Source organism: Nocardioides nitrophenolicus (genome assembly GCF_016907515.1).
Lineage (GTDB): Bacteria > Actinomycetota > Actinomycetes > Propionibacteriales > Nocardioidaceae > Nocardioides > Nocardioides nitrophenolicus.
In genome coordinates this window covers 1,621,729-1,846,610 of record NZ_JAFBBY010000001.1, presented here as the reverse complement: position 1 = coordinate 1,846,610, position 224,882 = coordinate 1,621,729, and the positions used below count along the sequence as shown (strand labels likewise).

Here is a 224,882-nt window from a genome sequence, read left to right as displayed (position 1 = left end):
CCACGGACGAGCCGACCGACGAGCCCACGGACGAGCCGACCGACGCACCCACCGACGTACCGACCGACGACCCGACCATCACCGCGCGGGCCTTCCTCGACTCGCTGCTCGAGGGCGACTGCCTGGCGGTCGAGGGGCTCACGACGCCGGAGTACTTCGCCTCCGAGTTCACCGACCAGGCCGGCTGCAAGGCCGTGGCCGGCAACCTGGAGATGTCCAACGCCGAGTACACCTTCCAGGAGCCGGAGACGACGCTCGACGCCTACGTCGTCAACGTCTACGGCGACGTCTACGCCCCCAGCACGGGCAAGACCCTGGACTCGACCTGGGCCCTCGACGGGAGCTCGGGCGACTGGCTGGTCAGCGGCTACACCTACGTGGAGAAGTGACGCGATCGGTACGACGGCGCGGCTCCCCGTGCCGTCGTACCGCCTGGGGGGACAGGGCGCCGGGAGCACTCCCGTGCGTCGCCCCCAACGCCGCGGCGTTGGGCTCACCGGCCGAATCATGGGGACGAGTTATCGTGGCGAGTGACGGTGTGCTCCGGATCACACGTCACGCCACCCCTGTGACGGACCCGGACCACGGACCGACCCGACCCGTGCCGCGGCGATCCCGCAGGCGGCGGATGCAAGGAGTGGCGCATGACCGATCCCGTCTTCGGACCCCCGCCCGAGCGCGCACCTGACCCCGAGCTGGTCCAGCTGCTCACCCCCGAGGGCGAGCGCGTGCGCCACCCCGGCTTCGACATCGAGTTCAGCGCCGAGGAGCTGCGCGGCTTCTACCGCGACATGACCCTGGTCCGGCGCCTCGACACCGAGGCGACCGCCCTGCAGCGCCACGGCGAGCTCGGCCTGTGGGCGCAGCTGCTGGGCCAGGAGGCCGCCCAGATCGGCGCCGGCCGCGCGCTCGCGCCGCAGGACTACGTCTTCCCGACCTACCGCGAGCACGGCGTCGCCTGGTGCCGCGGGGTCGACCCGGTCCGGCTGCTCGCCCTGTTCCGCGGGGTCGACCAGGGCGGCTGGGACCCGTCGGCGCACAACTTCGGCCTCTACACGATCGTGATCGGCGCGCAGACACTGCACGCGACCGGCTACGCCATGGGTGTGCAGCGCGACGGCCTGGTCGGCACCGGCGACCCGGAGCGCGACACCGCCGTGGTCGCCCACTTCGGCGACGGCGCCACGTCGCAGGGCGACGTCAACGAGGCGTTCGTCTTCGCGGCCTCGTTCAACGCGCCGGTCGTCTTCTTCTGCCAGAACAACCAGTGGGCGATCTCGGAGCCCTTCGAGCGGCAGTCCCGGATCCCGCTCTACCGCCGCTCCCACGGCTTCGGCTTCCCCGGCATCCGGGTCGACGGCAACGACGTGCTCGCGACGTACGCCGTCACCCGGGCCGCGCTGCAGCGCGCCCGCGACGGCCAGGGCCCGGTCCTGATCGAGGCCTACACCTACCGGATGGGCGCCCACACCACCACCGACGACCCGACCCGCTACCGGCTCAGCGACGACGTCGAGCACTGGAAGCTGAAGGACCCGATCGCCCGGCTCGAGGTCTACCTGCGCCGCAACGGGATGGCCGACGACGCCTTCCTGGCCGAGGTCGCGGCCGAGGCCGACGCGCTCGGCGAGCGGATGCGCCGCGAGTGCCACGCGCTGCCCGATCCCTCGACCCACGACCTGTGGGACCTGGTCCACGCCGAGAAGACGGCCGAGCTCGCCGCGCAGCAGGCGGACTACGACGCCCACGCCGCCTCGTTCGAGGAGGTGGGCCGATGACCACGATGACCCTGGCCAAGGCCCTCAACGCGGGCCTGCGCAAGGCGATGGAGGACGACGACAAGGTCGTCGTCATGGGCGAGGACGTCGGCGCCCTCGGCGGCGTCTTCCGGATCACCGACGGGCTGCAGAAGGACTTCGGCGACGCGCGGGTCGTCGACACCCCGCTGGCGGAGTCCGGCATCGTCGGCACCGCCGTCGGTCTCGCGATGCGCGGCTACCGGCCCGTGGTGGAGATCCAGTTCGACGGCTTCGTCTACCCGGCGTACGACCAGATCGTGTGCCAGGTCGCCAAGATCCACTTCCGCAGCCAGGGCCGGGTCCGGATGCCGATGGTGATCCGGATCCCGTACGGCGGCGGCATCGGCGCGGTCGAGCACCACAGCGAGTCGCCCGAGGCGCAGTTCGTGCACACCCCCGGGCTCAAGGTGGTCACCTGCTCCAACCCGGCCGACGCCTACGTGATGATCCAGCAGGCCATCCACTCCGACGACCCGGTGGTCTTCCTCGAGCCCAAGCGGCTCTACCACTCCGCGAAGGCCGAGGTCGACGAGTCGGCGCCGGCCGCGCCGCTGTGGCAGTCGCGGGTGGTGCGTGCGGGTGCGGACGCGACCCTCGTCGCCTACGGGCCGACGGTCTCCACCTGCCTGGACGCCGCGACCGTCGCCGCGGAGGAGGGCCGCTCGCTCGAGGTGATCGACCTGCGCACCCTCTCCCCGCTCGACCTGGTCCCCGTCCACGAGTCGGTCCGGCGTACTGGTCGCCTGGTGGTCGTCCACGAGGCGCACCTGACCCTCGGCCTCGGTGCCGAGATCGCGGCCCGGGTCACCGAGGAGTGCTTCCACTCGCTGGAGGCGCCGGTGCTGCGCGTCACCGGCTTCGACACGCCGTACCCGCCCGCCCGGATCGAGGACGCCTTCCTGCCCGACCTCGACCGGATCCTCGACGCCGTCGACCGGACCTACGGGTTCTGAGGAGTGCCATGACTGCCCACGAGTTCAAGCTCCCCGACGTCGGCGAGGGCCTCACCGAGGCCGAGATCGTGGCCTGGCGGGTCAAGGAGGGCGATGTCGTCGCGGTCAACGACATCGTGGTCGAGATCGAGACCGCCAAGTCGATCGTCGAGCTGCCCTCGCCGTACGCCGGCCACGTGCTGGCGCTGCTCGTCCCCGAGGGGCGGACGGTCGAGGTCGGCACGCCGATCATCCGGATCGGCGAGCCGGGCGCCGCGCCCGCCGCCACGCCGCCGACCGCTCCGGCGGCGGCTCCGCCCGCTCCCGAGCCGATCGACACCAACATCCCGCCGGCCGGCAACGCCACCCTCGTCGGCTACGGGCCCAAGCAGCGCGCGCTCAAGCGGCGCGCCCGCAAGGCCACGCCCGACGAGGTGCCGGCCGTGGTGGTGCCGGGTCCGGTCGACGAGCCCGCCCGCCCGGCCCGGGCCCTCGCCAAGCCGCTGGTGCGCCGGCTGGCCCGCGACCTCGGCGTCGACCTCACCACGCTGGCGCCGACCGGGCCCCAGGGCACGGTCAGCAAGGAGGACGTGCTCGCCGCCGCGGGCGGCGCCGCGCCGGCGGCTCGTCCCGTCGCGGCCCCGGTCGCCGCCGACCCCGCCGGCCGCGAGACCCGCGAGCCGATCAAGGGGGTGCGCAAGAACATGGCCGCCGCGATGGTGGCCTCGGCCTCCACCGCGCCCCATGTCACCGAGTGGGTCACCATCGACGCCACCGCGACCGTGGAGCTGGTCGCCCGGCTGCGGGATCGCCGGGAGCTCGCGGACGTCAAGGTCAGCCCGCTGCTGGTCGTCGCCCGGGCCTGCCTGCTCGCGCTGCGCCGTACCCCGCTGATCAACTCGACCTGGGACGAGGCCGCCCAGGAGGTCGTGGTCAAGCACTACGTCAACCTCGGCATCGCCGCCGCCACCCCCCGCGGCCTGGTGGTCCCCAACATCAAGGACGCCCACGCCCTGTCCCTGGTCGAGCTCGCCGAGGCACTGGAGGCGCTCACCACCACCGCTCGCGAGGGCCGCACCCAGCCCGCCGACATGGCGGGCGGGTCGTTCACCCTCACCAACGTCGGGGTGTTCGGCGTCGACGGGGGCACGCCGATCATCAACCCCGGTGAGTCCGCGATCCTGTGCCTCGGCGCGATCAGGCCGCGGCCGTGGGTGGTCGGCGACCAGGTGCTGCCGCGCCAGGTGATGACCCTGTCGCTGTCCTTCGACCATCGCCACATCGACGGCGCCACCGGCTCCCGGTTCCTCGCCGATGTCGCCGACCTGGTGGCCGACCCGGCCACGGCGCTGCTGTTCTGAGCCGTCCGGGGTCACCACGGCGGGTCCGTGAGCGGCCGCCGTCGCGGCGAGCATCGGCGCGGCGTCGTCGTCGAACGGCAGCCGCCCTACGGCCCACTGAGGGTGAGGGCGAGCGCCGAGACCCGGTCGTCATCGGCCAGATAGAGCGTGACGGCGAAGTCGGCGAAGCAGTCCCGTCGGACGAGCGGGGGCCGAATCGTGACGGCGGAGGCCGCATTCAGCTCCGCTGGTGCTGCGAGCACCGGCGAGCTGCACCCGACGGTGTGCGGCGTACCCGGCTCCACGACAGCCTCACCGCCCTCCGCGAGGAGGCCCGCGCGCGCCGTTACCGGAGAGACCGGGCAGGCGCGGGCGGCGTACTCGTGCTCGCTCGGCGGGCACCCGCTCCATGCCTGGTGGGTGCTCGCGTCCGCCGAGCTGAGGCTCGCTACCACGCTGCCCTCGATCAGGTAGGAGACCCGGTCGGACCACGGAACCGTCGTGGAGCCATCGGCGGCGAACGCGACGAATGCCTCGGCGATCTGCTGCGGGTGGCGTGTCGGCCGGTCTGTCCGCTGGTCGGCCGGCGTCGGTTCGTCCCGCGACCCCGATCCGATCAGGGCCGCGGCGACCGTCACCCCCGCCGCCGCCGCCACGACCATGGCTGCCGCAGCCGCGCCGACCCGGCTCCGGACTCCGAGACGACCGTGTGCCGAGGTCTCCCCGGCCCGTGCCCTCGGCGCGACCGGAACGCGCTCGGCGGGCTCCTCCATCGACAAACTGTGACAGCCCGGCCGACCGACAGCACCACCGACGCACCGGGCACCACTGATCCCGCCGCTCGGCGCGGGCGGGTCGTGGACGGCGCTGTAACACGTTGTTCGCTGCTCTTCGCGACCCAAGACGTCGCGAGAGGGGGTCTGTACGGGTCGGCTACAGGCGGCTTGGGTCAGGCAGGTCAGCGGACAGCGTGTTACAGCCCGGTCAGCCACCCAGCCGCCCGCCCCCGTCGGACGCCGAGACCCTGAGGACGGCGCCACGAGCGCCTACGTACGTCGACAGCCCGCCGCGGGACGAGCCGAGGCCGCCCCTCCTCGCGGCCGCACGCGAGTCATCCCGCCCGCCGGGCCCGCTTGACGTCGTACATCGCGGCGTCGGCCTGCCGGAACGCCTCGCGTACCGTGCGCTCGCCCGGGCCGGCGAAGGCATGGCCGAGGGAGGCCTCGACGCCGTGCTCGCGCAGCGACGTGACGAAGCGGGCGAAGTGGTCGGGCAGGTCGGCGACGGGGACGTTGTTCGACAGGATCGCGAACTCGTCGCCGCCGTACCTAGCGAGCCGGTCCCCGTCGCCGGCGACCAGGCGCAGGCCCTCGGCGGCACGGCGGAGCAGGTCGTCGCCGGCCTCGTGGCCTTCGGCGTCGTTGACCTGCTTGAGTCCGTCGAGGTCGAGGACGGCGACCGCGACCGGGTCCCCGAAGGCGCCGACCCGCTCCTGGGCGTCCTCGACGAGGCGGTCCCAGCCGCGCCGGTTCATCAGGCCGGTGAGGGCGTCGGTGTCGGCGAGGGCGGCGGCCAGCCGGGCCGCGCGGCGGCCGCGGTCGGCCACCCGGGTGGCGGCGAGGTGGCTCGAGAGGAGGTGGCTGAGCAGCTCGACCAGCGCGTCGTCGACCTCGGCGGGGTCGGTGAGGGGCTGCTCGCCCACGCCGCACAGGATGCCGAAGAGCCGGCCGCCGTCGTCGCTGATCGGGTAGCCGACATAGGCGCGCACGTCGCTCGCGGCCGGAAGTCCCGCGTACGCCGGGTCGGCGGCCGAGTCCGGTACGACGTGCGCGGCCCCGAGGGTCATCCGCCGGCAGAACGAGTCGTCCCAGCGGACCCGCTGGCCGGTCTCGATCAGCGGGCCGGCCGGGCCGGTCGGGGCGCCCGGCTGGACGTGCACGTGGACCTGCTCCCCGCCGGCGACCCGGGAGACGGACCAGGTGGCCAGCGGGGTGTGCCCGGAGAGGTAGCCGACGACGCGCCGGGCCGCCTCGGTGAAGCTGTCGGGTGCGTCGGGCCCGGCGGAGGCCAGCGCATGTGCGAGGACGTCGACCGCCATGGCCGCCTCCGATCTGCCGCAGAGTGGTGCTGAGCCCCGATCGGCTGGCGGGCGGGAGACCTGAGGGTGCTGGTCAGCCGTCGGTGAGCCGGATCAGACCGACGATCGTAGCGACGTACAGTGCGCCGTCGGGCCCGAGGTAGATCGACGCGTAGTGGTTGTTCCACTGGATGCCGGTGCCGGTCAGCCGGCTCCAGCGGGTCTCGCCGGTGCGGATGTCGATGGCGGTGACGTACCAGGGGTCGACCGGGTTGCCGCGCGGCTTGGAGTAGACGTAGACGAGTCCGGTGGCGAGCGAGGCCTTCGGCACCGACGTCGGCGCGCTGGTGGGGTTCGTCCACGCCACGTGGCAGCCGTCGGGGTCGATCATCACCCGCGAGACGCCGGGTGTCGTGGTCTTGCCGAGCAGCGTGGACTGGACGCCGGCGTACCCGTAGTTGTTCTCGATGATCAGTGACTCACCGGCCGCCACCAGGCTGTTCTCGGTCGTGCTCGCGCCGGACGCGAGCACCGGGATCGAGCAGTGCTCGCGGTCGGCGACGCCCTTGCGGCGGTCGTAGACGATGACGTGGCTCTGCGGCTCCGCGTTGTCGGCGATCGCGATCCACCGCTCGCCGATGAGCGTGGGGGAGGTGCCGGAGCCCTGGGAGAGCATGCCCGGCTTCTTGGTGGTGCCGCGGTCGTAGGGGATCGCCCAGGTGATCTCCGGCGTCCCGTCGGCGGCCGCGTCGAGGCGGTAGCTGCGGTGCGTCGAGACGAAGTACACGCCGCCGGTCTCGTCGGTGGACACGGAGTTGAAGATCCCCTCGCCCGCCGGCAGCCGAAGCGACCGCACGGCGCCGGTGCCGCGGTCCAGGGTGCCGACGGTGCCCTGCTGGCTGAACCACCACACCCGTCCCGACCAGTCGACGCCGGTCGCGACCAGGCAGTCGTCGGCGGCGAGGTGCGCGGCCAGCGGCCAGGTCCGGCCACGGGTCAGCGAGCCGTCGGCGCCGACGGCGACCTCGGCGATCGAGGCGTCGGTGGTCGTGGCGTAGGCCCGGTCCTGGCCGTCGAGGAAGAAGTAGGTGCCGCCGCAGATGTCGGTGAGCGGGTTCGCGCCCGAGGCCAGGTCGCGCTGCGAGAGCTGCAGCTGGTCGATCGCCCGCAGCGTGACCGGGTCGATCACCATCAGCGTGAAGCCCTCGAGCCCGCCGCACAGGCCCACGATCCGGTCGTGCGAGTCGAACGCCATCGTCGCGCACTCCCGGATCCCGTACGACGCCGTGCGCATCCGCAGGTCGCGCCCGAGCGGACCCGGCCCGGCGTACGCGTCGGAGCTGTAGGGATCGTTGTGCATGCTGCTGCGCCCGTTGGGCGCGAGATGGGGGTTCTGCGGGATCGGCGGCGCGTCCAGCGGCTGCACGGTGGCCGGGGCGCCGATGAAGCGGGGCGCGAGCAGGTCGGTCGGCAGGGCCGGGATCGGCAGGCCGGGAACGGTCGGCAGCGCCGGCAGGCCGGGCAGGGCCGGGTCGGCGTGGGCGGGCTGCGCGCCGAGCGAGCCGAGGGACAGGGCGAGGGTGGCGGCGATCCCCGAGGCCGCGACGCGGAGCATGCGCATCCGGCGATGCTAGGACGAAAACCGGCCGACGAGAACCTGTTTCAGTTTTGTACGTCGGTGGACGGCGTGGACGGCGTCGACCGCACGTACTCGCGGGCCCGGCGCAGCAGCGCGGTGACGAGCGCGCGGACCGTTTCGGGCTGTTGGACCCCCTTGCGCAGGCAGGCGACGAGGGTGACGGTCGGGACGGTGCCCTCGATCGGCCGGTAGGTGAGGACGCCGCTCTGCTCCAGCGGGTGTCCCATCACGGTGAAGTTGGGGAGCAGGGTGAACCCGGTGCCCTGGGCGACCAGCGCCTTGCCGAGCTCCGCGCCGTCCGCGGTGTAGCTGACCGGCGGCATCGCCGGTCCGAACCAGCGGTGCGCGAAGCGGTTCATCAGGTAGCCCGGGCGCATCTCGACGAACGGCTCGGCGCGCAGGTCGTCGGGCGCCAGCGTGGTCCGTACGGCGAGCGGGTGGTCGGCCGGCAGTACGGCCACCGGTACGCCGTGGATCAGCTCGGAGCGCTGGATGTCGGGCGGCACGTCGTCCCCCTCGAGCAGGTTGACCAGGCCGATGTCGAGTCCGCCGGCGGCGATCTCGGTGAAGATCTCCGACTGCTGCATGTTGCGCAGCTCGACGGTCGCGGCCGGGTTGGCCGCGCGGAAGGCCCGGACCGCGGGGATGAGCAGCGTCGAGCTGGCCGCCTGGACGGTGCCGACGTGGACCACGCGCGCGGCCGTGGTCTGCTCGCGCGCCGAGGAGCGCAGCCGCTGGACCGCCTCGATCGCGTCGGTGAGGTGGGGGAGCAGGTCGCGTCCGCGCCGGCTGATCCGGGCGCCGGTGCGCCGGCGGTCCAGCAGGGTGACGCCGAGCTCGCGCTCCAGCCGGATGATCGCCTCGGACATGGCCGGCTGCGAGATGTGCAGCGCCTCGCTGGCGCGTCGCAGCGAGCCGTGCCGGGTGATCGCCTCGACGTACTCCAGCTGTTCGATCCGCATCCGGATGCCCTCCTCGTGATCGGGGAACCCGATCGTGCCCCTGTGAGATCCCATGGCCGAAGCAACGGGAATGCCTTGCATGAGCATATCTCTATTAGTTTGATTGACTTAAAGAAGTGATCTCTGGAGGAGAGCGATGTCCCTCAAGTTCGACTGGTTCCTGCCGACCAACGGCGGTGACGGGCGCGACGTGGTCGGCGGTGGGCACGGCGTGGACGCCGGTCCCGCCGGCCGGCCCGTGACGATCGACTATCTCGGTCAGATCGCCCGCAGCGCCGAGCAGCTCGGCTTCGAGTCGGCGCTGGTGCCGACCGGCGCCTGGTGCGAGGACGCCTGGGTGACCACCGCGATGCTGAGCGAGGTCACCCGGCGGCTCGGGTTCCTGGTCGCGCTGCGCCCGGGCCTGATGTCACCCCTTCTGGCCGCGCAGATGGCGACCTCCTTCCAGAACCTCTCCGGTGGCCGGCTGCTCCTCAACGTGGTGACCGGCGGCGAGAGCGCGGAGCAGCGGGCGTTCGGCGACTTCCTCGACAAGGACGCCCGATACGCCCGGTGCGACGAGTTCCTGACCATCGTGCGCCGGCTCTGGGACGGCGAGCAGGTCGACTTCGCGGGCGAGCACCTGCGGGTCGAGGGCGCGCGGCTGCACCGGCTGCCCGAGGTCCGCCCCGAGATCCAGTTCGGCGGCTCCTCGCCCGCCGCGGGCCAGGTCGCCGCCCGGCACGCCGACGTCTACCTCACCTGGGGCGAGCCGCCCGCCGCGGTCGCCGAGAAGGTGCGCTGGATCCGCGAGCTGGCCGACCGCGAGGGCCGCGAGCTGCGCTTCGGGCTGCGGGTCCACGTGATCAACCGCGACACCTCCGAGGAGGCCTGGGCCGAGGCCGACCGCCTGCTCGCCGCGATCGACGACGAGACCATCGCCCGGGTGCAGGCGGGCCTGGCCCGCAGCGAGTCCGTCGGCCAGCAGCGGATGCTCCGGCTCAACGGCGGCTCGCGCGCCGAGCTCGAGATCCACCCCGGGCTGTGGGCCGGCGTCGGGCTGGTGCGCGGCGGCGCCGGCACCTCCTTCGTCGGCAGCCACGAGCAGGTCGCGGACCTGATCGAGGAGTACCAGGCGGTGGGCATCGACCAGTTCGTGCTCTCCGCCTATCCCCACCTCGAGGGCGCGTACTGGTTCGGCGAGGGAGTCCTCCCCGTGCTGGAGAAGCGCGGCCTGTGGAAGCGGGCGGCATGAGCGTCGACACCGCACCCCGCGGGCTGGTCGCCACCGCCGCCGGTACGACGGCGGCGCGGCCCGCGCGCAAGGCACGGCGCCGCGGCGACCTGCCCTACACCCTGCTCCGGCTGCTCAGCCCGCTCTTCCTCCTCGGGGCCTGGCAGGTCGCGTCCTCGACCGGACTGCTCGCCGAGAGCACGCTGCCGGCGCCGGGCACGATCCTCGAGACCGCGCGCTTCCTGTGGGAGAACGGCCAGCTGCCCGACGCGATCGTGGTCTCGCTGCGCCGGGCCGGACTCGGCTTCGCCCTGGGCGGCGGCGTCGCGGTCGTGCTCGGCACGATCGTCGGTCTCGGCCGGCTCGGCGACGCCCTGGTCGACCCGTACGTCCAGATGCTGCGGGCGCTGCCGCTGTTCGGCCTGGTGCCGCTGTTCATCATCTGGTTCGGCATCAAGGAGGAGCCCAAGATCTACCTGGTCGCGCTCTTCGCGCTGGTGCCGCTGTACCTCAACCTGGTCGCCGCGCTGCGCGGCGTGGACCGCGATCTCGTCGAGGTCGCCCGGTCGCTGCGGCTGACCCGGGGTGAGCGGCTGCGCCACCTCTACGTCCCGGCGGTGCTGCCGGGGGTGCTGGTCGGCGTACGCCAGTCGCTGGGGGCGGCCCTGGTGGCGCTGGTCGTGGCCGAGCAGGTCAACGCCGGAGCCGGGCTCGGCTACCTGATCAACAACGCGCGCGACGTGCTGCGCATCGACATCATCGTGGTCGGCCTGCTCTGCTACGCCGTCCTCGGGCTGGTGACCGACGCCGTGGTGCGCGCGTTCGAGCGGGCCGCCGTGCGGTGGCGGGACGAGGGAGTGCGATGAGCCACCCGATCGACGACACCGGTACCGCGGTCGCGGCCGCAGCCCGCTCCGTGCGGCGCAGCTTCGGCGACCAGCTGGTCCTCGACGGCATCGACCTGGAGATCCGCACGGGCGAGTTCGTCGCGCTGCTCGGCCGCTCGGGGTGCGGGAAGTCCACCCTGCTGCGGATCCTCGCCGGCATCGACACCGGCGCGGAGGGAGAGGTCGTCGGCGGCCGCGAGCCGGCCGTCGTCTTCCAGGACCCGCGGCTCTTCCCGTGGCGGCGGGTGCTCGACAACGTCAGCCTGGGCCTGCGCGGCGCCGACGCGCGGGAGCGGGCCCAGCGGGTGCTGGCCGAGGTCGGCCTCGACGGCCGGGAGCGCGCCTGGCCGCGCCAACTCTCGGGCGGCCAGCGCCAGCGGGTCGCCCTCGCCCGGGCCCTCGTCCGCGAGCCGGACCTGCTGCTCCTCGACGAGCCGTTCAGCGCCCTCGACGCGCTCACCCGGATCTCCGCGCAGGAGCTGGTCCGCGAGCTCGTCGCGACCCACCGGCCCGCCGTCCTCATGGTCACCCACGACGTGGAGGAGGCGCTCCTGCTCGCCGACCGGGTGATCGTGATGGACGCCGGCCGGCTGATCCACGACGAGGCCATCGACCTGCCGCGGCCCCGCCGCCGCGACCACCCCGAGATCGTGCGGCGCCGGACCGCGCTGCTGGGCCTGCTCGGCGTACGCCCGAGCGCGGCCTCCGCCTGACCTTCCGCGCATCACCCGCTCCCGAGCACCACCCCCGAGAAAGTACGGAGAACCATGCTGAACACCAACCGACGCTCCCGTCTGCGCCTGCTGGCCGCGACGGTCGCCGCCACCGCCGCCCTCGCCGGCCTGACCGCCTGCGGGTCCGACGACGACAGCGGGGACGCCGGTGCCAAGCCGGTCCTGCGGGTCGGCGTCCAGAAGGACGGCGTGCGCGCCGTCCTCGACAAGGCGGGCCTGCTCGACGACCTCCCCTACGAGATCGAGTGGGCCGAGTTCACCGCCGGGCCGCCGATCGTCGAGGCCGCCTCGGCCGACCAGATCGACGTCGCGTGGGTCGGCTCGGCACCGCCGATCTTCGGCGCCGCCTCCGACGCGAACTTCAAGATCATCGCCCAGGTCCAGGAGCGCGACCAGCAGGAGAACTCGATCCTGGTGCCGGCCGGCTCCGACATCACCGAGGTCGCCGACCTCGCGGGCAAGAAGATCGCCGTCGGCAAGGGCACGTCCGCGCACGGACTGCTGCTCCAGGCGCTGAAGCGCAACGGGCTGAGCCTCGACGACGTCGAGCCCAACTATCTCGCCCCGGCCGACGGACTGGCCGCGTTCACCTCCGGCGAGGTCGACGCCTGGGCCGTGTGGGACCCCTTCGTCACCCAGGTCGTCGAGCAGAACGACGCCGTCGCGATCACCGGTGGTGCGCCCGACGAGCAGGGCGTGCAGTTCGAGATCGCCTCCACGAAGTCGCTCGAGGAGCCGGAGACCCGCGAGAGCATCCGGCACTTCGTCAACCTGCTCAAGGAGGCGTGGGTCTGGGCGATCGACCACTCCGACGAGTGGGGCGACGGCTGGGCCGCCGAGTCGGGTCTCTCGCCCGACGTCACCCGGATCGTGGCGAAGAACAAGGCCGCCGACTTCGGCCCGGTCACCGACGAGACCATCGCCTCCGAGCAGGCTCTCGCCGACGCCTTCTTCGAGGCCGGCGAGCTGCCCAAGCAGATCGACTTCGCCTCGATCGTCGAGCCCGGCCTGATCGACTGACCGCTCGGCCGCTGGGCCGCTGGGCCGCTCGCTCAGTCGCGTGGGGGAGTCGACCGGTCGAGGAGCCAGTCGTCGAAGAACGACGACAGCTCCTCGCCGGTCGTCTCCTCGATCCAGTCGACGTACTCCTGGCGGTCGGCGCTGCCGTTGGCCCGCGCGGCCGGCCACTCCCGGAGCACCTCGAAGAACCGGCGCTCGCCGATCCGCTCGCGCAGCTCCTGCCACATCAGCGCCGGGCCGTAGTAGATGTTCCCGTCGCCGAACCGGGTCGGGTCGAAGGCGCCCGGCGGCCCCGACTCGGCGCGCAGGTCGGGCTCGAAGGCCGCCCACTGGTCGACCTTGCGGGCCATCGAGATGCCCTCCTGCTCGGCCTCCCACATGCCCTGCAGGTACATCGCCATGCCCTCGTTCATCCACACGTCCGACCAGTCGGCCGGGGTGACCGTGTCGCCGTACCAGTGGTGGGCGGCCTCGTGGACCAGCACCGCCTCCGAGAGGCTGTACGGCGTGTCGCCGAGGGTGATCATGGTCTGGGTCTCCATGCCGCTGTCGTTGTCGACGACGAGCACGCCGAAGCTGTCGAACGGGTAGGGCCCGAGCAGGTCCTCCAGCCAGTCGAGCGCGTCCGGCGTGCGCGCGGTGTCGCCGGGCAGGGGCTCGCCGTCGGCGTCGGTCCAGACCTGGATCGGGATGCCGCTCGACGAGGTCAGGTCGGTGTGCTGGAAGTCGCCGAAGGCCACCGTGACCAGGTACGACGCCGCCGGCTCCGCGAGCTGCCAGCTGTTCACGCTGCGCCCGTCCTCGGTGGTCGAGGAGGTGAGCACGCCGTTGGCGACGCCGGACATCGGGGCCGGCACGGTGAGGGTGAAGTCGTAGAGCGCCTTGTCGGAGGGCTGGTCGTTGACGGCGTACCAGGTGAAGGCGCCGAAGGGCTCCTGCAGGGTCCAGGTCTCGTGCTCGGCGGTGGTGGTCCAGCCGACGCCCTGGGTGAAGTCCGAGCGCTGGCTCGGGGCGGGGGCCGCGGCGGGCGTGCCGGCGTACTCCAGGACCAGCTCGTACTCCCGGCCGCCGGTGACCGGGTGGGCGACGGTGAGGTCGTTGCCCTCGACGCTCGTCGCGGCGGGCGCGCCGTCGACCGTGGCGGCGGAGATGGCGAGCTGCTCGTTGAAGTCGAGCGGGATCCGCTCCGCGTCGCGGGTCGCGCGGAAGGTGAGCGTCTCGCGCGCGGTGAGCCGGTCGGTGTCGGGCGCCCAGGTGAGGTCGAGGTCGTAGTGGAGCGCGTCGACGAGGGTGTTGCCGTACTCGGGGTACACCGAGTCGGCGCGCGGCTCGCTGCGCGCGATGGCGAGCTCGCCGGGCTCGGCCGTGTTGCTGGGCGCGCTGGTGGGCGTGGCGGTGGTCCGCCCGGGGCCCGCGGAGCGGCCCGCGACCGGACCGGCACAGGCCGCGAGCGCGAGGGAGCAGCCGATCGCGGTCGCGGCGGCGAGCAGGCCCGGTGCACGCGTCATGGCGCCATCATGCCGGGCGGAGATCTGACAGAAGTTCACGTTCGGGCGTCACCGTTGTGTCGGACCCTCGTTGGAGAGTGATCGGGATCACCGGGGTGTGCCCGGGAACGGGAGGTGGAGTGGTGGAGGACGCACTGATCGCCGGGCCGCGAGGGTGGCAGCGGGTCGGACTCGCGGCGCTGGTCGCGCTGTCCGTGGTCGGGGTCGCGCTCGCCGTGCCCACGACCGGCTCGGGCGACGGCTCGCTGTCCCTCGCGGCGGCCGCCGAGCAGCGCAAGTCCGACCTCGGCGTCCCCCACGACGACGCCCTGCTCCCGGTCCACGACCACAACGACCCGGCCACCAAGAACGACGTCGCTCGCGGCCTCACGGTCGGCGACGACGTGGTCGACCCGACCACCGCCCGCGAGCGCAGGGCATCCGCGGCCTACGTCGACGCGGAGCGGGCGCTGCCCGACCCCCGCCTGGTCCCGACAGCCGCCTACCCGCCCCGGGCCGCCGTGCCGGCCGATCGCTACGCCCTGGCCGGCGGCTGCTACTCCCTCAGCGCGGGCGGCGCCTCCTTCGGTCCCTACTACTTCAAGGCCACCCGCCTCGGCGGCTACCTGCTCCACACGCCGAGCGGCGAGCTGACCCGCAACGGCAACGGCTCGGTGACGATCGCCGCCAAGCCCGGCCCCCAGGCCGACTGGACCCTCACCGGCGCCGACGGCGGCTTCACGCTCCAGATCGACGGCGCCGGCGCCCTGGTCGCCCAGGGGAGCGGCCTCACCACCGGCCCCTCCGGCACCCTCTTCCGGGCCGCGCTCGCGAGCGGCTGCCCGGCGTACCCCGAGGCCGACATCAACGTCAGCGGCGACCCGTTCGGCGGCGCGGCGCCCTACCAGGAGGTGCGTGGCTTCGTCGACGCCCACACCCACGGCATGGCCTTCGAGTTCCTCGGCGGCAAGGTCCACTGCGGACGTCCGTGGCACGAATACGGCGCGCCGTACGCGCTCGACGACTGCGCCGACCACAAGATCACCGGCGGCAAGGGCGCGCTGCTCGAGTCGGTGCTGTCCGGCGAGCCGTCCCACGACCCGGTCGGCTGGCCGACCTTCAAGGACTGGCCGGCGCCGGAGTCGCTGACCCACGAGGGCACCTACTACCGCTGGCTCGAGCGGGCCTGGCGCGGCGGGCAGCGGCTGTTCGTCAACCTGTTGGTCGAGAACAACAAGCTCTGCCAGCTCTATCCGCTGAAGAAGAACTCCTGCGACGACATGACCTCGATCCGGCTGCAGGCCAAGGACATGCGGATCATGCAGGACTACATCGACGCCCAGTTCGGCGGCCCCGGCAAGGGCTTCTACCGGATCGTCAAGGACCCCTTCGAGGCCCGCCGGGTCATCAACGCCGGCAAGATGGCCGTCGTCATGGGCATCGAGACCTCGATCCCGTTCGGCTGCACCTACAAGACCGTGCTGGGTCGCGATCTCCCGGCCTGCACCCCGGCCGAGATCGACGCCAACCTCGACGAGATGCAGGCGCTCGGCGTGCGCCAGATGGAGCTGGTCAACAAGTTCGACAACGCGCTGGCCGGCGTGGCCGGCGACGCCGGCGCGATCGGTCCGCTCGTCAACGCCGCCAACTTCCTCGAGACCGGCACGTTCTGGGCGATGGAGCACTGCGAGCCGGCCGACGGCGAGTCCTCCGACAACGCCCAGATCACCATCCCCGACATCACCGCCGGCCAGCAGGACGCGCTCTTCGGCGCGCTCGGCAAGGTGCTCGGCCTGCTCCCGGCGCTGCCGCTCTACCCGCAGCCCGCCCACTGCAACAAGCGCGGGCTGACCGAGCTCGGCGTCCACACCATCGAGGGGTTGGCGAAGCGCAAGATGGTCTTCGACCCCGACCACCTCTCGGTCAAGGCGCGCGCCGCCTCGATGGACGTGATCGAGGACCTGCGCTACGCCGGCGTCATCTCCAGCCACTCGTGGTCCACGCCCGACACCTACCCGCGGATCTACCGGTCCGGTGGCTTCATCACTCCCTACGCCGGCGACTCGACGGGCTTCGTCGCCAAGTGGCGCCGCCACCTCGGCTGGGCCGACCCGCGCTACTACTTCGGGTTCGGCTTCGGCGCCGACATCAACGGGCTCGGCGCCCAGGGCAACCCGCGCGGCGCCGACGTGCCCAACCCGGTGCGCTACCCCTTCACCGGCCTCGGCGGGGTGACCATCGACCGGCAGCGAGCCGGCGAGCGGGTCTGGGACATCAACACCGACGGCGTCGCGCAGTACGGCCTCTACCCCGACTGGGTCGAGGACCTGCGCCAGATCGCCGAGGCGCAGGGGCGTGGCGACGGCGCCAAGATCGTCGACGACATGTCTCGTGGCGCCGAGGCCTACCTGCAGATGTGGGAGCGGGCCTACGGCGTGCGACCCGACTCGTGCCGCAACCCCGGCCTGCGGATGTCCTTGGCCAAGGCCAAGAAGCTCGGCAAACGGATGGTGCGCCGGCACTTCACCACCGACCAGGTGATCGCGCGGGTCGGCCAGCCCTACCTGCGCCTCGACAAGAGGTTCACCTTCTGTGCCAAGGCCAAGAAGACCACCCAGAACGGCAAGAAGGCCAAGAAGCTGGTCAAGGTGACCGTGGTCGTGAAGCTCAGGGCCAACGGCACGGTGAAGAAGGTCAAGTACCGCCGGTGAGGCGATGGTCACGGCGCCGAGAAGTTACCTGCCGGTAGGATCCCGGGTGCCTGCGGCGCCAGCGTACGTGGGTAAGGCTTGCCTATCGCCGCGGGGTCCGTCGTCCGGCACTAGGCTCGTCGCGCGCACTCTTGTGCGCGCCCCTTGACTCCCTGCCGGATGAGGAGCTGTTGGACACCATGCAGATCGTTGCGATCGTCGTCTCCCTGGCCGTCTCGGTCGTCGCGGTCGCGCTGACCGCGCGCGCCGTCGTCGCGATGCTCGGGGTGATCAAGCGCGGTCAGCCGGCGCCCGGTCGCACCGGCAACCCCGCGGGCCGCACGCTGACGATGCTGAAGGAGACCTTCGGCCACACCCGCATGCTCCAGTGGACCTGGATCGGCATCCTGCACTGGTTCGCCTTCGCGGCGTTCATCGCGCTCTCGACCGCGGTCGCCGCGGCCTACATCCAGCTCTTCGACCCCGAGTTCACCATCCCGGTGATCGGCAAGTGGTGGGTCTACGAGTGGGTCGCCGAGCTGCTGGGCCTGCTCGGCACGATCGCGATCATCCCGCTGATCGTCTACCGGCTCACCCACAAGCCCTCCCAGCTCGGCCGCCGCAGCCGCTTCTTCGGCTCCACGATGTGGCAGGCCTACTTCGTCGAGGCGATGGTGCTGCTCGAGAGCTCCGCGATCCTCTTCATCCGCGGTGCCGAGTACAACCTCGCCAAGGCCCACGGCGGCGAGGCCGCCGAGCACGCCGACGGCTTCCACTTCCCCGTCTCGCAGGTCTTCGCGAACCTCTTCCCGACCGGCCACGACTCCGTCGGCACGCTCGAGAACATCATCTTCTTCATCGCGATGGTCAAGATCGTCTCGGCCATGGTCTGGCTGATGGTCATCGCGACCAACCTGACCATGGGTGTGGCCTGGCACCGGTTCACCGCCTGGTTCAACATCTGGTTCAAGCGCGAGGAGAGCGGCCGCACCGCCCTCGGCGCGGTCAAGCCGCTGACGTCCGGCGGCAAGCCGATCACCCTCGACGACGTCGACGACCTCGACGAGGACGCCATGCTCGGCGCCGGCTCCATCTGGGACTTCTCCTGGAAGGACATCCTCGACTTCACCACCTGCACCGAGTGCGGTCGCTGCCAGTCGCAGTGCCCCGCCTGGAACACCGAGAAGCCGCTCTCGCCCAAGCTGATGATGATGGCGATGCGCGAGGAGGCGTACGCCGTCGCCGGTGGCGCCGAGCAGCGCGCCCTGGTCGGCAAGACCGACCACGAGCAGGCCGACGGCGTCGACGACTGGTTCTACATGCCCGAGGGCGGCGACTTCGTCGTCGACGAGGACGCCCTGTGGGCCTGCACCAACTGCGGCGCCTGCGTCCAGCAGTGCCCCGTCGACATCGAGCACGTCGACCACTTCGTCGACATGCGCCGCTACCAGGTGCTCGTCGAGTCCAACTTCCCCTCCGAGCTCAACGGTCTCTTCAAGGGCCTGGAGAACAAGGGCAACCCGTGGAACATGTCGCCCACGGCGCGCCTCGACTGGGCCAAGGACCTGCCCTTCGAGGTCAAGGTCGTCGGCGACTCGATCGAGTCGCTCGAGGAGGTCGACTGGCTGTTCTGGGTCGGCTGCGCCGGCGCCTACGAGGACCGCGCGAAGAAGACCACCCGCGCCGTCGCCGAGCTGCTCGACCTCGCGGGCGTGTCGTTCGGCGTACTCGGCAACGGTGAGACGTGCACCGGCGACTCCGCCCGCCGGGCCGGCAACGAGTTCGTGTTCCAGGGCCTGGCCCAGCAGAACATCGAGACCCTCACCGACGCCAAGGCGAAGCAGGTCGTCTCGACCTGCCCGCACTGCATGAACACCCTCAAGAACGAGTACCGCCAGCTCGGTCTCGAGCTCGAGGTCATCCACCACACCCAGCTGCTCAACCGCCTGGTCCGCGAGGGCAGGCTCACCCCGGTCGCCTCCGGCGCCGGCGCCCACAACCGCAAGATCACCTACCACGACCCGTGCTTCCTGGGTCGCCACAACCAGGTCTACACCCCGCCGCGCGACCTGCTGCAGATCCTCCCCGGCGCCGAGTTCGCCGAGATGGAGCGCAACTCCGAGCGGTCCTTCTGCTGCGGCGCCGGCGGTGCCCGGATGTGGATGGAGGAGACCATCGGTGAGCGGATCAACCTCAACCGCACCGCCGAGGCCGTCGGCACCGGCGCCGACCAGGTCGCCGTCGGCTGCCCGTTCTGCCGCGTGATGCTCTCCGACGGCCTGACCAAGATGCAGGCCGACGGCGAGGCGCGCGAGGAGGTCGAGGTCCTCGACGTCGCCCAGATGCTGCTCGCCTCGGTCAAGGGCGAGCAGGCCACCAAGCTGCTCCCCGGCGAGGGCACGCCGCTGGCCCCCAAGGCTGCCGCTCCCGCCGCCGCCGCGGACCCGGTCGCCGCGAAGGCCGAGCCCGAGGCCGGCGACGTCACCATCACCGACGACACCGTCGTCGCCACCGAGGACGCCGGCCCGGCCGCCAAGGCATCCGGCGGCTCCTCGATGTTCGACGACCCGGGCTCGATGTTCGACACGCCTGCCTCCGCGGCGCCGGCTGCTCCGGAGGCCCCCGCTGCCCCGGCCGAGGACAAGGCCGCCCCCTCGGGTGGCGGCTCGCTCTTCGACGACCCCGGCTCGCTCTTCGACTCCCCGGCCGCTCCTGCTGCCGCCGCGCCGGCCGCGCCGGCTGAGGAGAAGGCCGACGAGAAGGCCGCGCCCGCGGGCGCCGGCTCGCTCTTCGACGAGGGCGGCTCGCTGTTCGACACGCCGACTCCCGCCCCCGAGGCGCCCAAGGCCGAGGCTGCCCAGGCCGAGGCGCCGCCGGCCGCGGCCGCCAAGGCGGAGGCGCCCGCGCCGACGACCGACCTCGGCGCCGGCGGGTCGCTGTTCGACATCGCCGCCCCCGCTGAGGAGGCGCCCCCGGCGCCCGCCCCTGCCGAGGCCGCTGCTCCGGAGGCGCCGGCTACTGCCGAGGCCCCGGCTGCTCCCGAGGCCCCGGCCGCCGAGGCCAGCCCGGCCCCGTCGGTCGACCTGAACGCGGGTGGCTCGCTCTTCGACATCGCCGCCCCCGCCGAGACCCCGGCCGCCCCGACCCCGGCCGCCCCGACCCCGGCCGCCGAGTCGCCGTCCGCCGAGACCCCGGCTCCCGCCCCGGCGCCGGTCGCCGAGCAGGAGCCCGTCGAGGCCGAGGCGCGTGCCGAGGAGGCCGCCGTCGCCGACGAGCCGCCCGCGCCCACCCCGGCGCCCGCCGCTCCCGCAGCCGCGCCGGCCACCGACGTCGACATCAACGCCATGGGCTCGCTGTTCGACATCGCCGCCCCGGCCGCCCCGGCCGCTCCGGCCCCGGCCGCCGCCGAGCCCGAGCCGGCCCCCGAGCCCGAGCCGGTCCCCGAGCCCGAGCCGGCCCCCGAGCCCGAGCCGGTCCCCGAGCCCGAGCCGGTCCCCGAGCCCGAGCCGGTCCCCGAGCCCGAGCCGGTCCCCGACCCCGAGCCGGCCCCCGAGGCCGCCCCGGCGCCGGCGCCCCCGTCGTCCTCCGGCGAGGCCCACCAGCCCCGCACCGACGCCGACATCAACGCCGCGGAGTCCCTGTTCGACCTCTGAGCTTCTGAGGTGTGGAGTCTGGTGCCCCGATAGTGCGCACCAGACTCCACACTTCTGCGTGGCGAGCCACCTTCGCGGCCGTCGAGCAGCCACGGTCGACAGGTGGTCGTAGTCGATGCGGACCGTCTGCTCGCGGTCGAGGGCCGCGTCGAGGTCGCGATCCCGGGCGGTGGCGGCGTCATGGCCGAGGCTTCCGTCGACCCACCCCCGGCGCCGGACCATCCGGTCGATGCCCGCTCCGAGGCGGCGCCGACACTCGCTCGCGCGAGCCTGTGGGCAGCCACCTCCTTTCGAGGGGTGTGACCGCGCTCACCTCCGCGCCACCATGGACTCATGACCGAGCTGTCGTACGCCGCAGGCGAGACCACCACCCCCCTCCTCGACGAGACGATCGGGGCCAACCTGGAGCGCACCGTCGCGCGGTGGCCCGACGGTGAGGCGCTGGTCGAGGTGGCGAGCGGGCGCCGGTGGACCTGGCGCGAGTTCGACCACGCTGTCGACGAGGCGGCGCGCGGCCTGATCGGGCTCGGGATCGCGAAGGGCGACCGGGTGGGGATGTGGGCGCCCAACTGCGCCGAGTGGACGATCATCCAGTTCGCGGCGGCCAAGGCGGGGGCGATCCTGGTCAACGTCAACCCGTCGTACCGCACCCATGAGTTCGCGTACGCCGTCAACCAGTCCGGCCTACGCCTCCTGTTCGCCGCGACCGGCTTCAAGACCAGCGACTACCGGGGGATGGTCGAGGAGGTCACGGGCAAGGGCGAGGTGCCCGGCCTCGAGCAGACGCTGTACGTCGACAGCGACGACTGGCGGCGCCTGGTCGCCGCTGGAGCGGACCTGCCCGCCGACGCGCTCGCCGAGCGCCAGCGCGAGCTGAGGCCGGACGACCCGATCAACATCCAGTACACGAGCGGCACCACCGGGTTCCCCAAGGGCGCCACGCTGAGCCACCGAAACATCCTCAACAACGGCTACTTCGTGACCGAGCTGATCGGGTTCAGCGAGCAGGACCGGCTGTGCATCCCGGTGCCCTTCTACCACTGCTTCGGCATGGTGATGGCCAACCTGGGCTGCGTCACCCACGGCGCGACGATGGTGATCCCGGCGCCCGGCTTCGACCCGACGATCACCTTGAAGGCCGTGCAGGACGAGCGCTGCACCGCGGTGTACGGCGTCCCCACGATGTTCATCGCGATGCAGAACGCGCCCGACTTCGGCGCCTACGACCTCGCGACCCTGCGCACCGGCATCATGGCCGGCTCGATCTGCCCCGTCGAGGTGATGAAGCGCTGCATCAACGACATGCACATGGCCGAGGTGTCCATCGCCTACGGCATGACCGAGACCAGCCCGGTGAGCTGCCAGACCCGCGCGGACGACGACCTGGACCGTCGTACGTCGACCATCGGCCGGGCTGCGCCCCACGTCGAGATCCGGATCGTCGACCCGGTGACGGGGGAGACCGTGCCGCGGGGCGAGCCGGGGGAGTTCTGCACCCGCGGCTACAGCGTGATGCTCGGCTACTGGAACGACCCCGACAAGACCGCCGAGGCGATCGACGCCGACGGCTGGATGCACACCGGCGACCTCGCCGTGATGCGCGAGGACGGCTACGCCAACATCGTCGGCCGGATCAAGGACATGGTCATCCGCGGCGGCGAGAACATCTACCCGCGCGAGATCGAGGAGTTCCTCTACACCCATCCCGACGTCGAGGACGTCCAGGTGGTCGGCGTACCCGACGAGAAGTACGGCGAGGAGCTGTGCGCCTGGATCCGCCTGCGCCCCGGCGCGGACTCGCTCGACGCCGACGGGGTGCGCGCCTTCGCGACCGGCAAGCTCGCGCACTACAAGATCCCGCGCTACGTCCTGCTGGTCGACGAGTTCCCGATGACCGTCACCGGGAAGGTCCGCAAGGTGGAGATGCGCGAGCGCTCGACCGAGCTCCTCGGACTCGGCTGACCGCCGACCCGGCAGAAACTGGCTCTGGATTCCCGCCGACCCGGCAGAAACTGGCTCTGGATTCCCGCCGACCCGGCAGAAACTGGCGCGCACGGCGCGCGATCTTCTGCCGGGTCGGCGTCCCCCCGGCGCGACTTTCTGCCGGGTCGGCGTCCCCCCGACGCGACTTTCTGCCGGGTCGGCGCGTTCTGCACACCACTTTCTGCCGGGTCGGCGGAATGACAGCACCACGCAGTTGAAATGATGTCATGATGGCGTCATAGTGATGTCATGGACATCGGGCCGTACGTCGAGAGCCTCCGCCGCGACCTCCTCGCCGCCGCCGAGAGCGCGGGGGAGCAGGCGCGGGAGGTGGCCGAGCGGTTGGGCTACGCGCTGGATCCCGCGGTACGGCTCGCCGTGATGGAGGCGATCAGCCAGGCGGCCGCGGAGATCACGGCCGCGATGCCGAGCGGCGGCGTCGATGTCCGGCTCGACGGTCGCGACCTCGACTTCGTGGTGACGCCGGGTGAGCCGAACGGGCCGGTGGGTCCGGCGGCGCCGGAGCTGGTGACCGGCCCGGTGCCGGCCGAGCCGCCCGCCGAGGACGAGGGGCAGGCGCGGGTGAGCCTGCGGCTCCCGGAGTCGCTCAAGGCCCGCGCCGACGAGGCCGCGGCCCAGGCCGGCCAGTCGCTCAACACCTGGCTGGTCACTCTGATCCGCAGCGCGACGAGTGAGCGCGCCCTCCCGGTCGACGTCGACCTGTCCAGTCGGCCGTTCGGCGCCGACTTCCCGTTCGGCGGTCAGCCCGGCGGCAAGCCGGGTGCCGACCGCCGTCTCACCGGCTGGCTCTGAGCGGGCCTACCAGACCAAGGAGATCCCATGACCGACCACGAGCCCCTCCGCCAGGTCCTCGAGACCCCCGGACCGGTCCGCCTGCACGTCGAGAACGGCCGCGGTCGGATCGTCGTCCGGGCCGCCGACCAGGCGACGACCGAGGTGACCCTCGCCGGCGCGCGTGCGGCCGAGGTCCGGGTCACCCAGGACGGCCGTCGGATCGGCGTGCACGCCCCGAAGCAGCGCAATGGCGTCTTCGCCCGTGCTGATGAGCTCGACATCGAGGTCGTCGTGCCGCTCGACAGCGACCTGATCGCCCGCAGTGGCAGCGCGAGCATCACCGCCAGTGGCCGGCTGATGACAGCCCGGGTCAAGAGCGCGTCCGGCGAGGTGGTCCTCGACCAGGCGAGGACCGTGGTCGTCGACACCGGCTCGGGTGACGTCAGCGTCGCCGAGGTCGACGGCGACGTCCGGGTCCGCACCGGCTCCGGCGCCGTCGACCTGGGCCGGGTCGCCCAGGCCGCGTCCGTGTCCACCGGCTCCGGCGACGTCTGCCTCGGCCAAGCGCTTGGTACGGCGATCGTGAAGACCGGTTCGGGCGACCTCGAGGTGGGTGAGTCCGTGGCCGACCTGACCAGCAAGACCGGCTCCGGCGACGTCGTCGTCCGTACGGCGCGCCGCGGTCGGATCCTGATCAAGGGCGCCTCGACCCGGGTCCGCGTCGGAATCCCCGCGGGTACGCCGGTCTGGACCGACGTCACGACCGTCACCGGCCGGGTCAGCTCCACCCTGCCGCCGGTCGGCCGGCCGGAGCCGGGTGCCGACCACGTCGAGCTGCGCGCCACCACCGTCTCGGGCGACATCTCCCTCGTTCCCGCCTGACGGGCCGCGTGGTTGACTCCCGCGCGGGCTCGCCTATGCTGCTCTTATCTACCAAGCGCTCGATAGGTCAAAGCGAGGAGGCGGCATGCAGCGGGTCCTGGTGGTCGGTGGCACCGGCCTGATCGGTTCGACCGTGGCGACCGAGCTCGCCCGGCGTGGGTACGACGTCGCCGTGGCCGGGCGGAACCGGCCTGAGGAGGGTGCGCCCGCCGCGGCCCACCGGTGGGTCGAGGGCGACTACACGAGTCCCGGCTGGACCGAGCGGCTCCGGGAGTTCGACGCGCTCGTGTTCGCCGCCGCCCAGGACATCCGCCACGTCGGCCCGCACGCCTCGGCCGAGACCTGGCAGGACGTGCAGACCGCGAGCCTGCCGGCGTTCTTCGCCGAGGCCCGTGACGCCGGCGTACGACGGGCGGTGCTGGTCGGCAGCTACTACCACCAGGTGCTGCCGGACCTGGTCGCGACCAACGCCTACGTCCGCGCCCGGGCGGAGGCGGAGCGCGGCGTCCTCGCGCTGGCCACCCCCGAGTTCGCGGTGTGCGCGGTCAACCCGCCCAATGTCGTCGGGGTCGCGCCGGGACGCGCGCTCCACGCGTTCGCCAAGATGGTGCGCTGGGCGCGCGGTGGGCTGGCCGCGAAGGTGCCCGACTGTGCGCCCCACGGTGGCACCAACTACATCTCGGTGCACGCCGTCGCCGCCGCCGTCGCGGGCGCCGTCGAGCGCGGCGAGTCCGGCCGCGCGTACCTCATCGGCGACGAGAACCTCAGCTTCCAGTCCTACTTCCAGGCCCTCTTCGACGCCGCCGGCGCCGGGCGCACCGTCGCCGTCTGCGACGACGACCACGCGTTCCTGCCCGACGACTTCCTGGTCGCCGGCAAGGGTGTGACGATCGACTACGAGCCGGACGCCGCCGAGCGGGAGCTGCTGGGCTACGAGGGCGGCGACCTCGCGGCGACGCTGCGCGCGATGGTCGCCGCGGTCGACGCGCTGCCGCCCCGCGGCTAGTGGTAGAGGACCGCGAGGTACTGCTCGGCGAGGGTGGCCGCATCGCTCGCCTCGCCGGCGCGATACCACCGCACCGCGGTCCAGGTCGCGTCGCGCAGCAGTCGGTAGCGCACGTCGACAGGTACGTCGACCGCGAAGTCCCCGGCGATGGCGCTCGCGCGCAGTGCCCGCACCCAGCCCGCCTCGATAGCCGCGCTCTGCTCGGCGACGAAGGCGAAGTCGGGCTCGTCGACCACGCGCAGGAACTCGTTCTGGTAGGTCAGCACCCAGGCGGGACGCTCGGCGATCAGTCCGAAGGCGTGCCGCACCAGGTCGCCGACCCGCTGTCGTGGCGCGACGTCCGCGTCCACGATCGCCTCGGTCGCGGACGCCAGGTCGGCCAGGAACTCCCGGAGCACCGCCTCCAGGAGCGCGTCCTTGGAGGGGAAGTAGTGGTACAGGCTGCCCGACTGGATCTCGGCCTCGTCGGCGATGTGCCGCACCGTCGTCTCCGCGAACCCGCGCCGCGCGAACAGGGTCGCGGCGCTGTCGAGGATCGCCTGCCGGCGTACGGCGGGGTCCTCGCGCACCCGCATCCGGCGCGCCGGAGCGGTCTCACGGGTCACGCCGTGATCCTGCCAGAACGTCGAACACCGGAATGAGCGGAATGAGCGGAGTGAGCATGGAACAGCGGGTCAGCATCGTCACCGGCGGTGCCGGGGGCATCGGCGGCGCGATCTCGCGTGCGCTGGGGGCGCGGGGCGACCACGTCGTCCTCAACGACCTCGACCCGGCGGCCGCCGACGCCACGGCGTCGGGCATCCGCGCGGAGGGCGGGACGTGCACCGTCATCACCGGCGACATCACCGACGACGAGACCGTCGCCGCGGTCACGACCGCGGCCGCCGGGATCAGCGGCACGATCGACGTCCTGGTCAACAACGTCGGCGACTTCCGCCCTGCCTCGCGCGACCTCGCGCACAGCACCCCCGAGCAGTGGCAGCGTCTCTACGAGGTCAACCTGCGCCACGTCATCGCCATGACGTACGCCGTGCTGCCGCACCTCGGGCCGGGCTCGGCGATCGTCAACGTCTCGACGGTGGAGGCCTACCGCGGCATCCCGGCCAGCGCGCCGTACTCCGCCTTCAAGGCCGGTGTCTCCGCCTTCACCAAGAGCATGGCGGTCGAGCTGGGGCCGCGCGGCGTGCGGGTGAACGCCATCGCGCCGGACCTCACCGACACCGCCCAGACCTCCAGCGCGGCGATGCTGCGCGGGCGCGACGAGGAGCTGGTGCCGCTGTGGCTGCCGCTCGGCCGGTTCGCCGAGGCCGAGGACCACGCCGGCGTCGTGGACTTCCTGACCAGCGACGCCGCCCGCTTCGTCACGGGGCACACGATCCCCGTCGACGGAGGCACCCTGGCCGCGTCCGGGTGGTTCCGGCGCCATGACGGCAAGGGGTGGACGAACATGCCCGACCGGCCCTGAGCGATCCGGGCGTGACCGTCGCCACAGGTCGCTCGTTACCCGTGAGTACGCCACGGGAGGGGACCACCCATGATCGACCACGCCCTGCGCCGCCGCCTGGTGGCCGCGCTGCTCAGCACCGGCCTCGCCGCCGGCCTCGTGCTCCCGCTCGCGGGGGACGCCGCCGGGGCCAGCGCGAGCTCGGCCCGGGCCACCGCGACGGCCACCACGGCCGCGCAGCCCGCCGACGGGACGCCGCTCGCGCAGCGGCCGAAGAAGTGCGCGAAGCCGAAGTACGCCAAGAAGCACAAGAAGAAGTGCGCCAAGGCCAAGCCCGCCGCTCCCGCGACCGGCACGCCGGGAAGCAGCCCGGCTCCCGGCGCCACCGGTGCCGCGCCCGCGCCCGCCGCCGCGCCGTGGACCCCGCGCCCCGCCCAGTACGACGCCAGCGTCACCACCCGCGACATCCCGATCACCATGGACGACGGCGTGATCCTGCGCGGCGACCTGCAGCGCCCCGTGGGAGCCGACGGCAAGCCGGTCAGCACGCCGCTGCCGGTCATCGTCACGATCACCGCGTACAACAAGACGATCCTCTCCGCCGGCGCGGGTGCCACCCTCGCCGGCGCCGACCCGGGCTACCTGGTCGCCCGCGGCTACGTCCAGCTCACCGTCGACGCCCGCGGCACCGGCGGCTCCCAGGGCCAGTGGGCCGCGTTCAGCGCCCGCGAGGGCAAGGACGCCGGCGCGATCGTCGAATGGGCCGCCTCCCAGCCGTGGAGCAACGGCAAGGTCGGCATGACCGGCGCGTCCTACATGGGCATCTCCCAGCTGTTCGCGGCCGCACAGCAGCCCAAGGGCCTCAAGGCGATCTTCCCGCAGGTCCCGGCCGCCGACGTCTACCGCGACGTGGTGGCCTCCGGCGGCCAGATCGACGTCGGGTTCATCCCGCTGTGGCTCGGCCTGGTGACCGCGACCGGCATCATCCCGCCGGCGTACGGCATCGAGGAGCCGCAGGCCGGCTTCAAGATGGCGCTCGACCACCTGATGGGCGGGCTCGGCTTCACCCTGCCGCTCGCCACCCAGGCACTGCTCGGCGGCGACCCGGCGTACGACGGGCCGTTCTACCGCGAGCGCTCGCCGATCGAGGTGCTCGACAAGGTGACGGTGCCGACCTTCCTGGTCGGTGGCGAGTTCGACCTGTTCCAGCGCGGCACCCCGCTCGTCTTCGAGCGGCTCCAGCAGCGCGGCATCCCGACCAAGCTCATCCTCGGCCCGTGGGACCACCTCCAGGGCTCGGCCGGCGCCGAGGTCGGCAAGGCCGGCTACGGCTCGCTCGCCGAGCTGCAGCTGCGCTGGTTCGACCAGTACCTCAACGGGCGGGACGGGCAGCTCGACCAGATCGCGCCGCTCACCTACTACGAGCAGGGCTCCGGCTCCTGGGTGCGCAAGGCGAAGTGGATCGACGGCGACCTCTCCGCCCGCAGCTATGCCCTCTCCGGCGACGCCGCCGTCGGGGGCAGGGCCGGCGTACTGACCACGGGTCCGTCGAGCCCCGGGTCCGCGATCGTCCCGCCGATCCCGGTCACCGGGCTGTGCACCCGCTCCGCCAACCAGTGGACCGCCGGGGTGCCGAACGTGCTGCTCAAGGACCTGGCCTGCTTCAAGGACAACAAGCTCAACGACCTCGGCGGCGTCACCTTCGACACCGCGCCGCAGGACGCCGACGTGCACTTCCAGGGTCCGCTCAACGCGCGGCTCTACGTCTCGACGCCGACCGGTGACGGGATGCTGTCGGTGGCGGTCGAGGACGTCGCACCTGACGGGACGGTCACCCGGATCAGCGGCGGCTGGCAGACCATCGCGCACCGCGCGCTCGACGAGAGCCGCTCGCGCTACCTCGACGGTCAGCTCCTCCAGCCGTACCACCCGTTCACCCGCGAGGCGAAGGCGAAGCTCCCGGCCGGCGAGATCGCACCGGTGGACGTCGAGATCTTCCCGACCGGTGCGGTGGTCGCGAAGGGCCACCGGCTCCGGATCGCGGTGCAGGCCTTCGACGTACCCCACCTGCTGTCGCCGGTGACCGACCTGGTCGGCCAGCTGGTGCCGGTCACGGTCCACACCGGTCCGCAGTACCCGTCGGTGCTGACCATGGCGGTGCGCTGAGCGGGGCGCGGGCTGAGCGGGGCGCGGGCTGGGCGGCGGGGGCGGCTCCTCGGGCTGTAACACGTTGTCCGCTGTCCCACCGGACCCGCACCTGATGTAGCGGACCCGCACGGACCCGGTTTCGCGACGACTCGCGTCGGTTACAGCGGCGAACTGCGTGTTACAGCGGCCGGCACCCCACTGGCCCCCACCCCGCCCCGACGCCCCGCTACAACCCGCCCGGGCGGCGGGCGAGCGTGCTCGCGAGCGCCGTGGCCGCCGCCCGGACCGCGTTCTGGTGTGCCTCGGGCCGGAACCGGCCGACCGGACCGGTCACGCTGATCGCCGCCAGCGCGCTCGCGCCGTCGGCGTCGAGCACCGGCGCGGCCACGCACAGCAGGCCCGGGGTGGACTCCTCGCGCTCGAACGCCAGCCCGGCCTCCAAGGCGCGCTCCAGCTGCTGCTCGAGCAGGCCGGGCGCCACCACCGTGTGCGGCGTACGACGCTCGAGCGGGCCGGCCAAGACGGCGGAGCGGACCGCCGGCTCCGCGTGGGCGAGCAGCACCTTGCCGAGCGCCGTGCAGTGCATAGGCATCCGGCCGCCGGTGCGTGAGGGGCTGCGGGCCTGGCGGTGGCCGCCGATCTTGGCGATGTAGACGACCTCGGTGCCGTCGCGTACGCCGAGGTGCACGGTCTCGTGGGTGCGCTCGTAGAGCTCCTGCAGGAACGGCATCGCCACCTCGAGCAGGGTGCGCTCGGTGGCCGCGCGCATGCCGAGCTCGAACAGGCCGCCGGCCAGCCGGTAGCCGTGGGGCGTCTTCTCGAGCAGCCGGTGGTGGACCAGGTCGCCGGCGATCCGGTGGGCGGTGCCCTTGGGCAGGCCGGTGCGGCGGACCAGCTCGGCGAGGGGGAGCAGCCGGTCCTCGGGGCCGAAGGCGCGCAGCAGGGCGACCGCCTTGCCGAGGACGGTGTCCAGGTCCCGTGCCTCCGCCACCAGCACAGCGTACCGGTGAGTGGAACGCGCGCGTGGCGGGCGGGCACCCGAGGCCGGAGAGTGGGGACCATGACCGAAGCTCTCGATCTCGACACGGCCGTCCGGGCCGCCGCCGACCGGCTGCACTCCGCGCTGGTCGACAACCAGCCCTGCGCGCCGGTCCGCGACCTGATCGGCGAGCGCGACATCAACCTCGCGTACGCCGTCCAGCAGCAGCTCAACGCGCACCGCCTCGACGCCGGCGCGGCCGTCGTCGGCCGCAAGATCGGCGCGACCTCCGAGGCCGTGCAGAAGCAGCTGGGCGTCGACACCCCCGACCTCGGCGTGCTCTTCGACGACATGGAGTACGACGCCTCCGCGCCGATCGACATCAGCGGCCTGCTGCAGCCCAAGGTCGAGGGCGAGATCGCCTTCGTGCTCGGCGCCGACCTCGCGGAGGGCGACCTCGAGCTGGACCAGATCGCGGCCGCCGTCGACTACGCCGTCGCCGCGATCGAGGTCTGCGACAGCCGGATCGCGAACTGGGACATCAGCTTCGCCGACACCGTCGCCGACAACGCCTCGGCCGGCGGCTACGTGCTCGGCACCGAGCGTCGTACCCTCGACGACTTCTCGCCTAAGGACGCCGCCATGGCGATGACCGTGACCGGCCAGGACGACTCGGTCGGCACCGGTGCCGCCTCGCTCGGCGACCCGCTCGTCGCGCTGCAGTGGCTGGCCCGCCAGGCGCGCGACCTCGGCGACCCACTGCGCGCCGGCCAGGTGGTGCTGTCCGGCGCCCTCGGCCCGATGCGCCCCGCCGCGCCCGGCGCCGACGTGGAGCTCACCATCGACGGACTCGGATCGGTCTCGATCAGCTTCAGCACCGCCAGCAACGAGGAGGACTCATGAGCAAGACCAAGGTGGCCATCATCGGGTCCGGCAACATCGGTACCGACCTGATGATCAAGATCCTGCAGACCGCGCAGCACGTCGAGATGGGCGCCCTGGTCGGCATCGACCCGGACTCCGACGGCCTGGCCCGCGCGCGCGACCTCGGCGTACCGACCACCCACGAGGGGGTCGAGGGCCTGATCGCGCTGCCCGGCTTCGACGACATCGACATCGTCTTCGACGCCACCTCGGCCAAGGCGCACGTCCACAACGACTCCCTGCTGCGCCCGCTCGGCAAGCGGCTGATCGACCTCACGCCGGCCGCCATCGGACCGTACGTGATCCCGGCGGTCAACATCGACGAGCACCTCGACGCGCCCAACCTCAACATGGTCACCTGCGGCGGCCAGGCCACCATCCCGATCGTGGCCGCGATCTCGCGCGTGGTCCCGGTGGAGTACGCCGAGATCGTCGCGTCGATCTCCTCGAAGTCCGCCGGCCCCGGTACCCGCGCCAACATCGACGAGTTCACCGAGACCACCTCCGGTGCGATCGCCGCGGTGGGCGGCGCCAAGCGCGGCAAGGCCGTGATCATCCTCAACCCGGCCGAGCCGCCGCTGATGATGCGCGACACCGTGTTCGCGCTCGTCCACGCGCCCGACCCGGCCGTCCACGACGAGATCCGGGCGAGCGTGGAGAAGATGGTCGCCGACGTGGCGGCGTACGTGCCCGGCTACCAGCTGGTCCAGAAGGTCCAGGTCGCCGAGATCCCCGCCGACCAGCCGGTCGAGACGCTGCTCGTCGACGGCGCGGCGCGGCCGACCCACCAGGTTTCGGTGTTCCTCCAGGTCACCGGCGCCGGCCACTACCTCCCGGCGTACGCCGGCAACCTCGACATCATGACCTCGGCCGGCCTGCAGGTCGCCGAGCGGATCGCCGCTGCCAAGGAGGCTGCACTGTGACCGAGAAGACCAAGATCTTCGTCCAGGACGTCACCCTGCGTGACGGCATGCACGCGATCCGGCACCGGATCTCGCCCGCCGACGTGAAGCGGATCGTCGTCGCCCTCGACGAGGCCGGTGTCGACGCGCTCGAGGTCGCCCACGGCGACGGCCTGGCCGGCGGCTCGGTCAACTACGGCCCCGGCTCCCACACGGACTGGGAGTGGCTCGAGGCCGCCGCGTCGGTGCTCGAGAACGCCCGGCTGACGACCCTGCTGCTGCCGGGTGTCGGCACCGTCCACGAGCTGAAGCGGGCCTACGACCTCGGCGTGCGGTCGGTGCGGATCGCGACCCACTGCACCGAGGCCGACGTCTCCGCCCAGCACATCGCCGCGGCCCGCGAGCTCGGCATGGACGTCTCCGGCTTCCTGATGCTCTCCCACATGGCCGAGCCCGAGCAGCTGGCCCGGCAGGCCAAGCTGATGGAGTCGTACGGCGCCCACTGCGTCTACGTCACCGACTCCGGCGGCCGGCTGACCATGGACGACGTCGCCGCGCGGGTGCAGGCCTACCGCGACGTCCTGAACGCGGAGACCGAGATCGGCATCCACGCCCACGAGAACCTCTCGCTCTCGGTGGCCAACTCGGTGGTCGCCGTACAGAACGGCGTCTACCGGGTCGACGCCTCCCTCGCCGGCCACGGCGCCGGCGCCGGCAACTGCCCGATCGAGCCGTTCATCGCGGTCGCCGACCTGATGGGCTTCGAGCACGGCTGCGACGTCTTCAAGCTGCAGGACGCCGCCGACGACATCGTCCGCCCGCTCCAGGACCGCCCGGTCCGGGTCGACCGCGAGACGCTGACCCTCGGCTACGCCGGCGTGTACTCCTCGTTCCTGCGCCACGCCGAGCGGGCGGCGGAGCAGTACGACGTCGACGTCCGCGACATCCTGATGGAGTGCGGCCGGCGCCGGCTGGTCGGTGGCCAGGAGGACATGATCGTCGACATCGCGCTCACCATCGTGGCCGAGCGCGAGGCGGCGCTGGTCTGACGCCGACCCGGCAGAAAGTAGCTCCGGGGTTGCGCCGACCCGGCAGAAAGTAGCTCGAGAATCACGCCGACCCGGCAGAAAGTTGGCAACTTTCTGCCGGGTCGGCGGGCTTGCGGAGCCAGTTTCTGCCGGGTCAGGAGCGCATGGAGACGCCCTCGCGCCAGTAGCCCATGAAGGCGACCTGGCGCCGGTCCAGGCCGAGCTCGTTGACCAGCTTGCGGCGCAGCCCCGTCACCACCTTGGACTCGCCGGCGATCCACGCATAGAGCCCGGCGTACGGCGCGTCCCCGGTCGGGACCGCCGTCGCCGCGGCGACCTCCTCGCCCGACGAGGAGTGCACCGGCGTCTCCCACAGGTCGGGGTCGATCTCGTCGTCGGTCACCACGACCGTCTCGGCGGGGGTGGTGCCGGTCAGGTGGTCGATGACCGCCGCGTGCAGGTCCACCCCGCGGGCACGGCCGTTGCGCGGCAGCCAGGTCACCCGTACGCCGGCGGGGGCGGCCAGGTCCTGGACGTCCCCGTCGACCGGCACCTCGACGTACGCCGCCCCGGTGGCGTCGGCCGGCAGGTCGCGCAGCACGCCCCGGATCGCGGGGACGGCGGTCTCGTCGCCGACGAGCAGCAGCCGGGTCGCGTCGCCCGGGGACCACTCGATGCCGCCGAAGTCGTGGCCCGCGCGCGGTGCCATCACGACCAGGCGCTGCCCGGGGGCCGCCTGGAGCGCCCAGCGGTTGCCGGCGCCGTCGAGGTGGTCGTGGTCGCCGGCGTGGTCGTCGGCGTGGTCCTCGGCGTGGTCGGACTCGTGGACGACGATGTCGACGACCAGCCGGGTCTCGGCGCCCGTGCCGACCCGGTCGCGGATCGTGTAGGTCCGCATCGAGCCGCGCTCGTCCTCGGGGATCTCCATCCAGGTGGTCCACCAGGACTCGTCGGCGTCCGCGAACGACGGCAGCCGGCCGGCCGCGTTGGGGAAGATCAGCTTGATCCGCTGGTCGTACGACGGCCCGTCGGGGCCCAGCTCGGCCAGGGCCGCGCCGGCGAGCTCGATCCGCACGAACGACGGCGACACCCGCTCGGCCCGCACCACCTCGAGCTCGGTGAGGAGCATGGGCAGGGTGGCGACGTACTCGTTCTGGTCGACGGTCATGAGGTCAGGCTAACCTAACCCCGTGCATGGATCGCCGGTTGACCGGCGATTCCGTCACTTGTCGGCCGTTGCAATGCCCGTCAAGTGCCAGAACTCCCCGTCAAGTCAGATCTGTGTGCGGTGGAAGTTCTGGAACGACCGCGACGGCGTCGGCCCGCGCTGGCCCTGGTACCGGGAGCCGTACCGCTCCGAGCCGTACGGGTGCTCGCTCGGCGACGACAGCCGGAAGAAGCAGAACTGCCCGATCTTCATGCCCGGGTAGAGCTTGATCGGCAGCGTGGCGACATTGGCGAGCTCGAGGGTGACGTGCCCGGAGAAGCCGGGGTCCACGAAGCCGGCCGTGGCGTGGGTGAGCAGCCCGAGCCGGCCCAGCGAGGACTTGCCTTCCACCCGGGCCGCGATGTCGTCGGGCAGCGTCACGACCTCGTACGTCGACCCGAGCACGAACTCGCCCGGGTGCAGGATGAACGGCTCGTCGCCCTCCGGCTCCACCACGCGGGTCAGGTCGGACTGGTCGGCGGCCGGGTCGATCGACGGGTACTTGTGGTTGTCGAAGACCCGGAAGAACCGGTCCAGGCGGAAGTCCACCGACGACGGCTGCATCAGCCCGGGGTCGTACGGTTCGAGGGCGATCCGGCCGGCGTCGATCTCGGCGGTGATGTCGCGGTCGCTGAGCAGCACGCCCCGCACCCTACCGGCCCCACCTGCTCGCGAGTGGCCCCGATCACGGGCGCACAATGATCGGGTGACCTATCGGAAGTACGTCGCCCTGGGCGACTCGTTCACCGAAGGGGTCGGTGACCCCGACCCGGCGCGTCCCAACGGCCTGCGGGGATGGGCGGACCGGACCGCGGAGGCGCTCGCCGCCGCAGCCGCCGCCGAGGGCGCCGAGTTCGGCTACGCCAACCTCGCCATCCGCGGCCGCAAGCTGCCGGCGATCATCGACGAGCAGGTCGACGCCGCGATCGCGCTCGGCCCCGACCTGGTGAGCATCCACGGCGGCGGCAACGACGTGCTCCGGCCCAAGGTCGATATCGACGCCCTCGCGGCGTCGTACGACGTGGCGATCGGCCGGCTCGCCGGCAGCGGCGCGCACGTCGTCATGTTCACCATCGCCGACCCCGGCCTCAACGGCGTGATCAAGGTGATCCGCGGCCGCACCGCGATCTTCAACGAGTGGGTGCGCGAGATCGCCGAGAAGCACGGCGCGACCCTGGTCGACATGTGGCGGATGCGTGGGTGGAAGGTCGCCGAGGTGATGGACGAGGACCGCCTCCACCTCAACGCCGTCGGCCACCAGATGATCGCCATCTCCGCCCTCGACGCGCTCGGCGTCGCCCACGACCTGCGGCCGATCCCGCCCAGCCCGGCGCCCGTGCTGAGCGCCCGCGAGCAGCGCGCCGCCAACCTGGCCTGGGCGCGCAGCCACCTCGCGCCGTGGGTGCAGCGGCGGGTCACCGGACGCTCGTCGGGCGATGGAGTGGAGCCGAAGCGCAGCACCTTCCAGCCCATCGGGTAGCATCCTCCACGCCCCGGTTCTCCGGGGTATGCGGACGTAGCTCAGTTGGTAGAGCGTCAGCTTCCCAAGCTGAATGTCGCGAGTTCGAACCTCGTCGTCCGCTCCGATATTTGGGCGCGAGCGTGTCGTCGCTGATCGGCGCCTCGCCGGAATCCCGCCGGGTCCTCGCTCCGGTCGCTGGCGCTCCCTACGCTCACCCCCGCCGGAATCCCGGCCACGGCCCCGGCGACGCCACGCTGCCGCGCGGACCCCGGGCGCGAGCGTGTCGTCGCTGATCGGCGCCTCGCCGCGCGGCCCTCACCCCGCCGAGCGCCGCCCCCGCACGAAGTAGACCGCCGGCAGCACCCCCGCGGAGTTCACGAAGGTCAGCGCGAGCGCCCATTTCCGCTTCGAGCCGTTGACCTCGCTGTCGTCGCGGCGCCGCAGGTCGGTGAGGGCGGCGGTCTTGAGCGCGCCGTCGAGGGCGCTGCCCACCAGGATGATCGTGCGGGTCCGTGGGCTGAGGTCCTGCCAGCGCTTCTTGGCCATGCTGTCTCCTCGGGTCGGTGGATGAGGGTTGAATGGGTCCATGGTGCACTCGGAGCCGCCGCCCTTCACCTTCACCCCGCGCTCCCGCCGCCGCGGCGGGCTGGTGGTCGCGGCGCTGCTGATGGTCGGCGGCAGTGCCGGGGCCGGCTACGGCATCGGCCTCACCGTGATCGACGAGAACGGCGACGCCCCGGTGACGTACGTCGCGGCCGACGGTGCCATGGCGGCCACCCTCGGCGGGCTGCTGCTCGCGGTGGTCGGTGCGGTCGCGTGGCTGATCATGATGGACCGCTTCCCGCGTGCGCTGAGCAGCTGGCACGCCCTGGGGCTGCTGCTCGTGCCGGCCGCCCCGGGACTGGTGGTCGCGGCCCGCGAGCTCGGAGTCGGGGGCTGGTACGACGTCGTGGCCGCCGCCCTGGCCACGGTGGGCGTGCTCGCCCTGCTCGGCGGCTCGCTGCTGGCCGCCCGGCGGCGGCTGCGCTGGCTGGAGGAGCTGCGGCTGATCGCGGTCGGCACGCCCACGGTCGGGACCGTCGTCGACTCCGGGCTGGACCCGGACGACTTCGAGGAGGCCTCGAACGTGATCACCACGTCCAGCTTCCGGTTCACGGCGGCCGACGGGACGTCGTACCTGGTGCATCGGCGGGTGACCGTCCCGGCGGCCGTGGCGATCCACGAGGGTCAGCGCACCACCGTCTGGTACGACCCCGCGAACCCGCTCGACGACCGGCGGATCGTGGTCGCGATGATCCATGCGCTGCGCTGGAACGTGCCGGTCCCCGGCGTACCCGTCGAGGAGTCGGTCGTACCCTCCTGACGTGGACTTCACCGGATTCCCCGTCGCGGCGCTCGACTTCTACGACGACCTGGAGATGGACAACACCAAGTCCTTCTGGGAGGCCCACAAGGTGGTCTACGCCGAGAGCGTGAAGGCGCCGATGGTGGCGCTGACCGACGCGCTGGGCCAGGAGTTCGGTCCGGCGAAGGTGTTCCGGCCCTACCGCGACGTCCGGTTCGCCAAGGACAAGACGCCCTACAAGACCCACCAGGGCGCGTTCGTGGGCGTGGGCCCGGCGAGCGGGTGGTACGTCGAGGTGGCGGCACCCGGGGTCCGGGTCGGTGGCGGGATCTACGAGGCGTCCGGCCCCCGCCTGGCCCGGCTGCGGGAGGCGATGGCCGACGAGAAGACCGGCAAGGTGCTGCAGCGGATCCTGCGCGACCTGGAGCGCGGTGGCTTCGAGGTGGCGGGGGAGCGGCTCAAGACGGTGCCCCGCGGCTACGACAAGGAGCACCCGCGCATCGAGCTGCTCAAGATGAAGACGGTGCTCGGGATGCGCTCCTACGGCTTCGAGCCGTTCGTGCACACCGCCGAGCTGCTCGACCGGGTCCGGGAGGACTGGCGCCGGCTTCGGCCGCTGGTCACCTGGGTGGCCGACGCGGTCGCGGAGTGACCCCGCCGCTCAGCCGCGGACCCGGCGCAGGAAGGCCGCCAGGTTGTCGGTGAGCCGGGCGACCTGCTGCTCCTCGGGCAGCGACTCCGGCAGCCGGCCCTGGTCGCTGACCTTCTTGCCGCGCACGTACAGGGAGCACTGCAGGTCCGCGCACAGGTAGGTGCCGACCGAGTCGCCGTTCTGGCCGGCCTTGCCGGCGCGGGGCGCGACCATCAGCACCACCCCGCCCGCGCCGTGGGGCGTCAGGCACCAGGTGCAGAGGTTCTTGCGCGGGACGCCGGCACTGCCGTCGGTGGTGCGCAGCACGATGCCGAACGGCGCCCCGTCGACCTCCGCGACGACGTACCCGCGCACCCGCGACTGCGGGTCGCGCCAGCCCAGGAAGTCGAGGTGCTCCCAGGGCTGCTCGGACAGCGAGCGGGGGATGTTGAGCCGCTTGGCCTCGCCCTTCGAGCAGTTCACGAAGGACGAGCGGATCTGCGGTTCGGTCAGGGGGCTCACGTCGATCCAGGCTACGACGTCGCGCCACCCATTTTCGGGCGGTCAGGCGGAGGTGAAGCTGGCCATCGTGCGCTCGGGCTCCCAGAACGCCTTCATCGACTTCACCCGGCCGTCGTCGTCCACGACGTACACCATGATCAGGTCGGTCGTCGTGTGCGACCCGTCGGCGAAGGAGGTCTTGATCCGGCCGATGTTGGCGCAGGTGTTGCTGCCCGGGTTGGCGAAGGAGTCGTCGATCCGGAACTCGAAGGTGTCGATCGGGGCGATCGCCTTCTCCCAGAACGCCGAGATGCCGGCGTGCCCGTGGTGGCCGCGGCCCTCGGGGTCGAACATCGACGGACCGACCGGGTCCTCGAGGACCGCGTCCTCGGCGTACACGGTCAGCCACTCGGCCAGGTCTCCCTTGGCCACGGCGGAGTACGACCGCTGGGAGGCGGCGCGGGCCGGGTGAGGGTCGTTCGGGGCGTTCCAGACGATCGCGTCGGAGGAGATCATGCGGTCATCGTAGGGCCGATCTAGAACGTGTTCTACCCTTTCGTCCCGACGGCTGCGCGTCACCACGGGTTCACGGAGCGCTCACCGCGACCTGCCACGGTGCGAGCATGGCGAAGAAGCAGAAGGCCTGGATCCACGTCGGCATGCCGGGCGCCGGCGACATCGTCGAGCCCGCCCTCGCCCACCACCACGCGGCGCTCGTCGAGCTCGGCGTCGCCTCCCTCGCTCACACCAGCGCGGAGAGCTTCCGCGCCGCCGTCGAGATGACCCGCTCCCACAAGGACTGGGGGCTCAAGCGCGCCGACGTCGAAGGCCAGTGGACCCGCCTGGTCCGCCGCGCCCGCAAGACCCGCTGCGACCTGGTGTTCAGCCAGTCCCTGCTCGCGAGCGCCACCGCCGACCAGGTCGCGCTCCTCGTCGACGCCCTCGCCGGCTGCCAGGTGCACGTCGTCCTCACCACGGGGCTCGACGACGAGACCGCCGCCCTCACGCAGTGGCAGGCCGCCTGCCGCAAGCCCGAGCGCCTCCACGTCCTCGAGACCGACGGCCTGGAGCCCGCCGAGGTCTGGAAGGCCTTCGGCAAGCTCGTCGGGTTCGGTACGGCGTCCCTCGGCCTCGGCGCGGTCCCCAGCGCCTCCGCCACACTGCAGACGCTGCCCGAGGCGCTGCGGGAGGTGGAGCGGCTGGCCCGGCGCAATGCGTCGCTGGAGGTGCGGCTGGAGGAGCTGGACCGGAAGCGGCGCAAGCTCAAGCGGAGGTTGAACAGCGCCGCGTGAGGGTCGGTGTTGGTTTGGCTCGCTGCGCTCGCATGTCGGGCGCGCTTTTGCGCGTTGCCTTCCTCCGCTCCGCTCGCTGGCGCTCGCTGCGCTTCGTCCAGGCAACGCGGCGCGCCCGACGGAAACCCCGCTCGGCGGCATGGGTCGGCTGGATGACGCTCGCGCGCGAATGCCGTTCAGCCGAGCCCCGTCGCGCGCGCCGCGTTGCCTGGACTGAGCGGAGCGAGCGAGGAACGAGCGAGCGCAGCGAGGGAAGGCAACGCGCCAAAGCGCGCGCGACATGCCGGAGCGAAGCGACGGCCAAACTAATGCGGCGCCCAGGCGTCGTCGTCCGCCGTGCGACTCGTGACCGCGTCGGGGAGCTGTCCGTCGGCGAGCTGCTGGATCGACACGTCCTCGAACACCTCGCGCAGCGCGCGGCGGGCGGCGATCCAGACGTGCTGGAGGACCTCGGCGGCGTCGTTGTAGTTGACCGCCTCGGGCCGGAGCCCGTAGACGGACACGAGCGGGCCGTCGACGGCGCGGATGACGTCGGCGACGGAGACGGAGGTGGCCTCGCGGGCCATCCGCCAGCCGCCGGACTGGCCGCGCTGGGACATCACGATGCCGGCGCGGCGCAGGTCGGCGAGGATCGCCTGGAGGAAGCCGTGGGGGATGTCCTGGAGGCGTCCGAGCTCCTCCGCGCTCACGGCTCGCCCGTCGGACCTGCTCGCCATGGCGATCAGGGCCCGCAGTGCGTAGTCGGACTTGGCGGAGACGCGCATGGGGACAGTCTGTCAGATTGCTCGATCGATTCAGTCGACCTAGGCGTGGTTGGTGCCGGAGTCCGGCGGGACGGCGGGGGCGGCGCGGGTGTGATGGATGCCGCCACCCCACTGCTTGCCCGCTGCTAGCACCCCCCGTATCATGAAGTTACTGGTGAGTAGCCGGGCTCATGACAACCCATGGCCCACGGTGAAGCCACTCCGCGAATCCCTGGAACTGGAAACGGTGGGAACTGTGAGCCACTACAAGAGCAACCTGCGCGACATCGAGTTCAACCTCTTCGAGCTGTTCAACGTGCAGGACTACCTCGGCACCGGCCTCTACGAGGAGATGGACGCCGACACCGCGCGCGAGATCCTCTCCGAGGTCGAGCGCATCGCCCGCGAGGACCTGGCGGCGTCGTACGTCGACTCCGACCGCAACCCGCCGGTGTTCGACCCCAAGACGAACACCGCGCCCGTCCCCGCGTCCTTCAAGAAGTCGTACGACACCTGGATGGAGTCCGGCTTCTGGGGCCTGGGCCTGCCCGAGGAGATCGGCGGCACGACCGCGCCGCCGTCGCTGGTGTGGGCGTCGGGCGAGATGGTCCTCGGCTCGCACGCGCCGATCTGGATGTACTGCACCGGCCCGTCGATGGGCTCGGTCGTCTTCAAGAACGCCAACGGCGTCGCCCGCGACGTCCGCATCGCCGAGATCATGGTGGAGCGGCTGTGGGGCGCGACCATGGTGCTGACCGAGCCCGACGCGGGCTCCGACGTGGGCGCTGGCAAGACCTTCGCCACCCCCAACGAGGACGGCTCCTGGAACATCTCCGGCGTCAAGCGCTTCATCACCAGCGCCGAGTCGGACCTGCAGGAGAACATCATGCACCTCGTCCTCGCCCGACCGAAGGGCGTCGAGGGCGTGGGTGGCCCGGGCACCAAGGGCCTGAGCCTGTTCCTCGTGCCGAAGTACCACTTCGACCACGAGACCGGCGAGCTGACCGGCGAGCGCAACGGCGTCTACGTCACCAACGTCGAGCACAAGATGGGCATCAAGGTGTCCAACACCTGCGAGCTTACCTTCGGCGACCCGCAGGTCGGCGGCGGCGAGCCCGCCCAGGGCTGGCTGCTCGGCGAGGTCCACGACGGCATCCGGCAGATGTTCGACGTCATCGAGAACGCCCGGATGATGGTCGGCACCAAGGCCATCGCCACGCTGTCGACCGGCTACCTCAACGCGCTCGAGTACGCCAAGGAGCGGGTCCAGGGCGCCGACCTCACGCAGTCCGCCGACAAGGCCGCGCCGCGGGTGACGATCACCCACCACCCCGACGTCCGCCGCTCGCTGATGACCCAGAAGTCCTTCGCCGAGGCGATGCGCTCACTGGTCGTCTTCACCTCGACCTGGCAGGACAAGGTCCAGCTGGCCAAGGCCGCCGGGGAGCGCGACGAGCTCGCCGAGGCGGTCAACGACCTGCTGCTCCCGATCGTCAAGGGCTACGGCTCGGAGCGCTCGTGGGTGCTGCTCGGCACCGAGTCGCTGCAGACCTTCGGCGGGTCGGGCTTCCTGCAGGAGTACCCGATCGAGCAGTACGTCCGCGACGCCAAGATCGACACCCTCTACGAGGGCACCACCGCGATCCAGGGCCAGGACTTCTTCTTCCGCAAGATCGTCAAGGACCAGGGCAAGGCGCTGGGCCACCTCGCGGGCGAGATCAAGGCCTTCATCGAGTCCGAGGCCGGCAACGGCCGGCTCAAGAACGAGCGTGAGCTGCTCGCGACCGCGCTGGCCGACGCCGAGGCCATGGTCGGCCTGATGATCAACGACCTCATGTCCGCCCAGGGCGAGATCAAGAACATCTACAAGGTCGGCCTCAACACCACGCGCCTGCTGATGGTGCTCGGTGACGTGGTCTGCGCCTGGCTGCTGCTCCGCGGTGCCGAGGTCGCGCTCGCCAAGCTCGACGGCGGCGCCGGCTCCGACCAGGCCTACTACGAGGGCAAGGTCGCCGCGGCGCAGTGGTTCGCGCAGCTCAACCTGCCCCGCGTCTCGGCCGAGCTCGCCATCGCCCAGGCCACCGGCCTGGACCTGATGGACCTCGACGAGGCCGCGTTCTGAGCCCTCGCTGACGCGCGTCCGACGGCCGCTCCGGGAAACCGGGGCGGCCGTCGCCTATGGTCTGCGGGTGCCTCGTACCGCTCCGCGTCTCGCCTGCTGCCTCGCCGTCCTCGCCGCGCTGGTGGTCAGCCTGTGCGCGACGACCCCGGCGCGGGCCGACGACCGGGGCTACCCGGAGCCCTTCTTCGACGGCAACGTGGGCGACCCGAGCGTGACCATGGTCGGCAAGCGGATGGTCGTCGTGGCGACCGGGCCGCAGATCAACCGGGCCTACAAGGACCCCGGGCATCCCTGGCGCTACCAGCACCCGGTGCTCACCCACCGCCCGAAGTGGGCGCTCGCCGACGGCGGCATCTGGGCCGCCGACATCGCCAAGGTCGGCCGCCGGTGGCTGCTCTACTACGCCGTGCCCGTGGCCGGGCTCGGCGACTTCGGGCGCTGCATCGGCGTCGCCGTCGCGAAGAAGGCGCTCGGCGCGTTCAAGCCGGTCGGCGGCCGGCCGCTGGTGTGCCCGTCGCAGGCACTGGTGCCGACCGCGCAGGATCCCGTCGTCACGCCGGACCTGCCGAGCCGCGGCGTCATCGACCCGTCGTACTACCGCGAGGGCGGCCAGAGCTACCTGCTCTACAAGACCGACGGCCGGCCCTCGTCGATCCGGCTGCTGCCACTGAGCAAGAGCGGCCGGCGGGTGCGCACCGGCCAGGACCCCGCGAACCCCAGCACCGAGCTGGTCCGCGCGGAGGGCGTCATCGAGAACCCGGTCCTCGCCCGCCACGGCGGCCTCTACTACCTGTTCGCGTCCGAGGGCGACTTCGCGCGCTGCTCGTACGCGCAGACCTGGCGCCAGTCCGCCTCGCTGACCGACTGGTCGCTCGCCGTACCCACGGTGCTGCTCGACAGCACCATCACCCAGGGACTGTGCGGCCCCGCCGGCGGCGACATCGTCAGGCACCGCGGCCGCACGACGCTCTACTTCCACGGCTGGGTGCGGCTGCACTCCTCGAAGCCGAAGGGCGCGAACTACTGGGCGTGGAACGGCGGGGAGAAGTACGGCCGCCGGGCGATGTACGCCGCGCGGCTGACCTTCCCCGGCGGGGTGCCGACGGTGAAGAGGTACCTCACGCGCAGCGGCGTCCCGCAGCGCGTTCCCACGCCGTACTGAGTCCGATGGCGCGAGCGCGTCGCTCGTTCCTCGCGCCGCGCTGCCGCGCGCGCGGTCGCCTCGCGTAGGGCCACCGTTCGTGTGGCGGCAAGACGGCGGCACGGCGGGAAGCACCGTGCTCCTCGGCTCCGGTCGCTCGTGCCTCGCTTCCTGCGCCTCATCGACCGGCGTTCCCGCCGCTGGCCGCTGGGGTGGTCGCGGTGCTGAGTGGGTTGGCGGTGGGAGGGCGCGAGCGCGTCGCTCGTTCCTCGCGCCGCGCTGCCGCGCGCGCGGTCGCCTCGCGTAGGGCCACCGTTCGTGTGGCGGCAACACGGCGGCACGGCGGGAAGCACCGTGCTCCTCGGCTCCGGTCGCTCGTGCCTCGCTTCCTGCGCCTCGTCGACCGGTGTTCCCGCCGCTGGCCGCTGGTGAGTCGCTAGGCTCGGCGCCATGAGCGAGCGCGACCTGCTGGGCGGGTACGTCGAGACCTGGTGGAGCGCCGTCGGGGACCTGGTGGCGCTGCTCGAGGAGCTCGACGCCGACGACTGGACCCGGCCGACCGACCTGGCCGGCTGGGACGTGAAGGCGGTCGCCTCCCACACCGCCCACCTCGAGTCGCTCCTCGCCGGCGGACCCGACGAGACCGCCGACATCGGCGAGCCGGCCCATGTCACCGGTCCGATGGGCCAGTTCACCGAGATCGGCGTGGTCACCCGCCGCGACCGGGAGCCGGCCGCCATCATCGACGAGATCCGCGCCACCACTTCGGCCCGGCACGCCACCCTGACCGCCACGCCTCCCCACGACGCCGGCGCGCCGGCCGACGGGATCTTCGGCCTGATCGGCTGGAACACCCGCACCCTCCTGCGCAACCGCCCCCTCGACGTGTGGATGCACGAGCAGGACATCCGCCGCGCCGTCGGCCGGCCCGGCAGCCTCGACAGCCCGGGCGCCCAGCACACCGCCGACTACCTCGTCGAGGCGTTCGGGTTCGTCGTCGGCAAGCGGGTCGCCCCGCCCGCGGGCACGACGGCCGTGCTCGCCGTCGACGGCAGCGCGCCGATCGCCGTGCGGGTCGGTGACGACGGGCGCGCGCAGCGGCTGGACGTCGCGCCGGACGCGCCGGACGTGGCGCTCGCCATGGACCGTGAGAGCTTCATCGTGCTGGCCGGCGGCCGTCGTACCGCCGTGCCGGGGGCCGTGACCGTCTCGGGTGACCAGGAGCTCGGCGCGCGGATCGTCGCCAGCCTCGCCACCACTCCCTAAGGACCCGGATGTCTGACTGGAATGTCGCCGACCTGCCCGACCAGACCGGCCGCACCATCGTCGTGACCGGACCGACCCTCGGCGGCCTCGGCCACCACACCGCCCTCGAGCTCGCCCGCCGGGGCGCGCGGGTGATCCTGGCCGGGCGCAACCCCGCGAAGGTCGAGGAGACCGTCGGCGCGATCCGGGGCGAGGTCCCGGCCGCCCAGCTCGAGGCGCTGCACCTGGACCTCGCGAGCCTCAGCTCGGTGCGCACCGCCGCGGCCGCCGTCGCGCAGGTCGGCCCGATCGACGTACTGGTCAACAACGCGGGGGTGATGGGCACCAAGTACTCCCGCACCGCCGACGGCCTCGAGCTGCAGCTGGCGACCAACCACTTCGGGCCGTTCCTGCTGACCGGCCTGCTGCTGCCGCAGCTGGTGCGGAGCGAGGACGGCCGGGTGGTGACGGTGTCCTCGCTGTTCCACACCTTCGCCGGCAAGGCGCCGCTGGGGCCGCCGCGCGAGCAGACCGGCCGGTACCACACCTGGCGGGTCTACGGGCAGTCCAAGCTCGCGAACCTCTACTTCACCACCGAGCTCGACCGTCGCCTGCGCGCCGCCGACCTCCCGGTCCGCGCCCTCGCCGCCCACCCCGGCTTCGCGGGCACCCATCTCGCCGCCAACGGCCAGTACGGCCGGTCCACCGGCGGCATCGCCTCCATCCTCGACGCCGGCGTGAAGGCCGTCTCCCAGTCCGCCGCCGCCGGCGCCTGGCCGACGCTGATGGCCGCCACCGCCGACCTCCCCGGCGACACCTTCGTCGGCCCCGGCGGCTTCCGCCAGCTCTCGGGCCCGCCCCGCGTCGTCGGCCGCAGCCGGCTGGCCCGCAACGCCGACCATGCCCGGCGGCTGTGGGAGATCAGCGAGCAGACCGTCGACCTCAGGTACCCGTAGCCCGCCGCTAGAGCGAGGCGACCGGGCGCGCCACCTCCTGCCGCTCATGGGTCAGCACGTCGGCGAAGACCTCGGTGAACGCCGCCTTGCTCACCTTCCCGGTGGGCGTCTTGGGGAGCGCGTCCACGAAGGCGATGTAGCGCGGGACCTGGAAGCGCGCCATCGTCGCCTCGCAGTGCCGCCAGATCGACGCGGCATCGACGCCACTGCCGGCGCGCGGCACCACGAAGACCTTGACCTCCTCCTCGGTGAGCTCGCTGGGCACTCCGACGGCGGCGCACTCGACGACGTCGGGATGCGCCTCGACGCCCTCCTCGACCTCGAGCGCGCTGATGTTCTCGCCGCGCCGGCGGATCGAGTCCTTTCCCCGGCCCACGAAGAACACGTTGCCGTCGGCGTCACGGCGGGCCAGGTCGCCGCTGTGGAACCACAGCCCGCGGAAGGCTGCTGCCGTCGCCTCGGCGTTCGCGAAGTAGGCGTCGAGCACCGTCCCGGCGATGCGCGGGCGGATCAGCAGCTCGCCGACCTCGCCGTCCGGTACGTCGTCGCCGCCCTCGTCGGCGATCCGGACCTCGAACTCGGGCGTGACCCGACCACAGGAGCCGAGCACCTTCGGCTGGTCCCACGGCTGGGTGATCGGGATGTTGGCCTCGACGCTCCCGTAGAGCTCGACCACCTGGAGACCGAACCGTCGCTCGAACTCCGGGGCCCAGTCGGGTACCGGCACCCCCCAGGCGAGCCGGACCCGGTGCTCACGGTCGTCGGGGCGGGGCTCGGCCTTGTAGAGGATCGAGAGGGTGGCGCCCATGAAGTCGAACACGGTGGCGCCCGTGGTGCGGACCTCGTCCCAGAACCGCGACGCCGAGAACCGCCGGCCCAGCGCGGCGGTGCCGCCGACCAGCAGCGCGGGCACGGTCGTCAGGGCGGTCGCGTCGGCGTGGAACAGGGGGAACGGGCAGTACAGCACGTCGTCGTCCCGCAGCCCGAAGTCGCGGACGGCGATCGCCGCCTGGGAGATGAAGTAGCGGTGGGAGAGCACACAGGCCTTCGACCGGCCGGTGGTGCCCGACGTGTAGAGCATGCCGGCGGTGTCGGTCGACCGCACCCCGGCGGGCGGCAGCGCGACGCCGCCCATCCACGGGCCGACCGAGGCGACCCCGTCGGGCATCGCAGCGGCCAGGATCGGGGCGTGCGGCCCGTCTCCCAGGGCGTCCCGGAGGGCGTCGGCGAGGTCGTCGTCCACGATGATCACCGCCGGCGCGGCCAGCTCGACGGCGTCGTGCAGCGTCCGGCCCCGCCACTCGGTGTTGATCGGCACCCACGAGGCGCCGAGCCAGGTCGCCGCGAACCAGGTCTGCACGCAGGCGAGCGAGTTGCGCATGAAGACGTTCAGCCGGCCTCCGGGGCCGAGTCCCTGCTCGGCGAGCCCGGCCGCGAGGCGGGCCACCTGGTCGCGGAACTCGGCGAAGGTCGTGTCGGCGCCGTCGATGCGGAGGAAGACGCGGTCGGGCCACTGCCGTGCGGCGCGCTCGAGGAGTCCGGGCAGGGTCTGGTCGACGTCGACCGCGCCGATGCGCACGCTCATCGAGCGCCCGCCACGGTGCCGCTGGTGGTGAACTGCTCGAAGGTCGCCTCGGCCTCGGCGGAGGCGAAGCAGTACAGCGCGGCCTCGACCTCCAGTCGCAAGGTGGCCTCGAGCTGCGTGGAGCAGGACGCCTCGACCGCGCGCTTCGCCGCCGCGAGGGAGCGCGCCGGCTGACCACCCAGGGCCGCGGCCAGGTCACGGGCCGCGGCGAAGGCGTCGTCGGCCACGGTGGTGACCAGACCGATGCGCAGCGCCTCGTCGTGCTCGACCCAGCGTCCGGTGAAGAGCAGCTCCTTCGCGCGGAGCAGGCCGACCATGCGGGTCAGCCGGTCGCTGATCCCGCCGGTGTGGGCGTGCCCGATCGGCACCTCGGGGAACCGGATCCGGGTGCCGTGCTCGAGGAGGACGACGTCGGCGGCGAGGGCGATCTCGGCACCGCCGCCGACGGCGTAGCCCTGGACCGCGGCGATCACCGGCGCCGGGTTGCTCACCATCAGCCGGGTGACGTCCTGGAGCAGCTCGAAGGCCGTGCGCAGCTCCTCCGCGGTGCCGGTCGCCGGCGCGAGCGTCTCCTTGAGGTCCTCGCCCACGCAGAACGCGCGGCCGGCACCGCGGACGATCACCGGGCCGCTGCCGTGGACCGTGCGCAGCGCGTCGGTGAGGCCGACCAGCAGGTCCACGTTCAGTGCGTTCAGCGCGTGCGGGCGGTTGAGGGTGACGACGGCGACGTCGCCGGGGCCGGACTCGACGACGACCGGCGCGGGGCTCGGGGTGGGGGTCGGGCTGGGGGTCGGGCTGGGGGTCGGGGTGGTCATGGTGTGCTCCTCTGGTCGGTGGAAGCCCGGGTCAGACCGCGGGCTCGGGGGCGGACGGGCTGGCGCCGAGGTAGATCTCGCGCACCATCGGATCGGTCGCCAGCGCCTGGCTGTCGCCCTCCTTGACGATCTCGCCGCTGCGCATGACGTAGCCGCGGGTCGTCACGGCGAGCGCCTGGCCGGCGTTCTGCTCGACGAGCAGCAGGGCGGTCCCGGCCGCATGGATGGCGGCGACGGCCTCGAACACCGTCTGCACCATCAGGGGTGACAGGCCGAGGCTCGGCTCGTCGAGCAGCAGGAGCGAGGGACGCGACATCAGTGCGCGCGAGATCGCCACCATCTGCTGCTCGCCGCCCGAGAGCGTCCCCGCCTCCTGGTCGAGTCGCTCGCGCAGCCGTGGGAAGAGATCGAGCTGGGCGTCCAGATCGTCGTTGACCTGCCGGTCCTTGCGGTGGAAGGCGCCGAGGCGCAGGTTCTCGCGCACGCTCATCCGCGGGAAGAGGCGTCGGCCCTCCGGGACGTGCGCGATCCCGCGTCGGGCGATCACGTGGGTCGCCGCACCGGCGATGTCGGTCCCGTCGTGGAGGACGACGCCGGCACGCGGCGCGAGCATGCCGCTCAGCGTCTTCAGGGCCGTGCTCTTGCCGGCGCCGTTGCTGCCGATCAGGGCGACGGCCTCGCCGTCGCCGATGCGCAGGCTGACGCCCTTGAGCGCGCTGACCGCGCCATAGCTGACCTCGAGGTCCGTCGCGTCGAGCGTCATCGCGCCACCGCCGTTCCGAGATAGGCGTCGATGACGCGCTGGTCACCGAGCACCTCGGCCGGACGGCCGGCGCACAGGGGCCGTCCGTACTCGATCACCGAGACCGTCGCGCAGGTGTGGGTCACCAGGTCCATGTCGTGCTCGACGAGGACGACGGACAGTCCGTACTGCTCGGGCAGGGCGCGGATCAGCTCGGCCGCCTCGCGCTTCTCGGCGCTGTTGAGACCGGCGGCCGGCTCGTCGAGCAGCAGCACCCGCGGGGACGACGCGAGGGCGCGGGCGATCTCGACCCGGCGCTGCTCGCCGTACGACAGGCTGCCGGCGAGGCTGTCGGCCCGGGTCGCCAGCCCGAGTGAGTCGAGGACGCCGAGCGCGGTGTCGAACGCGTCCCGCTCGGCCCGGGCGACCCGGGGGCCGCCGAGGATGCCGCCGGCGATCCAGCCGCGGGTCTGGGCGTGCATGCCGACCACGACGTTCTCGAGGACGGTCATGCTCGCGAAGAGCCGGATGTTCTGGAAGGTCCGGCGCAGCCCGAGCGCCGCTCGCTGCGCGGCGTTGCGGCGGGTGATGTCGGCGCCGTCGAGCAGGATCGTGCCCTGGTCGGCGCGCAGCGCGCCGCTGAGCATGTTGAGCAGGGTCGTCTTGCCGGCCCCGTTGGGGCCGATGATGCCGACGACCTCCTGCTCGGGCACGGTGAGGTCGACGCCGTCGACGGCGACCAGTCCGCCGAAGCGCTTGGCGAGCCCGCGGGCGGTCAGCAGGTGTTCGGTGGTCATGACCTTCCTCCTCGGTCGTGGGGGCGGCGCAGGCGCCGCCAGATGCGTGCGCCCGGAAGTACCGCCCCCGGAGGACGGCCACCCGGGGTGCGCGCGCCGAACAGGCCCTGCGGCCGCAGGCGCATGACGAGCACCAGGACCAGGCCGAAGATGAGCAGCCGGTACTGGTCGAACTCGCGCAGCAGCTCGGGCATCAGGACCAGGACCAGCGCGCCCACGAGGGCGCCCCAGACGCTGCCGATTCCGCCGAGGACGACCATCGCCAGCACCTTGATGGACTCCGAGAACAAAAAGCTGTCGGGGAACACCGAGCCGTACCAGGCAGCGGTCAGCACGCCGGCGCCGCCGGCGACGCTCGCACCGAACAGGAAGGCCGACATCTTGGCCCGCACGATGCTCACGCCGCACGAGCTGGTCGCGGCCTCGCTCTCGCGCATCGCCCGCCAGGCCCGGCCGAGCCGGGCGTCGCGCAGCCGCAGCGCGCAGAACATCACGCCGGCGACGTACAGGGTGGCCATGACGAAGAACTGCATCGTCGGGGTGAGGCCGAAGGCGCCGAGGAAGACGCCCTCCTTGCCGATCTCCCAGCCCCCGATCGACGGCAGGTCGATGCCGAGCACGCCCTGCGGTCCGTTGGTGATGTTGACCGGGCGGTCGAGATTCACCAGCAGGATGAAGACGATCTCGCCGAAACCGAGCGTCACGATCGCCAGGTAGTCGCCGTGGGTGCGCAGGGCGGGCAGGCCGACCAGGGCCCCGAGCAGCGCGGCGACGAGCATGCCGACCGGCAGCATCAGCCAGAAGTCGACGTGGATGTCGTGGAGGGCGCTGGCCAGCAGCGCGTAGGAGTAGGCGCCGACGCCGAAGAACGCGATGAACCCGAGGTCGAGCAGTCCGGCGAGGCCGACGACGACGTTGAGGCCCATCGCCAGGGCGGCGTAGATCAGCACGAGGGTCGCGATCCGGACCGTGTAGTCGCTCGGCGCCGCGAGGATGAGGACCAGGCAGGCGGCGACCAGGAGGCCCACCTGCTTGACCGCGGCCCGTCGCGAGGCGGCGTCGGGCGAGCCGGTACGGCGGGCGGCCTTCGGGCGCGCGGGCCGGGTGGGGGTGAGGAGGGCCATCACACCCGCTCCAGGGTCTTGCGGCCGAGCAGGCCAGCGGGCCGGATCGCGAGGACGAGGACCAGCAGCGCGAACGCGATGAGGTCCTTGTAGGCCGCCGACATGAACGTGGCGGCGAACGCCTCGGTCACGCCGAGCACGAGTCCGCCGGCCATCGCGCCGCGGATGCTGCCGATGCCTCCCAGCACCGCGGCGGCGAACGCCTTGATGCCGGCGCTGAAGCCCATCGTGTAGTCGATCTGCGTGTAGTAGAGAGCGACGAGGCAGCCGGCGGCACCGGCGAGTCCGGAGCCGATGAGGAAGGTCCGGGTGATCACCCCCGAGACGTTGATGCCCATCAGTCCGGCGACCTCCGGGTCCTGGGCGGTGGCGCGCATCGAGCGGCCGAGCGAGCTGCGGGTCACGAGCGCGCCCAGGCAGAGCATCAGCACGACACTGACGCCGAACACCAGGCCCGCGGTGTGACTGATCCGGACGCCGAGCACCTCCCAGCTGCCGGCCGGGACGACCTCGCCGGCGGCCACGAACTGGGGCCGGGAGTCGCCCTGGAAGTGCACCTGGAGGAGCATCACGACGTTCTGCAGGATCAGGCTGACGCCGATGGCGCTGATCAGCGGGGCGAGCCGGCTGCTCTTGCGCAGGGGGCGGTAGGCCAGCCGTTCGACCGCGACCCCGAGCGCGCCGCTCGCCACCATCGCGGCGAGCAGCATGAGCAGGAGCAGGACCGGCCCCCAGGACACGAGCCCGCCCATGCCGGACAGGGCGGTGAGGGCGAGGAGCGAGGCGAAGGCGCCGACCATGAACACCTCGCCGTGCGAGAAGTTGATGAACTCGAGGACGCCGTAGACCATCGAGTAGCCGAGCGCGATCATCGCGTAGACCGAGCCGAGGGCCAGGCCGTAGACGAGCTGCTGGGGCAGCGAGTGGAGGACGTCCATCAGCGGAAGTCGTCGGGGTTGAGGACGGCGACCTCGTCGAACGAGCCGTCCTTGACGGTGAAGATGTGGACCTGGGCGTTCTCGTTGTCCCCCTGGTCGTCGAACTCGATCGGCGCGCCGCCCTCGACGGGCTGGTAGCTCACCGCGCTGATCGCGTCGACCACGGCCTCCCTGCTCAGGTCGTCGACGTCGCCGAGTGCCTGGAGCACCAGCCGTGCGGCGTTGTACTCGAGCAGGCCGTACCCGGACGGCTGGCCGTAGCTGGCGCGGTACGCGTCGAGGAACGCCTGGGCGTCAGCCGTCGGGTTGCCCGCGCTGGCGGTGAGCAGGGTGCCCTCGACCGCGTCACCCCCCTTGAGCAGGTCGGGGTCGTAGAGACCGTCGCCGCCGGCGAGCAGCACGTCGAGGCCCACCTCGCGCGCCTGCTGGGCGAGCAGGGCGGCGTCGGCGGGATAGCCGCCGAAGTAGATCACCTGGGTCTCGTCGGGGAAGGAGCCGAGCACCGCGCGGAAGTCCTTGTCGCCGGCCTTGATGGCGGCGGACTTGACGATGTCGAGGCCGGCCGCCTCCGCCTTGCCGGTGAACTGGTCGACCAGGCCCACGCCGTAGCTCGACTGGTCGTCGATGGTCCCGATCTTCGTCAGGTCGGTCTGTGCCGCGAGGTAGGTCGCGAGCGCCGGGCCCATGTAGTCGTCGCGCGCGCCGATCCGGAAGATGTTCTCGAGGCCGCGCGTGGTGACCTCCGGGTTCGAGCTGAGCGGCGAGACCTGGGCCAGGCCGCAGCGGCGGTAGATGTCGGAGGCGGGGATCGTGACGCCGCTGTTGTAGTGGCCGATGACCGCGACCACCGAGTCGTCGTCGCAGAGCTTCTGGGCGACCGACTGCCCCGTCTGCGGCTCGCCCTGGTCGTCGCCCTCGATCACCTTGAGCTTGCGACCGTCGATGCCGCCGGCCTGGTTGATCTCGTCGACGGCGATCTTGACGGCGTTGACCGTCTCGCGGCCGGCCCGGGCGTAAGGGCCCGACAGGGGTACGCCGACGCCGATCGCGAGGTCGCCGTCCGCGACGCCCCGGCTGGTCTCGCGGCTGGCGCAGGCCGTGCTCGCGAGGGCGACGGCGGCCACGGCCAGTGTGACGCCGGCGAGCCGGCGGCGGTGCTGACCGTGGTGCTGACGGTGGTGCTGACGTCGGTGTGGGTGGCGGGGACGAGTCGGGGCGGGGGCTCCCGTGCCGGTGTTCGCGACCATGATGCGCCTCCTCAGGTGCTTACTAGGTGTACTGGTAGGACCAGTGTGCTAGAGTGAAGAGCAGAAAAGTGATCCATGTCAAGCCGTCCGAGCGAAATTGCTCGGGCGACGAACCCGAGAGGACCGCGATGACCGAACCCAGCCGCATCACGCCCACCGCGACGCTCGCCCGACCCGTGACCGCCGCCGACACCGCGCGGGCCTTCGGCGCGGCCTTCCCGGAGGCCGCCGCCACTCCGTTCGTGCTCGGGCTGGCCGAGGTCGCCTGCCACGAGGCAGTGGCGAGCGAGCTGGCGGACGGGCAGATCACCGTCGGCGTGGCCGCGACGGTCAGCCACCGGGCGCCGACGCCCGTCGGCGAGACGTTGACCGCCGTGGCGACGGAGACCTCGCGATCGGGTCGGCGCCGTACCTTCCGCGTCGTCGTCACCGACGGCGTCGGGGAGTGCGCGGTCGTCGAGCACGAGCGCGCGATCGTCGACGCGGAGCAGGTCGCCGCCCGGCTCCGCGATCGGTCGGTCCGATGACGACCGCCCGCGGCTGGCTCACCTTCGACTGCTACGGCACCCTCGTCGACTGGCGCAGCGGGATGGAGAGCGCGCTGGCCCGCGTCGATCCGGCTCGCGTCGACGACCTGCTCGCTGGCTACCACCGCGCCGAGCCGGCGCTGCAGCAGCAGCGTCCGCTGCTGAGCTACCGCGAGGTGCTGCGCGACGGGCTGCTCGCCTCGGCCGGCGAGCTCGGGATCGACGTGCCGGACGGGCTGGACACCGTCCTCGCGGACACCATGCCCACCTGGCAGCCCTTCGCGGAGACGGCCGAGGTGCTGCAGGCGCTCCGGGCGGCCGGCTGGCGGCTCGCCATCCTCTCGAACGTCGACGACGACGTCATCGCGCAGACCCTCGAGCTGCTGGGTGCGCCGATCGACGTGGTCGTCACGGCCCAGGAGGTCGGCTCGTACAAGCCCGGCCTGGCCCACTTCGAGGAGTTCCGCCGCCGGGCACAGCCGGCCGAGGGACGGTGGATCCACGTGGCGTGCAGCTGGGTGCACGACGTGGTGCCGGCGCGCCGGCTCGGCGTACCCGCCGTCTTCGTCGACCGGGAGGGCGAGGATCGCGATCCCGCACAGGTCGTCGGGGTCCTCCCGGACCTCACCCGGCTGCCGGATACGCTCGCCTCGCTCGACCTATGAACCTCTCGCGACCTTGAGGAGACCTGGCGGTGGCAAGCTCCCGCGATGAGGCCCGGCCTCAGTTCACCAGCGTCACGCCGGTGCGTGCGTACGAGAGCGTCGTGGCCCAGATCGAGAGCGCGGTCTTCGGCGGCCAGCTCGTGCCCGGCGACCGGCTGCCGTCCGAGCGCGACCTGATGGCCCAGTTCGGCGTCTCCCGAGGCACCGTCCGCGAGGCATTGCGGGTGCTCGAGAGCGGCGGCCTGATCCGGTCGCGGCCCGGCGATCCTGGGGGCGCCACCGTCCAGCCCAACTCCTCGGCGCGACTCGCGAAGGCGCTGACCACCTTCGTCAAGCTCGGCCAGATCGGCGTCGGCGAGCTGATCGAGTTCCGGATGGTCGTCGAGGGCAGCGCGGTCCGGCTGGCGGCCGAGCTGCACGACGACGCGTCCCTGGCGTCGGTCGAGGAGGCCTTCGCCGAGATGGAGCGAGCGGCCGAGGTCTCCTACGACGCGTTCTCCGCGGCCGACGTCGCCTTCCACCTCGCCGTCGCGTCCTGCTCCGGCAACTCGCTGTTCAGCGCCTGCAGCGAGTTCGCCCGCGACACCGTCCTCGAGCTGACCACCGAGAACCTCAGGGAGTCCGGCGACCCCTCGGAGCGGATCCAGGAGACGCTGCGCCGCCACGGCGCCTACCTCCAGGCCATCCGCGACCGGGACGGCCGGACCGCCGAGGCGCTGGCCCGCCAGGACCTGGTCGACTACTACGGGCCGCACCTCGCCCCGGAGGAGCGGGCTCGGATCGAGCTGCTGCTGCTCCCGGTCTCCTAGCGCCGGAGATCAGGCGGCCAGGGCCACCGAGCCGGGCAGCACGGTCGGCGCGCAGTCGCAGCTGTCGCTGCAGGCCAGGAAGGTGTGCACGGCGTGGCCGCACGCGGGGCACGGCAGGTCGTGGCTGAGGTGCTGGTGCTGGTGCCGGGTCTCCGGGGTGTTCAGGTCGTTCCACATGGCCGTGTCTCCTTCGTGCGCTCGCCTGCTTCTACGAGGACGACGAAGCAGAGCGTGCTGATACGACACAGCCGGCCCGGCGATCTTGCAGGAATCCGCGCGGAGATCTCAGCCGAGGGTGGCGAGCAGCGCGGCGACGCCCGCGCAGTTGAGCACGACGGTCAGCCACAGGACGGCGACGAAGGGCTGCTTGCGGGTCTTGTGGTGGAACAGGCGGCGACCGGCGAGGGCGCCGGGCCAGCCGCCGGCGAGGGCGACCAGGTGGAGCGTCGACTCGCGGGTGCGCCAGGTGCCGCGCCGGGCGGCGCGCTTGTCGGCGCCGTAGAGGGCGAGCGAGACCACGCTGAGGACGACGTACGACGCGGCGAGGGCGAGGAGCACGCAGCGAGGGTGTCAGGCCATCGCGAGCGCGGCCGAGCCGGGCAGCACCGTCGGCGCGCAGTCGCAGGTGTCGCTGCACGCCAGGTAGGTGTGTACGGCGTGCCCGCAGGCCAGGCACGGCAGGTCGTGGCTGAGGTGCTCGGTGCGGTCCATGGCCGGCCTCCTCTCGGCGGGGTTGGTGCCTGACCAGGATGACCCGGCCGGCGTACCGGACTCATCGGCCGTTCGGGCCCGAACCGAAGTGGTCCCGATGGGCCAGGAGCTGACCCGACCGGGCCAGGGTGTCAGCGGCCGCGCGGGCCGTAGACCGCGTCGGCCTTCTGGAACGCCGCCTCGCGAGCGGCCTTGGTGTTGCGCGCGGCCAGCAGGAAGGCCTGCTCGACCCGCTCCCGGGCGAAGGTACGGCGCGGCGAGGCGCTCCAGGTGTCGTTGAAGAGCCGCTTGGCGGCGGCCAGCGCGTCGGGGGACTTCTGCGCGAGCTCGTCGGCGAGGCGCAGGGCGCCGGCGAGCGGGTCGTTGTCGAGGCGGGTGACCAGGCCGAGCTCCTTCGCGCGGGAGCCGTCGAAGACCTCGGCGGTCATGGTGAGCAGCTTGGCCTGGTCGATGCCGACCAGCTCCTTGAGCGCCTGGATGCCGGACATGTCGGGGATCAGCCCCCACTTGCCCTCGAGCACCGACCACCGCGAGTCGGGGGTGGCGATCCGGAAGTCGGCGGCGAGCGCGATCTGCAGGCCTCCGCCGAGGCAGTGGCCGTGGACGGCGGCGATCACCGGCACCGGGATCCGTCGGAAGGCCCACGGCGCCTCCTGGAAGGTGTTGGTGCCGCGCAGCGGGCGCGGCACGAACGCCTTGGCGACCCCGGCCGGGTCACGCAGCACTGACGCGAAGTCGAGTCCCGCGCAGAACGCGTCGCCCTCGCCGCTGATCACCACGGCGCGCAGCGTCTTGTCGCGGCGCAGCGCGTGAGCGGTCGAGACCAGGTCGTCGAGGATGCCGAGCGTGAGCGCGTTGAGCTTGTCGGGACGGTCCAGCCGGACGCGGGCGATGCCGTCGGTGATGGTGCAGCTGACCTGACGCTCGCGGGTGCTCATGGCCCTGATGCTACCCGCAGGTAACCGGAGCCCGCGCGTCACCCGGACGGAGCGATACCTGCTGTCGGCACGCAGCTGGTGCGTGCCGAGAGCAGGTCACGTGCCACGACGCTCAGGCCGCCGTGACCATCTCCTTCTTGGCCGCCGCGCTCTCGAGCAGCCGCTGCATCACCCGGCGCTTGCGCTTGTCGGCCGTGGTCATGGCGTAGAGCAGCTTGAGCTGGGAGGGCAGGTTCTTCGCGTTGGTGGTGGCCAGCCAGCCGTTGGGGAAGGACAGCCGGACCACGCGGTGCCAGGCGCTGTAGACCTGCTGGGGGAGCGGGGCGGCGTGGTAGTTGAGGCCGTACTTCTCGAACACGGCCCGCACCTTCGGGGCCACCTCGGCGTACCTGCTGCTCGGGAGGTCGGGGAAGAGGTGGTGCTCGATCTGGTGGGAGAGGTTGCCGGTCATGATGTGCATCAGCTTGGAGCCGGAGATGTTGGCGGAGCCGAGCATCTGGCGCAGGTACCACTCGCCCCGGGTCTCCTTCTCCGGGATCGACTTCAGCTCGAAGGTCTCCACGCCCTCGGGGAAGTGGCCGCACATGATGACGGAGTGCGACCACAGGTTGCGCACCACGTTGGCGGTGAAGTTGGCGGCGAGGGCCGGCAGGAAGGAGCCGGTCGGCAGCGCCAGGGCCGGGTTGACGACGTAGTCCTTGGTGGCCTGCTTGCGGATCTTCCGCAGCGTCTTGGCGAGGTCGGTCTTGAACTTCTCGCTGCGCTTCTCCTTGGGGGTGCGCAGGTTGCGGCCCAGCTCGAGGTCGTAGGCCGCGATGCCGTACTCGAAGAAGCAGGCGTTGATGAAGTTCCACAGCGGCTGCGCGAGGTAGAGCGGGTACCACCGCTGCTCCTCGTCGACGCGCATGATGCCGTAGCCGAGGTCGTTGTCCTTGCCGACGATGTTGGTGTAGGTGTGGTGCACCTCGTTGTGGGAGTGCTTCCAGCCGTCGGCGGTCGAGGCGTTGTCCCACTCCCAGGTGGTGGAGTGGATCTTGGGGTCGCGCATCCAGTCCCACTGGCCGTGCATGACGTTGTGGCCGATCTCCATGTTCTCGAGGATCTTGGCCACCGACAGGCCGACGGTGCCGGCGATCCAGGCCGGCGGGAAGATGCTGACGAGCAGGGTCGCGCGGGAGGCGAGCTCCAGCTTGCGCTGGACGTCGACCATGCGCCGGATGTACGCCGCGTCCTTCTCGCCGCGGGCGTCGAGCACCTCTTGGCGGATCGCGTCGAGCTCGGCGCCGAGCGCCTCGATCTGCTCGGGGGAGAGGTGCGCGGTGGGGTTCTGGGCCTTGTTGGTGATCGTCGTCATCGTGGGGTCCTCGGCGTCTCTCGGGTCTCTCGGGTTCTCAGTGGTCGAAGGTGCAGTCGCCGGCGGCGGCGCTGATGCAGGTCTGGATCTTCACGCCGTCGGGGTGGGTCTCCCCGGGGACGGCGACGGTGAGCTCGCCGTTGCGCAGGTCGCGCACGGCACCGGACCTCATCGGCAGCACGCAGCCCATGCAGATGCCCATCCGGCAGCCGCTCGGCATCAGCACGCCGGCCGACTCGGCGGCGTCGAGGATCGGGACGCTGCCGTCGGTCTCGACGCTCGCGGCGGAGGCGCCGGCGAAGGTGAGCGTGCCGCCCTCGGCGGCCACGTCGACGACGGTCGGGCGGAAGCGCTCGGTGTGGAGGGTCAGCCGCTGCTCGTCGTAGTAGGCCTCGAGCGTGTCGAGGAGGCCCGCCGGGCCGCAGGCGTACGCCGTGCGCTCGGCCAGGTCGGGGACCTCGGTCTCGAGGTCGGCGGTGGTGAGCAGGCCGTCGGTGTCGGTGTGCCGCTCGATCAGGCGCAGTCGGCCGGCCTCGGCGTGGGCACGCAGCTCGTTGCCGAAGATCACCTCGTCGCGCTTCATGGCGGAGTGCACGAGCACGATGTCGTAGGCCGCGCGGGCCGCGTCGTGGGCGTCCTGGTTGCGCGAGTAGAGGTTGCGCAGCATGCCGATGACCGGGGTGATCCCGGAGCCGGCGGTGACCAGCAGCAGCTTCTGCCGGCGGCCCGCGACGGGCGGGGCCAGCACGAAGTCGCCCTCGGCCTGGGCGAGCTGGACCAGCTGGCCGGCGCGGGCGTCGCGGACGAGGTGCTGCGAGACGGCGCCGTCGGGGATCGCCTTGACGGTGATCGAGATGTGGCCGTCGCGGCGCGGGCCGTGGGTCAGCGAGTAGGTGCGCCACAGTCGCACGCCGTCGACGTCGACGCCGACCCGGACGTACTGCCCGGGGATGTGGCCGGCCCAGTCGCGACCGGGCTTGATCACCAGGGTGGCGGCGTCGGCGGTCTCCTTGCGCACCGAGACGATCCGGCCCTGGAGGCCGACGGCGGCGCCGGGGCGCAGTGGGGCGAAGTGGTCGAGCAGGTCGTCGACGCTCAAGGGCGTGACGGCGGCGTCGAGGAGCGAGCGGAGGCCGGTGCGGAGCCGTCCGGTCCGGGCGGCCGCGTCAGGGGCGGCGGTCGTCGTACTCACACGTCTAGAGTCCCAGCCAGGAACGCTAAACTCATGACCAGAGCCGGTGAATCTACTCCCCGGTTTTGTTCGACAGAGACAAAGAGGGGGCCGTGATGGCGCGTCGGGTGCTGCCTCAGGCCGGGACCGACGAGCGGGTGCTGCTGCCGCCGGCGACGGTCTCCGCGATCCGCGCCGAGCTCGCCGCCGTCGCCGACGACGTGGTCGACCAGATCATCCGCGACGTGCCGGCCTACGAGGACGCCTTCGGCGGCCCGATGGGCGAGACCATCCGCGGCGCGGTGCAGGTCGCGCTCGGCGGCTTCCTCTCCCTCACCAGCGACCGGCGCGGTCCGGACGCGCTCGCCCCGCGCGCCTCCGCGGTCGACGGCGCCTACCAGCTCGGCCGGGGCGAGGCGCGCAGCGGGCGCAGCACCGACGCGCTGCTCTCGGCGTTCCGGATCGGCGCCCGGGTGTGCTGGCAGCGGCTGTCCGCCCGCGCGGTCGAGGAGGGCATGGAGCCGGCCACGATGGCCTCCTTCGCGGCACTGGTCTTCGCCTACATCGACGAGCTGTCCGCGGCCTGCGTCGCCGGGCACCAGGACGAGACCGCCACCGAGGGCCGGGTCCGCCAGCGGATGATGGAGCGACTGGCCCGCCAGCTGCTGACCGGGGCCCCCGAGGCGAGCGTCCTGCTCGCCGCCGAGCGTGCGGAGTGGGTGCCGCCCGCGACCCTCACCGCGGTGATCGTCCCCGAGTCCCAGGCCGGGTCGCTCCAGCAGTCGCTGCGCCGCGGCACCATCCAGGCCAGCGACCTGCCGGAGCTCGACGGCGCCGCGCTGCTGCTCGTCCCCGACGCCCACGACCGCCGGCGCGCGCCCCTGCTGCGCTCGGTGCAGGGCCGCGACTGCGTGGTCGGTCCGCCGCGGCCGTGGCTGGAGGTGCGCTCGTCGTACGACCGGGCGCTGCGGGCCCGCGCCCTCGCCCTGACCGGCGACACCGAGCGCCACCTGCCCCGACTGGTGCTGACCGCCGATCCCCAGGCCCTGGCCGACCTGCGCGCGGTCGCCCTCGCCCCCCTCGACGAGCTGCGTCCCGCCGCCGCCGCCAAGCTGCGCGAGACGCTGCGCTCCTGGCTGCTGCACCAGGGTCGGCGCGACGACGTGGCCGCGGCGCTGTTCGTGCACCCCCAGACGATCAGGTACCGGATGAGCCAGATCCGTGAGCTCTACGGCGAGCGGTTGGAGGATCCCGATACGGTCCTAGCGCTGACCATCGCGCTAGGAGAGGGGTGAGCAGATGAGGCGTGCCGCCTCGGTCCTGGTCGTGGCCGCGCTCCTGCTCGCGGGCTGCTCCGATCCGCCGAAGTCCAAGCTCGACCGGTCGGGCGCGGTGCCCCGCGGGGCGTCGTACGTCGCCCTGGGCGACTCCTACGCGGCCGGGCCGCGGCTCGGCCCGAGCAGCGGGGCGGTCGGCTGCGAGCAGACCCAGGGCAACTACCCCCACCGGCTGGCCGAGCGGCTCGGTCTCGACCTGACCGACGTGACCTGCGGTGGCGCGACCACCGCCGACCTGGCCGGGTCCCAGACGCCGCCGAACGGTGAGCCGGTGCCGCCCCAGCTCGACGCGCTCGGTGCCGACACCGACCTGGTCACGATCGGGATCGGCGGCAACGACGGCAAGGTGTTCGCCGAGCTGATGACGACCTGCGTCGGCAAGGCGGTCGAGGACCGGGCCGGGGCGCCGTGCACGGCCGAAGGGGCGCCCTTCCGGGTCAAGGCCGAGCGCCATCTCGCCAAGCTGCCGGGCCGGATGGCCGACGTGCTCGCGGCGATCGCGGAGCGGGCGCCGAAGGCCCGGATCGTGGTGGTCGGCTATCCCGCGGCCTTCCCCGAGAGCGGAACGTGCGCGCTGCTGCCACTCGCCCGCGGCGACTATCCCTTCGCCCGTGACTACATCAGCCGGGTCAACGACGCCCTGGCCGCGGCGGCGGACCAGGCCGGGGCGACGTACGTCGACGTCTGGGCGGCGACCGACGGCCACGACATCTGCGCCACCGACCCCTGGATCGCCGGCCTGATCCCCGCGCAGCCCGCGCTGGAGTACCACCCCTACGCGCAGGAGCAGACGGTCGTCACCGACCTGCTGGTCGCGGAGCTGGCCTGACCTGCTGACCCGGGCCGAACCGGGTACGGCCCCGTCATGGGCGACACGGTGGGTCTGGTCTACCTGATCGCGGGTGCCAGCCTGCTGGTGGCGATCGTGCTGCCCGCGCTCCTCGACCGGTGGGCCGTGTCCGCGCCGATGGTGCTGGTCGCGGTCGGCATCGGGCTCGGCCGCACCCCGCTCGTCGACGGGCTGGCCGTCGACCCGGTCCGGCACCGCGCCCTGGTCGAGCACGTCGCCGGGCTCGCGGTGCTGGTGGCGCTGATGGGGGTCGGACTGGCGCTGGACCGACCGCTGCGGCTGGGCCGGTGGGCGTCGTGGCGGAGCTGGTCGTCGACCTGGCGGATGCTCGGGATCGCGATGCCGCTGAGCATCGCGGGCGTCACGCTGCTGGGCCTGGCGACCGGTCTCGGCCTCGCCACCGCGCTGCTCCTCGGCGCCGTGCTCGCGCCCACCGACCCGGTCCTCGCCTCCGACGTGCAGGTCGCCGGTCCGCAGACCGACCCGCAGCACCCGGACCAGCTCGACGAGCCCGACGAGCTGCGGTTCGCCCTCACCAGCGAGGCCGGGCTCAACGACGGCCTCGCCTTCCCGTTCGTGCACGCCGCCGTGCTGCTGGCCGGAGCCGGGGCGGCCGGGGTGGGCGGCGTCGACTGGGTGACCTGGGTGGGCTGGTACGCCGTCGGCAAGGTCGTGCTGGGCGTCGCGGTCGGCATCGCGGTCGGCCGGGGCCTGGCGCGGGTGGCGTTCCGCGCGCAGAGCCGCTCGCTGCGGGTCGCCGAGCGGGGCGAGGCGCTCACCTCGCTGGCCGCCCTGCTGACGGCGTACGGCCTTGCGGAGCTGGTGGGCGGCTACGGCTTCCTCGGCGTGTTCGCGTGCGCGATGACCTTCCGGTCGGCCGAGCGGTCCCACGACTACCACGTGGCCCTGCACGAGGTGACCGAGCGCCTCGAGCGGCTGCTGACCCTGCTCCTGCTGCTCGTGCTCGGGATCGCGCTCAGCCGCGGGCTGCTCGACCACCTCGACCGGCGGGGCCTGGTCATCGGGCTCGGCCTGATCCTGGTCGTGCGGCCACTCGCGGGCCTGGTCGCCCTCGCCGGCTCGGGATCTCGCCTGGACCGGCCGCAGCGGGCGGCGGTGGCCTTCTTCGGCGTCCGCGGGATCGGCTCGGTCTACTACCTGGCCTTCGCGCTCGGGGCGGCGCCGGGCCTGGCCGCGGACGGACTGTGGTCGACGGTCGCGTTCACCGTCGTGGCCTCCGTCGTGGTCCACGGCGCCCTGGCCACGCCGGTGATGCGCTGGGTCGGCAGCGAGCGCTCCGCCGTGCCCTGACCAGCACCGAGCCGGCCCGTCGAGGACGGACCGGCTCGGTGGGGGCGAACGGGGTCAGGCCTGCAGCGCCTGGATCGCCTCGTGGATCGCGAGCGTGCGCTCGGCGGACTCGACGTGGAGGCTCTCCACCATCTTGCCGTTGTAGGTGACCACGCCGGAGCCCTTCCCGTCCTCCCAGGCCTGGATCAGCCCGCGGGCGTCCGCGACGGCCTGCTCGCTGGGGGCGAAGCCGGTGTTGGCGCCCTCGACCTGGCCGGGGTGGATCAGGGTCTTGCCGTCGAAGCCCATCTGGCGGCCCTGCTCGACCTCGGCGAGGAAGCCGTCGAGGTTCTTCACGTCGTTGTAGACGCCGTCGATGACCACGATGCCGGCGGCGCGGGCCGCGAGCAGCGCCAGGCCGAGGCCGGTGATCACCGGCTGGCGGCCGGGGACGTGCTCGGCGTACAGCTCCTTGACGAGGTCGTTGGTGCCCATCACGAAGCCGGTGAGCCGGTCGGAGGCCTGCGCGATGGAGAGCGCGTTGAGCATGCCGATCGGCGTCTCGACCATCGCCCACAGCGTGGTCTTCGCCGGAGCGCCGGCGGCCTCGAGGGCCGCGACGAGCTGCTTCACCTCGTCGGCGGAGTTCACCTTGGGGACGAGGACGACGTCCGGGCCGGCCGCGGCCGCCGCCTTGATGTCGTCGTCGTGCCACTCGGTGCCGATGCCGTTGACCCGGATGACGAGGTGGCGCCCGCCGTACTCACCGGAGCGGACGGCGGCCGCGGCGGACTCGCGGGCGGCCGGCTTCGCGTCGGGCGCGACGGCGTCCTCGAGGTCGAAGATGATCGCGTCGGCGGGCAGCGTCTTGGCCTTCTCCAGCGCCCGCTCGTTGGAGCTGGGCATGTAGAGGACCGAGCGCAGGGGCTTGAAGTCGGTCATGTCAGTTCACCTCGATGGCGTCGTAGCGGGCCTTCAGGTCGGGGTCGATCGCGGCGAGCTGCTCGGCCAGCGCGACCATCACCTTGCACTGCTTCACCGAGGCGTCGTCCTCCATCTTGCCGTCGAGCATCACCGCACCGGTGCCGTCGCCCATGGCGGCGATGACCCGGCGGGCATGGGCGACGTCCTCGACGCTCGGGCTGAACACCTGGTTGGCGATCTTGATCTGCACCGGGTGCAGCGACCAGGCGCCCACGCAGCCGAGGAGGAAGGCGTTGCGGAACTGGTCCTCGCACGCGACCGTGTCCTTGATGTCGCCGAAGGGCCCGTAGTACGGGAAGATCCCGTGGGTCGCGCAGGCGTCGACCATCCGCGCGATCGTGTAGTGCCACAGGTCCTGCTGGTACGTCGTGCGGGGGCCGTCGTAGAGCGGCACGCCGTCGTCGCCGCGCTCGGGGTCCTGCCGGACCAGGTAGCCGGGGTGCCCGCCGCCGACGCGGGTGGTCTTCATCCGGCGGTCGGCGGCCAGGTCGGCCGGGCCGAGCGAGAGCCCCTGCATCCGCGGCGACGCGGCGCAGATCTCCTCGATGTTGGCCACACCGCGTGCGGTCTCGAGGATCGCGTGCACCTGCAGCGGCCTGGTCAGGCCGGCCTTCGCCTCGAGCTGGGCGAGCAGGCGGTCGACGTAGTGGATGTCCTCGGCGCCCTGCACCTTCGGGACCATGATCACGTCGAGCTTGTCGCCGATGGCGGGCACCAGCGTGGTCAGGTCGTCGAGCACCCAGGGCGAGTCGAGCGAGTTGATCCGGGTCCAGAACTGGGTGGGGCCGAAGTCGACCTCCTGCCCGATCTTGACCAGGCCGGCGCGGGCGATCTCCTTGTTCTCGGCCTTGACGGCGTCCTCCAGGTTGCCCAGCAGCACGTCGACCGAGCCGACCATGTCCGGGATCTTGGCGGCCATCTTCTCGTTGCCGGGGTCGAAGAAGTGGATCGCGCGGCTGGGCCGGGCGGGGATCTCGCGCAGCGGGTCCGGGGCACCCACGGCGAGCGGTCGGAAGAAGTCCTTGGCGCTCTTGTGACTCACGTTTCGACAACCTACCGGCGAGTCATGCTGTCCGGGTATGACGGATGTCTCGCGAGATGCCGGGCCCCGGCGCGGGCGAGCCTGGTGGAGCACGGTGCTGGCGGTGGTCGTGCTGCACGCCGTCGGCCTGGGGATCATGGTCGCCTGGGAGGGGCGCTACTTCGGCCGGCTCGACGAGCTCTGTCCGTGGTACGACGACGAGGGCACCATGGCCGCGCCGCGATCACTGCAGGGGCGCCTGGTCTGCGGTGACTCGGGGGTCTCGGGGACCTACTGGCTGCTGGTGGTGGGCGCGGTCGCCGTCGCGCTCCTCGCCGCCCTGGCGCTGTGGCTGTGCCGGCGTACGACGCTGGCGGTGATGGCGGTGCTGCTCGCGGCGTTGGTGCCGGCCGGGCTGGCCGAGACCTCGCTGCGGCTGGACGGCAGCTGCTCGAAGGCGCAGTGGAAGGAGTACGGCGACGCGGGCTGTCAGCGGGACCGTGAGCTGCGGTGAGCCTCAGCGCCGTCGTCGACGCCGACGCCACCAGCGCCGCCGCGGCTCCGGTTGGGGCGGCGCCGGGGCGGCCCGGCGCCGGGCGGCGCGCCGCTCGTGCCAGGCGGCGAGGGTCGCGTCGACGTCACGAGGCAGGGTGATCAGCGGCGGACCGTCGACGGGGGTGTAGCGGGCCCGCAGCACCCGCGCGTTGAAGTCCTCGACGAACGCCCGCGCCTCGCGCTCCGAGACCAGGGCGTCGAGGGCGGCGTCGAGCTCGGCGTCGTCCTTGCGCAGCTGGAGGGCCGGCGGCAGCACGGTGATCCGCTCGCGCTCCACCAGCCGCCTGACCCACCAGTCCGGGTCGTGGGCGCTGCCGAGGTCGGGGATCGGCTTCCCGGCGCCGGGCAGGTCGTCGAACTCGCCGCGCTCCATCGCCTGGCGGACCTGGAGGTCGACCCAGGTCTGCTGCTGCTCGATCCGGGCGCGGGCGGCCCGGGCGGCTGCCTGGGCGGGCTGGCCGGGCGGGCCGGGCGGGCCGGGCGGGCCGGGCTGGTCCGGACCCGGCTCGGGCGGGTCCGCGCGGGTGTCCGCGCTCGGCTCCGGCCGGGAGTCCGGCTGCTCCTCCATGCCTCCACTATGCCGCCTCGACCAGGGCCGGCGAGGCTTGTGGGCGGCGCCGGATCGGGCGCATGGTGGAGTCATGCACGCGCGCGTGGGTGACCGGCTGGTGGTGGAGGCGCACACCGACTCGACGCATCGGCGCGAGGCGGAGGTGCTGGAGGTGCGCGGGGAGGACGGCGCGCCGCCGTACCTGGTCCGCTGGGACGACGGCCACGAGTCCCTGGCCTTCCCCGGCCCCGACGCCCACGTCGTACCCGCTCGATCCTGACCCGCCACGGGTGCGTGGTCGGCGGGCCGGTCGGGTTGGGGCGCTGTAACACGTTGTTCGCGGCTCTACCGTGCCCGAGACGTCGCTCGAGCCCGTCCGTGCGGGTCCGGAACAGCGGATACACGTCGGGGAGTGCGGCGGACTACGTGTTACAGCGCCCGGCGCCCGCTGTAACACGTCGTTCGCGGCTCTACCGTGCCCGAGACGTCGCTCGAGTCCGTCCGTGCGGGTCCGGAACAGCGGATACACGTCGGGGAGTGCGGCGGACTACGTGTTACAGCGCCCGGCGCCCGCTGTAACACGTCGTTCGCGGCTCTACCGTGCCCGAGACGTCGCTCGAGTCCGTCCGTGCGGGTCCGCAACAGCAGATAGGGGTCGGAGAGCGCGGCGAACTACGTGTTACAGCGCCCCCCACCCGCCCGCAGGAAGTCCGCGACCAACGGCGCGAGCGTGTCGGCGCTGGTGACGAGGCCGAGGTGGCCGTCGGGGTAGACGTGCAGCCGCGCGTGCGGCAGCAGGGCGCGCATGATCCGCGCGTTGACGAGCGGGATGATCGGGTCGTCGTCACCCGCGAGGATCAGCGTCGGCTGCCGGATCAGAGGCAGCGCCGGGAGGCTGGACCAGCCGGCGCCGGCGAGCAGCTGCAGCAGGTATCCGCGGCGGGAGCCGACCCGGGACCGGTCGTGCATGAGCCGGCGTACGTCGTCGGGCCGCTCGCGCATCCGCCCGCCGTACAGCTCGGCGGCGACCTGCACGGCGTAGTCGGCGTCCCGGTAGCGCTGGGGGGTCACCATCTTGCGCAGCACCCGCGGCGGTGCGGGGACCATGAGCGAGCCGGTGGCGGTGCTGACCAGGACCAGGCGCCGGCAGCGGCGCGGCTGCTGGAAGGCGAGCTGCTGGGCGAGCCCGCCGCCCCAGGAGATGCCGAGGATGTCGTACTCGTCGTACCCGAGCCGCGTCATCAGCGCGCCGACGCCGAGCGCGAGCAGGGGGAAGGTGTAGGGCAGCCGGGGGTCGGGGGAGCCGCCGACGCCGGGTACGTCGAAGCGGACCACCCCGATCCGCGGGTCGAGCGCGTCGACGAACGGCTCGAGCAGGTCGAGGCTGGCGCCGATGCCGTTGCACAGCAGCAGCGGCGGCCCGGGCTCCGTGCCGGGGCGGACGGCGACGCGGACCGAGTGCCCGAGGACGGTGAGCTGACGCAGCTGCGACATCGGCGTCCTCACTTGTCGAAGACGTAGGTGCCGGGCGCGTCGGCCAGCGGCTGCAGGCGGGTCGAGCCGAGCTCCTTCGGCGCGGGCACCAGTGCACCGGTGCGCTCGTCGAGCCAAACCGACACGTCGTTCCACCACGAGCCCTGGTGGGTTGCGGCGCCGCTGAGCCAGGCCTTCGGGTCGGAGCCGTGCTCGTCGTTGGTGTGGAAGGTGGCCTTGGGGTTGCCCGGCGGGTTCACCAGCGCGGCGATGTGGCCGCTGGTCGACAGGATGAACCGAGTCCTCCCGCCGAACAGCTGGGTCGTGCGGTAGCAGTTCTCCCACGGGGTGATGTGGTCGGCGATGCCCGCGACGACATAGCTGTCGACGGTGACCTTGCCGAGGTCGATCGGCTGGCCGAGGACGCTGAGCGCACCGGCGCGGGTGAGCTGGTTCTCGATCGCGAGGTCCACGAAGTCGGCGTGCAGGCCCGCGGCCATCCGGGTGGTGTCGGCGTTCCAGAACAGGATGTCGAAGGCCGGCGGCTTCTTGCCGAGCAGGTAGTTGTTGACCCAGTAGTTCCAGATCAGGTCGCTGGGCCGCAGCCACGCGAACACCTCGGCCAGCGAGCGGCCGTCGAGGAAGCCCTTCTGCGCCGAGCGGGCCTTGGCCAGCGCGGCCAGCCGCGGGTCGCTGAGGGCGGTGACGGTGCCGGCGTCGTGGTTGTCGATCACGGTCACGGCGAGCACGACCCCGGCGAGGCGGTCCTGGCGGCCGATGCCCGCGAGGTACGCCGCGGCGATGCTCGCGAGGATGCCGCCCGAGCAGATGCCGGCGAGGACGGTCCGCGCGCTGCCGGTGATCTCCTCGACAGCGTCCAGGGCCTCGAGGATCGAGCCGACGTAGGTGTCGAAGTCCCAGCCGGCGTGGCGGGGGTCCGGGTTGCGCCACGAGATGACGAACATCTGGCGGTTGTTCTGCGTGCTGAACTCGACCAGGCTCCGGCCCGGAGACAGGTCGATCGCGTAGAACTTGTTGATCGTCGGCGGGACGATCAGCACCGGCACCTCGTGCACCTCGTCGCACTGGGGCACGTACTGGATGAGCTCCAGCACCTCGTTGCGGAAGACCACCGCGCCCGGGGTGGCGGCGATGTTCTCGCCGACGACGAACCCGGAGGTGTCGACCATCTCGGGCACGCGCGGCGCGGACGCGAGATCCTTGACCAGCTGGGTGCCGCCGCGCACCAGGCTCAGCCCGGCCGTATCGATGACGGCCTTCGCCGAGGCCGGGTTCACCAGCGGGACATTGCTCGGTGCCAGCGCCTCGACCAGGTTCTCGACGAGGAAGCGGACCCGCTTGCGGTCGCGCGGGTCGAGATCCGCGTCGGCGACCAGCTGGTCGACGGTGCTCCCGCTCGCGAGGTAGACCTGCACCAGCCGCCGCAACAGCGGGTTCTCGGTCCAGGCGGGGTCGGCGAAGCGGCGGTCGCCGCGGCGCGGGGCGAGGTCCGACGTACCGACGACGACCTTGGCGGTCTCGCCGGCCAGCGCCCCCAGCCGGCGCGCGGTCGTCCGGGGGCGGCGGGCGAGGGACACCGCCCACCGGGCGGTGGACAGGTCGGGGACGAAGCGGCGGACCGGGCCGAGGGCGGCGTCGACGAGGAGGACGTCGAGGGGAGCGGCGGCGTCGGCCAGGCGGGTGGTGGTCGAGGTGCTCATGACTCCACTGTCGGCCTCGGGGACGGCGTCGCGCTTCGGCCGCGGGCATCGAGATTCCCGGCGATCGTGTGTGCGCCCGCACAACGCATCTCCTAGTCTCGGTCGTGTGAGTCGGCCCGACGTGAACCCCGAGGTGCGCAAGCTCAGCGCGCGGCTGCTGCCGGAGTCCGGCCTGCTCGGGGTCGCGATGGCCGCGCGGATCCGGTCCGAGATCCCCTTCTACGACGCCGGCGACACGGTCAGCCACGACGAGCTGGTCGCGTCGTGCACGGTCAACACCCGCTACATCCTCGGCAACCTCGCCGGCGAGGTCGCCGCGACCGAGACGCCGACCGAGACCGGCACCACCCGCGCCGAGCAGAGCGTGCCGTACGCCGTCGTGCTGCAGGCGTTCCGGGTCGGCTCCCGGTTCATCTGGGAGGTGCTCGTCGAGCGGGCCGACCCCGAGGACCGCGACCTGCTGCTGCTCGCGGCCGCCGACATCTGGGCGGTCAGCGACCAGCTCGCCGCCGACGTCACCGACGCCTACCGCCGCGCGATGGCCGACCGGGCCCGCCGCGACGGGCAGATGCGGGCGGTGCTCGTCGGCTCCCTGCTCGACGGGGACGCCGACGCGACGGCGTACGTCGGGGAGACGGCCGGCATGCTCGACCTCGGCCGCGCGACGGAGTACGTCGTGGTCTCGGCCGAGTCGCCGACGCCCGGCGAGGAGGGACTGCCCGACGTCGAGCGGGCCCTGCGCCGCGCCAACGTCCGCTCCGCCTGGCGGCTGGACCACGACCACCAGGAGGGCGTGGTCGCGCTGCGGTTCGGGTTCGGCGCCGACCACCTGGTCGAGCTGCTCGGCGGGCTCGCCCGCGCCCGGGTCGGGATCAGCAGCGTCGTCGGCCGGCTCGACGACATCCAGGAGGCGCGGCGGCAGGCACGGGTGGCCTGCGCCGCCGTCTCGCCGGGAGCGGCGGTGGTCGGGCAGTTCGGGGCCGACCCGCTCGCCGTACTGCTGGCGGGAAGCCCGGACCAGGCCCGGGTGCTCGTGGACGCCGTCCTCGCGCCGGTGCTCGCCCTGCCGCCCGACGACCGGGACGTGGTCTTCGCGACCGCCCGGGCCTGGCTCGCCGCCGGCGGCTCCACCTCCACGGCCGCCCGCGAGCTGCACGTGCATCGCAACACGGTGCGCTACCGAATCCGCCGGCTCGAGGAGATCACCGGCCGCGACCTGGCCCGCCCCGTCGACGCGGCCGAGCTGTACGTGGCGCTGGAGTGCGTGCGGATCCTCGGGCTGGGATAGTCCCTGCCCAAAAGCACCGTGACAGGCTGGTTCTCGGTGCTTTTGGGCAGGGACTATCGCGGGGTCAGGCCAGCGCGAAGTAGCGCAGGTAGACGTAGAGCCAGGCGACCACGAGGGTCATCAGGGTCACCACCACGCCGTAGCGGGTGAACTGCCAGAAGCTGATCGGCTCGCCCGACTTCGCGGCGATGCCGAGGACGACGACATTCGCGCCGGCGGCCACGGCGGTGGCATTGCCGCCGAGGTCGGCGCCGAACACGAACGCCCACCACAGCGGGCTGTCCGCGCCGGAGGTCGCGGTCGAGGCCACCATCTCCTCGACGATCGGCACGGTCGCCGTCGTGTAGGGGATGTTGTCGACGAACGCGCCGACCACGCCGGAGCCGAACAGCAGCGCGGTGGCCGCGAGCAGCTCGCGGTCGCCCATCGCCTCGGCCGCGAGCTCGCTGATCCGGCCGATGACGCCGACCTGGACGAGCGAGCCGACGAGAACGAAGAGCGCCATGAAGAAGGCGAGGGTGCCCCACTCGACCTCCTCGAGGAACTCCTCGGGCTCGGTGCGCGACACCAGCACCGTCGCGCCCGCGCCCAACATCGCGACCAGGGACGGGTCCAGGTGCAGCACGGTGTGCAGGCTGAACGCGACCATCACCAGGCCGAGCACCACCAGGCAGCGCACCAGCATCCGGTGGTTGGTGATCGCGTCGCGCGGGCGCAGGTCGCCGAGGACGTCGCCCACGTCGACGGTCTCGCCGAAGTACCGGCGGAACAGCCAGCGCGCCATCACCACGAACAGCACCAGCAGGATCACGGTGAGCGGGAGCGAGTGGACCAGGAAGTCGTCGAAGCTGAGGCCGGCGCGGCTGCCGATGATGATGTTCGGCGGGTCGCCGATGAGGGTCGCCGTCCCGCCGATGTTGGAGGCCAGGATCAGCGAGATCAGGTACGGCGCCGTGGGCAGCCCGAGCTGGCGACACACCGAGATGGTGACCGGCGCGACGAGCAGCACGCAGGTGACGTTGTCGAGGATCGGGGCGACGACCGCGCTGATCAGGACGAGCAGCACGAGCAGCCGGTAGGGATGCCCGCCGGACTTCAGCGCGGCCCACAGCGCGAGGAACTCGAACAGGCCGGTCTGCTTGAGCACGCCGACGATCACCATCATCCCGAACAGCAGGAAGATGACATTCCAGTCGATGCCGGTCTCGTGGTCGAAGAACGCCGACTGGGCGTCGACCAGGCCGATCACCGCCATCGCCGCGACCCCGCCGAGCGCCGCCGCGACCCGGTGGACGCGCTCGGTCGCGATCAGGGCGTAGGCGACGATGAAGACGGAGAGGGCGGCGGACGTGAGGATCACGCCGCACCCCACCGGACCGGCTCGAGGCTGGCGTACCAGCCGGCCAGCCGGCCGTACCTGCTCACCGACAGCAGCCGGTCCTCGACCTCGCCGACCCGGTCGCGGGCGGCGACGGCGAGCACCTGGTCACCCGTCCGTAGGACCGTCCGGCCGCTCGGGACCAGGACCTCGCGGCCGCGGGTGACCAGCGCGACGGCCGCGCCGGCGGGCAGGCGGAGCTCGTCGACCTCGACCCCGGCCAGCGCCGACTCGGGCTCGACCTCGAAGCGCAGCAGGACCGCGTCGAGCCGGTCCAGGCTCGCGAACCCGATCGACACCTTGTGCACGAAGCTGCCCTTCTCCGCCCACCGCGGCTGCCTCCCACGCCCGATCGCCAGGCCGATCGCGAAGCCGACCGCCGCGGCGAGCATGCCGACCGCGACGGCCAGCTCCAGCTCAGCCGCGCCCACGCGCGCCCCCCGCCGGGTCGGCCGACGGGTCGGCCGACGGGGAGACGATGAGGTGCTCGACCGCGACCACGCGCACCGACAGCAGGTCGCCGCCGATGCGATCCAGACCCGCGGTGGGATCCTCGGCGAGCTGGGCGAGCTCGCGCCGGCGTACCACCTCCTCGACCGCGGGTACGACGATCGCGAACGCCACCCGCTCCAGCTCGGCCGCGGAGGTCCGTCCGGACGCGTCGACGTCGGCCTCGAGGAGCAGACGGAGGTCCGCGCCGTCGGCCGTGCGGCTGCGGACGGTGAGGGGGACGACCAGCGTCGGAGGCATGGCACCAGCCAAGTCGGCGGGCGCGCGCGGCGGTATGGGGGCCAGCCCCCATTTCCTGGCGCGGCCGCGTGCGCGAGGGTGGGGGTGTGCGGCTCGCCAACACGTCCCTGTACTGGAAGGTCTGCCTGACCAACGCGGCCGTGCTGTGCGCGGGCGCGGTGGTGCTCATGCTGTCCCCGGCGAGCGTGTCGCGGCGGGTGCTGGTCTCGGAGGCGGTGGTGCTCGTGGTCGGCATCGGCCTGGTGCTGGCGCTCACGGCGGTGCTGCTCCGGGCCGCGCTCTCGCCCGTGGACCGGGTGATCCGCGAGATGGCGACGGTGCGACTCGGCGGGGAGGGCCGGCGGCTGGAGGTGCGCACCTCCGGCGACGGGCCGGGCGCGCAGCTGGTCCGCAGCTACCACGCGATGCTGGACCGGCTGGAGGAGGAGCGGCGGGCCAGCGACGCCCAGGCGATCGCCGCGCAGGAGGCCGAGCGGCACCGGATCGCGCGCGAGCTGCACGACCAGGTCGGCCAGGACCTCACCGTCGTGCTGCTCGGGCTCAAGCAGCTCGAGGACCGCGTGCCCGCCGAGCTGCGGCCCGAGCTCGCGCTGCTGCGGGAGAGCGCTCGCACCGGCCTCGACGACGTACGACGGGTGGCGCGCGAGCTGCGCCCAGGCGTCCTCGAGGACCTGGGCCTGCAGCCCGCGCTGGCCGCGCTCGCCACCGACGTCGCGGCGCTCGGCGGGCCGGTGGTCCGGCGTACCTTCGCGCCGGGGCTGCCGGCCCTCGGCCGCGACGGAGAGGTGGTCGTCTACCGGGTCGCGCAGGAGGCGCTGACCAATGTGGTCCGCCACGCCGGCGCCACCCGGGTCGACCTCTCCCTGCTCCGGGTCGGCGGCGACCTGGTGCTCGAGGTGGCCGACGACGGCTCCGGGCTCGACGGTGCGGCCTGGGGGACCGGGCTGCAGGGCATGCGCGACCGGTCCGCCCTGGTCGGCGGTGCGCTGAGCGTCGACTCCAGCCCGTCGGGGACGACGGTGCGGCTGCGGGTGCCGGTGGTGGGCCGGTGATCCGGGTCCTGCTCGCCGACGACCACGCCCTGGTCCGGCGCGGCGTCCGGCTGATCCTCGAGCAGCAGCCCGACATCGAGGTGGTCGCCGAGGCGGCCGACGGTGCCGAGGTCCTCGCGCTGCTGCGGGAGGTCGAGGTCGATCTGGTCGTGCTCGACATCGCGATGCCGACGATGACCGGGCTGCAGGCCGCGCGCGAGATCGCCCGTCGTCGTACGCCACCGCGGATCCTGATGCTGTCGATGCACGACAACGAGCAGTACTTCTTCTCCGCGCTCAAGCTCGGGGCGTCGGGCTACGTGCTGAAGTCGGTGGTCGACGAGGACCTGGTCGCCGCGGTCCGGGCCGCGGTCCGGGGGGAGGCGTTCGTCTACCCCGGCGCGATGGGCGCGCTGGTGCGCGACTACCTCGACCGGCTGGCGCGCGGCGAGCGGGTGCCGGCGACGGTGCTCACGCCGCGGGAGGACGAGGTGCTCAAGCTGATCGCGGAGGGACGGTCCTCCAGGGAGATCGCCGGGATCTTGTCGATCAGCGTGAAGACGGTCGAGAAGCACCGCTCCCACATCCTGGCCCGGCTCGGGATGAGCGACCGGACGCAGTTGACGCGGTATGCGATCCGGGCGGGTCTGGTGGAGCCGTGAGCGATAGTCCCTGCCCAAAAGCACCGATTCGTCGAGCATTTCGTTGCTTTTGGGCAGGGACTATCTCGGCGGGGCGGGACATCGGTCATCCACAGGCCTCTGGATCATGGGGGTTGTCCACAGGTGGCAGTGCTGTAGCCCGCGGACGACGTACGGCGGACGCATCGTGGCCGCATGGAGGAGACGCGACCCGGGTTGGTCCGTCCGGTTCATCTGGATCCGACCGGACGGGCCGGGCCGACGCGTGGTCAGGCGCGGAACCCCAAGAGGTGGAGGCGCTCGAGCTTCGGCTTCTATGTTCCGGCGTGGGTGGACGCAGACGACGTCGAGCAGCGGATCCTGGAAGCCTCGGTCGTGCTGCGTCCGTTCCAGGCGGTGACGGGATGGGCGGCGCTTCGCTGGCTCGGGGCGACCTGGTTCTCCGGAGTCGATGCCAGAGGCGAGCGTCGGCCGGTCGATCTGTTGATCAGCACCCACGACATCGACCCGCAACCGGGCTTCGTGGTGTGCGGCGAGGGCACCAGCCAGGGCAACATGAGGTGGGTCGACGGGGTCCGGGTCACGGTCCCCGCCTGGTCGGTCGCCTTCATGATGCGCTATGCCCCCGGCCTGCACGAGGCCGTCGAGGCGCTGGACATGGCGGCCTACTCGGACCTCGCCTCCATCGCCGAGGTCGCCGAGGTGGTCGGGCACCAGTCCTCGTGGACGGGTGTGCCGCAGGCGCGGGAGGCGATCGCGCTCGGTGACGAGAATGCCTGGTCGCCTCGCGAAGTCCGACTCCGCCTGCTGTGGGCAGCCGCGGTCGAGGGCGTCCGCCTCTCGAGCAACCTGCCGCTCTTCGACCGCGCGGGCCGGCACCTCGGCACCCCTGACGTCGTCGACGCAGCGGCCGGCGTCGCCGCCGACTACGACGGTGTGGCGCACCTCGGTCGAGAGCAGCGCCGAAGCGATCGCACCCGGGACGAACTGTTCGCCACGCACGGCATCGAGATGGTGCGGTGGCTGTCCGGCGATCGGCCCGGTGACTTCCTGGCGCGCCTGCACCGCGCCTATGCCCGCGCCGCTCGTCGTACCGGACCGCGGACGTGGTCAGCGGTCGCGCCGCCCGACTGGGTCTCGACGACCACCGTCGCTGCGCGGCGCGCGCTGACCGACCAGCAGCGGGCTCGGCTCCTCCGGTATCGCACCGCCTGACCGGGTCACGTGACTCGTCGCGATAGTCCCTGCCCAAAAGCACGGAAAACGCTGGTCGCACGGTGCTTTTGAGCAGGGACTATCGCAATGGCAGCATCACAGGGGAACGTCGGCGCGCCGAGGATCACACCACGGCGTCCCGGCGGGGGCGCGGGAGAACTGCTCGTCGTAGAGCCGCTTGTAGAGGCCGCCGGCCAGCATCAGCTCGTCGTGCGACCCCTGCTCGACCAGGTGGCCGTCCTCGAGGCCGAAGATGACGTCGGCCGAGCGGATCGTGGAGAGCCGGTGGGCGATGGCGATGGTGGTGCGGGAGCGGGTGGCGCGCTCGAGGGCCTCCTGGACCAGCCGCTCGGTCTCGTTGTCGAGGGCGGAGGTCGCCTCGTCGAGGATCAGGATCCGGGGGTCCTTGAGCAGCACCCGGGCGATCGCGAGGCGCTGCTTCTCGCCGCCGGACAGGCGGTAGCCACGCTCGCCGGTGATCGTCTCGTAGCCCTCGGGGAAGCTCATGATCCGGTCGTGGATGTTGGCGTCGCGCGCCGCCTGCACGATCTCCTCCGAGCTCGCGCCGGGCCGGGCGTAGGCGATGTTGTCGCGGATGGTGCCGTGGAAGAGGTAGGGCTCCTGGGTCACCATCCCGACCGCGTCGGCGAGCGAGGAGAGGGTCAAGTCGCGGACGTCGTGGCCGTCGATGAGGACCGCTCCCTCGGTGACGTCGTAGAACCGCGGGACGAGATAGGTCGCCGTGGTCTTGCCGCTGCCCGAGGGACCCACGATCGCGGCGAGCTGGCCCGGCTCGACGACCAGCGACACGTCGTCGAGGGCCCAGCCCGGGCCGGTGGGCCGCTCCACGGCGTCGTCGTCCTCGATCCGGATCCCGGTCTCGCCGAAGCGGTCGCGGTTGACGGTGCCCGACAGCGAGCGCGGCTCGGGATAGCGGAACCGGACGCCGCGCAGCTCGACCCGGCCCTGCAGCTCGTCGGGGTCGAGGGCGATCGCGCCGGGCCGCTCGGTGATCGCGGGCTCGAGGTCGAGGTACTCGAAGATCCGGCGGAACAGCGCCATCGAGGTCTGCACGTCGAGGGTGACCCGCATCAGCTGCAGCAGCGGCATCTGCAGCCGGCTCTGCAGCGTGGTGAACGCGACCAGGGTGCCGGCGGTGAGGGTGTCGGCGCCGACGGGGACGTGTCCGGTGATGATCCAGCCGGCGACCAGGTAGATGAGCGCGGGGGTGATCGCGAAGAAGGTCTGCACCATCGCGAAGAAGGTGCGCCCGGTCATCGCCTGCTCGACCTGCAGCCGGGTCTGGCGCCGGTTGGCCTCGCGGTAGCGCTCCACCTCGGACTCGGCGCGGTTGAACACCTTCGCGAGCAGGATCCCGCTCACCGACAGCGCCTCCTCGGTGATCGCCGTCATCTCCGAGAGCGACTCCTGGGTGCGCCGCGCCAGCCGCTGCCGCGCCCGGCCGACCCGGAACTGCAGCCCCACGAACAGCGGCATCAGGAACAGCGTGAGCAGGGTGAGCTGCCACGACAGCACGATCATCGAGACGAACGCCGCGGCGACCGTGACCGAGTTCTGTACGATCGTGGTGGCGGTGTCGGTCAGCACGGTGCGTACGCCGGCCACGTCGTTGGCCAGCCGGGACTGGATCGCGCCGGTCTTGGTGGCGGTGAAGAACGCCAGCTCCATCTTCTGCAGGTGTTCGAAGAGGTCGCCGCGCAGGTCGGCCATCGCGGAGTTCCCGACCGTGGAGGTCAGCCACATCTGCACGATGCCGATCAGCGCCGCCACGATGGGGATCGCGCACATGCCCGCGATCAGCCAGGCCAGCAGGTGCAGGCGGGGCCCGCCGCCGTCGAGCGGGAAGAGCGCGTCGTCGAACACCGCCCGGGTCAGGAAGGGCACCATCGCCTGCAGCGCCGCCGCGGCCAGCACGGCGACCAGGACCAGCGCGATCTTGCCGCGGTAGGGCCGCAGCAGGTGGGCGATGCGCGGCAGCACCGGCTCGCGCTGGCGCAGGTCGGCCGACGTCAGGTGGGTCACCACGGGACTGGGGCGCGGCATCAGGCGTCCCGCCCCGCCCAGCCGGCGCCCCAGCGGCCGCGGTGGGCCACCTCGTGCCACGGCGTGCGGCGCCGCCGGCTCGCCGAGCCTCGCGCGCCCGTCGCCGGCGGGGCAGGGTGGCCGACCGTGATCGCCCCGATGGGGTGGGGCGCCTCCTCGGCGGCGGTGTCGACCAGGCCGAGGACCTGCTTCACCGCGTCGACCCGGCCCGGGACCAGGCCGAAGAAGCAGGCGCCGAGGCCCGCGTCGGTCACCGACTGCAGCAGCAGCAGCGAGGCCATCGCGGTGTCGAGGTGCCAGTAGGGCATCGCCCAGCGCTCCGCGTCGTGGTCGCCCAGCCCGGCCCGCCGCTTGTCGGGCTCCGCGTAGCGGTCGAGGTAGGCGGCCCGCCGGCTGCACGGCACGATCACCACCGGCGCGCTCATCATCCCGGCCAGCCAGCGGTCGGGCGCCTCGGTCTCGGCCTGGGCGGCCCAGAAGCCGCGGACGGTCTCGGGGGTGTCGAGCACCACGAACGCCCAGCCCTGGGAGAAGCCGGCGCTCGGCGCCCGGGTGGCGTGGTCGAGCGCCCGCTCCACCACCGCCGGGTCGACGGGGGCCGAGGTGTAGGCGCGCGTCATCCGGCGGCGGCGTACGACCTCGGAGAACTCCACGGCGCCAGCCTAGGGCCGCACCCCGACGGAACCTGAGGTAGCCGGGTCGCCCGGATAAGGCAGTTGTCCGATGTGGGGGCCTACCTCAGAGGACGAGTCTCTACGTCATGAGCAGCAACTACTACCTCACCGCAGAGTACGAGTACCGCCGCCAGCAGGCGGCCCGCGGGATGGCCGCCAGCCGGGCGGGGCGCAGCCGCACCTCCTGGCTGCGGCGGATCGCCGCGACCGACCCCAGCGTGGAGCGCCGCTCGCGCTGAGCAGCCGCCCACCGTGACCGCCCTGTCGGAGGCGGACGCCATGATGGTGTCCATGGCCGCACACAGCAGCCTGACCATGGTCGGGCGTGACACCGAGCTCGCCGAGGCGATCGCGGTCCTCGACGACGCCGTGAGCGCCGCCGAGGCCGGGACGTCGCGGCGGGCGGTGCTGCTGTCGGGCGACGCGGGCGTCGGCAAGACCCGGCTGCTGCGCGCGCTGCGCGACCACGCCCTCGACAGCGGCTGGCAGGTGCTGGCCGGGCACTGTCTCGACTTCGGCGACAGCGCCCTGCCCTACCTCCCGTTCAGCGAGGTGCTCGGCCGGCTCGACGCGAGCCACCCCGAGCTGGTCGAGGCCGTGGCGGCCGTTCACCCGGCCCTGACCCGGCTCCAGCCCGGTCGGCGTACGCGCGTGGTGGGCGAGGAGTCGTCCGACGAGCGCAGCCGCGGCGCCGACCGCGGCGACACCTTCGTGGCCGTGCACGCGCTGCTCGAGGCGGCCGCCACCGAGGCGCCGGTGCTGCTCGTGGTCGAGGACCTGCACTGGGCCGACCAGTCCACCCGCGACATGCTCGGCTTCCTCTTCACCCGGGCCTTCGCGCGGCCGGTGGCCATCGTGGCGTCGTACCGCTCCGACGACCTGCACCGCCGCCACCCGCTGCGCCGCCAGGTCGCCGAGTGGACCCGGCTCCCCCAGGTCGGCCGGCTCGGACTGGGCCCGCTGCCGGCGGAGGCGGTGCGCGCCCTGGTGGGAGAGCTGGCCCCGGCCGGGCTCGACGAGCGGTCGGTCGCGCAGATCGTGGACCGGGCCGAGGGCAACGCCTTCTTCGTCGAGGAGCTGGTGGCGTCCGGCTCCTGCGCCGACGGCGACGTGCCCGGCGACCTGGCCGACCTGCTGCTGGTCCGGCTCGACCGCCTCTCCGAGGAGGCCCGTCACGTCGTCCGGGTCGCCAGCGTCGCGGGTCGCCGGGTCACCCACGACCTGCTCGCCGCGACCGCCGACGTCCCCGTCGACCGGCTCGACTCCGGCATCCGCCAGGCCGTCGAGATGAACGTGCTCGAGGTCGGCGGCCACCTCTACTCCTTCCGCCACGCGCTGCTCGGCGAGGCGATCTACGACGACCTGCTGCCGGGGGAGCGGGTGCGGCTGCACGCCCGCTATGTCGCCGCGCTGTCCAGCGGCGCCGCCGGCGGCACCTCCGCCGAGCTGGCCCGCCACGCCCGGCGCGCCAACGACCTCGACCGCGCGGTCACGGCCAGCATCGAGGCCGGCGACGAGGCGATGGCCGTGGGCGGTCCCGACGAGGCCGCCGACCACTACCAGCAGGCCCTGGAGCTGCTCGAGGACCCGGAGCGGGTCGCCCGGCTCGACATCGACCACGCCAAGCTGGTGGTGCGGGCCGCCACCGCGCTGATCACCGGCGGCAACGCCGTCCGGGCCGGCCAGCTGGTCACCGCCCGGCTCGCCCAGCTCCCGCCCGACGCCCCCGACGCCGATCGCGCGCGGCTGCTCAACGCCCAGGCCGAGGTGCTCTCGATGACCGAGACCGAGCTGGACCCGGTCGAGGTGTCTGCGCAGGCGGTGGCGCTGGCGCCCGAGGGGGAGAGCCCGCTGCGGGCCAAGGTGCTCGCCAACCACGCCCGGATCCTCGGCGCCTACCGTCCCGAGGAGCAGGAGGCGGCCGAGGCCGTCGCGACCGAGGCGCTCGCGCTGGCCGAGCGGCTGGCCATGCCCGAGCTCGCCTCCGACATCGTCACCACTCTCGGCGGGCTGCGGGTCAAGGGCGCCGCGGGCTCCGAGCAGGACGCCCTGCGCGGCGCGCTGGTCTCCGCCGTCGACAGCGCGGTCCGCGCGGGCGCCTTCCAGGCCGAGCTCCGCGGCCGCTGGCTGCTCGGCCGCTCCTACCAGGACACGGGCGACTGGGAGCAGTCCGCGCGCTGGTTCCGCTCCGCCATGGAGCTGGGCGAGCAGGCCGGCCTGGTCTGGGCGCCGTTCAGCATCGAGTCGCGCTGGCAGCTCACCCGGATCGGCTACCTCCTCGGCGACTGGGACGACGTGCTCGCGCTGGTCGAGGCCGTCGACGGGCTCAGCGGCCCACCGATCCCCCGCGGGATCATCGAGCCGGCCCGGCTCTCGATCCTCGCCGCGCGCGGCGAGGACGTCCTCGACCGGCTGCTCTCGCTCCGGGCGCTGTGGGAGGACGAGGGCGGGGTCGCGGTCTACAGCTCCGGGTCCGAGATCGAGTTCCACGGCGACCGCGGCGACGCCGCCGCCGCGATCGCGGTCTACGACCAGGTGATCGAGGTGCTCGGCCGGATCTGGGGGGAGTACTTCGGCGGCCGGATCCGGCTCGCCGCCGGCACCCTCGCCGCGATCGCCCGGGCGATGCCGCGAGCCAGTGCGGCCGAGCGCCGGGCCCTGGTGGCCCGGGCCGACCGGCTGCTCGCCGACGGCGAGGCGGTGCTCGCCGCGATCCGCGAGCGCAGCGGCCCGTGGGGACCGGAGGGCCGGATGTGGACCGACCGGCTGATCGCCGAGCATCACCGGGTGCACTGGCTGGCCGGCGGCGACGACGCGCGCCGCGACGAGCTGCTCGGCGCCTGGGAGGCCGCGCTCGACTCCGCGGTCAAGGTCGGGAACCTGCCCGAGCTGCTGCGCGTGCGCGCGGCGTACGCCCAGATCCTGCGGCTGGCCGGCGACACCGCCCGCGCCCGCGACGAGGCCGACCAGGCCCGCGCCCTCGCCGACCGGCTCCGCGCGCCGGTCCTCGTGGCCGACCTCGCGGCCGAGCCCGGAACGACCCGCGCCACGGCGCCTGCCGGCCACTCCGGTGGCGCCGCCCTCACCGCCCGTGAGCTGGAGATCCTCGCCCTGGTCGCGGAGGGCCGCTCCAACGGCGAGATCGGCAAGCAGCTGTTCATCAGCACCAAGACGGTGAGCGTCCACGTCTCCAACATCCTCGGCAAGCTCGGCGCGGCCGGGCGCACCGAGGCGGCCGCGATCGCCCGCCGCGACGGCCTGCTGCGCTGAGCGTCCGGGCCCATCCCGCCTCGGCCGATCTCCTACCGTGGGAGGGTGCCCGCGCCCGGCCCGCGTCGTAGCGTCGGCTCCATGACGATGCAGGCGGACACCCGCGAGCTGACCATGCGCCGGTTCCGGAGGAGCAGCGTGGTCGGCGGGCGCGACCTGCCGCCGGTCCCGGCGGAGCAGCTGCCGCCCGGGCCGCGGTGGCCGGCGCTGCTGCAGACCGTGGCGCTGATGAGGTTCCGGCACCAGTTCCACCCCTGGCTGCACCGCAGGTACGGCGACGCCTACACCGTCAACCTGATCCCGGGGAACCGGCCGCTCGTGCTGTTCACCCGCCCGGAGGTCACCAAGGAGATCTTCGCCGCCGACCCCGAGGTCTTCCACGCCGGCAAGGGCAACGCGATCCTCGGCCCGATCATGGGCGAGCACTCCCTGCTGCTGCAGGACTCGACCGAGCACCACCGTGCCCGCAAGCTGCTGATGCCCGCCTTCCTCGGGCACGCGCTGCGCGGCTACCGCGGCCTGGTGGCCGAGGTCGCGAGCGCCGAGGTCGCCACCTGGCACGAGGGTGAGCCCTTCCGGGCCCTGGAGCGGATGAACTCGCTGACCCTCGAGGTGATCCTCCGCGTCGTCTTCGGCGTCACCGACGAGGACCGGCTGGCGCGGCTGCGGCCCGCGGTCAACCGGACCGTCGAGATCCACCCGGCGATCCTGCTCGGCTGGGCGTACCCACGGCTGCAGCGGCTCGGCCCGTGGCGGCGTACGGTCGACAACCAGGTCGAGCTCGACCGGCTGATGTACGCCGAGATCCGCGAGCGCCGCGCGGCCGACGACCTCGGCGACCGCTCCGACGTGCTCTCCCGGCTGCTCGCCGCGAGCGCCGCGAGCGCCGCGGCCGACGAGCCCGGCAGCGGTCTCGACGACACCGAGCTGCGCGACCAGCTGGTGACGTTGCTGCTGGCCGGTCACGAGACCACCGCGTCGGCGCTGTCGTGGGCCCTGGTCGAGGTGGGCCGCAGTCCCGACCTGCGCGCCCGCACGCTGCGCGCGGTCGACGAGGGCGACGACGCGTGGCTGGAGGCCGTGCTCAAGGAGGCGATGCGGCTGCACCCGATCATCCCGATGGTGGTGCGCACCCTGATGGCGCCGGCCACCGTCGGCGGCTGGGACCTCCCGGCCGGCACGACGGTCGGCCCGTCGATCATCATGAGCCACCAGCAGGAGTCGAACTTCGCGGACCCCGGGGTGTTCCGGCCCGAGCGCTTCCTCGGCGAGGACGCGCCGCCGCTGAACGTGTGGATCCCGTTCGGCGGCGGGGTCCGGCGCTGCATCGGCGCCGGGTTCTCGCTGATGGAGGGCGTGGAGGTGCTGCGCGAGGTGTTCCGCAGGTACGACGTCACCGCGGTCGGCACGGACGTGCCCAAGGTCCGCAACATCACCAGCGTGCCTCGGCGGGGTGCGCGGATCCGGGTGCGGGCACGCTGAGCTCGACGGTCGCCGCGACGTCCTCGAACAGGTCGGCGTAGGCGGCGTAGTCGGCGCGGGCGACGGTGCCGGTGAGGGTCACGCCGACGCCGTCGTGCAGCCAGGCCCACTGCTCGCACATCAGGTCCAGCCCACCGAGTCGGTGGGAGAACCGGGTGTAGGCGGCCGGCTCGGCACCGAGGTCGACCAGGTCGGTGTCCTCGACCTCGAGGGCGTCGAGCTGGGCGGCGAGCGTCGACATCGCGCCGGTGCGCCAGTCGGACAGGGACGAGGCGTCGACCGGGCCGGTGTGCAGCGCCAGCTCGGGCGTGAAGCCCGACGGGGCGGCACGCGGCGCTCGGGCGACCAGGGCGACACCCGGCGCGGGTTCGTCGAAGGTGACCCAGCGGCGCGGGACGGCGAGCGAGACGGCAGGGGTGTGGTGCACATTTCCTCCGGTGGGTCGGGGCGAGGGAGCGGGGGGATCGGGGGGATCGGGCGGCCAGGCGGGCTCGCCGGGCGGCCAGTCGCCGGGCGTCGGCGCGGCCCGGCCGGTCGTGGACGGCACCGCGGTGGCCGGGTACGCCGTCACCAGCGGGTGGGTGAGGATCGCCGGGTCGACCAGGCCGGAGGCGGCGCGCAGCGCCTCCTCCGCCCGGGCCCGCCGGTCGGCGTACCGGTGCAGGCTGGTGGCCAGCCGCTCGACGCCCGGGCGGAGGGCGTCGACCCGGTCGGCCCGCCTGGCGGCGCCCGCCGGAAGTCGTCGGCGCTGTCGCCGGCGAAGTCGTCGGTGGGGAACCGGGCCTGACGCTGGGCCAGCGCGCCGGCGTCGGGCGCGACGAGGCGGGTACGCCGTGCACGCAGCTCGCCCGCGTCGTCGTCGAGCTGACGGGCGGCCCGGCGCAGCGCGGCGGGATCGGCGGTGAGGGTCATGGCCGCAGCGTCGGCAGCGCCGGGCTGTGGACAAACCTCGGCCCTCCGGGCCTGTGGACGGGAGCGTGTCGGAGGTGTCGCCTACGGTCGGTTCATGGCCATCGCGCGCAATCCCCAGTTCGTCATCGACTGCCCCGACCCCCGGGTCCTCGCCGACTTCTACGCCGCTCTCCTCGGCTGGGAGTCCCAGGTGGAGGACGACGGATCCTGGGGCTCGGTGTGGTCCGGAGACCGTTCGATCCAGCTGCAGCGGGTCGACGAGTACCGGGCTCCCGAGTGGCCCGGCCAGGAGGTGCCCCAGCAGGTCCACCTCGACGTCGACGTCGACGATCTCGACGCGGCCGAGGCGGCCACCCTCGCCCTGGGCGCCACCAAGCACGCCCACCAGCCCGGCACGTCCTTCCGGGTGTTCCTCGACCCGGCCGGACACCCGTTCTGCCTATGCCGGGCGGCAACCTCGTGACTGAGACGCTTCTATGGGTTGACAACCCATAGAAGCGTCTCAGCGCGCGAAGGACTCCCGCACCTCGTCCTCCGTGATGCCGTAGTCCGCCAGGTCGTACTGGTGCGACGGGCGCCGCGGTCCCTGCCGCGACTCCTCGTCGAGCCGGCGTACGGCGGCCTGGGCCTCGGCGCTCCAGGTGAGCCCGAAGGCGTCGTAGATCGCGCCGACGGTGCCCACCGGGTCCTGCACGAAGCCGCGGTAGTCGACGTCGAAGAACTGGCTCTCGTCGGCCTTCTCCCGGGCCTGCCAGAACGCGTCCCACTGGCGGGTGAGGTGGCCGAGCTGGTCGCGGCCGAGGGTCTCGCCGACGAAGGTCGTGGAGTGCCCGGCGGTCGCCTCGGCGGACAGCGAGCAGGCCGACGCGACCGAGGTGACCGGGTCGCGCTGGGTCATCACCACCAGCGCGTCGGGGTAGACCTCGAGCAGGGCGTCGAGCGCGATCAGGTGCGACGGGTTCTTCAGCACCCAGCGCCGGTCCTGGTCGTTGAGCCCGATCAGCTGCAGGTTGCGGCGGTGCCGCTCGTAGGCGTCGGTCCAGGACTGGGTGGCCAGCCAGCGGGAGTACGCCGGCACGTGCGCCAGCGACTCGAAGCCGAGCGACTTGCCGGTCTGCCGAAGCACCCGCCAGCACTCCTCCGGCTCGGTGGCGTCGGAGTAGTGGATGCCCATGAACTCCGGGTTGGTGACGTGGTGCTCGCGGAAGGCCGCCTGCATCGCGGTGAAGATCGGGTCGTCCTCCCAGGTCTCGCGCGGCGGGCGGGGCTGGGGGAACTCGGTGAGCCACATCTCGAGTCCCTGGTTCGCGGGGTCGGCGCAGAGCAGCCGGCTCAGCGCCGTGGTCCCGGTGCGGGGGAGGCCGAGCACGAAGATCGGCCGCTCGATGGTGACCTCGGCGTGCTGGGGGAACTCGGCGAACCGAGCCTGGGTGAGCAGCCGCGCGACCAGGGCGCTCTTGACCTGCGAGCGCATGAAGTAGTTGCCGATCCCGGTCAGTCCGGCCTCGGCGGAGCCGAGGTCCTCGACCAGGATCCGGAACGCCTCCTCGTGGCCGGGGGCCTCCGCGAAGCCGAAGTCGGTCAGTCCCGTGGTGCGGGTGGCGGCCGCGCAGATGTCGTCGAAGCTGCCGATGTCGGCGCGCTGGCGGGGCTCGCTCATGCGTGGAACTCTCCGCAGTCGACGTTGAGCATCTGGCCGGTCACGGCGGAGGCCAGGTCGGAGGCGAGGAAGAGCGTGGCGCGGGCGACCTCGTCCGGCGTGGCGAGCCGCTTGAGGTCGGTGGGGGCCGCCTTCTCGGCGTACACCTCCTCGTGGGTGCGGCCCGACTCCTGCGCGATCCAGTCGAAGTAGGCCTTGTTGACGTCCTCGTAGATGTACGACGGCGCGACGCTGTTGACCCGGATGCCCCGCGGACCGAGCTCGGTGGCGAGCGACTGGGCGAGGTGCTCGAGGGTGCCCTTCGACAGCTTGTAGCCGGAGTACTCCGGCTGACTGCTGTAGATCACGCACGAGTTGACCATGATCACCGAGCCGCCGACCTTGTCCTCGGTCTGGGCGAGGGCGTCGGCGAACAGGGCCGACAGACGCAGCGGCGCGAACACATTGGTCTCGTTGGCCGTGCGCAGCCCGTCGAGGTCGAGGGTGCTGATCGGGTCCATCGGCGGGATGCCGAAGGCGTTGTTGACCAGGCAGTCGACCTTGCCGAACTCGTCGAGCGCCGCCTCGACGAGGGCCTTGCGCTGGTCCTCGTCGGTGATGTCGGTCGGTACGACGAGCGCCCGCCGCCCGTGGGAGCGGACGACGTCGGCCATCTTCTCCAGCCGGTGCGGGGTGCGGCTCGCGAGCACCAGGTCGGCGCCCATCTTCGCCGCCTCCTCGCCGAGCGAGCGCCCCAGGCCGGGCCCGACGCCGGAGAGCACGATGACCTTGTCCGTCAGCAGATCCACCATGGCGGACACACTAGAACGTGTTTCAGTTTTCCGGAAGGGGTCGGATTCATCACGGGATGTAGGCGGATGGCCACATCTGTAGTGGAACTCCACTACAGGTGTGATGGCTCGCCTACATCCCGTGATGAATCCGAACCAGAAGCCCCGGCCAGGAATAGCCCGCGCACCGCACCGTTGGACCTCACGTGAGCATTTCCCGCATCGAACTCAACGACCAGACCTCCATCCCCCAGTTCGGCCTCGGCGTGTGGCAGGTGCCGCAGGCCGACACCGAGCGGGTGGTGTCCGACGCCCTGGAGATCGGCTACCGCCACATCGACACCGCGCAGATGTACGGCAACGAGGCCGGCGTGGGCGCCGCGATCGCGAGGTCCGGCCTGGCCCGCGAGGACCTGTACGTCACCACCAAGCTCAACAACAACCGCCACGAGGCCGCCGCGGCGAAGGACTCGCTGCGCGCCTCGCTCGACCAACTCGGCCTGGAGCGGGTCGACCTCTTCCTCATTCACTGGCCGCTCCCCACGCGGTACGACGGCGACTTCGTCTCCACCTGGGAGACCCTCCTCGAGCTGCGGGAGGCCGGACTGACCACCTCGGTCGGCGTCTCCAACTTCCAGCCCGCCCACCTCGACCGGATCGTCGCCGCCACCGGCGTGGTCCCCGCGGTCAACCAGATCGAGGCGCATCCCTACTTCGCCAACGACGCCGCCCGCGCGGCGACCCTCGGCCACGGCGCGCACGTCGAGGCGTGGTCGCCGCTGGGCCAGGGCGGCGGCGAGCTGACCGATCCCGCCGTGACCGCCCTCGCCGAGCGCCACGGCAAGACCCCCGCGCAGGTGCTGCTCCGCTGGGCGCTGGACCGGGGCGACATCGTGTTCCCGAAGTCGCTGAGCAAGACCCGTCTCGCCGAGAACTTCGACGTCTTCGACTTCGCGCTCGACGCCGACGAGGTGGCCAGCCTGACCGCGCTCGACAAGGGTGCGGCCGGCCGCCAGGGACCCGACCCCGACACCTTCGACTGGATCCCTGCCTGACGCAGGCTCTCAGAGACCGGGGAGGGGCGGGTCGAAGGTCAGCGCGACGCTCGGCTCGTTCCCCTCGATCTCGTCGTCGGGGTAGACCGCGGTGGCGGTGTGGGTGACGCCGTCGACGCTCAGCGTGACCGTCATGGTGAACGGGAAGTCGCCCAGGGCGGCCGCCGCCCGCCCCTCCCGCTCGGGCGCGGCGAAGAAGAGGTCGCCCGCGCAGGAGCGGCGGCTCAGCCGCGGCGTGATCGTCGTCGAGCGTCCGTTGCCGGCGGTCACCTCGATCTCCGCGCTCGCGGTCCGCGGGCTCGCCGCGAGGTCGTCGACCGCGAGCCCGACCCCGTAGCTGTCCGGTCGGCCGTCGTGATCGGCGACCACCGCCAGTCGCGCGGACGGCTCGGGCTGCGCGGCACCCGCCGGCATCGTCCACCGGAGGTCGGCGGACAGGTCGCCACCACCGGACGCGAACAGGCCCACGTCGTACGTCGCGGCCGGGCCGAACGGGCGGAGCAGGTACCACCCGCCACCGAGATCCTCGACGGGCGCGGGGAAGGCGCGTCCCACGCAGCGGTCGCCCGCGGCCGCCGGCGCCGTCACCTCGCTGAGGGATACCTCCAGCTCGAAGCGCTCGACCGGCACGTGGATCCTCAGCTCCGACGCCGCCCCGATCGCCGTCGGGTTCCGCCTGACGCCGTCGACGCACCCGCCGCCGAAGCAGTACGAGGTGGGATGCAGGACGAGCTCCTGGCCGTCGTACTGGACCCGGAACGGCGGCGGCTCGGCGATGCCGGACACCCCCTCGGTCGGCCCGGCGGTCGTGGTCGTCGTCGGAGAGCTGGGTGCGCCCGGCGCCGTCGCCGCCCCGGGGTCGACGACGACCTCCGTCCCGCAGCCGGTCAGCACGGCCGCGAGCAGGAGCGTCGGTACGGCGATCGGGCGCATGTGCGTACGACGCGGCCCGGGTCGCGGAGGTTCCGTCGGGCCCGTCAGGGCAGCAGCGCGCCCGGGTCGAAGCGCACCCGCACCGGCTCGTCGACCTCGACCGTCTCGCCGGCTGTCCAGGCGCCGAGCTCGGCGTAGGTGTCCTCGCGCAGGGCGTAGGCGATCACCCGGATCGGGTCGAGCTCGACACGCCAGTAGCCGGGGATGCCGGCCTGGGCGCACTTGTCGGACTTGACGGTCCGGTCCTTCCGGTAGGTGGCGGGTGACGCGATCTCGACGACGACGTGGACGATCGCCGGGGGCTGCTCGTTGGCCTCCGGTCGCACCCGCGCCGCATCGAGGATGACCAGGTCGGGGATCGTGGTGGAACGTGGCGGGACGGGCAGGGAGAGCCCGAGCTCGCGGTTGGCGCGAAGGGGCGGCTCGAGCTGACGGCGCAGGACGACCAGCAGGTTGTCGGTCGGCCCGAGACATGGGCCAAGCACCACCCGAGACGCCGGCGTTCCGCGACCACGTCGCCGCGGCCTGTGGACAACCCGCTTACGAGATCATCCGCCGGGCCACGGCGCGCTGGCGCGCGGCGATCCGCTCGGCGTACTCCTCCGCGCTCAGCCCGGCCGTGGCCGGGAGCCGCGCGGCGACCTCGGCGACCGGCACCACCTCGACCGTCGGTCCGTCGGCGGCGGTGAGCGAACGGGTCAGCTGCTGCCAGCGCAGCATGATCGAGCCGGTGCGGTGGCCGGTGGTCTCGAGCCAGTTGGCGATCGGCGCGCCGTCGGGGCCGGGCGGCCGCTCGGAGATGACGAAGCGCAGCACGCCGTCGTCGTCGCAGGTGGCCTGGGCCTTGGTGAGCGACGTCTGGTGCGTCTCGTAGTCGGTGGAGGCGTACCAGTCGGAGCCGACCTGGATCGCCTGGTAGGTGCAGTCGTCGCAGCGCGGGACGCTGACGATCATCGCCTCGTCCTCGGCGAGCTCGTAGTGGCCGATGGAGGAGAACTGCGAGGAGAGGCCGCCGGGCGTGGCGGCGGGCACGGTCAGGGTGTTGACCGGCTCCTTGTACTGGAAGAAGTGGGGGAAGGCGAACCAGGTCTGGATCGAGCCGACGAGGGAGCGCGCCGCGATCTCGTACTTCCGCCGCAGCAGGTCCTCGGTCAGCTCGCGGCGCGGCTTGCCGAGGGTGTCGGGGCGCTCGATGGTGAGCGTGCCGCGCTCCTCGGTGTCCCAGTCGTTGAACACCTCGCGCACGATCAGGGTCTTGGCGCCCGGCTCGGCGACATAGGTGAACTCGAAGCTGCCGTCGTCGGCGATGTCGAGCTCGCGCTCGTCGAACGCCATCAGCGAGGTCGCCGCGGAGTCGGCGCTGTAGGCGCCGCCCATCACCTGGAAGGACAGATCGGCGGAGCTCCCGCGGCGGCCGCGGATGACGTACGACACCCCCTCGCGGAGGTAGGCGTTGAGGTAGATCGCGTCGGGGTTGTCGAGCCCCTGCCGCGAGAACTGGTGGGTCGGGTTGATGAACAGCGGCTGCTCGAGGTCGTAGTCGAAGGCGGTCTGCATCGCCATCCGGATCCGGCCGGCGAGGTAGTCGTAGCCCTCGAGCCGGTCCGCCTCGCTGTCGATGAACGGCGCGTTCGCGATCAGCTCCTCGGCCTCGGCGATCGCCGCCTGCAGGGGGCCCGTCAGCCCGAGCGAGGCCGACATCAGGACGCCTTCGCGATGATGTTCTCGGCGTACTGCTCGAGGTGCTTGATCTTCGTCTCCAGCGGCTCGGTGTCGGGGCCCTTGATGTACGGCACTCGGAACCCGACGATGCAGTCGGTGACGCCCTTGTCCTCGAGGCGCTTGATCCCGTCGAGCGTGTACGCGTCGTACGAGATCACGTGCACCTCGAAGTCGTCGCGGGTGTCGCCCTCCTCGGCCCGGATCTCGGCGAGCCGGGTGAGCAGGCGGTCGAGCTCCTCGCCGTCGCCGCCGGCGTGCATCCATCCGTCGCCCTTGCGGACGGCGCGGCGCAGCGCCGCGTCCGAGTGGCCGCCGACGAGCAACGGGATCCGCTCGGTCGGGGCGGGGCACTGCTGGAGCGGCTCGATGTCGTAGAACTCGCCGGAGAACCCGAAGAAGGTGGGCTCGTCGCCCGGCTGGGTGAGGCCGCGCAGAATGTCCATGCACTCGTCCATCCGCTTGCCGCGCCGCTCCCACGGGACGCCGAGCGCGGCGAAGTCCTCGGGCCACGGCGACAGGCCCACGCCGAGCCCGAGCCGGTTGCCGGAGAGGAAGGCCAGTGACGAGGCCTGCTTGGCGACCAGCACCGGCGGCCGGATCGGCAGCTTCAGCACGAACGGCGTGAGCCGGAGCGTGGACGTCACCGCGAACAGGTGCGCGCACAGGATGAACGTCTCGATGAACTCCTTGCCGAGGAGGAACTCGCGGTCCCCGGTGTCGGTGTAGGGGTACTTCGAGTCCGACTCCTGCGGGTAGATCAGGCTGTCCGCGATGGTCATCGAGGTGTAGCCGGTGGCCTCGCAGGCCTGGGCGAGCGGGGCGTAGTAGTCGGCGTGGGTCATGCCCTCGGCGAAGGAGAAGCGCATGGACGCCACACTAGAACCTGTTCTAGATTTCTGCCAGAGTACGTCCCATGGCAGCCACCAAGCCGAAGCCCGAGGGCCTCGACAAGCCGATCGTCGCCACGATCATCAAGTACGGCGCCAAGGCGAACGTCCTCGTCTACCGGCTCACCAACGGCCGGGTCGGCGCGAAGTGGCGGATCGGTGCGGGCTGGCGCAAGCCGGTGCCGGTGCTCCTGCTCGACCACGTGGGGCGCAGGAGCGGCGCCCGGTTCACCACGCCCCTGCTCTACCTGGCCGACGGGCCGGACCTGGTGGTCGTGGCCTCCCAGGGAGGACTGCCCAGGAACCCGCAGTGGTTCCACAACCTGGTCGCGTCGCCGGACACGACCGTCGCCGTTCCGGGGGAGCGGAGCCGGGCCGTGCGCGCCCGGGTCGCCGGACCCGACGAGCGGGCCGCGCTGTGGCCCCGCCTGGTCGACCTGTACGCCGACTTCGACAACTACCAGGCCTGGACCGAACGGGAGATCCCCGTCGTCGTCCTCGAGCCCCGCTGAAGGAGTGCCCGTGGACCTGCAACAGCTGCTCGACCGGGCCGAGATCGCCGACGCGATCACCCGCTACACCCTCGCGGTCGACGAGGGCGACTTCGATCGGCTCGACACCGTGTTCACCCCCGCCGCCCACATCGACTACACCGAGAGCGGCGGCGTCGCCGACGTCTTCCCGGTGGTCAAGGGCTGGCTCGCCGAGGCGCTGCCCGGCTTCTCGACGTACCGGATCCACATGCTCGGCCAGATCTCCTACACGTTCGCCGACGACGGGAACGAGGCCGCCGTCGCGGCGTACTTCCACAACCCGATGCGCATCGACGACGGCAAGGGCGGAGAGCGCGTGGTGGAGGTCGGCGGGCTGTACCGCCACACCTTCGTCCGTACGCCGGCCGGCTGGCGCTCCCGTCGGCTCCACGAGCAGGTCGTCTGGACGCGCGGTTTCTGATTTCTTCGCCCCGTCTGGAGAATGGCGGGGTGAGCGACCAGCAGCAGCCCCCCGGCGAACGTCCCGTGCTCAACGGGCTGGTGGCGCTGGTCGCGGTCGCGCTGGGCGTCGGCCTGGTGCTGGCCCTGGTGGCCCTGGTCGGCTCCAAGGTGCTCGGCCTCGGCGGTGACGGCGGCGACTCCGCGGCGGACGCCACGGTGCACCAGTCGATGTACCTGCCCACGCCGGTCGAGACCGACGAGGCCACCGGCCCCCTGGTCACCCTGCACACCCAGGACACCGAGGAGCCACCCGCCACGGGCGACGCCGAGAGCGACCTGCCCGGCGACGAGCCGACCACCGAGGCGACCAGCGAGAGCGCCGGGGCCGGCGAGATCTCGCTCCAGGCCCTCGCGACCACGGTCGCCAGCGGCGAGCGGATCTACTTCAGCGGCGTCTATCCCGGCGGCGAGGGCGCCATCCTCTTCGTCCAGCGCTTCGAGAACGGCGACTGGGCCGACTTCCCGGCCAGCGTCGGCGTCACCAACGGCACCTTCTCCAGCTACATCTTCACCGGCGTCAGCGGGGTCAACAGGTTCCGCGTCGTCGACCGCGACAGCGGCAAGGTCAGCAACGAGATCAGCGTCACCGTCGGCTGAGCCAGGCTGATCCCGGCGCCCCGATGATCGTCACCCTCGACCTGTTCAGCGCGGCGACCGACACCCGCACGGGCGCCGGGGCGGTGCTCGGCCGGATCGCCGACGAGCGCGGCTGGGGTCTCGACGGCGGTGCGCTGTACGACGTCTGGGACCGCCACAACAAGGCGCTCCAGCGGGAGGCGCGTGCGCCCACGACGTTCACCGAGGTGTCGCGGGAGGCGCTGCGCCGCGCGTACGACGACCTCGGGCTCGATCCGCGCAGTGCCGGCGACGACCTGGCCCGGCTGCACGACGCCGTCGGCGACTGGCCGCTGTGGCCGGACGTGACCGAGGGCCTGCGCCGGCTCGCCGACGTGGCCCGCGTGGGACTGCTGTCCAATGTCGACGACCACCTCGCGCGGCGTACCCGGGCGGCGGCGCTGGTCGACCCCGGTCTGCTGCTGACCTCGCAGCGGCTCGGTGCCTTCAAGCCGTCGCCCGAGATCTACCAGCGTGCCGCGAGCGCGGTCGCGCCGGAGCGACTGGTCCACGTCGCGGCGTCCGCGCGCGACGTGCGGGGCGCGCTGGAGGCGGGGATCGCCGTGGTCCGGCTGGCCCGCCCGGGCCACGCGGTGGATCCCGACGGGCCGCGGCCGACGGTCGAGGTCAGCGACGCCGGCGAGCTCGCGGACGTCGTTCTCGGCGCCTGACGAGGGCGCCGGGAGATTCACCGCCGATCCCGGGAACAACCCCGCCGACCGGTCCGTTGGAGCCTATGTCAGACTTGAGTCCATCCGGCTCAACTAACTTGCATCCAGAGCTTCACGCACGGAGGAGAAACACACATGGCACGAGCTGTCGGCATCGACCTCGGTACGACGAACAGCGTCGTCGCGGTCCTCGAGGGCGGCGAGCCCACGGTCATCGCCAACGCGGAGGGAGCGCGGACCACCCCGTCCGTCGTGGCCTTCGCGAAGAGCGGTGAGGTGCTCGTCGGCGAGGTCGCGAAGCGCCAGGCGGTCACCAACGTCGACCGCACCATCCGGTCGGTCAAGCGCCACATGGGCACCGACTGGACCCAGCACATCGGGGACCCGGTGGACAAGGACTTCACGCCGCAGCAGATCTCGGCGTTCATCCTGCAGAAGCTCAAGCGCGACGCGGAGGCCTACCTCGGCGAGACCGTCACCAACGCGGTGATCACGGTCCCGGCGTACTTCTCCGACGCGCAGCGGCAGGCCACCAAGGAGGCCGGCGAGATCGCGGGCCTCAAGGTCGACCGCATCGTCAACGAGCCCACCGCGGCCGCGCTGGCCTACGGCCTCGACAAGGGCGACGACCAGACGATCCTCGTCTACGACCTCGGTGGCGGCACCTTCGACGTGTCCCTGCTCGAGATCGGCGAGGGCGTCGTCGAGGTCAAGGCGACCAGCGGCGACAACCACCTCGGTGGCGACGACTGGGACAACGCGATCGTCGAGTGGATGGTCAAGAAGTTCAAGGACGCCAACGGCGTCGACCTGTCCGCCGACAAGATCGCCGCGCAGCGCCTCCAGGAGGCCGCAGAGAAGGCGAAGATCGAGCTGTCGTCGTCCAGCGACACCACGATCCACCTGCCCTACATCACCCACGGCGAGAACGGCCCGCTGCACTTCGAGGAGCGGCTCACCCGCTCCGAGTTCCAGCGGCTCACCGCCGGCCTGCTCGAGCGCACCAAGGCGCCCTTCCAGAACGTCCTCAAGGACGCCGGCGTCGCGCTCTCCGCGATCGACCACGTCGTCCTCGTCGGCGGCTCGACCCGGATGCCCGCGGTGACCGACCTGGTCAAGGAGATGCTCGGCGGCAAGGAGCCCAACAAGGGCGTCAACCCCGACGAGGTCGTCGCCGTCGGCGCCGCGCTCCAGGCCGGTGTGCTCGCCGGTGAGGTCAAGGACGTGCTGCTCCTCGACGTCACCCCGCTGTCCCTCGGCATCGAGACCAAGGGCGGCGTCTTCACCACCCTGATCGAGCGCAACACCACGATCCCGACCAAGCGGTCCGAGATCTTCACCACCGCCGACGACAACCAGCCGTCGGTCGAGATCAAGGTCGCCCAGGGCGAGCGCGCCATCTGGTCCCAGAACCAAGGCCTCGGCAACTTCGAGCTGACCGGCCTCCCGCCGGCCCCGCGCGGCGTGCCGAAGATCGAGGTCACCTTCGACATCGACGCCAACGGCATCGTCCACGTCTCCGCCAAGGACCAGGCGTCCGGCCGCGAGCAGTCCATGACGATCTCCGGCGGCAGCGCGCTGTCCAAGGACGACATCGACCGGATGGTCAAGGAGGCCGAGCAGTACGCCGAGGAGGACGCCAAGCGTCGCGAGGCCGTCGAGGTCCGCAACCAGGGCGACCAGCTCGTCTACACGACCGAGAAGTTCCTCGCCGACAACGGCGACAAGATCCCCGACGACGTCAAGGCCGAGGTGACCACCGACCTCGAGGCGCTGAAGGGCGTCCTCGAGAACGCCGAGTCGAGCGCCGAGGACCTCACCGCCGCCATCTCCAAGCTGGGCGAGTCCAGCCAGAAGATGGGCGCCGCGATGTACGCCGCCGCCGAGGCCGAGTCCGCCGCCGCGGGCGGCAGCACCGGCGCCACCGGTGAGTCCGACGACGACGTCGTCGAGGCCGAGATCGTCGACGAGGACACCGAGGGCGACGCCAAGTGACCGAGGACAACCTCAACCCGGAGGAGGGGGAGTCGCAGGAGACTGCGGCTCCCTCGCCCGAGGGCGAGCAGCCCGAGGCCGCCGAGAGCCCCGCGGCCGAGGCCGCCGAGCCGGCCGAGGCCACGCCCGAGGCCGACGAGCTGACCGTCACCAAGATGGAGCTCGAGGAACGGACCCTCGACCTGCAGCGCCTGCAGGCGGAGTTCCTCAACTACAAGCGGCGCGTCGAGCGCGATCGCGAGCTGCTACGCGAGAACGCGACCTATGCCGCGCTCACGCCGATCATCGACGTACTCGACACGATCGACCGGGCCCGCGAGCACGAGCCGCTCGAGGGCGGCTTCAAGGCCACGGCCGAGCAGCTCGAGCGCGTGGTCGCCGGGCTGGGCCTGGTGAAGTTCGGTGAGGTCGGCGACGCGTTCGATCCCACCATCCACGAGGCGCTGTCCCACATCGGCACCGACGCCGAGGTCGAGGTGACCACGTGCAAGGTGATCGCCAAGGCCGGCTACAAGATCGGCGACCGGGTGGTCCGCGCGGCACAGGTGCTGGTGGTCGACCCCGCTTGATGACAGACACGACAACGACGAGGAGGGAGGTGCGCGATGAGTGACGACGGCATCCGGTCCGACTGGGCGACCAAGGACTTCTACAAGGAGCTCGGGGTCGCGAAGACCGCGTCGCAGGACGAGATCAAGAAGGCCTACCGCAAGCTGGCGCGCGCCAACCACCCCGACTCCCATCCCGACGACACCGCCAAGCACGACCGGTTCAAGGCGATCGCCGAGGCGTACGACGTCATCGGCGACGCCGAGAAGCGCAAGAAGTACGACCAGGCCCGCGAGATGTTCAGCCGCGGCGGCTTCCCCGCCGGGGCCGGCTTCGGTGGGGGCGCCGGCGGCTTCGGCGGTGGCTTCGGTGGCAGCGTCAACGTGGAGGACCTGCTCCGCGACCGCGCGGGCGGCGGTGGTGGCTTCGGCGACCTGTTCGGCGACCTGTTCGGTGGCGGCGGCCGGGGCCGGGCCCGGGCGCCGCGGGCGACCCGCGGCGCGGACCTGGAGACGACCGCGACCATCGGCTTCACCGAGGCGCTCGAAGGCGCCACCGTGTCGCTGCGGGTCAGCTCCGACGGTGCCTGCGCGACCTGCCACGGCACGGGCGGCAAGCCCGGCACCCAGCCCCATGTCTGCCCGACCTGCGACGGCACCGGCTTCGTCACCGCCTCGGTGGGCGGCGCGTTCTCGATGAACGAGACCTGCCCGTCGTGCGGTGGCCGCCAGCTCGTCTACGACGACCCGTGCCCCACCTGCCACGGCACCGGCCAGGGCCGGGCCACCCGGACCATCCAGGCCAAGATCCCCGCGGGGGTCAAGGACGGCCAGCGGATCCGGCTGCGCGGCAAGGGCGCCCCGGGCGACAACGGCGGCCCCGCCGGTGACCTCTACGTCACCGTGAAGGTGACCGGGCACCGGGTGTTCGGTCGCAAGGGGGAGCACCTCACGGTCGACGTACCCGTGTCGTTCAGCGAGCTCGCGCTCGGCGCGGAGATCAAGATCCCGACGCTCGGCGGGGCCCCGGTGACCCTCAAGGTGCCCGCCGGCACGCCCAACGGGCGCACCTTCCGGGTGCGCGGCAAGGGGGCGACCAAGGCCGACGGCACCCGCGGCGACCTGCTGGCCACCGTCGAGGTGCAGGTGCCGAGCAGCCTCGGCGCCGACGCCAAGGAGGCGCTGGAGGCGTACGCCGCCGTCACCGACGACACCCGGCTGCGGTCGGGGCTGTTCCAGGACGCGGGCTGATGGCCGCCCGACCGCCGCAGGGTCCTCCCGGCGAGGAGGAGGCCGTCTACGTCATCAGCGTCGCGGCCCAGCTCAGCGGCCTGCACCCGCAGACGCTGCGGACCTACGAGCGGGTCGGGCTGATCACCCCCGGCCGCACCGGTGGCGGCGGTCGGCGCTACTCCTACCGCGACATCGAGCGGCTGCGCGAGATCGCGCAGCTCACCGCGTCCGGCATCGGCATCGAGGGCGTCAAGCGGATCCTCGACCTCGAGAACGCCGTCACCGCCCTGCGCGCCCGCAACGCCGAGCTGGTCGCCGAGCTCGAGGCGACCCGCGAGGCGCTGCGCCAGGCGTCGGCCGCGCGGCCCGTCGTACCGCGGAGCAACCTGCCCGCCCTGCCGACCTCCGCCGTCGGTCAGTCCGTCGTCGTCTGGCGCCGGAACCCCTGACCCGGCAGAAACTGGCTCGGGTTTTCCGCCGACCCGGCAGAAGGTAGCTCGGGATTTCCGCCGACCCGGCAGAAAGTAGCTCCGGATCTGCCTCGACCCGGCAGAAAGTGGTTCCGGAATCGTCGAGCCGGGCTGAGCTTTCTGCCGGGTGGGCGACTTTTTCGAGCCAGTTTCTGACGGGTCGGCGCCCTACGAGAGCCAGTTTCTGCCGGGTCGGCGCCCTACGAGAGCCAGTTTCTGCCGGGTCGGCGCCCTACGAGAGCCAGTTTCTGCCGGGTCAGCGGGGGAAGGTGCCCGCGCGGGCCTCGGCCCAGCAGGAGCGGTCGTCGATGCCGTCGGGGGTGGTGTTCGGGGTGCCGTTGGCGTTGAAGCCGGTGGCGTCCTTGAAGGCGAGCACCTGGATCCGCAGGTTCGGGAGGGTGATGTTGCCGCTCACCTGTGCCTGCCACAGCCGCCCGTAGACGCCGCTCAGGGTGCCGCGCGTCGCGTCGATGCCGGTGTAGCCCTGGCCGTTGACGTGGCCGCCGTTGGCGGTGCCGCCGTAGACCTGCGGACCGGACCCGCCGGGGCCGAAGAAGCCCCCGTCGTACGTCGACGGCACGCCGAACGGGTTCGCGACGTACGGCGCCGCGCCGGGCGCCGTGGTCAGGTCCGTCGTGGCCTGCCCGATCTGGGTGCTGCCCTGCAGGTTGATGCCGGTGCCGCGCAGCGTGGTGACGTCGAAGCCGGCGTCGGCGGCGCCGATCTCGAGCGCGGAGGTGCCGTCGCCCGAGGTCAGCTTGAGGGTGTACTTCACCGGTCCGACCGACTCGGTCTTCGACACGCACAGTCCGTCCATGCCGGCCCGGGCGAAGCCCGCCCGCAGCAGGTTCTTCCAGGTCCCGTCGCTCAGCCGCACCGGAGCCATGCCGAAGGCCGCGTCGTCGGCCGTGATCTGCGAGGACGAGAAGGTGGCGTCGCCGCCCTGGATGACGATCGTCGCGTCGAAGCCGAGGGCCTGCTGCCAGGTGAGGGTCGCGAGCGCGGCGAGCGCGCCCAGGGTGGTGCCGGCCGCCGCGGCCGCGCGACCCCATCGGGTTCCGTACCTGTCGGCCATCAGCCCACCGTGATCGTGGTGTTGGGGAGCTGGATCGAGTTGAGCGGGTTCCCGGAGCCGTCGACCGGGATCTGCGTGTACGGGTCGCTCGGGTTCTGCCGGTGGGTGACCAGGTAGTAGAAGTCCAGGTTCACGCCGAGCAGCGTGTAGTTGGAGCCGCCGCCGAGCCACTGCGCCAGGCCGCCGGAGAAGTCGGCGGCGCTGAGCTCGCAGGTGCCGCCGAAGCCGAGGAAGCCGCCGCGCGCGGTGCCGCCCACCAGGACGCAGGCCGCCTGGGTCGCCGTCGGCAGCTGCGCCACCGGGACCGTGAACGAGCTGTCCCCGGTCGCCAGCACCTCGGTCCACACGCCCGCGCCGCCGATGGTGATCGCCTGGTCCGGGTCGATGGTGAGTCGGTACGGCGCCGCCGGCTTGGGCTGCGGGGCGTCCCCGGTGTCGGCGTACAGCTGGATGTCGGTGGTGCCGTTCGCCGGGCAGGCGCCGACCGGCGTGGTGTCGCCGGTGCAGAACTGCAGCCCGCTGAACGCCACCTGGTAGAGGTCGGTGCGCGAGCCCGCCGCCGCGTAGTAGACGGTGCTGGGGAACTTCCGTCCGTACGCCGTGCGGATCTGCCCGATCGCCGCGTCCGGGTTCGAGGTGGCGACACTGCCGGACTGCAGGTGCCAGCGCACACCGGCCAGGCACGGGTAGGTCCGTCCGGCGGCGTTGAAGTCGCCGGACCCGTTGTCGAGCTGGACCTCCTGGCGCCGCTGCTGCGGGTTGGCGCTCCCCGGCTGGTCGCACGCGAAGGGCTGGTAGGCGCCGCTCTGCGCCTGCCCGAGCGCGCGGTCGCCGGCCCGGGGGAGCAGGACGACGGCGGCGGCCAGTGCCAGCACCGCGCCGAGCACGAGCGCGCGCTGCCGGACGAGCGACGGCGCCGCGCCGTGCTTCCTCACGAGACCGGGACGGACCGCCGGCGCCCGCCGCGCACGCGCCGGGGCGCCTTCTCGCCCCAGGCCCACACCATCGAGCCCCCGAGGATCCCGAGTACCGAGCCGACGAGGTAGCCGCCGAGGTTGGCGGCCACGAACGCCGCCAGGGCGAGCCCGACCGCGAGCAGGCCGACGAGTCCGCGGTAGTGCGGCGCGAACCAGGCGACCAGGCCGAACACGACCAGGCCGCCGCCGAGGATGTAGCCGGCCGAGTAGCTCCACCCGCCGCTCACCGCGAGCAGGAACGAGAAGAACATCGAGCGGACGATCCACGCCCCGGCGAGGATGCACCACAGTCCGCCCCAGAACGGACGGGTACGCCGGAACCCGCGGAAGGCCGTCCGCACGGCGCCGAGCCGCCGTCGTACCTGCGCGGCCATCAGCCGGCCGCCTGGGTCGGGCAGTCGGCCTGCGTCTTGTGGCCGGGCACGACCTTGATCTTGAGGTTCGGCAAGGTGATCGCTCCCTGCAGGTTGATGCCGTACGTGTCGCCGCCGAGGCCTCCGACGTTGAGCCGGTCGACGGTGAGGCCGAAGTCGCCGGCGTCGGGCGGGCTCTGCCCGGCGGGCCAGGCGATGCCCGCGGTGTCGTCGACGGTGTCGGCGCTCTGGCCGAGGTTCATGCCGCTGATCAGGTTGCCGAAGCCGTTGAGCGAGCGGGAGTTCACGAACAGGTTGCTGGCGGTGATGTGGTTGCCGCCGGTCAGCAGCCCGTTGCCGTCGAAGGTCAGCGCGTTGCCGGCTCCGTCGGTGGTGGTGTTGCTGCCGTTCGCGAACGAGCTCTTCACCGGTACGCCGGCCAGGATCATCAGCGAGACCTCGCCCACCACCGGCACGGTCTCGTAGGCGATCGCGCACAGTCCGGCGAGCTTCGCGGAGCGGATGCCGAGCTCCGCGACGCCGTTGTCCTGCCCGGTCGAGGTGTCGTTGGTGGACAGGAAGCCGGCGGCCTGCGCGCCCTGGAGGTAGTTGGAGTAGAGCTTGAACTCCTGGTTGGCGGTGGTGAAGTTCACCGCCAGCACATTGCTGCTGACCAGCTGGAACAGCGCCACGAGCGCGACCAGCCCGCCGGCGAGCGGCACCAGCGCCCGCCGGCGGGTGCCGAGGCGGACCTCGGTCATCGCGCCGCCCGTCGGGCCGCGCGCCGCTCGGCGCGCAGCGCGTCCTTGGCGGCGAAGCGGGCGAGCTGCTTGTCGGAGTACGGCGTCCAGGCGAAGACCAGCCCGGCGCCGGTGATGCCGAGGACCATGCCGACCAGCCAGCCGCCGAGGTTGGCCAGCGGCAGCGACGCGACCGCGAGCATCATGGCGACCAGGGCGGGGAAGTGCCGTTGCGCGGGTACGACGACCGCGATCCCCGCCGCGGCGAGCATGCCGCCGGCGAGCAGCAGCGGCGTGATGCTGCGGATGCCGACGGTCGTGTAGAACGCGAAGGTGCCGCCGAGGAGCGGCCGCGCGATGAAGTAGGCGCCCAGGGCGAGCACGAGCGCACCCCAGAACGGGCGGGTACGACGGAAGCGGGCGAAGGCGTGCCGGAGTGCGGCCGGCCGCGAGGTGCGGACCGGGCTCGCCGGGCCGGAGACGGTGGTGTCAGTCATGCGAGTTCCCAACGGGAGAGGTCGAACCTCGTGGGGCACGCGGCCGCGCGCCCCACGAGGGTGTGCTGGGCCTGAGATCAGGCCGGGCGACGGCGGCCGGGCGAGTGGCCCGTCCCGCCCGCCGTCGCGGGGTCGGCCTGGCTCAGTTGCCGAGCTTGACCGAGAGCGACAGGTTGTCGAGTGCGAGGCTCTCCAGCGTGATCGCGTAGGCCTTGGCGTTGACGTTCGGCAGGTCCGCCGAGGAGCTCGTCAGCGCGAAGGCGTCGGCGACGTACCCGCTGTCTGTCGCGGTGTTGGCGAATCCCGCCTCGGACTGCGCGACACCGATGGTGGTGGTGCCGAGCGTGGCGCCGTCGGGGGTGGTCAGGGTCTTGGCGTTGAGCCCGACCGATCCCAGTCCGATCGTGGTGTCCGTCGAGGTCACCTCGAGGTGCGCCGGCAGGTTGAGCAGCGGGATCGTCACGTCGGGCGTGATGACCTCGATGCCGCTCGCGTTGGTGTTCGCCCCGGTCTCCGCGTAGATCGTGGCCTGGTTGCCGCCGGCGACATTGGCCGCGCCGGTGCGCGCCTTGAGTCCGTCGCTGGTGATCCGGTCACTGTTGAGCGTGAAACCGTCGGCCGACGACAGCACGGCGCCGACCATTCCCTGCAGCATCGCGACACCGAGCCCTGCGGTCAGCAGGGTCGCCGGCACCGTGACAGCCGCGAACCGACCCAGACGGGTCCGGCCCATTCCTTCGACCTTCTTCAACTTTCCCTCCAAAAGGCGCCCGCCGATCCCTCCCGAACCGGCGGTGGAACGCTGGCCGCATCCCCATGCCTCTAGGCCAAGCGTGACGGAGTGTGACACACATCTCTGGGTGTGCGCGACATCCAGTAACAGATTTCTGCTCAGATCGTCTCGTCCGGTGCCGACGGCTCCGAGATGACGTACGGTTGCGCGCCGTGACCCACCGTGCCGACTCGCGACCCTGGCTGCGCACCGTCCTGGGACTCACCGCGCTGGTCGTCTTCTTCGCGGTGATGCTGGTCGTGATCGCGGCGCTCGCGTTCTCCGTGAAGGTGTCCGGGAGCAGCATGGAGCCGACCCTGTCGACCGGCGACCGGCTGCTCGTCGACCCGTTCGGGAAGGGCACGATCCACCGGTTCGACATCGTGGAGAGCACGCTCGGGGACCGCGAGATCCCTGTCGTGAAGCGGGTGATCGGGCTCCCGGGCGACCGGATCAAGGTGCGCGCCGACCAGGATCCGCCGGTCGTGCTGCTGCGTCCGGCGGGCGAGGACGCGACGTACGCCGTCGACAACCCGACCTGGGCCGGCCGGGTCGGCGCGAAGGTCCAGGCGTGCTGTGCCGAGGACGGCACCGCGCTGCCCGGTGGCGGCGGACCGGCCTGGGTGACGGTGCCGGCGGGCTCCTACTGGGTCGTCGGCGACAACTGGGGCGGCTCCGACGACTCGCGCACCTTCGGCTTCGTGCGCTCCGCCCAGGTGCGGGCGCGGATCGTGTTCCGGCTGCAGCCGCTCGGCGAGCTCGGCGGCCTGCCCGACCAGGCCCGGCTGGTGCCCGTCGACGGCTGAGTCCGGCACTGTCCGTGACTCGATGTCGCGGAAACCCTCGCCAAGGCCGGGGTCGGTGGTCTAGTGTCCCGGCCCGGGAGAGAGGACCGGTTCGGCGGCACATGGGACGCCGGCCCGGGAGAGTGAAGGCAGGTACCCATGTTCTCGGACGACCTCGGCGGCGTCGGCTTCTGGTCGATCCCCCTGTTCACGGGCGTCATCGGCTGGCTGATCAACTGGTCGGGCCTGTGGATGCTGTTCTCACCGGTCCACTTCCGCGGGGTGCGGCTGCCCGGCCTGGCCCAGGTCGCGCCGGCGCTGCCGCGCCGGGTGCAGGAGGTGCCGGGCGTGCTGCGCGGTCGCCTCGGGTGGCAGGGCATCGTGCCGGCCCGGGCGGCGAAGATGGGGAGCATCGCCGTCGACAAGGCGATCTCCCGGATCGGTACGCCGCGCGAGTTCTACGAGCGGCTCGACCCGGACGCGATCGCCGACCACATCGTGCAGGCGTTCCGGCCCGGCGTACCGCTCCTCGTCGACGAGATCATGTGGCGCGAGCACCCGCAGCTGTGGGCGAACCTGCCGCGCGGCATCCGCACGGGCGTCCTGGACCGGGTGCAGGCCCAGCTGCCGCAGGTCGCGACCCGGGTGACCGCGGAGATCGGCGAGCACATCGACCAGCTGCTCGATCCCAAGCTGATGGTGATCGACCACTTCGAGCGGCACCCGGAGGTCGTGGTCCGGATCTTCCGCGACTTCGGCGCCCGGGAGCTGCGGATGATGGTGGTCTTCGGCTTCGTGTTCGGCTTCCTGCTGGGCATCCCGGTCGCCGTCGCCGACCACGCACTGCACCAGTGGTGGCTGCTGCCGGTGCTCGGCGTCGGGGTCGGCTGGGTGACCAACCGGCTCGGCATGTGGCTGATCTTCGAGCCACCGGAGCCGCGCCGGGTCGGCCCGTTCCGGGTGCAGGGCCTGTTCGCCCGGCGGCAGTGGGAGGCGGCCGACGTCTACGCACGCCACATCGCCGCCGACGTGATCACCCTGGAGCGGATCGGCGCGCACCTGCTCGACGGGCCCGCCGGCGACCGCACCCGGCAGGTGATCGTGACCGCTCTGCATCCCGCCGTCGACCAGGCGCTCGGTCCGTTCGTCCCCGCCGTCCGTGCCGCCATCGGACCCCGTCGGCTGGAGGCGATCCGCCGGTCGGTGGCGCTGGAGGCCGCCGACCGGACCCTGGTGCCGCTGCGCGACGCCGACTTCAGCGCCCGGCAGTCGGTCCGGATCCGGGAGCTGGTCGCCGAGCGCTGCCGGGCGCTGCCGCCGCGGGACTTCGTGGAGATGATGCGGGCGGCCATCAAGGAGGACGAGTGGCTGCTCTACGCCCACGGCGCGATCATGGGCGCCGCCGGCGGCTTGGTGCACCTGTGGCTGTTCGGCGTCGGCGGCTGAGGTACGCCGACCCGGCAGAAAGTCGCGCCGGGTGGGCGTCGACCCGGCAGAAAGTCGCGCCGGGTGGGCGTCGACCCGGCAGAAAGTCGCGCCGGGTGGGCGTCGACCCGGCAGAAAGTCGCGCCGGGTCGACGCCGATCGCGAGCCATCTTCTGCCGGGTCGGCGAGATCGAGGAGCCACTTTCTGCCGGGTCACGGGTTCCTGCGACACCGTGACCTGAGATCCCTGTGCCGGTTACCACAACAGGCGTTAACCTCCACCCGTCGGGTCCGTCGGCATGGGGGCCGGGCTGACGAGGACGAGAGGTGCGCGTGGACGCAGTGCTGGACGGGCTCAGGGACTGGGCCGACCACGTCGACTGGTTCGCCTTCGTGTCGATCCCGTTCTTCACGGGCATCATCGGCTGGCTGATCAACTGGTCGGGCCTGTGGATGCTGTTCAAGCCGATCAACTTCTACGGCGTGCGCATCCCCGGCCTGCGCGAGGTGGCCGGCGTACTCCCGCGCAAGCTGCAGGAGGTCCCCGGCTGGATGGAGGGCGGCCTCGGCTGGCAGGGCATCGTCCCGGCCCGCGCCGCCAAGATGGGCAGCATCGCCGTCGACAAGGTGATCGCCAAGCTCGGCACGCCCGCGGAGTTCTACGCCCAGCTCGAGCCCGACCAGATCGCCGAGCACATCGTCGCCGTCTTCCGTCCCGACCTGCCGGCCCTGGTCGACGAGGTGATGATGCGCGAGCACCCGCGGCTGTGGCGCGACCTCCCGCGCCCGGTGCGCCAGGCGGTCATCGACCGGGTCCAGGCCCAGCTGCCGGGCGTCGTCAAGACCATCACCGACGAGATCGGCGTCCACATCAACCAGCTGCTCGACCCGAAGATCATGGTCATCGACCACTTCCGGAAGAACCCCGAGCTGGTGGTCAAGGTCTTCAAGGACGTCGGCCAGCGCGAGCTCAACCTGATGGTCGCGTTCGGCTTCATCTTCGGGTTCCTACTCGGCGTCCCGGTGGCGATCATCGACCAGACCTGGCACATCTGGTGGCTGCTGCCGCTGCTCGGCATCGTCGTCGGCTGGGTGACCAACCTGCTCGGCATGTGGCTGATCTTCGACCCGCCGGAGGAGAGGCGGATCCTCGGCATCAAGGTGCAGGGCCTGTTCCTGCGCCGCCAGGACGAGTGCGCCGAGGTCTACGCCCGGATCATCGCCGACGACGTGATCACCCTGGAGCGGATCGGCGACTTCCTGATGGATGGCCCGCGCGGTGACCGCACCCGCCAGATGATCGCCACCGCCATGCGCCCGGCGATTGACAAGGCCGCCGGCCCGCTGCGCGGCGCCGTCAACGTCGCCATGGGCGGGCGCCGCTACGACAGCATCAAGGACTCCTTCGCCCAGGAGGCGGTCGGCCGCACCATCACCCCGTTCCGCGACGCGGAGTTCAGCCGCCAGCAGTCCGAGAAGATCCGGGTGCTCATCGCCCGGCGTACCAAGGAGCTGCCGCCCAAGGACTTCGTCGAGATGATGCGCTCGGCGATCAAGGAGGACGAGTGGATGCTCTACGCCCACGGCGCGATCATGGGAGCCGCCGGCGGGTTCATCCACCTCGGGATCTTCAATTGGGGTTGGATCCCCGGATTCCCGCCGTCGTGATCCGCCCGAGCACCGAAAGGCAGCGATGACTGAGGACCTCGACCAGGACGGCCTGCCGCGGCTGCCCGCGCTGACCGGGCCCGCGGTGGCGGAGTCGCTGCCGGGGCTGGCCCGGGTCGCCGGATCGGCCGCGCTGCACACCGCCGGCTGGGGACTGCGCACGACCACCCGCAACTGGATGCGGGTCGGGCGCGCGGTGACCAGCCGCGACGAGGCGGCGTCGCTGATCCGCGACGTCGGCTCGTACGTCGGCGCGCTCGGCGAGGTCGCCAAGCAGGTGTCCGGCGGGGTGCCCGTCGCCACCGCGCTGCTGCGTGCGGGGGAGTCTCTCGGCGGCGGCGCGGAGCGGCCGCGGGAGGTGCTCCCCGGTCCGCTGGTCGACGGCCAGGTGGTGGCCTCTCGGCCCCAGTCGCTGCGGGACCGCGGCAAGGACCTGCTCGAGCGCTCGCGGGACGTGTGGAGCACCGACGACCGCCACCCCGCGTTCGACCGGATCCTCGACGAGCTCGCCCCCGACGAGGCCCGGATCCTGGTCATGCTGCTGCGCGACGGGCCGCAGCCGTCGGTCGACGTGCGCACGGGTGGGCCGATCGGCATGGTCAGCAGTCAGCTGATCGCCCCCGGTCTCAACATGGTCGGGCCGCGGGCCGGGCTGCGCTACCTCGAGCAGGTGCCGTCGTACCTCAACAACCTGTTCCGGCTCGGCCTGGTCTGGTTCTCCCGCGAGCCGGTGCGCGACCACCTGGAGTACCAGGTGCTCGAGGCGCAGCCCGACGTGCTGGCCGCCCTGCACTCGGTGAAGTTCGCGAAGGTCGTGCGGCGCAGCATCCACCTCACGCCGTTCGGCGAGGAGTTCTGCAAGCTGGCGCTGGTCGACGAGCAGACCGCGTCGAGCGCGGACCTGCCCGAACACGAGGCGCCGCCGGAGGTCGAGGGGCAGTGACCCGCGTCAGCGGATGATCCGGCCCCCCGCGGTGCGCCACCACGCGGCGGCCGCGCGGACGCCGTCCGGCAGGGTCCGGTCGGCGGCCAGCTGCGCGAGCTCGGGCTGCTGGGACATTCCGGCGGCGAACATCGCCTCGTAGCCGACCTGGTCCTCGCGCCGGACCAGCGTGCAGAGCAGCTCGCGCTCCAGCGGTACGCCGGCGAACCCGCAGATGCTGAGGCCCGCGCCACGCAGCACCTGGTCCTCGGACGCCAGCCACGGCGCCGGGTCGGCCGTGTCGAAGGGGATCATCAGGTTGGCGAACGCGAACGCCGCGCCGTGTCGGGTGATCTCGTCGGGTCCGGCCAGCGCCGAGCGGCAGATGAGCTCGCGGACGTGGTCGGCGAACGGCGAGGCCACCAGCAGGAAGGACGACGTCGTCACGTGGGTGGCGCGGAAGTCGTAGAGCACCTCGAACAGCAGCCGGGCCAGCATCGCCTCGCCGGCCTGGGCGTCGGTGCGCTCGGCGATCTCGGCGGCCAGCGCGGCGGCGTAGGTGTAGTGGTGGTTGCGGCGGGTCCGGGTCCAGGCCGCCGCACGCCGCGGCTCGACCAGCTCCTCGGTGAGCCGGTCGCGCACCGCCGTGCGGAACTCCGGCGGGCAGCCGGCGAGGGTGGCGCTGAGGATCGGCTGCCGCAGCGGGTCTCCGGCCGCGGCGTCGCACGCGGCGGCGTACACCGGGACCAGGGGCTGCCAGTCCGCCCGGCGCAGACCGCCGACGCTGCGCATGTTCTGGATGCCGAGGCATCCGGCGCGCGCGATGTGCCACGACTCGTGCGACAGCAGCTCGCCGCACCACGCCACCAGGTCGGTGGTGGGCAGCTCGGTGATCGCGCTGAGCAGGTCGGCGGGGCGCTGCATGCCCGGCTGCTCGACGGCGTCCCGGATCGCGGCGCCGACGACGTCGGCGTACGGACTGCAGCGCAGCTTGCTGAGCGCCTCGTAGCGCAGCTGGTAGGCGAGCCCCGCGGCGCGGCCCACCTCGTCGGCCAGCCGGACCACGAGCGGGCGGATCGTGTGCGCCGGCATCCCGAAGGGCGTGAGCACGTGGTACTCCGCGAAGCGCAGCCAGTCCTGCGCGCTCGGGTCGGGTGACTGGACCGCGTCGACCGCCGCGGTGAACCCGGTCAGGCTCGGGTCCGGGACGTACGGGTCGGCGTCGGCCGGGGCGTAGGCGAAGGTGCGGCACAGCACGTCGACCGGCGCGCGCAGGTGGCCGTGGGGCAGCCCGAGGGCCCGCTCGTACGCGTCGACCACCGACCCGCTGCGGCGGCCGGTGGTCTCGACGCGGGACAGGGTCGCGGCCGAGAGTCCGCCGCCGCTACGGGCCGCGAACTCGCGCAACGGCACGCCGGCCGAGACCCGGCTGGTCCGCAGCAGCCACCCGATCCGCGCGGCGACGTCGATCCGCGCACCCGCGAGCGGGGTCGGGTCGTCGATCTCTTCGGTGTGCCGAGCCATCTCGACATGGTGCCCGCGACGGCCGCCGTGCGCTGCGTTTCACGACGTGTCGGCGCCGAAACAATCGCTTTCGAGGACACCGTGCGTGGCACGTTGTTCCCGGCGCGGTCGGCCTGCGGCCAGCGCGATGTGGGGTCGCGTCCTCGATTCGGGGACCAGGGGAGGCCCGGGCCGACCGCCACGTCGTCCGTCGTCCGTCGTCCGTCGTCCCGTCGTCCGTCGTACTCGCAGCCGGTCGGGCCGGTGGTGGCGTGCCTGCGGTGGTCGGTGTCGAGCGGGGCTGTAACACGTAGTTCGCGGCTCTCCACGACCCGAGTCGTCTGTTGCGGACCCGGACAGACCCCTTCGAGCGACGTCCCAGGTCGCCAACAGCGGCGAACTGCGTGTTACAGCGGCCGGCCCCACGAGGTCGCGCCCGCCCCCCCCGACAGGTCACGAGAATCCTAGACTTGAGTGGAATGCACTCAACTTTCCTGACGTTGGATGTATAACTCGATCATCCCGACGACACAGGAGACACTCTGCACATGAGCCAATTCGGGGCCGACAAGTTCACCACGCGCAGCCGCGAGGCGATCGAGGCTGCCCAGCTCGCCGCGACCACGGCGGGCAACACCAGCGTCGAGCCGATCCACCTGCTCGTCGCCCTGCTGCTGCAGGAGGAGGGGACCGCCGCGCACCTCGTCGCGAAGGCCGGGGTCGACGTGTCGGCCCTGGTCCACGCCGCCTCGGCGGCCCGCGACGGGCTGCCGCGCGCCAGCGGCGCCACCGTCCAGCAGCCGGCCGGATCCGCGGCCCTGACCCGGGTCCTCGCCTCCGCGCTGGACCTGGCGCGGTCGATGAAGGACGAGTACGTCGCGACCGAGCACCTGCTCATCGCGCTCGCCACCGTCGAGTCCTCGGCCCAGCAGGTCCTGGTCGACGCGGGGCTGAGCGGCGACGCGCTGCGTGAGTCGCTCACGGCCGTGCGCGGCAACCGGCGGGTGACCTCGCAGGACGCCGAGGCGACGTACGAGGCGCTCGAGAAGTACTCCGTCGACCTCACCGCCGCCGCCGAGGAGGGCAAGCTGGACCCGGTCATCGGCCGCGACCAGGAGATCCGGCGCGTGGTGCAGGTGCTCTCGCGTCGGACGAAGAACAACCCGGTGCTCATCGGCGAGCCCGGCGTCGGCAAGACCGCCGTCGTCGAGGGCCTCGCCCAGCGCGTCGTCGCCGGCGACGTCCCCGACTCCCTGAAGGGCAAGCGCGTGCTGAGCCTGGACCTGATGGGCATGGTCGCGGGCGCGAAGTACCGCGGTGAGTTCGAGGAGCGGCTCAAGGCCGTGCTCGACGAGATCAAGCAGTCCGAGGGCCAGGTCATCACCTTCATCGACGAGCTGCACACCGTCGTCGGCGCGGGCGCGGGCGGCGACTCGCAGATGGACGCCGGCAACATGCTCAAGCCGATGCTGGCCCGGGGCGAGCTGCACATGATCGGCGCGACCACGCTCGACGAGTACCGCGAGTCGATCGAGAAGGATCCCGCGCTGGAGCGTCGCTTCCAGCAGGTCTTCGTCGGCGAGCCCTCGGTCGAGGACACCATCCAGATCCTGCGCGGCATCCAGGAGAAGTACGAGGCCCACCACGGCGTCCGGATCACCGACGCCGCGCTGGTGGCCGCCGCGACCCTGTCCGACCGCTACATCAGCGGCCGACAGCTCCCCGACAAGGCGATCGACCTCGTCGACGAGGCCGCGTCCCGGCTGCGGATGGAGATCGAGTCCTCCCCGGAGGAGATCGACCAGCTGCGCCGTCAGGTCGACCGGCTCAAGATGGAGGAGTTCGCGCTCGCCAAGGAGTCCGACGACGCCTCCCGCGAGCGGCTCGACGTACTGCGGGGCGACCTCGCCGACAAGGAGGAGGAGCTGCGCGGGCTGGAGGCCCGCTGGGAGCGGGAGAAGGCCGAGCTCGAGGGCGAGGGCGTGCTGCGCCGTCAGCTCGACCAGCTCCGCGTCGAGGCCGAGCGGCTGCAGCGCGAGGGCGACCTCGGTGGTGCGAGCGCCATCCTCTACGGCCAGATCCCCGCGCTGGAGCAGCAGATCAAGGCCGTCGAGGCGGCCGAGGACGCCGAGCCGGCCGGCGAGAAGCTCGTCGGCGAGGAGGTCGGGGCCACCCAGGTCGCCGAAGTGGTCGAGGCCTGGACCGGCATCCCCACCGGACGCCTGCTGCAGGGCGAGACCGCCAAGCTGCTCGACATGGAGCAGGTCATCGGCGCCCGCCTGATCGGCCAGGCCGACGCGGTGCGAGCCGTCAGCGACGCCGTACGCCGGGCCCGGGCCGGGATCTCCGACCCGAACCGACCCACCGGCTCCTTCCTGTTCCTCGGTCCCACGGGTGTCGGCAAGACCGAGCTCGCCAAGTCGCTCGCCGACTTCCTGTTCGACGACGACCGGGCGATCGTGCGCATCGACATGAGCGAGTACGCCGAGAAGCACTCCGTCGCGCGGCTCGTCGGCGCCCCTCCGGGCTACGTCGGGTACGACGAGGGCGGCCAGCTCACCGAGGCGGTCCGCCGGCGTCCGTACTCCGTCGTCCTGCTGGACGAGGTCGAGAAGGCGCACCCCGAGGTCTTCGACATCCTGCTGCAGGTGCTCGACGACGGCCGGCTCACCGACGGGCAGGGGCGCACGGTCGACTTCCGCAACACGATCCTGATCCTCACCTCCAACCTGGGCTCGCAGTTCCTGGTCGACCCGACCATGGCCCCGGACGTGCAGAGGGAGGCGGTCCTGGGGGTCGTGCGGGCGTCCTTCAAGCCCGAGTTCCTCAACCGGCTCGACGAGATCGTCACCTTCGACGCGCTCTCCCGCGAGGACCTGGCCCAGATCGTGGAGCTGCTGCTCCGCTCCCTGGAGGCGCGGCTCGCCGCCCGCCGGATCTCGCTGTCGGTCACGCCCGAGGCGCGGGCCTGGCTGGCCGAGACCGGCTACGACCCGGCGTACGGCGCCCGGCCGCTGCGGCGGCTGATCCAGACCGCCATCGGCGACCCGCTCGCCCGGATGCTGATCGGCGGCGAGGTCGCCGACGGTGGGTCGGTCACGGTCGACCGGGGGGAGGACGGGTTGGTGCTGGCGGGGTGAGGTGAGCGGGTGCAGGAATCGCCGGTCGACCGGCGATTCCTGCACTTGTCGGGCGTTGCAACGCAGGACAAGCGCAAGAAACGCCCGTCAAGTGTGACGTGTGGGGCGATCTGGTGGAATGGGAGCCATGAGCGAGCAGCAGCCCCGGCCGGGACAGGCGACGCTGGCGGGCGCGCTGATCATCGGCGGGTCGGTGTTCGTCGTCCTGGCCGCGTGGCAGCGGATCTCCACGCTGCACACCATCGCGGTGCAGGAGGAGCTGCAGAAGGTCCTCACCGAGCCGATGACCGCCGACCTCGGCCTGGACGCCGATGGGCTCGCCACCATGATCCGGATCCTCTGCCTGGTCGGCGCGGGGGCGGCGACGGCGTCGGCGATCCTCGGCATCCAGGTCTTCAAGCGCTCGGCGAGCGCCCGGGTCGCGCTGACCGCGCTGGCGCCGCTGCTGTTCGTCGGCGGTCTCGCGACGGCCGGCTTCCTGGCGCCGATGGTGCTCGCCGGGATCGCCTTGCTGTGGCTGCAGCCCACCCGCGACTGGTACGCCGGCCGGCCCTGGGCCCAGCGCCTCGAGGAGCGCCAGGCGGCGCGCCTGGCGGCGATCCGGTCCGCGACCCAGTCCGGCCGCTCGACCCGGACGCCGCCGCCCGGCCCCAGCCAGCAGCCCCACCAGCCCGGTCACCTGCCCGGTCACCTGCCCGGTCCCGTCGCCGGACCGGTGATCGGCGCCGCGCCGCCCCTGCGGGGGCCGGTGGTGGGACCCCGGCCGCCGGCGCTGGTGGCCGCGTGCGCGATCACCTGCGTCGTGGCGGTCACCGTCGTGCTGGTGGTGGCCGGCATGGTCGCCTACGTCGCGGCCAACAGCGAGCAGGTGTTCGCCGACGTGATGCGGGACCAGCCGTCGTGGCTGGACACCTCGCAGGTCACCGAGCGCGACCTGGTGGCCGGCATCTACGTGCTCCTGGCCGGTGTCACCGCCTGCGCGCTGGGCGCGATCGTGCTGGCCGCGCTGGCGTTCGTCGGCCAGAACTGGGCCCGGATCCTGCTCGCCATCGGCGCGGCCTCCGGGGCCGCGCTCGCGCTCTTCCTCGCGCTCGGCGCCTGGCCGCTGGTGATCCTGGTCGCCGCCCTCGCCGGCACGACCAGCCTGCTGCTGCGGCCCGAGGTCAGTCGCTGGTACGTCGGGCGCTGAGGTCGGCGGCGCCGAGCCGGCGTACCGCCTCGGCGATGACCTCCGGTCGCTTGCAGAACGCCCAGCGGACCAGCCGGCGTCCGCTGCCGGGCGCGTCCGGGTCGTCGTAGAACACCTCCGAGGGGATCGCGACCACCCCGGCGCGCTCGGGCAGGGCGCGGCAGAAGTCGCGGCCGCTGGCCCAGCCGAGCGTGGTGACGTCGGTGGTGGCGAAGTAGGTGCCCTCGGGCACGTACGTCGTCAGCCCGGCCGCGCGCAGCCCCGCGACCAGCTGGTCGCGCTGCGCCTCGAGGTCCCGGGCCAGCCGGGCCGGGAAGGCGTCGCCGGCGTCGAGGGCCGCGGCCACCGCGGGCTGCAGCGGCGCGCCGGAGGTGAAGGTCAGCCACTGCTTGGCGGCGCTGACCGCCGCCACCAGCTCGGCCGGGCCGGTCGCCCAGCCGACCTTCCAGCCGGTCACCGACCAGGACTTCCCCGCACTCGACAGGGTGAGGGTGCGCTCGGCCATGCCGGGCAGCGTCGAGATCGGCACGTGCGGGCGGCCGTCGAAGGTGAGGTGCTCGTAGACCTCGTCGGTCACGACCAGCAGGTCGTGCGCGATCGCGACCCGTGCGACGGCGGCCAGCTCGTCGGCGTCGAGCACCCGGCCCGTCGGGTTGTGCGGGGTGTTGAGCAGGATCAGCTTGGTCCGCCCGGTCACCGCGGCCTCCAGTTCGGCCGGGTCGAGCCGGAAGTCGGGAGCACGCAGGGTGACCGGTCGCCGTACGCCGCCGGCGAAGTCGATCATCGCGGTGTAGGAGTCGTAGTAGGGCTCGAGCACCACCACCTCGTCGCCCGGGTCGACCAACCCGAGCAGCGCGCCGGCGATCGCCTCGGTGCAGCCCGTGGTCACCACGACCTGGCGGTCCGGGTCGAGCTCGATGGCGTAGTGGCGCTGCTGATGGCGCGCGATCGCCTGGCGCAGCGCGGGCACGCCGGGCCCGGGCGCGTACTGGTTGGCGCCTCCGCGCACCGCCGCGACGGCCGCGTCGAGGATGACCGGCGGCCCGTCGGTGTCGGGGAAGCCCTGACCGAGGTTGACGGCGCCGGTCCGGACCGCGAGCGCGGACATCTCGGCGAAGATGGTCGTCCCCATCCCGGCGACGCGTCGGGCAGCAGCAGGCATGGGGCACACGATAGATAGCCTGTCCCGGTGACGACCACGGACACCGCCCTCGCCGCCGACATCGACGCCACCTGCCGCCTCACCGGCGAGTTCGTGCTCCGGTCGGGCCAGGTCAGCAACGAGTACTTCGACAAGTACCTCTTCGAGGCCGACCCGCTCCTCCTCGCCCGCGTCGCGCGCGAGGTCGCCCAGCTCCTCCCGGCCGACGCCGAGCTGCTCGGCGGCCTGGAGATGGGCGGCATCCCGATCGCCACCGCGGTCAGCCAGCTGGTCGGCCTGCCGGTGGTGTTCGTGCGGAAGAAGGCCAAGGAGTACGGCACGGCCAAGCTCGCCGAGGGTCCGTCGTACGACGGCAGGAAGGTCGTGCTGATCGAGGACGTGATCACCACCGGTGGTGCGGTCCGCGACGCGACCAACGCGCTGCGCGAGGGCGGCGCCGTCGTCGAGACCGTCGTGTGCGCGATCGACCGCAGCCCGGCCGGCGAGAACCCGCTCGCCGACGTCGCGCTCGAGGTGCGTGCGGTGCTGACCAAGGCCGAGCTGGACGAGGCGCGGACGGCCGCCCGGGCCTGAGGGGAGCGCGCCGAGCGGGGTCGTCGATTCGCGAACGCCCTCTGTCGTGGTGCTCGCGCCCGGCCTAGCCATGCCGGCATGGAGCACTTCGCGCGGCCCGGCGTGCGCATCGCGACGCTCGTCGGCGCGGTTGCCCTCGTGATGGGAATGGTCGGAGTCTCGATCGCCCACCGTGAGCCCTCCTCGGACGCCTCCGGAGGCAAGTGGACCATGCGCTCGGATGCGGCGGCGGCTTTCACCGTCGCGCCCCTGACCGAGCAGGAGCAGCGGTTCCTGGACGGTCACGAGGGAGGGAAGCTCCCGCCCGAGCTGGCGACGTGTCTGCCGTCGGTGCCGCCGGGCGACGCACTCGAGGGAGACGACATCGATGTCACCGCCTGCGACCTGCCGATGAACGAGAAGCCCAACAGCATCGGCACGGCGCCACCACCGGCCGACCTCGTGCGGAGGTGCCGGGCCGACCTCGACGCGGAGTCGGACTGCGGCGTGGTGCTCGCGGTGGTCGACGGTGCGCTGGCCCCTGGCCAGTACTCGAACGAGGAGCTGCGTGCCGCGGTGGCGGCCGCCGGCTACCGGTGGACCCCGGACCGCTAGCCGCCCTCGTCGTCCTCCACGGCGCTGGCGATGACGATGTCGTTGGCCGCCGCCCACTGGGCGAGGTCGCGCTTCTCGATCGCCGCGGCCATCAGGTCGGGGAACTGGTCGGGCGTGCACGCGAAGGCGGGTACGCCGATCGCGGCCAGGGCGGCGGCGTGGGTGGCGTCGTACGACGGCGCGCCGGAGTCGCTGAGCGCGAGCAGCGCGACCATGACCGCGCCGGAGGACGTGATCGCGTGGGCGCGGCGCAGCATCTCCTCGGCGATGCCGCCCTCGTAGAGGTCGCTGATCAGCACCAGCACCGTCTCCTCCGGCCGCTCGATCAGCGACTGGCAGTAGGCGAGGGCGCGGTTGATGTCGGTGCCGCCGCCGAGCTGGACGCCGAAGAGCACGTCGACCGGGTCCTCGATCTCGTCGGTGAGGTCGACGACCTCGGTGTCGAAGGCGACGAGTCGCGTCGACACCGCCCGCAGCGAGGCGAGCACCGCGCCGAAGACGCTGGAGTGGACGACCGACTCGGCCATCGAGCCGGACTGGTCGATGCACAAGATGATGTGGCGCTGGGTCTGGCGGCTGCGGCGGGCGTGCCCCAGCAGTCGCTCGGGGACGACGGTGCGGTGCTCGGGCAGGTAGTGCTCGAGGTTGGCGGCGATGGTGCGCCGCCAGTCGATCTCGTGGTGCCGGGGGCGGCGGGTGCGGGCGGCCCGGTCGACCGCGCCCGAGACCGCCTGGACGGTCTTGCTGCGCAGCCGCTGCTCGAGCTGGTCGGTGACCGCCCGCACGACGGCGCGGGCGGTGGCGCGGCTGTGTTCGGGGATGACGCGGTTGAGGCCGACCAGGGTCGTCACCAGGTTGAGGTCCGGCTGCACCGCCGCCATCGTCTCCGGCTCCAGCAGCAGCTCGTGGAGGCCGAGGCGGTCCATCGCGTCGGCCTGCATCACCTGCACCACCGAGGACGGGAAGTAGGTGCGGATGTCGCCCAGCCAGCGGTTCACGCCGGGCGCGGAGCGGCCCAGGCCGCCGCGGCGGGGGCCGCCGGGTCGGCCGGAGCCGGGGGCGCCGCCGTCGTAGAGCTGGGCGAGGGCGCGGTCGCGGACCAGGTCCTCGGCCGAGAGCTGGACGTCGTCGGGGTCTGCCTCGTCGCCGCCGAGGACCAGCCGCCAGCGGGTGAGCCGGTCGCGTGGCTCGGGCGCGGGGGAGTCGGTCATCGGCTCACCTCCAGGCCGAGGAGCGCGGCGACCCGGCGGGCGGCGTCGCGGCCGGCGACCAGGTCGAGGTCGGGCACGGCGTCGGCGTGGTCGTGGTCGAGGTTGTAGACCCGGGTCGCGACCTGGCGCCGCTCGGCGGGCGGGAACCGGGCGAAGGTGCGGCGCAGCAACGGCAGCAGGTCCTCGAAGACGGCCTCGTCGACCCGGCCGACCCACTCGTCGACCATGGCCAGCAGGGTCGGGTCGTGGAGCAGGAGCACCGACTCGCCCTCGAGGAAGCCGTCGAGCCAGGCGGCGGCGCGGACCGGGTCGGCGCCGACCGAGAGCTGACGGCTGAGGCGTTCGGCGGCGCGCTCGCTCGCGAGGTGCGCGCCGTCGAGGAGGATCCGGTTGACCCGGCCGGCGACCGAGCCGTGCACCCGGTCGTCGGCGGCCACGGCCGACAGCGCCTCGCGCCACCGGTCGGCGCCGACGCTGACCAGCGCGATCCCGCGCTGGGCGCTGTCGATCGAGGCGCGCAGCGCCGCGGCCGCGTCGTCGTCGAGACCGCTGCAGGCCGCGCGCAGCTCGACCGCTGCCCGGACGACGACGGTGGCGAGCACCTCGCGGACCCGGCCCAGGTCGGCACGCCGGACGTCGCCGTAGCGCTGGGTGCGGGCCAGCGGCTCGACGGCGTCGAGCAGCGAGCGGGTGTCGTGCTGGTGGGCGGTGGCGGCGGCCAGCGCGTCGACCACGGTGGCGAGTGCGCGGGGGAGGTCGGCGACCAGAGCCGACTCGATCAGCCGGCCCAGCGTGGCCAGGTCGCCCGCGGCGGCGGCCGCCTCCCGGACCCGGGTCTCCGCGGCGCCGCGGACGGTGGTGCCGAGCAGTCCGGCCTCGACCAGGGACACGGCGAACTCCGGCTGCCACTCGAGCTCCCAGGCCTCCTTGAAGGTGCCGGTCGTGCGGCCGGCGTCGGCGGGCGTGCCCCACGGGATGCCGAGCAGGGCCAGCCGGTGGAGCAGCCGGGAGCGGTCGAGCTGGCCCTCCTTGCGCAGGTCGAGAGTGATCGTCGTGGGCGTCGGGGACGGCTTGAGCCGGAGCCGGCGCTGGGTGCGGGCGAGATCCTCGGCGAGCGGCACCAGGGGCACGGTGTCGGGCACCCGCCCGAGCTCCTCGCCGATGACCAGCCGCCGCTCGACGAGCCCGAGCGGGACCGCCGAGCCGCCGCAGAGCACGCTCTGGCTGGCGTCCATCAGCTCGTCGAGGCCGGCCGACGGCCGCCCGCGCACGGCGGCCAGCGCCTCGGCCATCCGCACCGCCTCGACCACGCTCGCCGGAGCGGCGTCCAGGCCGTCGTCGCGCAGCGCCCGGGCGACTCGGGTCAGCCAGCCGGGGACGACGTCGCCGGGTCGGTCCGCGGCCCAGCAGGCGAAGAGGTGCTGGTACCAGCCGGGCGAGGTGACCCCGGCGCCGTAGCCGCTCGCATAGGCCAGCCGGCCCGCCGTCCACGGCGCCCAGGTCGTGGTCACCTTCACCTTCGGCAGCCGCGACAGCAGCGTGGCGTCGGCGACCTGGGACGGGAAGCCCGCCGGGTCCAGCGCGGGCGCGTGGTAGGCGCCGCACACGAACGCGATCCGCTCGTGGCCGGCCTTGATCGTCGCCCGCAGCACCTTGCGCATCGCCGCCTCGCGGCGCAGGTTGTCGGCGCTCACCGGGCCGGACGCGCGGGCCTCGGCCATCGCCTCGCGCAGCAGCGCGAACCGCGCGAGCGACGACTCGGCCCGGTGCTCGACGGCGTCCTCCCACCAGCGCTCGGGGTCGTCGTAGCCGGCGGCGGTGGCGAGCAGGGTGATCGGGTCGGTGCGCTGCTCCGGCTCGTCGGGGTCCTGGTCGGCGTCGGTCGGTGCGAGGGCGTGGGCGGCGGGCAGGTCGGCGAACCGGACGGGTACGCCGTGCTCGACCGCCCAGGTGAGCGCGACCCACTCGGCGGAGAAGGCGGCCATCGGGTAGAACGCGGCCCGCCAGGGCTCGGCGGTGGCATAGGCCAGGCCGGCCACGGGCGGCACCAGCCCGTCGCCGACGTGGGGGACCAGGGAGTCGAGCTCCGGCGGCCCCTCGATCACCACCGCGTCGGCCGCGAGCTCGTCGAGCGCGCCGGCGACCGAGCGTGCGGAGCCCGGGCCGTGGTGGCGTACGCCGAGGATCTCGACCCGGGCGCTCGTGGTCAGCTCAGCTCCCGGCAGGCGCGGTAGAGGTCGGCCCACTCGGGGCGGTCCTTGACGACGGTCTCGAGGTACTCCTGCCACACGATGGCGTCCTGGACCGGGTCCTTGACGACCGCGCCGGTGATGCTGGCGGCGAGATCGTCGGCGCGGACCACGCCGTCGCCGAAGTGGGCGGCGAGGGCGACGCCGTTGGTCATCACCGAGATCGCCTCGGCGGTGGACAGCGTGCTCGACGGGGACTTCACGGTGGTGCGCTGGTTGAGCGTCATCCCGCCGCGCAGCTCGCGGAAGATGGTCACCACCCGCTCGATCTCGGGCGTCGCCGCGAGCTCGTCGGGCAGCGCGAGACCCTGGCCGATGCTCGCGACCCGGGTGCGGACGATCTCGACCTCCTCGCTGAGGCTGTCGGGAAGCGGCAGCACCACGGTGTTGAACCGGCGCTTGAGCGCCGAGGACAGCTCGTTGACGCCCTTGTCGCGGTTGTTGGCGGTCGCGATCACGTTGAACCCGCGCCGCGCCTGCACCTCGTCATCGAGCTCGGGGATCGGCAGCGTCTTCTCGGAGAGGATCGAGATCAGCGCGTCCTGCACGTCGGCCGGGATCCGGGTGAGCTCCTCGACGCGCACCAGCGCGCCCGCCTCCATCGCCCGCAGCACCGGGCTCGGCACCAGCGCCTCACGTGAGGGCCCCTCCGCGAGCAGGCGGGCGTAGTTCCAGCCGAACCGCAGCGACTCCTCGGGCGTGCCGGCGGTGCCCTGCACGACCAGCGTCGAGCTGCCGCTGATCGCGGCCGCGAGGTGCTCGCTGACCCAGGACTTGGCGGTGCCGGGGACGCCGAGGAGGAGCAGTGCGCGGTCGGTCGCCAGCGAGGCGACGGCGATCTCCATGAGGCGGCGGGACCCGACGTACTTGGGGCTGATCACGGTGCCGTCATCGAGCCGCCCGCCGAGGAGGTAGGTGGTCACCGCCCACGGCGAGAGCCGCCACCGCGGTGGCCGCGGTCGGTCGTCGGCGGCGGCCAGCGCGGCGAGCTCGTGGGCGTACTCGTCCTCGGCGTGTCGGCGCAGCACCCCGTCGGTCGGCTCGGTCTGGGTCATCGGAAGGCCTCCGTGATCGCGGGTAGGAACGAGAGGTACTGGTCGAGGTCGGCGGGCAGCGAGCCCCACCGGCTCTCGGCGCGGGCCCAGGCGGAGACCGCGGGACGCACCGAGGGGTGCAGGCCGGCGGCCAGGGACGGCAGCGCCACGGCGGCGGACCCGCCGGCCGGCGTGGTGTGGCGAAGGAGGTCGACCACGGCCGCGCTCAGCGCCGGGCTCCACGGCGGCGAGACGTGGCGGACCACCGCCGCGACGGCGGCCGGGGCCTTCGTCGTGCGCAGCAGGTGGAGCGCGGTCGCGTCCTGGTGGTCGACCGGCAGCACCGCCAGCAGGTCGGGACTGTCAGCGACCGCGGCCGCCGCCCAGGCGAGCTCGCCCCGCGCCCGGACCGCCCGGAGTACGCCGGCCCGGGCCGCCGGCTGGGTGATCAGCGGCCAGGTGTGGGCCGGATCCTTGCCGGTGACCTCGGTCCACACGGCGAGGGGTGCGCCGGCCGCGATCAGCTCCAGCCAGCGCTCGCGCTGCGAGCCGCCGCGGGTGGTGGTCAGCCCGTCGCGGACGCCCGCCGCGTCGGGGGCGGTGGGCAGGGTGATCTCGAGACCGCGCCGGAGCCGGCCGGTCGACGCCAGGAGCGGGCGCAGCCGCGCGGCCATCCGGGCGGCCCGCGCCGAGGTCGGGGCCGCGTCGAGCAGGGCGAGCGCCTGGCGGCGTACCTTGTCGGAGCGGTCGTCGAGGGCTGCCTCGAGCAGATCGAGGTCGTCGGCCGGCAGCGCGTCGGCGCGGGCGGCGGCCGGGAGGGCGTGCCAGTCGTCGGGCGCGATTGGCGTAGCCGCGACGGGCGCCGGCTCGGGCGCGACCGCCCAGGTCCAGTCGGACCGCAGCCCGGCGAGCCACCGGCCGCGCTCGCCGATGACCGGCCGGGTGGCGGCGCGCAGCTCCGACTGCTGGGTGGCCAGGGCGAGCAGCCGGGGCAGGGCGCGTGCCGGGACCCGGACGCCGCGGTCGGCGGCGGCCTGCAGCCACCGCTCGAGAGCGAGCGGGCGCAGCCGCGCGGCGACCGGCGGCTGGTCGACGAGCAGACCGAGGAGCTGGACGGCGGCCGGCGGCGCGAGCGGGATGGCGTCGGGCGCGGCCGGCTCGGGCAGCTCGCCCGCGGGGCACGCCGGAAGCCGGGCGCGGAGCAGGGCGCCGCCGACGGCGGCGGCGTCGAGCAGCGCCGTCTCGGGGGTGCTCCCGGCACGGGGCGCGACGCCGAGCTCAGGGGGCAGCGGCGGCGGCTCACGGCGCTCGGTGCCGAGCAGCGCGGCGGCGGTGGTCTGCTGCCACCAGCTCGCGCTCACCGGTCCACCCCCGCGAGGCTGAGCGGCCGCAGCCCGCGCTCCTCGAGCTCGCCGAACACGTCGGTCACCGCGCCGCCGGTCGCGGCCAGCGCGTCCCACGGGTCCGGCCCGAGCACGTCGGCCTCCTCGCCGTACTCGTCGACGAGCCGGGCCGGGACGCCGTCGGCGGGCGGGACGAGGCGGCCCCGCACCACCGCCGGCACCCGCACCGCCCATGGGTTGCGCCGCCACAGCTCGCTCAGCGTCCCGCGGGCGTCGGCGAGCGAGCCGCCGGTCGGCAGCGGGACGTCGAGCGCGAGCGGAGCGGGAGTGGCGGCGAAGCGGGCGCGGGTGGGGGCCGAGCCGGGGTAGCGGACGAGCGGCACGTCGAGGATGCTGCCGTCGAGCTGGGGGACCGGCAGCGGCTGCGGGCCGCCGGCGAAGTCGAGGACCAGGACCAGCTCGCCGCTCGCGACCGAGCGCAGCCAGGTGCGCTGCTCCTTGAGCCGGCCGGTCTCGTCGCGGTGCGCGCCGAGGACCTGCCAGCCCGCCGCCGGCTCCGCGTCGGGCAGGTCGTCGGCGCCCCACGACCAGCCGAGGTAGGTGCGCAGATCGCCCTGCGTCTGGGGCGTCAGCTCCTCCCACCGGCGCCAGGCCTGCACCGCCAGCCACCACCGGCCCGCCTCGGTCAGCAGGTGCTCCGCCCAGTCCTCGCGGCCGCCCACCGCGCCCGCCATGTCGCGCAGCCGCTCCGCCAGTCCCGGCACCTGCCCGTCGACCAGCCGCGCCGCCGCGGCGTCCCACCAGGTCCACGGCTGGCGGCGGGCGGTCGCCGTACCGCCGCGGGCCAGGTCGGCCAGCCACTGCGCGAAGTCCTCCAACGCCGCCGACATCGTCGCCCGCCGCTCCTCGACCCGGCGGGCACGGGCCACGGGGTCGACCGATCGTCGGGCCTCGGCTGCCGCGGCGCCCGCTGCTCGCCCGGCCCGGGTCGCCGCCCAGTCGCCGGCGAACCCCGCGGGCTCGGCCGCATCGGCAACCGCACCGTCGGCGCGCACCCACAGCAGCAGGAGCGCCAGGGCGTGCTTGCACGGGAACTTCCGGCTCGGGCAGCTGCATCGGTACGCCGGCGCGGCCAGGTCGATCGACACCTGGTACGGCGTCCGCCCGCTGCCCTGGCAACGGCCCCAGACGAGGGTGTCGGTGCTGCCGGTCTCGGACCACGGGCCCGGCACCGCGAGCCTGCGGGCGGCGGTCAGGGAGGAGGCGTCCGGCGCGGCCTTCTCGACGGCCGCCAGGTTCCAGCGGGGCATGGTGGGTTCATCATGGTCGATCCCACCGACTCTTCGTCGATCGCACCGATGGATGCCTCCTTGCCTGCCGCGTGGCGGACCGCGTGGCGGACCGCGTGGCGGACCGCGTGGCGGACCGCGTGGCGGACCCCGTGGCGGACCCCGTGGCGGACCCCGTGGGGTGCCGTGATTCCCGGCGGCCTGTCGGTCCGGGGGCGTGGGTCCTGGGCATCTGCTGGTCCGGGCGCTGTAACACGTTGTCCGCCGGCCTACCCGACCGTTGACGGCGGAATTCGGGGTCTGTGCGGGTCCGGTACAGGTGGCAGGGGTCCGGTAGGGCAGCGAACACCGTGTTACAGCGGAGAACTGGCGCCCACACCAGCGAACAACGTGTTACAGCCGCCCCGAAGCACCCAGCGACAAGCGATCCACCCTTGAATCGCTCGCCGCTGGAAGGTGCGAGGCGGGGTGCTGGGGGTCAGCTCTGGGGCGCGCCGGCGATGTTGATCAGCCAGTCGACGCCGTACTTGTCGTGCAGCATGCCGAAGCTGTCGCCCCAGGGCGCCTTCTCCAGCGGCTGGTAGACGGTGGCGCCGTCGGAGAGGCCCTCCCACCAGGACCGGAGGGTGGCCTCGTCCTCGCTGGGGCCGCTGATGCTGACCTGCTGGGTCTGCGGCTCGCCGGGGACGTGGGTGGGGTGGTCGGCGCCCATGAGCAGAACCGTGGGGGAGACGGAGAGGGCGGCGTGCATCACCCAGTCGGCCTCGCCATCGGCCACGGCGACGTCCATCGCGGCGCCGCCCATGTCGGCGAAGGTCATCACGGTGAGCTCGCCGCCGAGGACGGACTGGTAGAACTCCATCGCCTCGCGGGCCTGGCCGCGCCAGTTGATGTAGGGGTTGAGGTTGATCGCCATGGTTGCTCCCTGGTCGGTGTGGGTGGACGCCGGGATGGACCGCCGGCCGGTCCGGAAATCATCGCGCCGGCCGCCGACACCGTCATCGCCCAGGAGGACCCGGGATCACTCGACCGGCGAGTCGACCTCGACGGTGTCGCCGGAGCGCTTGGCGCCGGGCCGCTTGTGGCGCCACCACTCCCATGCGATGGGTACGGCGGAGAAGGCCAGGATGGCGAGGGTGACGTAGTCGATGTTCTCGCCGAGGGCGGGGATCGCGGCGCCGAGGAAGTAGCCGAGGAGGGTGATCGAGACGACCCACAGCACGGCGCCGATCGCGCTCCAGGTGAAGAAGCGGCGCCGCTCCATCATGGTGACGCCGGCGACGACCGTGATGTAGGTGCGCACGAACGGAACGAAGCGACCGATGACCAGCGCCTTGTTGCCGTGCTTGTCGAAGAAGGCCGAGGTGTTGTCGAAGTACTTCTTCTTCAGGATCCGGCCGTCGCGCTCGTAGAGCGGCGGACCGAGCTTGCGGCCGATCTCGTAGCCGGCGACATTGCCGGCGAAGGCCGCGATCACGAGCAGCACGCAGGCGATGACGAGCTCGACGGGCTCGTTGGAGATGCCGACCACGGAGTACCCGGTCTTGTTGCTGCCCGCGATGAACAGCCCGAGCGCGAACAGCAGGGTGTCACCGGGCAGGAAGGGGAAGAACAGGCCGCACTCGACGAAGACGATGGCGATCGCGATCCAGATGAAAGTGGTGCCGTATTCGTGCTGCAGCCACTCGGGGTCGAGCCACTTGATGCCGAGCAGCATGGGTACGACGAACGGGGTCGCCACCAGCGAGTTCACGACGCCACGCTACCGGCCGCCGCCCAACGGGGTGACGGTTAGGGTGCCATCCGTGGATCAGCCGGTGGACCCGCCCGCGGACGAGGAGGAGCGCGCCCCCTACGACCCGATGCCCCACGGGCCGCCCGAGGTCGGGGTCGGACCCTGGCCCGGCGCCTGGCCCGAGGGTCCCGGGAGCGAGGTGTACGACGAGGTCCTGCTCCGCGAGGGCGACCGGCGCAATGTCGTCGACCGCTACCGGTACTGGTCGCTCGAGGCGATCGTCGCCGACCTCGACCGGCGCCGCCACGGCTTCCACGTCGCCATCGAGAACTGGCAGCACGACTTCAACATCGGCACCATCGTGCGCTCGGCCAACGCCTTCCTCGCCGCGGAGGTGCACATCGTCGGCAACCGCCGCTGGAACCGGCGCGGTGCCATGGTGACCGACCGCTACCAGCACGTCCGGCACCATCCGAGCGTCGCCGAGCTGCACGCCTACCTGGCCACCGACGGCGTACCTCTGCTCGGCATCGACAACCTGCCGGGCTCCGCGCACCTGGAGACGATGCGGCTGCCCGAGCGGGTCTGCTTCCTGTTCGGCCAGGAGGGCCCGGGGCTGTCCGAGGCGGCGCGCGAGGCCTGTGACGGCACCTTCTCGATCGCCCAGTTCGGCTCCACCCGGTCGATCAACGCGTCGGCCGCCGCGGCCATCGCGATGCACTCGTGGATCCGCCAGCACGCCGACCTGAGCGGCGACGACGCATGGCGCGGCTGACGCCGCTCCTCGAGGAGCTGCGCCGGGTCGGCCCGCCGCCGGTCACCCGCTGGGCCGCGGTGCGGGCCGGGGGCACCCTGCTGGTCGCACTGCTCGTGCTGCACGCCGCGGACGCGATGGAGCTGGGTGCGGCGGCCACCTTCGGGGCCTTCGCCGCGATCTACGGCGGCGCCGTCCCGTACCGTCGCCGCTGGCGCCAGCAGGTGGCGCTCGCCGTGGTGCTCACCGGCGCCGTCGCGACCGGCTCGCTGGCCGCCACCAGCGAGCATCGCGCCTGGTGGGCGGTGCTCGTCGCCGCGCTCTGGTCCGGCATCGGCGCCGCCGGGTCCGACCGGTGGCGCTGGCGCCCGCCCGGGCCGGTGTTCCTGGTCTTCGCCGCCGCCACCTGCGCGTCGGTACCGACCGAGCTCGGCCGGGTGCCCGTCGCGATCGGCGTGTGCGCGGCGACCGCCGCCTTCGCGGTGACCCTGGCCGTGGTCGAGACCGCGATCGAGGTACGCCGCGGCGACGTTCCGGAGCACCCGCCACCGCTGCCGCCGCTGCCACCGGGCCGGCAGCGGCTGCACGCCGTGCGCTGCGTGGTCGTGGTCCTCGTCGCGGGCGGCCTGATGACCAGCACCGGGCTGGCGCACCCGTACTGGGCGATGGTGGCGGCCGTCGTACCGCTGGCGGCGACGACGCTGCGCCAGCAGGTCGCCCGGGGCGTGCACCGGGTGATCGGCACGCTGCTCGGCCTGGTCCTGGCCGGGCTGCTGCTCGTGCTGCCGCTCCCGGCACTGGCGACGATCGTGGTGGTCGCGCTGCTGCAGGCGGGCACCGAGCTGGTCGTCACCCGGCACTACGGGCTCGCGCTGGTGCTGATCACCCCGCTCGCGCTGCTGGTGACCGACCTGGCCCACCCCGAGCCGCTCGGTGAGCTCCTCGGCTCGCGCTTCGTCGAGACCGCGGTCGGGGCCGCGATCGGGCTCGGCGCGGCGGTGCTCACGCGCCGGCGGCGGACAACCTCGCCCGCAGCGCGCTGATCCCGCGCGACGTGTGGCTCTTCACCGTCCCCTCGGAGATCCCGAGCTCGGCCGCGACCTCGGCGACCGGCAGGCCCAGCCAGTGCCGCAGCAGCACCGTGGCCCGCTGCTGGGCGGGCAGTGTCTGCAGCGCGGCGACCAGGGAGTCGCGCTCCTCGACGTCGAGGCCGGTCGCCGCGGCGAGCTCGGGGAGGGTCTCGGTCGGCACCTCGCGGCGGACCGCGCGCCGCGACTCGTCGATCGCGGCGTTCAGCAGGATCTTGCGGACGTAGGCCTCCTCGGTGCCGCTGCGGGAGACCCGCGGCCAGGCGACGTACAGCCGGACCAGGGCGGTCTGCACCAGGTCGTCGGCGCGGTGCCAGTCGCCGCACATGCCGTAGGCGATCCGGCGCAGCTGGTCGCGGCGGGTGGTGGCGAACTCGACGTACGCCGCCTCGCGCTCGGCGCGCCGCATCAGCCGGCCGCCGTCGTCGAGAAGTTCAGGGTCCGCTGGTCCGCGAGCCAGCTGCTCAGGTCGGGGAGGTCGATGCCCTCGTCGGGCCCGGAGATCGCGCCGCCGGGACGGCTGTGGCTGCCGTTGCCGTCGTCCTGGGCGGGGTGCTGGTAGAGCACCACCCAGCGCACCTCGCCGCCCTTGCGCAGGTCGAGGGCGACCGAGTCGTCGATCGGCTGCGGCTGGGAGTCGGCGTACAGGCCGGTGACCGGGTCGTCGATCCGCTCGACGACCTCCCAGCCGTCACGGACCAGGACCACGCCGTCGTGCTGCGGGTCGTAGCCCGCGGGGAGGTCCTCGACGAGACCGTCCGTCGGGGCCAGGCCCTCGGGGGAGACGCCGGCGGCGACCTGGACCCGGTCCTGCTGCGTGACCCGGCCGTCGCCGAACCGCGAGGTCACGGCCACGCCCGCGCCGCCGACCACGAGGGCCAGAGCGAGGGCCGCGCCGCCCGCGGCGAGCCGCCGACGGCGTACGGCACGGCGCCCGGCGCCCACCGTCGCGGCGACGTCGAAGGTCGCCGGCGGTGGGGTGCGCAACTCGGCGTCGAGCCGGTCGGTGAGGTCCTGCATCGCTCCTCCTGGGGGTGGGGTTCACTCAACCAGGGATACGCACGCCGACAGCGATCGGTTGTCACGGTAGGTTGAGGTGGACGTCACCGCACCCTGCGCAGGAGCCCATCGCATGCCTATCGCCACCCCTGAGAAGTACGCCGAGATGCTCGACGCCGCGAAGGCCGGCTCGTTCGCCTTCCCGGCCATCAACGTCACCTCCTCCCAGACGCTCAACGCGGCGCTCAAGGGCTTCGCGGACGCCGGCTCCGACGGCATCCTGCAGGTCTCCACCGGTGGCGCGGAGTACCTCTCCGGACCGTCGGTCAAGGACATGGTCACCGGCTCGGTCGCCTTCGCGGCGTACGCCGTAGAGGTCGCCAAGAACTACCCGGTCAACATCGCGCTGCACACCGACCACTGCCCCAAGGACAAGCTCGACGGCTTCGTCCGGCCGTTGCTCGCCCTCTCCGCCGAGCGGGTCGCCCGCGGCGAGGCGCCGCTGTTCCAGTCGCACATGTGGGACGGGTCGGCCGTCCCCCTCGACGAGAACCTGCTCATCGCCGAGGAGCTGCTCGCCAAGGCCGCCGCGGCCAAGGTGATCCTCGAGATCGAGGTCGGCGTCGTCGGCGGCGAGGAGGACGGCATCGTCGGCGCGATCGACGAGAAGCTCTACACCACCCCCGAGGACGCGCTGGCGACCGTGCGCGCGCTCGGCGTCGGGGAGAAGGGGCGCTATCTCACCGCGCTGACCTTCGGCAACGTGCACGGCGTCTACAAGCCCGGCAACGTCCAGCTGCGTCCCGAGATCCTGCGCGACGCGCAGGCCGCTGTCGTGGCCGAGCTCGGTCTCGCCGACGGCTCCCGTCCCTTCGACCTGGTCTTCCACGGCGGCTCCGGCTCGACCGCCGAGGAGATCGCCGCCGCCGTCGACTACGGCGTGGTGAAGATGAACGTCGACACCGACACCCAGTACGCCTTCACCCGACCGGCCGCCGACCACATGTTCCGCAACTACGACGGCGTCCTCAAGATCGACGGCGAGGTCGGCGACAAGAAGGCCTACGACCCGCGCGCCTGGGGCAAGGCCGCCGAGGCCGGCATGGCCGCCCGCGTCGTCGAGGCCGCCGAGAACCTGCGCTCGGCCGGCAAGTCCGTCGGCTGACCCGTCGGCTGATCCCTTGGCTCCGGACCTGCCCACCGCGGCGGACGTCGACCGGGCGGCCGGGCTGCTCGGCTCGGTCATCCCGCCGACCCCGCTGCAGCGGGCCGACCGGCTATCGGCGCTGACCGGGTACGACGTCTGGCTCAAGCGCGAGGACCTCACCCCGGTGCGGTCCTACAAGGCCCGCGGCGCCTACACCGTGCTCGCCGGCCTCACCGAGGAGGAGCGCTCCCGCGGCGTGACCACCGCGAGCGCCGGCAACCACGCGCAGGGTGTCGCGTTCGCGTGCGCCCGGGCCGGCGTCCACGCCACGATCTTCCTGCCCCGCACCACCCCGCGGCAGAAGCGGGACCGGGTCGCCGCCCTCGGGGGTGACCAGGTGGAGGTGGTCATCGCCGGCGACCAGTACGACGACGCCGCGGTCGCCGCCGCCGACTTCGCCGCCGCCTCCGGCGCCACCGCCGTCCCCGCCTTCGACCATCCCGGCATCATCGCCGGTCAGGGCACCGTCGCCGCCGAGATCCTCACCCAGGCCGCCGAGCTCCGGTGGCAGCCGGACGCGCTCGTGCTGCCGGTCGGCGGTGCCGGCCTCATCGCCGGCTGCCTCACCGTCCTCGGCGAGCGCCTCCCCGGCGTCCGCGTGCTCGCCGCCGAGCCCGCCGGCGCCGCCTCCCTCGCCGCCGCCCTGACGGCCGGCGGTCCCGTCGAGCTCGACGCCGTCGACCCGTTCGTCGACGGCGCCGCCGTCCGCCGGGTCGGGGACCTGACCTACCGGGCCGTCGCGAGCGCCCGCGCCGACGTCGACCTGTCGGTGGTCGCGGTGCCGGAGGGGCTGATCTGCGTGGAGATGCTCGACCTGTACCAGGTCGACGGCATCATCGCCGAGCCGGCCGGCGCGCTGGCTCCCGCGGCGCTGCGGCTGCCCTTCCCGGGCGGCGCCGGGCCGGCGGGACTCGCACCCGGCAGCCGGGTGGTCGTGGTCGTGTCCGGCGGCAACAACGACGTCTCGCGGTACGCCGACATCGTCGAGCGGGCACTGGTCCACGAGGGGCTCAAGCACTACTTCCTCGTCGAGTTCCCGCAGGAGCCGGGCGCGCTGCGGCGCTTCCTCGACGACGTCCTCGGTCCCGATGACGACATCACGCTCTTCGAGTACACCAAGCGCAACAACCGCGAGACCGGTCCGGCCCTGGTCGGCATCGAGATGCAGTCGCCTGACGACCTCGTGGGCCTGCTGGCCCGGATGGAGGAGTCGCGGCTGCGGGTGCAGAAGGTGCCGCCGGACAGTCCGCTGTTCGGGTTCGTGCTGTCCTGAGGGGCGGCGGGATGCCGGCGTCGGTTCGGTGTCGGAATCGCCGGTCGACCGGTGAAACTGGCACTTGTCGGCCGTTGCAACGCCCGACAAGTGCAGGAAGAACCCGACAAGTGCAGGAACAACCGGTCAACCGGTTATTCCTGCACCGCGGCCTGCCCGAACCCCTCGTGCCGTGGTCGCTCGTAGAACATCACCGCGACCAGGCCGACGAGGTACATCGCGGCGGGCAGCCACAGTGACTGCTGCATGGCCCTGCTGAACAGGTCGGCGATGTGGGGGTCGGGGATCTGGGCGGCGCCGGCCTCGCCGTGGGCGGCCGCGCCGGGGAGGTAGTGGGCCAGGCGGGCGTCCATGAGGACGGCGATGGCGGCGGCGCCGAGGACCGAGCCGACCTGGCGGGTGGCGTTGTAGACGCCGGCGCCGGCGCCGGCCTGGTGCATCGGGAGGTTGCGGTTGGCGGTGGTGGCGGTGGGCGCCCAGATGAAGGCGTTGCCGACGCCGATCAGCGCCATGGGTACGGCGAGCTCCCAGACCGCGACGCCGGGCTCGAGGCGCCAGATCAGGCCGAGGAAGCCGACCAGGCTGGTCGCGAAGCCGAAGCCGAGGACCCAGCGGGGGTGCTGCTGGTCGGAGAGGCGGCCGACCAGCCGGGCGAGCAGGATCGACATCACGGCCATCGGCAGCATCAGCAGGGCGGCGCCGGTGGGGGAGTAGCCCCGCACGGCCTGGGCGTAGAGCATGAGCGGGAACCCGAACGAGGCGGCGATCGCGCCCATGCAGGTGATCGCGACCGTGGAGACCGAGAAGTTGCGGTCGCGGAACAGCTCGAGCGGCACCAGCGGCTCGGCCCGGTTGAACCGCTGCCAGGCGATGAAGGCCACGAGCACCACGGCGCCACCCGCGATCATGGCGATGATCCACGGCGCCCAGTCCTTCTGATGGCCCTCCTGGATGCCGAAGCAGAGCAGGAACATGGCCGCGCCCGAGAGCGCGACGCCCAGCCAGTCGAACCGGTGGGCATGGGTGGGCAGCGCCGGGACCAGGCGCCAGGCCATCACGAAGGCGACCAGGCCGACCGGGATGTTGACGAAGAAGATCCACTCCCAGCCCAGCCCGTCGGTGAGCACGCCGCCGAGCAGCGGCCCGACCACCATCGCCACGCCGGCCGTGGCCCCCCAGACCGCCATCGCGCTGCCGCGCTGGGCGGGCGGGAAGATCCGGGTGATGATCGCCATGGTCTGGGGCGTCATCATCGACGCGCCGAAGCCCTGGACGACGCGCGCGACGATCAGCCCCTCGACGGTGGTCGTCAGCCCGCACCACAGCGAGGCGAGCGTGAAGACGGTCAGGCCCGCGAGGTAGAGGTACTTGGAGCCGAAGCGGTCGCCGAGGCGGCCGGTGATCAGCACGGGGACGGCGTAGGCCAGCATGTAGGCGCTGGAGACCCACACCACGTCGTTGACCGACGCGTCGAGGTCCTCGATGATCGTCGGCGTCGCCACGGTGACGATGGTGAGGTCGACCAGGATCATGAAGAACCCGAGGACGAGCGCCCACAGCGCCGGCCAGGGGTTCAGCGCCTGGCCGGGCGTCTCGGTGGGAGCGGAGGAGGGTGCGTTCCGGGTCACGAAGACCAGTGAACACCCGGGCTCCGACACTTCTTCCGGGTCGGGCGACAATGTCCCCATGAGCATCACGCCCGGCGCCGACCTGATGGCCGGCCCCCCGCCCACGCACCTGCCCGTCGACCCCGCGGAGGCGCTCCTCGAGGAGGGCCACGCGCCCGCCGACGTCGTACGACGGCTGCCCGCCTCGCCCCTCGCCTGGGCGGCCTTCGCCGAGCAGGCCCGCGACGAGGGCGCCGACGACGTGACGGTCTACGCCTACTCCCGTGTCGGCTACCACCGCTCGCTCGACCTGCTGCGCCGCAACGGCTGGAAGGGCCATGGCCCGGTGCCGTGGGAGCACGAGCCGAACCGCGGCTTCCTGCGCTCGCTGGCGCTGCTGGCCCTCGCCGCCCGCGCGATCGGCGAGAGCGACGAGTGGGAGCGCTGCTCGGGCTTCCTGCGCGACTCCAGCCCCACGGCGTACGACGAGCTGCTGGGCTGAGCCGCGGCCAGCAGCGGTCACTTGTAGCCAAGTGTCACGTCGCCCATGTTGAGCCCGCTCAGCGCACGGTCAGCCAGGCCGCCACGAGCAGCAGGATCAGGCCGAGTGCGGCCGCGATGGGCAGGTCGGTGGTGCGTGAGCCGCGGTGGGCGCGGGTCGTGGCCGGCCGCTCGCCGGGCGGAACCGGCTCGCTCGCGCGGTGCTTGTGGGGCGTGGGTGTGCTCTGCATGAGGATCCTCCTTGTCCGAGACGTACTCCTGTCTGGACGGGATTCCTCGCGGTTCATCACGCGGATCCGCGAATTTTCTCCGCGCGGCCCGCGCCGCCGGGTCAGCGGGCGAGCAGCGCGCGCACCCGCTCCGGACCCAGCGCCGCGAACAGCGTCGGCAGCCGCGGCCCGCGCTCGGCGTCCACGAGCAGGTGGTAGAGCAGCTTGAAGAACGCCTTCTGGTCGGCCTTCACCTCGTCGGTGGGCGCGTCCTCGACGGCCAGGCCGCGGGCCAGCTTGGGCACGCCGTAGATCAGCGTGGTCAGCTCCTCGACCGAGTCGGCCGAGTCGAAGCGTTCGGGCAGGCCGTCGAGCAGGAGGCCCAGCCAGCGCTCCTCGTCGGCGTCGAGTGCGGCGAGCCGGGCCGTGTCGGCGCTCGCGCGGACGGTGGTGCGCTCGTCGGGGTCGACGTACGCGGTGATCCAGGTGGCGGCCTTGGTCAGCCGCGGCTCGAGGTCGGCCTCGGCGGCGCCGACGGTGCGCGCGGTGATCTCCCGCGATCCGGCGGTCACGTCGGCGACCGACGACAGCATCCGGAAGGGGACGACGACCGCCGGCGTCGGCAGCGTCCCCGCCGTCGACGTCGCCGAGGCCCGCTCCCACGCGAGCACCGCGGCGTCCCGCTTCTCCGGGATCGCGGCCTTCCTCGTCAGCGCGTCCCACTCGTCGTACAGGCGCAGCACCTCCTGCCCGAAGTCGACGTTGAACGCCTGCTTGGGCTGCCTGCGGGCGTAGAGCCAGCGCAGGATCGGCGCCTCGAGGATCCGCAGCGCCTCGGCCGCGGTCGGCACGCCGCCCTTCGACGACGACATCTTCGGCATGCCGGCGACGCCGACGAACGAGTAGCCGACGAACGACGGCGCGGTGCCGCCGAAGATCGGGCCGACGATCTCCTTGCCGACGGTGTAGGACGACCCCGGGGACGCGTGGTCGACGCCGCCGGGCTCGAAGTGGACGCCCTCGAAGGTCCACCGCATCGGCCAGTCGACCTTCCAGACCAGCTTGCCCTCGTCCTGGGTGGCGACGTTGGTGACGTAGGAGTCGCCGCACACGTCGCAGGTGTAGGCGAGGTCGGTCGTCTCGTCGTCGTACGAGGTGAGGGTGACGGTGTCGCGGCCGCAGCCGCGGCAGTAGGGCTTGTAGGGGAAGCGGGCCAGGTCCTCGGTCGAGCCGTGCCCGGACTCCTCCTCGGCGGTGGACTCGTCGGCCTCCGCAGCGCCCTCGACCTTCTTGGTGCGGAAGCGGGCCATCACGGTCTCGATCTCGCCGCGCTTGCGGATCGCGGTGAGGACCTGCTCCCGGTAGGCGCCGGAGCGGTACATCGCGGTCTGGTCGACCTCGACCATGTCGCAGCCCATCTCGACCAGCGCTGCCCGCAGCGGCGCCTTGTAGCGCTCGCCCCAGTTGGCGAACTCCCCGGTCGGGTCGGGAACGGCCGACAGCGGGCGGCCGATGTGCTCGTTCCAGGCGGTGTCGACGCCGGCCGGCACCTTGCGGAAGCGGTCGTAGTCGTCCCAGCTGTGCAGGTGGCGCACGTTGATGCCGCGGCGGCGGATCTCCTCGGCCACGAAGTGCACGGTGAGGAACTCGCGCAGGTTGCCGAGGTGGATCGGTCCGGACGGGCTGATCCCGGACGCGCAGGTCACCAGGTCGGGCAGGGTGCCGCCGTTGACCTGCTCGGCGTGCCGCAGCGCCAGGTCGGCGGTCCGGGTCACCCAGTCGGCGGGGTCCTGCTGCTGGTTGCTCTGTCCACGTGCCACGGCGCCCAAGCCTAGGGGGCTAGGAGCGCGGGACCACCATCCCGTACGCCGCCGGCAGCACCCGCCAGGTCCGCGAGCGCACCGGGCCGTCGATCTCCCCGTCGCTGTTGCAGTCGAACGGCGTGCCGCTCACCCGGACCGTGCGCCCGCGCAGGATGCGGACGTCGCCGTGCTGCTCGTGACGCGCGAACGGCAGCCGCACCAGGTAGCCCAGGCGCGCGAGCGGTCCGCGCGGCGTCGCGACCAGCACGTCCACCTCGCCGTCGTGGGGCTCGGCGTCGGGGGTGAGCTCGGTGCCGCCGCCCACCGAGGCGCCGTTGCCGACCGCGACCATGAGCACCGGCTGGTCGACGTCGACGACCACCGCGTCGTCCACCTCGACACGCACCCGCAGGCTGGGCGGGTTGAGCGCGGTCTGCAGCGCCCCGATCGGGTAGCCGACCCGGCCCAGCCGCTCCTTCCACCGCGCGCCGCGCTTGCCCGCCTCCGCGCCGGCGCCGAGATGGACGCTGTTGACGGTCACCTGGCCGTCCTCGTCGACCACCAGGTCGGTGGGGCGGGTCACGCCGCCGGTCACCACGCGGGCCGCCTCGGCGGCGTCGAGGGGCAGGCCGAGGGTGCGGGCGAAGTCGTTGCCGGTGCCGAGCGGGATCAGCGCGAGGGTACGGCCGGTCAGGTCGCCGCGGGTGTGCAGTGCCTGGACGACCGCGTGCACGCTGCCGTCGCCGCCCGCGACGACGACGGTGCGCTCGGCCGCGGTGTCGAGCACGTCGTCGAGCTCCTCCGGCGAGGAGGTCGCGACCACCTCGACCTCGGCGTGCTCGCGAAGGACGGCCAGGGCGGCGTCCACGGCCTCGCGGTCCGCCGTACCCGCGCCGCCGTTCGTGATGAGGAGCAGTCTCGTGGCCACGCGGACAGCCTAGGGATTGGCAGAACTTGCCGACGTACGCCGTGCGTGGCCGTGGTTGTATCCCCGTCATGAGCTCCCCTCGCCGCTGGACCGCCCGTGAGCTGATCGACCTCGTGCTCGACGAGGGCTCCTACGAGTCGTGGGACACGCCGGTCGACATCAGTGGGCACGGCGCGGCGTACCAGGCCGAGCTGCGCGCGGCCGCCGAGAAGGCCGGCACCGACGAGTCCGTGCTGACCGGCCGTGGGACGGTGCGCGGACGGCCGGTGGCCTTCGTGGTCAACGAGTTCCGGTTCCTGGCCGGCTCGATCGGCGTCGCCGCCGCCACCCGGATCGCGGCCGCCGTACGCCGCGCCACGGCCGAGGGCCTGCCCGTCCTGGCGAGCACGTCGTCGGGCGGCACCCGGATGCAGGAGGGCACCCGGGCGTTCGTGCAGATGGTCGAGATCTCGCGGGCGCTGATGGAGCACCGCGGCGCCGGGCTGCCGTATCTCGTCCACCTGCGGCATCCCACCACCGGCGGCGTCTACGCCTCGTGGGGCTCGCTCGGGCACGTCACCGTCGCCGAGCCGGGCGCGCTGGTCGGCTTCCTCGGGCCGAAGGTCTACGAGGCGCTCAACGGCGAGCCGTTCCCGTCCGGGGTGCAGGTCGCCGAGAACCTCGCCGCCCACGGCGTGATCGACGCCGTCATCCCGGTGGAGAGCATCCCAGCGCTCGTCGACCACGCGCTCGGCGTACTCGTCGACCCGCCGTCGGCGCCCGCCCTCGAGCGCCGCGACCCGGTCGCGCCCGGCACGACGCTCGACCACCCGGTGTGGGAGGACATCGAGGCCACGCGGGGCGACGGGCGGGTCGGCGTACGCGACCTGATCAGGTACGGCGCCGCCAGCACCCTGCGGCTCAAGGGCACTGACGAGGGCGAGCGCGACGACACCGTTCTCATCGCCCTCACCCGGCTCGACGGGCAGCCGTGCGTGCTCGTCGGCCAGGACCGCTCGCGCCAGACGCCGGCGACCCCGATGGGACCGGGCGCGCTGCGGGAGGCGCGGCGCGCGATGGAGCTCGCCGAGGAGCTGCGGCTGCCGCTCGTCACCGTCATCGACACCCCCGGTGCCGAGCTGTCGCAGCGCGCCGAGGAGGGCGCGATGGCCGGCGAGATCGCCCGCTGCATCGCCGGTCTGGTCACCATGACCGTGCCCACGGTCTCGGTCATCCTCGGCCAGGGCTGCGGCGGCGGCGCACTCGCCCTGCTGCCCGCCCGCACCGTGCTCGCGACCGAGCGCGGCTGGCTGTCGCCGCTGCCGCCCGAGGGCGCCAGCGTGATCGTGCACGGCGAGCCGTCCCGCGCCGCCGAGATGGCCGCCCGGCAGAAGGTGGGCGCGCTGGACCTGCTCGCGGACGGGGACGTGCACGGCGTCGTACCGGAGGCTGAGGGGGACACCCCTGAGACGCTCGCCCGGGCGGTCGTGGCGGAGATCGCCGCCCGTCTCGCCGACCCGGCAGAAAGTGGCTCCTGATTTCCGCTGACCCGGCGCTACTTTCTGCCGGGTCGGCGGAAAACCGGCACTACTTTCTGCCGGGTCGGCGGTAGGGACGGTCAGCTGACGACCATGTCCTCGCCGGACCAGAACGCCCGCATGCTGAGGATCCGGCCGTCGTCGTCGAAGGTCATCACGTCGATGGGGGCGAGGGTGTAGGTCTGGTCGCCGGCCTTGGTGGCGAGCTCGAAGGAGAACGCGGCCTCGTTGCCGGCGACCCGGGCGAACAGCAGGCGGCCGGTCTGCTCGAGGCCGTCGAGGGTGCCGTAGAACTCGGCGATCTGCTCGCGGGTGGTGCGGACCTCGGAGCCGACCGGGTCCTCGACGGTGGCTCCGTCGGCGTACAGCGCGACGACGTCGGCCGACGAACCGGTCGCGACGAGGTCGACGTAGTGCTGGATGGTCTCGAGGATGGTCTCGCGGCTGGCGCCCATGGCTGTGCTCCTGACTAGAACGTGTTCTCGTTTCGGCTCAACTTAGCGGGCAGGTCGCGATTTGGTAACGTGACGCCGCAAGAGCCCCGGTCTTGCCGGGGCTCCTTGCATGTGAGGACACCAACAACAGTGGTGCGTTGAGCAGCCGACCCGGTACGCCGGGGCGGAGGGACTCCGTCCGTGCGAAGGAGCAGCCAAGATGCCGGCAATCGTGATCGTCGGAGCCCAGTGGGGCGACGAGGGCAAGGGCAAGGCGACCGACCACCTCGGCAGCCAGGTCGACTACGTCGTGAAGTTCAACGGCGGCAACAACGCCGGCCACACCGTGGTCATCGGCGACGAGAAGTACGCCCTCCACCTGCTGCCCAGCGGCATCCTGACCCCCGGCTGCACGCCCGTCATCGGCAACGGCGTGGTCGTCGACATCGACGTGCTCTTCCAGGAGATCGACGGCCTCGAGGGCCGCGGTGTCGACACGAGCAAGCTCAAGCTCAGCGCCAACGCGCACGTCATCGCCGACTACAACCGCACCATCGACAAGGTCACCGAGCGCTTCCTCGGCTCCCGCCGGATCGGTACGACGGGCCGCGGCATCGGCCCGACGTACGCCGACAAGATGAACCGGATCGGCATCCGGGTCCAGGACCTGTTCGACGAGAAGATCCTGACCCAGAAGGTCGAGGGCGCCCTCGAGCTCAAGGGCCAGATCCTCACCAAGATCTACAACCGCCGCGCGCCCTCGGTGGAGCAGACCGTCGAGGGCCTGCTGGCCCACGCGGAGCGGCTGGCGCCGTACGTCTGCGACACGGGGCTGCTGCTCAGCCAGGCCCTGGACCGCGACGAGGTCGTGCTGATGGAGGCCGGCCAGGCGACGCTGCTCGACGTCGACCACGGCACCTACCCGTTCGTGACGTCCAGCAGCGCGATCTCGGCCGGCGCGTGCACCGGCACCGGCATCCCGCCGACCCGGATCGACCAGGTGATCGCGATCGCCAAGGCCTACACCACCCGCGTCGGCGAGGGCCCGTTCCCGACCGAGCTCCACGACGACAACGGCGAGTTCCTGCGCAAGGCCGGCTGGGAGTACGGCACCACCACCGGCCGCCCCCGCCGCTGCGGCTGGATGGACACCGTGATCACCCGCTACGCCGCGCGGGTCAACGGCGTCACCGACTTCGTGCTGACCAAGCTCGACACCCTCACCGGCCTGCCCGAGCTCCCCGTCGCGGTCGCGTACGACGTCGACGGGGTCCGCCACGACGAGATGCCGGTCAACCAGACCGACTTCCACCACGCCGTGCCGATCTACGAGAACCTCCCCGGCTGGTCCGAGGACATCTCCGGCTGCCGGTCCTTCGACGAGCTGCCGAAGGCCGCGCAGGAGTACGTCGAGTTCGTCGAGGAGCGCTCCGGCGCGCGGATCTCGGTCGTCGGCGTGGGTCCGGAGCGCGAGCAGGCGGTCGTCAGGCACGCCCTGCGCTGAGCTCGCGGCCCCGCGAGGGTATGGGATCCGCGCCGCCGGGCACCGCGCAGAGGACGTGGGGACTCGTGGGAGCTGAGGATGGTGGCGTGGCGCAGCGGCCGAGCGTGCTGATCGTGGACGACTCCGCCGAGCTGCGCAACGTGGTGCGCGCGCGGCTGGAGGCGTCGGGACTGTTCGAGGTGGTGGCGGAGGCCGGCGACGGTGGTGCCGCGCTGCTGCTCGCCCACCAGCACCAGCCGGACCTGGTGCTGCTCGACACCTCGATGCCGGTGCTGGACGGCCTGGAGTGCCTGCCGCTGTTGCTGGCGGTCTCGCCGGAGAGCCGGGTGGTGATGTACACCGGGTTCCAGGCCGCGGGCCTGGCGGACCGGGCGCGGGAGCTCGGGGCCAGCGACTTCGTCGAGAAGTCGGCGCCGCTCGACACCCTGGTCGAGCGGCTGTGGCGCCAGGTCGACGACCGGGCGGAGTCGGTGCGCCCGAGCGGCCGCCCGCTGCGCCTGGCGAGCGTGGGTGACTCGTCCTCGCGCGACCAGCGGGTGCTCGACGAGCACCTCGAGCGCTACCGCGAGGTCTTCGACCAGGCGACCATCGGCATGGCCACGATGACCCTGAACGGGAGTATCGTGCGGGCCAACCGGGCGCTGGTCGCGATGGTCGGGCGTCCCGCCGGGGACCTGGTCGGGCTCGACTACGGCGTGCTGACGCGTCAGCACGGCGACCAGCTCGACGACGCCCTGGCCCGGATCACCGAGGGCGGCGAGCCGCTCGTCGCCTTCGAGCACCCGATCGGCGTCGAGGCGGACCGCACCGCCCGGGTCACCCTCACCCCGGTCCGGGACTCGCGGGGCGAGCCGCTCTATGTGTTCGCGCAGGTCCAGGACGTCACCACCGAGCTGACCCTGCGGCGCAGCGAGGAGGTGTTCCGGCTGCTCGTCACCGCGGTGAAGGACTACGCGATCTTCCTGCTCGACGTCGACGGCCGCGTGGCGAGCTGGAACGCGGGCGCGGAGTACATCAAGGGCTACTCGGCGGCCGAGATCGTCGGGCAGCACTTCCGGGTCTTCTACCCGACCGCCGAGCAGGCCTCCCGGCATCCCGAGCACAACCTGGAGATGGCGCTGCGCGACGGGGTGTACGCCGAGGAGGGCTGGCGGGTGCGGCGCGACGGCAGCACCTTCTGGGCCCGGGTCGTGATCACGGCGGTGTACGACGACGACGGCCGGCACCGCGGGTTCGCCAAGGTGACCCGCGACCAGACCGAGCAGCGGGCGCACGAGGAGGAGCGGCGTCGCGCGCTCGAGCAGCAGGCGCACCTGCTCACGGTCACCGCCCACGAGCTGCGCACCCCCGCGGCGGTGATCGACGGTGCCGTCGCGATGCTCCGCGACGGCGACGAGCTCGATCCGCAGCGCCGCGAGCAGGTCCTCGACGCCATGTCGTCGAGCGTGCTGCGCCTCCAGCGCCTGATCACCGACCTCGGCACCGCCTCCGACGTGCAGGCCGAGGCCCTCGCGCTGGCGCCGGAGTCGATGTCGCTCGGCAGCGCGCTGTCGGCCTCGGCGGACCGGGTCCGGGCCGCGCACGGCAGCAGTGCCCGGATCCAGGTGCGGGTGGACCGGGACGTCGACCTGGTCGCGGACCCCTCCCGGCTGGGCCAGGCGCTCGACAACCTGCTCGAGAACGCGATCCGCCACGGCCGCCCGCCCGTCGCCGTGGTGGGCGAGCGCACCGCGCGGGGGGTGCGGATCGCCGTCAGCGACGGGGGCACCGGCGTCCAGCCGCGCCTGGCCGGCCGGCTGTTCGACCGCTTCGCCCACGCCGGTCCGGCCGCCGGGACCGGGCTGGGGCTTTACCTGGTGCGCGAGATCGCGCGCCTCCACGGCGGTGAGGCGAGCTACGTCGAGGACGACTCGGGCCGGCCGTCGTTCGTGCTCGACCTGCCGGTGCAGCCGGAGATCCCGCGCTCCTGACGACCCGTCGGCCGGTCGGCCGGTCGTCCGGTCGCCAGGTCGGCTCAGTCGACGATGGTGAACCCGTCGTCGCACTCCGGCGCGCACGCCAGCGCTCCCCAGGGCTGGGGGTCGCCGAAGGCGGCGCCGTCGGAGAGCTGCACCAGGAGGTTCAGGCCGTCGTCCTTCGAGCCGTCGTTGGCGGTGTAGCGCAGCTGCACGAGGTCGGCGGTGCCGTCGCCGTCGACGTCGCTCAGGCCCTCGCCGGCGACACCGCTGTCCCAGACGTTCTTGCGGGCCTCGTCGACCGAGAGCCGGGTGGCGTGCCACCGGGTGCGGGGCGCGAAGGCGTCGTCGGCGATCTCGTAGACGAAGACCGCTCGGCCGGTGGCGTTCGACGCCACCAGCTCGTCGGCACCGTCGCCGTCGACGTCGCCGACCAGCCAGCCGGCGAGGAGCGGGTCGACGGCGGCGCCACCCAGCGCCTTCTCGGCGACCGCGACCAGGCGCCCGTCCTCGGGGCGCAGCAGGCGCAGCTGGTCGACGTTCTGCGCGTCGGTGCCGGACACGATCAGCTCGTCGCGGCCGTCGCCGTCGAAGTCGCCGGCCCGCGGCAGGGTGTCGGACAGGTCGGAGGAGTACCACTGGGTGGGCGCGGCGAACCCGCGGTCCTGCGCCAGCGCGACGTGGAGGCTGTCGAGCTCGTCGGACGGGTCGCCGTAGAGGACCAGGTCGTCGCGACCGTCGTCGTCGAGGTCGGCGAGCGCCGCGTTGTAGTCCTTGATGTCGAACGCCGGGTCGAGGTCGAGCTCGGCCGTCCAGCGCTCGCCGCGGGCGGGCACGACCACGACGCTCAGCCGGTCGTCGTCCTCGTCGAGCCACAGCACGTCCGAACGGCCGTCGCCGTCGAGGTCGCCCAGCAGCGGCCGGCCGGCCTCGGCCCCGACGCGCCGGGGCGAGCCGAACTGCAGCCCGGTCGAGGGCACCGTCCAGATCGAGAGCGGGCTGAGCGCCTCGAAGCGGGTCTGGTGGATGAGGACGTCGCCGTACGCGTCGCCGGTGAGATCGCCCTGGACCGCCGCGGCCGGAGCCTTCTCGGCGTCCTCGGCCTCCGCGGTCGGGGTGCGGTCGCGGGTGACCAGCCACGCGGTGAGGCCCGCGACGAGGGCCAGGGCCACGGTCGCGGCGACGGCCAGCGGCCACCGCGAGCGCCGTCGTACGACGGGCGCCGCGCCGCGTACGGAGGTGCCGGGACCGGTCGGGGGAGCCGGCGCCTCACGGGTGTCGGGCGGTGCGAGGGGCACCAGCCGCTCGAGGTCGACGCGGAAGGCGGTGGCGTCGGGGTAGCGGTCGGCGGGGTCCTTCGCCAGCGCCCGTGCGATGACGGCGTTGAGCGCGGCGGTGAACGCGGAGTCCCCGGCCAGCCGGGGGATCGGCGCCTGCTGGTGCGCGAGCGCCACCTGGACGTCGGTGCCCTGGTAGGGCTCGTGCCCGGTCAGGCAGGCCCACAGCACGCAGCCGAGGGCGTAGCCGTCGCTCGACGGCGTCGCGGGCAGGCCCTCGGCGCGCTCGGGGGAGAGATAGGACCAGGTTCCGGCGACCGAGCCGGCCGCGGTCGGCACCGGTCCGTCGACGCCGTCGGCGCGGGCGATGCCGAAGTCGCACAGGTAGGCGTGCTGGTCGGGCGTGCCCGGGTCGCGGATCAGGACGTTGGACGGCTTCACGTCGCGGTGGACCACGCCGACCCGGTGGGCGTCGGCGAGGCCACGGGCCAGCTGGGCGCACAGCTGGAGGGCCGAGCGCGCCGGCAACGGCCCGTGCTCGCGCAGCCAGGTCCACAGGTCGCTGCCGTCGATGTACTGCGTCACGATGTAGGGCGTCCCGTCGACCTCGTCGTGGTCGTGGATCGCGATCACGTGCGGCGAGTCCAGCCGCGCCAGCGCCGCCGCCTCCGCCTGGAAGCGCTGCCGGAACTCGGGTGAGCTCGCGAGCGCGCCGGTGATCACCTTGAGCGCGACGGTGCGCTGCAGCCGGGGATCGGTCGCCGCGAACACCACCCCCATCCCGCCGCGACCGAGCACCCGGTCCAGGCGGTAGCGGCCGAACTGCTCGCCGACGGTGGGCACGCGCATGAGGTCTCTCTCCCGAGTCGAGGGGCCGGACCCGGGTCAGTGTGCCTCACGCCAGTCCGGCCACCTGCCGCGCGGTAGCCCGGAAGTCGGTCGCGACGTCGGTGCCGTCGAGGTAGCCGCCGACGAGCATGGCGTCGCGCAGGAGCACCAGCGAGGCGGCGGTGGCAGCGGGATCGGCGGCCCCGGCGGCGGTCGTCAGCTCGGTGAGCGTCGCGCGGAACCACGCGCGGTGACGACGGACGACGGCGCGCACCGGCCCGTCGGCGTCCGGGAACTCCGCGCTGGCGTTGATGAACGGGCAGCCGCGGGTGTGCAGCCGGGTGGCGTCGTCGGCGATCCCGTCGATGACGAGGGCGAGCAGGTCGGCGGGGCTCGCGTCGGTGGCCGCCGCGTGCTCCGCGGCGGCCGCGAACAGTCCGCGGATGACGGCGTCCTCGTGTTCGAGATAGGCGACGACGAGCGCCTCCTTGCCGGGGAAGTGCCGGTACATGGTGGCGCGGGTGACGCCGGCCTCGGCCACGACGCGGTCCACTCCGACGCCGTTGATGCCCTCCTCGTAGAACAGGCGGGTCGCGGTGCGGAGCAGGCGCTCGCGGGGCTCGGACACCTTCACGGGCCCGATCCTACGAATCTCGTGCTTGACGGAATGCACGGCGCTCCTCCATGGTTGAGCCAGCAAAGAGAACGAACGTTCTCTCTATCTTACGAGGAGAAGCCATGAGCACCACCACCGTCACCGCCCGCGAGGCCGCCGAGGTCGCCGCCGCCAACGCCTCCGGCCGTCAGCCGATCGTCTTCGTCCACGGCCTCTGGCTGCTCCAGGGCAGCTGGGACGCGTGGAAGGCCCACGTCGAGGACCGCGGGTACGCCGCGGTCGCGGTCGACTGGCCCGGCGACGAGCCGACGTACGACGCCGCCCACGCCCACCCCGACACGCTCGCCGGCACCTCGGTCCCCGACGTCGCCGACCACGTCCAGCAGGTGATCGAGGGCCTCGACCGCCGGCCGGTGGTGATCGGTCACTCGTTCGGTGGCCTGCTCGCCCAGATCATCGCCGGGCGGGGCCTCGCCGCGGGCACCGTCGCCATCGACCCGGCGCCCAGCCAGGGCGTGCTCCCGCTGCCGTTCTCGGCGCTCAAGGCGTCCTTCCCGGTCCTCGGCAACCCGCTCAACCGCGGCCGCACCGTGACGCTGAGCTTCGAGGAGTTCCGCTACGGCTTCGCCAACGCCGTGTCCGAGCAGGAGGCCCGCGAGCTCTACGAGAGCCTGCACACGCCCGCCCCGGGCCGGCCGCTGTTCCAGGCGGCCACCGCGAACCTCAACCCCTGGGCGAAGACCAAGGCGGTCAAGACCAACGCCGACCGCGGACCGCTCCTCGTCGTCACCGGCGAGAAGGACAACATCGTCCCGTTCGCCCTGGCCAACGCGGCGTACAAGCGGCAGCGCCGGAACCGGCACCACGCGACCGAGATCGTGGAGATCCCCGGCGTCGGGCACTCGCTGGTGATCGACAGCCGCTGGCGCGCGGTCGCCGACGCCGCGCTCGCGTTCCTCGAGCGCCACGGGCTCGCCGCGTGAGGCTCAGTCGACCATCCGGGGGAGCTCCTCGCAGAGGCGGCAGGGCAGCTCACCCCACGGGACCGGGTCGGCGAACCGGCCCGCGTCGTTGAGCAGGACGCCGAGCCGGTCGCCGTAGTCGCCCTCGAACCGGACCAGGTCGCCGTCGCCGTCGCCGTCGACGTCGGAGAGCAGGTAGCGGTCCGGGGGGAGGGCGGGCCCCTCGGCGATCCGCCGGTTCCACTCCTCCGCGCTCACGTTGCCCGCCCACGCGGTCCGCAACTGCGTGAAGCCGTCGCCGTCGAGGGTCGCGACGCCGGCCTGGCCGCCGACGCCCTGCACGGCGACCAGCTCGTCGGCGCCGGTCCCGTCGACGTCTCCGGCCAGCCAGGCGGCGTCGTTCCAGGTCAGCGCCGGCAGCGCGAGGGGCGGACCGTCGGTGAAGTGGTCGTCGTCGGCGCGCAGCAGGACCAGGTTGCGGGTGAGGTGCTCGGCGTCGGGGGCGCCCTCGGTGAGCAGCAGCACGGCCGCGTCGTCGTCGCCGTCGTCGTCGAAGTCGCCGAACGCCACGATCTGGGAGTCGACGCCGAGGCCGTCGTGCCAGCGGGTCAGCTCGCCGAAGCCGCCGTCGTCGGCCGGGGCGACCGCGACGACCGACCCCGCGTCCGTGGCGCCGTCGAGCACCAGGTCGTCGTCGCCGTCTCCGTCGACGTCGGCGAAGTACCGCGAGCCCGAGAAGCCGGCCAGCTCCTCGGGGATCGCCACCGTCGCCTGGTCGATCCGGCCCTCGTCGCCGACGATGCGAAGGTGGAGGTCGTCCTCGGCGCCGGCGCGGTAGACCCACGCCTGCTCCGGCACGCCGTCGCCGTCGACGTCGGCCAGGTGGGGATCGCCGGGCTCCGCCGGCACCGGCTCGGGCGTCACGAAGGCGCCGCCGTTGGAGCGGACCGCCCACACGACCCCGTTGGCGCCGTCGCTCGCCGGCTCGTGCACCACCACGTCGCCGTAGCCGTCGCCGTCGAGGTCGCCCCGCACCGTCGTGGTCCTCGCGCCGGGGCCGGGGGCCGGGTCCTCCTCGCTCCGCAGCACCGTCCACGCCACCGCGCCACCGCCCACCGCCAGGGCGGTCAGCGCGGCGACGACGACCGGCCAGCGCCGCCGCCGTGAGGTCGGCGCCGGGGACGGAGGTGGGGGCGGGGGTGGCTGGGTCGGCGCCACGGCGGGGCCGGTGCCCGGGGCCACGGTCGGCGGCGGTGGCGGTGCGAGGACGTCGTGGGGCGCGCCGGCGGCGAGCTGCTCGATCTCGGCCCGGGCGAGGGCCGCGTCGGCGGGCCGGTCCTGGGGGTCCTTCGCCATCAGCCGCGCGAGCAGCCCGTTGAGCTCGACGGCGAACGGGCTGGTCCCGGGCAGCTGACGGACAGGGGCCTGGGAGTGGGCGATCGCCATCTGCACGTCGGACCCGCTGTAGGGCGGCGCACCGGTCAGGCAGGCCCACAGCACGCAGCCGAGGGCGTACAGGTCGCTGCGGACCGTCGCCGCCTCGCCGCGGGTGCGCTCCGGCGCGAGATAGGCCCAGGTGCCGGCGATCGCGCCGGTGGCGGTGAGCCCGCCGGTGTCGCCGCGCGCGATGCCGAAGTCGCACAGGTAGACGTGCTCGTCGGGCGTGCCCGGATCGCGCAGCAGCACGTTGGCCGGCTTCACGTCGCGGTGGATCACGCCGGCCCGGTGGGCATCGCTCAGGCCGCGCGCGACCTGCGCGCACAGGCGCAGCGCCTGGTCGGCGGGCAGCGGGCTGCGCACCGCCAGCCACTGCGCGAGGTCCGGCCCGTCGACGTACTGCGTGACGATGAACGGGGTGCCGTCGATCTCGTCGTGGTCGTGGATGTCGATGACGTGGGGCGACGCGAGCGAGGAGAGCACCGTCGCCTCGGCGTGGAACCGGTGCAGGAAGGCGGCGTCGCTCGCATGGGGCCCGGTGATCACCTTGAGCGCGACGGTGCGGCCCAGGCGCAGGTCGGTCGCGGCGAACACGACGCCCATGCCGCCGCGGCCGAGCTCGCGGTCGATCCGGTAGCGGCCCAGGGTGGCGCCGGGCCCGAGCCGGGCGGCCATCAGCCCACCACTCGCAGCGTCTGGGGGATGTCGAGGCAGCGGGTGCCGTCGGCCCCCGCTGGTCCGCAGGGCAGGGTGCCCCACGCTGTCGGCGCGGTGAGAGCGCCGCCCTCGCTGCGGTAGACCTCGATCGAGAAGCCGTCCGGTCCGGGGAGCAGGTTGACGATGTCGTCGTCCCCGTCGCCGTCGACGTCCGAGGCGGCCCACAGCCGCGATCGCCAGTAGGTGTTCTGGTAGTCGCGGGAGCGGAACCGCCAGTCGTCGTACTGGTCGGGCGTGGTGGTCCACAACGGCGTCGGGTCGGCGAGGGCGCCGTCGGCGAACCGACGGGCCGCGAGGCCGTGGCGGCCGGCGAGGACCAGCTCGTCGGCGCCGTCGCCGTCGGTGTCGGCGAGCAGCAGGATGCCCCGCGTGTAGCCGGGGACCGCGAGTCGCTGCTCGGTGCCCTCGCGGGTGAGGGAGCCGCCGTCGGAGGTGAGCACCTGGACCAGGTCCGACTCGTTGCCGGTGCGGGAGACCTGGAGGACCACGTCGTCGGCTCCGTCGCCGTCCACGTCGCCGGCGTAGAGGTAGAGCGCCGTGGAGGCGTAGCCGTCCGCCTCCAGCCAGGGCTCCGGCTCCGCGAAGCCGTCGTCGTGCGCCACGGCCACCTCGATCACCAGCTCGTCGTCCTCGTGGAACTCGTTGAGGTAGACCAGGTCGGCCCGGCCGTCCCGGCTGAGGTCGGCCACCAGCGGGCGGCCCTGGTTGGACCAGTCGCCGCCGGGCCAGCTGTCGTGCCACGGGCCGCCCTCCGCCGGGATCACGTCGACCACCGCTCGGTCGCCGTCGTCGACCGTCGTCCAGACCTGATCGGGGCGTCCGTCACCGTCGACGTCGGCCTGGGTGAGGGTGCCGGTGCCGTCGGGCCACGAGGTCGGGGCCGGGGCGGTGGCCTCCGTGCGCTCGCGGAAGCTGCCGCCGTCGGAGAGCAGCCGCCACCGGGTGTGCGGCTCGAGACGGCCCGCCGGCTGGTCGGGCCGGCTGGTGTCGGGTGGGGACAGCTCGAGGACGGCGAGGTCGCCGAACCCGTCGCCGTCGAGGTCGCCGGTGACCGCGTCGTCGCGGGCCGCCGGGGTGGCCGACGGGCTCTCGTGGTCGCGCAGCGCCAGGCCGGCGCCCGCCGCACCCGCGGCCAGGACGACGACCGCCACGACCGCCCAGGGCCAGCGGCGCCGGCGGCGGGCGAGGGGGCCGGGGCGCGGCGGAGGAGGGGGCGGCGGCGCGGCCGGTGACGCTGCTGGTGGCGCTGCTGGTGGTGCGGGCAGCGGGCGCTCGACCGTGGGCCGCGCGGCGGCCGCCGGGGACAGCGGCGCCGCGCCGACCAGGCGCTCGAGCTCGTCGCGCACCTCGCCCGCGTCGGCGGGCCGGGCGGCCGGGTCCTTGGCGAGCAGCCGGGCCAGGAAGGCGTTGAGCCGGACCGTGAAGGCGTCGCTCCCCGGGAGCTGTGGCACGGGAGCGTGGGCGTGGGCGAGCGCCACCTCGCCCTCGCCGCCGGCGTACGGCGGCGTGGCGGTCAGGCAGGTCCACAGCACGCAGCCGAGGGCGTAGAGATCGCTGGCCGCGGTGGCGGGCGTGCCCTCGGTCCGCTCCGGGGCGAGGTTGGTCCAGCTCCCGACCACGACGCCGGCGGCGGTCCGCCGCGGGAGCCCGTCACCGCGGGCGATGCCGAAGTCGCAGACGTAGGCGTGCTGCTCCGGGGTGCCGAGATCGCGCACCAGGATGTTGCTGAGCTTGAGGTCGCGGTGCACGATGCCGGCGCGGTGGGCCGCGCCGAGCCCACGCGCGACCTGGGCGCACAGGGTCAGCGCGTCCCGCGCGGGCAGTGGCCCGTGGGCGCGGACGTGTCGCGCGAGGTCGGTCCCGTCGACGTACTGGGTGACCAGATAGGGGCTCGGTCCCTGGCCGTCGTGGTCGAGCAGCCGGACCACGAACGGCGAGTCGATCCGGGCGAGCATCGCGGCCTCGTCCTCGAAGCGCTCGCGGAAGTGCGGGTCGGTGGTGTGGGGTCCGGTGATCACCTTGAGCGCGACGGTGCGGTTGAGCCGGGTGTCGGTCGCGGCGAGGACCACGCCCATGCCGCCGCGGCCGAGCTCGCGCTCGATCCGGTAGCGCCCGACGACGTCTCCCACCTGCGGCACCTGCATCCGACCAAACCCCCATGCGTCCCGAGCCGACTGTGTGCACAGTCTGCCCGAGCAGGACCGTGCAGCCGTTCCATGCCCCGTGGTGCCGAGTTCAGGCCTCGGGCCCGGCCCGGAGGCCCCGCCTCCTAGGATCGACGTCCGTGAAGACCCTCGTCATCGGCACCGGCGGCCGCGAGCACGCCCTGGCTCTCGCCCTCTCCCGCGACCCCGGGGTGAGCGAGGTCCACGCCGCCCCCGGCAACCCGGGCATCGGCGCGTTCGCGACGCTCCACGACGTCGACGCGATGGACGGTGCGGCGGTCGCCGCCCTGGCCCGCTCGCTGGGCGCCGATCTCGTCGTGGTCGGCCCGGAGGCGCCGCTCGTCGCCGGGGTCGCGGACGCCGTGCGCGAGGCGGGGATCGCGGTCTTCGGGCCGTCGCGGGCCGCCGCGCGCCTCGAGGGCTCCAAGGCGTTCTCCAAGGAGGTGATGGCCGCGGCCGGCGTACCGACCGCCGGGTCGCGGACCTGCACCACCCCGGAGGAGGTGGCCGCGGCGCTCGACGAGTTCGGGGCGCCGTACGTCGTCAAGGACGACGCGCTCGCCGCCGGCAAGGGCGTGGTGGTGACCCTGGACCGCGCCGAGGCGCTCGCCCACGCGGCGGGCTGCGGGCGGGTCGTGGTCGAGGAGTTCCTCGACGGACCGGAGGTCTCGCTGTTCGCGGTCTGCGACGGCACGACCACCCGGCCGCTGCAGCCGGCGCAGGACTTCAAGCGGATCTTCGACGGCGGCCGCGGCCCCAACACCGGCGGCATGGGCTCCTACTCCCCGCTGGCCTGGGCGCCCGCCGACCTCGCCGCCACCGTGGTCGACACCGTCGTCCAGCCCACCCTCGACGAGATGGCCCGCCGGGGCGCGCCCTTCGTCGGCTGCCTGTACGTCGGGCTCGCGCTCACCGCCGCCGGGCCGCGCGTCATCGAGTTCAACTGCCGCTTCGGCGACCCCGACGTCCAGCCGGTGCTCGCGCTGCTGGAGTCGCCGCTGGGCGAGCTGCTCCACGCCGCGGCGACCGGGCGGCTGGCGGAGGTGGCCGCCCCGCGCTTCCGCGACGGCGCCTCGGTCACCGTCGTGCTCGCCTCGGCCGGGTACCCGGAGTCCTCGTCGAAGGGCGACGTCATCACCGGCGTCGGCCGCGCGAACGGGGTCGCCGACGTCGACGTCATCCACGCCGGCACCGCGCTCGTCGACGGCTCGCTGGTCACGGCGGGCGGTCGGGTGCTCGCCGTCCGCGCCGTCGGGTACGACGTCGCCGACGCCCGCTCCCGCGCGTACGCCGCCGCCGACCTGATCGCCTTCCCGGGCCTGCAGCGCCGCTCCGACATCGCCGCCGAGCCGCTGGGCGTGGTCGAGGGCGCCTCGCTCAGCCTGGACCCAGACTCATGACGACGATCCGGCCCGCGACCGACGCCGACCTCGACGCGGTCGCCGCGATCTACGCCCACGAGGTGCGCACCGGCTACGCGACCTTCGACACCGAGCCACCGCCGCGCGCGGTGTGGGAGCGGAAGCTGGCCTCCCCCCACCCCGGTGACCACTTCCTGGTCGCCGACCTGGCCGGGGAGGTGGCCGGGTTCGCCTACTCCGGCCCGTTCCGCGACCGCGGCGCCTACGACCACACCCGCGAGGTCACCGTCTATCTCGCGCCCGAGGCGGCCGGTCGCGGCCTGGGCCGGCTGCTGTACGACGACCTGCTGGCCCGGATGCGCGCGGGCGGCGTACGGACCGCCCTCGCGTGCATCGCGCTGCCCAATGACGCGTCCGAGGGACTGCACCGCGCCTGCGGGTTCGAGCGCCAGGGCGTGCTGCGCGAGGTCGGCCGCAAGCTCGACAGGTGGATCGACGTGGTGTGGTGGCAGCGGATGCTCGACAGCTGAGGCCTGTGGACGACGAGAGCCGCCGAGGGGCGGTTCGTGCGACCGCGGACCAGGTCAGCCAGCTGGGGGTACATTGGGGGTATGCCGAAGGTGAACATCTACGTCCCTGACGCGTTGTACGACGAGCTCCGCCGCACGGAGCTGCCGATCTCGTCGATCGCCCAGCAGGCCTTCCGCGACGCGTTGGACGCCCGCGCCAATGCCGACTGGATCGCGGCCGCTCGCGCGCGTGCGCCGCGCACCAGCCACCTGGTCGACACCACCGCCCTGATGGACGAGGTGCGCGGAGAGTTCGGCGCGTGATCGTCCTCGACGCCTCGGCGTTGGTCGACGTCGTGACCGACCAGCCCGCGAAGCCGGCCGTGCTGGCACATCTCGCGCAGCCGATCGCCGCTCCGGCCCATCAGCTCGCCGAGGTGCTCTCCGCCATCGCCCGGATGGTGCGCGGGGGGCAGCTGGCGCCGGCGGAGGCGACGGCCGCGATGTCCGATGCCGCCAGCCTGTCGCAGGACCAGGTTCCCCTCGACGGCGAGCTGCTCGCGAGAGCGATGGCGCTCCAGGACCGGGTGCGCGTGCTCGACGGTCTCTACGTCGCCCTCGCCGAGCGGTTCGGCTGTCCGCTGCTGACCACCGACGAGCGGCTGCAGCGATCCGGGCCGCCGTGCGAGGTGATCGTGGCCCGCGCCGGAGATCGTGAGCACTGACGCCACGACCCGGCCGTCCGCGACCCCGGCAGGCTGGCACAGTGGACCCATGGTGGATGGCGTCACGACCGCACGGCTGGCCCTCGTCCTGTGGGACGCCGAGACGGCCTCCGCCGTGAGATCCGGTGAGCGCCGGCCCGGCTGGCATCCCGACTTCCCCCGCGAGGACGACCGCGGCGCGGCGACCCTCTGGCGCGACGGCGACCCGTGGGGCCCGCGCTCGATCGTGTCGCTCAAGCGGCGCCTGGTGATCGGCTCGATCGGCTTCTTCAGCCCGCCGGAGCCGGCCGACGACGACCTGCCCGAGGTCGAGGTGGGCTACGGACTGGTCGCCGAGGCGCGCGGCTACGGGCTGGCGACCGAGGCGCTCGGCGCGCTGCTGGCCCGGGCCGACGCGGCGGGCGTGCGGGTGCGGGCGTCGATCGCGCCCGACAACGCCGCGAGCCTGCGGGTGGCGGCGAAGGCGGGGTTCACCGGCGTGCGCGGCAGCACCGAGGACGGCGAGCTGGTGCTGGTCCGCCCCGTGCGTCGAGGCGCGTGACCCCGGGGCAGGCTCAGCAGGGATCGACGAAGGACACCCCGCGAACGTGGGTGCGCCACTCCTCCGCGGTGAGGCCGGCGCCGAGGTCGGCGCAGACGTGGGCGACGACCTGGTCGAGGTCGACGGGCCACACATTGAGCCGGTTGTTCGTCCCACCGGCCGCGATCCGGTCCCCGGTCCGGTCGAAGACGACTCCGAAGAGCGCCCCGTCGACGGGCCCCAGGACCGCGAAGTCCGTAGGGCGCGTGGGGTCGCCGACGTCCCAGATCCAGGCCACCCCGGCGTTCGACGTCGCGACCAGGAGCGTGTCGTCGGGTGAGAAGGCGGCCCACTGGATCGTGGAGGTGGGACCCCGCAGGGGCTCCCCGACCCGTCGTGGCCGGGTGGTGTCGGCGACCTTCCACAGGGTGACGCTCGCCGACGCGCCACCGACGGCGAGCAGGTCGCCGGACGGGTCGAAGGCCAGGGCGGTGGCGTCGCCGGAGGAGGAGTCGAGCTCCGCGGCGAGCACCGGATCCTCGGCGTCGGTCACGTCGTAGAGGCGCACCGGACCTCGGCCGTAGGTGACGGCGAGGAGCCGGTCGTGGGGGCGCCAGGCCAGGGTCACGGCCTGCGACTCCTGGGTGATGCGGGCCGTCGCTCGCGGGTGGGCCGGGTCGCTGACGTCGAAGACGCGCAGCTCGACGTCGCCCACCGCCGCCACCAGCCGCCCGTCGGGGCTCCAGGCCACGTCCCGCACCGCCCCGAACGCCGGGTCGTCCATCACGGTGACGCCGCGCGGCGGACCCGGATCCACCGGGTGCAGCTGCAGCCGGCCGTCGCGATGACCCTGGGTCACGAACCGGCCGTCCGGCGAGATGCCGCCGCCCCCGGTCGCCGACGGGGCGAGGAGCGACCGGGCGTGCGCCGGGGTGAGCCTGCCGTCGGGGTCGGGGCGGACCAGCTGGAGATGGCCGTTCCCGACGGCGGCCACCATGCCGGTGCGTGCGGACTGGGAGACGTTGAAGACCGACGCGGGCGCGTCGAGCGGCAGGTCTCGCGGCAGCTGCCAGACCCGGGTGGTGCCGTCGGTGGCCGCCGTGGCGAGCGTGCCGTCCTCGGCGAACGCGAGCTGGGTGACCAGGCCCGCGTGGTGCAGGACGACGACCTCGGTCCAGGTCGAGGTGTCCCAGACCTTCACCGTGCTGTCGGAGGACGCGGCCGCGGCGTACCTGCCGTCCGCGCTGAAGCGCACGTCGTTGACGTAGCTGGTGAACGTGTCGTCGGCGTCGGGCACCGCCCGGGGCGCCCGCAGCGAGCGCACGTCCCACACCTGGAAGAGATTGGTGACGACGCTGCCGACGGCGAGCCGGCTGCCGTCGGGACTGAAGCTCGCGACCCGCGCCGACTGCTCCCCGGCGGGGCTGATGGTGCCGACGATCCGGCCGTCGCGGTGGCGGATCAGGTGCACCTCGCCCTCGTCGTCGGTGACCGCGAGCGCTCGCCCGTCGGGACGGTAGGCCACACTCCAGGTCACCCCGGACGGGACCGCGAAGGTCGGCAGGCGCGACGGCGCCGCGGGATCGGCCAGGCCCCACCGGTAGACGCCCTCGCCCTGGCCCACCGCGGCCAGCTCGGACCCGTCGGGCGAGAAGGCGACCCGCTGGACCGGTCCCCGCACCCCCACCAGCGGGTCACCGAGCGCCCGCGGTGCCGCGGGGTCGGAGACGTCCCAGAGCCGGACCTTCGTGTCGGTGCCACCGGCGGCCAGCACCCTCCCGCCCGGCGCGAGTGCGAGCGCGTAGGTCTCCTCGCCCAGCTCGAGGGTGCCGGCGTGGCGGTAGGAGCCGGACCGGTCGCGCGCGAGCAGCTCGACGGTCCCCGCGACCGCGTCGGAGGTCACCAGCAGGCCACCGTCGGCGGAGAGCGCGACGGCCTTGCTGCCCGCACCGCCGAGGATCCGCTGGGGGAGCGGCTCGTGGCCGATCTCCAGGACGGCGGAGCGCGCCTCCAGCGTGGGTGCGACCCGGTAGGCGCTCACCGCGAGCAGGGCGGCGACCGAGGGGTCGCTGTCCACCAGCCCCTGCGCGGTCACCGCGACCTGCCGCGACAGCGCGTCGTCGCGGGCCTGCCTCGCTCCGTCGCGCGCCGCGGCCGCATCGCGACCCGCGACGACCGCCACGACCGCGAGCGTGGCGGCCACCAGCGCCAGCGCGGACGCCGCGGCCAGCAGCAGGCGGAGCCGGCGGACCCGCCGTCGCTGGGCGACCTCGGCTTCCAGCAGCGCCCGCTCGCTCGCCTCGACGAACCCCCGCTCGGTCACCGTCGTAGCCAGCACCCCGTCGGCGACCACGGCACGGTAGCCGTGGAGGGCGGCCCCGCGGGCCAGGTCGGCGTCCTGCCTGCCGCCGTCGAGCCACAGCGACGTCGCGACGCGCAGGCCGGCCTGCGTGCGCAGGGACTCGCGGACGCTCTCGACCCAGCCCGCGAGCCGCGGCCAGGCCCGCAGCAGGACCTCGTGGACGACCTCGACCTCCTCGCCGTCGACGACCAGCAGGCGCGCGGCGACGAGATGCTCGAGGAGGACCCGGCGGTCCTGCTCGTCGACGGCCGGGTCGATGATCGTCGACAGCTCCGACCGGGTGACCGCCCGCCGGGTCAGCGGGACGTCGTCGGCGACGTCGACCATCCGGAGGAAGACCCGGCGAGCGGCGTCCCGCGCGCGGGGCGAGAGCTCGGCGTACGCCGCCTCGGCGGTCTGCTCGATCGCGCCGGCGACCCCGCCGACGGCGCGATAGTCCGCGATGCTCATCCGGCCGCGACGGCCGTGCTCCCAGGTCTGCCGCAGTGCGTGCGAGAGGTGGGGGAGCAGGCCGGGCGCCCGCCCGGCCTCGGCCTTGACCAGCTCGACCAGTCCCTCGGGCACCACGGAGCCGGCCGCGCGCGCGGGCCCCTCGATCGCGGCGGTCAGGTCTGCCTCCGTCATCGGCCCGACGAGGACCTGCGCGGTCCGCAGCGCCCGCAGCACGACCGGGTGCTGCGCGGCGCGGTCGTAGAAGTCCGCGCGGAGGACCAGGATCGTGACGCCCTGCCGCCGCGCGTCGGTGAGGGCGGCGAAGAAGGCGGACCGCACGTCGTGGGACACCTCGCTGCGGAGCAGCTGCTCCAGGCGGTCGACGACCAGCGCCGAGCTCGCCGCCATGGTCGCGTCGACGGCGGTGAGGAGGTCGTCGAGCTGGTCCCCGGCCTCGACGACCGTGGCCTCCCGGTCCGCGGCGCGCAGCCGTGGCAGCAGCCCGGCGTGGATCAGCGAGGTCTTGCCCGATCCCGAGGCGCCGATCACGGCGACGACGCGATCAGGCTGCTCGGACGCCGCGACCCGCTCGACGCAGGCCATCGTCTCGTCGATCACGGCATCGCGTCCGCTGAACGCCGCGGCGTCCGCCTCCGCGAACGGCACCAGGCCGGGATAGGGCGACGGTCCGGCACCGTCGGCGCCACGGATCCGTCGTACGGCGTCGAACCAGAGGTCGGCGTCGCCCGCCTCGCACTCGGCCAGCAGCGCCCCGAAGGCCGTGAACTGCCGATGGTTCGGCGCCGACGCCCCCCGACACCAGGAGGAGATCGTGCTGAACGAGACCGCGTCCCGCTCGCCGACCCGCTCGGCGACCGCGGTGGCCAGGTCGCGGACCGGTCGCCCGGCGCGCAGCCGGGTGAGCAGCTGCCCCAGCTGCGCGCGGTCGGTGACCGCCTCGATCATCGCCGTCGTGACCGCTGCATCGAGCACTCGTCAGTCCTTCGGATCCGGCGCGCAGGCGAGCGCGCTCGCGGCACGCTAGGTGCGGATCGGCGAGGGCTCAACGCTCGACCGGCGCATCGTGCGCAATCCGGCGTACTCCGATGGGCCGACTTCTCCTCCCGCCCGCGGTGTGTGTGCGACCTTGTGCGACCGTGCCCGGACCGGGTCCGGACAGCCCCGATCACCGAGATCGTCGTCCCATGGAGCTGCGAACCCGGTTGGCCCTCGTCGATCCGCATCCCGCCCTGCGCCACGGGATCGAGTGCCACCTGCGCCGTACGTCGAGCACGGTGGTCGTGACCGCCTCGGTGCCGAGCGTCGAGGGCCTGGTGCGGCAGGGAGGCGAGCAGGACGTCGCCCTCCTCGATGCGTGCCCGCACGACGACGCGCTCCGGGCGCTCGCGGAGCTGCGGGAGCGGGGCGTCCGCGTGCTCCTGTACACCGCCGAGGAGCGGGTCGTGCCGCTGCGCCGGGCGGTCGAGGCCGGCGCCGCGGGCGTGCTGCTGAAGCGCGACCCGCTCGCCCTGCTCTCCGCGGCCGTGGAGGACGTCGCCGGCGGCGACTTCGTCTGCTCCGCGACGCTGGCTCCCGCCCTGCTGAACCCCGCAGTGCCCGCCCTCTCGGCCCGCCAGGTCCAGGTCCTGCGCGCCATCGACCAGGGTCTGGACCGGCGCGCGGTGGGCCGGTTGCTGAGGATCAGCGACGGCGCGGTGAAGACCTATCTGGCGCGCGTTCGCGAGAAGTACCAGCAGCACGGGCACCAGCCCGGCAACTCCCACCACCTCATCCACCTCGCCTCGGTCGACGGGTACGTGCGGTGACCGGTGGCGCCGAGACCCGGGTCGCGGCGGGTACGTGGGAGAATGGCGCACCGTGACCGTCCCGAACGTCCTCGCCACCCGCTACGCCGCCGCCGACCTCACCGCCATCTGGTCGCCCGAGCACAAGATCGTCCTCGAGCGGCAGCTGTGGATCGCCGTCCTCAAGGCGCAGCGCGACCTCGGGATCGAGGTGCCCGACGGTGTCGTCGAGGCCTACGAGAAGGTCGCCGACCAGGGCGCGGACGCCGTCGACCTGGCGAGCATCGCGGCCCGCGAGCGGGTGACCCGCCACGACGTGAAGGCGCGGATCGAGGAGTTCGCCGCGCTCGCCGGTCACGAGCACATCCACAAGGGGATGACCAGCCGCGACCTGACCGAGAACGTCGAGCAGCTGCAGGTCAAGCAGTCGCTGGAGCTGCTGCTCGAGCGTGCGGTCGCGACCCTCGCCCGGCTCGCCCGGCTCGCCGCCGAGCACGAGACCACGGTGATGGCCGGGCGCAGCCACAACGTCGCCGCGCAGGCGACCACGCTCGGCAAGAGGTTCGCGACCGTCGCCGACGAGCTGATGATCGCGGTGGAGCGGATCGAGGACCTGCTCGGTCGCTACCCGCTGCGCGGCATCAAGGGCCCGATGGGCACCGCGCAGGACATGCTCGACCTGCTCGGCGGCGATGCCGACAAGCTCGCCGACCTCGAGCAGCGGGTCGCGCAGCACCTCGGCTTCGACCGGGTGCTGACCAGCGTCGGGCAGGTCTACCCGCGCTCCCTCGACTTCGACGTGCTGTCCGCGCTGGTCCAGCTGACCGCGGCGCCGTCCAACCTCGCCACCACGATCCGGCTGATGGCCGGCAACGAGATCGTGACCGAGGGCTTCAAGGAGGGCCAGGTCGGCTCCTCCGCGATGCCCCACAAGATGAACACCCGCTCCTGCGAGCGGGTCAACGGCCTCGCGGTGGTGACCCGCGGCTATCTCTCCATGGTCGGCGAGCTCGCCGGCGACCAGTGGAACGAGGGAGACGTCTCCTGCTCGGTCGTACGACGGGTGGCCCTGCCCGACGCCTTCTTCGCCGTCGACGGGCTGTTCCAGACCTTCCTCACCGTGCTCGACGAGTTCGGCGCCTTCCCGGCGGTGATCCAGCGCGAGCTGGACCGCTACCTGCCGTATCTCGCCACGACGAAGGTGCTGATGGCCGCGGTCCGCAACGGCGTGGGCCGCGAGAGCGCGCACGAGGCGATCAAGGAGGCGGCGGTCGGCACCGCCCTGGCGATGCGCCAGGGCCAGGCCGAGAACGACGTCTTCGCCAAGCTCGCCGCCGACGAGCGGCTCGGCCTCACCGAGGAGCAGCTGCAGTCGCTGGTGGCCGAGCCGATCACCTTCACCGGTGCCGCCGTGGCCCAGACCCAGGAGGTCTGCCGCCGGGTCGCGGCCGTCGTGGCCGCCCACCCGGGCGCCGCCGACTACCAGCCGGGCGCGATCCTCTGAGCCCGGTCGAGGTCGCCTTCCCGGTCCCCGCGGACCGGGCCTTCGACTACCTCGCCGACCCGCGCCACCGCCCGTTGTGGCAGTCCTCGCTGCGCGCGGTCGCCGACGTACGCCACGGCGGGGCGGCGTGGACCGACGTCACCGTGGTGCCGGGGGTACGCCCGCGGATGCGCACGACGCTCTCCGAGCCGCCGCACCGCTGGGTCGAGGAGGGGGACTGGGGCCCGTTCCGGGCGCGGCTGGAGCTCCGCTTCGCCCCCACCGGGGCCGAGCGCTGCACGGTGACCGCGCACTTCGGCGTACGCGGCCTCGGCCTGGGCCGGCTGCTCACCGTGGGCGCGCGGCCGGCCGTGGCGGCCGACCTGCGCCGCGCGGCGGACCTGCTCAGGCCGGCTTGACGTCGAGCACGACCTCGAACTCCAGCAGGTCGGCACCGGTCGCGACCGGCTTGCGCGGCGCCTCGCCCTCGGGCGTCGCGTGGGCGGCCCGGGCGTCGCCGTCGCGCCACGCGGCGAAGGAATCCTCGTCGGCCCAGTGGGTCACCACGAAGTAGCGGTCCTCGCCGGCGGTGGGCCGGAGCAGCTGGAAGCCCAGGAAGCCGGGCGCCTTCTCGACCGCCCCGGCCCGGGCGGCGAACCGCTTCTCCAGCTCGGGGCCGGCGTTGGGCGGGACCTGGATGGCGTTGATCTTCACGACGGACATGACCCGAGCCTAGGGCGCGACTCCTCATCCCCGCCCGCAAGGCGTGACCCGGACGGACCTGGGGGGATTCGGTCCGTCCGGGCCCGCCGCTCGGGGGGCGCCGCCGGCGGTCAGCCGATCGGCACGGCGGTCACGACCAGGTTCTTCGTGTAGTGGAACCGGCCGTTGGGGTAGGTGACCCGGCCGGTGCAGGTGACCAGGGTGAGCCGGTGCTCGCCGGTGGTCGAGGTCGTGGCTCCGGTCAGGCCCTTGGTGCGGGGCTGGGTGGTGACGGTCTCGATCCGGTAGCGCCTCACCGAGCCGTCGGCGGTCTTCACGACGACGACCTGACCGGGGCGCGCCCGGCGCAGCCTGCCGAAGGCGCCGGGCCGGTCGCCGCGGTCGGAGACGTGACCGGCGATGACGGTGGAGCCGACGGACTCGCCCGGGGCGGCGGAGCCGGCGAGCCAGCCGCCGCGCGCGGGGTCGGTCGGGATCACCATGTCCCGCTTGCGGATGCCGACGGTCTGGAGCCGGGTGTTGAGCCGCAGGGCGGGGATGCTGATCCGGACCGGCCGGATCCGGCGGCCGTGGGCCGCGGGGGCGGCGACGACGCCGGCGTACCCGGTCTTGACGGTGATCTTGGCCGGCAGCGACGGTCGGTGGACGAGCGTGGTCGAGTCCGGAGCGCCGCAGGACTGGGTGCTGGCGAGGTTGTCGCCGTCGGCGCTGGTCGAGGCGACCCAGGTGTAGTGACCGGGCCGGTCCACCGTGACCGCGGGCAGGGCCGTGGTGCCGTTGACGGGCGCGAAGGAGACGGTGGCGACGGCTGCGGCCGGCGTGCACATCCCGGGACCGGGCTTCTTCGCCGGGCCGTAGAGGGTCGCCGAGCCGGTCACCGCCTTGCCGCTGACCCGCGTGGCCGGGTTGATGCCGGTGACGGTGACCGAGCCGGTGAGGGCGACCGGCTTGGTCTTGCCCGCCTTGGTGACCTCGAGCGTGGCCTTGTCGGGGGCGTGCACGGTGATGGTGGGGCCGCTGGTGGGCGCCGGCTTGGTCTGGACCGTGACGTCGATGCTCGCCTCGGCACACTGGACCGGCACCGAGCTGTCGCAGACCTGGACGGTGTAGCCGTCGGAGCCGCTGAACCCTGCGCTCGGGCTGTAGGTGACGGCGCCCGTGGTCGGGTCGATCGAGATGGAGCCGTGCCCGGGCCCGGTGACCAGGGTGGTCGCGGCCGGCGCGAGCGGCCTGCCGGTGGTGGTGGCGTAGTCGTCGAGGCCGGTCGTGACCGGCGTGTTGTACGCCGTCGTGACCGAGGCGCCCGTGGTGAAGACGTTGTCGACGGTCACGGTGACGGTCCCGGTGTCGCAGACCGGCGTCGGGTTCGAGGTGTCGCAGATCTCGTAGACGTAGGAGTCGTCACCGGAGAACCCGGCATCGGGGGTGTAGGTGATCGCGTCGCCGACGACGGCGGTGCTGCCGTGGCCGGGCGCCGTGTCGATCGTCGGCTCGGCCAGTGCCTGGCCCGAGGTGGAGGTGTCGTTGTCGACCACGTCGGTGGTGACCGCGGTCACGACGGTGGTGGAGGCGGTGTCGTCGCCGGCGGTCACCGTGTTGACCCCGACCGTGACGGGCACCGTGATGGTGGCGCATTGCTGGGGCGTCGAGGTGTCACACACGGTGACGGCGACCGAGTCCGAGCCGCTGAACCCCTGCAACGGGATGTAGGTCAGGGTGCCGTTGCTGAGGATCGCCGTGCCGTGGCCAGGGGGCTGCACGATGCTCGATCCCGACGGGTCGAGCGGCATGCCCGCGGTGGTCGCGATCCCGGCCGTCGTCGCGGCCACCGACTGGTTCTGCGGCGTGCTCAGGCCGGGACCGGCGACGAACACGTTGTCGACGGTGACGTGCACCGTCGCCTGGTCGCAGACCGGGGTGGGCGTGGAGGTGTCGCAGATCCGGTAGCCGTAGCTGGTCGCGCCGGAGAAGCCGGGGTCCGGTGTGAACGTGACCTCGGAGCCGTCGACGGTGGTGCTGCCGCTGTCGGACGGCGTGCTGACCGTGATGGTGCCGAAGGCCTGGCCGGACGCGCTGTCGTCGTTGGCCGCCACGTCGGTGACGACCGGTTCGGCGACCGACGTGGTGGCGGTGTCGTCCTCGGCCGTGACGGTGTTCGCCTCGACGGTCACGGGCACGGTGATCTCCGCGCACTCGGCCGGGTCGGCCGTGTCGCACACCCGGACCCGGTAGGAGTCGGCGCCGCTGTAGCCGGCGTCGGGGGTGTAGGTCACCGCTCCGGTGACGCCGTCGACCGACAGCGAGCCGTGGGCCGGGGCCTGGGCCTGGGTCACGGCGGTGGGGTCCAGCGCCGCGCCGCCCGTGGTCACGATCGCCGCGATCGCCGTCGTCACCGGCTCGTTCTGCGGGGTGGTGACGCCGGGACCGGCGGTGAAGACGTTGGGCACGGTCACCGTGACCTCGGCGGAGTCGCAGACGTCGATGTGCAGGTAGGCGGTGATCCCGATGAACTCGGCGCTGCCCTCCAGGGTGACCCGGTTCTGGTAGACGTAGCGGTCCGTCCCCGAGAACCCCGCCTGCGGGGTGTAGGTGATCCTCCCGTCCGGGCCGACGCTCGCCATGCCCCCGTCGGGCGGCACCGACACCGTCGTGACGGCCGGGGCGCCGTCGATGCCGATGTCGTTGGCGCGCACGTCGGTGGTCACCGGGGCCGCCAGGGTCGTCGTCGCGGTGTCGTCCTCGGCCGTGATGCCGACCGCGACCATCATCAGGATGTCGTCGTTCTCCGGGTCGGAGACGATCAGCCGATCGTTGTCGGGCGCGGCGATCCAGGTGGGGGTGCGGGTGTCCCAGCGCTGGGCCACGGTCTGGGCGTAGCCCGAGCCGTTGGGCGTCAGCTGCAGCACCCGCCGGTTCTCGGTGTCGGCCACGAGGAGTACGCCGTCCGGCCGGACGGTGACCCCGACCGGGCCGAGCAGGCTGGTGGACACGACGCTCAGGGCGTAGTCGGCCCCGGACGGCGTCAGCCTCACGAGCCGGTTGTCGCTGCGGTCGGCGACGAACAGGTCGCCGTCCGCGCCGACGGCGATGCCGCGCGGGCTGCCCAGCCCGGAGGCGACGAGCGAGGACGTGTAGCTCCCACCCGACGGTGTCAGCCGGTGGACATGGCCGCTGGCGCGCTCGGTGAAGAAGACGTCGCCGTCCGCGTCGACGGCGACGCCGGCCGGGCGCTGGAGCCCCTGGGCGAGGACGGTCCGGGTGGTGTAGTCGTTGTCGTCCTCCGACCAGGTGAGCTTCACGATCTCGTGCTCGCCCTCGTCGGCGTAGTAGACGTTGCCCTGCGCGTCGGTGGCGATGCCCTGCGGGTCCAGGCCCGGCTCCTGGTCGATCGGCGAGGGTCCCGCACCCGGGGCCCACGCGTTCACCCGGGCCCCGGCCGCGTCGGCGATGAGCACGAAGTTCCTCGAGTCGATCGCGACGCCCGCCGGCTCGACGAAGTCGTCGTCGCTGACGACCAGGTCGTAGCCGTACTCCTTCGACGGGATGTCGCCGCAGCCGTCGGACGTGGTGACGGTGAGCGTCACCCGGGCCACGGCGCAGACCAGGCCGTCCTCGTCGCGGGCCAGGTAGTCGTAGTGGTCGGCGCCGGAGAACCCGGGAGTGGGCCGGTAGGTCACCGTGGCGTCGGCGTTGACGGTGGCGGTGCCGTGGGCGGGCGCGCTCACCACGGTGATCTCGTCGAGGAAGGAGTTGGTGACGTCGTTGGCCCGCACGTCGGTGGTGACCGAGCCGTTCGCGCCGACGGTGGCCGTGTCGTCCTGCGCCTCGACCGTCAGCGGGCCGAACTCCCAGAGCCTTTCGAAGTCGGCCACGAAGACGGTGTCGTCGTCGGTGACGACGAGGTTGTAGGCGTTGTTCGCGCCCCAGGGGGCGTAGAGCTGCTTGGCGGCGTAGCCGGCGCCGGCGGGTGCCGCCGTCCAGACGCCGGGGTCCTCGGTGGTGCTGATCCACAGGGTGCCGGTGCTGTCGACGGCGACTCCCTGGCCGCTGCCGAGACCGGTGACCGCGTCGGTCTGGGTCGTGCCGTCGTACTTCACCACGCGCGTGTAGCTGGCGACGTAGACCGCGCCGTCGTCGTCGACCGTCACCTGGTGCGGGACGTCGAGGCCGCTGATCACCTGGGTCTGCGTCCTGCTCGGTCCGGACAGTCGGACGACGCCGCCCGTGCCGAACGAGGTGGCGTTGATGCTGACGTAGACGTCGCCGTTCGGGGCCACGTCGATGCCGCCGACGTTGTTCAGCAGGCCGCCGCTGTAGGTGTTCGCGATGGCGTACGTCGACCCGGACGGGGTCAGCTCGAGCACCTGTCCCGGGTAGCGCACCACCCACAGCCGGCCGTCGTCGTCGGAGTCGTCGACCGCGATGGCGCCGACATTGCCGACGCCGGTGGCCGCGACCGACCGGGTGTAGCCCGCCTCCGACGGCGTCAGCTTCGCGATCAGGCCGTTCTCGGAGTCGGTGACGAACAGGTCGCCGCCGGCGTTCGCGTCGACGTACGTCGGGTAGTCGGTGCCGGTCTCGATGGGGAGCCGGGTCAGCGGGCCGGTGGTGCCGATCGCGCCGCAGGCGTTGTCCTGACTGACGGTGACGGTGACCTTCGCCGTCGCGCACACCGTGCCGGAGGCGTCCCGCACGGCGTATACGTAGGTGTCGGTGCCGGAGAACCCGGCCGCCGGGGCGTAGGTGATGGTGCCGTTCGGGTTGACGGTCGCGGTGCCGTGCTCCGGGTTCGTCGCGATGGTGGGCGCGTCGGCCAGATCGGTGCCGTCGGCCGTGTCGTTGCCGAGGACGTCGGCCGTGACGGCGTCACCGGCGCTCGTCGTCGCGGTGTCGGCGTCGGCGTCGACCGCGAGAGGAGTCAGTCTGACCACGCGATCGTTGCCGGTGTCGGCGACGTAGAGGTTGCCGTCCAGGCCGGCCGCGATGTCCTGGGGCTGGTCGAGGCCGTCGGCCGGGAGGGTGCGCAGAGCGTCGCCCGCGAGGCTGAACCGGACCACCCGGTTGTTGCCGGTGTCGGCCACGACGAGGGCCGGAGCCGGGCCGGACGGGTCGAGGTCGAGGCCACGCGGGCCGGACAGCCCGCTCGTCGGGATCGGGTTGCCCGGCGTGTGGCCGGGGATGTTCAGCGCACGGACGGTGTCGTCGTCCATCGTGAACCACAAGGTGGTGCCGAACACGGCGATGCCGCGGACCTCGGTCAGGGGAAGGGAGTCCACGCCGGACGGGGTGTAGCCGCCGCCTCCCGGGGTCAGCTTGGTGATCCGCTGGTTGGAGGTGTCGCCGATGTAGACCGCGCCCGAGGCGTCGACGTCCAGAGCGGCGAGGCCGCCTCCGTAGCCCCAGGCCACGTTCTGCTCGGTGTAGGTCCCGCCCGACGGGACCAGCTTCTCCACCTTGCCGTTCGGCCGGTCGGCCACGTAGATCGTGCCGTCGTTCCCCACCGCGATCGCGTACGGCGTGAAGGAGCCGCCGGCAGTGGTTCTGGTGTAGGAGCCGTCCGCCGGGGTCAGCTTGTCGACCTGTTCTCCATGGCCGACGTAGACCACGCCGGCGGTGTCGACGTCGATGCCACGGGGCTCGGTCACGCCGGTGGCGATGATGGACTGGCGGTAGCCGGACTCCGCCAGCGTGTCGCAGCCGGTGGTCGGCGCCGCGGCCCGGGCGGGCGCGGCCGTCGTGGACGCGGCGACCAGCGCGCCGCTGACGGCGAGGGCCGCGGAGAGCGCGATCCGGGGGAGCTTCATGGTGGTCCTCACTTCGCCTGGGTGACGGCGCGGACGACGCAGAGCGTCCCCGCGGGTGCCTGGAAGTCCCGTTCGGCGCGCCAGGCGCCGGTCTCGCCGGGAGCGACGGTGACCTCGGTCGTGGCCGAGTCGACGGCCCGCGCCTGGGCGTCGGTGAACAGCACCAGCACCGCGTAGGTCAGCGTCTTGGCGCCGGTGTTCTCGGCCGTGCCCTCGGCCCGCCAGCCGTCGGGCGTGGCGTCGCAGCCGGTCAGCGCGACCTGCTCGTACAGCGCGGGCGTGTTGTCGAGAGCGGAGCCGGAGGGCAGCTCGTGCTGCACGCCCGCGAAGCTCGGCACCTCGCGCGAGGCCGGTCCGTCCTCGGGCTGCGCCCGCGGCGGGGCGTCCGAGCACCCGGCCGCCGCCAGCAGGAGGGCCGGCGCGAGGAGCGTCTCGGCGCGGAGGCGACGAGGGCAGGCGGGGGCGCGACGAGAACGCATGAGGGGAGCAGCTTTCGTTCCGAGGGCCGGACGAGAGCCTCCGGCGGATCCAGCGAACCCTCACCATGGGCACCGTGACAATGCTCCGTCGCGGATGTCGCCCGTCGAGTCACCCACTCGTCGCGGTGCTCGCGCTGCTGGCCGCGGTCGAGGTCGCCAGCGGCGTGATCCAGGGCTACTACGGCCCGGTCATGGTGGACCTCGCCCACGACCTCGACGTCCGGTACGCCGACCTGAACTGGCTCGAGGCCGCCCAGCTGGTGTTCTCGGCGCTGGTCGTGCCGCCGCTGGCCCGGCTGGGCGACCTGGTCGGTCACCGGCGGGTGCTCCTGGTCGCGACGGCGGTGACGGCGCTCGCCACCTGGGGGATCGCCTTCGCGCCGAGCTTCCCGATGCTGCTGGTCGCCTGGACCCTGCAGGGCACCTATGTCGTCTGGCTGCCGATCGAGGTCGCCGTGATCCACCGGCGCACGGCGGGCCGGCCGGACCAGGGCCGGCTGACCCGGCGGGCCGCCGCGATCCTGGTCGCCACCTTGGAGCTGTCGGTCATCGTCGCGGCCGTGCTCGCCGGCCAGCTCGCCGACCGGGTCTCCCTCACCACGATGCTGGTGCTGCCCGCCGTCGTCGTCACCCTGTGCCTGCCGCTGCTCGCGCTGCTCGAGGAGATCCCCGGGCTGCCGGGCGGCCGCTTCGACTGGGGCGGCCTGGGCCTGCTGGCCGCCGCGATCCTGTCCGTGCTCGGTGGGCTGGTCGCCATCCGGGTCGACGGCGTCGCCTCGCCGCCGGCCTGGCTGCTGGTCGGGCTCGGCCTGCTGCTGCTCGTGCCGTGGTGGCGCTACGAGAACCGGCACCCGGACCCGATGGTCGACGTCGCCCTGCTCCGGCGGCCGGCGCAGTGGAGCGTGCAGGCGAGCGCCCTCCTGGTCGGCATGTCCCTGCTCGGCGCGCAGGTCCCGCTGTCGACCTACTTCCGCAGCGACCCCGCCGTCCACGGCTACGGCTTCGGGCTCACGGCCGCGCAGGGGTCGGTCCGGATCGCGTTCTACGTCGCCTGCCTGGCGATCGGCGCGCTGGCCCTCGGCCCGGTGAGCCGGCGGCTCGGCGTACGGCACGCGATGGCGGCGGGCTGCGTGGTCTACGCGGCGGGGTACGCCGCCTGGCTGCCCTGTCACGCCAGCCCCGGCGCGGCGTGGGCGGTGATGGGCGTGATCGGGCTCGGGACCGGCGGCCTGGTGGCCGCGATCCCGGCGGCCGCGGCGGCCGTCGCGCCGCCCGGCCGGGTCGGCTCGGCCACCGGGCTCACCAATGCCGCCAAGACCGTCGGCGGCGGCCTCGCCTCCTCGGTCTTCGCGATCTGCCTGGCCCGCACCGGCGGGATCCGGGTCGACGGGGGCAGCCTCGGCGGCTACTACGCGGTGTGGTCGATCTGCGCCGTCTCCGGGCTGGTGGCCGCGGCTGTGCTGGTCGCCACCGCCCGCGCGGCCGCCGTCGACGCCGTCGTCGTCGCTAGCGCGCCAGGAGATCCAGCTCGATCGCCTTCTCGATGACGCCGTCGCGTGAGTTGACCCCGAGCTTGCGGTAGATCCGCTGCAGGTGGGTCTTCACGGTGTTCTCCGAGACGTGCAGCGCGGCGGCGACCGCGGCCCGGGTCGGGTGGTGGGCGAAGGCCGCGACCACGAGCCGCTCCTGCGGGGTCAGTGAGAAGCTCACCGTGTCGGTCGCGATGCAGTCGGGCACCGGCCCACCCAGGTAGTCGCGCAGCGCGGAGTCGCCGTGCGCCCGCGCCAGCTCGCGCAGGCCGGCGAGGTCGGCGGCCGGGAGGTACATCAGGTGGGCGCGCGCACCGCCCGGTCCGACCAGGGCCAGGACCCGGTCGAGCAGGGCCACCGCGGTGTCGCCGTGCTCGGCGCGCAGCGCGGCCGCGGCGCCGAGCGTCAGGACGGCGGCCCGGGAGCGGGTGGTGTGGCCGGGCTGGAGCTCCAGGCGGGGGAGGGCGGCCAGCGCCTCGCCGTGCTCGCCCGCGAGCAGCCGGCCGAGCAGGGTGGCCGGTGCCAGCTGGCCGGCGTACCGGGTGCGGGTGCGGAGCAGCGGACCGGCCTTGGTGCGGTTCCCGGCGGCCAGCCACAGCACGGCCAGCGTCGCCCGGACGGCGGCCCCGCCCAGGCTGTCGGCGGTCCCGGGCGGGGCGGGGGTGCGGTCCAGCGCGGTCTCGACCCGGTGCGCCTCGGTGGCGGCGTGCCCCAGGCCGAGGCGGGCGTGCATCAGGGTCCAGGTGACGAACGGCCAGAACTCCGAGGCGACCGCGAACCGGCAGCCGTCGTACTCGGCGATCGACGCCGCCAGCTCGAAGTCGTCGAGCAGCAGGGCGGCCTGCCCGATCCGGCCCAGCGCGTTGACGTAGCTGTAGGTCTGGCCGGGCCGCCAGGCCGCCGGGTCGAGGTGCTCCTGCGCCGAGCGGGCCTCCGCGCAGCGGCCGTCGAAGGCGTCGAAGCCGACGGCGTACACCGCCGTCTGGTTGAGCGAGTCCGGCCGGCTGCTCATCGTGATCGCCCGGTTCACGACACTGCGGGCGGCGTCGACCCGGCCGTCCTGGAACAGCGAGTAGGCGAGATGGCGCAGGGTGGTGGCGCCGAGGTCGGTGATGTGGTGCTGCTCCCCGTCGGGGATGGCGTCGAAGAGGGCCAGCGCCTGCTGCGCGGCCCGCGCCGAGTCGTCGAAGCGGCCGAGCACCCGCAGGCTGGCCACCTTGGCGGTGTGGACCATGAGCACCTCGCCGGGCGTCATGTCCGGGGGCGGCGGGCCCACCCACGAGGCGGGGATCCGGAAGTACTCCGCCGCCGCGCCGTGCAGCGCGGGATTGCGGTGACAGGCCAGGCCCCGGCCGAGGGCGAGCGCCGGGTACTGGTTGAGGGCCCGGCGCGGGACGGTCGCGAGCTGGCGGTCGAAGCGGTTGGTCGTGATCGTCTCGGGATTGCTCGCCACCAGGTCGGCGTACACGCGGCCCGCGATGTCGTACTGCCGGCCGGCCACGGCGACCTCGAAGGCGGTCTCGAAGTTGCCGTGGCGGTGCAGCCAGAAGGCGGTGCTGCGCGCGGCGCGCGCCTGCTGGGCGGCCGGCAGCCGGGCGGCGTCGGCGAGCATCGCGGTCCGCAGCGACTCGACGTACTGGAAGACCTGGCGGCCCGGCGCGAACGGGATCCAGCGGCCGTAGCCGTTCCACTCCAGCTCGGCCAGGAGGCCCTTCACGTCGGCGGAGCCGGTCAGCTCGGTGGCCAGGTCGGTGTCGAAGTACGGCGGCAGGCAGGTCGCGAGCACCAGCTCGTAGGCCGCCCCCTCGCCGAGCTGGACCCGCAGGTCCTCGGCGACCAGCGACTGCCAGTCGGGGAGCTCCGGGTCCGCGCCGCTGCGGGCCAGCGCGAGCATGCCGGCCCGGACCGCGAGCGGGAAGCCGCCCGTCGCGGCCTGCAGCTCGGCCGCCCGCTCGGCGACGCCCGGCGCCCCGAAGGTCGCCAGCAGCTCCTGGGTCTCGGCCGCGGTGAACGCGAGGTCGGCGCCGGTGAGCAGCTGCACCTCGCCGCGCAGGGTGCGGCCGGGGTTGGCCAGGCCGGTGCCGGTGCGGGTGGTGACGATCACCCGGACCTCGGGCGCCAGCCGTACCAGCCGCAGCAGGTCGGCGTCGACCGCGCCGGTGTCGTCGCGCAGCCGCTCGTGCGCGTCGATCACCAGGACCAGCGGTCCGCGCCCCGACAGCGCACCCGCCACCAGCTCGGCCAGGTCGTTGCTGAGCTCGACGTCGCCCACCAGGCCCGCGACCTCGTCGGCGGGCAGGACGCCCAGCCGGCCGGCGTACGTGAGCACCGTCTGCCAGAAGCTGGCCCGGCGGAAGTGGTCGGTCTCGAGGGTCACCCACACGACCGTGCTCGGGTCGCGCGGCGCCACCCAGCACCGGACCAGGCTGGTCTTGCCGGACCCGCTGGGCGCCGAGAGGACGGCGATCCGCGGATCCTCCTGGTCCAGGCGGTCGTGCAGGCGACGGCGCGCGAGGAGGACCGGTCCCGTCATCGGCGTCTCCCCCTTTCGGAGGAACTTTAATGTCGCGACGCCGACTCGGTGGGCGTTTTGGTGAGGCTCGCCTCAGGCCCGGGCGTCGCCGCCCCAGTTGGCGAGCTTGACCGCGATGTCGTGCAGCCGGCTCTCCGGCACGCCCTCGGCCTCGAAGGCCAGCTGGACGTGCTCGTCGGACGTGCGCGCCAGCCGCACCTTCCCGGCGTCGGGCAGGTGCTCGATGATCCGCACCAGGCGGTTGCCGATCCGGCCGAGCTGGGAGGCGTGGTCGTCGGAGAGCTGGCCGAGTGACTCCGGCTCGCGGTGGTGGAGGGTCAGCCCGAGCCGGGTGCCGGCGTCGTGGCGGGCGAGGATCCAGACCTCGTCCTCCCACACCACCTGGCCGGGGGCGAAGGACGAGCTGTCGATGAGCGGCTGCGCGGACTCCGTCATGGCGACACTCTGCCATTCGTCGTCCGGGCTCCGACCGGCGGCCCCTGGCGAGCCGGAGCCGCGCCGGTGCATAAAAGTCGCTCGACTTTATCGAGTATCATCCCGGCTATGACTCTGGGTGCCCTCGCCGTCCCGACGTACGACGACCCGCGGGTCGTCGTCCCCGCTCCCGCCGCCGGTGCCGGCAACTGGGCCGGTGCGGCCAGTGCCGTGCTGGTCGACGGCGTCTTCTGGCTCACCTACCGGGTTCGGCGCCCGCTCGACGAGGGCCGCGGCGTGAGTGTCGTGGTGGCGCGCTCCGACGACGGCGAGCGGTTTTCGACGGTGGCCGAGGTGCACCGCGACGCGTTCGGCTGCGAGTCCTTCGAGCGGCCGGTGCTGGTGCCGGTGCCCGGCGTGGGCTGGCGGCTCTACCTGTCCTGCGCGACGCCCGGCTCGAAGCACTGGTGGGTCGACAGCCTCACCGCCGCGACGCCCGAGGAGCTGCCCGCCGGCCGGCGGCAGGTGGTGCTGCCCGGCGACGAGTCGGTCGCGGTCAAGGACCCGGTCGTCACCCTCGGCCCCGACGGCTGGGAGATGTGGCTGTGCTGCCACCCGCTCACCGAGCCGGGACACGAGGACCGGATGACCACCCGGCTGCTGCGCAGTGCGGACGGCCTGGCCTGGACCGACCACGGCGAGGTGCTCGCCGGCCGCCCCGGCGAGTGGGACGAGCGCGGCGCCCGGGTGACCACGGTGCTCCCGACCGCGGCCGGCGCCCCCCTGACGGTGCTGTACGACGGCCGGCCCGACGCCGCGGCGAACTGGTTCGAGACGACCGGCGTCGCCACCTGGAACGGCTCCCGCCTGGTCGCCGCCGACGGTCCGCCGATCGCCTCGCCGTACGGTGACGGCGCCTGGCGCTACGCCGCCGCCGTACCGCTACCCGACGGGCGGACCCGGTTCTACGTCGAGGCGGCCCGCGCGGACGGGGCGCACGACCTGGTCACCGTGGTGGCATAGTCCCTGCTCAAAAGCACCGGAATCGCGTCGGAAACGGTGCTTTTGAGCAGGGACTACCGCGCGGCGCGCTGCACGAACGAGCCCCGGTCGCGCGTGGAGAGCCAGTCGGAGAAGTCCTCGCCGGTGATCTCGCCGAGCAGCCGGATGTCGTCGGCGAAGGCGGGGAGCAGCCGGGCCCGCTGCTCGGCGCTGAGCGAGGGGCGGTGGGCGTCCCGGGTCTGCAGCCGGGCGACGACCGGGACGCTGGCCCGGCGCCACAGCTCGGGCGGCACGAACTGCCCGGCCCAGGCGCCGCCGCGGACCACGGGCCCGAGGACGCGCGGACGCCAGCCGGGCGCGACGTACGGACGGGAGTTGTCGCGCGGGATCTCGGTGACCTGTCCCTCGCGGATGCCGAGGAAGCGGCAGGCGCGGTCGACGGTCTGGACCGGGTGGTCGACGATGTCGCGGTAGCGGACCACGAGGATCCGCGCCGGGTCGACCAGCTTGACCAGGTCGCGCAGCTGCTCGCCGTAGAGGCCGAGCTCGCGGTAGCGCCAGAAGGGCGCGTACCCGGCGGCGACCCGCTCCGCCTCGCGGGCGAACGCGGTCTCGAAGTCGGCCTCCGGCTCGAGTCCGTCGGACCACAGGTGCATCCAGTTGCTGTACGCGCGGTCGATCGGGTCGCGGACGACGGCGATCAGCCGGACCTCCGGCAGGGCGTCGGCGATCCGGCGCTGGGCGCCCCGGTGCCACAGGTAGAAGGGCGTCGACTCGCCCCGGACGGCGTCCGGCGGCGCGGGGCGGAACAGGTCGGCGTACGCGTCGGCGCGCCAGATCCACTCCTGCTGGGAGTGCCGGTCGCCGGGGCCGCCCCAGTGGGGCGGGGGAGCGCCCTCGCAGAGCCAGAACTTCGGCTCCTTGGGGGTCGTCACGAAGACGTCGGGGTGGGCGGCGAGCGCGAGATGGAGCGCGCTGGTGCCGGCTTTCGGTGCGCCCACGAGCAGGAAGTCGGGGCGGGGGTCCCGGGTCATGAGCGCCTCCGGTCGATTAAGTCTTGTAACTGAGTCTAGATAGACAACAAGGCGGGTGCAACGATCGTCTGGCTGCCGGACAGGAGGTAGGCATGGGTGAGGACGACTTCCGCCGGCTGTACGCCGCGCACTTCGACGCGGTGCTCGGCTTCGCGCTGCGCCGCACCGACCGGCCCGAGGACGCCGCCGACGTGGCGGCCGACACCTTCCTGGTGGCCTGGCGTCGGATCGCCCACGTCCCGCCGGGGGAGGCCGCCCGCCCCTGGCTGTACGGCGTCGCCCGCCGCACGCTCGCCAACCACCGCCGTGGCGAGGGCCGCCGGGCCGCGCTCGGCGACCGGCTGCGGCGCCAGCTCGCCCACGCCGTGGCCGACCTCGCCGACGACGTGGTCCACCGCGCCGACGTCACGGCCGCGATGGGACGGCTCAGCGCCCGCGACGAGGAGGTGCTCCAGCTGCACCTGTGGGAGGGCCTCGAGCCGCGCGAGATCGCCGAGGTGCTCGGTCTGCCGGCCAGCGTCGTCCGGCCGCGGCTCTCGCGGGCCCGCTCCCGGCTGCGGGACCTGCTCGGCAACGATCCGCCCGGCCCCGGACATCTCCCTGCAGAACCCGTCCCCACGACCCCGGAGGAGGCACCCCGATGAACCGTCCGATCACCGACGCCGGCGTCGCCGGCCTGGCCATCCACGAGGGTCGTGCCGAGCTGCTGGAGGAGATCATGACCCTCGCCCCCGTGGAGACCACCGAGCCCACGCCCGTCCGCCGGCACCGTCGCGTGCTGCCGCTCGTCGCCGCCGCCGCAGCGGTGGTGGCCGTCGCCGGCGGCGCGACCTGGCTCGGCCGGGCCGGTGGCCCGGGCTCCGCCGTGTCCGCGACGCCCGCGGCGGACGCGCCCGAGCTCGCCGTCCTCGACGCCGCCGGATGGCGGCTCGAGCATGCCCGGGTCGACGACGCGGGCGGCGAGCTCGACTACGTCGCCGCCGACGGCGCCGAGGTGGAGATCGACTGGCGTCCCGCCGACCAGTACGCCGGCTACCTGGCCGACCGCGAGGACCTCGGCCCGGGCGATCGGGTCGAGGTCCTCGGTGCGCCGGCCCGGCTGTGGTCGTACGCGGCCGACGACCACACCGCCCTGCGCGAGGTCGTCGGCGCCCACCTCCTCGAGGTCCGGGGCAGCCACCTGTCCCGCGCCGCCTACGACGACGTCCTGGCCGACCTCGGCCCGCTCCGCACCGAGGACCTCGCGGCGCGGCTGCCGAGCGCGGCCTTCACCGCCGACGGCTACACCCGGCCGGGTGCCGAGGCGCGCGGTCTGCCGGCGGCTCCGGAGCGGCCGGCGCTGATCCGGGCGCCGGGCTGGTCCCTGGGCGTCGACGACAGCGTGTTCTGGGAGCGGGGCGACGCACGGGTGCTGATGACCACGGTCGGCAACGTCCCCGACGCCTTCGCCTACGACCGCTACCTCGGCGCCGACGTACGCCGGCCGATCCGGGTCCTGGGCCAGCGCGCGCTGCTGGCCGAGTGGCGCGAGGGCGACGTGCAGTACCGCGTCGCCGCACTGTCGGCCACCCCGAGCACCCTGCTCATCTTCGAGGGCACCGGCCTGACCCGGGCCGCCTTCCTCGACGCGGTGGCCTCGGCGCAGTGGGTCTCGAAGGAGGACTACGAGGCCGCCGTCGCGGGGCAGGGGTAGGGACCGGGCTCCGGCCGGCGGCACTAGCCTGTCCTCCGTGACGCTCGCGAACATCCCGCCCGCCCCGCAGCTCCCCGGCGCCCGCCACCTGCACTCCGGGAAGGTGCGTGACCTGTACGAGCTCACCGAGGGTCCCCACGCCGGCAAGCTGCTCATGGTGGCCAGCGACCGGCTCTCGATCTTCGACTTCGTGCTGGAGACGACGATTCCCGACAAGGGCGAGATCCTGACCCGGATGTCGTCGTGGTGGTTCGCCCAGCTCGCGCCGCTGGTGCCCAACCACGTCGTGTCGACCGACGTGCCCGACGCCGTCCGCGGCCGAGCGGTGATCTGCGAGCGGCTCGACATGTTCCCGGTCGAGTGCGTGGCCCGTGGCTATCTCACCGGCTCCGGCCTCCTCGACTACCGCGCCACGGGCGAGGTCTGCGGCATCGCCCTGCCCGCGGGCCTCGAGGACGGCAGCCGGCTGCCCGAGCCGATCTTCACGCCGGCGACGAAGGCCGAGCTGGGCGACCACGACGAGAACGTGTCGTACGACGCCGTCGCCGCCACCGTCGGGGCCGAGGCCGCGGCGGCGCTGCGCGAGCTGACCCTGCGGGTCTACGGCCGGGCCGAGGAGATCGCCCGCGAGCAGGGGATCCTGCTCGCCGACACCAAGTTCGAGTTCGGGGTCGCTCCGGGCGGTGACGGGACGATCGTGCTCGCCGACGAGGTGCTGACCCCCGACTCGTCGCGGTACTGGCCGGCCGACGACTGGCAGCCGGGACGCGCGCAGCCGTCGTACGACAAGCAGATCGTGCGCAACTGGGCGCTGTCGCCGGAGAGCGGCTGGGACAAGGCGTCCGGCGAGGCGCCGCCGCCGCTGCCCGCCGAGGTCGTCGAGCGCACCCGCAGCCGCTACCTCGAGGCCTACGAGCGGCTCACCGGCGAGCGGTTCTGACCCGGCGGGCGGGGCCTCGACCTGACGGCGCTGTAACACGCTGTCTGCGGGACTGGGCGCCACCTGTCAGCAGAAAAGCGGCGTTCGAGGCCACATTCCGGCTGGCAGGCGGCAGGTAGTCAGGCGGACAGCGTGTTACAGCGCGACCGGCCCCGGAGCAGCGTGTTCCAGCCGGCACGGCCGTTGGGCCCGCGCACAGGGCCGGTCCGGGCGGATTGGTCCCGCGACCAGTGACCGCGGTCACGACCGGCCAGTAGGTTGTGCGGCATGACGAACCTCGCCGAGTTCCTCGAGAACAGCGCCCAGTCCTATCCCGACCGCACGGCCATCGTCTTCGGGGACACCCGGCTGTCGTACCCGCAGGTGAACGGCGCCGCCAACCAGGTCGCCAACCTGCTCGTCTCGCGGGGGATCAAGCCGGGCGACAAGGTGGCGCTCAGCTGCCCGAACCTGCCCTACTTCACGATCGTCTACTACGGCATCCTCAAGGCCGGCGCGACCGTGGTCCCGCTCAACGTGCTGCTCAAGGGCCGGGAGGTGGCCTACCACCTGGGCGACTCCGACGCGAAGGCCTACTTCGCCTTCCAGGGCACGCCGGACCTGGCGATCGGCGCCGAGGCGTGGGCCGGCTTCCAGCAGGCCGACGGCTGCGAGCACTTCTTCGTCATCACCGCCGACCCGGCCGCGGAGTCGCCGATCGAGGGTGCCGAGACCTTCGGCCAGGCGCTCGCCGGCCAGGCCCCGACCTTCGACAGCGTCGAGGTGTCCGACGACGACACCGCCGTCATCCTCTACACCTCGGGCACCACCGGCCAGCCCAAGGGCGCCGAGCTGCGCCACCGCAACATGCGCGACAACGCGCTCGCCGGCAAGGACCTGTTCGGCGCCGACCCGGCCCGCCCCGACACCTTCTTGTGCGTGCTGCCGCTGTTCCACTCGTTCGGCCAGACCGTCATCCAGAACGGCGGCTTCGCCTTCGGCGGCACCGTCGTGATGCTGCCGCGCTTCGAGGCCGCGCCCGCGATCGGGCTGATGCTCAAGGAGAAGGTCACCTTCTTCGCCGGCGTGCCGACGATGTACTGGGGCCTGCTCAACGCCCTGGACGACACCGTCGACGTCAAGGAGCTGGCCGCCAACCTGCGGGTCGCCGTCGCCGGTGGGGCCGCCCTGCCGGTCGAGGTGCACCACCAGTTCGAGGAGCGCTTCGGCGTGGTCATCCTCGAGGGCTACGGTCTCTCGGAGACCTCGCCGGTCGCCAGCTTCTCGCGGCTCGGCTCGCCGGTCCGGGTCGGCTCGATCGGCACCCCGATCCCCGGCGTCGAGATGAAGCTGCTCCAGCCGGACACCTGGGACGAGGTCGAGGACCCCGACGGCATCGGCGAGATCGCCATCAAGGGCCACAACATCATGAAGGGCTACTACAAGCGGCCCGACGCCACGGCCGAGGCGATCGACGAGAATGGCTGGTTCCGCTCCGGCGACCTCGGCCGCAAGGATGCCGACGGCTGGTACTACATCGTCGACCGCTCCAAGGACATGATCATCCGCGGCGGCTTCAACGTGTACCCGCGCGAGATCGAGGAGGTGCTGCTCACCCACCCGGCGGTCTCGCTGGCCGCGGTGATCGGCGTCCCCCACGAGAGCCACGGCGAGGAGATCAAGGCGTTCGTGATCCTCAAGCCGGGCGCCACCGCCACCCCCGAGGAGCTGGTGGCGTGGGGCAAGGAGCAGATGGCGGCCTACAAGTACCCGCGGATCGTGGAGATCGTCGAGAGCCTGCCGATGACCGCCACCGGCAAGATCCTCAAGCGCGAGCTGAGCTGACCCGACCCGGGCGGCGCCGTCGCGAGCGCAGCGCGACCGCGGCGAGCGCCGCCCCAGGCAGGACGAGCAGGCCCAGGCCGAGTGCCGCCGGGCTGGCCTCCGCCGACACCACCGGAGCGGGCCGCGGCCGCGCGGAGGGGTCGACGACCGACTGCGTCGCGGTGAGGCCCGGGTCCGGGCCGTCGACCACGGTGTCGTCCGCGCACCGTTGCCGGGCAGGTACGACGACCCGCTCGCCGGGCTCGGCGGCGAGTCGCACGGTCAGCGTCCACCGGGCCGCGCCGTCCGCGACCGGACCGGTCCACGCGACCTCCCGGCCACGCACCCGGTGCGTCCACCCGGCCGGGTCGCCGACCGCGACCACGGCCGTCCCCGGCGGCAGGGTGAGGTCGAGGCCGGTGGTGCCCGAGCCCGCGCAGCCGTCTCCCACCGACAGCACCAGGTCGGCGCTGCCGTCGCCGCGGGGCACGACGGTGTCGATGGCCACCGGCTCCCGCGGCGCGGCGGCGAGGGGAGCCAGGGCGAGCACGAGCAGGGCGGCGGCGGGACTCATCGGACCTCGATCCTGCCGGTCACGACCGGCTGCTCGAACGGGCTGAGCGGTACGGCGAGGGCCACCTCCCAGGTGCCCGACAGCGCCAGGTCGACGGTCGCCTCCCAGGTGCCGGCCGCGTCCGAGACCGGCCGGCGCAGCGGGCCGAGATCCGCGTCCGGGAGCCGGAAGGACAGGGCCGGTGGGTCGTCGAGGGCGACCGGGGCGCCGGCGTCGTCGACCACCCGCACCCGGACCCCGTTGACCCCGGTCCGGCCCGGAGCCAGCACGACCGAGGCCCGGAGCCCGTCGTCGAGGTCGAGCTCGATCCGCCGCTCGGTGGGCGGGTGGACCGCGGGCTGCTCGGCCCGCGCCGGCGGCGTCTGCTGGACCAGCGCGCCGCTCGCGGCGAGCACGCACGCCAGCACCAGCGCCTCGACCCGCACGGTTTGGGTCAGCAGCCCGAGCGCCCGGGACTCGTCGGACCGCACGGTCCGGGGCAGCAGCCACCAGCGGTTCCACGCGGCGAGGCCGAGCACCGGCAGCACCAGCGCGGACTTCAGCAGGATCGTGCGGCCGTAGCCCGAGTCGACGAGACCGCCGAGCGAGTGGCCGATCCGCCAGTACAGGGCCACACCGGCGACGACCAGCGCGACCACCGACCCGGCCGCCGCCGTCGAGAAGCGCGCGACCAGGCCGGCGCGGAGCGCGGCCCGGGCGCGCGGCCGGACCCCGAGGGCGAGGCCCACGGCGACCAGCCCGCCCCACCACAGGGCGGCGGCGGCGAGGTGGACGAGGTCGGCGCCGAGCACGACCCACACCGGCCCGTAGCTGCGGGTGTGGCCCACGAGGACCAGTGCGGAGAGGGCCACCGCGGCGGCGGCGAGGGCGACGCCGTCCGCGCCGCGGCGGGTCGAGCGCAGGCCGAGGACCGCGACCAGCGCCGCCCCGATCACGATCAGCGCGGCCAGCGTGGTGCTGCTCCGGGCGGCCGTCGCCCAGGTCGCGCCGGTGAGGACCGCGTCCAGGGGGCGGCCGGACTCCCACACCGCCGCCAGCGGTACGCCGAGCGCCGCCCCCAGCCCGCCCAGGCCGGCGAGCGCCACCGCGGCGCGGCGCCAGGCGAGCGCGACCGGCGGGTGCCGGCGCAGTCCGACCGGAGCGAGCAGGATCGCGACGCAGGCCAGCCCCGCGAGCCCGAGCACGCCGGCGTACTGCAGCGTGGTCGCGACCGCCTGCGCGAGCCGGACCTCCCGCTGCTCCGGCGCGACCGGGACCGCCGGGGCGCTCGCCGAGGCGGCGCCGACCGAGAAGGTGAAGCCACCCGCGACCGGGTGCGAGTCGGTGGAGACCACGCGCCAGGCCACGACGTGGGTGCCGTCGGCGAGCGGTGCCTCCGGCGTCACCGTGAGCAGCCGGTCGCGGACGGCGAACCGGGCCGGGACCTCGGAGCCGTCGGCGGCGAGCAGCCGGTTGCCCTCCGGGGCGAGGGCGACCGGCTCGTCGAAGCTGACCGTCAGCACCTCCGGGGCGGTGGCCACGACCTGCCCGTCGGCCGGCAGGGTGCCGATCGGCCGCGCATGGGCCTGCGCCGTGACCGGCCACAGCACCGCCAGCAGGACGACCAGCGCCGAGGCGCACCGAGCGGCACGCCGCCCGCTCACCCGCGCGACCGGGCCAGCGCAGCACCGCCGGCGGCGAGGCCGAGGGCGCCCAGGGCGAGCGCCAGCCAGCCGACCGCGCCGGTCCCGCCGGCGGCGTCCTCCTCGTCCCCGTCGCTCTCCACCACCGCGGCGGTGTGGCCGGTGCCGTGTCCCGCCTCGGCCGGGTCGGCCGCGCCGACGGTGACGAAGGGCGCAGGGGAGTCGGGCTCGTCCTCGCCCTCGGCGTAGGTCTGCACCCAGGCGGTCTCGCCCTCCGCGCACGCCTGGACGACCGGGAAGGCGACGCGGGCGCCCTCCTGCTCCGGCAGCCGGAGCGACAGGGCGAAGGTGTCGCGATAGCCCTCGGGCAGCGGGGTGTCGGCGGTGTAGACGACCTGCGCCACCCGCTCGGTGTACTCGCCCCCGTGGCCGTCGGAGACCGGGGTGGCGAGCGGCTCCATCTCCTTGCGCACCTCCCACCCGGCGTTGACGGTGGGCGTGACGGCGACGATCTCCTCCGGCATCCGGATGGTGATCGCGGTGGTCGGCGACCCGTCGCAGCCGTGGCCGACGGCGAAGGTGAGCACGGCCGAGGCGCCGGCGGCGGTGGTGGACGGGGTGACGGTGACGTGGGCGCCGGCGGCGGGCGCCGTCGCGACCAGCAGGCCGAGCGTGGTGGCGCCGAGAAGGGCAGGACGGACCAGGGCAGGACGGACGAGGGACATGCGGATCTCCTGAGAACGGGGGTGAGCGGGTCGGTTCTCAGCAAGGAGGTGGCCCACGCCGGACGACGGCGTGGGCGAGGGTTCCGCAGGGAGGGACGACGGCGGGGCGCGGCGTCCAGAGCCGGGTGAGCGACTCCGGCGAGGGCCGGGGCGTGGTGCGGACGATGAGGGAGACGCGCCGCCACCACGACCACCACAGGGCGTCGGCGCGGGCCAGGCCCGCCGCGACGACGGCGAGGCCGGCCAGGTGCGCCGCGAGCATCGCCGCGGACGGCGCCATCGCGTGCCCGTGCACGTACGACGCCAGCAGGTGCGCCGCGACCTGCGAGGCCGCCAGCAGCGCCCAGGTGCTGGCGAAGCGCAGCTCGCGGGGACCCCACCAGCGCACGACCCCGGCGCTCGCCACGGCGACCGGCACGATCGCGACCAGGGACGGCGCGGTGCCGCTCGACACCGCGTGGGCGAGCGCGGCCAGCAGCGCGACCCAGGCGCCCACGACCGTCGCGCGGCCCCAGCGGGCGACGCTCGATCCGGGGGCGAGGGTGGCGGTCACGGCGCCGATGCTGGCACGCATCCGGGCCCGCTCCCGGCGCGGCAACGCGATGTTTACAGCACCCGGCGCGGATTCCCGGAACGCCGCCTGGAGTCTCATTCACCGTCTCGATCAAGGTCCGCGGACCTTTACCGGCGGGCCTGCTCTCGTAACCGCGGCGACGGTCGGGGACGTCCGTCGCGAAACGCGTCGCCACGAGATTGAGGGCCGTCGGAAACCACGAGAGAGAAACCGGATGACCCTGAACCGCACCCTGTTCCACCGTCCTGCGCCCACCCTCGCCGCCGCGCTCGTGACGGCGAGCGCCTCGATCGGCCTCGCCCTGCCCGCCCACGCGGCCGGGACGGCGTCGATCACCGGCACCGTCCTCGAGACGGGACGGGTGATCGCGCCGGGCATCGACGTCTCGCTCTACCGCAGCTCCGGCGAGTTCGTCGCCGCCACCGTGACCGACAGCCAGGCCGGCGCCTACGCGTTCACCGGCCTCGACGCCGGGTCCTACGTGCTCTGGTTCGAGAACCAGAACGAGGCCGTCAGCGAGTGGTACGCCAACCAGCCCGACCAGGCGTCGGCGACGCCGATCGCCCTCGCCGACGGCGCGACCCGGGTGGCGGACGCCTATCTCACCCAGGTGAGTGAGAACCTGGTGGCGCCGACCGTGTCCGGTACGGCGGCCGTCGGCTCGACGCTCACCGCGACCCGGGGCACCTGGTTCCCGACGACGGCGGTCGAGTTCCGCTACCAGTGGCTGCGCGGCGGGGTCCCGGTCGACGGCGCCACGCTGGCGTCGTACACCCTGCGCGACGCCGACAGCGGCTCCCGGATGTCGGTCGAGGTGATCGCGGTCCACCAGGGCGCGACCGAGTCGGCGCTCAGCGCCCAGACCGCGGTCGTCACCGGCGGGCAGCCGCCGGTCTCGGCGATCACCAACACCACGCCGCCCACCGTCACCGGTACGACGAGCGTCGGGTCGGTGCTCACCGCGTCTCCGGGCACCTGGTCGCCCGCCGACGCCACGGTCACGCTGGAGTGGCTGCGCGGCAGCACCGTGGTCGGCACCGGGCCCGGCTACACCTCGACCTCCGCCGACGTCGGCGCGACGCTGCGGGTCCGGGCGAGCGCGACCAAGTCCGGCTGGACCGGAGCCACCGCCACCTCGGCGCCCTTCGGCCCCGTCGTCGCCTCGAACCCGCCGCAGGTGAGCGCGCCGACGAGCACGGCGGCACCGCGGATCTCGGGCACCCCGCGGGTGGGCGACGTGCTGGTCGCCGACACCGGCTCGTGGAGCGGTGCCCCGACGGGCTTCGGCTACCAGTGGACCCGGGGCGGTGCTCCCATCCCCGGCGCGACCCAGCCGCGGCTCGCGCTGACCCCGGCCGATGCGGGCGCCGCGATCGGCGTGGTCGTGACCGCGAGCAACGCCGGTGGTGCCACGTCCACGACCTCGGCGCCGGCCGGCCCGGTGAGCCGGGCGGCCAGCACCCTCGCGGTCTCCGCGAAGGGCGGCAAGCGCCGGCTCACCCTCACCCTCGCCCTCACCTCGGCGGGCGCGCGCGGCGGCCTCGTGGTCGTCAAGGTGAAGGTCGGCGGCCGGACCGTGACCCGGACCCTGGCGAGCCCCGACGGCCTGCGCTCGCTGAAGCTGCGCGGCCTGCGCCCGGGCCGCGCCAAGGTCACCGTGCGCTACTCCGGCGACGCCTCGACCGTCGAGGCGCAGTGGGTCAAGCGGGTGCGCGTGCGCTGACCACCGGCGGTGCCACCGCCCCCCGATCCGCGGCCGCCCGGCCCCACCCGAGCGGCCGCGCCCCGGCCTCGGGGTCGGTCCTGGCCCGGGCTCCCGCCTGGGCCACCTCACCAGCAGCAAGGAGATCATGTGAACGCGTCATTGCGTGTGCCCTGGCGGTCACGCCGCGCCGCGGCCGTCGCCGCGGCCGTGCTCGGACTGTCGACGATGGCGACGGCCTATGTCCTCGCCCAGGACGACGTCAGCGGCACCGACCCCGGAACCAGCACCGACTTCACCGTCGTCGGCGACGGCGAGCTCCCCACCGACCGGCCCGCGCTCGGCGCGGACCGCGCGCCCCTGTCGGCGGAGGAGACCGGCTACGCCATCCACCTCGCCGAGAGCGACGCCAGCATCCCCGCGGGCGCCACCGACGCCCGCGGCGAGGCCGGCCCGGAGTTCCTGTACGCCGACCTGCCGGACGTGGGGGAGAACCTCACCGGGCGCAAGGTCGTCGTGGCCCTCTACGACTACACCAGCGACGCGGCGTACGACCAGCTCGTCGACCTCGAGACCGGCAAGGTCGTGAAGTCCACGACCAACGCCAAGGCGCAGCCGCCCACGACGGCCAACGAGGCGGACGTGGCGATGGAGATCGCCGTGGCCTCGGACCTCGACCTGCTCTTCAAGTCGGAGTTCGAGACCAACATGGGCGTCCCGCTCATCGCGACCGACCAGGTCGAGTACGTCGCCGGCGCCTGGGTCTACGACAAGACCACCTCGGGCGGCAAGGAGTGCGGCACCGACCGCTGCGCCCAGCTCATGGTCTCGACCGCCTCCGGCGTCTACCTGAACACCTGGGACTTCGTCGTGAACCTGTCCACCAAGTCGATCGTCCCGACCCAATGACCGAGAGAGGAGTCCCGATGCGCAAGAAGTCCCTCCTGCGGATCACCGCGGCACTGGCGCCGGCGCTGCTCGCCGTCGGTCTGCTGACCCAGGTGCCGACCGCCGCCACGGCGGCGCCGGACACGCCGCTCGCCTGTGACGCCAGCCTGATCACCAAGGAGCTCGAGAACGGCTCCAGCTGGCGGATGTGCGCGCGGATCCACCCGATCAAGGGCCTGATCCTCGAGCAGATCGAGTTCAAGCCGGCCTCGGGCGACTACGAGTACGCCGGCTACAAGCGGGTCCTCGACCAGCTCAACATCGCCCAGCTCAACGTGCCCTACGACACCGGTCACGTGCAGTACAACGACATCACGTCGTACGGCTTCGGCAAGCAGTACCTCATGGAGCAGAGCCCCGAGGTGTGCACCGGCGAGGCGCTCGACGTCGACCAGTCGTTCACCTACCAGGGCAACCTGGTGGAGCGGACCATCCCGGGCATCTGCGTCCAGGAGGACCCGACCGGCATCCAGACCCACGCCCAGGAGACCCAGATCGGCGGCGGCACGCTGTACGTCGACCACGGCACCGCGCTGGCGGTGTCGTCGATCTCCAAGATCAGCTGGTACGAGTACCAGCAGCGGGTGGCCTTCGACGACCACGGTCAGATCGAGGTCGGGCTCGGCGCCACGGGCGACATCGCGCCGGGCTGGGCGTCGGAGACCGCGTCGGGCGCCTTCTTCGGGACGAACCCGAAGGCGGGCTGGCCGCTGTCCGGGCAGTCGACGATCACCACGAACGTGGACGGGGTGCCCACCACCCGGCAGGTGCAGACCTATGCCGCCTCGCACTGGCACAACGCGATCTACAAGGTCGACTTCGGCATCGACAAGGCCGAGCGCCAGACCGTCGAGCAGTGGGACTTCAGCAGCCCCGGCGCCGGCTCCCGGGCTCCGATCGTCGAGGGCGTGGGCACGACCAAGTCCGCGGCGTTCAGCTCAGTCGCGGGTGAGGACCACGACCAGCTCACCTGGTGGCGGGTGCTCAACCCGAACAGCAAGAACAAGGACGGGCACGCCCGGTCGTACGAGATCGTCAACAACAACACGGCGAACGTGCTCATCCCCGTGACGCAGCCGTCGGTGACGTTCACGAACTACCGCTCGTGCGAGGAGTACGCGTCGGCCAACCTGAACGCGGGCTGCCCCAACGAGAGCATCCTCGACTACGTCGCCAACGACACCCACGAGCTGACCGACCCGGTCGCGTGGGTCAACGTCGGGTTCCACCACACCGACAAGGACGAGGACCAGTCGCCGATGCCGATCCACTGGCAGAAGTTCCAGCTGGTCCCCCGGGACTTCTTCGCGCAGAAGCCGACCATCCAGGATGCGCGCAAGTGCATCAACGGCCCGTTCTCCTCGGTCAACAAGATCACCAAGCCGTGCACCCCGGAGAACACGGTGCTGCCGAAGATCAGCGACAAGGCCGACCCGACGGCCGTGGTCGTGCCGGCGATCGGCAAGACCCTGACCGCGAGCGCGGGCACCTGGCGCAGCGCCGCCCAGTCCCTCGGCTACGCCTACACCTGGTTCCGCAACGGCCAGGCCGTCTCGACGGGGCAGGACTACCCGATCACCGACGCCGACACGAACTCGGTGATCACGGTCAAGGTCACCGCCTCGGCGGCCGGCTACCCGTCGACCACCGTGGAGTCGCTGGGGGTCACCTTCGGCACGCCGCCGACCGAGCAGCCGACCGAGCAGCCGACCGAGGAGCCCACCGAGGAGCCCACCGAGGAGCCCACGGAGCAGCCGACGACCGGCCCGACGGACGGCCCGACCACCCCGTCGGCCTCGGAGGCCCCGGCCCTCGCCGCGTCCGCCACGGCGGTGAAGGTCAAGCCGGGCAAGGTCCGGCGGGGCGCGAGCGCCAAGGTCGTGGTGACCGTGGCCGCGGGCGGCGCCGGAGCCACCGGCACGGTCCAGGTCCGCTTCCGCGGCAAGGTCAAGACGGTCGCCCTCGTCGGCGGCAAGGCCAAGGTCACCTTCAAGGCCCCGAAGAAGACCGGCTCGTTCGCGGTGTCGGCCAGCTACGGCGGCAGCGCCACCGTCGCGGCCTCCACGACGACCGGCTACGTGAAGGTCGTGCGCTGAGCTGACCCTGAGCGGCCGGCGCCGACCCGCGGGTCGGCGCCGGCCGTGCCCTCCGACCGCTCACGAGAGGAATCCCATGTCCCGCCGCCCGGTTCTCGTCCCCGGCCTCCTGCTCGGCGTCCTCGCGCTGGGTGCCTGCTCCTCCGAGCCGGCCACCGTCACCCTCGGCGGCACGGCGGCCGCCGCCGAGTCCGCCGAGACCGTCGAGCGCCCGTGGGGCACCGTCAAGGTGTTCCCCGAGATGGAGAAGGCCGAGGAGCCGGGCGTCGACGACGTCGTCTTCGCGCGGGACATGGTGATGCACCACGAGCAGGCCATCGAGCTCGGCACCAACCTCCTCGGGCACGACGCCCTCGACGAGCGGGTCGCCGCGACCGCGCGCTTCATCGTGGCCGACCAGCAGAACGAGATCGGCGTGATGAACTCCTGGCTCGACGCCTGGGAGGCGAGCGCCCAGGAGCACGACGACCACGGCACGGAGCCGATGCCCGGCATGCTGCCGCAGGACCGGGTCGACGCGATCGCCTCGCTGCCGAGCGCCGCGAGCCAGGTCGCCTTCCTGGTCGCGATGATCGAGCACCACCAGGGTGCGATCACCATGTCCCAGGACTACCTGCCGGTGCAGGCGAACAGCTTCACCCGCAGCAGTGCGCAGCACATCATCACCGAGCAGCTGACCGAGATCCAGTACATGGAGAACGTGATCGACGACCTCTGCGCGGGCGGCGGGCCCGCGACCTGTCCCACCGGCGCGCCCGGCTCGTGACGATGGGCCGGCCTCCCGCCCGGTGGGTGCGACCCGCGCTGGTCGCGCTGACGGCCGTGGCCCTGGCGCTGACCGCGCTGGGCACCGGCGCCGTCGGCACGGCCAGCGTCGTCTCCGCGTCGATGGCGCCGACGTACGGCGTCGGGGGGACGCTGCTCACGACCACGGTCGGCGTCGGCGAGCCCGGGCGGGGCGACGTGGTGGTGTTCGCCGTACCCGCCTCGTGGCGCTCCGCCGCCCGGGAGAGCGGCGTCGAGCTCGAGACCGGCCTGATGGTCAAGCGGGTCGTGGGGCGCGGCGGCGACCGGGTCGTGTGCTGCGCCCCGGGCGGCCGGCTGGTCGTCAACGGCGAGGTGCTGGACGAGGGCTATCTCGCCCGCCGCCCGCAGGACGTCACCAACCCGACGTACGACGTCACGGTGCCGGCCGGCCACCTGTGGCTGCTCGGCGACAACCGCCGGCACTCCTTCGACTCGCGGGCGATGCAGGTGCGCGAGCCGGGCGCCGGCTTCGTGCCGGTCTCCGCGGTGCGGGCCCGGGTGCTCGGCGGCTTCTGACTGCTCGTCAGCCCCGGAGCTCGGGCTCGGCGGGGGTGCCGACCGCGCCCGCGAGGTCGCGCACCCGCTGGCCGAGCGCGAAGCCGGACAGGTCGGGGCTGCGGACCAGGTACTCCTGCTGCACCAGGTGCTTGAGCAGCCGGTAGGCGGTCGCCCGCGCGAGGCCGAGGTTCTCGGCGATCTCCCGGGCCGAGACCCCGGCGCCCGAGCGCGCGACCTCCTCGAGGATCGCGAAGGCGTGGTCGAGCGCGCCGGGCTCGCGACCGCGGAACTGCGGGGCGCCGGGCTGCGGTGGGGTGCGCTCGGTCATCGGTGCAGGAGGTCCGCTGCGATGGTCTCGTCATGGATGCCCATCCCGGCCAGGGTGGCGGGGCGCCGGCGCCGCAGCCACGCGTACCAGCCGGTGCCCACGAGCAGGGTCAGCGCGGCGAGCAGGCAGGCCAGCCACCGGCCGCGGTCGAGGTCGTCGACGACGTCGAGCACGGACACCACCGTGGTCAGCGCGGCCGCGGTCAGCGCGATCACCACCGGCGCCCAGGTCACCTCCCGCAGCCGGGCGAGGAAGACCGGCACCGAGAGCGCGACCACGGCGTACGCGATCGCCAGGACCAGCACCGCGGCCCCCAGCAGCCGCGAGGTGATCGAGCCGATCTCGTTGCCGGTCAGCGCCGCGACGAACGCCGGCAGCACCGCGACCGGCGCCATCGCCACGAGGGCGCCGTACGGCGACAGCCACCGCCGGTGGGTGCGGCCCATCGCGGCCGGCAGCAGACCCTCGCGGGCCAGCGAGAACACCACCCGGGCCAGGGCGTTGAGGGCGCACAGGGCGAGGGTCAGGTAGCCGACGCAGAGCAGCGCCTCGAGGACGGCGTCGGCCACGTGGGCGTCGATGTCGTCGGGGAACCAGCGCTGCGCGGGGCCGCGCGGCCGCGCGTCGGCGCCGGTCACGATGGCGTGCGTGGCGACGTACGCGAGGGCGTAGAGGGCCGCGGAGATGGCGACCGTCCCGACCAGCGAGCGGGGCACCCCGAGGAACGGACGCTCCGCCTCGGCGGCCAGGGCGGCGGAGGACTCGAAGCCGACCGTGATCGACATGACGTACGACGCCCCGAGCAGGATCCGGCCCGGGCTGGCGCCCTCCAGGGACAGCAGGCCGTCGAGGTGCAGGCCCTCGCGGCCGAAGGTGGTCGCCGCCAGCAGGACCAGGCTGAGCACGAGCAGCACCTCGGCGCTCAGCGCGACCCGGGTCGAGACGCTCACGCCGCGGATCGAGATCGCCACGCAGACCAGCGCGACGACGACCGCGAGCCCCAGCTGGACGGGCACGCCGACCTCGCCCCAGCCGGCGCTCTCCCCGGCGGCGGTGCCGTGCCGCACGCTCGCCGAGACGCCGAAGGTGACCAGGGCGCCGTAGCCCAGCAGCATCGAGGTGGCGATCAGCAGGCCGAGCCGCGGGCCGAGGGAGCGGGTGACCCAGGTGTACATCGAGCCGGGGGCGGCCACCCGGGTGGCGTACTGCGAGAACACCGACGACAGCAGCAGCGCGAGCGCGAAGCCGATCACGGCGCTGAGCCAGGCGCCCGGCCCGACCACCCGCTGCATGAGGAAGGGGCTGGACAGCGCGCTCGCCGACGGCGCCACCACGGCCACGGAGTGCCCCAGCAGGTCGATCGGCCGCACCCTGCGCCGGGCGAGCCCGGCGAGCGCGGACTGCTCGCGGACGTCGGGCAGCGACGGGGGATCGGCGAGCGCCTGCTCCAGCGCGGGCAGGCGGGAGGGGGACGCGTCCATCGGCGCCGACGCTAGGGCCGGTGCGTGTCGTCGGTGTTTCCGTGCTGTGCCGTGCGCCGACCCGTGAACGAGACGGGTCCGCGGGGGCTCAGGCGAACGGGTTCGGCAGCGCCCCCGGCAGCTTCGCGAGCAGCTCGCGGGCCTGGCCGGCCACCTTGTGCTCGACCAGCACCTCGTAGCGGGTGGCGACCACCGAGCTGACCGAGGAGAAGTCCCGCTGGCCCCGGGTGAAGGCGTACCCGGCGAGCGCGAAGATCACGCCGAACGCGATGCCCATCACCGTGGTCGACAGGATGATCGCGAGGGTGCTGCCGGTGCCGAAGAAGCTGAACAGCAGCCCGATGAACAGGCCGAACCACAGTCCGCTCATCGCGCCGCCCGCCGCGACCCGGCCGGTGGTGAGGCGGCCGGTGATCCGCTCCACCTGCTTGAGGTCGGTGCCGACGATCATGCAGTTCTGCACCGGGAAGCCCTCGTCGGAGAGGAAGTCGACGGTGCGCTGAGCGGTCGCGTAGTCGTCGTAGACGGCCAGGGACTGGGGGAACTCGAGCGTCAGCAGGGAGCGCGAGATCGCGCCGGGGGTCGGGTTGCTCATGCCCCCAGTCTGCCCCTCGTCCGGCAGGAGAGCGCGGAATCGGCGGCGGGGGGCGTGGCCACTAGACTGCTGGCCGTGGCCCGAGTCGTCGTTGCTGTCATGCCGAAGCCCGAGATCCTCGACCCCCAGGGGAAGGCCGTCCAGGGCGCACTGCCCCGGCTGGGCTTCACCGGCGTGACCGACGTACGCCAGGGCAAGCGGTTCGAGCTCGAGCTGGAGGGCGAGGTCACCGATGCCGTCCTCGCCGAGGTCGAGAAGATGGCCGAGACGCTGCTCTCGAACCCGGTCATCGAGAACTACACCGTGAGCGTCGAGCAGTGAAGGTCGGCGTCGTCACCTTCCCGGGCTCGCTCGACGATGTCGACGCCCGCCGCGCCGTCCGGCTCGGCGGCAACGAGGCCGTCGCCCTCTGGCACGGCGACGCCGACCTCAAGGGCGTCGACGCGGTGATCCTCCCCGGTGGCTTCTCCTACGGCGACTACCTGCGCTGCGGCGCCATCTCCCGGTTCGCCCCGGTGATGGAGCTCGTCGTCTCCGCGGCCGAGGCCGGGATGCCCGTGCTCGGCATCTGCAACGGCTTCCAGATCCTCTGCGAGTCCCACCTGCTGCCCGGCGCGCTGATCCGCAACGACCACCGCCGGTTCGTGTGCCGCGACCAGCTGCTGCGCATCGAGAACGCCGCCACGCCGTGGACCTCCGCCTACGCGCAGGGCCAGGAGATCCGGATCGTGCTCAAGAACGGCGAGGGCGGCTTCGTCGCCGACGCCGAGACACTGGCCCGGATCGAGGGCGAGGGGCAGGTCGTCGCGCGCTACCTCGAGCTCAACCCCAACGGCTCGCTCGACGACATCGCCGGCGTGACCAACGCCCGCGGGAATGTCGTCGGACTGATGCCGCACCCCGAGCACGCCGTCGAGGAGCTCACCGGCAGCGGGGTCGACGGCCTCGGGTTCTTCACCTCGCTCGTCGAGAGCGCGTTCGCCTGACGGCATGGCCTGACCCCGGACCCGCCCCAGTGGGGCCCGGGGTCAGTGCCGGCTCACCTCAGGGGTGGGTGGTGAGCCGGCGGTTGAGCCCGGCGCGCCCGACGGCGTACGAGCCGCACGCGGCCAGCACGACGCCGATGACAGGTGGCACGCCGAACTCGGTCTCCTTGGCGATCCACGCGATGCCGCTGGCGAGCGCGTAGACCGCGAGGTTGGGGACGTTCAGGGCGGGCAGCGGCTCGCCCTCGGGCATCCCGCCGCGGCGCCACCGGGCGAGGTAGTCGCCGATGATCACGCCGCCGAGCGGCGGGATGAAGACGCCGAGCAGGACCAGGTAGTCGACCAGGTGGTTCTGGACGCCGACCAGGGCGAGCACGGTGCCGATGATCGAGCCGTAGATGACGAAGGGCGTCTTCTTGGGCTTCTCGAACAGCTCGGCGCCGGCGACCCCGAAGGCGTACGCCGTGTCGGCGTTCGACTTCCACAGGTTGCCGAAGAGCAGCACCAGGCCCCAGGTGACCAGGCCGAGGTCGTAGAGCACGAGGACGAAGTCGCCCTGGCCGAAGGTCATCGCGCCGGTGGCGCCGAAGAAGATCATCAGGCCGTTGCCGATGAGGAAGCCGATCACGCAGGCGACCAGCGCCTGGCTGCCGCTGCGGGCGAAGCGGGTCCAGTTGGGGGCCTGGGTGCCGGCGGAGACGAAGGTGCCGACCACGGTGGTGATGGCGACGGCCATCGTCATGGTGCCGTCGGGCCGGACGTCGGCGAGGCCGGACCAGCCGCCGACCTCGTCGAGGGAGCGGAAGAGCACCCAGAAGGCGAGGATCAGGATGAGCGGGGTGGAGATGGCGGAGACCCAGTACATGCCGCGGTAGCCGTAGCAGGCGGTCAGGCACATCAGCACGCTGGTCAGGATCATCACCGCGGCCTTCGCGGCGTCCGACTCCCACGAGAACGCCTGCGCGGTGAGGTCGCCGATGGTGCCGATGACGACGCCGTACCAGCCGATCTGGGTGCCGCCGAGCAGGATCGAGCCGAGCTTGCTGCCACGGTGGCCGAGCACGTAGCGCGCCATCACGACGGTGGTCAGCCCGGTGTTGGCGCCGATCCAGCCGAGCAGCGCGACGTACGTGCCGAGGACCAGCGAGCCGAGCAGGATGACCCGGATCAGCTCGCCCAGCGCGAACGCCGAGCCGAGCTGGGCGCCGGCCAGCATGGTCGGGGTGAAGACGGTGAACCCGAGGAGGACCACCGCGAGGGAGACGAAGGACTTGCGGGCGTGGGCGGGGACCGGCGTGACCGGGTAGTCGGGGTCGACCACGGCCTCGGTGGTCGCGGCGCCCGGCTGCACGGCTGTCACGCCTCCTCCCCGATGTCCTCGGCCCACAGCTCGGGCCGCTCGGCCATCATCTTCTCCATCAGGTTCCGGCAGGTGGGGTCGTCGAGCACGTCGACCACGACGCCGCGCGAGCGCAGCCACTCCTCGGAGGCCTGGAAGCTGTGGTTCTCGCCGACGACGATCCGCGGGATGTCGTAGAGCACCGACGTCCCGGCGCACATGAAGCAGGGGGAGAGCGTCGTGTAGAGCGTGCTCGCCCGGTAGACGGTGGCCGGGAGCCGCCCGGCGTTCTCGATGCAGTCGGTCTCGCCGTGCCGGATCGCGGAGCCGAGCTGGACCCGGCGGTTGCGGCCGACGGCGAGCACCTCGCCGTCGTGGACGAGCGCGGCGCCGATGGGGATGCCGCCCTCCTCCCAGCCGATCCGGGCCTGCTCGATCGCGAGGTCGAGGAACCTGCGGTCGTCGTCGGTGATCATGGGTGCCTCCGCGTCGGGTGGTCGGTGTGTCGGGGCTCACATCACCAGAGGCGGCGACCGGCGACAAGGGACATACTGTCCACCATGAGCGCCGATTCTGCGGACGGAATGTCCTGATGGGAGCAACTCTCGCCGAGGTGCTGGCCCTCCCGTCGTTCCGGGCTGCCAACACCGAGGTGCTGGTCGGGGACGTCGAGCGGGTCCAGGTGCGCTGGGTGCACTCCTCGGAGGTGTTCGAGATGGGCGCCCTGCTCGCGGGCGGCGAGGTGCTGCTGACCACCGGGCTCGGCCTGCACGGGCGCACCGCCGACCACCTCGCGTCGTACGTCGACCAGCTGGCCGACGCGGGCGTGGCCGCCCTGGCCCTGGAGCTGGGCCGGACCTTCTTCGCCGTGCCCGAGCCGATCCTGGCCGCCGCCCACCGGCGTGGGCTGGCGCTGCTGGCGTTCCCCACGATGGTGCCCTTCGAGCGGATGGTCGAGGACTTCCACGAGCTCTTGGTGCGGCGCCGGGTCGCCGCGGGCGGGGACGCCGGGGACGCCGGGTGGCGGGCGCTGACCCAGGTCGTCATCGAGGGCCGCGGCCTGCGCGCGCTGCTCGACGAGGTGTCCCGGCTGGCCGGCTGTGCCGTCGAGCTGCGCGACCCCGACGGCCAGACCGTCGAGCGGAGCCGGATCGCGTCGGTGTCCGCGGAGGCGGGGGTCGCCACCCCGGTCCGGGGCGCGTCCGGCCCGGTCGGCATGCTCCGGCTGCTCGGCGAGGAGAGCCCGGACCGGCTCCGGCTCGCGGAGGTCGCCGCGCACGCCGTCGCCCTCGAGGTGGGCCGGGGGAGCGGGGCCGGGCACCGGCCGGGTCCCGCGCAGTCGCTGGTCTCCGACCTGGTGGCGGGGGTGGTGGTCGCCCGGGCCGACGTGCTGCGCCGGCTGGCCGCGCTCGGCTGGCCGCCCCAGGAGGGCCGGCACCTGGTGGTCGCGGCGGTCGAGGTGGACGCCGCCGTACCGCTGACCGATGCGGTGGCCGCCACCGAGGCGGCCTTCCACGAGGACGAGCGTGGAGATCCGGCGGTGCTGGTCGGGGTGAGCGGCGGGCAGGTCGTGGTGGTGCACCGCGGTGGCCGACGACCGGTGCCGGCCCAGGTCCGCGACGAGCTGGTGGCGGCCCGCGAGCGGCTGGCCGCCCGGCTGCCGGGGCGGGTGCTGGTCGCGGCCGCGACCCCGGTCGCCGATCCCGGCGACCTGGCCGCGGCGGTCGGCCGGGCCCGGCAGGTGCTGCGCACCGCCCGCCGCTACGGCCGGCGCGAGGGCGTGGTGATGGAGCGCGACGTGGCCGCGCACCGCCTGGTCACCTCGGCCGTCGACCCGGCGGTGATGCGGGCCTTCGTCCGCGAGCAGATCGGGCCGCTCGTCGACCACGACCGCGAGCACCGCAGCGAGCTGCTGCGCACCCTGGACGCCTATCTCGCCTGCTCGCTCTCCAAGGCCCGCACCGCCGACCTGCTGGGGATCCGCCGGCAGTCGCTCTACGACCGGCTGGCCCGGATCGAGCGGCTGCTCGGCGTCTCCCTGGACGAGCCCGACCACCGCACCGGCCTCGGCATCGCGCTGCTCGGCTGGCGGATGCGGACCGGGCTCGATCCGCAGGTCGGGTTCGGCGGCTGACCCGTGGGCCTCACCCGCCGAGCAGGGAAGCCCAGTTCTTCTTGGTCCAGCTGTCCTTGACCTTCTGCCCGGCCTGCGCCTGCCAGGCGTGGATGCCCGCCCGCAGCTTCTTGTTGTACTTCTTCGACATCTTGCCCGGGTAGAGCCCCTTGCCCTGCAGCAGGCACTTCAGCGCGCGGACCTGGCGCGGCTTGGCCTTGCGGGGGGTGATCTTCTTGTACGTCTTCAGGCTCACCTTGACGCCGCCGCAGCCGTAGCCGGCCACGTCGCCGAGCTCGAGCCAGTTGCGGTCGATGTTGATCGTCACGCCGCCCCAGGTCTCGTTGTGGCCGCCCTGGTACTGCTTCACCCGGTGGCCCGGCCGCCAGCCGTCCTCGGCGATGTAGCTGGTCGAGGTGTTCGCGACGTTGTCCCACCGGGCGATCCAGATCCGGTCGGGCAGGGTCACGTCGGCGCGGCCCTGCAGGCGGGCGTCGTCGAGGATCTTGATGCCGGAGCCCGCGCTGGAGTAGACGCCCGAGACGTAGCCCAGCTGGCGCACCCGCGCGGTCCACGCGCTCATGAACGCCAGGGCCGGCTCGGTGCAGTGCTGGTTGCCCTTGCTCAGCCCCCAGCCCTCGAGGTCGTACCACAGGGTGCTGCCGGGCACGATGCCGAGCGCGGTCGCGGCCGCGACGGCGCTGTCGGCCTCGGCGGAGCCCTGGGCCCGCGCGGCGGCGTACGCGTTGGCGGTGTCGTTGACGATCGTCGGGTCGATGGCGGCGCCGTAGCGCGGGAACCGGCCGACGCAGCTCGACTGGGGGCCGAGCGTGATCGGCAGGATCCGCCAGCCCTTGGCGAGCTGGGTGGCGACCCACTCGGGGGTCAGGTTCTTCTGGGTCTTGCAGAAGCGCGAGGCGCCGGAGATGTAGACGCCGACCGCCCGGAAAGGGGAGTGCTCGAGCCAGGTGTCCATGTTCTTCTGCGACTGGGTCTCGCACTGGTCGAAGCCGAGGCCGATGAAGTTGCCCGGCGTCACCGGGTTCGTCGACTTCGCCGCCAGGTCCACGGGCGCGTCGGTGGTCGTGGCCGTGGGCGTGCCGCCCAGCGGGGCGAGCACGAGCGCGAGCAGGACGACGAGGACCCCCGTCCCGGTCCCGAGCAGGGGCAGATGGAAGCGGCGGCGGGGGACGCGGACGGGCCGGGAAGGCATCTCGGACTCCAGGGGAAGAGGGGTCGGTGGGTCAAGGCCGAGTCACGATAACCACAACATTCACACGAGTAACAGAGGTGGCGATGAACTACAGATCTGTAATTCGCTTACGGTTGCGGGGTGGCGCTGCAACCGGGTGACTCCTTCGGTCGGTACGACGTGACCGGACACCTCGGCCGCGGCGGGATGGGTGTGGTGCTGGCCGCCGTCCACCGCGACCTGGACCGGCCGGTCGCGCTCAAGGTGCTCGCGCCGCATCTCGCCGACGACGCCGGCTACCGGGCCCGGTTCCTGCGGGAGGCGAAGGCGCTCGCGCGGCTGGACTCGCCGTACGTCGTGCGGGTCTTCGACGCCGGCGAGGAGGAGGGGGCGCTCTTCATCGCGACCGAGCTGGTGCGCGACGGCGACCTCAACCAGCTGCTGCGCAGCCGCGGCCCGCTGCCCGCGGAGGACGCCGTCGCCCTGGTCCGCGACCTGGCCGTCGGCCTCGGCGCCGCCCACGACGTCGGGATCCTGCACCGTGACATCAAGCCGTCCAACGTCCTCATCGCGCCGCGCCCCGACGGCGGGCTCCGGCCCGTGCTGTGCGACTTCGGCATCGCGGCGGTCGCCGACCTCGACCAGCTCGCCACCACCGGCGCGGTCGGCACGCCCGGCTACATGGCCCCCGAGCGCCACCAGGGCTCGGAGGCGAGCGTCGCCTCCGACATCTATGCGCTCGGCTGCCTGCTCTGGGCGGCGCTGACCGCCCGGGCGCCGTACGAGGGGGTCACCGGCCAGGTCCTGCTCGGGCATCTCCAGGGCCCGGTGCCGCAGCTGCCGTCGGCCACCCGCGAGGCGCGGGCGATCAACGAGGTGCTCGCCGTCGCGATGGCGAAGGACCCCGCCGCCCGCTTCGGTACGACGGCCGAGCTGGTCGCCGCCCTCGACGCCGTCCCGCTCGGCCCGGTCGAGCACACCCTGCTCGCCCCGCCCCCGCCGCCGCTCCCGTCCGGCTCCGGCTCGCGCTCGCGCCGCCCGCTCCTGGCCGGGGTGGCCGCGCTCGCCCTCGTCCTGGTCGCGGCCGGCCTCGGCTGGCTGCTCACCCGCTCCGACCCCGCCGCCGACGCCGACCCGCCGGCCGACGCGTCGTCCGGTCCGTCGACGGTGGACGTGGGCGGCGATCCGACGCCGGACCCACTGCTCGCCGCCTTCCCGCGCGCGGCCGACTGTGCGGTGGTGCCCGACCCGAAGTCGACCAGGGTGCGCGCCCGGTGGTGCCTCGGCGCGACCTCGTCGGTGTACTACGCGCAGTGGCGCGGCTGGGAGGGGATGGACGCCAACTACCGGGACCGGGCCGTCCGGCAGCACTCCTACCGCTCCGACCTCGACGCCGCCTGGGTCGAGCTCGCCGACGTCGACCGTGGGTACTGTCGGCGCAAGCTCGCCCTCTGGTACGCCGACCGCGCGGCGCCGTACTCCGTCACCGTCTGCGCCGACAGCGACCAGGCGGTGCTCGACGCGCTCGAGGCGCTCGACCTGCCGACGGGCGAGCAGGTCGTCGCCCGGGTCGCCGCCGAGCCCGACGCGCTGGTCGCAGCCTTCCCCACGGCCGCGGGCTGTTCGCCCCGGGTGCCCAAGGCGACCCGGGTCCGGACGCGCTGGTGCCACGACGACGACTCGTCCGTGCACTACACGCAATGGGAGGACGCGGCGGTGATGGACGCCAACTACCGCGGCCAGGTCGTCACCCCGGTCACCGGCGTCGGCGACGGACTCGACGCCGCCTGGGTCGAGCTGACCAAGGCCGAGGGAGAGGAGTGGGAGACCAAGCTCGCCCTCTGGTACGACGACGAGCGGGCGCCGTACTCCGTGACGATCTACGCCGACACCCAGGCCGCCGCCCGCCGGGTCCTCCGCGACCTCGACCTGCGACCCGTCGAGGACGTGGCGGCCATCCCACGGGACTGAGAGATCGCGCGGATAGGTGACGCCTGCTACGCGCCGCGACACACGCACGCTGGCTGCGTTGGCGTCGCTCGATGGGCGGCCAAGCACGTCTTCGCTCCGCCGCCTTGCCATCGCACGCGTCTCGCGACGCTCGCGACGACGTCACCTATCCGCGCGATCTCTGAGCCGAAGCAGGCGATCGGCCCGGTCCCCGATACCCTTGGGGCCGTGGCCGACACCGCTTCCGCACCCGCCCGTTCGACACTCGACACCGTGGCCGTGGCGGCCGGTGACCCCGACCGCGAGCAGCCCTGGGCCGAGCTCGGCCTGAAGGCCGACGAGTACCAGCGGATCCGCGACATCCTCGGCCGCCGGCCCACCGGCGCGGAGCTGGCGATGTACTCGGTGATGTGGAGCGAGCACTGCTCCTACAAGTCGTCGAAGGTGCACCTCAAGCAGTTCGGCGAGCTCGCGCAGGAGACGCCGATCGGCCCGATGCTGGCCGGCATCGGCGAGAACGCCGGCGTGATCGACATCGGCCAGGGCTACGCCGTCAGCTTCAAGGTCGAGAGCCACAACCACCCGTCGTACGTCGAGCCCTACCAGGGCGCCGCGACCGGCGTCGGCGGCATCGTCCGCGACATCATCGCGATGGGCGCCCGCCCGGTCGCGGTGATGGACCCGCTGCGGTTCGGCCCGCTCGACGCCGACGACACCCACCGCGTCCTGCCCGGGATCGTCGCGGGCGTCGGCGGCTACGGCAACTGCCTGGGCCTGCCCAACATCGGCGGCGAGGCGGTCTTCGACGAGACCTACCTCGGCAACCCGCTCGTCAACGCCCTGTGCGTCGGCGTGCTGCGCCACGAGGACCTCCACCTCGCCAAGGCGTCCGGCACCGGCAACCGCGTCATCCTCTACGGCGCCCGCACCGGCGGCGACGGCATCGGTGGCGTGTCGGTGCTCGCCTCCGAGACCTTCGACGCCGACGGCCCGGCCAAGCGGCCGAGCGTCCAGGTCGGCGACCCGTTCATGGAGAAGCTGCTCATCGAGTGCACCCTCGAGCTGTTCCAGGCCGGCGTGGTCGCCGGCATCCAGGACCTCGGCGGCGCCGGCCTGTCCTGCGCGACCTCCGAGCTGGCGTCGGCCGGTGACGGCGGGATGCGCTGCGAGCTCGACCGGGTCCCGCTGCGCGACTCGACGCTCTCGCCGGAGGAGATCCTGATGAGCGAAAGCCAGGAGCGGATGATGGCCGTCGTCGAGCCCGGCGACGTCGCGGCCTTCCTCGGGATCTGCGCCAAGTGGGACGTCGAGGCCGTCGACATCGGCGAGGTCACCGACAGCGGCCGGCTCGAGATCACCTGGCACGGCGAGACCGTCGTCGACGTACCCCCGCGGTCGGTGGCGCACGACGGGCCGACCTACGAGCGGCCCTACGCCCGCCCCGACTGGCAGGACGCGCTCCAGGCCGACGGCGCCGAGGCGCTCGCCCGCCCGGCGACCGGCGACGAGCTGCGCGCCACCCTGCTCCAGCTGGTCGCCAGCCCCAACCTGTGCGACAAGTCGTGGATCACCGACCAGTACGACCGCTACGTCCAGGGCAACACCGTCCTCGCCCAGCCGGCCGACTCGGGCATGGTCCGCGTCGACGAGGAGACCCACCTCGGCGTCTCCGTCGCCACCGACTGCAACGGCCGCTTCGCCAAGCTCGACCCGTACGCCGGCGCCCAGCTCGCGCTCGCCGAGGCCTACCGCAATGTCGCCACCGGCGGCGCGCTCCCGCTCGCCGTCAGCGACTGCCTCAACTTCGGCTCGCCCGAGGACCCCGCCGTGATGTGGCAGTTCGCCGAGGCCTGCCGCGGCCTCAAGGACGCCTGCGCCGAGCTCGGCATCCCGGTCACCGGCGGCAACGTCAGCCTCTACAACCAGACCGGCGAGACCGCGATCCTGCCCACGCCCGTCGTCGCCGTGCTCGGCGTCATCGACGACGTACGCCGCCGCACCCCGTCGTCCTTCCGGGCCGAGGGCGAGCGGATCGTGCTGCTCGGCGCCACCCGGGAGGAGCTCTCCGGCTCCGAGTGGGCCCACGTCGTCCACGGCCACCTCGGTGGACGCCCGCCCGCCGTCGACCTGCACGCCGAGCGTGCCCTCGCCCGCCTGCTCAAGGACCTCGTCGGCGTCGCCACCAGCGCCCACGACCTCTCCGACGGCGGCCTCGCCCAGGCCCTCGCCGAGGCGGCCCTGGTCTCCGGCATCGGCGCCCGGGTCGCGCTCTACGGCGACGCCTTCGTCGGCCTGTTCGCCGAGTCCGCCGCCCGCGCGCTCATCACCGTCGCCGCCGAGGACGTCGAGGAGCTGCGCGCGCTCTGCGCCCGCCACGACGTGCCGCTCACCGAGCTCGGCACCACCGGCGGCGACGTGCTCGCGGTCGAGGGGCAGTTCGAGGTGCCGCTCGGGGAGCTGCGTGAGGCGTGGACGGGGACGCTGCCTGCTGCGTTGGGGTGATCGGGCGGGGCTTCGGGTTGGCGCGCCGGCGCACCAACCCCGCAACTTCGACAAGCCCAGCTACTTCAGCCGCGCCTGCGCCGTGACCGTCACGTCCAGCGTGTCCTTCACCTCGCCCCCGCCGTACGCCGTGGCGAGGCGCAGCGCGAACCCCTGCTCGATCCTCAGCGTCCGTGACGCCTTGCCCTCGTCCGCGACGTCGAACACGACGTGGAACTCGGAGGTGCAGGCGCCGGCCTTGGTCGCGTCGGGGCACACGGTGTGCTTCGGGTCCTGGATGACCTGGGCGGCCGCGGCGTCGCCGAGGCGGTAGCTGCTCTGCACGTCGTCGGCGTAGTAGACGGCGCCGGACTTCAGGTCGGCGGACACCTCGGTCCAGCGGCTCAGGGTGGTGCGGACGGTCACGATGCGCCAGGTGTGGCCGTCGGCGGCCCAGGCGTCGCCGGCGTACGGCAGGTCGACGGGTCGGGTGACGGTGCAGGTGAAGTCGGGGGCGCGCAGGGTGGTGCGGTCGAAGGTGACGTCGGGGGAGCACGGGAAGCGCTTGGTGCGCGGCTTGGCGGCGTCGTAGAGCGGTGCGGCGCGGCCCTGGTCGACCTCGCCGGTGGCCAGGTCGACGTGCTGGGTGACGCCGTCGAAGCCGACGTCGAGCCGGAGGTCGCGGCCACTGCCGGACACCAGCACGTAGAACGACTCGGAGCCCTCGCCGGAGCGGGGCGGAGCGGGGATGCGGTACGGCGCCCCGTCGGCGACGAGGTCGATCACCGGGCTGGTGTCGGTGCTGAGGTAGCCGTCGAGGGCGCCGAAGGTGGCGGCGTCGTACTGCCAGGTGATCGGCACGAAGGCGCTGCCCTCGGGCGCCTCGACCTTCGCGACCTGAAGGGTGTCGTCGGCCGCGATGGTGGTGACCGGCTCGGCCGCGGTGATCTCGAGCCGGCCGATCGGCAGCGCCACCTCGGACTCGGTGCCGTGCCCGGCGAACTGCGCGTCGTCGGCGGCCGGCACGATGTTGCCGACCTCGATGCCGCTGTCACCCCCGCAGGCGGCGAGGGCGGGGGCGAGCAGGAGCAGGCCGAGCGCGGCCACGGTGCGACGACGTGGGGGGAGCATGGCCCCCATTGTGGTGTCCGGGGTCACGCCGCGGGGGCAGGACGGCGAACTGGAGTGGTGAGGGTTGTCCACTCGGCGGGCCGGGGGACGGCCCGCACCGAGCGCGCCAGGGTCGGGACGAGGGCGACGACCGCGGTCAGGACGGCGAGCGCGAGCACGGCGTCGCGGCCGCCGACCAGGGTCAACAGGGCGCCGGCCAGCGCGGGGGCGACGGGGATGGTCAGCATCGACACCGCCTGCATGGTCGCCTGCATCCGGCCGATCAGCTCGGGCGGCGTGATCGCGATCCGGTAGGACCCCAGCGCGGCGTTGCCGGCGGGGTTGAGGAACATGCCGACGGAGGAGGCGAGCGCGAGCGCGCCGGGGTGGTTCCACAGCGCGAGGGGGACGGCGAGCGGCACGAAGCTCCAGGCGACGAGGACGACGAGCGGCCCGGTCGGGAACCGCTCGATGAGGACCGGTGCGGCCAGTGCGCCCAGGATGCCGAAGCCGCCGACCGCGGCCTCGGCGAGCCCGATCTGCCAGGCCGGGAAGCCGGCCTCGACGAGCCGCAGCAGTGCGACGAAGAAGAGCGCGTTGACCGCGAGGTTGGCGGCCGGCGACCAGCACAGCACGATCCGCAGGAAGGGGTGCGCCCACAGGAACCGGACTCCCTCGGTGAGCTCGCGTGCCGGCCGGCTGCGCGCGGCGTCCGCTCGCGGTTCGGGGGAGAGGTCGGTGCGCACCCGGCCGAGCAGTGCCCAGCCGAGCGCACAGGTCAGGGCGTCGGCGGCGAACGGCGCCCACCGGGCGACGCCGTACAGGGCGCCGCCGAGCGGGCCGCCGAGCAGGCTGGCGATGTGCTGGCGCGCCTGCTGCTGGCTGAGCGCCGTCGGCAGCTCGTCGCGGCTGACGACCCGGCGGATCGCCGAGCTCTCCGCCGGGAGGAACAGGCCGGCGACCAGGCCGCTGGCGACGGCGACGGCCAGCAGGTGGGGGAAGGTCAGCCGGCCGGACACGCCCGCCACGACCAGTGACGCGTGGAGCAGGGCGCCGGAGCCGAGGGAGAGCCGCATCAGCCGGAGCCGGTGTATGCGGTCGGCGAGCACCCCGGCCGGCAGCAGCATCGCCACCATCCCGACCAGGTACGCCGCCTCCGCGGCGGCGGCCCACAGCGCCGACCCGCTCAGCGCGTAGGCGACCAGCGGCAGCGCGAAGGTCGTGATCCGGGTGCCGAGCTCGGAGACGGTGGCGCCGATCCAGAGCGCGGTGAAGTCGTGGTTGCGTGCCAGCGACCGGTAGCTCGACATTCCCGCACCATATGTTGCGCAATATGTGTTGCGCAATGATTCCTGCGGGGTCTCCTAGGCTGTTCGCATGGTGATGTACGACGACCCGCGGATCCTCCGCGCGATCGCGCACCCCACCCGCAACCGGGTGCTCCACGAGCTCTCCGCCGCCGGCTCGCTGCGGGCCGCCGACATCGCCCGGCTGATCGACATCCCGGCCAACCAGGCCAGCTTCCACCTGCGCCAGCTCGCCAAGTACGGCCTGGTCGAGGAGGACCCCGAGGCCGCGCGCGACCGGCGCGACCGGGTCTGGCGGCTGGTCGATCCCGACGGGATCCGGTTCCGGCCCGCCGACATGCTCGCGCAGCCCGGCGGCCGCGCGGCGTACGCCGTCTTCCAGCGCAGCGCGGTCGCCCACGGCCGCCACCTGGTCGAGCGCGCGCTCGCCCTCGGCGGCACCGAGAACCCGGGCCGCAGCGTCTCCGAGTGGTCCCTGCTGCTGAGCCCCGACGAGGCCCGCGAGCTGATGGAGGAGCTCATGGCCGTCGTGGAGCGGCGCCGCGACGCCGGCCGTGCCCACGGGCCCGGGGAGGGCCGGGAGACCTACTCCGTGTTCCAGATCATCCAGCCCTATCCCGAGGACGACGAGTAGGTCGTGTCTCCCCTGTCCTGGCGGCGCCCGGGCCGCCCAGCACGCACGCTGGCGGCGTTGCCGACGCTCGACGTGCGCCCGGCATGCCTTCGCGCCGGCGCCTTGCCATCGCACGCACTGGACGACCCGGTCGTCCACCGAGACAGGGGAGACACGACCTAGCCATGCCCGCCCGCCTCAAGCCCGCCCCCGCCGCGGAGGTCGCCGCGGCCCTGTCCCGCCTCGACGCGGGGGAGGCGGAGCGCACCGACCTGCGGCTGCTCACCAAGCACTTCCTGGCCCTGCTCGAGACCCTCGCCCCGGGGCGCTCGGTCGAGGTCCGGGTGCCGCCGTACGCCGCGGTCCAGGTGATCGAGGGCGTGCGCCACACCCGCGGCACCCCGCCCGCCGTCGTCGAGACCGACGCGGCCACCTGGATCGCGCTCGCCACCGGCCGGCTGGCGTGGACCGACGCCGTCGAGGGCGCGCGGGTGCAGGCCAGCGGGGAGCGGACCGACCTGACGCCGTACCTGCCGCTGGGGTAGGCCGCCCGGCCTCACCCCTCCAGGGCGTCGGCCAGCGACTCCGCCTCGTCGCGGGTGAAGTCGCCCGCGATCGACACCCGACCGTCGGTGATCACGGCCTGGATGACGGGCGCGGTGAGCACCCGGCCGCCGAGCACCACCGCGAGCTGCTGACCGGTGCCGTTCAGCTCGCGGGTGAGGTCGGCGAAGGTCGCGGCCGCGTCGTCGTCGAGCTCGATCATGATCGACCAGGCGGGCCTGCCCTGGCCCTGCTGCACCTCGGCGTCCTCGACCCCGCCGACGATCTCCGCCGGCGCCAGCCGGTAGCCGGCCTCCGGGGCGCAGGCCACGGCCTCGGCCGCCGGGTCGGGCTGGACCGGGTCGGGGGAGGTGTCCTCGGTCATCGCCAGCACCCGGCGGAACTGCACCGGATCGGCCGGCGGGGCGCCCCCGGCCCTGGCGTCGTTCGCGGGGCGGTCGTCGCGCGCGACGTCGTCGTTCCCGCATCCGGCCGCCCCGAGGGCGAGCGTCGCGGCGATGGTCATGGCTGTGAAGGCCCGAGAAAGTGCCATGCCTCGATCCTGCCCCATAGATTGGCGGGCATGACCGGACCCGTCTCCACCACCGACCTGCGCACGCGCCTCGCCGAGCTCCTCCCGGGTGTCCGATCGGACCTCGAGGCCCTCGTCCGCATCCAGTCCGTCAGCGCCGACCCCGACCGCCTCGACCAGGTCGAGGTGAGCGCGCGGGCGACCGCCGACCTGTTCGCCGCGGAGGGCGTCGACGTCCAGATCGTGCGCGCCTTCGACGGCGCCCCGCCCGCCGTGATCGGCGAGAAGAAGGGGCCCGAGGGTGCGCCCACGGTGCTGCTCTACGCCCACCACGACGTGCAGCCCGAGAACGACGACGCCGAGTGGGACAGCGCGCCGTACGAGCCGACCGAGCGCAACGGCCGCCTCTACGGTCGCGGTGCCGCCGACGACAAGGCGGGGATCATGACCCACGTCGCGGCGCTGCGGATGCTCGGCGACGAGCTGCCGGTGACCGTGCGCCTGTTCATCGAGGGCGAGGAGGAGGTCGCCAGCGCGACCCTGCCCCAGCTCCTCGAGAAGTACGTCGACGAGCTGCGCTCCGACGTCATCGTGATCGCCGACTCCGGCAACTGGGACATCGGCGTCCCCGCGCTCACCACGAGCCTGCGCGGCCTGGTCCGGGTCAACGTCGAGGTCCGCACCCTCACCCATGCCGTCCACCAGGGCATGTGGGGCGGTCTCGTGCCCGACGCCCTGATCACCCTGTCGCGGCTCATCGCGACGCTCCACGACGACGCCGGGCAGGTCGCCGTCGCCGGCCTCCACTCCGGTCCGGCCGCCGACGTCGACTACCCCGAGGAGCGGCTGCGCGCCGAGTCCGGTGTCGCCGAGGGCGTCCAGTGGGTCGGCAACGGTCCGGCCGTCGAGCGACTGTGGACCCAGCCGGCGCTGTCGGTGATCGGCCTCGACGCACCCAAGGTCGACGGCTCCTCCAACACGCTCATCCCGTCGGCCCGGGCCCGCCTCGCCCTGCGCACCGCCCCCGGCGAGACCTCCGAGAACGCCCTCGCCTGCCTGAAGGCCCACCTCGAGGCGCACGTCCCGTGGGGCGCCCAGCTCGCGATCGAGGTGGTCGACACCGGCGAGCCGATCGCGCTCGACGTCACCGGCCCGGCGTACGACGCCGCGCGGGCGGCCTTCACCGAGGCCTGGGACGGCACCGAGCCGGTCGACATGGGCGTCGGCGGCTCGATCCCGTTCATCGCGGAGTTCCTCGAGACCTTCCCCCAGGCCGCGGTGCTGGTCACCGGCGTCGAGGACCCCGACACCCGGGCCCACGGCCCCAACGAGGGCCTGCACCTCGCCGAGTTCGAGCGGGTGCTGCTCGCCGAGGCGCTGCTGCTGCGCAACCTCGGTGGCTGAGGTCGCTCGGGGCGGGGCGCGGGCGGCCGATATTCCCAGGAAAGTCTAGCGATCCGCTAGACTAACTCGCATGACGGCGACGAGCACCCCGACGACCCCCCGCACGCGTACCCGGGTGGCGGTGATCGGCGGTGGTGCGAGCGGGGTGCTCACGGCGATCAACCTGCTGGTCCGCTCCGACGACCCGGGCCTGGAGGTCGTGGTCCACGAGGCCAGCGGCATCGTCGGGCGCGGCATCGCCTACGGCACCAACGACCAGCGCCACCTGCTCAACGTCCGGGCCCGCCACATGAGCGCCTTCCCGGACGCGCCGTCCGACCTGCTCGACTGGGCGCTGCGGACCGGGCGGAGCAACGACCCACAGGGCTTCCTGCCGCGGGCCGACTACGCGATCTACCTCCAGGACCGGCTCGCCGACGTCGCCGACGACCGGCTCCGGATCCGCGCGGGCCGCGTCCTCGACGTCGTCCCGACGGCCACCGGCTTCGAGGTGGTCACCGAGCGGTCGACGTCGAACGCCGACGCGGTGGTGCTGTGCCACGGCAACCAGCCGCCCCGGCCGCTGGCCACCGCCGCCGGCGTCGCCTTCCCCGACGCGCCGTGGCATGTCGCCAACCCGTGGGAGCTGGCCCGGCTGCGCACCCTGCCGGCGGACGCCCGGGTGATCGTCGTCGGCACCGGCCTGACCGGCATCGACACCGCCATCACGCTGCTCGAGGACGGCCCGGAGCGCCACGTCACCCTGGTCAGCCGCAACGGCCTGCTGCCCAAGCCCCATGTCGGCCAGGCGCACACCGCGTGGGTCACCAAGGTCCCCGACGATGCCGTCACGGCCGACGACATCGCCGCCGCGGTCGCCGACGAGTGCCGGGCGGCGGGTGAGCGCGGCGTCGGCTGGCGTGCGGTCGTCGACGGGCTCCGGCCGCTCACCCAGGAGCTGTGGCGGCGGCTGTCGGTGGCCGAGCGCCGCCGGTTCCTCGAGGTCCACGCCCGCGACTGGGAGGTACGCCGGCACCGGATGGCCCCCGAGGTGGCGCTGCGCCTCCAGTCCTACCGGTACGACGGCCGGCTGGCCGTCCAGGCCGGGAGCCTGCACGCCGTGGAGGACCTCGGCGAGCGCTGTCGGGTGACCACCGCCCCCGGTCAGGCGCCGATCGAGGTCGACGCCGTCGTCAACTGCACCGGCCCCCTCGCCGACGTACGCCGGAGCACCGACCCCCTGCTCAAGGCCCTGGTCGCGCGCGGGACGGTGGCTCCCGACCCGCTCGCGCTCGGCATCGACAGCACCCCCGACGGCGGGGTCGTGAGCGCCGACGGCCGGGTCGTCGACGGCCTGTTCGTCGTCGGTCCGCCGCGCAAGGGCACGCTGTGGGAGTCGACGGCGATCCCCGAGATCCGCGGGCAGGCCGCGCAGGTCGCCGCCGCCGTGCTGGAGCGCACGTCTCGTCCCGTCGTCGTGAACTGAGGGATCGGCGGCCCGGCCGGTAGGCTTGCCCAACGTGTGCGGAGTCTTCGGTGTCTGGGCCCCCGGTGAGGACGTCGCGAAGCTGACGTACTTCGGTCTCTACTCGCTGCAGCACCGCGGCCAGGAGTCCGCGGGCATCTCGGTGAGCAATGGTCGCCAGATCCTGGTCTACAAGGACATGGGCCTGGTCTCGCAGGTCTTCGACGAGAACACCCTCGAGTCGTTCGCCGGCCACCTCGCGGTCGGGCACTGCCGCTACTCCACGACCGGGGCGAGCACCTGGCAGAACGCCCAGCCGACCTTCCGGCCCACCGAGGACGGCTCCATCGCGCTCGGCCACAACGGCAACCTGATCAACACCGCGCAGCTCGCCGAGATGGTCCAGGGGCTCCCCAGCGACGACGGCGAGCTCGACATCCACGCGCGCAATCTCGAGACGTCCACCAACGACACCAGCCTGGTGACCGCGCTCCTCGCGCACCACCCGGACCAGTCGCTGGAGGCCCGGGCGCTGGAGCTGCTGCCCCAGGTGCAGGGTGCGTTCTCGTTCGTGTTCATGAACGAGAACACGCTGTACGCCGCCCGTGACCCCGAGGGCATCCGGCCGCTGGTGCTCGGCCGCCTCGAGCGCGGCTGGGTGGTCGCCAGCGAGGACGCCGCCCTGGCCACCATCGGCGCGAGCGTCGTGCGCGAGGTCGAGCCGGGTGAGCTCCTGGTGATCGACGAGGACGGCCTGCGCTCCCACAGGTTCGCCGAGCCGCGCCGCAAGGGCTGCGTGTTCGAGTACGTCTACCTCGCCCGCCCCGATGCCACCATCGCCAACCGCAGCGTCCACGAGGCGCGGGTCGAGATGGGCCGCCAGCTGGCCCGCGAGTTCCCGGTCGAGGCCGACCTGGTGATCCCCGTCCCCGAGTCCGGTACGCCCGCCGCGTCCGGCTACGCGCTCGAGAGCGGCATCCCGTTCGGCCAGGGCTTCGTCAAGAACGCCTACGTCGGCCGCACCTTCATCCAGCCCAGCCAGACCCTGCGCCAGCTCGGCATCCGGCTCAAGCTCAACGCGCTCGAGCACATGATCCGCGGCAAGCGGATCGTGGTCGTCGACGACTCGATCGTGCGCGGCAACACCCAGCGGGCCCAGGTCCGGATGCTGCGCGAGGCCGGCGCGACGGAGGTCCATGTCCGGATCTCCAGCCCGCCGGTGAAGTGGCCGTGCTTCTACGGCATCGACTTCGCCACCCGCGCCGAGCTGATCGCCAACGGCCTCGACGTCGACGAGATCGCCGCCAGCGTCGGCGCCGACAGCCTCGGGTACATCTCGCTGGAGGGCATGGTCCAGGCGACCGGCCAGCCGGTCCAGACGCTGTGCACCGCCTGCTTCACCGGCGAGTACCCGATCGAGCTCCCCGACGAGAGCCTGCTCGGCAAGCACCTCCTCGAGGCCACGCTCAAGCCGAGCACGCACGGCGAGGCCCTGCCCGTCTTCAACAACCCGTGACATCCAGCAAGGAGACCGAGGGAACCGTGGCTGACAACGCGTACGCCCGCGCCGGCGTCGACATCGAGGCCGCGGACCGCGCCGTCGACCTGATGAAGGAGTGGGTCGAGAAGGCCCGCCGTCCCGAGATGATGGGCGGGCTGGGCGGCTTCGCCGGGCTCTTCGACGCGAGCGCCCTCACGGCGTACCAGCGTCCGCTGCTGGCCACCTCCACCGACGGCGTCGGCACCAAGGTCGCCGTCGCGCAGCTGATGGACAAGCACGACACGATCGGGTTCGACCTGGTCGGCATGGTCGTCGACGACCTGGTCGTCTGCGGCGCCGAGCCGCTGTTCATGACCGACTACATCGCCACCGGCAAGGTCGTCCCGGAGCGGATCGCCTCCATCGTCCAGGGCATCGCCATGGCCTGCGTGGAGGCCGGCTGCGCGCTGGTCGGCGGCGAGACCGCGGAGCACCCCGGCCTGCTCGCCCCCGACGAGTACGACGTCGCCGGCGCCACCACCGGCGTGGTCGAGGCCGACGACCTGCTCGGCGCCACCCGGGTCCGGGCGGGCGACGTCGTGATCGCGATGGCCGCCAGCGGGCTGCACTCCAACGGCTACTCCCTGGCCCGCCACGTCTTCTTCGCGCAGTCCGGCTGGACCGTCGACCGGCACGTCGAGGAGTTCGGCCGCACCCTCGGCGAGGAGCTTCTCGAGCCGACCCGGCTCTACACCAAGCCCTGCCTCGCGATCGCCCGCGAGACCGAGACCCACGCGATGGCCCACGTCACCGGTGGCGGCCTCGCCAACAACCTCGCCCGGGTGATGCCGGCCGAGCTCAAGGCGACCCTGGACCGCGCGACCTGGACCCCCGGCCCGGTCTTCGACGTGGTCCGCACCCTGGGCGAGGTCGCCCAGCCCGATCTCGAGGCCACCTTGAACTGCGGCGTCGGCATGGTCGCGCTCGTCGCCCCCGACGCCGCCGACGCCGTCCTGGCCCGCCTCGCGGACTTCGGCGTCGACGCCTGGGCGGCCGGCGAGGTCACCGCCGACCCGGAGCGGAAGGGCACCGTCGAGCTGGTCGGCCAGCACCCCGGCTGGTGACCTGCGCCTCATCCGCGCCGTGACGGCACGCTGAGGTGCGTCCCCAGCGTGCGGGAACACCCACCCGCCATGTACCGTTGGACCCACGAGACTACGTATTCAGCAGTCCGGGGCCCGGAGGGCTACCGGCCAAGTGTGCGAGGGGGCTGGACCCTATGGGCCGCGGCCGTGCGAAAGCCAAGCAGACCAAGGTCGCTCGCGACCTGAAGTACCGCACTCACGAGACTGACCTCTCGGCTCTGGCGGCGGAGCTCCATGGTGAGCCCGCGTCGTCCAGCGCCGACGAGGTAGAGCCCGAAGTGCTCGACAAGTGGTCGGACTACGCCGACCGCCGCGACTGAGTTGAATTGGCCGAGCGTGTCGCTCGTTCCTCGCGACACGCTGCCGGCCTCGCGGTCGAGTAGGTAGGACTTCAGTCCCGTCGGCGGCAAGACGTCGGCGCGACGGAAAGCACCGCGCTCTCCTCGGCTCCGGTCGCTCGTTCCTCGCTTCCTACGCCTCCTCGTGCGGCGTTCCCGCCGCAGCCTCGCTGCGGGGCAGGCGGGGCTCAGAGCGGATCAGCCTGTCCCATCACCACCACGTCTCCGTGGGTGCCGTAGCCGGCGAGCCGGCCACCTGAGCGGCGCCCGTCGAAGGTCACCAGTCGCCACGCGTCGCCCGGCAGGTCCGGGTCGGGCGGGATGACGGTCGGCCACGGGATGTTGGTGGGATACGGCGCGCGCAGCGTGCCGATCTCGGTCATCGAGTCGTCGAAGACCGGGTAGCGGCCGCGGATCGAGCGCCGGTTGTCCCTGCCGTCGCTGGCCAGGACCCGCCAGTCCGGGCCGACGCGGAGCAGGGTGCTGCCCTCGGTGGCCCGGCGGTCGGTGGCCGCGCCGCGCAGGGCGAGGCGGTCCAGGCTCGGGCCGGCGGCGAGCAGCGGGTGGAAGTCGAAGAACCGGCGCGCGCCGACGTACGCGACCAGCCAGCCGCCGTCGGGGGTGCGGGCCAGGTGCGGATCCCAGGCGCCGACGAGGGGGCCGTCGCTCGGCAGCTCCAGGCGTCGGGTGGCCAGCACGTGCTGTCCTCGGGTGAGGTCCGCGCCGGACTCGGCCAGGGTGACGCCCAGCGCGCCCGGGACCCGGTCCGCCTTCCGCGCCGGGAAGTCCGACCAGGTGCTGGTGGCGACGAGCCAGCCGTCCCCGTCGCGCACCAGGTGGGTGGCGTGGTCGCCGTACACACCGCGGCGGTCGGGGCGCTCGAAGAACAGGTCGCTGCGCCAGCTGATCTCCCCAGCCGCCGACAGCGCCCAGACCGAGGTGTGCGCGGTGTCGAAGAAGCCGGGGCCGGCGCTGGTCGCGGTGAGCAGCACCTCGCCCCCGACCCGGTACGGCGACCCGTCGGCGTACGACACCAGGCGGGTGTCGCGCAGCCCGAGCTGGCCGAAGCTGCCGGCGCGCACGTCCCGCACCCCCGACGCATCCGGGGTGAGCCCGGCCAGCCAGGCCGGGGCGCGGGTGTCGGGCCCGTCGAGCTCGCGCAGGTCGATCCGGCCGCGGACCACCCAGGCGTCGTCCTCGAAGGTCAACACGGCGAGGTGGCTGCCGGTGAGGGTCAGGCCGAGCCGGGTGGGTGGGGCGGCGGCGCGGCCGTGTCGCCGACTGCGCAGCGCGTGCTCGGCGCCGCCGACGCGGACGAGCAGCGAGGCCCGGCGGTCCGCGAGCCGCACCGCCAGCCGGGTCCCGTCGGGGCCCTCCAGGGCCAGCTCGGCGGCGCCGTCCCCGGCCAGGGCGGCCTCGACCGCGCCGAACGGCGCGTGGAGCGGGAACCCTTCAGCGGCCACCAGGCTGATCGGGCGGTGGCGGGCGGCGATCTCGAAGGACGGCAGCACGGGCGAAGGCTACGCGGTGGCGTCGTCGCCGAGCGCGACGAGGCGTGGGCATGACAACCTCGGGCGGTCGGGTGGAGTTCTTCGGGGTGTGAGCAGTCGAGCAAGGGAGCGGTCATGATCGGGCGGGCCCACGAGCGCGAGTTCGAGGAGTTCGTCCGGACGTCGGCCGACGGCCTGGTGCGCACGGCGTACCTCCTCTGCGGGGATGCCGGACACGCCGAGGACCTGGTCCAGGTCACGCTGCTGCGCACCGCGCGCCGGTGGCGCACGGCCCGCCGCAACCCACGGGCGTACGCGCGCCGGGTACTGGTCAACCTGACCCGGGACCGGTGGCGCAACCTCGCCCGCCGCCCGCGGGAGGCGCCGCTCGACGCCGACGTGCCGCTCCTCGACGAGGACGGCGACCACGACGCGTTGATCACGGCGGTCCGCGACCTGCCCCACGGGCAGCGGGCCGTCGTGGCGCTGCGCTTCCTCGACGGGCTCAGCGTCGAGGAGACCGCGGCCGCGCTCGGCTGCTCCACCGGGACGGTCAAGTCCCAGACCCACCGCGCGCTCGCGAGCCTGCGCCGCGCGCTCACCCCCACCGGAGGAGCGACATCATGAACGACCTCGACCTGACCCGCGACCTGCGCGCCGCGACCGATCATCTCCGCTACACCGGAACCGTCCCGCGACCGCGACCGCCGGTCGTCACCCTGGCCGCCCCGGTCGCCGTGGCCGCCACCGCCACCGTCGTGGGGTGGACCGCGCTGTCGGGCGGCCCCGCACCGCAGGTCGCCGCGCCGGCCCCGACCGGTACGTCGAGCGCACCACCGACCGCGGATCCCGGCCCGAGGCTCGTGACCGCACAGATCGAGCTCGCGGGACGCACTTTCACCTACCAGCACGCGCCTGGCGAGCCCGCCCTCGGCGGCGAGTGTCCGCCGTCGTACCAGCCGAAGGGGGACCCGAAGACCCGGCCGTGCTTCCTGGCGATCGACGCGACCGTCGACCGGGTGCCGGACGGAGCCGAGCCGTTCGAGGTCGACGGCACCCAGATGTGGGTGGGCATGGACCCGGACCGCGACCGCGCCGCGCTCTACGTCGAGGTGGAGCCGGGCGTCGTCTTCGCGGTGTTCAGCGAGATCCGCACGCTCGACCAGATGCGGGAGCTCGCCGCCACCATGCAAGCGGGCTGAGGCTCGGCACCGGCCGCCTCACGCGGCGTCGTCGCAGGTCAGCACGACGGCCTGCTCGGCGAGTACGTGGTACTCCGCCCGAACGATGGGTCGCGTGCCGCCGCCGGTGACGAGGCGGTAGAGGCCGTGAGGCGTCCCCCAGAGCCATCTGTCGGGTCCGAGCTGCAGGACGGTGTAGCCGGGCACGTGGGTCTTGGCTCGGTGGTGGTGCCTGGTCAGTGGGGTGTCGTTGTGGTCGCCGGTCTGGCCGGGAGGACCGTCGTCGTCGTACGGCGCCGTGTGATCGTGGTCCGGTGAGCGGCCGTGTCTGGTGAAGAGGCCGGTGGCGTGGGGGAAGACGTCGCCGAGCGTCCTGAGCTCGGTGCGGTGCTTGACGTCGGTGGGGTGCTCGTAGCCGTTGACCGAGCGTCCGGTGTGGAGGTCGATGACCGGGGTGAGGGTGACGGCGGTCTGGCGGCGCAACAGGTCGCGGACCTGGTCGAGGAGTCGGGGGCCGAGGTCGTCGACGCGGGCCAGCGGGCCGAGGGTGCCGTCGGCCTGCTGGGCGACGTGGACGACGATCTCCGCCGCGCCCCCAGCTGTGGCGTCCGCTTCGTGTTCGTCAGGAGCCTCGATCGAGCGGTAGAACGCGAGCACGGCGGCGGGGTCGGCGAGCATCGCGAACGCTTCGGCGCGCCAGTGGTCCATCGACGACGGGTCCTGCCCGTCGAGAGGTGGGGTGGCGTGCTCGGCCAGTGCGGTGGCGAGGTCCTCGACCGTGCGGGCGCACTCGAGGGCGTCGGCCTCGTCGAGGCGGGCGAACACGGTCCCGATCCCTGCTTGGCTGTCGGTGTTGGCGTCGGGGTCGTCGACCTGGCCACCGGAGCGGGGTCGGGAGAACCAGACGCCCTTCTTGTCCTGGTTGGCCTTGATCCGTTCGGTGTGGGCGGCGGTGTCGGCCTCGATGACCTTGGCCTCGGCGATCGCCAGGACCCGCGAGGGTGCTGCGTCCAACGCAGCAGCGACCGCGGTATCGACGATCCGGGCCTGGTGCGGGTCGAGCCTGCGGGACATCCGGGCGACCTTCCGCACCACCCACACCTCGCACCGGCCTTCACCGACGCCGGCCCAGACCTGGGGGAGGCGGTGGCGCAGGTCGAGGGCGTCGGCCAACGCCCGGCGGGTGGTCATCACGGCTTCGTGGCGCGCGATCGCGATCTCGACCAGCGCGAGGTCCTGGACCTGTGGCGTGCCGTCACCGCCGAGCGCGATGAGCCGCGGACCGCCGAACCTGGCAGGCACCGCGTCGGGCTCGGCCTGCGGGTCACCGGAATGCAGGTCGGCCCAGGCGAGCAACAGCTCGAGCTTGTCGACCTCGACCTGGCGGGCCATCCGGACGCGGTCCTCGGAAGCGCGGAGCAGCTGCTCCGGCGTGGCTTCCGAGAGGTCCGAGATCATGACCCGATTCTATCGCACATATGTTCGAACGAGTACCACCGGGCGTGGACTTTCTCCTTGTTTCTAGCGGTTTCGCCCGGTCCGGTCATCGAGCTCCTCGCCGGATCCGGCGTCGGCTGCGTCCCGAGCTGAGTCGAGGCGGGTACCTTCCCCGCATGCCCGTCACCCTCACCCCGCTCACCGGCGGCAACGGCATCGCGCTGACCTCCGCCCGCCCCGACCCCGACCTGGCGACCGCCGGATGGTCCGAGCGGGAGTACGCCGCCTCGGGCACGGCGAGCGCCGCCGACCCCGCCCACGGCTCGGCCGCGTTCACCACCCGGGTGCTCGTACGCCGCCCGGAGCGCGCGCCGGCGAGCGGGACGCTGGTGGTCGAGTGGCTCAATGTCAGCAGCGGCGCGGACGCGGCGCCGGACTGGACCTATCTCGCCGAGGAGCTGGTCCGCCGGGGCCATGCCTGGGCGGGGGTGTCGGCGCAGTTCAACGGCGTCGAGAGCGGGGCTGCTGCGGTGGCCGTGGAGGGGGCCGCCCTGCAGGGGCTCAAGGCCGTCGACCCGGTCCGGTACGCCGGCCTGCACCATCCCGGTGACGCCTTCTGTCACGGCATCTTCACCGAGGTCGCCCGCTCCCTGGCGGCGGCGACCGGCGCGGAGCGGGTGCTCGCGATCGGGGAGTCGCAGTCGGCGTACCTGCTCACCACCTACCTCGACCAGGTGCACCCGGAGGTGCGCTTCTTCGACGGCTTCCTGGTGCACAGCCGGGGTGACGTGGCGGCACCGCTCGGGGAGCCCGGCCGCGGGATCGACCTGCTCGCCGCCCGGACCACCGGCGTCGCGACGCCGATCCGCGACGACCTGGACGTCCCGGTGATCGTGCTGCAGACCGAGGGCGACCTGCTGGGCCGGATGAACTACCTTCCGGCCCGGCAGCCGGACGGCCCGCTGCTGCGGGTCTGGGAGGTCGCGGGCGCCGCCCACGTCGACCTGTTCCAGATCGGCGAGTGGGAGGCCTTCCTCGGCTGCCCGGACCCGGTCAACCGCGGCCAGCAGGCCTACGTCGTCCGGGCGGCGCTGCGCCACCTCGAGAGCTGGGCCCGTGGCGGTCCGGCGGCGCCCGCCGCGCCACCGCTGGAGATCGTCGACGGCGCCTTCGTCCGCGATGACCTCGGCATCGTCCGTGGCGGCGTCCGCACGCCCGTCGTCGACGCGCCCGCCGATGTCGTCCTCGGCGAGGCGGCGCCGGGCGCCTCGGTCGTCTGCGGCCTGTTCGGCCGCACCCTCCCGCTGCCGCCCGGGGTCCGCGAGCGGCGGTGGGCGACGTACGACGACTACGTGGCGGCCTACACCGCGGCGACGGACGCCGCCGTCGCCGCGGGCTTCATGCTGGCCGAGGACCGCGAGGCCGTGCTGGGGGAGCTCAGGCCAGCCCCAGGTAGTTGAGCCAGAGCCGGGTCAGGTCCTCGGTGGCCTGGTCGACGTCCTCGCGGTGGCCGAAGACGTACCAGAGATAGGCCAGCCGCTCGGTCATCGCGCCGAGCAGGAAGGCGGCGGTCGCCGGGTCCACCTCGGGCGCGACCTGCCCGGCCTCCTGCCACCGGGCGATCGCCCGCTCGGTGCGGCTGCGGTAGTAGCGGTTGCGCTCGGCGAGGACGCCGGGCAGGTGGGGCTGTTCGAGGGCGGCGGCCTCGACGCACGTCCAGAACGCCGCGTTGCGCTTGAACGCGGTGAGGTAGAGGCGGTTGGTCTCCCGGATCCGCTGGGCCGGGTCGACCGCGCCGGGCTCGAAGGGCACCAGCTCGCCGTAGACCTCGTCCTCGACGGTGATCAGGAGCTGGCGGAACAGGTCGTCCTTGTTCTCGAAGTGCAGGTAGAAGGTGCCGACCGAGACGTCGGCCTCCTTGGTGATGTCGGAGATCCGGGCCTTGTGGAGCCCCTTGCGCTCGAGCACGCGGCGTCCGGCGCGCAGCAGCGCCCCGCGGGTGCGGTTGCCCTGGGCGGTCGTCGCGGCGCGCTCGCTCATCGGCCACTCCCTCGGGGCGGCATCCGCAGCAGCGCGGTCCAGGCGTCGGCCACGGCGGCCGTCGCGGCCTCGAGGTCGGGGCCGGCGTCGTCGTGGGACCACTGCTGGACGGCCTGCTCGGTGAGCGCGATCAGCGCGTCGACGACGACGGCGCTCTCGACGCCGGGGTCGATCCAGCCCTGCTCCGCCCAGAACCCGAGCTCGTCGGTGAGGGTGCGGGTCAGCGGGTCGTCCTGCTCGCGCAGGGCCGTGGCGACCTGGACGTTGCCGAGCGCGGCGGCATTGATCATCCGCCAGGTCGCGGCGCCCTCGCTCAGCCGGACGACCTGGAGGCGCACCACGTCGTGCAGCCAGGCGCGGGCGCTCTCGGCGTCGGAGAAGCGCGCGCGCGGGACCTCCGCGGCCAGCTCCTGCCGAACCTTGTCGACGACCTCGAGGAAGAGCCCCTCCTTGGTCTCGAAGTAGGTGTAGAAGCTGCCTGCCGCGACCCCGGCGCGCTTCGTCACGTCGATCACCCGGGCACCGTGCAGGCCCTTCTCGGTGAAGACGTCGACGGCGGCGTCGATCAACGCCTGTCGGGTCGGCAGGAGGGTCACCCGGACCGCCTCTCGTGGATGTCGATGGTCGAGCGGACTGCCCGAAGGCTAGCCAGTGCGTCGGCGAGACGCCAGAAATGAACTCGAATTCAAGACATCTGAATTCTCCGTCACCCCTTTTCCAGATGGCTTCCGCGCGCGGATCCACGCCTGAATCGGCCTGAATCAGGCGGCCGGGCGGGCGGGGTGTGGCGCTTGACACAGCCGACGAGAGCGATGTAGGACTGCCCACATGAACCAGAATTCAACGCGCTACGACGGTCGCCGGGTGCTCATCACCGGTGGTGCCCGCGGCCTCGGCGCCGCGATCGCCGCGTCCTTCGTCGCGGCCGGAGCGCGGGTCGCGGTGTGGGACGCGCCCGGTGGCATGCAGCTCGGCTACCCGCTGTCCGGTGCGGCCGAGCTCGACGCGGCCCGGGAGCTGGTCGGTCCGGAGGGGCACGTCGCCGCGGTCGACGTCCGCGACGTCGCCCAGGTCCGCGCGGCGCTGCCCGCTGCCGTGGAGGCGCTCGGCGGGCTCGACGTCGTCATCTGCGCGGCCGGCGTGCGCACCGCCGCGACCGCGGCCACCATGAGCGACGCGGACTGGGACGCCGTCGTCGACACCAACCTGCACGGCACGTACCACGTGCTGCGCGAGAGCCTGGCCCACCTCGAGGCGTCCGGCCGTGGCCGGATCGTGGTGGTCGCGGCCGAGGAGGGCCGGCGCGGCGCGTTCGGGCTGAGCCACTACGCCGCCGCGGCCTGGGGCCAGATCGGACTCGCCAAGTCGCTCGCCCACGAGGTCGCCGATCAGGGCATCTCGCTCGGTGTCGTGTGCCCCGGCGTGATGGAGACAGCGATGACCGACGACCCGGCGTTCTGGGCGGTGCTGCAGGCCGGTCGCGACGGGTCGCTCGCGACGACCGGCCCCGACCGCGGTGCGGCCGAGCACGCCCTGCGCGTGCGCCACCCGAGCAGCACCACGTACGTCGACCTCGACGCGGTCGTGCGCGCGGTCGACCAGCTCGTCTCGGAGCCGGGCCTGGACCGCACCGGGGCGGTCATCGACGTCTCGGCCGGCCTGGCCGCCACCAACACGGCGTGACCCGCCGACCCCACGAGAGAGGGAACAGATGAGGAACTTCGCCGGCCGGACCGCCCTGGTCACCGGTGCCGCCAAGGGGCAGGGGCGCTCACACGCGATCGCGCTCGCACAGCGCGGCGCCGACGTCGTGCTGGTGGACATCGCCGAGCAGATCCCGTGCGCCTCGCGGATGGCGACGCCCGCGGAGCTCGACGAGACCGCCCGCATGGTCGAGTCGCTCGGCGCGTCCTGCCTCACGCTCAAGGCCGACACCCGCAGCCCCGAGCAGATGCGCGACGTGGTCGCGGCCACCGTCGACCGGTTCGGGCGGGTGGACGTGCTCCTGGCCAACGCCGGCATCGCCGCCTTCGGACCGGTCCGCACGATGGCCGACGACGTGTGGCGCGATGTCGTCGACGTCAACCTCGGGGGAGTGGCGGCGAGCATCCGTGCGGTCGCGCCGGTGATGGCCGCGCAGCGCTCCGGGCGGATCGTCGCGACCGCCTCGTCGGTCGGCCGCGAGGGCGGTCCCAACAATGCCAACTACGCGGCGTCCAAGTGGGGTGTGATCGGACTCGTGAAGTCCGTCGCGATCGAGCTGGCCCCCTATGGGGTGACGGTCAACGCGTTCTCGCCGATGTCGGTGTCGACCGACATGTGCCACAACGACCTGACCTACGGCCTCTTCCGCCCCGACCTGGAGGCGCCCACCACCGACGACGTGCGCGCCACCTTCGCCACCCTCAACCCGATGGCCGTGCCGTGGATCGAGGTCGGCGACGCCACCGAGGCCGTCCTCTTCCTCGCCTCCGACGAGGCCCGCTACATCACCGGCACGGCGCTCGACGTCGCCGGTGGCTGGAACGCCTTCCACAGCGCCTGACCCGCACCCGCTGCCCCACCCCGACCACCAAGGAGCCTCCCCGTGACCTTCGACCCGACCGACAAGCTCTCCGACCTCGCCGCCGGCGGCCCGGCGCTGTTCTTCCCCGACCCGCCCGCCCAGGTCACCTTCAACTTCGACCAGGGCATCGCGGCCGAGGAGACCTTCCCGCTCGACGACTTCCGGCGGCTGATGGGCGAGGTCCTCGACCGCGACGGCGGCCGCGCGCTGGAGTACATCTCCTTCGGCTACGAGGAGGAGACCGACCAGATCGTCTACCTGCCGTCGTACATCGAGCTGATGCTCGGGCACACCGGTCTGCGTGAGGAGGTCGCGGCGTGGATCTCGAAGACCCAGGACGTGCCGGACCTCGGCGCCGACAACCTGATCCTCACCTCCGGCTCGGTGCAGGCGATCGCGCTCGCGGTCAACGCGCTCGTCAACCCCGGTGACGGCGTCCTGGTCGAGAAGGCGACGTTCCCCTACGCCATGCGGTTCATGCAGATGCGCGGCGCCGACATCCGCACCGTCGAGATCGACGAGCACGGGCTGGTCGTCGAGTCGCTGGTCGAGCGGCTCGAGGAGATGCGTCGTGACGGCGTGACGCCCAAGCTGCTCTACGTCATCCCGACGTTCCAGCTGCCCACCTGCGTCGTGATGCCCGAGGACCGCCGCCGACGGCTGCTGGAGGTGGCCGAGGAGTACGACTTCGTCATCCTCGAGGACTCGATCTACGCCGACCTGCGCTACGGCGGCGACCCGGTCCCGTCGCTGCTGAGCATGGACACCGACGGCCGGGTGATCCAGAGCCACGGCTTCTCCAAGGTGCTCGCCCCCGCCCTCCGGATCGGCTGGATCACCGCGCCCGAGCCCCTCATCCACGCACTCGCCTCCGTGCGCCAGGACCTCGGCGTCAGCCAGTGGATCTGCCGGATGCTCGAGCAGTACCTGAAGGAGGGCCTGCTCGACCCGCACATCGAGCGCGCCAACGCCGTCTACCGCCGCAAGCGCGACCTCGCCGTGAAGGCGGTGCGCGAGCACTGCGGCGGCCTGGTCAGCTTCGACGTGCCCGAGGGCGGCTACTACCTCTGGCTCAAGATCGCCGACAACGTCGACTGGGAGAAGGCGCAGCACGAGGCCGCGATGGCCGGCGTCTTCTGCCGTCCGGGCGAGAAGTTCCTCGGCCAGGAGGCCGGTCAGGGCTACCTCCGGCTCGCCTACAGCCACGCGCCCGACCACGAGCTCGAGCGCGGCATCAAGGCCCTCGGTGAGGCGATCGTCGCCAACGCGCGCTGACCAGCGGCCGATCGGCCGCTGACCCACCACCACCTGCTGTTCCCGGCGCACGCGTCGGGGACGGAGCTCGGGCGCCCGAAAACACCCGACCCAACCAACGAGAGGAATGCCCGTGCCTTCCAACAACCTCCCTCGCGCCCGCCGTCGCCGCGGCGCGGTGGTCGCCGCCCTGGTGGTCGCCGCCACGGTGGCGCTCGCCGGCTGCAACAGCTCCGACTCCGGCGGTGACGACGGCCCGGCCGCCAGCGGTCCGTGGCTCGACGACGCCAAGGCCGCCGCCGAGACCGCCGTCAAGGTCCCGACCGAGATCGCCGTCAAGGCGCTCGGGCCGGTCGAGCCGCCGGCGTCCATGACCGTCTACTTCGTCGGCTGCGACCAGTCGATCCCGGGCTGCGTGGCCCAGGTCGAGGGAGTCCGCCAGGCGACCGAGGCTCTCGGCTTCGACCTGGAGGTCTGCGACGCCAAGAGCGACGTCGCGTCCTTCCAGAACTGCATGAGCCAGGCGGTCAACGCCAAGCCCGACGTCATCGTCAACAACGCCCGGCCCTCGGCCGACGCGTCGGAGGCCTACGCGACGGCGCACGAGCTGAAGATCCCGGTGATCGGCCAGTTCACCGCGCAGCTCCCGGACCCCGAGAAGGGCAACACGGTCGAGGTCGGCAACGTCTGCCAGATCGAGGGCGAGCTGCTCGGGAGCTACATCGTCTCGGAGTCCGGCGGCAAGGCGAACGTCGCGATCTTCGCCGACACCGTCTACCAGTGCAACGGCCAGCGCGCCGACGGGGTCAAGGCCGCGCTCGACAAGTGCCCGAGCTGCAAGGTGAGCGTCGACCGGTTCAGCGTCGCGACGGCGCAGACCGACCTGCCGCCTGCGCTGCAGGCGAAGATCCAGTCCAACCCGCAGCTCAACTGGGTGGTCAGCACGCCCGGCTTCTCCGGCGTCATGGCGGCGGACGCCGTGCGCCAGGCCGGCAAGGAGGACGCCATCTCCGTCGGCACCTTCGACGGCGACGAGCCCACCCTCGCGCTGGTCCGCCAGGGCGACATCATCAAGGCCGACGTGGCCTCCGGCGTCTACGAGAACGGCTGGACCGTCGTCGACGCGGCGCTGCGGCTCAAGGCCGGGCAGACCATCCCGGACAACATCGAGAACCCGACCCAGCTCCTGATGACCCAGGAGAGCGCGCCCGAGACGGGCACCTACGAGGGCGCCGACGGCTTCCGCGACCAGTTCCAGGCGCTCTGGGGCGTCAGCTGAGCCGACGGCAGCAGCGAGAGCGGAGACCACGATGACCACGGACGACGCGGCCGCCCTGGAGCTGCGCGGGATCGTCAAGACGTTCCCCGGCCAGCGGGCCCTCGACGGCGTCGACCTCACCGTCGCACGCGGCGAGATCCACGCCCTGCTGGGCCACAACGGCTCCGGGAAGTCGACCTTGATCAAGGTGCTCTCCGGGTTCCACCAGCCCGACACCGGGCACTGCTCCGTCGCCGGATCGCGCCTGCGGTTCGGCGACGGGGTGGCCGTCAGCCGGGCCGGTGTCCGGATCATCCACCAGGACATCGGTCTGGTCGACGAGCTGTCGGTGCTGGAGAACCTCCGGCTCGGCGTCGGCACCTACCGGGCCGGCACGCTCGGCGCCATCCGCTGGCGCGACGAGCGTGCCGCGGCCCGGGCCCGGCTCGACGACCTCGGCCTCGGGCACATCGACCCGGCGGCCGAGGTGGCCGGCCTCTCCGCCGTCGAGCGGACCGAGGTCGCGATCGCCCGGGCGATCGACGACCCCGACGCGATCCGGGTCCTCGTCCTCGACGAGGCCTCGGCCGCCCTGCCGGAGGAGCAGGTGCAGCACCTGTTCCGGCTGGTCCGCACGCTCGCGGCCCGCGGCGTCGGGGTGGTCTACGTGACCCACCGGCTGGAGGAGGTCGTCGACCTCGCCGACCGGGTGACGGTGCTGCGCGACGGTGCCGTCGTCCTGCAGGAGAGCGTCTCGGCGCTCACCCGCGAGGACCTCGCCCGGGTCATCGCCGGCAGCGAGGTCGAGGCCGTGCACACCTCCGACCGCGCCGCCGGACGGACGACGGGCGCGCCGGTCCTCGAGCTGGCCGGCGTCGTCGCGGGGCGCGAGCTCGCCGGTGCCAGCCTCACGCTGCGCGAGGGCGAGGTGCTCGGCGTCGCCGGCCTCGCCGGCTCCGGTGTGCACGAGGTGGTCCGGCTGCTCCAGGGACGCTCGGCACTGCGGTCGGGCGCGGTGCTGGTCGGCGGCGCTCCGGTGCCGCGGCCCGGGGTCCGGTCGCTGCGGCGGCTCGGTGTCGCGGTGCTGCCCGGCGAGCGCGACCAGAAGCGGATCACGGGCATGACCGTGGCCGAGAACATCACGATCGCCGACCTGGCGCCGTACTGGCGCGGGGGGCGGTTCCGGCACCGCGCCGAGCGCGCGGACGCCGTCGCCCTCGTCGAGCGCTACCGGATCCGGCCGCCCGACGTGCAGCGGCCGATCGAGCTGCTCAGCGGCGGCAACGCCCAGAAGGCCTACGTGGCGCGCCTCCTGCGCACCGCACCGCGCGTGCTGGTGCTGGAGGAGCCCACCCACGGCGTCGATGTCGGCGGCACCGCCGAGATCCTGCGCCTCCTCGTCGAAGCGGCACGCACCGAGGGCACCGCCGTCCTCCTGTGCTCCTCCGACACCGACGACCTCGCCGCCACCTGTGACCGCGTCCTGGTGCTGCGCGACGGCGTCGTCGCCGACGAACTGACCGACAAGGAGATCACCCGTGAGCGAATCGTTGAGCTCTGCTACGCAGCAGGCTGAGGAGGTGCCGGCGGCGCGACCCGCCGAGCACCGGGCGGGCCGGATCGGTCTCGACCTGCTCGACCGCTGGGCCGGGCCGCTGCTGCTCGTCGCGATGATCGTGGCGTTCACCATCGCCTCGCCCGGCGTCTTCCTCACCAGCAGCAACCTGCTGGCGGTCGTCAACAACCAGACGATCACCGCGGTGGTCGCGCTGGGGCTGCTGTTCCCGCTCGCCGCGGGGGTCTTCGACATCTCCATCGGCGGCGTGCTCACGCTGTCGGTGATCACGTCGGCCTGGACCTTCCAGCAGACGGCCGGCTCGATGCCGGTGCCGCTCGCCATCCTGATCACGCTGCTGGTCGGCTCCTGCGCCGGCCTGGTCAACGCGCTGCTGGTGGTGCGCCTCAGCATCGACCCGTTCATCGTCACGCTCGGGTCCGGCTCGATCTTCCTGGGCGTCTCGCAGCTGGTGGCCAACGGACAGGTCGTCTCGCGCGACATCCCGACGTCCTTCACCGACCTCGGCCGCGGCGAGCTGTTCGGCATCCCGAACCCCATCGTGCTGGTCGTCGTGCTCGCGCTGATCGTCTTCTACGTGCTGGAGATGACCCCGCTGGGCCGGATGATCTACGCCACCGGCTTCGGCCGCGAGCAGTCCCGGCTGGCCGGCGTACCGACCAACCGGATCCTGGTTCTGGCCTTCGTCATCTCCGGCCTCTGCGCCTCGCTGGCCGGTCTCGTCTACACCTCCCGGATCGGGACCGGGCAGCCGGACGTCGGGGCGCAGTACCTGCTGCCGTCGTACGCCGCGGCGTTCCTCGGCTCGACCATGATCAAGCCGGGCCGGTTCAACGTCCCCGGTCTGCTGGTCGGCCTGGCGATCCTCGCGATCGGCATCAACGGCCTGCAGCTGCAGGGGATCCCGTTCTGGGTGATCTCCACCTTCCAGGGCGGTGCGCTGATCCTCGCCGTCGTCCTCACCAAGCTCCGCAAGCTCTCGGTGCGCGCGGACGGCTGACCGCCTCCGCTCCTCGCACCGACCACCCGAGAAGGAGAACGACATGGGCAAGCTCGACGGCAGGACCGCGCTGATCACCGGCGCCGCTCGCGGCCAGGGACGCTCGCACGCCCTGACCCTCGCCGCGGAGGGCGCGAACGTCGTCGCGGTCGACCTCTGTGCCGACCTCGCGACCATCCCGTACCCCCTCGCCACGCCGGACGACCTCGCCGAGACCAAGGCACAGGTCGAGGCGCTCGGCGTCGCCTGCCACACGGTGCAGGGCGACGTCCGCGACACCGATGCGATCGAGGCGGTCGTCGCCGACGCGGTCGACCGGTTCGGGTCGCTCGACATCGCCGTCGCCAATGCCGGCGTCTGCGGCTTCGCGAAGTTCTGGGAGCTCGATGACGCCGCCTGGGACGAGATGATCGGGGTCGACCTGACCGGTGTCTTCAAGACGATGCGCGCCGCGGTGCGCCCGATGCTCCAGCAGGGCAGGGGCAGGATCGTGGCCACGTCGTCGATGGGCGGGCGGATGGGCAACCCCAACCTCGCCCACTACGTCGCCGCGAAGTGGGGCGTGATCGGCCTGGTCAAGACGCTCGCCCTGGAGGCCGCCTCGTCGGGGATCACCGTCAACGCCGTCTGCCCCGCCACCGTCGACACCGCGATGGTCCACAACGACGCGCTCTACGGGCTGTTCTGCCCCGACCTCGACGCCCCGACCCGTGACCAGGTCGAGCCGGCGTACGCCGCGATGAGCCCGATGGGGGTCCCCTGGGTGGCGCCCGAGGACATCTCGAAGGCCGTGCTCTACCTGGTCTCCGACGACGCCCGCTACGTCAGCGGGACGACGATCGACGTCAGCACCGCCGCGTCCGCGGGCATGCCGTGATGGGCTTCAACCCGCCGCACCTGCGCTTCGACGGGATGTCGCAGGCGGTGCGCAGCGGCGACTTCGTGGTGCTGTCGGGTCAGGTCGCCCTCGACGCCTCGGCGCGGATCGCCACCGACGACCCGTACGAGCAGGCCCGGCAGTGCTTCACCAACATCGACCTGGCGCTGGCCGAGGCTGGCGCGACGCTGGCGCAGGTCACCAAGCTGGTGTGCTACCTCACCGATGCCGCGCACTTCCCGTCGTACAGCAAGGCGAAGGGCGAGGCCTTCGCGTCCGGCTCCGCCCCCGCGAGTACGACGGTCGTCGTCTCCGCGCTGCTCGACCCGCGAATGCTGCTCGAGGTCGAGGCGTGGGCCTACGTCGGGGAGGGATCGGCGTGAGCGCCGGCGCCACCGGCTCGATCCGCGTGAAGCGTGGCATGGCCGAGATGCTCAAGGGCGGCGTCATCATGGACGTGGTCACCCCCGAGCAGGCCAAGATCGCCGAGGACGCCGAGGCTCAGGTGCTGCAGTCCCTGGGGGTGGACTACATCGACGAGTCCGAGGTGCTGACCCCGGCCGACTACGCCAACCACATCGACAAGTGGGACTTCACGGTCCCCTTCGTGTGCGGTGCGACCAACCCGGGCGAGGCCATGGTCGGCATCAACGTCGACGAGCCGGCCCGCTCGATCCAGTTCGCCGAGCGCGGCTGGTGACGCGATGCCCCGCGTGCAGGCGGTGCTGACACTCGACGAGGCCACCACGGTGCTGGCCCGCGCCGTCGCCGCGGCGACCGAACGGGCCGTCTCCGTCGCCGTGGTCGTGGCCGACCCCTGGGGCGAGCCGGTCCTCACCGCCCGGATGGACGGCGTCCCCGCCCTCGCGGCCGCCGCGGCCCGGGGCAAGGCGGCCACGGCGGCCGCGTTCGGCGTGCCGACGACGACCTGGGAGGAGCGCTCTGCCGCCGACCCGGTGTTCCGGGCCGCCGTCGGCACCGTGCCGGCCTTCACGCCCCTCGCGGGCGGCGATCTGGTCCGGGTGGGGCGCCAGGTGGTCGGCGCGGTGGCCGTCAGCGGCGGGACCTCCGCGCAGGACGCGGCGATCGCCCGGGTGGCCGGTGACCTCGGTCCGGCCGGCTGACCGGGCTCAGGACGCGGCGTACCCGCCGTCGACCAGGTGGTAGCTGCCGGTGATGAAGCTCGCCGCGTCGGAGGCGAGGAAGGCGACCAGGTGGGCCACCTCCTCGGAGGTGCCGAGGCGACCGGTGGCGTGCTTGTCGGCGAGGGCCTGCTGGGTCTCGGCGTCGAGGGTGGCCTCGAGCAGCGGGGTCGAGATGAAGCCCGGGCCGACCGCGGTGACCCGGACGCCCTGGGCGCTGTGCTCGAGCGCGGCGTTCTTGGTGAGGCCGAGCAGGCCGTGCTTGGTGGTGACGTACGCCGAGGAGCCGGCGATCCCCACCGACCCGAGCACCGAGGCCATGTTGACGATCGAGCCGCCGCCGTTGGCCGCGATGGCGGGGACCTGGGCGCGGACGCCGTAGAAGACGGCGTTGAGGTTGACCTCGACGACCTTGCGCCAGCTCTCGATCGGGTAGTCGCCGACGGGGGCGTCGGCGCCGCCGATGCCGGCGTTGTTGACGGCGATGCGCAGCGGCGCCAGCTCCTGGGCGGCGGTGACGAGCGCGGCGGCGACCTCGGGGTCGCTCACGTCGCCGACGAAGGAGGCGGCGGTGCCGCCGGCCTCAGTGATCGCGGCGACGACCTCGGCCGCGGCGGTGGCGTCGAGGTCGGCGACCAGGACGGCCGCTCCGTTGGCGGCGAGCAGCTCGGCGACGGCGCGGCCGATGCCCGAGCCGCCTCCGGTGACGATCGCGGAGCGGTCTGCAACGTCATAGGTGGCCATGTCTTCCTCCGGTTCCGGGCCGCGGCTCGCGGCCCCAGCTATCTATCCGACGGTTGTCGAATAGATGTCTAACCGACAGATGTCGGATAACATTCCGCCATGGATCCCCGCCAGGTCCGCAGTCGGGCCCTGCTCCACGAGGCGGTGCTCCGACTGGCCGCCGAGCAGTCGATCGCGGACCTCTCGATGACCGCGATCGCGACCGCCGCGGGGGTGCACCGCTCGACGGTCTACCAGCACGCCGGCTCGGTGGACGAGCTGCTCCAGCAGGCGCTCGGCGCGGAGCTCGACGAGCTGCGCGCCGGCCTGCCGGCGCCCGGCACCCCGCCGGAGGAGGTGGGCCGCGCGGTCACCGCCGTCACCCGCGGCGTGCTGGAGCACGTCGCGCGCCATGCCGAGCTCTACCGGGCCGGCCTCGCCGCCGGGGACGCCGACCACGGCCTGCGCGGCATGCTCGGGCGGCACTTCCTCGAGAGCGGCCGGCTGCTGCGCGAGGTCTCCGGCGTCGACGTGCCGCTCGACGTACCGGGGCAGCCGCCGGCCGCCGTGACGGACGTCGCGGCCCGCTTCATCGCCGACGGGACGGTCGGCGTGATCGCCGCCTGGCTGGACCTGCCGGACCTGTCGGTGGACGACCTGCTCGAGATCTACGGACGGCTGCTGCCCGCGTGGTGGCCGCGCGACCCGGCCTGATCCTGTGGCCGGGTCCTTTCGTCGTATCTGACGAATGGCTCGGAAATCCGGCGAAGAGACAGCCCGTTGGTCAGATACGACGTGGACCAGGCGACCACGAGGGAGCAGGTCAGCCGAGCGCGATGCTGCCCGCCTTGAGCGCCACGCCCGTGGCACCGAGCAGCTCGGCGCCCCGCGCGAGCGTGGCGATCGTCCGGGCCGCGGTGAGGTGGTCGAGGCCGTGGGGCGGGTGGATGTTGGAGACGCAGTTGCGGGCTGAGTCGGCGACGCCGGGACGCGGCGCCCAGGTGAGATAGGCGCCGAGGCTGTCGGCGGTGGAGAGGCCGGGGCGCTCGCCGATGAGCACCAGCGCCAGCCGGGCGCGCCAGGCCGCGCCGACGTGGTCGGCCAGGGCGACCCGGGCCTGGGTCGCGACGACCGGAGGGGCGAGCCGGGTCGAGTCCGGCAGCAGCGGCAGCAGCGCCCGGAGCACCGCGACCGCGTGCCGCTGGACCGCGAGCGCGCTCAGCCCGTCGGCCAGTACGACGACCAGGTCGGTCTCGGCGGCGGCCACCGGCAGCGGGTCGCGGGGGCGCCGGCCCAGATCCGGCCGGGTGAGGTACGTCGGCCGGTCGGGTGCCGCCGAGGCCACCACCTGGGCGGGTGCGAGCCCGTCGACCGTGGCGAGCTCGGCGACCAGCGCGGGCACGTCGAGCGGCTGGTGCACGGCGTCGCGGGCGGCGGCGTGCGCGGTCGCGAACTCGAGCCGCTCCCGGGTGCCGGGCGCCTCGCCGTGCCGCTGCTGGCCGATCCGGGCGGGCGTGTGGGCGCGCAGCGGCTGCCAGAAGTCGCTCACACCAGCTCCCGCAGCAGGCTGTGGGCGGGGTCGACCGGGTGGATGCCGCCGTCCTCGGTGAGCAGGCCGACCCGGTCCAGCCAGGCCTCGAACTCCGGCGCCGGCCGCTTGCGGCCGATCCGGCGGGCGTAGAGCGCGTCGTGGCAGCTGGTCGACTGGTAGCCGAGCATCACGTCGTCGGCGCCCGGGACGGTGATCACGAAGGTGGTGCCGGCCGCGACGAGCAGGGTGAGCAGGGTGTCGGTGTCGTCGGAGTCGGCCTCGGCGTGGTTGGTGTAGCAGACGTCGACGCCCATCGGGAGGCCGAGCACCTTGCCGCAGAAGTGGTCCTCGAGCCCGGCCCGGACGATCTGCCTGCCGTCGTAGAGGTACTCCGGGCCGATGAACCCGACGACGGTGTTGACCAGGAAGGGATCGAACGCCCGGGCGACGGCGTACGCGCGCGCCTCCAGGGTCTGCTGGTCGACGGGTCGGCCGTCGGTGCCGCGATGGGCGTCGGCGGAGAGCGCCGAGCCCTGCCCGGTCTCGAAGTACATGACCTGGTCGCCGACCTCGCCGCGCCCGAGCGAGCGGGCCGCGTCGCGGCCCTCGGCGAGCAGGGCGAGGTCCACGCCGAAGCCCGCATTGGCCGCCTCGGTGCCCGCGATCGACTGGAAGACCAGGTCGACCGGCTCGCCCGCGGCGATCAGGTCGAGGGTCGTGGTGAGGTGGGTGAGGACGCACGACTGGGTGGGGATCTCGTAGCGCTGCCGGACGTCGTCCAGCAGCCGGAGGAGGCGGGCCACCGTCTCGGGACTGTCGGACGCCGGGTTGATGCCGATCATGGCGTCGCCGCAGCCGAGCAGCAGGCCGTCGAGCACGGCCGCGGCCACGCCCGCCGGGTCGTCCGCGGGATGGTTCGGCTGGAGCCGGGTCGCGAGCCGGCCGCGCAGGCCGAGGGTCGACCGGAAGCCGGTCACCACCTCGGTGGCGGCGGCGACGGAGATCAGCTCCTGGTTGCGCATCAGCTTGCTGACCGCCGCCACCATCTCCGGGGTCAGCCCCGGGGCGACGGCGGCGAGCG

210 protein-coding genes, 1 tRNA gene and 1 pseudogene (2 of these 212 only partly in view) are annotated in these 224,882 nt (G+C 73.1%); 115 read left to right on the top strand and 97 right to left on the bottom strand.

The annotated features are described in order from the left end of the window. The 4 genes from JOD66_RS29430 to JOD66_RS09100 all read left to right on the top strand — a co-directional run. Window positions 1-389 carry the 3' end of a PT domain-containing protein gene (locus JOD66_RS29430; RefSeq protein WP_204836566.1) on the top strand. It extends 454 nt beyond the left edge of the window, so 389 of the gene's 843 nt are visible here — the last part of the coding sequence; the start codon falls outside the window, past its left edge; its stop codon occupies window positions 387-389. Window positions 390-644: 255 nt separating this feature from the next. Next, a complete protein-coding gene (gene pdhA / locus JOD66_RS09110; RefSeq protein ID WP_204836565.1) occupies window positions 645-1,778 on the top strand; it encodes a pyruvate dehydrogenase (acetyl-transferring) E1 component subunit alpha in 1,134 nt (377 codons plus the stop codon). Then, window positions 1,775-2,752, top strand: a complete 978-nt coding sequence (locus tag JOD66_RS09105) for an alpha-ketoacid dehydrogenase subunit beta (protein WP_204836564.1) — start codon at window positions 1,775-1,777, stop codon at window positions 2,750-2,752. Before pdhA ends, JOD66_RS09105 begins: the two co-directional genes overlap by 4 nt. A gap of 8 nt (window positions 2,753-2,760) precedes the next feature. Further along, window positions 2,761-4,092, top strand: a complete 1,332-nt coding sequence (locus JOD66_RS09100) for a dihydrolipoamide acetyltransferase family protein (protein WP_204836563.1) — start codon at window positions 2,761-2,763, stop codon at window positions 4,090-4,092. 86 nt (window positions 4,093-4,178) lie between these two features. Here JOD66_RS09100 and JOD66_RS09095 read toward each other — a convergent pair whose 3' ends face one another. The 4 genes from JOD66_RS09095 to JOD66_RS09080 form a co-directional block, all read right to left on the bottom strand. Beyond that, entirely contained in the window at window positions 4,179-4,844 is a 666-nt protein-coding gene (locus JOD66_RS09095; protein WP_204836562.1) for a hypothetical protein, read from the bottom strand. A 338-nt stretch (window positions 4,845-5,182) separates the two neighbouring features. Then, entirely contained in the window at window positions 5,183-6,169 is a 987-nt protein-coding gene (locus JOD66_RS09090) for a GGDEF domain-containing protein (protein WP_204836561.1), read from the bottom strand. A gap of 73 nt (window positions 6,170-6,242) precedes the next feature. Continuing rightward, a complete protein-coding gene (locus JOD66_RS09085; RefSeq protein ID WP_204836560.1) occupies window positions 6,243-7,769 on the bottom strand; it encodes a hypothetical protein in 1,527 nt (508 codons plus the stop codon). Window positions 7,770-7,810: 41 nt separating this feature from the next. Then, on the bottom strand, window positions 7,811-8,803 hold the full coding sequence (locus JOD66_RS09080) for a LysR family transcriptional regulator (protein ID WP_204836559.1): 993 nt from the start codon (window positions 8,801-8,803) through the stop codon (window positions 7,811-7,813). Between the two features lie 82 nt (window positions 8,804-8,885). Here JOD66_RS09080 and JOD66_RS09075 point away from each other — a divergent pair, with 82 nt between their 5' ends. From JOD66_RS09075 to JOD66_RS09060, 4 genes are read left to right on the top strand one after another with little or no spacing between them, the layout of a single operon-like run. Next, the gene (locus JOD66_RS09075; RefSeq protein ID WP_204836558.1) at window positions 8,886-9,983 is read left to right on the top strand and encodes an LLM class flavin-dependent oxidoreductase; all 1,098 of its coding nucleotides are present in this window, start codon (window positions 8,886-8,888) and stop codon (window positions 9,981-9,983) included. After that, complete coding sequence (locus JOD66_RS09070) at window positions 9,980-10,828, top strand: ABC transporter permease (RefSeq protein ID WP_204836557.1); 849 nt, start codon at window positions 9,980-9,982, stop codon at window positions 10,826-10,828. Before JOD66_RS09075 ends, JOD66_RS09070 begins: the two co-directional genes overlap by 4 nt. After that, window positions 10,825-11,562 (top strand): ABC transporter ATP-binding protein, encoded by a 738-nt coding sequence (locus JOD66_RS09065; protein WP_204836556.1) that lies wholly within the window; start codon window positions 10,825-10,827, stop codon window positions 11,560-11,562. The genes JOD66_RS09070 and JOD66_RS09065 overlap by 4 nt, the downstream gene beginning before the upstream one ends. 54 nt (window positions 11,563-11,616) lie before the next feature. After that, window positions 11,617-12,603 (top strand): ABC transporter substrate-binding protein, encoded by a 987-nt coding sequence (locus tag JOD66_RS09060; protein ID WP_204836555.1) that lies wholly within the window; start codon window positions 11,617-11,619, stop codon window positions 12,601-12,603. A 32-nt stretch (window positions 12,604-12,635) separates the two neighbouring features. On the opposite strand, the gene JOD66_RS09055 is transcribed toward JOD66_RS09060, so the two are convergent. Then, entirely contained in the window at window positions 12,636-14,111 is a 1,476-nt protein-coding gene (locus JOD66_RS09055) for a M1 family metallopeptidase (protein ID WP_204836554.1), read from the bottom strand. A gap of 122 nt (window positions 14,112-14,233) precedes the next feature. Here JOD66_RS09055 and JOD66_RS09050 point away from each other — a divergent pair, with 122 nt between their 5' ends. From JOD66_RS09050 to JOD66_RS09025, 6 genes are all read left to right on the top strand, one after another. Beyond that, window positions 14,234-16,801: an amidohydrolase family protein gene (locus JOD66_RS09050; RefSeq protein ID WP_204836553.1), complete on the top strand. Its 2,568-nt coding sequence runs from the start codon at window positions 14,234-14,236 to the stop codon at window positions 16,799-16,801. Between the two features lie 179 nt (window positions 16,802-16,980). Further along, window positions 16,981-20,433 (top strand): heterodisulfide reductase-related iron-sulfur binding cluster, encoded by a 3,453-nt coding sequence (locus JOD66_RS09045; protein WP_204836552.1) that lies wholly within the window; start codon window positions 16,981-16,983, stop codon window positions 20,431-20,433. A 333-nt stretch (window positions 20,434-20,766) separates the two neighbouring features. Then, a complete protein-coding gene (locus JOD66_RS09040; protein ID WP_204836551.1) occupies window positions 20,767-22,395 on the top strand; it encodes an AMP-binding protein in 1,629 nt (542 codons plus the stop codon). Between the two features lie 270 nt (window positions 22,396-22,665). After that, window positions 22,666-23,229 carry a toxin-antitoxin system HicB family antitoxin gene (locus JOD66_RS09035; RefSeq protein WP_204836550.1) on the top strand — a complete coding sequence of 188 codons (564 nt, stop codon included), beginning with the start codon at window positions 22,666-22,668 and terminating at the stop codon, window positions 23,227-23,229. 27 nt (window positions 23,230-23,256) lie between these two features. Next, window positions 23,257-24,093 (top strand): DUF4097 family beta strand repeat-containing protein, encoded by an 837-nt coding sequence (locus tag JOD66_RS09030; RefSeq protein WP_204836549.1) that lies wholly within the window; start codon window positions 23,257-23,259, stop codon window positions 24,091-24,093. An 85-nt stretch (window positions 24,094-24,178) separates the two neighbouring features. Beyond that, a complete protein-coding gene (locus JOD66_RS09025) occupies window positions 24,179-25,099 on the top strand; it encodes an NAD-dependent epimerase/dehydratase family protein (protein ID WP_204836548.1) in 921 nt (306 codons plus the stop codon). Here JOD66_RS09025 and JOD66_RS09020 read toward each other — a convergent pair. Then, window positions 25,096-25,704 carry a TetR/AcrR family transcriptional regulator gene (locus JOD66_RS09020; RefSeq protein ID WP_204836547.1) on the bottom strand — a complete coding sequence of 203 codons (609 nt, stop codon included), beginning with the start codon at window positions 25,702-25,704 and terminating at the stop codon, window positions 25,096-25,098. The genes JOD66_RS09025 and JOD66_RS09020 overlap by 4 nt on opposite strands. Before the next feature lie 56 nt (window positions 25,705-25,760). Between JOD66_RS09020 and JOD66_RS09015 the strand changes: the two genes are divergently transcribed. Next, window positions 25,761-26,564 carry an SDR family NAD(P)-dependent oxidoreductase gene (locus JOD66_RS09015; RefSeq protein ID WP_204836546.1) on the top strand — a complete coding sequence of 268 codons (804 nt, stop codon included), beginning with the start codon at window positions 25,761-25,763 and terminating at the stop codon, window positions 26,562-26,564. A 69-nt stretch (window positions 26,565-26,633) separates the two neighbouring features. Beyond that, complete coding sequence (locus JOD66_RS09010; protein WP_204836545.1) at window positions 26,634-28,709, top strand: CocE/NonD family hydrolase; 2,076 nt, start codon at window positions 26,634-26,636, stop codon at window positions 28,707-28,709. Window positions 28,710-28,917: 208 nt separating this feature from the next. On the opposite strand, the gene JOD66_RS09005 is transcribed toward JOD66_RS09010, so the two are convergent. Then, on the bottom strand, window positions 28,918-29,682 hold the full coding sequence (locus tag JOD66_RS09005) for an IclR family transcriptional regulator (RefSeq protein WP_307823404.1): 765 nt from the start codon (window positions 29,680-29,682) through the stop codon (window positions 28,918-28,920). A gap of 69 nt (window positions 29,683-29,751) precedes the next feature. On the opposite strand from JOD66_RS09005, the gene JOD66_RS09000 reads away from it, so the two are divergent. The 3 genes from JOD66_RS09000 to dmpG are packed head-to-tail and all read left to right on the top strand — an operon-like array spanning window position 29,752 to window position 32,545. Beyond that, window positions 29,752-30,573 carry a 2-keto-4-pentenoate hydratase gene (locus JOD66_RS09000; RefSeq protein WP_204836544.1) on the top strand — a complete coding sequence of 274 codons (822 nt, stop codon included), beginning with the start codon at window positions 29,752-29,754 and terminating at the stop codon, window positions 30,571-30,573. Further along, window positions 30,570-31,517: an acetaldehyde dehydrogenase (acetylating) gene (locus JOD66_RS08995; protein ID WP_204836543.1), complete on the top strand. Its 948-nt coding sequence runs from the start codon at window positions 30,570-30,572 to the stop codon at window positions 31,515-31,517. The genes JOD66_RS09000 and JOD66_RS08995 overlap by 4 nt, the downstream gene beginning before the upstream one ends. Then, window positions 31,514-32,545, top strand: a complete 1,032-nt coding sequence (gene dmpG, locus JOD66_RS08990) for a 4-hydroxy-2-oxovalerate aldolase (protein ID WP_204836542.1) — start codon at window positions 31,514-31,516, stop codon at window positions 32,543-32,545. Before JOD66_RS08995 ends, dmpG begins: the two co-directional genes overlap by 4 nt. Before the next feature lie 133 nt (window positions 32,546-32,678). Here dmpG and JOD66_RS08985 read toward each other — a convergent pair whose 3' ends face one another. Together JOD66_RS08985 and dcd are read right to left on the bottom strand one after the other, a co-directional pair. After that, the gene (locus JOD66_RS08985) at window positions 32,679-33,692 is read right to left on the bottom strand and encodes a siderophore-interacting protein (protein WP_239545149.1); all 1,014 of its coding nucleotides are present in this window, start codon (window positions 33,690-33,692) and stop codon (window positions 32,679-32,681) included. A gap of 105 nt (window positions 33,693-33,797) precedes the next feature. After that, window positions 33,798-34,373, bottom strand: a complete 576-nt coding sequence (gene dcd, locus JOD66_RS08980; protein ID WP_179728051.1) for a dCTP deaminase — start codon at window positions 34,371-34,373, stop codon at window positions 33,798-33,800. Window positions 34,374-34,437: 64 nt separating this feature from the next. Here dcd and JOD66_RS08975 point away from each other — a divergent pair, with 64 nt between their 5' ends. Continuing rightward, window positions 34,438-35,211 (top strand): SGNH/GDSL hydrolase family protein, encoded by a 774-nt coding sequence (locus JOD66_RS08975; protein WP_204836541.1) that lies wholly within the window; start codon window positions 34,438-34,440, stop codon window positions 35,209-35,211. Between the two features lie 30 nt (window positions 35,212-35,241). Next, window positions 35,242-35,314: transfer RNA gene (locus JOD66_RS08970), tRNA-Gly, on the top strand. A gap of 194 nt (window positions 35,315-35,508) precedes the next feature. On the opposite strand, the gene JOD66_RS08965 is transcribed toward JOD66_RS08970, so the two are convergent. After that, window positions 35,509-35,739 (bottom strand): hypothetical protein, encoded by a 231-nt coding sequence (locus JOD66_RS08965; RefSeq protein WP_204836540.1) that lies wholly within the window; start codon window positions 35,737-35,739, stop codon window positions 35,509-35,511. Window positions 35,740-35,779: 40 nt separating this feature from the next. On the opposite strand from JOD66_RS08965, the gene JOD66_RS08960 reads away from it, so the two are divergent. Next, the gene (locus JOD66_RS08960; protein WP_204836539.1) at window positions 35,780-36,556 is read left to right on the top strand and encodes a DUF3592 domain-containing protein; all 777 of its coding nucleotides are present in this window, start codon (window positions 35,780-35,782) and stop codon (window positions 36,554-36,556) included. Between the two features lies 1 nt (window position 36,557). Beyond that, complete coding sequence (locus tag JOD66_RS08955) at window positions 36,558-37,190, top strand: DUF2461 domain-containing protein (protein WP_204836538.1); 633 nt, start codon at window positions 36,558-36,560, stop codon at window positions 37,188-37,190. A 9-nt stretch (window positions 37,191-37,199) separates the two neighbouring features. Here the strand turns inward: JOD66_RS08955 and JOD66_RS08950 are convergent, their stop codons facing one another. Further along, the gene (locus JOD66_RS08950) at window positions 37,200-37,691 is read right to left on the bottom strand and encodes an FBP domain-containing protein (protein ID WP_204836537.1); all 492 of its coding nucleotides are present in this window, start codon (window positions 37,689-37,691) and stop codon (window positions 37,200-37,202) included. A gap of 42 nt (window positions 37,692-37,733) precedes the next feature. Continuing rightward, complete coding sequence (locus JOD66_RS08945) at window positions 37,734-38,186, bottom strand: nuclear transport factor 2 family protein (RefSeq protein WP_204836536.1); 453 nt, start codon at window positions 38,184-38,186, stop codon at window positions 37,734-37,736. Between the two features lie 107 nt (window positions 38,187-38,293). On the opposite strand from JOD66_RS08945, the gene JOD66_RS08940 reads away from it, so the two are divergent. Next, window positions 38,294-38,962, top strand: a complete 669-nt coding sequence (locus tag JOD66_RS08940; RefSeq protein ID WP_204836535.1) for a hypothetical protein — start codon at window positions 38,294-38,296, stop codon at window positions 38,960-38,962. 305 nt (window positions 38,963-39,267) lie between these two features. Here JOD66_RS08940 and JOD66_RS08935 read toward each other — a convergent pair whose 3' ends face one another. Next, window positions 39,268-39,726: an RrF2 family transcriptional regulator gene (locus JOD66_RS08935; protein WP_204836534.1), complete on the bottom strand. Its 459-nt coding sequence runs from the start codon at window positions 39,724-39,726 to the stop codon at window positions 39,268-39,270. A 235-nt stretch (window positions 39,727-39,961) separates the two neighbouring features. Here JOD66_RS08935 and JOD66_RS08930 point away from each other — a divergent pair, with 235 nt between their 5' ends. From JOD66_RS08930 to JOD66_RS08915, 4 genes are all read left to right on the top strand, one after another. Beyond that, a complete protein-coding gene (locus tag JOD66_RS08930; RefSeq protein ID WP_204836533.1) occupies window positions 39,962-41,827 on the top strand; it encodes an acyl-CoA dehydrogenase in 1,866 nt (621 codons plus the stop codon). A 67-nt stretch (window positions 41,828-41,894) separates the two neighbouring features. Then, a complete protein-coding gene (locus tag JOD66_RS08925) occupies window positions 41,895-42,989 on the top strand; it encodes a family 43 glycosylhydrolase (RefSeq protein ID WP_204836532.1) in 1,095 nt (364 codons plus the stop codon). A 429-nt stretch (window positions 42,990-43,418) separates the two neighbouring features. After that, a complete protein-coding gene (locus tag JOD66_RS08920; RefSeq protein ID WP_204836531.1) occupies window positions 43,419-44,234 on the top strand; it encodes a maleylpyruvate isomerase family mycothiol-dependent enzyme in 816 nt (271 codons plus the stop codon). Window positions 44,235-44,242: 8 nt separating this feature from the next. Next, window positions 44,243-45,169: an oxidoreductase gene (locus JOD66_RS08915; protein WP_204836530.1), complete on the top strand. Its 927-nt coding sequence runs from the start codon at window positions 44,243-44,245 to the stop codon at window positions 45,167-45,169. Window positions 45,170-45,176: 7 nt separating this feature from the next. On the opposite strand, the gene JOD66_RS08910 is transcribed toward JOD66_RS08915, so the two are convergent. From JOD66_RS08910 to JOD66_RS08880, 7 genes are read right to left on the bottom strand one after another with little or no spacing between them, the layout of a single operon-like run. Beyond that, complete coding sequence (locus JOD66_RS08910; RefSeq protein ID WP_204836529.1) at window positions 45,177-46,754, bottom strand: AMP-binding protein; 1,578 nt, start codon at window positions 46,752-46,754, stop codon at window positions 45,177-45,179. Next, entirely contained in the window at window positions 46,751-47,569 is an 819-nt protein-coding gene (locus JOD66_RS08905; protein WP_204836528.1) for an enoyl-CoA hydratase/isomerase family protein, read from the bottom strand. The genes JOD66_RS08910 and JOD66_RS08905 overlap by 4 nt, the downstream gene beginning before the upstream one ends. A gap of 31 nt (window positions 47,570-47,600) precedes the next feature. After that, a complete protein-coding gene (locus JOD66_RS08900; protein WP_204836527.1) occupies window positions 47,601-48,332 on the bottom strand; it encodes an ABC transporter ATP-binding protein in 732 nt (243 codons plus the stop codon). Further along, window positions 48,329-49,108 (bottom strand): ABC transporter ATP-binding protein, encoded by a 780-nt coding sequence (locus JOD66_RS08895; RefSeq protein WP_205126304.1) that lies wholly within the window; start codon window positions 49,106-49,108, stop codon window positions 48,329-48,331. The genes JOD66_RS08900 and JOD66_RS08895 overlap by 4 nt, the downstream gene beginning before the upstream one ends. Next, on the bottom strand, window positions 49,105-50,232 hold the full coding sequence (locus JOD66_RS08890; RefSeq protein WP_204836526.1) for a branched-chain amino acid ABC transporter permease: 1,128 nt from the start codon (window positions 50,230-50,232) through the stop codon (window positions 49,105-49,107). The genes JOD66_RS08895 and JOD66_RS08890 overlap by 4 nt, the downstream gene beginning before the upstream one ends. Then, a complete protein-coding gene (locus JOD66_RS08885) occupies window positions 50,232-51,170 on the bottom strand; it encodes a branched-chain amino acid ABC transporter permease (protein WP_204836525.1) in 939 nt (312 codons plus the stop codon). Before JOD66_RS08885 ends, JOD66_RS08890 begins: the two co-directional genes overlap by 1 nt. Continuing rightward, entirely contained in the window at window positions 51,170-52,417 is a 1,248-nt protein-coding gene (locus tag JOD66_RS08880) for a branched-chain amino acid ABC transporter substrate-binding protein (protein ID WP_204836524.1), read from the bottom strand. Before JOD66_RS08880 ends, JOD66_RS08885 begins: the two co-directional genes overlap by 1 nt. A gap of 128 nt (window positions 52,418-52,545) precedes the next feature. Here JOD66_RS08880 and JOD66_RS08875 point away from each other — a divergent pair, with 128 nt between their 5' ends. The 3 genes from JOD66_RS08875 (at window position 52,546) to JOD66_RS29025 (ending at window position 54,418) form a co-directional block, all read left to right on the top strand. Further along, on the top strand, window positions 52,546-52,944 hold the full coding sequence (locus tag JOD66_RS08875; RefSeq protein ID WP_204836523.1) for a thioesterase family protein: 399 nt from the start codon (window positions 52,546-52,548) through the stop codon (window positions 52,942-52,944). Next, on the top strand, window positions 52,941-53,609 hold the full coding sequence (locus JOD66_RS08870) for an HAD family hydrolase (RefSeq protein WP_204836522.1): 669 nt from the start codon (window positions 52,941-52,943) through the stop codon (window positions 53,607-53,609). The genes JOD66_RS08875 and JOD66_RS08870 overlap by 4 nt, the downstream gene beginning before the upstream one ends. Window positions 53,610-53,689: 80 nt before the next feature. Next, complete coding sequence (locus tag JOD66_RS29025) at window positions 53,690-54,418, top strand: FadR/GntR family transcriptional regulator (RefSeq protein WP_204836521.1); 729 nt, start codon at window positions 53,690-53,692, stop codon at window positions 54,416-54,418. 9 nt (window positions 54,419-54,427) lie between these two features. Here JOD66_RS29025 and JOD66_RS08860 read toward each other — a convergent pair whose 3' ends face one another. From JOD66_RS08860 to JOD66_RS08835, 6 genes are all read right to left on the bottom strand, one after another. Then, entirely contained in the window at window positions 54,428-54,595 is a 168-nt protein-coding gene (locus JOD66_RS08860; protein ID WP_204836520.1) for a hypothetical protein, read from the bottom strand. Window positions 54,596-54,703: 108 nt separating this feature from the next. Next, the gene (locus JOD66_RS28265) at window positions 54,704-54,976 is read right to left on the bottom strand and encodes a DUF1294 domain-containing protein (RefSeq protein ID WP_204836519.1); all 273 of its coding nucleotides are present in this window, start codon (window positions 54,974-54,976) and stop codon (window positions 54,704-54,706) included. Window positions 54,977-54,988: 12 nt separating this feature from the next. Next, window positions 54,989-55,129 (bottom strand): hypothetical protein, encoded by a 141-nt coding sequence (locus JOD66_RS08850; protein WP_204836518.1) that lies wholly within the window; start codon window positions 55,127-55,129, stop codon window positions 54,989-54,991. A gap of 131 nt (window positions 55,130-55,260) precedes the next feature. Beyond that, window positions 55,261-56,067, bottom strand: coding sequence for a crotonase/enoyl-CoA hydratase family protein (locus JOD66_RS08845; RefSeq protein WP_204836517.1), 807 nt, complete (start codon window positions 56,065-56,067; stop codon window positions 55,261-55,263). A 112-nt stretch (window positions 56,068-56,179) separates the two neighbouring features. Continuing rightward, window positions 56,180-57,421 (bottom strand): fatty acid desaturase family protein, encoded by a 1,242-nt coding sequence (locus JOD66_RS08840; protein WP_204836516.1) that lies wholly within the window; start codon window positions 57,419-57,421, stop codon window positions 56,180-56,182. Between the two features lie 37 nt (window positions 57,422-57,458). After that, window positions 57,459-58,613 (bottom strand): ferredoxin reductase, encoded by a 1,155-nt coding sequence (locus tag JOD66_RS08835; protein ID WP_204836515.1) that lies wholly within the window; start codon window positions 58,611-58,613, stop codon window positions 57,459-57,461. Between the two features lie 95 nt (window positions 58,614-58,708). Here JOD66_RS08835 and JOD66_RS08830 point away from each other — a divergent pair, with 95 nt between their 5' ends. From JOD66_RS08830 to JOD66_RS08820, 3 genes are read left to right on the top strand one after another with little or no spacing between them, the layout of a single operon-like run. Then, a complete protein-coding gene (locus tag JOD66_RS08830; protein WP_204836514.1) occupies window positions 58,709-59,887 on the top strand; it encodes a PucR family transcriptional regulator in 1,179 nt (392 codons plus the stop codon). Between the two features lie 4 nt (window positions 59,888-59,891). Further along, window positions 59,892-60,758 carry an SGNH/GDSL hydrolase family protein gene (locus tag JOD66_RS08825; RefSeq protein ID WP_204836513.1) on the top strand — a complete coding sequence of 289 codons (867 nt, stop codon included), beginning with the start codon at window positions 59,892-59,894 and terminating at the stop codon, window positions 60,756-60,758. 36 nt (window positions 60,759-60,794) lie between these two features. Next, window positions 60,795-62,090 (top strand): cation:proton antiporter domain-containing protein, encoded by a 1,296-nt coding sequence (locus JOD66_RS08820; protein WP_204836512.1) that lies wholly within the window; start codon window positions 60,795-60,797, stop codon window positions 62,088-62,090. A 54-nt stretch (window positions 62,091-62,144) separates the two neighbouring features. Here JOD66_RS08820 and JOD66_RS08815 read toward each other — a convergent pair whose 3' ends face one another. After that, window positions 62,145-63,011, bottom strand: a complete 867-nt coding sequence (locus tag JOD66_RS08815) for an HpcH/HpaI aldolase/citrate lyase family protein (RefSeq protein WP_204836511.1) — start codon at window positions 63,009-63,011, stop codon at window positions 62,145-62,147. A 1-nt stretch (window position 63,012) separates the two neighbouring features. Beyond that, window positions 63,013-64,095: an HpcH/HpaI aldolase/citrate lyase family protein gene (locus JOD66_RS08810; RefSeq protein WP_307823401.1), complete on the bottom strand. Its 1,083-nt coding sequence runs from the start codon at window positions 64,093-64,095 to the stop codon at window positions 63,013-63,015. A gap of 37 nt (window positions 64,096-64,132) precedes the next feature. Here JOD66_RS08810 and JOD66_RS08805 point away from each other — a divergent pair, with 37 nt between their 5' ends. Next, a complete protein-coding gene (locus JOD66_RS08805) occupies window positions 64,133-64,588 on the top strand; it encodes a hypothetical protein (protein ID WP_205126606.1) in 456 nt (151 codons plus the stop codon). Window positions 64,589-64,591: 3 nt separating this feature from the next. Here the strand turns inward: JOD66_RS08805 and JOD66_RS08800 are convergent, their stop codons facing one another. After that, the gene (locus JOD66_RS08800; protein ID WP_204836509.1) at window positions 64,592-65,197 is read right to left on the bottom strand and encodes a DnaJ family domain-containing protein; all 606 of its coding nucleotides are present in this window, start codon (window positions 65,195-65,197) and stop codon (window positions 64,592-64,594) included. Between the two features lie 73 nt (window positions 65,198-65,270). Here JOD66_RS08800 and JOD66_RS08795 point away from each other — a divergent pair, with 73 nt between their 5' ends. Next, window positions 65,271-65,459: a DUF1918 domain-containing protein gene (locus JOD66_RS08795; protein ID WP_204836508.1), complete on the top strand. Its 189-nt coding sequence runs from the start codon at window positions 65,271-65,273 to the stop codon at window positions 65,457-65,459. Between the two features lie 392 nt (window positions 65,460-65,851). Here JOD66_RS08795 and phaZ read toward each other — a convergent pair whose 3' ends face one another. Both phaZ and JOD66_RS08785 read right to left on the bottom strand, forming a co-directional pair. Next, window positions 65,852-66,673 carry a poly(3-hydroxyalkanoate) depolymerase gene (gene phaZ, locus JOD66_RS08790; protein ID WP_204836507.1) on the bottom strand — a complete coding sequence of 274 codons (822 nt, stop codon included), beginning with the start codon at window positions 66,671-66,673 and terminating at the stop codon, window positions 65,852-65,854. 8 nt (window positions 66,674-66,681) lie between these two features. Continuing rightward, window positions 66,682-68,373, bottom strand: a complete 1,692-nt coding sequence (locus tag JOD66_RS08785; RefSeq protein ID WP_204836506.1) for a PHA/PHB synthase family protein — start codon at window positions 68,371-68,373, stop codon at window positions 66,682-66,684. Window positions 68,374-68,479: 106 nt separating this feature from the next. Here JOD66_RS08785 and JOD66_RS29425 point away from each other — a divergent pair, with 106 nt between their 5' ends. Next, entirely contained in the window at window positions 68,480-69,661 is a 1,182-nt protein-coding gene (locus tag JOD66_RS29425; RefSeq protein ID WP_204836505.1) for a PucR family transcriptional regulator, read from the top strand. A gap of 64 nt (window positions 69,662-69,725) precedes the next feature. On the opposite strand, the gene JOD66_RS08775 is transcribed toward JOD66_RS29425, so the two are convergent. The 3 genes from JOD66_RS08775 to JOD66_RS08765 are packed head-to-tail and all read right to left on the bottom strand — an operon-like array spanning window position 69,726 to window position 71,789. Continuing rightward, window positions 69,726-71,021, bottom strand: coding sequence for an ArsB/NhaD family transporter (locus JOD66_RS08775; RefSeq protein ID WP_307823400.1), 1,296 nt, complete (start codon window positions 71,019-71,021; stop codon window positions 69,726-69,728). Continuing rightward, on the bottom strand, window positions 71,018-71,470 hold the full coding sequence (locus tag JOD66_RS08770; RefSeq protein WP_204836504.1) for a TrkA C-terminal domain-containing protein: 453 nt from the start codon (window positions 71,468-71,470) through the stop codon (window positions 71,018-71,020). Before JOD66_RS08770 ends, JOD66_RS08775 begins: the two co-directional genes overlap by 4 nt. Continuing rightward, complete coding sequence (locus JOD66_RS08765) at window positions 71,457-71,789, bottom strand: hypothetical protein (protein WP_204836503.1); 333 nt, start codon at window positions 71,787-71,789, stop codon at window positions 71,457-71,459. Before JOD66_RS08765 ends, JOD66_RS08770 begins: the two co-directional genes overlap by 14 nt. Before the next feature lie 86 nt (window positions 71,790-71,875). On the opposite strand from JOD66_RS08765, the gene JOD66_RS08760 reads away from it, so the two are divergent. The 3 genes from JOD66_RS08760 (at window position 71,876) to JOD66_RS08750 (ending at window position 74,676) form a co-directional block, all read left to right on the top strand. Beyond that, window positions 71,876-72,841 carry a sensor histidine kinase gene (locus JOD66_RS08760; protein WP_307823398.1) on the top strand — a complete coding sequence of 322 codons (966 nt, stop codon included), beginning with the start codon at window positions 71,876-71,878 and terminating at the stop codon, window positions 72,839-72,841. Continuing rightward, window positions 72,838-73,482: a response regulator gene (locus JOD66_RS08755; RefSeq protein ID WP_204836502.1), complete on the top strand. Its 645-nt coding sequence runs from the start codon at window positions 72,838-72,840 to the stop codon at window positions 73,480-73,482. Before JOD66_RS08760 ends, JOD66_RS08755 begins: the two co-directional genes overlap by 4 nt. Before the next feature lie 174 nt (window positions 73,483-73,656). Further along, complete coding sequence (locus tag JOD66_RS08750) at window positions 73,657-74,676, top strand: hypothetical protein (protein WP_204836501.1); 1,020 nt, start codon at window positions 73,657-73,659, stop codon at window positions 74,674-74,676. 96 nt (window positions 74,677-74,772) lie between these two features. Here JOD66_RS08750 and JOD66_RS08745 read toward each other — a convergent pair whose 3' ends face one another. Together JOD66_RS08745 and JOD66_RS08740 are read right to left on the bottom strand one after the other, a co-directional pair. Beyond that, a complete protein-coding gene (locus JOD66_RS08745) occupies window positions 74,773-76,719 on the bottom strand; it encodes an ABC transporter ATP-binding protein (protein ID WP_307823397.1) in 1,947 nt (648 codons plus the stop codon). A gap of 20 nt (window positions 76,720-76,739) precedes the next feature. Then, window positions 76,740-77,393, bottom strand: a complete 654-nt coding sequence (locus JOD66_RS08740) for a nitroreductase family protein (RefSeq protein WP_204836499.1) — start codon at window positions 77,391-77,393, stop codon at window positions 76,740-76,742. A 107-nt stretch (window positions 77,394-77,500) separates the two neighbouring features. On the opposite strand from JOD66_RS08740, the gene JOD66_RS08735 reads away from it, so the two are divergent. From JOD66_RS08735 to JOD66_RS08725, 3 genes are all read left to right on the top strand, one after another. After that, a complete protein-coding gene (locus tag JOD66_RS08735; RefSeq protein ID WP_204836498.1) occupies window positions 77,501-77,653 on the top strand; it encodes a hypothetical protein in 153 nt (50 codons plus the stop codon). Between the two features lie 52 nt (window positions 77,654-77,705). Continuing rightward, complete coding sequence (locus JOD66_RS29020; protein ID WP_204836497.1) at window positions 77,706-80,684, top strand: helix-turn-helix transcriptional regulator; 2,979 nt, start codon at window positions 77,706-77,708, stop codon at window positions 80,682-80,684. A gap of 81 nt (window positions 80,685-80,765) precedes the next feature. Further along, window positions 80,766-82,166: a cytochrome P450 gene (locus tag JOD66_RS08725; protein WP_204836496.1), complete on the top strand. Its 1,401-nt coding sequence runs from the start codon at window positions 80,766-80,768 to the stop codon at window positions 82,164-82,166. Here JOD66_RS08725 and JOD66_RS08720 read toward each other — a convergent pair. Together JOD66_RS08720 and JOD66_RS08715 are read right to left on the bottom strand one after the other, a co-directional pair. Continuing rightward, window positions 82,117-82,737: a hypothetical protein gene (locus JOD66_RS08720; protein ID WP_204836495.1), complete on the bottom strand. Its 621-nt coding sequence runs from the start codon at window positions 82,735-82,737 to the stop codon at window positions 82,117-82,119. The genes JOD66_RS08725 and JOD66_RS08720 overlap by 50 nt on opposite strands. Further along, the gene (locus JOD66_RS08715) at window positions 82,734-83,078 is read right to left on the bottom strand and encodes a hypothetical protein (RefSeq protein ID WP_204836494.1); all 345 of its coding nucleotides are present in this window, start codon (window positions 83,076-83,078) and stop codon (window positions 82,734-82,736) included. The genes JOD66_RS08720 and JOD66_RS08715 overlap by 4 nt, the downstream gene beginning before the upstream one ends. A gap of 94 nt (window positions 83,079-83,172) precedes the next feature. Here JOD66_RS08715 and JOD66_RS08710 point away from each other — a divergent pair, with 94 nt between their 5' ends. Beyond that, entirely contained in the window at window positions 83,173-83,541 is a 369-nt protein-coding gene (locus JOD66_RS08710; protein WP_204836493.1) for a VOC family protein, read from the top strand. 39 nt (window positions 83,542-83,580) lie between these two features. On the opposite strand, the gene JOD66_RS08705 is transcribed toward JOD66_RS08710, so the two are convergent. Further along, complete coding sequence (locus JOD66_RS08705) at window positions 83,581-84,738, bottom strand: sulfotransferase family protein (RefSeq protein ID WP_204836492.1); 1,158 nt, start codon at window positions 84,736-84,738, stop codon at window positions 83,581-83,583. Beyond that, window positions 84,735-85,529 (bottom strand): SDR family oxidoreductase, encoded by a 795-nt coding sequence (locus JOD66_RS08700; protein WP_204836491.1) that lies wholly within the window; start codon window positions 85,527-85,529, stop codon window positions 84,735-84,737. The genes JOD66_RS08705 and JOD66_RS08700 overlap by 4 nt, the downstream gene beginning before the upstream one ends. 185 nt (window positions 85,530-85,714) lie before the next feature. Between JOD66_RS08700 and JOD66_RS08695 the strand changes: the two genes are divergently transcribed. Continuing rightward, entirely contained in the window at window positions 85,715-86,563 is an 849-nt protein-coding gene (locus JOD66_RS08695; protein ID WP_204836490.1) for an aldo/keto reductase, read from the top strand. A 9-nt stretch (window positions 86,564-86,572) separates the two neighbouring features. On the opposite strand, the gene JOD66_RS08690 is transcribed toward JOD66_RS08695, so the two are convergent. The 4 genes from JOD66_RS08690 to JOD66_RS08675 are packed head-to-tail and all read right to left on the bottom strand — an operon-like array spanning window position 86,573 to window position 90,084. Further along, a complete protein-coding gene (locus tag JOD66_RS08690) occupies window positions 86,573-87,496 on the bottom strand; it encodes a hypothetical protein (protein WP_204836489.1) in 924 nt (307 codons plus the stop codon). Window positions 87,497-87,540: 44 nt separating this feature from the next. Next, window positions 87,541-87,981 (bottom strand): Uma2 family endonuclease, encoded by a 441-nt coding sequence (locus tag JOD66_RS08685; RefSeq protein WP_204836488.1) that lies wholly within the window; start codon window positions 87,979-87,981, stop codon window positions 87,541-87,543. A gap of 55 nt (window positions 87,982-88,036) precedes the next feature. Beyond that, window positions 88,037-89,197: a hypothetical protein gene (locus JOD66_RS08680; protein WP_204836487.1), complete on the bottom strand. Its 1,161-nt coding sequence runs from the start codon at window positions 89,195-89,197 to the stop codon at window positions 88,037-88,039. Then, a complete protein-coding gene (locus JOD66_RS08675) occupies window positions 89,197-90,084 on the bottom strand; it encodes a TIGR03619 family F420-dependent LLM class oxidoreductase (protein WP_204836486.1) in 888 nt (295 codons plus the stop codon). Before JOD66_RS08675 ends, JOD66_RS08680 begins: the two co-directional genes overlap by 1 nt. Before the next feature lie 47 nt (window positions 90,085-90,131). Here JOD66_RS08675 and JOD66_RS08670 point away from each other — a divergent pair, with 47 nt between their 5' ends. The 8 genes from JOD66_RS08670 (at window position 90,132) to JOD66_RS08635 (ending at window position 96,611) form a co-directional block, all read left to right on the top strand. Continuing rightward, entirely contained in the window at window positions 90,132-90,617 is a 486-nt protein-coding gene (locus tag JOD66_RS08670) for a nitroreductase/quinone reductase family protein (protein WP_204836485.1), read from the top strand. A 10-nt stretch (window positions 90,618-90,627) separates the two neighbouring features. Continuing rightward, window positions 90,628-91,059 (top strand): nuclear transport factor 2 family protein, encoded by a 432-nt coding sequence (locus tag JOD66_RS08665; RefSeq protein ID WP_204836484.1) that lies wholly within the window; start codon window positions 90,628-90,630, stop codon window positions 91,057-91,059. A 29-nt stretch (window positions 91,060-91,088) separates the two neighbouring features. Then, window positions 91,089-91,697 carry a hypothetical protein gene (locus JOD66_RS08660; RefSeq protein WP_204836483.1) on the top strand — a complete coding sequence of 203 codons (609 nt, stop codon included), beginning with the start codon at window positions 91,089-91,091 and terminating at the stop codon, window positions 91,695-91,697. Window positions 91,698-91,720: 23 nt separating this feature from the next. Further along, a complete protein-coding gene (locus JOD66_RS08655) occupies window positions 91,721-92,386 on the top strand; it encodes an HAD-IA family hydrolase (protein ID WP_204836482.1) in 666 nt (221 codons plus the stop codon). A gap of 135 nt (window positions 92,387-92,521) precedes the next feature. Further along, a complete protein-coding gene (gene dnaK, locus JOD66_RS08650; RefSeq protein ID WP_204836481.1) occupies window positions 92,522-94,381 on the top strand; it encodes a molecular chaperone DnaK in 1,860 nt (619 codons plus the stop codon). Then, window positions 94,378-94,950 (top strand): nucleotide exchange factor GrpE, encoded by a 573-nt coding sequence (gene grpE / locus JOD66_RS08645; RefSeq protein ID WP_204836480.1) that lies wholly within the window; start codon window positions 94,378-94,380, stop codon window positions 94,948-94,950. Before dnaK ends, grpE begins: the two co-directional genes overlap by 4 nt. Window positions 94,951-94,986: 36 nt before the next feature. Beyond that, window positions 94,987-96,180: a molecular chaperone DnaJ gene (dnaJ, locus tag JOD66_RS08640; protein ID WP_204836479.1), complete on the top strand. Its 1,194-nt coding sequence runs from the start codon at window positions 94,987-94,989 to the stop codon at window positions 96,178-96,180. Further along, window positions 96,180-96,611 (top strand): heat shock protein transcriptional repressor HspR, encoded by a 432-nt coding sequence (locus JOD66_RS08635; protein WP_204836478.1) that lies wholly within the window; start codon window positions 96,180-96,182, stop codon window positions 96,609-96,611. The genes dnaJ and JOD66_RS08635 overlap by 1 nt, the downstream gene beginning before the upstream one ends. Window positions 96,612-96,888: 277 nt before the next feature. On the opposite strand, the gene JOD66_RS08630 is transcribed toward JOD66_RS08635, so the two are convergent. From JOD66_RS08630 to JOD66_RS08605, 6 genes are all read right to left on the bottom strand, one after another. Continuing rightward, window positions 96,889-97,707 (bottom strand): DUF6230 family protein, encoded by an 819-nt coding sequence (locus tag JOD66_RS08630; RefSeq protein ID WP_204836477.1) that lies wholly within the window; start codon window positions 97,705-97,707, stop codon window positions 96,889-96,891. After that, window positions 97,707-98,642: a hypothetical protein gene (locus tag JOD66_RS08625; protein ID WP_204836476.1), complete on the bottom strand. Its 936-nt coding sequence runs from the start codon at window positions 98,640-98,642 to the stop codon at window positions 97,707-97,709. Before JOD66_RS08625 ends, JOD66_RS08630 begins: the two co-directional genes overlap by 1 nt. Further along, the gene (locus JOD66_RS08620; RefSeq protein WP_204836475.1) at window positions 98,639-99,058 is read right to left on the bottom strand and encodes a DUF6114 domain-containing protein; all 420 of its coding nucleotides are present in this window, start codon (window positions 99,056-99,058) and stop codon (window positions 98,639-98,641) included. Before JOD66_RS08620 ends, JOD66_RS08625 begins: the two co-directional genes overlap by 4 nt. Beyond that, on the bottom strand, window positions 99,058-99,798 hold the full coding sequence (locus tag JOD66_RS08615; protein ID WP_204836474.1) for a DUF6230 family protein: 741 nt from the start codon (window positions 99,796-99,798) through the stop codon (window positions 99,058-99,060). Before JOD66_RS08615 ends, JOD66_RS08620 begins: the two co-directional genes overlap by 1 nt. Then, entirely contained in the window at window positions 99,795-100,274 is a 480-nt protein-coding gene (locus JOD66_RS08610) for a DUF6114 domain-containing protein (protein ID WP_204836473.1), read from the bottom strand. Before JOD66_RS08610 ends, JOD66_RS08615 begins: the two co-directional genes overlap by 4 nt. A 142-nt stretch (window positions 100,275-100,416) precedes the next feature. Continuing rightward, window positions 100,417-101,007 carry a DUF6230 family protein gene (locus JOD66_RS08605; protein WP_204836472.1) on the bottom strand — a complete coding sequence of 197 codons (591 nt, stop codon included), beginning with the start codon at window positions 101,005-101,007 and terminating at the stop codon, window positions 100,417-100,419. Between the two features lie 212 nt (window positions 101,008-101,219). On the opposite strand from JOD66_RS08605, the gene lepB (JOD66_RS08600) reads away from it, so the two are divergent. The 4 genes from lepB (JOD66_RS08600) (at window position 101,220) to JOD66_RS08585 (ending at window position 105,867) form a co-directional block, all read left to right on the top strand. Then, on the top strand, window positions 101,220-101,852 hold the full coding sequence (lepB, locus tag JOD66_RS08600) for a signal peptidase I (RefSeq protein ID WP_204836471.1): 633 nt from the start codon (window positions 101,220-101,222) through the stop codon (window positions 101,850-101,852). Between the two features lie 138 nt (window positions 101,853-101,990). Further along, complete coding sequence (locus JOD66_RS08595) at window positions 101,991-103,277, top strand: DUF445 domain-containing protein (protein ID WP_204836470.1); 1,287 nt, start codon at window positions 101,991-101,993, stop codon at window positions 103,275-103,277. A 312-nt stretch (window positions 103,278-103,589) separates the two neighbouring features. Further along, entirely contained in the window at window positions 103,590-104,924 is a 1,335-nt protein-coding gene (locus JOD66_RS08590; RefSeq protein WP_307823395.1) for a DUF445 domain-containing protein, read from the top strand. Window positions 104,925-104,949: 25 nt separating this feature from the next. Beyond that, on the top strand, window positions 104,950-105,867 hold the full coding sequence (locus tag JOD66_RS08585) for an Abi-alpha family protein (protein WP_204836468.1): 918 nt from the start codon (window positions 104,950-104,952) through the stop codon (window positions 105,865-105,867). A gap of 6 nt (window positions 105,868-105,873) precedes the next feature. Here JOD66_RS08585 and JOD66_RS08580 read toward each other — a convergent pair whose 3' ends face one another. Further along, window positions 105,874-107,370 (bottom strand): helix-turn-helix domain-containing protein, encoded by a 1,497-nt coding sequence (locus JOD66_RS08580; RefSeq protein ID WP_204836467.1) that lies wholly within the window; start codon window positions 107,368-107,370, stop codon window positions 105,874-105,876. 527 nt (window positions 107,371-107,897) lie between these two features. Here JOD66_RS08580 and clpB point away from each other — a divergent pair. Beyond that, window positions 107,898-110,489 (top strand): ATP-dependent chaperone ClpB, encoded by a 2,592-nt coding sequence (clpB, locus tag JOD66_RS08575; protein WP_204836466.1) that lies wholly within the window; start codon window positions 107,898-107,900, stop codon window positions 110,487-110,489. 127 nt (window positions 110,490-110,616) lie between these two features. Then, window positions 110,617-111,678: a hypothetical protein gene (locus JOD66_RS08570; protein WP_204836465.1), complete on the top strand. Its 1,062-nt coding sequence runs from the start codon at window positions 110,617-110,619 to the stop codon at window positions 111,676-111,678. Here the strand turns inward: JOD66_RS08570 and JOD66_RS08565 are convergent. Further along, complete coding sequence (locus JOD66_RS08565) at window positions 111,653-112,840, bottom strand: pyridoxal phosphate-dependent aminotransferase (protein ID WP_204836464.1); 1,188 nt, start codon at window positions 112,838-112,840, stop codon at window positions 111,653-111,655. The genes JOD66_RS08570 and JOD66_RS08565 overlap by 26 nt on opposite strands. A gap of 27 nt (window positions 112,841-112,867) precedes the next feature. Here JOD66_RS08565 and pyrE point away from each other — a divergent pair, with 27 nt between their 5' ends. Beyond that, a complete protein-coding gene (pyrE, locus tag JOD66_RS08560; RefSeq protein ID WP_204836463.1) occupies window positions 112,868-113,413 on the top strand; it encodes an orotate phosphoribosyltransferase in 546 nt (181 codons plus the stop codon). Window positions 113,414-113,491: 78 nt separating this feature from the next. Beyond that, window positions 113,492-114,007: a hypothetical protein gene (locus JOD66_RS08555; RefSeq protein ID WP_204836462.1), complete on the top strand. Its 516-nt coding sequence runs from the start codon at window positions 113,492-113,494 to the stop codon at window positions 114,005-114,007. On the opposite strand, the gene JOD66_RS08550 is transcribed toward JOD66_RS08555, so the two are convergent. The 7 genes from JOD66_RS08550 to JOD66_RS08520 all read right to left on the bottom strand — a co-directional run bounded on the left by JOD66_RS08550 (window position 114,004) and on the right by JOD66_RS08520 (window position 122,886). Beyond that, window positions 114,004-115,218, bottom strand: a complete 1,215-nt coding sequence (locus JOD66_RS08550; RefSeq protein ID WP_204836461.1) for a vWA domain-containing protein — start codon at window positions 115,216-115,218, stop codon at window positions 114,004-114,006. The genes JOD66_RS08555 and JOD66_RS08550 overlap by 4 nt on opposite strands. Then, window positions 115,215-117,464, bottom strand: a complete 2,250-nt coding sequence (locus JOD66_RS08545; RefSeq protein ID WP_204836460.1) for a DUF5682 family protein — start codon at window positions 117,462-117,464, stop codon at window positions 115,215-115,217. The genes JOD66_RS08550 and JOD66_RS08545 overlap by 4 nt, the downstream gene beginning before the upstream one ends. Next, window positions 117,425-118,522, bottom strand: a complete 1,098-nt coding sequence (locus JOD66_RS08540; protein WP_204836459.1) for an ATP-binding protein — start codon at window positions 118,520-118,522, stop codon at window positions 117,425-117,427. Before JOD66_RS08540 ends, JOD66_RS08545 begins: the two co-directional genes overlap by 40 nt. Beyond that, window positions 118,519-119,862, bottom strand: a complete 1,344-nt coding sequence (locus JOD66_RS08535) for a DUF5691 domain-containing protein (RefSeq protein WP_204836458.1) — start codon at window positions 119,860-119,862, stop codon at window positions 118,519-118,521. Before JOD66_RS08535 ends, JOD66_RS08540 begins: the two co-directional genes overlap by 4 nt. Continuing rightward, entirely contained in the window at window positions 119,859-121,154 is a 1,296-nt protein-coding gene (locus tag JOD66_RS08530; RefSeq protein WP_204836457.1) for an SWIM zinc finger family protein, read from the bottom strand. Before JOD66_RS08530 ends, JOD66_RS08535 begins: the two co-directional genes overlap by 4 nt. Before the next feature lie 457 nt (window positions 121,155-121,611). After that, the gene (locus JOD66_RS08525; RefSeq protein WP_204836456.1) at window positions 121,612-122,049 is read right to left on the bottom strand and encodes a VOC family protein; all 438 of its coding nucleotides are present in this window, start codon (window positions 122,047-122,049) and stop codon (window positions 121,612-121,614) included. A 105-nt stretch (window positions 122,050-122,154) separates the two neighbouring features. Next, on the bottom strand, window positions 122,155-122,886 hold the full coding sequence (locus JOD66_RS08520) for a DedA family protein (protein ID WP_307823393.1): 732 nt from the start codon (window positions 122,884-122,886) through the stop codon (window positions 122,155-122,157). Window positions 122,887-122,995: 109 nt separating this feature from the next. Between JOD66_RS08520 and JOD66_RS08515 the strand changes: the two genes are divergently transcribed. Then, window positions 122,996-123,643 (top strand): TrmH family RNA methyltransferase, encoded by a 648-nt coding sequence (locus tag JOD66_RS08515; protein WP_205126300.1) that lies wholly within the window; start codon window positions 122,996-122,998, stop codon window positions 123,641-123,643. Next, window positions 123,631-124,665 carry an FUSC family protein gene (locus tag JOD66_RS08510; protein ID WP_204836455.1) on the top strand — a complete coding sequence of 345 codons (1,035 nt, stop codon included), beginning with the start codon at window positions 123,631-123,633 and terminating at the stop codon, window positions 124,663-124,665. Before JOD66_RS08515 ends, JOD66_RS08510 begins: the two co-directional genes overlap by 13 nt. On the opposite strand, the gene JOD66_RS08505 is transcribed toward JOD66_RS08510, so the two are convergent. After that, entirely contained in the window at window positions 124,625-125,119 is a 495-nt protein-coding gene (locus tag JOD66_RS08505) for a SigE family RNA polymerase sigma factor (protein WP_239545146.1), read from the bottom strand. The genes JOD66_RS08510 and JOD66_RS08505 overlap by 41 nt on opposite strands. Continuing rightward, a complete protein-coding gene (locus tag JOD66_RS08500; RefSeq protein WP_204836454.1) occupies window positions 125,119-125,730 on the bottom strand; it encodes a hypothetical protein in 612 nt (203 codons plus the stop codon). The genes JOD66_RS08505 and JOD66_RS08500 overlap by 1 nt, the downstream gene beginning before the upstream one ends. 112 nt (window positions 125,731-125,842) lie before the next feature. Between JOD66_RS08500 and fbaA the strand changes: the two genes are divergently transcribed. Both fbaA and ilvA read left to right on the top strand, forming a co-directional pair. Next, complete coding sequence (gene fbaA, locus JOD66_RS08495; protein ID WP_204836453.1) at window positions 125,843-126,874, top strand: class II fructose-bisphosphate aldolase; 1,032 nt, start codon at window positions 125,843-125,845, stop codon at window positions 126,872-126,874. A 16-nt stretch (window positions 126,875-126,890) separates the two neighbouring features. After that, window positions 126,891-128,189: a threonine ammonia-lyase IlvA gene (ilvA, locus tag JOD66_RS08490; RefSeq protein ID WP_204836452.1), complete on the top strand. Its 1,299-nt coding sequence runs from the start codon at window positions 126,891-126,893 to the stop codon at window positions 128,187-128,189. 134 nt (window positions 128,190-128,323) lie between these two features. Here ilvA and JOD66_RS08485 read toward each other — a convergent pair whose 3' ends face one another. Beyond that, window positions 128,324-129,817, bottom strand: a complete 1,494-nt coding sequence (locus JOD66_RS08485; RefSeq protein WP_307823392.1) for a DHA2 family efflux MFS transporter permease subunit — start codon at window positions 129,815-129,817, stop codon at window positions 128,324-128,326. 58 nt (window positions 129,818-129,875) lie between these two features. Between JOD66_RS08485 and JOD66_RS08480 the strand changes: the two genes are divergently transcribed. Further along, window positions 129,876-130,298, top strand: coding sequence for a DUF3151 domain-containing protein (locus tag JOD66_RS08480; RefSeq protein ID WP_204836450.1), 423 nt, complete (start codon window positions 129,876-129,878; stop codon window positions 130,296-130,298). A gap of 58 nt (window positions 130,299-130,356) precedes the next feature. Here JOD66_RS08480 and JOD66_RS08475 read toward each other — a convergent pair whose 3' ends face one another. From JOD66_RS08475 to JOD66_RS08465, 3 genes are all read right to left on the bottom strand, one after another. Beyond that, on the bottom strand, window positions 130,357-130,527 hold the full coding sequence (locus tag JOD66_RS08475) for a hypothetical protein (RefSeq protein ID WP_204836449.1): 171 nt from the start codon (window positions 130,525-130,527) through the stop codon (window positions 130,357-130,359). Window positions 130,528-130,628: 101 nt separating this feature from the next. Then, complete coding sequence (gene lysS, locus JOD66_RS08470) at window positions 130,629-132,326, bottom strand: lysine--tRNA ligase (protein WP_204836448.1); 1,698 nt, start codon at window positions 132,324-132,326, stop codon at window positions 130,629-130,631. 19 nt (window positions 132,327-132,345) lie between these two features. Continuing rightward, on the bottom strand, window positions 132,346-133,236 hold the full coding sequence (locus JOD66_RS08465; protein WP_307823391.1) for a diacylglycerol/lipid kinase family protein: 891 nt from the start codon (window positions 133,234-133,236) through the stop codon (window positions 132,346-132,348). A 68-nt stretch (window positions 133,237-133,304) separates the two neighbouring features. On the opposite strand from JOD66_RS08465, the gene JOD66_RS08460 reads away from it, so the two are divergent. Next, window positions 133,305-134,753, top strand: a complete 1,449-nt coding sequence (locus tag JOD66_RS08460) for a carboxyl transferase domain-containing protein (protein ID WP_204836447.1) — start codon at window positions 133,305-133,307, stop codon at window positions 134,751-134,753. Window positions 134,754-134,833: 80 nt separating this feature from the next. Here the strand turns inward: JOD66_RS08460 and JOD66_RS08455 are convergent, their stop codons facing one another. Then, entirely contained in the window at window positions 134,834-135,208 is a 375-nt protein-coding gene (locus JOD66_RS08455; protein WP_204836446.1) for a nuclear transport factor 2 family protein, read from the bottom strand. Between the two features lie 199 nt (window positions 135,209-135,407). Here JOD66_RS08455 and JOD66_RS08450 point away from each other — a divergent pair, with 199 nt between their 5' ends. Both JOD66_RS08450 and JOD66_RS08445 read left to right on the top strand, forming a co-directional pair. Further along, window positions 135,408-136,691 carry an adenylosuccinate synthase gene (locus JOD66_RS08450; RefSeq protein ID WP_204836445.1) on the top strand — a complete coding sequence of 428 codons (1,284 nt, stop codon included), beginning with the start codon at window positions 135,408-135,410 and terminating at the stop codon, window positions 136,689-136,691. A gap of 86 nt (window positions 136,692-136,777) precedes the next feature. Then, a complete protein-coding gene (locus tag JOD66_RS08445) occupies window positions 136,778-138,661 on the top strand; it encodes a hybrid sensor histidine kinase/response regulator (RefSeq protein WP_204836444.1) in 1,884 nt (627 codons plus the stop codon). A 44-nt stretch (window positions 138,662-138,705) separates the two neighbouring features. On the opposite strand, the gene JOD66_RS08440 is transcribed toward JOD66_RS08445, so the two are convergent. Both JOD66_RS08440 and JOD66_RS08435 read right to left on the bottom strand, forming a co-directional pair. Then, window positions 138,706-140,772: a serine/threonine-protein kinase gene (locus tag JOD66_RS08440; RefSeq protein WP_204836443.1), complete on the bottom strand. Its 2,067-nt coding sequence runs from the start codon at window positions 140,770-140,772 to the stop codon at window positions 138,706-138,708. Window positions 140,773-140,818: 46 nt separating this feature from the next. After that, window positions 140,819-141,385, bottom strand: a complete 567-nt coding sequence (locus JOD66_RS08435; RefSeq protein WP_307823390.1) for a TetR/AcrR family transcriptional regulator — start codon at window positions 141,383-141,385, stop codon at window positions 140,819-140,821. Between the two features lie 104 nt (window positions 141,386-141,489). Between JOD66_RS08435 and JOD66_RS08430 the strand changes: the two genes are divergently transcribed. Continuing rightward, window positions 141,490-142,350, top strand: a complete 861-nt coding sequence (locus tag JOD66_RS08430; RefSeq protein WP_204836442.1) for an alpha/beta hydrolase — start codon at window positions 141,490-141,492, stop codon at window positions 142,348-142,350. Between the two features lie 3 nt (window positions 142,351-142,353). Here the strand turns inward: JOD66_RS08430 and JOD66_RS08425 are convergent, their stop codons facing one another. Together JOD66_RS08425 and JOD66_RS08420 are read right to left on the bottom strand one after the other, a co-directional pair. Beyond that, window positions 142,354-144,441, bottom strand: coding sequence for a serine/threonine-protein kinase (locus JOD66_RS08425; protein WP_204836441.1), 2,088 nt, complete (start codon window positions 144,439-144,441; stop codon window positions 142,354-142,356). After that, a complete protein-coding gene (locus JOD66_RS08420; protein WP_204836440.1) occupies window positions 144,441-146,612 on the bottom strand; it encodes a serine/threonine-protein kinase in 2,172 nt (723 codons plus the stop codon). The genes JOD66_RS08425 and JOD66_RS08420 overlap by 1 nt, the downstream gene beginning before the upstream one ends. Before the next feature lie 155 nt (window positions 146,613-146,767). Between JOD66_RS08420 and purD the strand changes: the two genes are divergently transcribed. From purD to JOD66_RS08395, 5 genes are all read left to right on the top strand, one after another. Then, window positions 146,768-148,048 (top strand): phosphoribosylamine--glycine ligase, encoded by a 1,281-nt coding sequence (gene purD, locus JOD66_RS08415; protein WP_204836439.1) that lies wholly within the window; start codon window positions 146,768-146,770, stop codon window positions 148,046-148,048. Then, window positions 148,045-148,539, top strand: coding sequence for a GNAT family N-acetyltransferase (locus tag JOD66_RS08410; RefSeq protein ID WP_204836438.1), 495 nt, complete (start codon window positions 148,045-148,047; stop codon window positions 148,537-148,539). The genes purD and JOD66_RS08410 overlap by 4 nt, the downstream gene beginning before the upstream one ends. An 81-nt stretch (window positions 148,540-148,620) precedes the next feature. Beyond that, on the top strand, window positions 148,621-148,842 hold the full coding sequence (locus JOD66_RS08405) for a type II toxin-antitoxin system CcdA family antitoxin (RefSeq protein WP_204836437.1): 222 nt from the start codon (window positions 148,621-148,623) through the stop codon (window positions 148,840-148,842). Continuing rightward, the gene (locus JOD66_RS08400; RefSeq protein ID WP_204836436.1) at window positions 148,839-149,243 is read left to right on the top strand and encodes a type II toxin-antitoxin system VapC family toxin; all 405 of its coding nucleotides are present in this window, start codon (window positions 148,839-148,841) and stop codon (window positions 149,241-149,243) included. The genes JOD66_RS08405 and JOD66_RS08400 overlap by 4 nt, the downstream gene beginning before the upstream one ends. 49 nt (window positions 149,244-149,292) lie before the next feature. Then, complete coding sequence (locus JOD66_RS08395) at window positions 149,293-149,784, top strand: GNAT family N-acetyltransferase (protein WP_204836435.1); 492 nt, start codon at window positions 149,293-149,295, stop codon at window positions 149,782-149,784. 13 nt (window positions 149,785-149,797) lie between these two features. Here JOD66_RS08395 and JOD66_RS08390 read toward each other — a convergent pair whose 3' ends face one another. Beyond that, window positions 149,798-153,550, bottom strand: coding sequence for an nSTAND1 domain-containing NTPase (locus JOD66_RS08390; RefSeq protein WP_204836434.1), 3,753 nt, complete (start codon window positions 153,548-153,550; stop codon window positions 149,798-149,800). A 212-nt stretch (window positions 153,551-153,762) separates the two neighbouring features. Here JOD66_RS08390 and JOD66_RS08385 point away from each other — a divergent pair, with 212 nt between their 5' ends. Genes JOD66_RS08385 through JOD66_RS08375 form a run of 3 tightly spaced genes read left to right on the top strand, consistent with a single transcriptional unit; the run spans window position 153,763 to window position 156,264 of the window. Next, a complete protein-coding gene (locus JOD66_RS08385) occupies window positions 153,763-154,383 on the top strand; it encodes a response regulator (RefSeq protein ID WP_204836433.1) in 621 nt (206 codons plus the stop codon). Between the two features lie 52 nt (window positions 154,384-154,435). Next, a complete protein-coding gene (purB, locus tag JOD66_RS08380) occupies window positions 154,436-155,866 on the top strand; it encodes an adenylosuccinate lyase (protein WP_204836432.1) in 1,431 nt (476 codons plus the stop codon). Continuing rightward, a complete protein-coding gene (locus tag JOD66_RS08375; RefSeq protein ID WP_205126296.1) occupies window positions 155,794-156,264 on the top strand; it encodes an SRPBCC family protein in 471 nt (156 codons plus the stop codon). Before purB ends, JOD66_RS08375 begins: the two co-directional genes overlap by 73 nt. On the opposite strand, the gene JOD66_RS08370 is transcribed toward JOD66_RS08375, so the two are convergent. From JOD66_RS08370 to JOD66_RS08360, 3 genes are all read right to left on the bottom strand, one after another. Further along, window positions 156,251-156,568 (bottom strand): antibiotic biosynthesis monooxygenase family protein, encoded by a 318-nt coding sequence (locus JOD66_RS08370; protein WP_204836431.1) that lies wholly within the window; start codon window positions 156,566-156,568, stop codon window positions 156,251-156,253. The two genes, JOD66_RS08375 and JOD66_RS08370, sit on opposite strands and share 14 nt — an antisense overlap. 110 nt (window positions 156,569-156,678) lie before the next feature. After that, window positions 156,679-162,372, bottom strand: a complete 5,694-nt coding sequence (locus JOD66_RS08365) for an Ig-like domain-containing protein (RefSeq protein WP_204836430.1) — start codon at window positions 162,370-162,372, stop codon at window positions 156,679-156,681. Window positions 162,373-162,380: 8 nt separating this feature from the next. Continuing rightward, window positions 162,381-162,851 (bottom strand): hypothetical protein, encoded by a 471-nt coding sequence (locus JOD66_RS08360; protein ID WP_204836429.1) that lies wholly within the window; start codon window positions 162,849-162,851, stop codon window positions 162,381-162,383. A 125-nt stretch (window positions 162,852-162,976) separates the two neighbouring features. On the opposite strand from JOD66_RS08360, the gene JOD66_RS08355 reads away from it, so the two are divergent. Then, window positions 162,977-164,398, top strand: coding sequence for an MFS transporter (locus JOD66_RS08355; protein WP_307823389.1), 1,422 nt, complete (start codon window positions 162,977-162,979; stop codon window positions 164,396-164,398). Here the strand turns inward: JOD66_RS08355 and JOD66_RS08350 are convergent. Then, a complete protein-coding gene (locus JOD66_RS08350) occupies window positions 164,358-166,913 on the bottom strand; it encodes a helix-turn-helix transcriptional regulator (RefSeq protein ID WP_204836428.1) in 2,556 nt (851 codons plus the stop codon). The genes JOD66_RS08355 and JOD66_RS08350 overlap by 41 nt on opposite strands. Window positions 166,914-166,985: 72 nt before the next feature. After that, complete coding sequence (locus JOD66_RS08345) at window positions 166,986-167,348, bottom strand: hypothetical protein (protein WP_204836427.1); 363 nt, start codon at window positions 167,346-167,348, stop codon at window positions 166,986-166,988. A 108-nt stretch (window positions 167,349-167,456) separates the two neighbouring features. On the opposite strand from JOD66_RS08345, the gene JOD66_RS08340 reads away from it, so the two are divergent. Continuing rightward, window positions 167,457-168,350, top strand: a complete 894-nt coding sequence (locus tag JOD66_RS08340) for a hypothetical protein (protein ID WP_204836426.1) — start codon at window positions 167,457-167,459, stop codon at window positions 168,348-168,350. Between the two features lie 53 nt (window positions 168,351-168,403). Here the strand turns inward: JOD66_RS08340 and JOD66_RS08335 are convergent, their stop codons facing one another. After that, entirely contained in the window at window positions 168,404-169,363 is a 960-nt protein-coding gene (locus JOD66_RS08335) for a sulfotransferase family protein (protein WP_204836425.1), read from the bottom strand. A 92-nt stretch (window positions 169,364-169,455) separates the two neighbouring features. On the opposite strand from JOD66_RS08335, the gene JOD66_RS08330 reads away from it, so the two are divergent. From JOD66_RS08330 to JOD66_RS08315, 4 genes are all read left to right on the top strand, one after another. Beyond that, window positions 169,456-170,007, top strand: coding sequence for an RNA polymerase sigma factor (locus tag JOD66_RS08330; RefSeq protein WP_204836424.1), 552 nt, complete (start codon window positions 169,456-169,458; stop codon window positions 170,005-170,007). Continuing rightward, window positions 170,004-171,056, top strand: a complete 1,053-nt coding sequence (locus JOD66_RS08325) for a hypothetical protein (RefSeq protein WP_204836423.1) — start codon at window positions 170,004-170,006, stop codon at window positions 171,054-171,056. The genes JOD66_RS08330 and JOD66_RS08325 overlap by 4 nt, the downstream gene beginning before the upstream one ends. Before the next feature lie 37 nt (window positions 171,057-171,093). Then, the gene (locus JOD66_RS08320; RefSeq protein ID WP_204836422.1) at window positions 171,094-171,996 is read left to right on the top strand and encodes a phosphoribosylaminoimidazolesuccinocarboxamide synthase; all 903 of its coding nucleotides are present in this window, start codon (window positions 171,094-171,096) and stop codon (window positions 171,994-171,996) included. 267 nt (window positions 171,997-172,263) lie between these two features. After that, complete coding sequence (locus tag JOD66_RS08315) at window positions 172,264-173,820, top strand: long-chain-fatty-acid--CoA ligase (protein WP_204836421.1); 1,557 nt, start codon at window positions 172,264-172,266, stop codon at window positions 173,818-173,820. Here JOD66_RS08315 and JOD66_RS08310 read toward each other — a convergent pair. From JOD66_RS08310 to JOD66_RS08295, 4 genes are read right to left on the bottom strand one after another with little or no spacing between them, the layout of a single operon-like run. After that, window positions 173,801-174,373: a DUF1775 domain-containing protein gene (locus tag JOD66_RS08310; protein WP_204836420.1), complete on the bottom strand. Its 573-nt coding sequence runs from the start codon at window positions 174,371-174,373 to the stop codon at window positions 173,801-173,803. The two genes, JOD66_RS08315 and JOD66_RS08310, sit on opposite strands and share 20 nt — an antisense overlap. Beyond that, on the bottom strand, window positions 174,370-176,016 hold the full coding sequence (locus JOD66_RS08305) for a copper resistance CopC/CopD family protein (protein WP_204836419.1): 1,647 nt from the start codon (window positions 176,014-176,016) through the stop codon (window positions 174,370-174,372). The genes JOD66_RS08310 and JOD66_RS08305 overlap by 4 nt, the downstream gene beginning before the upstream one ends. Beyond that, window positions 176,013-176,720, bottom strand: a complete 708-nt coding sequence (locus JOD66_RS08300; protein ID WP_204836418.1) for a YcnI family copper-binding membrane protein — start codon at window positions 176,718-176,720, stop codon at window positions 176,013-176,015. The genes JOD66_RS08305 and JOD66_RS08300 overlap by 4 nt, the downstream gene beginning before the upstream one ends. A gap of 37 nt (window positions 176,721-176,757) precedes the next feature. Continuing rightward, a complete protein-coding gene (locus tag JOD66_RS08295; protein WP_204836417.1) occupies window positions 176,758-177,273 on the bottom strand; it encodes a hypothetical protein in 516 nt (171 codons plus the stop codon). 235 nt (window positions 177,274-177,508) lie between these two features. On the opposite strand from JOD66_RS08295, the gene JOD66_RS08290 reads away from it, so the two are divergent. The 5 genes from JOD66_RS08290 (at window position 177,509) to lepB (JOD66_RS08270) (ending at window position 183,363) form a co-directional block, all read left to right on the top strand. After that, window positions 177,509-179,017, top strand: coding sequence for an SdrD B-like domain-containing protein (locus JOD66_RS08290; protein ID WP_204836416.1), 1,509 nt, complete (start codon window positions 177,509-177,511; stop codon window positions 179,015-179,017). 129 nt (window positions 179,018-179,146) lie between these two features. Next, window positions 179,147-179,905: a hypothetical protein gene (locus JOD66_RS08285; RefSeq protein ID WP_204836415.1), complete on the top strand. Its 759-nt coding sequence runs from the start codon at window positions 179,147-179,149 to the stop codon at window positions 179,903-179,905. A 17-nt stretch (window positions 179,906-179,922) separates the two neighbouring features. After that, the gene (locus JOD66_RS08280; RefSeq protein ID WP_204836414.1) at window positions 179,923-182,040 is read left to right on the top strand and encodes a copper amine oxidase; all 2,118 of its coding nucleotides are present in this window, start codon (window positions 179,923-179,925) and stop codon (window positions 182,038-182,040) included. A 76-nt stretch (window positions 182,041-182,116) separates the two neighbouring features. Continuing rightward, on the top strand, window positions 182,117-182,806 hold the full coding sequence (locus JOD66_RS08275; protein ID WP_204836413.1) for a DUF305 domain-containing protein: 690 nt from the start codon (window positions 182,117-182,119) through the stop codon (window positions 182,804-182,806). A 2-nt stretch (window positions 182,807-182,808) separates the two neighbouring features. Further along, a complete protein-coding gene (gene lepB / locus JOD66_RS08270) occupies window positions 182,809-183,363 on the top strand; it encodes a signal peptidase I (protein ID WP_204836412.1) in 555 nt (184 codons plus the stop codon). Window positions 183,364-183,370: 7 nt separating this feature from the next. Here lepB (JOD66_RS08270) and JOD66_RS08265 read toward each other — a convergent pair whose 3' ends face one another. From JOD66_RS08265 to JOD66_RS08255, 3 genes are all read right to left on the bottom strand, one after another. Further along, on the bottom strand, window positions 183,371-183,673 hold the full coding sequence (locus JOD66_RS08265) for a helix-turn-helix domain-containing protein (protein ID WP_204836411.1): 303 nt from the start codon (window positions 183,671-183,673) through the stop codon (window positions 183,371-183,373). Then, entirely contained in the window at window positions 183,670-185,154 is a 1,485-nt protein-coding gene (locus JOD66_RS08260; RefSeq protein ID WP_204836410.1) for an APC family permease, read from the bottom strand. The genes JOD66_RS08265 and JOD66_RS08260 overlap by 4 nt, the downstream gene beginning before the upstream one ends. 88 nt (window positions 185,155-185,242) lie before the next feature. Then, on the bottom strand, window positions 185,243-185,749 hold the full coding sequence (locus tag JOD66_RS08255; RefSeq protein WP_204836409.1) for a YflT domain-containing protein: 507 nt from the start codon (window positions 185,747-185,749) through the stop codon (window positions 185,243-185,245). Between the two features lie 75 nt (window positions 185,750-185,824). Between JOD66_RS08255 and purS the strand changes: the two genes are divergently transcribed. Together purS and purQ are read left to right on the top strand one after the other, a co-directional pair. Next, the gene (gene purS / locus JOD66_RS08250) at window positions 185,825-186,070 is read left to right on the top strand and encodes a phosphoribosylformylglycinamidine synthase subunit PurS (protein ID WP_204836408.1); all 246 of its coding nucleotides are present in this window, start codon (window positions 185,825-185,827) and stop codon (window positions 186,068-186,070) included. Then, window positions 186,067-186,735: a phosphoribosylformylglycinamidine synthase subunit PurQ gene (gene purQ, locus JOD66_RS08245; RefSeq protein ID WP_204836407.1), complete on the top strand. Its 669-nt coding sequence runs from the start codon at window positions 186,067-186,069 to the stop codon at window positions 186,733-186,735. The genes purS and purQ overlap by 4 nt, the downstream gene beginning before the upstream one ends. Window positions 186,736-186,793: 58 nt before the next feature. Here the strand turns inward: purQ and codB are convergent, their stop codons facing one another. After that, window positions 186,794-188,095 carry a cytosine permease gene (gene codB / locus JOD66_RS08240; RefSeq protein ID WP_204836406.1) on the bottom strand — a complete coding sequence of 434 codons (1,302 nt, stop codon included), beginning with the start codon at window positions 188,093-188,095 and terminating at the stop codon, window positions 186,794-186,796. Beyond that, the gene (locus JOD66_RS08235; RefSeq protein ID WP_239545140.1) at window positions 188,092-188,550 is read right to left on the bottom strand and encodes a nucleoside deaminase; all 459 of its coding nucleotides are present in this window, start codon (window positions 188,548-188,550) and stop codon (window positions 188,092-188,094) included. Before JOD66_RS08235 ends, codB begins: the two co-directional genes overlap by 4 nt. 116 nt (window positions 188,551-188,666) lie before the next feature. Between JOD66_RS08235 and JOD66_RS08230 the strand changes: the two genes are divergently transcribed. Next, window positions 188,667-190,208, top strand: a complete 1,542-nt coding sequence (locus tag JOD66_RS08230; RefSeq protein ID WP_204836405.1) for a PucR family transcriptional regulator — start codon at window positions 188,667-188,669, stop codon at window positions 190,206-190,208. 10 nt (window positions 190,209-190,218) lie between these two features. Here JOD66_RS08230 and JOD66_RS08225 read toward each other — a convergent pair whose 3' ends face one another. Continuing rightward, entirely contained in the window at window positions 190,219-191,400 is a 1,182-nt protein-coding gene (locus tag JOD66_RS08225; protein WP_204836404.1) for a glycoside hydrolase domain-containing protein, read from the bottom strand. Window positions 191,401-191,520: 120 nt separating this feature from the next. Here JOD66_RS08225 and JOD66_RS08220 point away from each other — a divergent pair, with 120 nt between their 5' ends. Then, window positions 191,521-193,350, top strand: coding sequence for a serine/threonine-protein kinase (locus JOD66_RS08220; protein ID WP_204836403.1), 1,830 nt, complete (start codon window positions 191,521-191,523; stop codon window positions 193,348-193,350). Between the two features lie 207 nt (window positions 193,351-193,557). After that, window positions 193,558-195,831, top strand: a complete 2,274-nt coding sequence (gene purL, locus JOD66_RS08215; RefSeq protein WP_204836402.1) for a phosphoribosylformylglycinamidine synthase subunit PurL — start codon at window positions 193,558-193,560, stop codon at window positions 195,829-195,831. Between the two features lie 60 nt (window positions 195,832-195,891). Here the strand turns inward: purL and JOD66_RS08210 are convergent, their stop codons facing one another. Further along, window positions 195,892-196,941, bottom strand: a complete 1,050-nt coding sequence (locus JOD66_RS08210) for a hypothetical protein (protein WP_204836401.1) — start codon at window positions 196,939-196,941, stop codon at window positions 195,892-195,894. A 23-nt stretch (window positions 196,942-196,964) separates the two neighbouring features. After that, window positions 196,965-198,230 carry an MFS transporter gene (locus JOD66_RS08205; RefSeq protein WP_204836400.1) on the bottom strand — a complete coding sequence of 422 codons (1,266 nt, stop codon included), beginning with the start codon at window positions 198,228-198,230 and terminating at the stop codon, window positions 196,965-196,967. 67 nt (window positions 198,231-198,297) lie between these two features. Between JOD66_RS08205 and JOD66_RS08200 the strand changes: the two genes are divergently transcribed. Both JOD66_RS08200 and JOD66_RS08195 read left to right on the top strand, forming a co-directional pair. Continuing rightward, the gene (locus tag JOD66_RS08200) at window positions 198,298-198,861 is read left to right on the top strand and encodes a helix-turn-helix domain-containing protein (protein WP_204836399.1); all 564 of its coding nucleotides are present in this window, start codon (window positions 198,298-198,300) and stop codon (window positions 198,859-198,861) included. Between the two features lie 164 nt (window positions 198,862-199,025). Further along, window positions 199,026-199,385 carry a sterol carrier family protein gene (locus JOD66_RS08195; RefSeq protein WP_204836398.1) on the top strand — a complete coding sequence of 120 codons (360 nt, stop codon included), beginning with the start codon at window positions 199,026-199,028 and terminating at the stop codon, window positions 199,383-199,385. Between the two features lie 11 nt (window positions 199,386-199,396). On the opposite strand, the gene JOD66_RS08190 is transcribed toward JOD66_RS08195, so the two are convergent. Beyond that, a complete protein-coding gene (locus JOD66_RS08190) occupies window positions 199,397-199,936 on the bottom strand; it encodes a SecDF P1 head subdomain-containing protein (RefSeq protein WP_204836397.1) in 540 nt (179 codons plus the stop codon). A gap of 30 nt (window positions 199,937-199,966) precedes the next feature. On the opposite strand from JOD66_RS08190, the gene JOD66_RS08185 reads away from it, so the two are divergent. From JOD66_RS08185 to JOD66_RS08165, 5 genes are all read left to right on the top strand, one after another. Continuing rightward, the gene (locus tag JOD66_RS08185; protein ID WP_204836396.1) at window positions 199,967-201,319 is read left to right on the top strand and encodes a dipeptidase; all 1,353 of its coding nucleotides are present in this window, start codon (window positions 199,967-199,969) and stop codon (window positions 201,317-201,319) included. A gap of 70 nt (window positions 201,320-201,389) precedes the next feature. Next, window positions 201,390-202,784: an FAD/NAD(P)-binding protein gene (locus JOD66_RS08180; protein ID WP_239545137.1), complete on the top strand. Its 1,395-nt coding sequence runs from the start codon at window positions 201,390-201,392 to the stop codon at window positions 202,782-202,784. Between the two features lie 25 nt (window positions 202,785-202,809). Continuing rightward, complete coding sequence (purF, locus tag JOD66_RS08175; protein WP_204836395.1) at window positions 202,810-204,279, top strand: amidophosphoribosyltransferase; 1,470 nt, start codon at window positions 202,810-202,812, stop codon at window positions 204,277-204,279. 26 nt (window positions 204,280-204,305) lie between these two features. Then, the gene (gene purM, locus JOD66_RS08170) at window positions 204,306-205,367 is read left to right on the top strand and encodes a phosphoribosylformylglycinamidine cyclo-ligase (RefSeq protein ID WP_204836394.1); all 1,062 of its coding nucleotides are present in this window, start codon (window positions 204,306-204,308) and stop codon (window positions 205,365-205,367) included. A 155-nt stretch (window positions 205,368-205,522) separates the two neighbouring features. Beyond that, window positions 205,523-205,708, top strand: a complete 186-nt coding sequence (locus JOD66_RS08165) for a DUF3073 domain-containing protein (protein WP_141797229.1) — start codon at window positions 205,523-205,525, stop codon at window positions 205,706-205,708. Between the two features lie 206 nt (window positions 205,709-205,914). On the opposite strand, the gene JOD66_RS08160 is transcribed toward JOD66_RS08165, so the two are convergent. Continuing rightward, window positions 205,915-207,237: a hypothetical protein gene (locus JOD66_RS08160; protein ID WP_204836393.1), complete on the bottom strand. Its 1,323-nt coding sequence runs from the start codon at window positions 207,235-207,237 to the stop codon at window positions 205,915-205,917. Window positions 207,238-207,351: 114 nt separating this feature from the next. Between JOD66_RS08160 and JOD66_RS08155 the strand changes: the two genes are divergently transcribed. Both JOD66_RS08155 and JOD66_RS08150 read left to right on the top strand, forming a co-directional pair. Beyond that, window positions 207,352-207,843 carry a SigE family RNA polymerase sigma factor gene (locus JOD66_RS08155; protein WP_204836392.1) on the top strand — a complete coding sequence of 164 codons (492 nt, stop codon included), beginning with the start codon at window positions 207,352-207,354 and terminating at the stop codon, window positions 207,841-207,843. Continuing rightward, on the top strand, window positions 207,840-208,418 hold the full coding sequence (locus JOD66_RS08150) for a hypothetical protein (RefSeq protein WP_204836391.1): 579 nt from the start codon (window positions 207,840-207,842) through the stop codon (window positions 208,416-208,418). The genes JOD66_RS08155 and JOD66_RS08150 overlap by 4 nt, the downstream gene beginning before the upstream one ends. 18 nt (window positions 208,419-208,436) lie before the next feature. Here the strand turns inward: JOD66_RS08150 and JOD66_RS08145 are convergent, their stop codons facing one another. After that, entirely contained in the window at window positions 208,437-209,855 is a 1,419-nt protein-coding gene (locus JOD66_RS08145) for a hypothetical protein (RefSeq protein ID WP_204836390.1), read from the bottom strand. 155 nt (window positions 209,856-210,010) lie between these two features. Here JOD66_RS08145 and JOD66_RS08140 point away from each other — a divergent pair, with 155 nt between their 5' ends. Further along, window positions 210,011-211,294, top strand: coding sequence for an alpha/beta hydrolase domain-containing protein (locus JOD66_RS08140; RefSeq protein ID WP_204836389.1), 1,284 nt, complete (start codon window positions 210,011-210,013; stop codon window positions 211,292-211,294). Here the strand turns inward: JOD66_RS08140 and JOD66_RS08135 are convergent. Beyond that, window positions 211,272-211,874: a TetR/AcrR family transcriptional regulator gene (locus JOD66_RS08135; RefSeq protein WP_204836388.1), complete on the bottom strand. Its 603-nt coding sequence runs from the start codon at window positions 211,872-211,874 to the stop codon at window positions 211,272-211,274. The two genes, JOD66_RS08140 and JOD66_RS08135, sit on opposite strands and share 23 nt — an antisense overlap. Further along, window positions 211,871-212,470 (bottom strand): TetR/AcrR family transcriptional regulator, encoded by a 600-nt coding sequence (locus JOD66_RS08130; protein WP_204836387.1) that lies wholly within the window; start codon window positions 212,468-212,470, stop codon window positions 211,871-211,873. Before JOD66_RS08130 ends, JOD66_RS08135 begins: the two co-directional genes overlap by 4 nt. A gap of 232 nt (window positions 212,471-212,702) precedes the next feature. On the opposite strand from JOD66_RS08130, the gene JOD66_RS08125 reads away from it, so the two are divergent. The 10 genes and pseudogenes from JOD66_RS08125 (at window position 212,703) to JOD66_RS08080 (ending at window position 221,529) form a co-directional block, all read left to right on the top strand. Then, window positions 212,703-213,557 (top strand): SDR family NAD(P)-dependent oxidoreductase, encoded by an 855-nt coding sequence (locus JOD66_RS08125; RefSeq protein WP_204836386.1) that lies wholly within the window; start codon window positions 212,703-212,705, stop codon window positions 213,555-213,557. A gap of 28 nt (window positions 213,558-213,585) precedes the next feature. Next, complete coding sequence (locus tag JOD66_RS08120; protein ID WP_204836385.1) at window positions 213,586-214,419, top strand: mycofactocin-coupled SDR family oxidoreductase; 834 nt, start codon at window positions 213,586-213,588, stop codon at window positions 214,417-214,419. 42 nt (window positions 214,420-214,461) lie between these two features. Beyond that, a complete protein-coding gene (locus JOD66_RS08115) occupies window positions 214,462-215,715 on the top strand; it encodes an aminotransferase-like domain-containing protein (protein WP_204836384.1) in 1,254 nt (417 codons plus the stop codon). A 112-nt stretch (window positions 215,716-215,827) separates the two neighbouring features. Next, window positions 215,828-216,973 carry a sugar ABC transporter substrate-binding protein gene (locus tag JOD66_RS08110; protein WP_204836383.1) on the top strand — a complete coding sequence of 382 codons (1,146 nt, stop codon included), beginning with the start codon at window positions 215,828-215,830 and terminating at the stop codon, window positions 216,971-216,973. Window positions 216,974-217,004: 31 nt separating this feature from the next. Further along, entirely contained in the window at window positions 217,005-218,528 is a 1,524-nt protein-coding gene (locus tag JOD66_RS08105; protein WP_204836382.1) for a sugar ABC transporter ATP-binding protein, read from the top strand. After that, window positions 218,491-219,528: an ABC transporter permease gene (locus JOD66_RS08100; RefSeq protein WP_204836381.1), complete on the top strand. Its 1,038-nt coding sequence runs from the start codon at window positions 218,491-218,493 to the stop codon at window positions 219,526-219,528. Before JOD66_RS08105 ends, JOD66_RS08100 begins: the two co-directional genes overlap by 38 nt. 43 nt (window positions 219,529-219,571) lie before the next feature. Continuing rightward, a complete protein-coding gene (locus tag JOD66_RS08095; protein WP_204836380.1) occupies window positions 219,572-220,405 on the top strand; it encodes a mycofactocin-coupled SDR family oxidoreductase in 834 nt (277 codons plus the stop codon). After that, window positions 220,405-220,788, top strand: coding sequence for a RidA family protein (locus JOD66_RS08090; RefSeq protein WP_204836379.1), 384 nt, complete (start codon window positions 220,405-220,407; stop codon window positions 220,786-220,788). Before JOD66_RS08095 ends, JOD66_RS08090 begins: the two co-directional genes overlap by 1 nt. Before the next feature lie 38 nt (window positions 220,789-220,826). After that, a pseudogene (locus JOD66_RS08085) lies at window positions 220,827-221,057 on the top strand (pyridoxal 5'-phosphate synthase lyase subunit PdxS); the annotation flags it as partial. Window positions 221,058-221,109: 52 nt separating this feature from the next. Further along, window positions 221,110-221,529, top strand: a complete 420-nt coding sequence (locus JOD66_RS08080) for a GlcG/HbpS family heme-binding protein (RefSeq protein ID WP_204836378.1) — start codon at window positions 221,110-221,112, stop codon at window positions 221,527-221,529. 6 nt (window positions 221,530-221,535) lie between these two features. Here JOD66_RS08080 and JOD66_RS08075 read toward each other — a convergent pair whose 3' ends face one another. Beyond that, entirely contained in the window at window positions 221,536-222,291 is a 756-nt protein-coding gene (locus tag JOD66_RS08075; protein ID WP_204836377.1) for an SDR family NAD(P)-dependent oxidoreductase, read from the bottom strand. Between the two features lie 99 nt (window positions 222,292-222,390). Here JOD66_RS08075 and JOD66_RS08070 point away from each other — a divergent pair, with 99 nt between their 5' ends. Beyond that, window positions 222,391-222,984 (top strand): TetR/AcrR family transcriptional regulator, encoded by a 594-nt coding sequence (locus JOD66_RS08070; protein ID WP_204836376.1) that lies wholly within the window; start codon window positions 222,391-222,393, stop codon window positions 222,982-222,984. A gap of 109 nt (window positions 222,985-223,093) precedes the next feature. Here JOD66_RS08070 and eutC read toward each other — a convergent pair whose 3' ends face one another. After that, window positions 223,094-223,819, bottom strand: a complete 726-nt coding sequence (eutC, locus tag JOD66_RS08065; RefSeq protein ID WP_204836375.1) for an ethanolamine ammonia-lyase subunit EutC — start codon at window positions 223,817-223,819, stop codon at window positions 223,094-223,096. Continuing rightward, a protein-coding gene (locus tag JOD66_RS08060) for an ethanolamine ammonia-lyase subunit EutB (protein ID WP_204836374.1) crosses the window boundary here: on the bottom strand, window positions 223,816-224,882 show its 3' portion. The gene runs 334 nt beyond the window's last position; 1,067 of the gene's 1,401 nt are visible here — the last part of the coding sequence; the start codon falls outside the window, past its right edge; it ends in the stop codon at window positions 223,816-223,818. Before JOD66_RS08060 ends, eutC begins: the two co-directional genes overlap by 4 nt.

Excerpts from the sequence above, each read along its gene's own strand:
- pdhA (WP_204836565.1), top strand. The coding sequence starts at position 645 with ATGACCGATCCCGTCTTCGGACCCCCGCCCGAGCGCGCACCTGACCCC.
- JOD66_RS09105 (WP_204836564.1), top strand. The coding sequence starts at position 1,775 with ATGACCACGATGACCCTGGCCAAGGCCCTCAACGCGGGCCTGCGCAAG.
- JOD66_RS09100 (WP_204836563.1), top strand. The coding sequence starts at position 2,761 with ATGACTGCCCACGAGTTCAAGCTCCCCGACGTCGGCGAGGGCCTCACC.
- JOD66_RS09095 (WP_204836562.1), bottom strand. The coding sequence starts at position 4,844 with ATGGAGGAGCCCGCCGAGCGCGTTCCGGTCGCGCCGAGGGCACGGGCC.
- JOD66_RS09090 (WP_204836561.1), bottom strand. The coding sequence starts at position 6,169 with ATGGCGGTCGACGTCCTCGCACATGCGCTGGCCTCCGCCGGGCCCGAC.
- JOD66_RS09085 (WP_204836560.1), bottom strand. The coding sequence starts at position 7,769 with ATGCGCATGCTCCGCGTCGCGGCCTCGGGGATCGCCGCCACCCTCGCC.
- JOD66_RS09080 (WP_204836559.1), bottom strand. The coding sequence starts at position 8,803 with ATGGGATCTCACAGGGGCACGATCGGGTTCCCCGATCACGAGGAGGGC.
- JOD66_RS09075 (WP_204836558.1), top strand. The coding sequence starts at position 8,886 with ATGTCCCTCAAGTTCGACTGGTTCCTGCCGACCAACGGCGGTGACGGG.
- JOD66_RS09070 (WP_204836557.1), top strand. The coding sequence starts at position 9,980 with ATGAGCGTCGACACCGCACCCCGCGGGCTGGTCGCCACCGCCGCCGGT.
- JOD66_RS09065 (WP_204836556.1), top strand. The coding sequence starts at position 10,825 with ATGAGCCACCCGATCGACGACACCGGTACCGCGGTCGCGGCCGCAGCC.
- JOD66_RS09060 (WP_204836555.1), top strand. The coding sequence starts at position 11,617 with ATGCTGAACACCAACCGACGCTCCCGTCTGCGCCTGCTGGCCGCGACG.
- JOD66_RS09055 (WP_204836554.1), bottom strand. The coding sequence starts at position 14,111 with ATGACGCGTGCACCGGGCCTGCTCGCCGCCGCGACCGCGATCGGCTGC.
- JOD66_RS09045 (WP_204836552.1), top strand. The coding sequence starts at position 16,981 with ATGCAGATCGTTGCGATCGTCGTCTCCCTGGCCGTCTCGGTCGTCGCG.
- JOD66_RS09040 (WP_204836551.1), top strand. The coding sequence starts at position 20,767 with ATGACCGAGCTGTCGTACGCCGCAGGCGAGACCACCACCCCCCTCCTC.
- JOD66_RS09035 (WP_204836550.1), top strand. The coding sequence starts at position 22,666 with ATGGACATCGGGCCGTACGTCGAGAGCCTCCGCCGCGACCTCCTCGCC.
- JOD66_RS09030 (WP_204836549.1), top strand. The coding sequence starts at position 23,257 with ATGACCGACCACGAGCCCCTCCGCCAGGTCCTCGAGACCCCCGGACCG.
- JOD66_RS09025 (WP_204836548.1), top strand. The coding sequence starts at position 24,179 with ATGCAGCGGGTCCTGGTGGTCGGTGGCACCGGCCTGATCGGTTCGACC.
- JOD66_RS09015 (WP_204836546.1), top strand. The coding sequence starts at position 25,761 with ATGGAACAGCGGGTCAGCATCGTCACCGGCGGTGCCGGGGGCATCGGC.
- JOD66_RS09010 (WP_204836545.1), top strand. The coding sequence starts at position 26,634 with ATGATCGACCACGCCCTGCGCCGCCGCCTGGTGGCCGCGCTGCTCAGC.
- JOD66_RS09000 (WP_204836544.1), top strand. The coding sequence starts at position 29,752 with ATGACCGAAGCTCTCGATCTCGACACGGCCGTCCGGGCCGCCGCCGAC.
- JOD66_RS08995 (WP_204836543.1), top strand. The coding sequence starts at position 30,570 with ATGAGCAAGACCAAGGTGGCCATCATCGGGTCCGGCAACATCGGTACC.
- JOD66_RS08985 (WP_239545149.1), bottom strand. The coding sequence starts at position 33,692 with ATGACCGTCGACCAGAACGAGTACGTCGCCACCCTGCCCATGCTCCTC.
- JOD66_RS08965 (WP_204836540.1), bottom strand. The coding sequence starts at position 35,739 with ATGGCCAAGAAGCGCTGGCAGGACCTCAGCCCACGGACCCGCACGATC.
- JOD66_RS08960 (WP_204836539.1), top strand. The coding sequence starts at position 35,780 with ATGGTGCACTCGGAGCCGCCGCCCTTCACCTTCACCCCGCGCTCCCGC.
- JOD66_RS08945 (WP_204836536.1), bottom strand. The coding sequence starts at position 38,186 with ATGATCTCCTCCGACGCGATCGTCTGGAACGCCCCGAACGACCCTCAC.
- JOD66_RS08940 (WP_204836535.1), top strand. The coding sequence starts at position 38,294 with ATGGCGAAGAAGCAGAAGGCCTGGATCCACGTCGGCATGCCGGGCGCC.
- JOD66_RS08935 (WP_204836534.1), bottom strand. The coding sequence starts at position 39,726 with ATGCGCGTCTCCGCCAAGTCCGACTACGCACTGCGGGCCCTGATCGCC.
- JOD66_RS08920 (WP_204836531.1), top strand. The coding sequence starts at position 43,419 with ATGAGCGAGCGCGACCTGCTGGGCGGGTACGTCGAGACCTGGTGGAGC.
- JOD66_RS08915 (WP_204836530.1), top strand. The coding sequence starts at position 44,243 with ATGTCTGACTGGAATGTCGCCGACCTGCCCGACCAGACCGGCCGCACC.
- JOD66_RS08910 (WP_204836529.1), bottom strand. The coding sequence starts at position 46,754 with ATGAGCGTGCGCATCGGCGCGGTCGACGTCGACCAGACCCTGCCCGGA.
- JOD66_RS08905 (WP_204836528.1), bottom strand. The coding sequence starts at position 47,569 with ATGACCACCCCGACCCCCAGCCCGACCCCCAGCCCGACCCCCACCCCG.
- JOD66_RS08900 (WP_204836527.1), bottom strand. The coding sequence starts at position 48,332 with ATGACGCTCGACGCGACGGACCTCGAGGTCAGCTATGGCGCGGTCAGC.
- JOD66_RS08895 (WP_205126304.1), bottom strand. The coding sequence starts at position 49,108 with ATGACCACCGAACACCTGCTGACCGCCCGCGGGCTCGCCAAGCGCTTC.
- JOD66_RS08890 (WP_204836526.1), bottom strand. The coding sequence starts at position 50,232 with ATGGCCCTCCTCACCCCCACCCGGCCCGCGCGCCCGAAGGCCGCCCGC.
- JOD66_RS08885 (WP_204836525.1), bottom strand. The coding sequence starts at position 51,170 with ATGGACGTCCTCCACTCGCTGCCCCAGCAGCTCGTCTACGGCCTGGCC.
- JOD66_RS08880 (WP_204836524.1), bottom strand. The coding sequence starts at position 52,417 with ATGGTCGCGAACACCGGCACGGGAGCCCCCGCCCCGACTCGTCCCCGC.
- JOD66_RS08875 (WP_204836523.1), top strand. The coding sequence starts at position 52,546 with ATGACCGAACCCAGCCGCATCACGCCCACCGCGACGCTCGCCCGACCC.
- JOD66_RS08870 (WP_204836522.1), top strand. The coding sequence starts at position 52,941 with ATGACGACCGCCCGCGGCTGGCTCACCTTCGACTGCTACGGCACCCTC.
- JOD66_RS08860 (WP_204836520.1), bottom strand. The coding sequence starts at position 54,595 with ATGTGGAACGACCTGAACACCCCGGAGACCCGGCACCAGCACCAGCAC.
- JOD66_RS08850 (WP_204836518.1), bottom strand. The coding sequence starts at position 55,129 with ATGGACCGCACCGAGCACCTCAGCCACGACCTGCCGTGCCTGGCCTGC.
- JOD66_RS08845 (WP_204836517.1), bottom strand. The coding sequence starts at position 56,067 with ATGAGCACCCGCGAGCGTCAGGTCAGCTGCACCATCACCGACGGCATC.
- JOD66_RS08840 (WP_204836516.1), bottom strand. The coding sequence starts at position 57,421 with ATGACGACGATCACCAACAAGGCCCAGAACCCCACCGCGCACCTCTCC.
- JOD66_RS08830 (WP_204836514.1), top strand. The coding sequence starts at position 58,709 with ATGGCGCGTCGGGTGCTGCCTCAGGCCGGGACCGACGAGCGGGTGCTG.
- JOD66_RS08825 (WP_204836513.1), top strand. The coding sequence starts at position 59,892 with ATGAGGCGTGCCGCCTCGGTCCTGGTCGTGGCCGCGCTCCTGCTCGCG.
- JOD66_RS08820 (WP_204836512.1), top strand. The coding sequence starts at position 60,795 with ATGGGCGACACGGTGGGTCTGGTCTACCTGATCGCGGGTGCCAGCCTG.
- JOD66_RS08815 (WP_204836511.1), bottom strand. The coding sequence starts at position 63,011 with ATGACCGACTTCAAGCCCCTGCGCTCGGTCCTCTACATGCCCAGCTCC.
- JOD66_RS08805 (WP_205126606.1), top strand. The coding sequence starts at position 64,133 with ATGACGGATGTCTCGCGAGATGCCGGGCCCCGGCGCGGGCGAGCCTGG.
- JOD66_RS08800 (WP_204836509.1), bottom strand. The coding sequence starts at position 65,197 with ATGGAGGAGCAGCCGGACTCCCGGCCGGAGCCGAGCGCGGACACCCGC.
- JOD66_RS08795 (WP_204836508.1), top strand. The coding sequence starts at position 65,271 with ATGCACGCGCGCGTGGGTGACCGGCTGGTGGTGGAGGCGCACACCGAC.
- phaZ (WP_204836507.1), bottom strand. The coding sequence starts at position 66,673 with ATGTCGCAGCTGCGTCAGCTCACCGTCCTCGGGCACTCGGTCCGCGTC.
- JOD66_RS08785 (WP_204836506.1), bottom strand. The coding sequence starts at position 68,373 with ATGAGCACCTCGACCACCACCCGCCTGGCCGACGCCGCCGCTCCCCTC.
- JOD66_RS08765 (WP_204836503.1), bottom strand. The coding sequence starts at position 71,789 with ATGCCTCCGACGCTGGTCGTCCCCCTCACCGTCCGCAGCCGCACGGCC.
- JOD66_RS08750 (WP_204836501.1), top strand. The coding sequence starts at position 73,657 with ATGGAGGAGACGCGACCCGGGTTGGTCCGTCCGGTTCATCTGGATCCG.
- JOD66_RS08735 (WP_204836498.1), top strand. The coding sequence starts at position 77,501 with ATGAGCAGCAACTACTACCTCACCGCAGAGTACGAGTACCGCCGCCAG.
- JOD66_RS29020 (WP_204836497.1), top strand. The coding sequence starts at position 77,706 with ATGGCCGCACACAGCAGCCTGACCATGGTCGGGCGTGACACCGAGCTC.
- JOD66_RS08725 (WP_204836496.1), top strand. The coding sequence starts at position 80,766 with ATGACGATGCAGGCGGACACCCGCGAGCTGACCATGCGCCGGTTCCGG.
- JOD66_RS08715 (WP_204836494.1), bottom strand. The coding sequence starts at position 83,078 with ATGACCCTCACCGCCGATCCCGCCGCGCTGCGCCGGGCCGCCCGTCAG.
- JOD66_RS08710 (WP_204836493.1), top strand. The coding sequence starts at position 83,173 with ATGGCCATCGCGCGCAATCCCCAGTTCGTCATCGACTGCCCCGACCCC.
- JOD66_RS08705 (WP_204836492.1), bottom strand. The coding sequence starts at position 84,738 with ATGAGCGAGCCCCGCCAGCGCGCCGACATCGGCAGCTTCGACGACATC.
- JOD66_RS08700 (WP_204836491.1), bottom strand. The coding sequence starts at position 85,529 with ATGGTGGATCTGCTGACGGACAAGGTCATCGTGCTCTCCGGCGTCGGG.
- JOD66_RS08690 (WP_204836489.1), bottom strand. The coding sequence starts at position 87,496 with ATGCGCCCGATCGCCGTACCGACGCTCCTGCTCGCGGCCGTGCTGACC.
- JOD66_RS08680 (WP_204836487.1), bottom strand. The coding sequence starts at position 89,197 with ATGTCGGCCTCGCTCGGGCTGACGGGCCCCCTGCAGGCGGCGATCGCC.
- JOD66_RS08675 (WP_204836486.1), bottom strand. The coding sequence starts at position 90,084 with ATGCGCTTCTCCTTCGCCGAGGGCATGACCCACGCCGACTACTACGCC.
- JOD66_RS08670 (WP_204836485.1), top strand. The coding sequence starts at position 90,132 with ATGGCAGCCACCAAGCCGAAGCCCGAGGGCCTCGACAAGCCGATCGTC.
- JOD66_RS08655 (WP_204836482.1), top strand. The coding sequence starts at position 91,721 with ATGATCGTCACCCTCGACCTGTTCAGCGCGGCGACCGACACCCGCACG.
- dnaK (WP_204836481.1), top strand. The coding sequence starts at position 92,522 with ATGGCACGAGCTGTCGGCATCGACCTCGGTACGACGAACAGCGTCGTC.
- dnaJ (WP_204836479.1), top strand. The coding sequence starts at position 94,987 with ATGAGTGACGACGGCATCCGGTCCGACTGGGCGACCAAGGACTTCTAC.
- JOD66_RS08635 (WP_204836478.1), top strand. The coding sequence starts at position 96,180 with ATGGCCGCCCGACCGCCGCAGGGTCCTCCCGGCGAGGAGGAGGCCGTC.
- JOD66_RS08630 (WP_204836477.1), bottom strand. The coding sequence starts at position 97,707 with ATGGCCGACAGGTACGGAACCCGATGGGGTCGCGCGGCCGCGGCGGCC.
- JOD66_RS08620 (WP_204836475.1), bottom strand. The coding sequence starts at position 99,058 with ATGGCCGCGCAGGTACGACGGCGGCTCGGCGCCGTGCGGACGGCCTTC.
- JOD66_RS08615 (WP_204836474.1), bottom strand. The coding sequence starts at position 99,798 with ATGACCGAGGTCCGCCTCGGCACCCGCCGGCGGGCGCTGGTGCCGCTC.
- JOD66_RS08610 (WP_204836473.1), bottom strand. The coding sequence starts at position 100,274 with ATGACTGACACCACCGTCTCCGGCCCGGCGAGCCCGGTCCGCACCTCG.
- JOD66_RS08605 (WP_204836472.1), bottom strand. The coding sequence starts at position 101,007 with ATGGGCCGGACCCGTCTGGGTCGGTTCGCGGCTGTCACGGTGCCGGCG.
- JOD66_RS08595 (WP_204836470.1), top strand. The coding sequence starts at position 101,991 with ATGTTCTCGGACGACCTCGGCGGCGTCGGCTTCTGGTCGATCCCCCTG.
- JOD66_RS08585 (WP_204836468.1), top strand. The coding sequence starts at position 104,950 with ATGACTGAGGACCTCGACCAGGACGGCCTGCCGCGGCTGCCCGCGCTG.
- JOD66_RS08580 (WP_204836467.1), bottom strand. The coding sequence starts at position 107,370 with ATGGCTCGGCACACCGAAGAGATCGACGACCCGACCCCGCTCGCGGGT.
- clpB (WP_204836466.1), top strand. The coding sequence starts at position 107,898 with ATGAGCCAATTCGGGGCCGACAAGTTCACCACGCGCAGCCGCGAGGCG.
- JOD66_RS08570 (WP_204836465.1), top strand. The coding sequence starts at position 110,617 with ATGAGCGAGCAGCAGCCCCGGCCGGGACAGGCGACGCTGGCGGGCGCG.
- JOD66_RS08565 (WP_204836464.1), bottom strand. The coding sequence starts at position 112,840 with ATGCCTGCTGCTGCCCGACGCGTCGCCGGGATGGGGACGACCATCTTC.
- JOD66_RS08555 (WP_204836462.1), top strand. The coding sequence starts at position 113,492 with ATGGAGCACTTCGCGCGGCCCGGCGTGCGCATCGCGACGCTCGTCGGC.
- JOD66_RS08550 (WP_204836461.1), bottom strand. The coding sequence starts at position 115,218 with ATGACCGACTCCCCCGCGCCCGAGCCACGCGACCGGCTCACCCGCTGG.
- JOD66_RS08540 (WP_204836459.1), bottom strand. The coding sequence starts at position 118,522 with ATGACCCAGACCGAGCCGACCGACGGGGTGCTGCGCCGACACGCCGAG.
- JOD66_RS08530 (WP_204836457.1), bottom strand. The coding sequence starts at position 121,154 with ATGCCCCGCTGGAACCTGGCGGCCGTCGAGAAGGCCGCGCCGGACGCC.
- JOD66_RS08525 (WP_204836456.1), bottom strand. The coding sequence starts at position 122,049 with ATGGCGATCAACCTCAACCCCTACATCAACTGGCGCGGCCAGGCCCGC.
- JOD66_RS08515 (WP_205126300.1), top strand. The coding sequence starts at position 122,996 with ATGCCCCACGGGCCGCCCGAGGTCGGGGTCGGACCCTGGCCCGGCGCC.
- JOD66_RS08510 (WP_204836455.1), top strand. The coding sequence starts at position 123,631 with ATGGCGCGGCTGACGCCGCTCCTCGAGGAGCTGCGCCGGGTCGGCCCG.
- JOD66_RS08505 (WP_239545146.1), bottom strand. The coding sequence starts at position 125,119 with ATGCGGCGCGCCGAGCGCGAGGCGGCGTACGTCGAGTTCGCCACCACC.
- JOD66_RS08500 (WP_204836454.1), bottom strand. The coding sequence starts at position 125,730 with ATGCAGGACCTCACCGACCGGCTCGACGCCGAGTTGCGCACCCCACCG.
- fbaA (WP_204836453.1), top strand. The coding sequence starts at position 125,843 with ATGCCTATCGCCACCCCTGAGAAGTACGCCGAGATGCTCGACGCCGCG.
- JOD66_RS08480 (WP_204836450.1), top strand. The coding sequence starts at position 129,876 with ATGAGCATCACGCCCGGCGCCGACCTGATGGCCGGCCCCCCGCCCACG.
- JOD66_RS08475 (WP_204836449.1), bottom strand. The coding sequence starts at position 130,527 with ATGCAGAGCACACCCACGCCCCACAAGCACCGCGCGAGCGAGCCGGTT.
- JOD66_RS08460 (WP_204836447.1), top strand. The coding sequence starts at position 133,305 with ATGAGCTCCCCTCGCCGCTGGACCGCCCGTGAGCTGATCGACCTCGTG.
- JOD66_RS08455 (WP_204836446.1), bottom strand. The coding sequence starts at position 135,208 with ATGGGCGCCAGCCGCGAGACCATCCTCGAGACCATCCAGCACTACGTC.
- JOD66_RS08450 (WP_204836445.1), top strand. The coding sequence starts at position 135,408 with ATGCCGGCAATCGTGATCGTCGGAGCCCAGTGGGGCGACGAGGGCAAG.
- JOD66_RS08440 (WP_204836443.1), bottom strand. The coding sequence starts at position 140,772 with ATGCGCGTGCCCACCGTCGGCGAGCAGTTCGGCCGCTACCGCCTGGAC.
- JOD66_RS08430 (WP_204836442.1), top strand. The coding sequence starts at position 141,490 with ATGAGCACCACCACCGTCACCGCCCGCGAGGCCGCCGAGGTCGCCGCC.
- JOD66_RS08425 (WP_204836441.1), bottom strand. The coding sequence starts at position 144,441 with ATGGCCGCCCGGCTCGGGCCCGGCGCCACCCTGGGCCGCTACCGGATC.
- JOD66_RS08410 (WP_204836438.1), top strand. The coding sequence starts at position 148,045 with ATGACGACGATCCGGCCCGCGACCGACGCCGACCTCGACGCGGTCGCC.
- JOD66_RS08405 (WP_204836437.1), top strand. The coding sequence starts at position 148,621 with ATGCCGAAGGTGAACATCTACGTCCCTGACGCGTTGTACGACGAGCTC.
- JOD66_RS08395 (WP_204836435.1), top strand. The coding sequence starts at position 149,293 with ATGGTGGATGGCGTCACGACCGCACGGCTGGCCCTCGTCCTGTGGGAC.
- JOD66_RS08385 (WP_204836433.1), top strand. The coding sequence starts at position 153,763 with ATGGAGCTGCGAACCCGGTTGGCCCTCGTCGATCCGCATCCCGCCCTG.
- JOD66_RS08370 (WP_204836431.1), bottom strand. The coding sequence starts at position 156,568 with ATGTCCGTCGTGAAGATCAACGCCATCCAGGTCCCGCCCAACGCCGGC.
- JOD66_RS08365 (WP_204836430.1), bottom strand. The coding sequence starts at position 162,372 with ATGAAGCTCCCCCGGATCGCGCTCTCCGCGGCCCTCGCCGTCAGCGGC.
- JOD66_RS08360 (WP_204836429.1), bottom strand. The coding sequence starts at position 162,851 with ATGCGTTCTCGTCGCGCCCCCGCCTGCCCTCGTCGCCTCCGCGCCGAG.
- JOD66_RS08350 (WP_204836428.1), bottom strand. The coding sequence starts at position 166,913 with ATGACGGGACCGGTCCTCCTCGCGCGCCGTCGCCTGCACGACCGCCTG.
- JOD66_RS08345 (WP_204836427.1), bottom strand. The coding sequence starts at position 167,348 with ATGACGGAGTCCGCGCAGCCGCTCATCGACAGCTCGTCCTTCGCCCCC.
- JOD66_RS08340 (WP_204836426.1), top strand. The coding sequence starts at position 167,457 with ATGACTCTGGGTGCCCTCGCCGTCCCGACGTACGACGACCCGCGGGTC.
- JOD66_RS08335 (WP_204836425.1), bottom strand. The coding sequence starts at position 169,363 with ATGACCCGGGACCCCCGCCCCGACTTCCTGCTCGTGGGCGCACCGAAA.
- JOD66_RS08330 (WP_204836424.1), top strand. The coding sequence starts at position 169,456 with ATGGGTGAGGACGACTTCCGCCGGCTGTACGCCGCGCACTTCGACGCG.
- JOD66_RS08325 (WP_204836423.1), top strand. The coding sequence starts at position 170,004 with ATGAACCGTCCGATCACCGACGCCGGCGTCGCCGGCCTGGCCATCCAC.
- JOD66_RS08315 (WP_204836421.1), top strand. The coding sequence starts at position 172,264 with ATGACGAACCTCGCCGAGTTCCTCGAGAACAGCGCCCAGTCCTATCCC.
- JOD66_RS08310 (WP_204836420.1), bottom strand. The coding sequence starts at position 174,373 with ATGAGTCCCGCCGCCGCCCTGCTCGTGCTCGCCCTGGCTCCCCTCGCC.
- JOD66_RS08300 (WP_204836418.1), bottom strand. The coding sequence starts at position 176,720 with ATGTCCCTCGTCCGTCCTGCCCTGGTCCGTCCTGCCCTTCTCGGCGCC.
- JOD66_RS08290 (WP_204836416.1), top strand. The coding sequence starts at position 177,509 with ATGACCCTGAACCGCACCCTGTTCCACCGTCCTGCGCCCACCCTCGCC.
- JOD66_RS08280 (WP_204836414.1), top strand. The coding sequence starts at position 179,923 with ATGCGCAAGAAGTCCCTCCTGCGGATCACCGCGGCACTGGCGCCGGCG.
- JOD66_RS08275 (WP_204836413.1), top strand. The coding sequence starts at position 182,117 with ATGTCCCGCCGCCCGGTTCTCGTCCCCGGCCTCCTGCTCGGCGTCCTC.
- lepB (WP_204836412.1), top strand. The coding sequence starts at position 182,809 with ATGGGCCGGCCTCCCGCCCGGTGGGTGCGACCCGCGCTGGTCGCGCTG.
- JOD66_RS08265 (WP_204836411.1), bottom strand. The coding sequence starts at position 183,673 with ATGACCGAGCGCACCCCACCGCAGCCCGGCGCCCCGCAGTTCCGCGGT.
- JOD66_RS08260 (WP_204836410.1), bottom strand. The coding sequence starts at position 185,154 with ATGGACGCGTCCCCCTCCCGCCTGCCCGCGCTGGAGCAGGCGCTCGCC.
- JOD66_RS08255 (WP_204836409.1), bottom strand. The coding sequence starts at position 185,749 with ATGAGCAACCCGACCCCCGGCGCGATCTCGCGCTCCCTGCTGACGCTC.
- JOD66_RS08235 (WP_239545140.1), bottom strand. The coding sequence starts at position 188,550 with ATGATCACCGACGACGACCGCAGGTTCCTCGACCTCGCGATCGAGCAG.
- JOD66_RS08230 (WP_204836405.1), top strand. The coding sequence starts at position 188,667 with ATGGGAGCAACTCTCGCCGAGGTGCTGGCCCTCCCGTCGTTCCGGGCT.
- JOD66_RS08225 (WP_204836404.1), bottom strand. The coding sequence starts at position 191,400 with ATGCCTTCCCGGCCCGTCCGCGTCCCCCGCCGCCGCTTCCATCTGCCC.
- JOD66_RS08210 (WP_204836401.1), bottom strand. The coding sequence starts at position 196,941 with ATGCTCCCCCCACGTCGTCGCACCGTGGCCGCGCTCGGCCTGCTCCTG.
- JOD66_RS08205 (WP_204836400.1), bottom strand. The coding sequence starts at position 198,230 with ATGTCGAGCTACCGGTCGCTGGCACGCAACCACGACTTCACCGCGCTC.
- JOD66_RS08200 (WP_204836399.1), top strand. The coding sequence starts at position 198,298 with ATGGTGATGTACGACGACCCGCGGATCCTCCGCGCGATCGCGCACCCC.
- JOD66_RS08195 (WP_204836398.1), top strand. The coding sequence starts at position 199,026 with ATGCCCGCCCGCCTCAAGCCCGCCCCCGCCGCGGAGGTCGCCGCGGCC.
- JOD66_RS08190 (WP_204836397.1), bottom strand. The coding sequence starts at position 199,936 with ATGGCACTTTCTCGGGCCTTCACAGCCATGACCATCGCCGCGACGCTC.
- JOD66_RS08185 (WP_204836396.1), top strand. The coding sequence starts at position 199,967 with ATGACCGGACCCGTCTCCACCACCGACCTGCGCACGCGCCTCGCCGAG.
- JOD66_RS08180 (WP_239545137.1), top strand. The coding sequence starts at position 201,390 with ATGACGGCGACGAGCACCCCGACGACCCCCCGCACGCGTACCCGGGTG.
- JOD66_RS08165 (WP_141797229.1), top strand. The coding sequence starts at position 205,523 with ATGGGCCGCGGCCGTGCGAAAGCCAAGCAGACCAAGGTCGCTCGCGAC.
- JOD66_RS08155 (WP_204836392.1), top strand. The coding sequence starts at position 207,352 with ATGATCGGGCGGGCCCACGAGCGCGAGTTCGAGGAGTTCGTCCGGACG.
- JOD66_RS08150 (WP_204836391.1), top strand. The coding sequence starts at position 207,840 with ATGAACGACCTCGACCTGACCCGCGACCTGCGCGCCGCGACCGATCAT.
- JOD66_RS08145 (WP_204836390.1), bottom strand. The coding sequence starts at position 209,855 with ATGATCTCGGACCTCTCGGAAGCCACGCCGGAGCAGCTGCTCCGCGCT.
- JOD66_RS08140 (WP_204836389.1), top strand. The coding sequence starts at position 210,011 with ATGCCCGTCACCCTCACCCCGCTCACCGGCGGCAACGGCATCGCGCTG.
- JOD66_RS08135 (WP_204836388.1), bottom strand. The coding sequence starts at position 211,874 with ATGAGCGAGCGCGCCGCGACGACCGCCCAGGGCAACCGCACCCGCGGG.
- JOD66_RS08125 (WP_204836386.1), top strand. The coding sequence starts at position 212,703 with ATGAACCAGAATTCAACGCGCTACGACGGTCGCCGGGTGCTCATCACC.
- JOD66_RS08120 (WP_204836385.1), top strand. The coding sequence starts at position 213,586 with ATGAGGAACTTCGCCGGCCGGACCGCCCTGGTCACCGGTGCCGCCAAG.
- JOD66_RS08105 (WP_204836382.1), top strand. The coding sequence starts at position 217,005 with ATGACCACGGACGACGCGGCCGCCCTGGAGCTGCGCGGGATCGTCAAG.
- JOD66_RS08095 (WP_204836380.1), top strand. The coding sequence starts at position 219,572 with ATGGGCAAGCTCGACGGCAGGACCGCGCTGATCACCGGCGCCGCTCGC.
- JOD66_RS08090 (WP_204836379.1), top strand. The coding sequence starts at position 220,405 with ATGGGCTTCAACCCGCCGCACCTGCGCTTCGACGGGATGTCGCAGGCG.
- JOD66_RS08080 (WP_204836378.1), top strand. The coding sequence starts at position 221,110 with ATGCCCCGCGTGCAGGCGGTGCTGACACTCGACGAGGCCACCACGGTG.
- JOD66_RS08075 (WP_204836377.1), bottom strand. The coding sequence starts at position 222,291 with ATGGCCACCTATGACGTTGCAGACCGCTCCGCGATCGTCACCGGAGGC.
- JOD66_RS08070 (WP_204836376.1), top strand. The coding sequence starts at position 222,391 with ATGGATCCCCGCCAGGTCCGCAGTCGGGCCCTGCTCCACGAGGCGGTG.